This is a genomic window from Variovorax sp. (genome assembly GCF_035634955.1).
Taxonomy (GTDB): Bacteria; Pseudomonadota; Gammaproteobacteria; order Burkholderiales; family Burkholderiaceae_C; genus Variovorax.
Map to the genome: position 1 here is coordinate 56,043 of NZ_DASQBZ010000024.1, position 226,728 is coordinate 282,770.

Consider the following 226,728-nt stretch of genomic DNA (forward strand, 5'->3'; position numbering starts at 1 on the left):
ACCCGGCCACGCCGCGCGGCGGCTGCTGCGCCGCCTTGCCGCTGCACGAGCACTGCCTGTTCAAGCTGGGCGTGCACCTGGGCGAGCTGTGGTGGCTCACGCCGCTGGCCCGGCATCTGCGCGACGCGGGGCGCTCGCGCTTCCTGCTCACGGCGCCGCCGCTGCGGCTGCCGGGCGCGGTGGCATCGCCGCTGACGCCGGTGGGAACCACCTGAGACGCGCACGGCGGGCCAGGCGCCCTCGGCTTTACAGCCGCAACGGCGAGGCTTAACGTGCGCGGCTTCCCACACCTTCCAGCGCATTCATGAAAGCACGCATCACGCTCATCACGCTCGGCGTCGACGACCTCGACCGCGCCCTGCGGTTCTACCGCGACGGCCTGGGCTGGGCCACGCCCGGCATCGTCGGCCAGGAGTTCGAGCACGGCGCGGTCGCATTCATCGACCTCGACGGCGGCCTGCGCCTGGCGTTGTGGCCGCGCGCCAGCATCGCGCATGACAGCGGCGTGCCGCGCGGTCCGGCCAGCGCGACCGAGATGATGCTGGCGCACAACGTCGAGTCGCCCGCCGAGGTGGATGCCGCAATGGCCACCGCCGCCGCCGCGGGTGCGCGCATCGTCAAGCCGGCGCACACGGCGTTCTGGGGCGGCTACACCGGCTGCTTCCAGGACCCCGACGGGCATTTGTGGGAAGTGGCATTCAACCCGCAGTGGACCGAAGCCGGGGGCTGGCAATCATGAGCGGCACGCGCCGCCTGCGGGTGGGCCAGCCCATCACGCCCGAGGAATTCGACGAACTCGACGACGAGCAGCTGGCGCGCCTGGTGCCCAAGGCCGTGCGCGAGTTCTTTCCAGGCAAGGACTTCTGCGCCGACGGCCACTTCTACCTGCACGACGGCACCGCCTGGTGCTTCTACCGCGGCGGCTTCCTGGACGATTGACCGTCTCGGTCAGGTGCGGCAGGCGGACCTGCGAAGCTGGGGCCGCCCAGGCGTGGGCAACGGCTAATGCGCTTCCGCCTGCTTGGCGGCGTTGATGGCCGCCTGATCGTCGCGGTGCGCGCCGTTGAGGAACAGGTTGAGCAGCACCGCGCACACCGATGCGAGCAGGATGCCGGACTCCACCAGCGAGTGGATCCCGTGCGGCATCCACTGCTTGAAGTTCGGGGCGATCAGCGGAATCATGCCGATGCCGATCGACACCGCCACGATCATCGGGTTGTTGCGGTTGGTCTTGAAGTCCACGCCCGCCAGGATGCGGATGCCGGTGGCCGCCACCATGCCGAACATCACCAGCCCGGCGCCGCCCAGCACGACCGTGGGCACCGACTCGACCAGCGCGGCCATCTTGGGCAGCAGGCCGAGCACGACCAGGATCACGCCGCCGGCCACGCACACGAAGCGGCTCTTGATGCCCGTCACCGCCACCAGGCCCACGTTCTGCGAGAACGAGGTGTAGGGGAAGGTGTTGAACACGCCGCCGATGAGCGTGCCCAGGCCGTCGGTGCGCAATCCGCGCGCCAGGTCCGGCTGGGCCACTTTTCGGTCCGTCATCTCGCCCAGGGCCAGGAACATCCCGGTCGACTCGATCATCACCACGATCATGATCAGCGTCATGGTCAGGATCAGCACCGGGTCGAACTGCGGCATGCCGAAGTGAAACGGCAGCACGATGTCGACCCATTGCGCGCGCGCCACTTTCTCGAAGGTCATCAGGCCCATCGCCGCGGCCACGACCGCGCCGATGACGATGCCCAGCAGCACCGAGATGTTGGCGATGAACCCCTTGGCGTACTTGACGATCAGCAGGATCGACACCAGCACCAGCGCCGAGATGCCCAGGCCGGTCAGGTCGGCGTACTTGGGGTTGGGCACCGTGGGCGCAAGCGCGATGCCCTTGGGCACCGGCGGCAGCGCGGAGCCGGGGGAGGTGACGTCGGCCAGCCACTTGGAGTACACCGGGTCGACGATCGCCGGCGCGGTGGGGCCCACCGGGTTGCCGAAGATCCAGTTGATGCCCACCCGCATGAGCGAGATGCCGATGACCGTGATGATGGTGCCGGTGACCACCGGCGGGAAGAAGCGCAGCATGCGGCTGACCACCGGCGCGATCAGGATCGAGACAATGCCCGCGCCGATGATCGAACCGAACAGCAGTTGCGCCCCGGCGTGTCCGCCGTTGGCGTTGGCAATGGCCACCATCGGCGCGACCGAGGCGAAGGTCACGCCCATCATCACGGGCAGCCGGATGCCGAACCACTGGGTCATGCCCAGCGACTGGATCAGCGTGGCGATGCCGCAGCAGAAGAGGTCGGCCGAGATCAGCAGCGCGACTTCTTCCGGGCTGAGCTTGAGCGCCCGCCCGACGATCAGCGGCACGGCTACGGCGCCGGCGTACATGACCAGCACGTGCTGCAGGCCGAGCGCGGTGACCTTGCCCAGCGGCAGGCGCTCGTCGACCGGGTGGACGCCGGCCGGGGTGGCCGGTTCGATGGCAGTGTTAGCCGACATGGTGCGCATCTCCTGTCAATGGCGAATGCCAAATGTGAACAATTTCTGTACCCAAAACTGTATACACATCAGAATGCACGCTGTATCGCGGAAAACCCGGATTATCCGGCCCGGGGAGCTTGCGGCGAACACCTGTCGGCCGTCGCCGGCCCCACGACGGACTGTCCATCGCGCCGCCGCCTGCAGGCCGCGGCATCGCTCACTATCATGGCCCGCTGATTCCCACAGGAGCCACGCGCCATGAGCATTCCGACCACCCGCCTGGGCCACACTGGCCTCATCGTCTCGCGCCTGGCGCTGGGCACCATGACCTTCGGCCTGCAGACCGACGAGGCGGTCTCGGCTGCCATCCTGGACAAGGCCACCGATGCCGGCATCAACCTGCTGGACACGGCCGATGTCTACCCGCTGGGCGGCACGCTCGAGACCGCCGGCCGCACCGAGGAGATCATCGGCCGCTGGCTCAAGGCCAAGGGGGCGGGCGCGCGCGGGCGCTACATCCTGGCCACCAAGGCGGTCGGCAGGATGGGGCCGCACCCGTGGGACCAGGGGGCCTCGCGCAAGCACCTCCTGGCCGCCATCGACGCCTCGCTCGAGCGGCTGCAAACCGATCATGTCGACCTCTACCAGCTGCACAGCGACGACCGCGACACCCCGCTGGACGAAACGCTGGAAGCGCTCGACGTCATCGTGAAGTCGGGCCGCGCGCGCTACATCGGTGTGTCGAACTTCCTGGCCTACCGGATGGCGCGTGCGCTCGGCCGCGCCGACCTGCGCGGCTTGGCGCGCTACGTGTGCGTGCAGCCGCGCTACAGCCTGCTGTTTCGCGAGATCGAGCGCGAACTGCTGCCGCTGGCGCAGGAGGAAGGCCTGGGCGTGATCCCCTACAACCCCCTGGCCGGCGGCCTGCTGACCGGCAAGTACAAGCGCGGCGACAAGCCGCAGGACAACACCCGCTTCACGCTCGGCACGGCCGGCGGCATGTACCAGGACCGCTACTGGAACGAACGCAGTTTCGACACCGTGGCGCAGCTTGGGGAGATCGCCGACGAGGCCGGCGTGCCGCTGGCCACGCTGGCGGTGGCGTGGGCGATGGCCAACCCGTTGGTCACGGCGCCGCTGCTGGGCGCGAGTCGCCCGGAGCAACTGGACGACACGATTGCCGCGGCCCACTACAAGCTCGATCCGGCGTTGAAGGAGCGGCTCGACGCGGTGACGGCGGACTACCGCAAGGGCGACGCGCCGCGCTGAGGCCCGGACCGGCGTGCCGCGTGTCGCTCACGGCCGGGACGACCGCCTGATCGGCCCGGTTTCCGGACCGCTGAGGGCCGCTGCCTGTTGGACAGGCAATCTGGCGCCAGCCCTTGCGGGACAAGGCTTTGGCGAGAAGCCCACCGAGATATCCACAAGCTTGTCCCCGGCTGGCGGGGATTTCTTTCAGTTCTGTTTCAGCCATCCGCGCGTGCGGGCCGGGTGAAATCCGTCCGGTCAGGCCAGGAGGTCGGCCAGCGTGCGGGCCATCACCTTGGTGGCGCGCCGCAGGTCTTCCAGCGCGACCCGCTCGTCGGCGCGCTTGGCATGCGACTCCAGCACGGTGCGCGGGCCGGCGCCGTAGATCACGCCGGGAATGCCTTGCTCGACGTACAGCCGCACGTCCGTGTAGAGCGGCGTGCCCATCGCCGGGATGGCCTGGCCGAACACCTGCTGGCCGTGCTTCTGGATGGCATCGACCAGCGGCTGGTTGCCGCCCAGCGGCTTCATGGAATGGGCCAGCAGCAGGCGCCTGATCTCGACCGAGATGCCGGCCTTCTGCGCGGCCGCGTCTTCGATCACCTGGCGGATGGTGGCTTCGACCGCGACCGGATCCTCTTCCGGGATCATCCGGCGGTCGAGCTTGAACACGACCTTGCCGGGCACGACGTTGGTATTGGTGCCGCCCTCGATGCGGCCGACGTTCAGGTAGGGATGGTTGATGCCTTCCACCGCCGAGGTGACCTGCTTGTACTGCTCGTTCTGGGCGTACAGCGCGTTCAGGATGTGCACGGCACCCTGCAGGGCGTCCACGCCGGTGTCGGGCACGGCCGCGTGCGCCATCTTGCCGTGTACGGTCACCTCCATCTGCAGGCAGCCGTTGTGCGCCGTCACGACCTCGTAGCTGAAGCCGGCGGCGACCATCAGGTCGGGCGCGGTGAGCTTGTTCTTCAGCAGCCACCCCGGCCCGAGGATGCCGCCGAATTCCTCGTCGTAGGTGAAGTGCAGCTCGATGCTGCCCTTGGTCGGCTTCGCCTGGGCCTCGAGCGCGCGCAGGGCGAAGGTGAAGGTGGAGAAGTCGCTCTTGCTGACCGCCGCGGCACGGCCGAACAGCTGGCCGTCGACGATCTCGCCGCCGTACGGGTCGTGCGTCCAGCCCTCGCCAGGCGGCACCACGTCGCCGTGCGCGTTGAGCGCCACGGTGCGCCCGCCGGCGCCGTAGTTGCGCCGCACGATCAGGTTGGTGATGGACTCGAGCCCGTAGTCCTTGACCTCCTGCGCGGGCACCGGGTGCTTCTCGGCATGCAGGCCCATGGCCGCGAGCAGTTCGGCGGTGCGCTCGGCGTGCGGCGCGTTGTTGCCCGGCGGGGTGTCGGTCGGCACCTGGACCAGCGCCTGCAGGAATCTGACCTGCTCGTCGAAGTGTTGGTCGATCCAGTCGTCGAGTTTGGCGTAGTCGGTCATGGGGTCAGGCAGGGTAGGTTTCTTGGGACAGGTCGTCGAGCAGGCGCTGGAAGGCTTGCACTGCCAGCTGCATGTCGTCGTTGGTGCTCGACTCGAGCGGGTTGTGGCTGATGCCGGAGTTGATGCCGCGCACGAACAGCATGGCCTGCGGCATCACCTCGTGCAGCTTCATGGCGTCGTGGCCGGCGCCGCTGGGCATGCGGTAGAGCGGCACGCCGAGGGCGTCGACCGCCTTCTCCCAGCGCTGCTGCCAGGCCGGCGCGCTGGGCGCGGCGGCGGCACGCATGGCTTCTTCCAGCGTATGCCGCACGCCGCGGCGCTCGCAGATGGCGGCGAGTTCGGCCAGCACGTCGGTTACCACGGCGTCGCGCTGCGCGTCGTTCGGGGCGCGGATGTCAAGGCTGAAGCGGCAGCGCCCGGGCACGACGTTGATGGAGCCGCTGGGCACCTCGAGCATGCCGACGGTGGCGACCGAGTCACCGTCCTTCGCGGCCCGCTGCTCGGCGAACAGGATGAGCTCGGCAACCGCGCAGGCGGCGTCGCGGCGGCGGTCCATCGGCGTGGTGCCGGCGTGGCTGGCCATGCCGGTTACTTCACCGACGAAGCGCACGCCACCGTTGATGGACGTGACGATGCCCAGCGGAACGTCGAGCTCGTTGAGCACCGGCCCCTGCTCGATGTGGACCTCGACGAAGCCGAGGTACTTCGCGGGGTCGCGCTGGATCTTCGGGATGTCCTCCAGCCTGAGGCCGGCATGCCGCATGGCGTCGCGCAGGCTGATGCCATCGGCGTCCGTCTGGTCCAGCCAGTTCGTGTCGAAGTGGCCGATCAGCGCGCCCGAGCCCAGGAACGTGGCCTTGTAGCGCTGGCCTTCCTCCTCGGCGAAACCGACCACCTCGAAGGCGAAGGGCAGGCGCCGGTTCTGGCGCTTGAGCTCGCGCACGCACGCGATCGGCACGAAGATGCCCAGGCGCCCGTCGTACTTGCCGCCGTTGCGCACCGTGTCGTAGTGCGACCCGGTGAGCAGGGTCCTGGCGCCGGGCGCGTCCGCCTCGTAGCGGCCGACCACGTTGCCGACCGCGTCGATTTCGACCGAGTCGAAGCCGACGTCGCGCATGAGTTGCGCGATCTGCGCGGCGCAGGCGCGGTGCGCCTCGGTCAGGTAGGTGACCGTGAGCTGGCCCTTCTCGGCGTAGCCCGGGTCGGTGTGCCGCGCCAGTTGCTCGTGCCAGTCCCACACGTCGTTGCCCAGCGTGGGCTCCACGCCGAACTTGTCGTTCAGGCGGATCTCGGCGATGCGATGGATGTTGCGCAGCGCCTCGGCCCGCTCGAAGTCGGGGTGGTGCTGCAGCCGCCGCGCGAAGGTGTCGATGATCTCGCGCTTGGACAGGCCCAGCCCGCGCGGCCCGCGCACGGCCAGGATGAACGGAAAGCCGAACTTGGCGTTGTAGTCGGCGTTGAGCTGCTGGATCCGGGCGAACTCCTCGGGCGTGCAGTCGGTCAGCCCGGCCTTGCCCTGCTCGTTGGTCGATTCGGCCGTGAGCGTCTTGCTCACCATGGCCTTGCCCGCCAGCTCGGGGTGGGCGCGGATGAGGCTCAGTTGTTCCTCGGCCGTGGCCTTGGCCACCGCCTGCACGAGCGCGTGCTTGAGGTGCGCGAGCGAGCGGAACGGCCGCGAGGCCATGGCGCGCTGCGCGATCCAGGGCGAGTGCTCGTAGGTGCCGTCCAGCAGGGCGGCGGCGTCGGCCGGATTGGCCGCATTGATCTGCTCGATGCTCAAGGTCATGGCGTTCTCCCGGTGGACTATCCGGCGAATGGGTGAGTGTTCTTCCAGTGGCGCGCGATGTCGAGCCGGCGGCACACCCACACGTGCTCGTGCGCCGCGATGTGGTCCAGGAAGCGCTGCAGGGCCGTGATGCGGCCGGGGCGACCGAGCAGGCGGCAGTGCATGCCGATGGACATCATCTTCGGCCGGTTCTCGCCGTCCGGGTCGCCTTCGGTGTACAGCGCGTCGAAGCTGTCCTTCATGTACTGGAAGAAGGGGTCGGCATGCGAGTAGCCCTGCGGCAGCGCGAAGCGCATGTCGTTGCAGTCGAGCGTGTAGGGCACGATCAGCTGCGGCACCACCTGGCCGTCGGTCTTTTGCACCTTCATCCAGAAGGGCAGGTCGTCGCCGTAGTAGTCGCTGTCGTATTCGAAGCCGCCGTAGTCGGCCACCAGGCGCCGCGTGCGCGGGCTGTCGCGGCCGGTGTACCAGCCCAGCGCGCGTTCGCCGGTCAGGCGCTCGATCGCCTCCATGCCCAGGCGCATGTGCTCGCGCTCGACTTCCTCGGGCGTGTTCTGGTAGTGGATCCAGCGCCAGCCGTGGCAGGCGATCTCGTGGCCCAGTTCCTTGAAGGCGGCAGTCAGCTCGGGGTGGCGCTCCAGCGCCATGCCGACGCCGAACACCGTCAGCGGCAGCCCGCGCTTCTCGAATTCGCGCAGGATGCGCCACGCCCCGGCACGCGAGCCGTACTCGTAGATGCCGTCCATGCTGATGTGCCGGTCCGGGTAGCTGGCCGGATTGAACATTTCCGACAGGAACTGCTCCGACCCCGGGTCGCCGTGCAGCACGTTGTTCTCGCCGCCTTCCTCATAGTTCAGCACGAACTGCACCGCGACCCGGGCCTGGCCCGGCCACTGCGCATGCGGCGGATTGCGCCCGTAGCCGACGAGGTCGCGGGGATAGGGCAGCGTGGAGTCGTAAGTGTTCATGGCAGTAGATTCATTTCAGGGAGCGCCCTTCAGCACAGGGCCACTGAACCGGCCCGGCAAGCGCAGCGAAGCCCCTTCGCGGCCATCGCGGAACTGGCTTTGCCAGGCCGCAGATGGCGCCCCCTCGAAGGGGGGAGGCGGACCTGCGAAGCAGGGTAGCCTGGGGGTGGGCCAAGCCCTCCTGGGGGTGGGCCAAGCCCTCCTGGGGGTGGGTCATGAGAGCGCCAGCGAAATATCGCTGGTCGGGACCTTGCGGTCGAAAGTGAGGTTGGCCTCGACGTTGAGCAGGTGCTCCGTCATCAGCCGTGCGGCCTTCTCGCCGTCGCGCGCGGCCAGTGCCTTGACGATGTCGGCATGCTCGTCGTTGGAATGCTCGGCGGCGGTGGCGCTCTGGTACATGAGGGTGATCAGGGCGCAGCGCGAGATCAGCTCGCCCAGCAGTTGCGCCAGCACCTGGTTGCCCATCAGCTCGGCCATGCGCACGTGGAAGTCGCCCAGCAGCTCGGTGCGTCCGGAGATGTCGTCACCCGCCGAGACCGAGGCCTTCTCCAGCGCCACGTGTTCCTTCAGCGCCTTGACCTTGGCCGGCGTGACCGAGGCGGCGAACTCGCGCGCCATCTGCGCCTCGAGCATGCGGCGCACGGCGAACACCTGGCGCGCCTCGTCCACCGCCGGCGCCGCCACGAACGCGCCGCGCGCGGGCTCCAGACGCACCAGCCGGTTCTGCGACAGCTGGAACAGCGCCTGCCGGACCAGCGTGCGCGAGACGCCGAAGTGGTCGGCCAGCTTCTGCTCGGCCAGCTTGCTGCCCGGTTGCAGGCGATGGTCGACGATGGCGCGCGTGAGCGCGTCGACGATGGCGCGGGTCGGGGTGGTCTCCATTTCAATTCATGATAGCCCCAAAGCCCAGAACTGTATACACTTTTGTCCACCGGATTTTTACCAACACCGTCGGGTCGAAGCCCGCCAACCAGGAGAACCCATGGGACTGAGCACACACGTACTGGACACGATGAACGGATGTCCCGCCGCCGGCATGGAGGTCGCCCTGTTCACGACGGATGGCGACCAGGCCACGCTGGTCAAGCGCTTCACCCTGAACGCCGACGGGCGCAGCGACGGCCCGCTGTACGACAACGCGAGCCTCAAGACGGGCACCTACCGCCTGGTGTTCGACGTGGCCGGCTATTTCGCGCGGCGCGGCGTCCAGCTGCCGCAGCCCAACTTCCTGAACAAGGTGGCGCTGGACTTCGGCGTGGCCCATGCGGACCAGCACTATCACGTGCCGCTGCTGGTCAGCCCCTGGAGCTACAGCACCTACCGCGGCTCCTGAGGGCCGCCTGGAGCATCTAGCCTTGCAACTGGCCCTCGCTCAGGGTGTCGAGCTGGAAGCGCCCGCTCTTGTCCCACAGCCAGGTGTCGGTCCAGCTGAGCTTGCCGCCGATGCGCGGGGCGGCGGGGAAGGGCGCTGCCGCCAGTACGGCGCGTTCGATCTCCTCGATGACCTCCGGCGCATGGGTGGGCGCGCGCAGCCAGTGCATGCCCGTCACCGCGCCGTTGGCGTCCAGGTCCACGCGCAGGGTGCCGATGGCGTACAACAGCGGCGGCAGCATGCCGCCGTAGATGCGGCTGCCGTTGAGCTGGTAGACATGCCCGGCGGCGTCGCGCTTGTAGGCGCGCAGGTCGGTGGCCGAGGAGGGCCGCGGCGCAGGCCGCGGGGCGCCGCCCGGTGCGCGGGCGCCGCTCAGCTGGCCGGGCACGGCGCCGCCGGTGCTGGCGCAGCCGGCCAGCCACAGGGTGGTCACGGAGATCAGGCCGCCGAGGGCCAGGCGTCGGTTCAATCGGGCGGTGGCTTGCATCGGCGGATTTATACCGTGTCGGCGGTGGCGCCCCGCCGCGGCGGTTGAAGGAACTCGAATGAACGGACTGCTCGATCGATTGCTCGAACGGCTGGCCGCCGGCCGCGCCGGCGTGCTGGTGCGGGTGCAGGCCACGCAGGGCTCGGCCCCGCGTGAGGCCGGCACCTGGATGGCCGTGTGGGACGACGGCACGCTCACCGGCACCATCGGCGGCGGGCAGCTGGAGTTCCAGGCGGTGCAGACAGCCGCCGCATGGCTCGCCGGCGGCGCGCCTGTCGACGGCGTCCAGCGCTATCCCCTCGGCCCGACGCTGGGCCAGTGCTGCGGCGGCGTCGTGTTCCTGGACTACCGCCGCATCGGGGCGGCGGACGCCGCTGCCTTGCGCGCCGAGCTGGGCGCGCACCTGCAGCCGGTGGCGCTGTTCGGTGGCGGCCACGTCGGCGCCGCGCTGGCCCGGCTGCTGTCGACCCTGCCGTTCTCGGTGCGCTGGATCGACAGCCGCGACGGCGTCTTTCCGCCGGCGCTGCCGGCGCAGGTCGAGACCGAGCATTCCGAACCGGTGCAGGACGCGGTGCCTCAACTGGCGCCCGGATCGCGCGTGCTGATCATGAGCTTCTCGCACGCCGAGGACCTCGACATCGTCATTGCCTGCCTGCGCCGCCAGCGCGAGCGCGGCGACTTGCCCTACATCGGCCTGATCGGCAGCAAGACCAAGTGGGCCACCTTCCGGCACCGGCTGGAGGCGCGCGGCTTTTCCGAGGCCGAGATGAACCACGTCACCTCCCCGATCGGCGTGCCCGGCATCACGGGCAAGGAGCCCGAGGTGATTGCCGTGGCGGTGGCGGCACAGTTGTTGCAATCACTCGACGGCTAAGTATTTACCCTAGAGCCTCGGTTCGCCGAAACGTGCCCGAACTGTATACACTTCAGTCCACAAAAGAGCCGCAGCGGAGCGAGACGTCCCACCGTCTGCGTTCGCGGCAATCCAACTGCTCACAGCGCCCCGCGGTGGTGAGCAGGCCAGAACGACCACGCGGCGCCAGGAAGCGCCGCGCCAGGGCGGAGTAATCCATGGAAAGCTACTACCTCGACTGGGCCAACCTGCTGCTGCGTTGGTTGCACGTCATCACCGCCATCGCGTGGATCGGCGCCTCCTTCTACTTCGTGATGCTGGACAACAGCCTCGAGAAGCCAGAGGACCAGGAGTCGCTCGACAAAGGCGTCGGCGGCGAGCAATGGGCGGTGCACGGCGGCGGCTTCTACAACATGCAGAAGTACCTGCTGGCGCCCAAGAAGGTGCCGGACCACCTGCACTGGTCCTTCTGGGAAAGCTATTCCACCTGGCTCAGCGGCTTTGCGCTATTCACGGTGTCGTACCTGTGGAATGCCAGCACCTACCTGATCGACAAGTCCAAGATGGACTGGCAGCCGGGCGCGGCCATCGCCGTGGCGCTGGCGTTCTTCGTGGTGTTCTGGATGGTGTACGACGCCATCTGCCAGATCTTCGGCAGGCGCAAGCACGGCGACACCATCGTCGGCGTGCTGGTGGCGCTGTTCGTGGCGTTCGCGGCCTGGCTGGCCTGCCACTGGTTCGCCGGCCGCGCCGCCTTCCTGCTGGTGGGCGCGATGATGGCCACCACCATGAGCGCGAACGTGTTCTTCTGGATCATTCCCGGCCAGCGCAAGAACGTGAAGGCGCTGCGCGAGGGCAAGCCGGTCGACCCGATCCACGGCCAGCGCGGCAAGCAGCGCAGCGTGCACAACACGTATTTCACGCTGCCGGTGCTGTTCGCGATGCTGAGCAACCACTACAGCTTCACCTACACGAACCAGTACAACTGGATCGTGCTGCTGCTGATCATGGCCGGCGGCGCCGCCATCCGCCAGTTCTTCGTGGTGCGGCACCGCTTCAAGCTCGGCAACGCCAGGAATCCGCTGCCGTACGCGTTGCTCGGCATCGTCGTGCTGGGCCTGACCATCGTCTGGATGAAGCCGGAACCGGCCCCGGCGCCCGCGCCCGGCGAAGCGGTCAAGAAGGTCAGCTACGGCGAGGTGCAGAAGGTGCTGGAGCAGCGCTGCTACATGTGCCACGGCACCGCGATGCAGATGAAGAACGTTCGGCTCGACTCGCCCGACCAGGTGGCCGTGCATGCGCAGGGCATCTACCAGCAGGCGGTGCAGGCCAAGACCATGCCGCTGAACAACGCCACCGGCATCACCGACGCCGAACGCGCCATGCTGGGCCGCTGGTTCGAGCAGGGCGCCAAGACGAACTGAGGCGCCGCGCGCCAGGGGCCCGCCGGCTGCGGTCGCGGCCCGGTCAGAATGGCGGTTTTTTGCGCCATTCGTGGTTGGAGACACAAGCGAGATGAACGCCGAGAAGTTCACGCCCGGCACGGCACCCGACCCGCGCCGGGCACCGCGCGAGTTCCTGCAGCACCTGTACCGCGCCGCGGTCGACCGCGCACTGCCGCTGTCCACGCTTGGCCGGCACCTGCCGCCGCCGCCCAAGGGCCGCACGGTGGTGTTGGGCGCCGGCAAGGCCGGTGCCTCGATGGCGCAGGCGCTCGAGGCGCTGTGGCCGGCCGACGCGCCGCTGTCCGGGCTGGTGGTCACGCGCTACGGGCACATTCCGCCGCGGCCCGAGGGGCTGGCGCAGCGCATCGAGATCGTCGAGGCGGCGCACCCCGTGCCCGACGCCGCCGGCATGCAGGCGGCCGAACGCATCCTCGCGCTGGCCGGCGGCCTGACGGCCGACGACCTCGTGCTGTGCCTGATCTCCGGCGGCGGCTCCGCGCTGCTGGTGCTGCCGGCCGAGGGCTTGACGCTGGAAGACAAGCAGCGCATCAACAAGGCCCTGCTGGAAAGCGGCGCCAACATCGGCGAGATGAACTGCGTGCGCAAGCACCTGTCGCGCATCAAGGGCGGCCGCCTGGCCGCGGCCTGCGGGCCGGCCAAGGTGGTAACGCTGACCATCAGCGACGTGCCGGGCGACGAGCCGGCAGTCATCGCCAGCGGCCCGACCGTGCCCGACGAGACCACCTGCTCCGACGCGCTGGCCATCCTCGACCGCTATCGCATCGAGATTCCGGCGCCGGTGCGCGCCGGCCTGGAAAGCGGCGCGCTGGAAACACCCGATCCCTCCGACCCCGTGTTCGCGCGGCACGAGGTGCACCTGATCGCCACGCCGCAGCAGTCGCTGGAGGCGGCGGCCGAGGCGGCGCGTGCCGCCGGCATCGAGGCCCACATCCTCAGCGACGAGATCGAGGGCGAATCGCGCGAGGTTGGCAAGGTGCATGCCGCGCTGGCGCGGGCAGTGGCGCGACGCGGTGCGCCGTTCGCACGGCCATGCGTGATCCTGTCGGGCGGCGAGACCACCGTGACGGTGCGGCCGCGGCAGCCGGGCCAGCCCAAGGGCAGGGGCGGGCGGGCCGGCGAGTTCTGCCTGGGCCTGGCCGGCGCGCTGATGGCGCAGCCGCAGGTGTGGGCGCTGGCGGCGGACACCGACGGCATCGACGGGGTGGAGGACAACGCCGGCGCCTTCGTCACGCCCGACACGCTGGCGCGGGCGGAGGGCGCGGGCAGGAAGCTGTCAGAGCATCTCGACCGCAACGACGCCTACGGTTATTTCGAGGCCATCGGCGACCTGCTGGTCACCGGGCCGACGCACACCAACGTCAACGATTTCCGCGCGCTGCTGGTGCTCTGACGTCGCCGAGGCGGGCGTCAGCGCACGTAGCGGTCGACGTATTCGCGCCCGAGGCCGTTGGCCTCGTAATGGGTGCGGCACATCTCGATCTTGGTGAACACGTCCTCGTAGCCGGTGTGCTTGCCGTCTTCGTCCACGTACACCATGGCGCCGTGGATGTTGAAGAAGGTGATCATCTCCTGCGCGCCCGAAGCCTCGTCCACCACCAGCGTGTGGATCTCGCCCGGCGGCTCGTAGACGAACGAGCCCTCGGTGGCCACCCAGTCGTGCTCCAGGTAGCGCCAGCTGCCCTTGATGACGTAGCCGGTCACCCAGGACGGATGGATGTGGCGCGACAGCACGCCCGACTTGCGCACGCGCAGCAGGTTGCACCAACTGCCGGTGACGGTGTTGAGTAGCAGGGGGCGGAACCAGACGTCCTTGGCCTGCGGGACCCAGACCCTTTCGTCTTCGGGAATGGCGACTTCGGCGATCTCGGGCTGGATGCCCGGAAGCTGCACGATCATGGGGTGTACTCCTGGTCTTGTCTTGTTCAGGTGACGAGGTAGCCGCCGTCCACCGGCAGCACCACGCCGGTGACGAAGCCGGCGGCCTCGCTGGCGAGGAATACGGTCGGCCCCGCCACGTCCGCCGGGGTGCCCCAGCGGCCCAGCGGCGTGCGCGCCAGGATCGGGCCGGAGCGTTGCGCGTCGTCCTGCAGTGCCTGCGTGAGCGGCGTGCCGATCCAGCCCGGGGCGATCGCGTTGACGCGGATGCCGTCGACCGCATAGGCGATCGCCAGGCTCTTGGTCAGTTGGGCGACGCCGCCCTTGCTGGCGCTGTAGCCCGGCACCAGGCCGCCGCCGAAGAAGCTCAGCATCGAGGCGGTGTTGACGATGCAGCCGCGCGTGGCCGCCAGCAGCGGGCGCGCCGCAGCGCACACGCGCATGGTGCCGGTCAGATTGATGTCGATGGTGCGTGCGAACACCTCGGGATCGTGCTCCGCACTGCGCTGGATCACGCCCGCGCAGTTGACCACCACGTGCAGCATGCCGAGCGACCCGACCGCCTGCTGCACCGCCTGCGCGTCGCGTACGTCGAGCGCCCGGTACGCAATGCGTGGATGCGACGGCGCCCGCGCGACCTCGTCGGCGGTTGCGCCGGTGGCCACCACGGTGTCGCCCAGCGCCGCGAAAGCCTGGGCGATGCCTTGCCCGATGCCGCTGGTGCCACCGGTGACGAAGATGCTGCGGCTCATGGTTCGATGTGTCCTTTTGTCGGGAAGCGGGGGAGTGTCGCAGGTTGCCGCCGCGCACGCCGGCCGCACCGCAACCGTGTATCGAATGGTGACTTTGGAAATAGCATGCGCCGAATGCCCCGCACCCGCGGGCGGCGCCGACGGGCTTTAGCGCCAGCGTGCCACGCGGCATGGCCTGCAAAGCTAACATCCGCCCTCATGCCACTCACTTTGCAGACGCCGCCGGCGTCGCCTGACGCCCCGGTGGCGCCCCGACCCATCCGTCAATCCGCTTCCCTTGCCGTGCTGCGCAACGGGCCCGGCGGGCTGGAGGTGCTGCTGCTGCGCCGCGCCGACAAGCCGAACGACCAGAACAGCGGCGCCAGCGTGTTCCCCGGAGGCCTGCTCGACGCGCACGACCGGCACCTGCATGCCCACTGCACCGGCGCCGACGCTGCCGCCAGCCTGCGGCTGTGCGTGGACGGCGGCGGGCTGGACTACTACGCAGCGGCCATCCGCGAATGCTTCGAGGAAGCCGGGCTGCTGCTGGCTTGCGACACCGCGGGCGGTTGCGTGGCGCTCGACGGGCTGCTCGCGACGCAGCTCGAGGCCATGCGCGCCGCCGCGGCCGCCGGTACCGATGCCCTGTTGTCCGTGTGCGATGCGCAAGGCTGGAAGCTGGCGACCGACCGGCTCGAATACTTCGCGCACTGGATCACGCCGCCCGGCATGCCGCGCCGGTTCGACACGCGCTTCTTCCTGGCCGCGCTGCCGCCCGGGCAGGCGGTGCGGGTCGACGGGGTGGAGATCGTCGAGCACACCTGGCTGCGGCCGGCCGAGGCCATCGCGCCCGGGCGCGGGCTCAAGCTGATGAACGTGACGCGGCGCATCCTGCAGCACCTGGCGGGCTTCGGCTCGGTCGAGGAGTGCATGGCGCAGGCGAGGGCGCAGGCCCGCGTGCCGCTGAACATGCCGCGCCTGGCCAGCGGGCCGGGCGGCAAGCGGCCGGTAAACATCGAGGAAGCCGCGTGGGCCGAGATCGGCTACCTGGATCCGGACGGCCGCGGCGATGCGCGCCACACGCTCGAAGGCGGCCTGGTGATGGCGCTGGCGCCGCGTGTCTGGCGCGTCACGGCGACGGCGCCAGAGGGCACGGCGGCCGGTGGCGACGCCCCGGCGCCGGGCGCGCACAGCTACCTGATCGGCGACACCGAGAGCGGCTGGACGCTGATCGATCCGCTGCCGGCAGACGCGGCCCAGCTCGCGCGTCTGCGCGATGCCGCGCCGGGCCTGGTGCTGCGCGTGCTGTCGACGGCCGGGCCATGGCCCGACGCCGAAGCCGCCGTGCTGCGCGAGGTGTGGCCGCAGGCCGACCTGACGCGCCACGCGGCGGGCGAAGTGCTGCCGCTGGCCGGCGGCGCCCAGCTCGAAGTGCTGGCAGGCGCGGGCGATGCCGGCGCCCGTTGCTACCTGCTGCGGCCCGAGGGATTGCTGTTCACCGGCGAGCATCCGCCGGGGCCGGCCGATGCCTTGCCGCCGGACGCCGCGTGGGTCGCGCCGGCGCGCGGCTTCCTGAACGGCGTGCGCGTCCTGCCGTCCTGAGCCGGGGCGCGTTCGGATGGAAACCACCGGCCGCGACAACGCTTTCGCCGACCTCTACGGCGCGCTCTGGCGCCATGCCGAGGGCGCGCGCGGAGTTCTGGTGTCGGCCATGGGCCTGCTGGTGGGCTCGCAGTTGCTGCGCCTGGCCGTGCCCTGGCTGGCCGGCCAGGCGATCAACGCCCTGCAGGCCGAGGCCTTCGGCGCGTCGGGCCGGTGGATCGCAGCGCTGGCGGTGGTCTATGCGCTGGCCTGGGGCCTGCACGGGCCGGGCCGTATCCTGGAGCGCAACGTCGGGCTGCGCGTGCGCGAGCGCATGGCCGACGAACTCTATGCACGCATCGCCGCGGCCCCGCTGACGTGGCACGTGGGCCACCACTCCGGGCAGATGCAGCACCGGGTGCACCAGGCCAGCCGCGCGTTGTCCGACTTCGCGCAGAACCAGTTCGTCTATCTGCAGAGCCTGGTCAACCTGGTCGGCCCGCTGGTCGCGCTGACGCTGCTGTCGCGCCTGAGCGGCCTGCTGGCGGTCGCCGGGTACGTGCTGATCGCGTTCATCGTGCTGCGCTTCGACCGCGCACTCATGGCACTCGCACGGCGCGAGAACGACGCGGACCGGCGCTACGTGTCGGCCCTGCTCGATTTCCTCTCGAACGCGCAGACGGTGATCGGCCTGCGGCTGTCCGCGGCCTCGCGCACCCTGCTGGCGCGGCGCATGGCCGCGATCTCGGTGCCGCTCAAGCGCACGGTGCTGCTCAACGAAGGCAAGTGGTGCGCGGTCGACCTGCTGGGGCTGGCGCTCACCTGGGGGCTGGTCGTCGTCTACGTGTGGCAGTCGCACGCGCCGGGGCAGGCGGTCATGCTGGGCTCGGTCTTCATGATCTACCAGTACGCGCAGCAGGCCGCCGGCGTGGTGGGGTCGATGGCGATGAACTTCCAGTCGTTCGCGCGCATGCACACCGACCTGGGCAGCGCCGCACCGATCTGGGGCGCGCCGACGCGCGAGAACATCGACGGAGAGGAGGGCATCGACGCCAGCGTGCAATGGCAGCGCCTGGACGTCGAGCAACTGACGTTGCGCCACGCGCCGCGCGGCGCGGCCGAGCCGCACTTGCCGCAGGCCGATGCTTCGGCGGTACGGCCCGCGGCCGAACCGGTGCCGGACGATGAGCCTGCGCGGTACTCCGGCCTGCGTGGCCTCGACCTCGGCCTGCAGCGTGGCCAACGGGTGGCACTGGTCGGCCCCAGCGGCGGCGGCAAGAGCACGCTGCTGCGCGTGCTGGCCGGGCTCTACACACCAGACGGCGGACGCCTGCTGCTCGACGGCCAGGCGCAGCCGTGGCCGACGCTGCGCCACATCGCGACCCTGATTCCGCAGGAGGCGGAGGTGTTCGAGGCGAGCGTGCGCGAGAACCTGGATTTCGGCCTCGGCGTTCCCGACGCCGACCTGGAGGCCGCGATCCGGTGCAGCAGCTTCGACGAGGTGCTGCCCAGCCTTGGCAACTCGGTCGACACGCTGGTGTCGGAGCGCGGCGGCAGCCTGTCCGGCGGGCAGCGCCAGCGGCTGGGGCTTGCGCGCGGCGTGCTGGCCGCACGTGGCAGCTCGCTGCTGCTGCTCGACGAGCCCACCAGCGCGCTCGACGCCGCCACCGAACTTCGCGTGCTGCGCCGCATCGCCGAAGCCTTTCCGCAGGCCTGTATCGTCGCATCGATCCACCGCCTGAGCCTGCTGCCGCATTTCGATGCGGTGCTGCTGGTGGAAGCGGGCCGCCTGGTCGACAGCGGGCCGCGCGAAGAAGTGCTGGCGCGCCAACCGGGGCTGGCGGCAATGGCGCGCGGCGCCACGGCAGCAGCCCGGCCCGGATGACGAGTGACCGGCGCTATTCCTTTTCCCAGAACGCCCGCGTCACGCCCTGGCTGCGCATCAGCGCCACGACCTTCTCGCGCGGCAGCACGCCGCAGCGCCGGGCCCATTCCTCGTAGGCCTGCTTCATCTGCGCCACGCGCTCGGGATGTTGCGCGGCGAGGTCGTTCAGTTCGGTGCGGTCGGCGGCCAGGTCGTACAGCTCCCAGTCTTTCGGATAGTCGCGCACCAGTTTCCACTGCCCGATGCGCACCGCCGCGTTGCCCTCGTGTTCCCAGAACATCGGCGGACGCTCGGCGCCGTCCGCGTCGAAGGCGCTCTTGAGCGAGTGGCCCTCCAGGGGCAGGATGGCGCGGCCTTGCACGTCCTTCGGGTACGCCGCGCCGGTGACGTCGCAGACGGTGGCCATGATGTCCGGCAGGTAGCCGGGGCTGTGGCGGATGCCGCCGGCCTGGGCGATGCCGCGCGGCCAGTGGAAGATCAGCGGCGTCGAGATGCCGCCTTCGTGGATCCAGTGCTTGTACAGCCGAAACGGTGTGTTCGACAGGTTGGCCCAGGCCTGCCCGTAGCTCTGGTAGGTGTCCTCCGGCCCGGGGGCGACGGCCGGGTCGTTGCCGAACCTGACCGGTCGTCCGTCGCGCGTGTGCGAGCGCGCGATCATCAGCTTGTCGACCACTTCTTCCAGCGTCACGTCCTGCGGGATGTTCTCGGCGCAAGCGCCGTTGTCGGACAGGAAGATCACCAGGGTGTCGTCGAGTTGGCCGGTTTCCTCCAAGGCCGCGATGATGCGGCCGATGCCCTGGTCCATTCGGTCGATCTGCGCGGCATAGACTTCCATGCAGTTGGCCAGCCAGGCCTGGTCCTGCGCGGCGGTCCAGGGCGGCTGGCTCGGGTCGCGTCCGCTGAGCTTCCATTGCGCGTCCAGGATGCCCGAGGCGACCAGGCGCTCCAGGCGCTGTTCGCGCAGGCGGTCCCAGCCTTCGTCGAACCGGCCCTTGTACCTGGCGATGTCCTCGGGGTGCGCATGCAGTGGCCAATGCGGCGCGGTGTAGGCCACGTACTGGAAGAAGGGCGTGCCGGAATGCTCGGCCTGGTGGCGGCGCAGGAACTTGACGGCCTCGTCGCTGATGGCGTCGGTGTAGAAGAAGCCCGGGGCGCGCGCCTCGTGCTCGGCGTTCTCGTTGCGGCGGGTGAGGGTGTTCGGATCGTAGAAGCTGCCCGCGCCGATGATGGTGCCGAAGAAGTCGTCGAATCCGCGCTGCATCGGCCACGAGTCGGTCGGCTGCTTGAGGTTGCTCGACACGTGCCACTTGCCGCTCAGGTAGCTGCGGTAGCCGGCCGGCTTGAGCACCTCCGCGATGGTGGCGCAGCGCTGGTTCAGGTTGCCGGCGTAGCCCTCGGGTCCCGAGTCGTACGTGAGGATGCCGATGCCGGTCTGGTGCGGATGCAGCCCGGTGAGCAGCGAGGCGCGCGAGGGGCTGCAGCGCGCCGTGTTGTAGAACTGCGAGAAGCGCAGGCCGCCCTGGGCCAGCCGGTCGAGGTGGGGTGTGCGGACCTCGCCGCCGAAGCAGCCGATGTCCGAGTAGCCCATGTCGTCGTTCAGGATGAGCAGGATGTTGGGGCGTTGGCTCACGGTGTTCTCCTTCGTCAGTTCAGCCGCTCGCCGCTGGCGCGGTCGAACAGGTGCGCGGCTTCCGGTGCGAAGCCCAGTTGCGCGGATTGGCCTTCGCGCAGCGTGGGCTGCCCGTCGGCCTTGACCTTCAGCCGCATGTCGCCGCTGCGCAGGTCGATCACGTGGTGGTCCCCCAGGTCTTCCACATATTCGACCCTCGCCGCGGTGCCCTGCGGCGCGATGCGCAGTTCACCCGGGCGCACGCCGAGCATCACCTCGCGCGGTTGCGCGGTGCTGGCGCCGACCGTGTGCGACGTGCCGCCGAACTCGACGCTGTCGCCGCGCCAGGTCGCGGGCACCAGGTTCATCGGCGGCGTGCCGATGAAGCCGGCCACCGCGATCCGCGACGGCCGGCTGTAGATCTCGCGCGGCGTGGCCACCTGGACGATGCGCCCGTCCATGAACACGGCGACGCGGTCGGCCAGCGTCATGGCTTCCTCCTGGTCGTGCGTGACGTAGACCGTGGTCACGCCCAGGCTGCGTTGCAGCTGGCGCAGCTCCAGGCGCGTTTCCAGCCGCAGCTTGGCGTCGAGGTTGGACAGCGGCTCGTCCAGCAGGAACAGGCGCGGCTGGCGCACGATCGCGCGCGCCAGCGCCACGCGCTGCTGCTGTCCGCCGGACAACTGCCCGGGCCGGCGCGCCAGCAGGTGGCCGATGCTCACGCGCGTGGCGGCATCCTTGACGGCCTGCTCGATCGCCGCGCGCGGCGTGCCGACCATGCGCAAGGGAAAGCCGATGTTCTCGGCCACCGTCATGTGCGGGTAGAGCGCATAGCTCTGGAACACCATGGCCACGTCGCGTTCGCCCGGGTCGGTATCGGTGACGTCCGCATCGTCCATCAGCACGCGGCCGCCGCTCACGGCCTCCAGGCCAGCCAGGATGCGCAGCGTCGTGGTCTTGCCGGAGCCCGAAGGCCCCAGCAGCACGAAGAACTCGCCCGCGCGTATCTCGAGGTCGACCCCGTGCAGCACGGTCGTCTCGCCATGCCGCTTGACCACGCCCTGCAGGCGCACCTTGCCCTTGTCGCTCATCGGCGGCCGCCTCCCTTGACGGCGCCCACCGTCAGTCCCTTGACGATGTGCCGCTGCGCAGCCAGCCCCACCAGGATCACCGGCGCCATGGCCAGCATGGCCCCGGCCGCCAGGCGCGCCCACTGGGTCTGCTCCACGGAAATGAAGTTGAACATCGCGACCGTCACCGGCCGCACGTGGTTGCCGCCGAGCACGACGGCGAACAGGAATTCGTTCCATGCATTGAGGAACACGAACACCGTCGTCACCGCCATGCCGCCGCGCACCTGCGGCAGGATCACGTACCACAGCGTGCGGAACCGTCCCGCGCGATCGAGCAGGGCCGCCTCTTCCATCTCGTAGGGAATGTCCTCGAAGTACGACACCATCAGCCAGATGGCGAAGGGCAGCGAGAACGTCAGGTAGGTCATGACGAGCCCGGGATAGCTGTCGAGCCCGCCGGTTCGCTGCATCACCAGGTAGTAGGGAATGATCAGGCCGACCGGCGGCAGCATCTGGGTGGCCAGCACGTAGAAGCCGCTGGCGCGCCGGCCCGGATAGCGCAGCCGGGCCAGCGCGTACGCCGCCGGCACCGCGAACAGCATGGTCAGCAGCGTGGCCGAGCAGCTCACCACGGCGCTCGACCACAGGTTCGGCAGGATCGAGCCGCTGCCGAACAGCACCTCGCGATAGTTGGACAGCGTGGGCGTGAAGATGAACGTGGGCGGGTAGGCCAGCACGTCGCGCTCAGTCTTGAAGGACGTCAGCAGCGCCCACAGCACCGGGAACACCCACACCGACACCAGCAGGCCGGCCACCACGTAGAGCATGGCCGTGCGCGACATGCGGCGCAGGTTCACGGCGCGGCCCTCCGGCGCCGGAACAGCAGCCAGGACACCGCCATCGTGATGGCCAGCAGCACCATCGCCAGCGCCGAGCCATAGCCGATGTTCAGTTCGGTGAAAGAGGTGCGGTAGGCGTACAGGTTGAGGATCTCGGTGGCGGTGCCGGGTCCGCCGCCGGTGGCCGCGAAGATGGCGGCGAAGGCCGACAACGCCGTCATGGTTCGCAGGATGACCACCATCACCACGGCAGGGCGGATCAGCGGCAGCGTGATGTGCCGGAAGCGCTGCCAGGCGCTCGCGCGGTCCAGGCGCGCGGCCTCGTAGATGTCGGGCGGGAGCGTGGCCAGCGTGGCCAGCAGCACCAGGAATGCGAACGGCGTCCATTGCCACGTGTGGATGGCGATCACCGAGATCAGCGCGAGCTGCGGATCGCCCAGCCAGTTGTGGCTGCCCAGGCCGAGCGCCCGGGTCACCAGGTCCACCAGGCCCACGTCCGGCGACAGCACCAGCGTGCGCCAGAAAAGGCCCACCACGACCGGCGCGAGCACGATCGGCAGGATGGCCGCCACGCGCAGCAGGCCCTGGCCGCGCGGGATGCGCAGCACCAGCAGTGCCAGCGACAGGCCGACCAGCACCTGCAGCACCACGGTGGACGCGGTGTAGACGGAGGTCAGCACGAGCGAGTTCCAGAAGCGCGGGTCGCCGCCGAGCTTGGCGTAGTTGTCCAGTCCCGCAAAGCCCTTCACCCACGGCATGCCCAGGTCCAGGTGCTGCAGGCTGTTCCAGGCCAGGAACACCAGCGGCGCGGTGGTGGTCAGGACGAGCAGCACGAGCGCGGGGGCGAACAGGGCGAGCGCGAAGCGCCGCTCCTGGCGTTCCAGCGACCCGGCGGCTGCGGGCGCGGCGACGGTCATCGGGGCAGGGCGGCGTCAGGCCTTCATGATCTGGGCGATGCGCGCCTGCGCCTCGTCCAGCGCCTCCTGGGGCTTCTTCTGGCCGACCAGTGCCGCCTGGATCGCGGTGGCCATGGTGTCGCCGATGGCCGGCCATTGCGGCACGCGCGGACGCCATTCGACGTCGGTGTCGTGCTCCAGGGATTCGAGCGCGGCCGGAATGAAGTTGTCGCCGGCGTCCTTCATCGCGGCGGCGAACTCGGGCGACTTCCACAACGACAGGCGGTTGAGCCCCGAGCGTTTGGCCGGCCCGCTGAACTTCCACGACGTGCGCGCCTGCGTCTCGGCCGATGCGGCCCAGCTGATGAACAGCCAGGTGGCTTTCTTCTGCTTGTCCGTCAGCGCGGCATTGATCGGAAAGCCCCAGTTCCAGATCGAGGTGACGGCCTTGCCGGCCGGGCCCTTGGGCCAGCGCGCGTAGGCGACCTTGCCCACCACCTTGGACTTCTCGGGGTTGGTGATGACGGCCGCGGACGAATGCGCGTCCAGGTAGCAGGCCACCGTCCCTTGCGAGAACGCGTCGGCGATGTCCGGCCAGTTCCAGTTGCGCACGGCCGGCGGGGCGTACTGGTCGAGCGCGCTCACGTACCACTGCAGTGCCTTCACCGCTTCCGGGCTGTTGACGACGATGCTCTTGCCCTGGAACCAGCTGCCGCCGAAGCCGCGCAGGATCGACGGGTAGATGTACATGTTCTGCCCGGCGCCGGCGAAGCCGCGCATCGCCAGGCCGTACATGCGGTTGGCCGGATCGTTCAGGGCCTTGGCATTGGCCAGCAGCTCTTCATACGTGGTGGCGGGCTTGAGGCCCTTGGCGGCATACAGGTCCTTGCGGTAGACCTGCACCGTCACCTCGCCGTCGTAGGGCATGCCGTAGAGCTTGCCGTCGATCGAGTTGGCATCGCGCCAGGCCTTGAGCACGTCGTTCGCGTCGAACCACGCGGCATCCGTCAGGCTCGCGTCGCCCAGGTACTTGTCCAGGGGCTCGACCCATTGGTTGGACACGTACAGCGGGTAGTACATCGGGTCGGCGGCATGGGTGGCGTAGGTGCCGGTCCTGGACGACAGGTCGAGCATGGCCTTCTGCCGGATCTGCCCCGGCGGCACCTTCTCGGCCCGCACCTTGATGCCGGTCAGCGCCTCGAACTGCGGCAGCAGCGACAGCAGGTTCTCGAAATAGCTCGCCGGGATCACGGCCACCGATATCTGCTCGCCGGCGACCTGCCGCCAGTCGATCTTGGCGCTGCGGTAGGGCGCCACATCGGGCTCCTGCGCCAGCGCGGCGGGCGCCCATCCGGTGGCCAGGCCGGCGGCGCCGAGCGCGGCCGCCTGGCCGATGAACTTCCTGCGGCCGGCCTGGGCCGGGTCGTTGGCGTGATCCATGGCGTGTCTCCTTCGATGCGTTCAATCGGCGGAAATCGTCATGCAATCGATTACATGACCGTCGCAGTCTAGGGACGCGTCGCAGTCTCGCGAACCCGGGATTTCCCGGGCGCCACCTATGTGGATCCGTGAATGCTTGCTGTACATTCGATCGCCACGGGGGTGGTGTCCACCTCATGGAATCGATTGCACGAAAGGTTGGCTGTACGCCCCGCGCCATGGACCGCGAAGACCCCCCCCCGCCGCCCGCACAGAAGGCCCGCTCCGGCGCCAAGGACGTCGCGCGCCTGGCCGGGGTGTCCACCGCCACGGTCTCGCGCGTGTTGAACAAGTCGGTGCAGGTCGACCCGGCAACGCGGCAGAAGGTGCTCGACGCCGCGGCCAAGCTGCGCTACGTGCCGCATGGCGCCGCGCGCATGCTGCGCAGCCACCGCAGCATGATGATGGGCGCCATCGTGCCGTCGTTCGACTACGCGCTGTATGCGCGCACCACCAGCGCGCTGCAGCAGCGCCTGGACGCGCGCGGCTACGCGCTCGTGCTGGCCGAGCACCACTACGACCTTGCCGCGGAAACGCGCATCGCCGGGCAGCTGGTCGAGCGCGGCGTGGACGCCTTCGTGCTCGTCGGGCTGGACCACGAGCAGGCGCTGTTCTCGCTGCTGGAGGACTATGGCCGTCCGTACGTGCTGACCTGGGGCGTGGACCCGTCGCGGCGGCACCCCAGCATCGGCTTCGACAACCGGGCGGCCACCTACCAGGTGGGCCGCCACCTGATCGCCTTGGGCCACCGCCGCATCGGGCTGCTGAGCGCCCCACTGGAAGGCAACGACCGGGCCCGCACCCGCGGCGAGGGCCTGCGCGCCGCGCTGGCCGAGGCCGGCCTGGCGCTCGATGCGCGCCACGTGGCGCACGCACCCATTTCCCTGCCGGCTGCCGAGGAGGGCATGAACCGGCTCCTGGCCGCCCCCGAGCGGCCGACCGCGGTGGTGGCGACCAACGACGTGTTTGCCGTGGGCGCGATGATGGCCTGCCGCAAGGCGGGCCTGCGCATTCCGCAGGACATCTCCATCACCGGCGTCGACAACACCGACCTGGGCGCCACGCAGACGCCCGGCCTGACCAGCGTGGCCACGCCCATCACCGAGATCGGGCGGGCCGCCGCCGACCAGCTGGCAGCGCGGCTGGAGGGTCAGCCGTTCGAGCCGTTCCAGGAATACCCGGTGCAGCTGGTCCACCGCGGCAGCACGGGCGCGCCGGCGGCGGCCCCGGCCCCGTCCGGACGTGCCGGGCGCGCCGGAACAGGCGGCAGGAACTCGCGGCCCGCCTAGCTCGCAGCGGGTGCGCGCGCCGCCCTGCGGCACACGAGCAGGATCTCGTCCACGTCGTCCGTGGGCAGCATCCCCTGGGAGAAATCGAGCGCCTTCTGGAACCGCAGGCCGAGCGGCATGATGGCCCGGTTGTAGGTGCCCATGGCCAGGTCGCGATGATTGTTGAGCCACCACATGCCGAAGTCGACCAGGCGCGACGAGCGCGGCTGCATGCCGAACACCGCGCTGCGTTCGACGACGAGGTCGTTCTGCGCCAGCTTCGCGAGCAGGCCGTCGGGTTCGTAGCGCCGCTTGTGGCCGACGAAGTCGTCGAACGGCGTCCAGCGCGACGGATGCAGCGGCGTCGAGATCAGGACGGTCGCGCCCGACCTGGCCACCCGCGCCAGCTCGGACAGCGCGCCGTCGCCGTCGTCTACATGCTCGACGATGTCGAGTGCGCACACGAGATCGAATGCCGCGTCGGCGAAGGGCAGTGACGTGACCTCGCCCTGCAGCACCTGCGCGCCGCGTTCGCGCAGCGCCGCGAGCGCCGGTGCGCTGATGTCGACGAAGTGCGTGCCGGCGATCGGCAGCCGCGGCCGCAGCCCTGGCCCGACCTCGAGCCGTTGCTCGCGACCGGGCAGCAGGGATTGCACGAGCGGCCAGGTGTTGAAGCGCTGGGGCTCGACGAGCCTGGCGCCGGACCAGAGCGCGTCGTAGAACTTTCGGTTGTGGTCGAGCAGCGTGCCCGCGTCGGGCTTCTGCAGGGGCTGGCGCTGCGTCATCTCAGGACTGTATCAGCGGCCGCGCGCGGCCAGCTCGTCCGCGCCAAGCACGAATCGGGCGTTGTTCGTCAGCCGCTGGATGGCCAGGTCGATGAAGGCGCGGACGCGTTGCGGCTGCGCCGAGCGGCTGCCGTAGTACACGAAGACGCTCGAATCGTCTGCCATGTGGCGCGTCAGCAGCGGCACCAGGCGGCCGGCGCGGATGTGCTCGGCGGCAATGACGCCGGTGAGGAGCCCGATCACGTGGCCGGCCAGCACGGCCTCGGTTTCCAGCGGCTCGTCGTTGATGCAAAGCGCCGGAATGACCGGGTGGCCGATCCGGCTGTCGTGGATCTTGACGTACCAGGGCAATATCTGCCCCGTGCCCGGACTGCGGAACGCGCTGCAACGGTGCGCCGCCAGGGCGTCGAGGCTGTCGGGCGCGCCGTACTTCGCGATGTAGGCCGGTGCGGCGCAGATGATGAGTTGCAGCGGAAAGAGCCGGCGGGCGATCACGCCCTCGGCCGGCGACAGGCCGACCCGGAAGCCGACGTCCACCCGGTCCTCGACCCAGTTGCCGATGCGGTCGTCCAGTTGCACATCGGGCTGCACCTGCGGATAGAGCCGGCAGAACTCGTCCAGCAGTGGCCAGAGCACCGGCGCGAATGTCGAGCGGGGGCCGACGATGCGCAGGGGCCCGGCAATCTCGTCCTTGGCGCGCTGGGCCATCAACAGCGCGCGCTGCAGCCCCAGCAGCGCGGGCTGCGCGGCCTCCAGGAACTGCCGGCCCTCGTCGGTCAGTGACAGGTTGCGCGTGGTTCGGTGGAACAGGCGCACGCCCAGGTGCTTTTCCAGCTGCGCCAATGCCTGGCTCGCGGCCTGGGGCGTCAGCCCTTGCGCGGCGGCTGCCTGCCGCAGGCTGCCCAGCTCGGCCGCCTTGGCAAACGTGGCGATGGAACGAAGTTCGTTGATGGGCATGGGGTGTCCGTGCGCTGTGCGGGCCGATCCTTGAGCGGTTCATTATCAATAGCAAATTGATAGTCCTTCAAGGTGGCAGGCGCTATTCGGCGGCCGGGTGCTTCCCTAGAGTCGGCCGGGTGCACTGCACACACGATCCTTGCCGAGCCACCCGCTCTCGCGCCTGTGTCGAGATGAATCGAGAGCCCCCACCAGACCCGCACCATGAGCACTGAAGAACGATTCCCCATCTCCAGGCGTGGCCTGCTCAAGGCCGGCGCGGCCACCGCCTCGATGCCGGCGCTGGCTGGCACGGCGGCTGCCGCGCCGGTTCGCGACACCGCGGCCACCGCACGTACCGAGATGCCGGTCGGCCTCGTGGTCAATGGCCAGCAGCGCACGCTGGTGCTGGACACGCGCACCACCTTGCTGGACGCGCTGCGAGAGCACCTGCATCTGGCCGGCACCAAGAAGGGCTGCGACCACGGCCAGTGCGGCGCCTGCACGGTGCTGGTCGAAGGGCGCCGCATCAACGCGTGCCTGACCCTCGCCGTGATGCACGAAGGCGAGAAGATCACCACCATCGAGGGGCTGGGGCAGCCTGGCAACCTGCATCCCATGCAGGCGGCCTTCGTCAGGCACGACGGCTACCAGTGCGGGTACTGCACGCCGGGCCAGATCTGCTCGGCGGTGGGAATGCTCGACGAGATGGCGCGAGGCGTTCCTAGCCACGCCACGGAGGACTTGAATGCCGCACCGCAGATGTCGACCGTGGAGTTCCGCGAACGCATGAGCGGCAACATCTGCCGCTGCGGCGCGTACAGCAACATCGCCGATGCCATCGCCGAAGTGTCAGGAACAAAGCCATGAAGGCGTTTACCTATGAACGCGCGAGTTCTCCCGCGCAGGCGGTGAGCGCGGCAGCGCGCATGCCTGGCGCGCGCTTCATTGCCGGCGGCACCAACCTGCTGGACCTGATGAAGCTGGAAATCGAGACGCCGACCCATCTCGTCGACGTCAACGGCCTGGGCTTCGACAGGATCGAGGCAACGCCCGACGGCGGCCTTCGCATTGGCGCGCTGGTGCGCAACACCGATCTTGCGGCCGACGCGCGCGTGCGGCGCGACTACGGCGTGCTGTCGCGCGCACTGCTCGCCGGCGCGTCCGGCCAACTGCGCAACAAGGCGACCACCGCCGGAAACCTGCTCCAGCGAACGCGCTGCCCTTACTTCTACGACACCAACCAGGCCTGCAACAAGCGCAGGCCCGGCAGCGGATGCGCGGCCATCGGCGGCGTCAGCCGCCAGCTGGGCGTGATCGGCACCAGCAGCGCCTGCATCGCCACGCACCCGAGCGACATGGCGGTTGCCATGCGCGCGCTCGACGCAACGGTGGAGACGGCAGGGCCGGGCGGCGCCCGGCGCACCATTCCGATTGCGGACTTCCACAAGCTGCCTGGCAGCACGCCGGAGATCGAGAACGCGCTGCAGCCGGGCGAACTCGTCACTGCCGTGACGCTGCCCCCTCCCGTGGGCGGCAAGCACGTCTACCGCAAGGTGCGCGACCGGGCCTCCTATGCGTTCGCGCTCGTGTCGGTAGCGGCCATTGTGCAGCGTGACGGCAGCGGGCGCGTCGCCCTCGGCGGCGTCGCGCCCAGGCCCTGGCGGTTGGAGTCGGCCGAGGCGCAGCTGCCGCGTGGCGCCGGTGCCGCGAGTGCGGCACTGCTCGCCGGCGCCACACCGACCGGGCAGAACGAGTTCAAGCTGACCCTGGTCGAGCGCACGCTCGATGCGGTCCTGGCCGAAGCAAGGAACTGAGCCATGAAGTTCGATACCCCCGCCACGACCAACCCGATCGACCAGCTCAAGGTGATCGGCAAGCCGGTGGACCGCATCGACGGGCCGCTGAAAACCACCGGAACGGCGCCTTACGCCTACGAGCGGCATGACGTCGCTGCGCATGCGGCCTACGGGTACATCGTCGGCGCCGCCATCTCGAAAGGACGCATCGCTTCGATCGACCAGGCGCGCGCCAAGGCCGCGCCCGGCGTGCTCGCCATCGTCACGGCGGAGAACGCGGGGCGGCTGGGCAAGGGCGACTACAACACCGCGAAGCTGCTCGGCGGACCGAACGTGGATCACTACCACCAGGCCATCGCGCTGGTGGTCGCCCGGACCTTCGAGCAGGCGCGCGCGGCGGCGCAACTGCTGAAGGTCGACTACGTCCGTGCCGATGGCGTGTACGACCTGGCTGCGGCCAAGGCGTCGAGCGAGCGCAAGACAACCGACCGCAGCAGCGCCATCGGCGACTTCGCCGGCGCCTTTGCCAAGGCCGAGGTCCAGCTCGACGAGACCTACAGCACGCCCGACCACTCGCACGCGATGATGGAGCCGTTCGCGACCACGGCCGCCTGGCGCGGCGACAGGCTCACCGTGTGGACATCCAACCAGATGATCGAATGGAACGCGAACGAACTCGCGAAGACGCTCGGCATCGGGCGGGACAAGATCCACGTCATGTCGCCTTACATCGGCGGCGGGTTCGGCGCCAAGCTGTTCCTGCGCGCGGATGCACTGCTGGCGGCGCTCGGGGCGCGCGCCACAGGACGCCCGGTGAAGGTGGCGATGCAGCGCCCGCTGATGGCCAACAACAGCACGCACAGGCCGGCGACCATCCAGCGCATCCGCCTCGGCGCGACGCGGCAGGGCAAGCTCACGGCCATCGGGCACGAGAGCTGGTCCGGCAACCTGGCCGGCGGCAAACCCGAGAACGCGGTGCAGCAGACGCTCTGGCTCTACGGCGGCGAGAACCGCCTGACAGGTACCCGGCTGGCGGTGCTCGACCTGCCCGAAGGCAACGCGATGCGCGCGCCGGGCGAGGCGCCCGGCCTCATGGCGCTGGAGATCGCCATCGACGAACTGGCCGGGAAGCTGGGCATGGACCCGATCGAGCTGCGCGTGCTCAACGACACGCAGGTCGATCCGGCAAAGCCCGAGCGCAGGTTCTCGCAGCGCCGGCTGATCGAATGCATGCGCACCGGGGCCGAACGCTTCGGCTGGGCGCAACGCAGCCCCAGGCCAGCGCAGCGTCGCGAAGGCCGCTGGTGGATCGGCATCGGCATGGCAGCGGCGTTCCGCAACAACCAGGTGACGAAGTCGGGAGCGCGCGTGCGGCTCGACAACCGGGGCATGGTGACGGTGGAGACCGACATGACGGACATCGGCACCGGCAGCTACACCATCATCGCGCAGACCGCCGCGGAGATGATGGGCGTGCCGCTCGAGCGCGTGGCGGTGCGCCTTGGCGACTCGACCTTTCCCGTGTCCGCCGGCTCGGGCGGCCAATGGGGTGCCAACTGCTCCACGGCCGGCGTCTACGCGGCCTGCATGAAGCTGCGCGAGGCTGTGGCGCAGCGCGCGGGCCTCGACGTGGCGGGCGCGACATTCCAGGACGGCATGGTCAGCGCCGGCGGACGCAGCGTGCCGCTGGCGGGCGTGGCCGGCGACCAGCCCGTCGTGGGCGAGGACACCATCGAATTCGCAGAACTCAACACGCACTACCAGCAGTCCACCTTCGGCGCGCACTTCGTCGAGGTGGCCGTCGACGCCTATACAGCGGAGGTCCGCGTTCGCCGCATGCTGGCCGTGTGCGCTTCGGGGCGCATCCTCAACCCGAAGTCCGCGCGCAGCCAGGTCATCGGCGCCATGACGATGGGAGTGGGCGCGGCGCTGATGGAAGAGCTTGCCATCGACAAGCGGCTGGGCTTCTTCGTCAACCACGACCTGGCCGGCTACGAAGTGCCGGTACATGCGGACATTCCGCACCAGGAGGTGATCTTCCTGGACGAAACCGACGCCATCTCGTCGCCGATGAAGGCCAAGGGCGTAGGCGAACTGGGAATCTGCGGGGTGGGCGCCGCGGTGACCAACGCGATCCACAACGCGACGGGCGTGCGGGTGCGCGACTACCCCGTCACGCTGGACAAGCTGCTGCCGAAGATGCCTTCGCAGACGACCTGACACCCGACCCAACGACACACACAGCAAAGGACCGACTCATGAAATCCATGGCGATGACCGCCCTTTCCCTGTCCATGGCGGCTTCCGCCTTCGCGCAGGACAGCCTGCAGATCGCGCGTGCCGGCACGCAGCCTTCGGCCAAGGGGCCGGCCCAGTTCTTCTCGGGCGACGTCCGCGTGGACCCACTGTTCCCGAAGCCCAATGGCCCGACGCGCGCCACGGGTTCCTACGTCACGTTCGAGCCTGGTGCACGCACCGCCTGGCACACGCATCCGGTCGGGCAGACCCTGGTGGTGACGGCCGGCACCGGCCGAGTCCAGCGCTGGGGTGATCCGGTCGAGGAGATCCGGCCGGGCGACGTGGTGTGGATCCCGCCGGGCCAGAAGCACTGGCACGGCGCAGCACCGACCACCGCCATGACGCACATCGCCATCACGGAGCTGGCCGACGGCAAGGCGGTCGACTGGATGGAGAAGGTCGACGATACCCAGTACCTAGCGAACCATGAGCCGGATCTGCCGGCAGGGCAATTGAAAGGAATACAACATGCAAAAACGACAACTCGGTAGAAGTGGCCTGGAGGTCTCGGCCCTGGGCCTCGGCTGCATGGGCCTGAGCTACGGCTACGGCCCTGCAACGGACACGGCGGATGCCGTCAAGCTGATCCGTGCGGCCTTCGACCGCGGCATCACGTTCTTCGACACGGCGGAGGCCTACGGGCCGTTCATCAACGAAAGCGTGGTCGGCGAGGCGCTGCAGCCGATGCGCGACGAGGTAGTCATCGCGACGAAGTTCGGCTTCCGCGACGGCGACACGAGCAAGGGGCTGGACAGCCGGCCCGAGCGGATCCGGCAGGTGGCCGGCGAAGCGCTCAAACGCCTTCGCACCGACCGGATCGACCTGTTCTACCAGCACCGCGTCGACCCCTCCGTCCCCATGGAGGACGTGGCGGGCACCGTCAAGGACCTGGTCCGCGAGGGCAAGGTGAAGCACTTCGGCCTGTCCGAAGCCGGCGCCGACAGCATCCGCCGCGCGCATGCGGTGCAGCCGGTCGCCGCGCTGCAGAGCGAGTATTCCCTGTGGTGGCGCGAACCGGAAGACACGGTGCTTGCGCTGCTGGAGGAACTGGGCATCGGCTTCGTGCCGTTCAGCCCGCTGGGCAAGGGGTTCCTGACGGGTGCGATCGATGCGCAGACAAGTTTCGACGCGACCGATTTCCGCAACACCGTGCCGCGCTTCGCTCCTCAGGCGCGGCAGGCCAATCGCGCCCTGGTCGACGTGCTGGCGGGCATTGCGGCGCGCCGGCAGGTCACGCCGGCGCAACTTGCGCTGGCATGGCTGCTGTCCCGCAAGCCCTGGATCGTTCCGATTCCCGGCACCACCAGGCTGCATCGTCTCGAAGAGAATGCGGGCGCCGCGTCGGTGCTGCTGTCGCCCGAGGACCTCCAGGAGATCGAGGCTGCCGTGGCCGCCGTTCCGGTCCAGGGCGCGCGCTATTCAGCGGATCGGCAAAAGCTCGTCGGCAATTGATTCCATCGCCCGCGATGCGACCAACAAAGGATCGAACATGCTCAACGTCACATTGAACAATGGGGTGCAGATGCCGATCGTCGGCTTCGGGGTCTTCCAGATCGCCGATGCCAACGAGTGCGAGCGCAGCGTCGTCGACGCCATCGACGCCGGCTATCGCCTGATCGACACGGCGGCCTCGTACATGAACGAGGACGCCGTCGGCCGCGGCTTGCGCGCCAGCGCGGTTGCGCGCAAGGACCTGTTCGTCACGAGCAAGGTGTGGGTGGAGGATGCAGGCTTCGAGCGCACGCGGCAGGCGATCGACAAGTCGCTTGGCCGGCTTCAGCTCGACTACCTCGACCTCTATCTCATTCACCAGCCCTTCGGGGACGTCCATGGCTCGTGGCGCGCCATGGAGGAGGCACACAAGGCGGGCAAGCTCCGCGCGATCGGCCTGAGCAACTTCCAGCCGGATCGGCTGATGGACATCAAGGCTTTCAACGAGGTGCCGCCGGCGGTGAACCAGATCGAGGTCAATCCCTTCCACCAGCAGGAGCAGAGCGTGGCCTTCATGCGGGGCAACGGCGTGCAGCCCGAGGCCTGGGCGCCGTTTGCCGAAGGGCGCAACAACCTTTTCCAGAACGAAGTCCTGGCGTCGATCGGCGGCAAGTACGGCAAATCGGTGGGGCAGGTGGTGCTGCGCTGGTTGGTGCAGCGGGGCGTGGTGGCGTTGGCCAAGTCGGTGCGCAAGGAGCGGATGGTGGAGAACCTGGACATCTTCGACTTCACGCTGACGCCGCAGGACATGGATCGCATCGCGACGCTGGAGACGGGCGCGAGCAGCTTCTTCTCGCACCGCGATCCGGCGATCGTCAAGTGGATGAGCGAGCGGCGCCTGGGCGTCTGACCGACGTTCCGTTCCCGCCCCGGTGCCGGTGCCGCGCTTCCGGCGCCGTCCCTCAGCCCACCATCAGCTCACCCAGGCGCGCAACGATCAGGTCCGCCAGCGACTGCGCCGCCACCGACAGGCTGCCCTCGCGCCGCTGCACCAGATACAGCTGGCGCCGCAGGCCCGGCAGCGGCAGCGGGCGCGTCACCACGCCGTCGCGCCGGAAATGGAACAGCGTCAGCGCCGGCACCACGCTGATGCCGAGCCCCGCCTCGACCAGGCCGGTGACGGTGGCCAGGTGTTCCACCTCGAACTGCGTGTTCAGTCGCAGCGGGTGCAGCGCCGCGTCGAGCGCCTGGCGCACGCTGCTGTTGCGCGCCATCTGGACGAAGGGCCATGGCGCGAGCTTGCGCGCCGTCAGGCGCTTCTCGCGCACCAGCGGATGATCGGCGCGGCACACCAGGTGGAACCCGTCGGCGCACAGGCGGCGGCTGCGCAGGTCGCCCTGGGCGGAAGGCTCGGCGCCGGTGGCGGCCAGGGCGAAGTCGACCTCGCCGCCGCGCACCATCGCAATGCAGGCGTCGGACAGCGCATCGCGCAGGTCGACGCGGATGCCGGGCGACGCGGCAAGGTATTCGGCGAACACGCCCGGCAGCCAGCCCGCCGCGAGCGAAGGCAGGGCAGCCACGCGCACGCGTCCCTTGCGCAGGGCCACGTGGTCGGCCAGGTCCTGCAGCGCCTGGCCGGCGTCATCGAGCAGCCGGCGGGCGGACGCCTCGAACAACTGCCCTTCGGGCGTGAGCTGGACGCTGCGCGTGTCGCGGTCGAACAGGCGCGCGCCCAGGCTGTCTTCGAGCGTGCGGATCAGCGCGCTGAAGGCCGGCTGCGACAGGTGGCTGTGCTGTGCGGCGCGCGTGAAGTTGCGCTGCTCGGCCAGCGCCAGGAAGGCGCGCAGCTGGCGCGTGGAAAGGTCGGGAGGACGCATGGGTGGACCAATCTGGATATTGGATCAATCGATCCGAATTTTCTATTTCACCGATGACTAGCGTACTCATACAGTCCGCCCATGTCGAACGCCAGCCCTTCCCATCCGGCGCCGCCGCGCGAGCAGGCGGACGCAGGTGCGCTGCTGGTCGGCTGCGCCGCCGGGTTCTCGGGCGACCGCACCGATGCCGCGGGCCCCGTGGTGGACACGCTGATCGCGCGGCTGCGGGATGGTCCGGCGGGGAGTCGGGCCTTCCTGATCTTCGAGACGCTCGCCGAGCGCACGCTGGCGCTGGCCCAACTGCGCCGGCGCGCCGACTCCGAGGCTGGCTACGAACCGCTGCTCGACGCCATGCTGCGGCCCGTGCTGGCGCGCTGCCTGGCGCACGGCATCCGCATCGTCAGCAACTTCGGCGCGGCCAATCCGCGCGCGGCGGCGCGCCACATCCTGCGCATGGCGCACGAACTCGGCGCGCCGGCGCCGCGGGTGGCGGTGGTGGAGGGCGACGACCTGTCTTCGCCCGCGCAGCGCGCGCTGCTGCGCGAGCAGATCGGCAGCGCGCTGGATGCGCTGGACGTGGTCAGTGCCAATGCCTACATCGGCGCCGAGCCGATCGCGCTTGCGCTGGACGACGGCGCGCAGATCGTCGTGTGCGGCCGGGTGGCCGATCCGTCGCTCACCGTGGGGCCGGCAATGTCGCACTTCGGCTGGCGTGCCGACGACTGGCCGCGCCTGGGCCGCGCGACCATGGCGGGCCACCTGCTGGAATGCGGCGCGCAGGTCACGGGCGGTTATTTCGCCGACCCGGGCTACAAGGACGTGCCGGGCATGGCGGCGCTGGGCTTTCCCATTGCCGAGATCGATGCCGACGGCGGCTGCGTCATCGGCAAGGCCGACGGCACCGGCGGCGCAGTGACCGAAGCATCGGTCAAGGAACAGCTGCTCTACGAGGTGCACGACCCGGCCGCCTACCTGACGCCGGACGTGGTGGCCGATCTTTCGCAGGCCCGGGTGCAAGCCCTCGGCCCGGACCGGGTGCGGCTCAGCGGCGTGACCGGGCATCCGCGGCCGGCGCAGTTCAAGGTCAACGTCTGCCATGAAGGCGGCTGGCTGGCCGAGGGCGAGATCTCCTACGCCGGCCCGCGCGCCGAGGCGCGCGCCCGCCTGGCGGCGCAGGTGCTGCGCGAGCGCCTGCCCGGCCTGTCGCTGCGTGTCGACCTGATCGGCGCGGTCAGCATCCTGGCCGATGACGCAGGCGCCACGTTGGCGGCGACGCCGGAGCAAGGCCTGCGCGACGTGCGCCTGCGCGTGGCGGCAACCCACGCCCGCCGCGCCGAGGCCGAACTGCTGGCCCGCGAGGTGACCGCCCTCTACACCTGCGGCCCGGCGGGTGGCGGCGGCGTGCGCACCGCGCTCACCCAGCGCTTGAACACCGTGTCCTGCCTGCTCGCGCGGCGAGCCGTGCCGGTGCGCGTACAGCACATGGGCGCCGAAGACGCGCCGCTGGCGGGCGAAACGATTTCCGCCGGGCTGGAGGGGCACGGGCCATGAACACATCCGCCGACACCATCGAGGTCCCGCTCTACCGCGCCGCGCACGGGCGCACCGGCGACAAGGGCGATCGATCCAACATCAGCGTCATTGCCTGGCATCCGGCGCTCTTTCCGCTGCTGGTCGCGCAGGTGGACACCGATGCCGTTGCGGCGCAGTTCCGCCACCGCCGTCCCACGCACGTCCAGCGCTTCGTGCTGCCGGGGCTGCACGCCATGAACTTCGTGCTCGACGGCGTGCTCGACGGGGGCGTCAACGACGCGCTGAACCTCGACACGCACGGCAAGTCGCTGTCGTTCCTGCTGCTCGACCTGCGCATTCGCGTGCCGCAGGCGCTGGTGCCGTACCTGGCCGGAGACGGCTGAGGCCGCAAGAAGATTTCAACCTGGAGACAACACGCATGAGAAACAGAACTCGCCTTCACCTGCTGGCCGCCGCGGCCGTCGCGGCCGCGCTGCCCCTGGCCGCGCAGGCATTTCCCGACAAGCCGATCACCTTCGTCGTGCCGTTTGCCGCCGGCACCGCCACCGACCAGTTGGCCCGTGCCATCGGCAACGAGGTGGCGCAGGATGGCAAGCAGGCGGTGGTGATCGACAACAAGGCCGGCGCCAGCGGCATGATCGCCGCGCAGCAGGTGGCCAAGGCGGCGCCGGACGGCTACACGGTGCTGATCACCACCAACACCACGCATGCGGCCAACGAGCACCTGTACAAGAAGTTGCCGTACGACCCGGTCAAGGACTTCGCGCCGCTGACCGGCCTGGGCAAGGGCGGGCAGATCATGGTGGTCAACACGGCATCGCCGGCCAAGTCGGTCATGGACTTCGTCGGCATGGCGAAGAAGTCGCCAGGCAAGTACAGCTTCGGCAGCGGCAGCTCGTCGAGCCGCATGGCGGGGGAACTGCTGCAGCAGATGGCCGACATCAAGCTGCTGCACGTGCCGTACAAGAGCAACACGCTCGCCGTCACCGACCTGCTGGGCGGCCAGATCGACATGATGATCACCGACAGCGCCACCGGACTGCCGCAGGTCAAGGCGGGCAAGCTGCGGCCGCTGGGCTATTCGAGCGCCACGCGTTCGCCGCTCGCACCCGACGTGCCCACCATCGCCGAGGCCGGCGTCAAGGGCTACGAGATGGGCTACTGGTTCGCCGCCTACGCGCCGGCCAACACGCCGCCGGCAGTGGTCAAGCGCCTGAACGAGCTCCTGGCCAAGGCGGCGCGCAGCGAGGCCGCGGCCAACGCCTTCTACCGACCGACCGGCACCGAGGTGTTCACCACCAGCCCCGAGGAACTGGCGAAGTTCCAGGCTGCCGAGTCGGCCAAGTGGGCCGCCATCATCAAGACCGCGGGGATCGAGGCGGAGTGATGCGGCCGGGCGCCTGAGGCCGCACCCGGAACGGATGCGGGCCGCGGGCTTCGGCTGGCCAATTTGCGCCCGGACGCGGCGCTGCCAAGTTCCGTCCAATACAACCAGGAGACAACCATGATTCGAAGGAGCCTTCGGGCTGCCGTCGCGATGACGGCCGTGTATGTGTTGAGTGCGTGCGGAGGCCACGACAGTGCGGGCCATGCACCGCCGCCTTCGGGCGACGGAGGTGGAGCGCCGCCGCCGGCGGCAGCCGCGCCGAAGTTCACGCTGTCGATCCAGGCAACCGAGGACGTCCCCGGCAGCTTCGGTAGCGCCGGTGCCTACGAGAAGGTCAGCGGCACGTTCACCGGCGAGGTCGATCCGGCGGATGCGGCAAATACCATCATCCAGGACATTGCGCTGGCTCCGCGCAATGCCAACGGCAAGGTCGAGTACCGATCGGACTTCGTCCTCTACAAACCCAAGGACATGAGCAAGGCCGGCGGCGTGCTGCGCTACGACGCGCCCAACCGCGGCAACGCGGTGGCGCTAGACCCGTACTTCGCCGCGCGCGGCTACGTATTCCTGACCGCCGCCTGGCAGGGCGACGTGCCGGCGGCGCCCGGCAAGCTCACGCTGCAGGTGCCGGTGGCGACGAATGCCGACGGCAGCAGCATCACCGGCACCTATCGGACCGAGTTGCTGCCCAGCGTCGCGAGCGCCGACTCGCTGTCGCTGCCGGGCGGCGCCTTCAACGCGGCGATGCAGCCGTACCCGCCGGCCAGCCTGGACAACACGCAGCCCGGCTATGCGCTGACGCGACGCGTCAACGAAGGCGACGCGCGCGAGACCATCCCCGCGAGCGACTGGAAGTTCGCCAGATGCAACTCGAGCCAGCCGTTCCCGGGTACGCCGGACGGCGCCAGCGTGTGCGTCAAGGGCGGCTGGGATCCGGCGTATTTCTACGAACTCGTCTACGTTGCGAAGGACCCGAAGGTGATGGGTCTCGGCCTGGCCGCGTTGCGCGACATGGTCACCTTCTTCCGCGGCGGCGCCAGTACCGCGCAGGGCGACGCCAACCCGGTAGCCGGCGCGATCCGGCACGCGATCGCGTCGGGCGTGTCGCAGTGCGGCAATTTCATGAAGACCTTCGTCCACCTGGGCTTCAACCGTGCGCCATCCGGGGCCAGGGTGTTCGATGGCGTGTTCGCGCAGATCGCGGCGCGGCAGACGAACATCAACACGCGCTTCTCGGTGCCCGGGGGCGGCGGTGGCGTACGCTCGGACCACACGGCCTTCGGACAGGCCGGCACGCGCGGCCTGTCGAAGGACTACGTCGACGAGGTGGCGCAGCGGCAGGGCGGCATCTTCTCGCGCTGCGAGGCCGACGGCACCTGTCCGAAGCTGTTCGTCGGCTTCAGCGGCACCGAGTTCTGGACGCTGCAGGGCTCACCCCTCCTGACCGACGCCTGGGGCACGCGCGATCTCGAGCAGCCCGCGAATGCGCGCATCTACTACTACGCCAGCTCGCACCACCTCCTTGGCCTGCCGTCGATGAGTGGCACGCAGGCAGCGGCGATCCTGGGTCCGGCGTCGAACAGCCTGTACCCCACCAACGGCAATACCGCGGTCATCCCGGTGGTTCGCGCGCTGTACCATGACCTCGAGGAATGGGTCGTCGACGGCAAGGCACCGCCGGACAGCCAGGTGCCGCGTATTGCCGACGGCACGCTGGTGCGGCCGCAGCAGGTCAGCTTCCCGGCCATTCCTGGCATGTCGTACACCGGCCTGGTGAATGGCTACTCGCTCCTCGACTGGGGCCCCGACTACCGCCCGCAGGACGAAAGCGGCGTGGCCAGCCTGCAGCCGCCCGCCAACCTGGGACGCGACTACGCCATCCTGGTGCCGCAGGTCGATGCCGACGGCAACGACGTCGCCGGCATCCGCAGCCTGGACATCGCCGTGCCGCTGGCCACGCACACCGGGTGGAACGTCACCGCCGTGCCTGGACGCATCGATCAGGCCGGCCTGGTCGGTTCGATATTTCCGTTTGCCAAGACCGAGGCGCAGCGCATCGGCAACGGCGACCCCCGCAGCTCGATCGAAGCGCGCTACGGCGACCAGGCGGGATATGTGGCGGCCGTGACGGCGGCCGCGAACGACCTGGTGGCGCGGCGCTTCATGCTCAAGGTCGATGCGGACGCGGCCATCGCGAACGCAGCAGGGACCGCTGTGCTGCCCTGAAGAAGAGGCGGCGCGGCCCGGCGACGGGCCGCGGCTTCGCGCTAGTGGCCGGCAGGCACGGCGTCGCCGCCGTTCTTGTCGTGAACCGCGAAGCGCCCCACCAGCGTGGCGCTGGCCGCGTTCAGGCCCAGCACCTCGACAGGGGTGCCTGCGCGCCGGAACTTGAGCACGACCTTGTCCAGCGCGCCGACGGCGGTGATGTCCCAGAAATGCGCGCGGCTGACGTCGATGCGCACCCCGTCCAGCGACTCCCTGCAGTCGAACGCGTTCGCGAACTGCTCGGCGCTGGCGAAGAACACCTGGCCGGCGACCTCGTAGGTGCGCTCGCGCCCGCCGGCTGCGGTGTGCGAATTCACGGCGAGGATGCGCCCGACCTTCTGCGCGAAGAAGACGCCCGAGAGCAGCACGCCCGTCAGCACGCCCTTGGCCAGATCGTGGGTGGCCACGGTCATCGCCACCGTTGCCAGCATGACCACGCTCGAGCTTGCCGGGTGCGTGCGCAGGTCGCGCAGGGACTTCCAGTTGAAGGTGCCGATCGAGACCATGATCATCACGGCGACCAGTGCGGCCATCGGGATGCGGCGAACCCAGTCGCCCAGGAAGACCACGAGGATCAGCAGCACGACGCCCGCGGTCAGGGTCGACAGGCGTCCGCGCCCGCCCGACTTCACGTTGATGACGGACTGGCCGATCATGGCGCAGCCGGCCATGCCGCCGATGAAGCCGGTGGCGAGGTTGGCCACGCCCTGGCCGACGCACTCGCGGTGCTTGTCGCTGCGGGTGTCGGTCATGTCGTCGACGATGGTCGCCGTCATCATCGACTCGAGCAGGCCCACCACCGTCAGCGTGAGCGAGTAGGGCGCGATGATGCGCAGCGTGTCCAGGTTCAGCGGCACGTCCGGCAGCAGGAACACCGGCAGGCTGTCGGGCAGCGCGCCCATGTCGCCCACGGTGTGGATGTCCAGGCCGAGCGCGATCGACAACGCCGTCAGCACCACGATGGTCACCAGCGGGGAAGGCACCGCGCGCGTGATGCGCGGCAGGCCGTAGATGATGGCCAGCCCGGCGGCGGTCATGGCATACACATGCCAGCTCACGTCGATCAGCTCGGGCAACTGCGCCATGAAGATCAGGATGGCCAGCGCGTTGACGAAGCCGGTGACCACCGAGCGCGAGACGAAGCGCATCAGCGCCGCCAGCCGCAGGCGGCCGGCGGCGATCTGCAGCACGCCGGTCAGCACCGTGGCGGCCAGCAGGTATTGCAGGCCGTGTTCCCTGACCAGGCTGGCCATCACCAGCGCCATGGCGCCGGTGGCGGCGGAGATCATCGCCGGCCGTCCACCCGCGAACGCGATGATGGTGGCGATGGAGAAGGAGGCGTACAGGCCCACCTTCGGATCGACGCCCGCGATGATGGAGAAGGCAATGGCCTCGGGAATCAGCGCCAGCGCCACCACGAGGCCGGCCAGCACGTCGTCGCGGATGTTGGAGAACCACTCCATCCGCACTTGTTGAATGTTCATGGGCAAGACGCCGCCGGGCCGCGCCGGCGGCGGGAAGTCAGGGAAACGCGAAGAGGTATGTGCTCGAAAAGCGGCGCCGGCCGGCGCCCAACGCGGCCCGGATGTCAGGGCGGTGCGACGGAGCGGAAGTGACCCAGCGGCAGCCCGCTGACGCGAGGCGATGCGTCAGGACGGGGGGCGTCGGGGATCAGGGAGAACACCGAGCGATTGTATCGTGCGGTCGCGGGCGCCCAACGGCGCGCACGGATCCGGTCCGCCGGACCGGCATGTGCTCACGAAGTAGGCAATTTGTCGCAAACCCTTGTCGGACAAGGCCTGTGCGGCGTCGTCTCCAGGTTGTCCACAAGCTTGTCCCCGTGCCCGGGGGACATCTTTGACAGTGCCGTGACAGCCGGGGCCAGCGCGGTGCGCCAGACCGGTGCACGGCTCAGGCGACGTCCGTCTCGCGGCCGCACAGGCGGGCGATCTCGTCGGGCACCGGCATGGCGCGCAGGCGCCCGTCGGCATGCTTGCCACCGAAGATGCGGACCTCCTGGCATTCCAGGATGAGCGTGTCGCCGCGCATGACGCGATAGGCCTGCACGAAGCTCTTGCTGCGCCACTCGCGCACGCTGGTGCGCACCTCCAGCGTGTCGCCGTAACTGGCGGTGGCGACGAACCTGGCCTGCGTGTCGACCAGCGGCGTGCCGATCACGCCCAGCGTCTGCGCGGTTTCCTCCCAGCGCGGCACGCCGCACTCGGCGAAGAAATGGCGCGACGCCGCATCGATCCAGCGGAAGAAGTTGGGGAACCAGACGATGCCGGCCGGATCGCAGTCGCCGAATTCGACGCGGACGGTGTAGATGACTTCCTTGCTCATGCGCGCATTCTTGCCTACATGCGCGAGGGCAGCCACAGCGCCAGCATCGGGAAGGCGATGATGATGCCCAGGCGCACGACGTCGGTGACGACGAACGGCGCCACGCCGCGGAAGATGGTGGAAAAGCTCACCTTCTCCACCACGCTCTTGATGACGAACACGTTCATGCCCACCGGCGGCGTGATCAGGCCCAGCTCGACCGTCATGACGATGACGATGCCGAACCAGATCGGGTCGAAGCCCAGGTGGGTGATCACCGGGAACACGATCGGCACGGTCAGGATGATCATCGCCATGGCGTCCATCAGGCAGCCCAGCGCCAGGTACATCGCCATCAGCACCAGCAGCACGCCGTAGGGGCCGATGCCCAGGTGGACCAGGAAGTCGGTGATCTTCTGCGGCGTCTGCGTGACGGTGAGGAAATAGCCGAACAGCAGCGCGCCGATGAGCACGGTGAACACCGCCGCCGAGGTGCGCGTGGCCGACAGCAGCGCCTCGCGGATCTTGGCGCGGTCGAGCCGGCGCCGTGCCAGCCCCAGCAGAAAGGCGCCGCTGGCGCCCACGCCGCCGGCTTCGGTCGGGGTGAAGAAGCCGCCGTACAGGCCACCGATGACGAAGACGAACAGCAGGATCGGCGCCCACACGCTCTTGAGGTCGGCAAAGCGCTCGCGCCAGGGCCGCTGCTCGCCGCGCGGCAGCCAGCCCGGACGCAGGCGCACGATCAGCATGATGGTCAGCACGTACATGGCCATCGCCAGCAGGCCGGGGATGATGCCGGCCATGAACAGCTTGCCGATGTCCTGCTCGGTGAGGATGGCGTAGACCGCCAGCACGGTCGACGGCGGCAGCATCGCGCCGAGCGTGCCGCCGGCGGCGATCACGCCGGTGGAGAACGACTCGGGATACCTGAAGCGGCGCATCTCCGGGTAGGCCACGTTGGAGAACGTGGCGGCGGTGGCGACCGACGAGCCGCTGATCGCCGCGAAGCCCCCGCAGGCCAGCACCGTGGCCGCGCCGAGTCCGCCGCGCATGTGGCCGATCATCGAGTTGGCCGCCTTGAACAGCTCGCGGCTGACGCCGGAGACCGTGACCAGCGCGCCCATGAGCATGAACATCGGGATCACGCCGAAGGTGTAGTCGGACACGGTGCGCAGCGAGGTCTGGCCAACCAGCTTGAGCGCCGGCCACACACCCACCACGTAGCTGTAGCCGACCACGCCGACCAGGCCCATCGCCATGCCGACCGGCACGCGCAGCAACATCAGCGCGAACAGCGCCACAAAGCCGATGACGGCGACCAGGTCGGTGCTCAAGACTTGTCTTCCTCGAGTGTGGGATGGGCCTGCTCGTAGCCTTCGTCGTGCAGCTTCTGCGGCGCGAAGATCAGGCGCCAGGTGCGCACCGCGATGAGCACCACGGCGCATGCGTCGCCGAGCCAGGCCACGGCATAGAACGGCCAGGTGGGCAGGTTCAGGTCGTAGGTGAGCACGTTGTCGATGCGCGTCAGGCGCACCTTGTCGAACAGCATGGCGGTCTGCATGACCACGAACACCAGCAGCGTCAGCGTGGCGAACACGTCGATGGCGCGCCTGGCCTTCGGTCCCATCGCGCTCCACAGCAGGTCCACCGTGATGTGGCCGCCGCGGTAGCTGGTGGCCGCGATGCCCCAGAAGATGAGGATCGACAGCAGCATGCGGCCGAAGTCGTACGCGTCCGGAATGGAAGTGCTGAAGAACTTGCGCAGCACCACCGACACGAAGATGTTCAGCGCGACCACGCCCACCGAAATGGCGGCCAGCCATTCGATGGTGTTGATGATGCGGTCGGTGAGGTTCGGCGCGGGCGGCGGCGTGGCTGGAGCGGGCGTGGCGGCGGTCACATCACAGCGCGGCGTTGTGCTTCTTCAGGCTGGCCTTGAGCGCGTCGAGCACGGCCTTGGGGTCTTCGCCGGTTTTCTTCACGCCCTCGGCCCACTGGGTTTCCACCGGGGCCACGGCCTTGCGCCAGGCATCCAGCTGTTCGGGCGTGAGCTTGTAGACCTCGTGGCCGGCCTCCGCCGCGATCTTGCCGCGGCCGGCGGCCTCGTAGTCGGCCCAGGGGCCGGCGACCTTCTCGGCCCACTCGCTGGTGCAATGGTCGTCGATCACCTTCTTCTGGGCGGCCGACATGGCGTCGTACTTGTCCTTGTTCAGGCCCCACACGAACGGCGTGACGTACAGCGGGACGTCCATGTGGAACTTGACCACCTTGTCGATGCCGAACAGGATGATCGAACCCCAGGGGAAGGTGATGGCATCGGCCACGCCCTTCTCCAGCGCGTCGCGCGCCGCCGGCGCCGAGGCTTGCACGTTGGTGCCGCCCAGCTGCGTGACCATCTGGCCGATGGTGCTGGTGGCGGGGCGGATCTTCATGCCGCTGATGTCGGTGGGCAGGGTGATCTTCTTGCGCGCGTGGAAGGTGCCGGGGTCGTGCACGAAGGCGAAGCAGTACTTGATGTCCTTCATCTCCTTGGCGGCGTACTGGCGGTACCACGCGTCGATGGCGGCCGAGCCGCTCTTGCCGTTGGAGAACAGGAAGGGCAGCGAGGCGCCGGCCATGATCGGGAAGCGCCCGGGCTGGTAGCCGGGGTTGATGTAGGCCGCATCGGCGATGCCGTCGCGCGCCATGTCGTAGTGGTCGAACGCCTTGCCCAGCTGCTCCGAAGGGAACAGCGTGGCGGTGATGGTGCCGCCCGATGCCTTCTTGATGTCGTCGGCCCAGGCCTGCAGCGCCGGGTTGAGCGGATGCTGCGCCGGCACCCAGCTCGACATCTTCAGGTTGACCGGCTTGTCCTGCGCAATGGCTGGCGCGCCGGCCAGCGCCGCCAACGCGGCCGCCAGGGCCAGGGCTGTGCGCGAGGTGCGGTGGTGCGGTTGGCGTGTTCTTGTCATGCGTTGTCTCCTGGCTTCAGTCAGTCAATGGATACGGCGATGGCGGATGCACCGGGGATCGTTATTCTTGATAAGAATGCGGGGCGCCAGAATCCGCGTTTACCTTGACGCGCCTCCGCTTGCACCGGCGGGTTTCTCCGTGGTGGCGGGCGTTGGCGGCCGGCGCATCCAGCGGATGGGCTGCACCGGAACCGGGCGCGGCGGGGCGCCATGGCGCGTGAGCGCGGCGTCGAGCGCGCGCCCGCTGTCGTCGGCCAGTGCGGCCGTGCGCACTTCGGCAATGGCCAGGGCGCGCGATTCCGGCGTGGCGTCCGGCAGCGGCGCGATGGCCAGGTGCTCGATCACGTGCAGCAGGTTGCGCTTGCCGCGTTCGAGCGTTGCGCCGTAGCCCTTGATGAGCCGGCCGCAATCGGCGATCTCGCGACCCAGGTCCCAGCTGCCTTCGGTGGTGCCGGCGATCACCGCACTGAGCCAGCGCTGCATTAGCGCCTGCTCTTCGGCGAAGCGGCTGCCGCGCCGGCGTTGTCCGCGCAGGCCGGCCAGCAGCCGCAGCGACGCCATGCCCAGCACCGAATGGCTGCCCACTTTGAGCGCCATTTCCCACGCCGGCTTGCCCGCGGCCTGCCGCCGCGTGTCCCAGGCCTTGAGGCGCCACGCCAGCGCGGCCGGAAGCAGCGCCGCGAATTCCGGGACGCCGGGCTTGAAATGCTCGTACACCTTCAGGATGTCGGCGTCGCCGGCCTTGACTTCGCCGCGCACCCGCCGGGCACGGCTGGCCCGGCTCTTGAGGTCGGCCACCCGCACGATGTCGTCGAAGGCCATCCACAGCGCGAGCCAGCGGGCCACTTCGCGCGTGATGGCCCAGCCGTTGGTGCCGGCCGGGTCGATCGCCGATTCGGCGATCAGCACGTGCGACAGCCGGGTGACGTAGCTGGCGGCATAGTCTTCGTCCTGGTAGTCGACCAGGCGTGCGTAGCCGAGGGCGAGCACGTCCTGCACCTGTGGCGGGAACAGCCGGCGCGCCGTGCCGGGCAGCGCGGCATGCACCTCGCGGCGCCGGGCCGGCGCGTCGCGCATCAGTTCGCGCACCTGCTGCGCCTGCGTGCGCGCAGCTTCGGCCCGCGCGAAGGCCAGCGAGAAGGCCGCCAGGTTGGCGCGCACGACGCGGCTGGCGGTCTGCGGCGTGTGGCCGGGGCCGGCGACGGCTCGCTCGTACTGCTCGCGCGTGAAGGGCAGTACGCCGCAGCCTGCGATGGCGCCGAGCATGACCGCGCTGACGATGGTGCCGGCCTCGCGCGCCGTCTCGCTCATGTCGAACACGTGGTGCTCGCGGCTGAAGGCGCGCACGACGTCGATGAGCTTGCGGGCGTCGGCGCGGCCGTCGCCGGGAACCATGCGCTCGGCGGTGGTGAGGGTGCGCGCCGACGAGGTGATGACCTGCGTGCGTTGCGCGCTGCTCATGCCGTTGCCTATCTGGCGCACCGTCTCGAGCAGCTCGGACGAGACCAGCAGGTCCAGTGTGCCGGGCACCGGGCTGAGGCTGAAGACCGGTCGTCGTCCCTGCAATTCGCTCAGGGGCCGCGGGAACACTTCCAGGTAGTACGTGGTGGCGCCGGTGCGCTGGGCCACGCCGGGGATGGACGTGCTCTGCGCCGCGTAGCCGGCCAGCCGCGCGGTCTCGATGAGCCACTCGGTCAGCACGCCGCCGCCCTCGCCGCCGAGGGCGCACATCAGCACGGTGATGGGGGTGGTGTCTTCCATGCCGTTCGTCATCAGGCTGGCTGCATTGCGCGCACGATGCGCGAGCGCATCGCATGCACCAGGCGTTCGTGCCACTTCGGATTGGTGATCACCTCGGCTCGGTAGAACGACGGGCACAGCGTGGCGGCATGCGCGTTGGCGCCGCACAGGCCGCAGCCGACGCAGCCGTCGATCACGGTGGCGACCGGGTCCACCTTGAGCGGATCGGGGTTGTCCTTGAGCGTCAGCGTCGGGCAGCCGGACAGGCGGATGCAGGCGTGGTCGCCGTTGCACACGTCCTCGTCCACGCCGTACTTGACCCGCTGCACCCGCTCGCCGCGCTTGAGCAGCGATGCGATCCAGGGCCGGATGCGGCGCTGCCGCTCGAGCTGGCATTCGCCTTCGGCGATCACGACCTTCAGGCCGTCGAAGTCGCTGGTCAAGGCGTCGGTGAGCGTCTTGCGCATGGTGGCCACGTCGTAGCTGTGCACCGTGCGCAGCCACTGCACGCCCATGCCCTTGAGCGTGGTCTCGATGGTCTGGTTCTTGTCGACCAGGCTCTGCTGCTTGTCGACGGCGGCTTCCTTGACCGCCTCGTCGGGCGTCGAGATGATGTCCTGCGTACCGGTGGCCGAGGTGTAGCCGTTCTTGAAGATCAGCAGCACCGCGTCGTCGCGGTTGAAGATGGCGCTCTGCACGCCGGTCAGCAGGCCGTTGTGCCAAAAGCCTCCGTCGCCCATCACCGACAGCGTGCGCCGCTGCATCATGGGCGAGACCCCGGCGCGGCTGGCCAGGCTCATGCCGTAGCCGAGGATCGAGTGACCCATCGAGAACGGCTCGAACGTGCCGAACGCATGGCAGCCGATGTCGGCGGCGATGTGCACCGGACCGGTGTCCTGCTGCGCCAGCTTGAGCGCCGAGAACACCGGCCGCTCCGGGCAGCCGACGCAGAAGCTCGGCGGACGGTTCGGCAGCGGCTTGTCCAGCATCGCCGCCACCGCCGCGCGGCGCTCGCCGTTGTCGGCCAGCCAGGCGGCGGGGCCGCCGTCGCGGCCCGGCAGGTAGTGGTCGGCCCATTTGGCGATGCCCTCGGCCAGCGCCTCGACCGCCAGTTCGCCCGCCAGCGGCAGCATGTCCTTGCCATGCAGCGGCGTGTCGATGCCGCGACGGCGTAGGACGGTGGCGATCTCCTGCTCGATGTATTCGGGCTGGCCTTCCTCGACCACCAGCACGCCGCGCTTGCCTGCGCAGAAGCCGGCAAGCTGGTCGGGCACCAGCGGGCAGGTGACGTTGAGCACCAGCAGCGGAATCGCGCTTTCGCCGAAGGCATCGGCCAGGCCCGCCAGTTGCAGGCTGCGCAGCAGCGCGTTGTACAGGCCGCCCTGGACCACGATGCCGAGGTCGGCGCGCGTGCCCGGCAGGGTCTCGTTCAGGCCGTGCTCGACGATGTAGCGGCGCGCGGCCGGAATGCGTTGCTCGCCCTTGAGCTTTTCCTGGCGGAAGGTCACGGGCGGATGGGCCAGCCGCATGTAGTCGAAGCCGGCGGGTTCGTCCATCAGCGCGCGGGTGGACACCGCCGGCGGCCGGTTGTCGCGGCACTCGAAGCTGCCGCGCACGTGGCAGGCGCGGATGCGCAGTTCCATCATGCAGGGCATGTTGGAGGCTTCCGACAGGGCGAAGCCGTGCTCGACCATGCGCACCATCTGGCCCAGTTCGGGCCGCGGGTCGAGCAGGCACATGCCGGACTTGAGTGCGTAGGCGTGGGTGCGCTCCTGGATCACGCTCGCGCCCTCGCCGTAGTCCTCACCCACGACGATCAGCACGCCCCCCTTGACGCCCGGGGACGACAGGTTGGACAGCGCGTCGGCCGCAACGTTGGTGCCGACGATGGACTTCCAGGTGACCGCCCCGCGCAGCGGGTAGTGGATGGAGGCGCCGAGCATGGCGGCGGCCGAGGCCTCGTTGGCGCACGCCTCGACGTGCACGCCCAGTTCGTCCATGTAGGGCTTGGCCTGGACCATGACGTCCAGCAGGTGCGAGACCGGCGCGCCCTGGTAGCCGCCGACGTACGCGACGCCCGACTGCAGCAGGCCCTTGGTGATGGCGAGGATGCCCTCGCCGTGAAAGGTCTCCCCGGCGCCCAGGCGCAGCGCCTCGATGTCCTTGTTGAACGAAACTTCCAACGCACTGTCTCCCTTGATGGCTGGTCGCGCGCCACGTGCGCGCGCTTGGCTGTCGATGCAGTTCGGTCTATTTGCCGGTGGTGGCTCCCGCGCCGCCCGGTGCGGCCGCGCCGGGGAACCGGGCAACGTAGTAGGCGAGGGTGTCCAGTTCTTCCGGCGAGATGCGGCTGACCGCTTCGCTCATGGCCATCGTGTAGCCGGTGCGCTTGCCGCTCTTGTAGCCGCGCAGCACGTCCTTGAGGTAGTCCTCGTGTTGTCCGGCAATGCGCGGCACCTGCTGGCCGCCGCTGAAATCCGCGCCGTGGCAGAACACGCACTTGTGCTCCGTCGCCAGCGCCTTGGCGCTTGCCATGCGCGCGGCGTCCACCGGGCCTGCCGGCGGCGTGGCCGGCAGCGCGGGCAGCGTGGCGATGAAGTCGGAAAAACCGCGCAGGTCGTCGTCGGTGAGCGTCTTGGCCACCGCGCTCATCGCTTCGTTGGACCGACGGCCCGCCCGGTAGAGGAACAACTGCGTCACCACGTAGAAGGAGTGCTGGCCCGCCAGGTTGGGCGCCCCGGGCAGGGTGCTGGCGCCGTTGGCGCCATGGCAGGCGGCGCACAGCGATGCGTAGCGCTGCGCATAGTTGCCCGCGGCCTGCGCCGCCGCCGGCGCCGCGGTGCCCGCGAGGGCCGCGGCGGCCGCGGCGATGGCAATGATGCGCGCGCCCACCCTCATTTGCCGCCGTAGCTGATGCGGTAGATGGCGCCGGCGTGATCGTCGCTCACCAGCATCGAGCCGTCCTTGAGCACCAGGAAGTCCACCGGCCGGCCGACGTACGTGTTGTCCTGCACGAAGCCGGTCATGAATGGCTCGACCTTGGCGCCGCCCTTGCCGTCGGGCCAGGCGACCGAGACGTCGGCGTACTTGGTGCTGCGGTTCCAGGGGCCGTGGCGGGCGATGAACATGGCGCCGCGGTACTTGGCGGGGAACATCTTGCCGTCGTAGAACTTCAGGCCCAGCGAGCCGGCGTGCGGGCCGAGCAGCGCGGCGGGTTTGACGTAGTCGCTGCACTTCTTGCCCCAGCCGAACTCGGGGTCGGGGATGTTGCCCTGGTGGCAGTACGGATAGCCGTAGTGCTGGCCCAGCTTGCCCTTCATGTTGACGCGGTTGAGCTCGTCGTTGGGCAGTTCCTCGCTGAACCAGTCGCGTCCGTTGTCGGTGAACCAGAGGTCGCCGGTCTTGGGGTCGAAGTCGAAGCCCACGGTGTTGCGCACGCCCGCGGCGATGGTCTCGACGTTGCTGCCGTCGAGATCCATGCGGTAGATCTTGGCGTAGTCGCCCGGGTCGCAGATGTTGCAAGGCGCCCCGATCGGGAAATACAGCTTGTTGTTGTGGATGCGCAGGTACTTCCAGCTGTGGTCCTCGCCGCCGGGCAGCTTGTCGTAGATGACCTTCGGCTCGCCCGGGTTGTCCAGCTTCGAGTCGATGCCGTCGTAGCGCATGATCTTCGTGTTGGTCGCCACGAACAGCGTGCCCTTGTCATAGGCGATGCCGGCCGCCATGGGCATCTTGTCGACGACGGTCTTGAGCTCGCGCTTGCCGCCCTTGTCGGTCACCGCGTAGACCTTCTGGGCCACGAACAGCGAACTGACGAACACCGTGCCGTCCGCGCCCTGGCGCAATTCGCGCGCGTCCAGCACGCCGGGCATCCAGGTTTCCACCTTGAATCCGGGCGGCAGCTTGAACTTGGCCGTCGGCAGCTTGTCGGCCGCGGTCGGGATGGGGAATGCCGGCACCGGGGCCATTCGCATGGCCTCGTCGCTCTTGGGCCGGCCCTTGGCCCAGCCGGGCTCCGGCTCGGGCTTCTGCTGCGCCTGCGCCGCGCCGGCGGCGCACAACAGCGCCGCTGCAAAGAGTGGAATCAACTTCGGGATCCGTGGCATGACGTGTCTCCTCGGTTCGTTCTAGAGGCTGCGGCGGGTTGCCGCCGGGCGGAAGTGTGCTGGCACGCCGGCCATCCATCAATAAAATAAGGCACCTAAGTAACATGCACGAAATTCATACCGAGGCGATTGACCTCAATCTGCTGCGCCTGTTCGATGCGGTCTACCGCGCGCGCAGCGTCAGCCGCGCGGCCGAGGCGCTGGGCCTGACCCAGCCGGCGGCCAGCCACGGGCTGGGCCGGCTGCGCCTGCTGCTGGGCGACGCCCTGTTCACCCGCGCCGCCGGCGGGGTGGTGCCCACGCGCCGGGCCGAACGGCTGGCGCTGGCGGTGCAGTCGGCGCTGGCCACCATCGAGGATGCGCTCAACGAGCCCGACCGGTTCGATCCAGCCCAGTCGCGCAAGACCTTCCGCATCCACATGAGCGACATCGGCGAGGGCCGCTTCCTGCCGGTGCTGATGGCGGGGCTGGCACCGAAGGCGCCCGGCGTGCGCATCGAGACGATGGCGCTGCCGCCGGCCGAGATCGCGCCGGCGCTGGACAGCGGGCGCCTGGATTTCGCCTTCGGCTTCCTGCCGGAGGTCAAGGACACCGAGCGGCGCCTGCTGCTGCGCGACCGCTACATCGTCCTGCTGCGCGCCGGCCATCCCTTCGCCGGGCGGCGCACCCGCGGCCAGGCCCTGCTCGCGGCGCTGCAGAAGCTGGAATACGTGGCCGTGCGCACCCATGCCGAGACCCTGCGCATCCTGCACCTCCTCAAGCTTGAAGACCGGGTGCGGCTGACCACGGAGCATTTCATGGTGCTGCCGGCGATCGTGCGCGCCACCGACCTGGCGGTGGTCATGCCGCGCAACATTGCGCGCGGCTTCGCCGAGGAGGGCGGCTACGTGGTGGTGGAGCCGACGTTTCCGCTGCGCGACTTCGAGGTGGCGCTGCATTGGAGCCGGCGCTTCGAGGACGACCCGTCGAACCGCTGGCTGCGCGAGTTCATCGTGGAGACGTTCCGGGAAGGGTGACGCCGGCGCGGGTCACGGCAGGTTCTCGCGGAAGATCACCTCGCTGCGCGTGGCCTCCACGCCGGACAGCAGCTGCCGCCGGTCGCGCAGGTTGGTGAAGATGCGCACGCTGCTCAGGATGGCCGTGTGCGGGCTCTGGTTGATGACCGCGTCCATGGTGCCGTCGATCAGCATGGCGCGGGTGTCGGGCGTCAGGCCGTGGCCGATGAACACCACCTTGTGCGCATGGCCGCTTTCCTTGAGTGCCCGCCCGATGCCTTCGGCCGCGCCGCCGATGTTGTAGATGGCGGCCAGGTCGGGGTGCTGCTGCAGCAGGGCGCGGGCCTGCTTGTAGTTGGTGCGGTCGTCGTCGTAGCCTTCGCGCAGTCCGACCACCTGCATGTGCGGGTACTGCTCGACGAACAGGTGCATGAAGCCGGCCTCGCGCTCCTCGTGTGCCCGGTAGCTGAGCGACCCCGCGATCATCGCCACCTTGGCCGGCCGCGACGGCCCGACGAAGCGTGCGATGAGATAGGCCGCGGTGCGCCCGGCGGCGCGGTTGTCCAGGCCGACATACGCGACCCGGCGCGAGTTGGACAGGTCGGACACCAGCGTGACGGTGGGCACGCCCTGTTCGGCCAGCGCGTTGACCGCCTCGCGTACCTTGGGATGCTCCAGCGCCATGAAGGCGATGCCGTCGCAGCGGCGCCCGCGCCGGCGCAGCATGGCGGCGAGGGCGTCGGGGTCGAAGCTCTGGATGAAGGCCGTGCGGCACTGCACGTTGTAGGGCGCCCAGTGCTCGTGCGAGAAGCGCACCCATTCGCCCAGCATGCGCAGGAACCGGCTGCTGCGGTCGGGCAGGATGAACAGCAGCTGCATCGGCGCCGGCGCCATGGCCGCGTACAGGTCTTCCTGGGGCAGGTAGCGAAGCTCGGCGGCGGCGTCGAGCACGCGCTGCGCGGTGGCCGCGCGCACGCCCGCGCGCCGGTGCAGCACGCGATCGACGGTGGCGGTGGACACGCCGGCCAGTTGCGCGATGTCGGCCACGCCGGGCAATTGGCGCGTCACGGGCAGCGCTCCATCAATCCATCAAAAAACATCATGCGATGGCCTTCTTTCATGCTGGCGCCGAGACTATCGTAGCGGCCAGTCAAGCGCAATCGGGCGCGAATTCGAAGGACGACGATGGAGACGAAAGCAAGATTGCAGGACCGCGTGGCCCTGGTGTTCGGGGCCGGATCGGTCGGCGACGGCTGGGGCAACGGCAAGGCGGCGGCGGTGGCCTACGCCCGCCATGGCGCCCGGGTGATCGCGGTCGACCGCGACGCGGCGGCCGCGCAGAAGACGCGCGCGCTGATTCTCGAGGAGGGCGGCGCGGCGATCGCGGTGGCGGCGGACGTCACGCGGCTGGACGAGGTGCAGCGAGCGGTGGACGCGGCGCTGAAGGCCTACGGGCGCGTCGACGTCCTGCACAACAACGTCGGCATCACGTCGCAGGGCGGACCGGTCGAGACCAGCGAGGAGACCTGGGACCGGGTGATGACGGTCAACGTCAAGAGCATGTTCCTGACCTGCAAGTGCGTGCTGCCCCTGATGGAAGCGCAGGGCAGCGGCGCCATCGTGAACATCGGGGCGCTCGGCGGCGTGCGCTGGACCGGGTATGCGTACTGCGCCTATGCCGCCTCCAAGGGGGCGGTCAATTCGCTGACCCAGAGCATCGCGCTGCAGTACGCAGGCCGCGGCATACGCGCCAACTGCATCCTGCCCGGCGTGATGGACACGCCGCACATCTACCAGCAGATCTCGGGTTTCTACGACACCAGGGACCAGATGGTCGAGGCGCGCAACCGCCTGTCGCCCACCGGCCGCATGGGCGATGGGTGGGACGTGGCCAACGCCGCGGTGTTCCTGGCGTCCGACGAGGCGCGCTACATCAATGGGGTGGAGCTGCTGGTCGACGGCGGCATGCATGCACGCTGCAATTGAGGTAGGCTGAAAAGCCATCAAAATCCATCACAAACCAAGTTTGCGGTGGTGCCGTGCACTGCCTATCGTGGCGACTGCCGTTCCCGAAGCGGCGCGTGACCGGCTCGATCCGGCCATGCCGGCTGTGACCGCAACAGAGTTCAACTGGAGACAACGGATGAAGACCACCCCCTCGCTCACGCGGCGCAGCCTGCTGCGTTCCTTCTCGCTGCTGCCTGCGGCAGGCGTCGCCTCGGCCCTGCCCGGATTGGCGCTGGCCGCCGCGCCGGAATACAGCTTCAAGTACGGCAACAACCTCCCGGTCAGCCATCCGCTGAACGTCCGCGCCAACGAGGTTGCTGCGCGCATCGCGTCGGAGAGCAAGGGCCGGATGGAAATCAAGGTGTTTCCCAACAACCAGTTGGGCGGAGACACCGACATGCTCGCGCAGGTGCGCAGCGGCGGCCTGGAGATATTCAACCCGGGCACCATGGTGATCGCCACCCTGGCGCCGATCAGCGCGATCACCGCCGTCGGCTTCGCCTTCTCCGACTACGACCAGGTGTGGGGCGCGGTGGACGGCAAGCTGGGCAGCTCGATCCGCGCGGCCTTCGCCAAGGTGGGCCTCTACACCTTCGACAAGATGTGGGACAACGGCTTCCGCCAGATCACGACCAGCACCAAGCCGGTCCAGGCGGCGGCGGACCTGGAGGGCATGAAGATCCGCGTGCCGGTCAGCCCGATGGGCATCTCGCTGTTCAAGTCGCTGTCGGCCTCGCCCACCAGCCTGCAGTTCAGCGAGGTGTACTCGGCGCTGCAGACCAAGGTGGTGGATGCGCAGGAAAACCCGCTGGCCATCGTGCAGACGGCCAAGCTGTTCGAGGTGCAGAAGTTCTGCTCGCTGACCAACCACAGCTGGGACGGCTACCACATCGTGGTCAACGGGCGCGCCTGGCGTGGCCTGCCGGACGATCTCAAGACCATCGTGGCGCGCGCCTTCAACGACGGCGCGCTGCAGCAGCGCGAAGACCTGCGCCAGCTCAACAAGAACCTCCAGGCCGAACTCAGCGCCAAGGGCCTGGCGTTCAACCAGGCGCCGAGCGACAGCTTCCGGGCCGCGCTGCAGAAGGCGGGCTTCTACGCCGAGTGGAAGGCCAAGTTCGGCGACGAGGCCTGGGCGTTGCTGGAAGCGACCGCCGGCAAGGTGTCCTGACATGCAGGTCGGCAGCGTCGAAGACGCAGGCGGCCTGGCCGCGGGCCGCGCGGCGGCGCCGGCCCGGGGTTGGCGCGGTGCGGCACAGGCCCTGGACCGCTGGCTCGGCCTGCTGACCGAGGTCCCGGCGGCGCTGCTGGTGCTGGCCGAAGTGGTCGTGCTGCTGGCCGGCGTGGTGGCGCGCTACGTGTTCCATGCGCCGCTGGTGTGGTCGGACGAACTGGCCGGGCTGCTGTTCCTGTGGCTTTCCATGCTGGGCGCGGTGGTCGCCATGCGGCGCGGCGAGCACATGCGCATGACGGCCTTCGTGGCCAAGGCCTCGCCGCAGGCACGGGCCTTCCTGGACGTGCTGGCAGTCGCCGCGGCGCTGGCTTTTCTGCTGCTGATCGCCCATCCGGCCTACGAGTACGCCTACGAAGAGGCGATGATCGTCACGCCGGCCATGGAGATCAGCAACGCCTGGCGCGCCTCGGCGCTGCCCGTCGGTGTGGCGCTGATGGTGCTGGTGGGGGTGCTACGGCTGCTGCGCGTGGGCAGCCCGGTGCGGGTGCTGCAGGCAGCCGCGCTGGTGGTGGTGCTGTGCGGCGCATTCTGGGTGCTCGGCCCGGTGCTGATGCCGCTGGGCAAGCTCAACCTGCTGATCTTCTTCGCGGGCGTGGTGGGCGCCTGCGTGTTCGCCGGGGTTCCGATCGCCTTCTCGTTCGCGCTGGCCACCTTCGGCTTCCTGGCGCTGACGACCCGCACGCCCATGCTCGTGATGGTGGGGCGCATGGACGAGGGCATGTCGCACCTGATCCTGCTGGCGGTGCCGCTGTTCGTCTTCCTCGGCCTGCTGATCGAGATGACGGGCATGGCGCGTGCCATGGTGCAGTTCCTGGCCAGCTTGCTGGGACACGTGCGCGGCGGCCTGAGCTACGTGCTGATCGGTGCCATGTACCTGGTGTCGGGCATCTCCGGCTCCAAGGCGGCCGACATGGCCGCCATCGCGCCGGTGCTGTTCCCGGAGATGAAGAAGCGCGGCGCGAAGCCGGGCGAACTGGTGGCGCTGCTGTCGACCACCGGCGCGCAGACCGAGACGATCCCGCCGTCGATCGTGCTGATCACCATCGGCTCGGTCACCGGGGTGTCGATCGCGGCGCTGTTCACCGGCGGCCTGCTGCCCGGCGCGGTGCTGGGCGTGGCGCTGTGCGCCGTGGTCTGGTGGCGCTACCGCCACGAGGACCTGGCCGGCGTCGAGCGCGCCAGCGGCCGTGCCATCGCGCGGGCGCTGGTCTATGCGCTGCCGGCGGTGGCCCTGCCGTTCGTGATCCGCGCGGCGGTGGTTGAGGGCGTGGCCACGGCCACCGAGGTCTCGACCATCGGCATCGCCTACTCGGTGCTGGCGGGCCTGCTCATCTACCGCCAGTTCGATCTCCGGCGCGTCATGCCCATGCTGATCGAGACGGCTGCGCTGTCCGGCGCCATCATCTTCATCATCGGCGCGGCCACGGCCATGGCCTGGGGCCTGACGCAATCGGGCTTCGCGCACGATCTGGCGGCGGCCATGCAGGCCATGCCCGGCGGCAAGGCCGGCTTCATTGCCGTGTCGGTCGTCGCCTTCATCGTGCTGGGCAGCGTGCTCGAGGGCATTCCGGCGGTGGTGCTGTTCGGCCCGCTGATGTTCCCCATTGCGCGCGCCGTCGGCGTGCACGAGGTGCACTACGCCATGGTGGTGGTGCTGTCGATGGGCCTGGGGCTGTTCGCGCCACCGTTCGGCGTGGGCTACTACGCGGCCTGCGCCATCGGCAAGGTCGATCCGGTCGAGGGCATCCGCCCGATCTGGGGCTATCTCGTGGCCTTGGTGATCGGGTTGATCGTGGTCGCCGCGGTGCCCTGGTTCTCGACCGGCTTCCTGAAGGCCTGAGCCGCCTTCGATCTTCTTCCTTCCCTTCAAACCTGGCATTCCCATGAGCAGATTCTTCGGAGAGATCCGGCAGGTGGCCTACATCGTGCCCGACATCGAGGCGGCGATGGACCATTGGTCCCGCGTGCTGGGCGTCGGGCCGTGGTACTACAACCCGCGCGTGCCGATCCGCAACTACACCTACCGCGGCGAGCGCTACGAGCCGCACAACTCGGTGGCGCTGGCCAACGCCGGCGGCCTGCAGATCGAGCTGGTGCAAACCCGCAACGACGTGCCGTCGATGTACCGCGACTTCCTGCGCGCGGGCCATGCCGGCGTGCAGCACGTCGCCTACTGGACCGAGCACTTCGACGCCGACCTGGCGCGTGCGCAAGCGGCCGGCTTCAACGTCTGCATGGGTGGCGAGGTGGGCGCCAACGGCCGCTTCGTCTATTTCGAGGACAGCGGCGCGCTGCCGGGCACGACCATCGAATTGTCGGAAGTGGCCGGGCCCAAGGGCAAGCTGTTCAGGCTGATCCGCGAGGCGGCGGCGAACTGGGACGGCAAGGACCCGGTGCGGCCGTTCCCCGACCTGGACACCCTGTGACGGCCGCGGGAGCGACGCCAATGACCGAACGCGTGCAGGCCACATACCTGGTGGAGACGCCGCTGGAGCCGGCGGCCGTGGCCGAGGTGATGGCCGGCGAGCAGTCCTGCGGCACCTTCACCCGCGTCGAGGGGGAGACCGACGCCCTGCGCGAACGCGCCCGCGCGGTGGTCGAGTCGATCGATGAACTGGCGCCGGCCGAGGCACCGTCGCTGCCCAACGCGTGGCTGGCACGCAAGGGGCGTGGCGGTCCGTATCGCCGCTTCGAGGTGCGCATTGCCTACCCCGTGGACAACATCGGCGCCAACCTGCCGACGCTGGCCGCGACGGTGGCGGGCAACCTGTACGACCTGGGCGAAGTGACCGGCCTGCGGCTCGAGCGCCTGGCGCTGCCGGCTGCCTACCGCGCGCGCTTCGAGCGGCCCGCTGCCGGCATCGCCGGCACGCGCCGCCTGACCGGCGTGGCAAGCGGGGCGATGGTCGGCACCATCATCAAGCCGAACGTCGGCCTGTCTGCGCGGGAGACGGCCGTGCTGGTGGCGCGCCTGTGCGAGGCCGGCGTCGACTTCATCAAGGACGACGAGGTCTGCGCCGACCCGGTCCACGCGCCGCTGGCCGAGCGCGTGCCGGCGGTGATGGCGGTGGTGCGCGCGCACCAGGAGCGCACCGGCAAGCACGTCATGGTGGCGTTCAACATCAGCGACGAGGGCGACGCCATGTGCCGCCATGCCGACCTGGTCGAGCGCGAGGGCGGCAGCTGCGTGATGGCCAGCCTCAACTGGTGCGGCTTCTCGGCGATCCAGAGGCTGCGCCGCCATACGCCGCTGGTGCTGCACGGGCACCGCAACGGATTCGGCGCCATGTCGCGCCACCCGATGCTGGGCATCGGCTTCCAGGCCTACCAGACGCTGTGGCGGCTCGCGGGCGTGGACCACATGCACGTGCACGGGCTGCAGGGAAAGTTCGCGCAGGACGACGAGGAAGTGGTCATGTCCGCGCAGGCCTGCTACGCGCCCCTGGCCGAAGGCGCCGACGACGCGGTGCTGCCGGCGTTCTCCTCCGGCCAATGGGCCGGCACCGTGCCCGCGACCTGGCAGGCGGTGCGGCGCGACGACCTGCTGTTCATGGCCGGCGGCGGCATCCTGGCGCACCCGGGTGGCCCGGCCGCGGGTGTGGCCAGCCTGCGCCAGGCCTGGTCCGCGGTGAGCGCCGGCCAGTCGCTGGCCGACGCCGCGCGCCAGGCGCCCGAGCTTGCGCAGGCGCTGCAATTCTTCGGCCGGTGAGCATGAGCAACGCGCCGGCACTGCTGTACTACGGCGACGATTTCACCGGCGCCACCGACGCGCTGGCCACGGCGGCGCGCTGCGGCATGCGCAGCCTGCTGCTGCTGGGCCTGCTGGACGCGCGGCGGCTTCGGGCCATCGGCGAGATCGACTGCCTGGGCATCGCCGGGGCGGCGCGCTCGATGCCGCCCGCCGAGATGCATGCCGAGCTGGCACCCGTGGCCGACCTGGCGCGCCGCCTGCGGCCGCGCGTGTTGCACTACAAGACCTGTTCCACCTTCGACAGCAGCCCCGGCGTCGGCAGCATCGGCGAAGCGGTGCGGGTGCTGGCGGCTGGCGTGGCCGAGGGGCAGGGCGGAGCGCCCGTGCACGTGCTGGGCGGACAGCCCGGCCTCGGCCGCTACTGCCTGTTCGGCAATCTTTTCGCCACGGCCGGCAGCGGCGGCGAGGTGTACCGGCTGGACCGCCACCCGACCATGAGCCGCCATCCGGTCACGCCGATGCACGAAGCCGACCTGCGCCGCCATCTGGAGCGCCAGGGGCTCGCCGGCGTCGGCCTGGTGCCCTGGACCTTGCACGCCGGCGGCGACGAGGCGCTCGACGCCGCTGTGCTGCAGGCGTGCGGTGACGACGTCCATGCCTTGTTGTGGGACGTGGGCGACGCGGCGCACCTGCACGCCATCGGCCGCCACTGGCGCCGCCGGCCGGCGAGTGGCACGCGCCTCGCGGTCGGTCCGAGCAGCGTGGTCGAAGCCGTGGCCGTGGCCGAGGGACTGGCGCCGTCGGCGACGGACCGCGCCGCTTCGCCGGTGGCACCGGCCCGAGGCCCGGTGCTGGCCCTGGCCGGCAGCCTGTCGCCGGTGACGGCGGCGCAGGTGGCGGCGGCGGTTTCCTTCGAGCCGGTGACGCTCGACGCGCGGCGCCTGGCGGCTCGCGACGACGCCTATCGGCTCGAAGCGGCGCGCACGCTGGCCGGCCATCTGGAGGCTGGCCGCCACGTGCTGGCCTGCACGGTGGCGGGGGAAGGGCGCAACCCGGACGTGCAGGCGCGCGACCTTGCGGTCGCCGGCGGGCAATTGCTCGCCGAGGTACTGCGCCGGGTACCCGTGCGCCGCGTCGGCATCGCCGGCGGCGACACTTCCAGCCACGCCGTGCGGGCGCTCGACGGCTGGGGCCTGCGCTACGTCGGCCCGCTCGGGCCGGGCGCGCCGCTGTGCCGGATGCACAGCGACCAGCCTTCGCTCGACGGCATGGAACTGATGCTCAAGGGCGGCCAGATGGGCGGGCCGGACATCTTCGAGCGGCTGGTGCACGGGACGACCGGGCGATAGTGCCACTCCGGGCGCGCCGCATCGAAAATGCGCGCGGGCCATGCCTATGGGCCTTGAAGTAAGCAACCGCAACCGGCGGCCGATCCCGGCCCGTTTGTTGCGTAGGATGGCCGCATGGTCACCGCCGAGCAGGCCTACCTTGTCGGTGGCTTCGCCCTCATGCTCCTCGTCGCCGGCTGGCTCGCCAGGACGGGCGTGCTGGTGCCGCTCGAGAAAGCGGGCAAGTACGCCAGCATCGACGGGTTGCGCGGCTTCGCCGCCACCTTCGTGTTCTTCCACCATGCCCACATCTGGCTGATCTACCGGCAGGGCGGCGTCTGGGAGGAGCCGGCGTCGAGGTCGTTCGCGCTGCTGGGCAAGGCGGGCGTCTGGGTGTTCTTCATGATCACCTCGTTCCTTTTCGTCGGGCGGCTGCTCGACGCCAGGGCGAAGGGCGGCTTCGACTGGCTGCGCTTCTTCGTCTCCCGGTTCCTGCGCATTGCGCCGCTGTATTACTTCGTCCTCGCCGTGATGGTGCTGCTGGTGGCGGTGTATGTGCGGCCGCGCGGCGGCATGGACACGGCGTCGGACATGCTGGCCTACGCGAAGTGGATCGCCTTCGGGGTGACGGGCCGGCCCGATTTCGCCGAGGTCGACGTGCTGCCGCTGACCGCGGGCGTGACCTGGACGCTGGCCTACGAGTGGACTTTCTATCTGGCCCTGCCGCTGTGCGCCTTCGCGCTGTCGGTGCGGGTCAACAAGGCGCTGCTGGCGGCCAGCGCCGCCGTCACGCTCGTGCTGCTGTACTACAACCACAGCTTTGGCTCGTTCGGCGCGTTCTTCCTCGGCGGGCTGGTGGCCTGGCTGGTGCGGGCCGGAACGCTGCGCGGCTTCGCCACGACGCGAATGGCGTCGGCGCTGTGCGTCGGCCTGATCGTGCTGCTGGTCGCGCTGCCCAAGGGGCGCCCGCTGCTCGACCTGGGGCTGCTGTTCGTCTTCTTCTGGCTGGTGGCCCAGGGTTGCACCGTGTTCGGGTGCTTCGCGCTGCGTTCCGTGCGCTACCTGGGGCAGATCAGCTACAGCATCTACCTGACGCACGGGCTGCTGCTGTATCTCTTGATGAGCCTGCGCGCCGGGTCGGCGCCGACGCTGCACGGCCACTGGCTGGCGGCGTGCGGGCTGGGCGTGGCGCTGGTGGTCAGCGCGTCCGTCACCTACCGGCTGTTCGAGCGGCCCTTCATGCGCCGGGTGGACTGGCTGACCGAGCGCCTGCGCCGGGCCGGCGCCGCGGCCACTCCGGCGCCACGGTAGCGCGCCCGGCGCGGAGAAGCCCGGGCAGGTTAGGCATCCGGCTCGCCGGGAGGCTCCTGGCGCGGGAATTGCTCCGTACACTGGGGTAAACCCGCTCCGTCCATAGGGACACCCAAATAGGCTGTATCGCCAGTCTGCTATGACGCATGGGGCGCCGCCCGGTATGTTCCAGGGTGGCCGAACAACTCGGCACGAGAGCCGCCACGATGAGCACGAATTCCAACACCGCCACCCAGCCGATCCGCTTCTACCACCAGGGCCGCGTCATCGACGTGGAGGGCGTCCACCCCACCCGCACGGTGCTCGACTGGCTGCGCGAGGACGCGCACTGCGCCGGCACCAAGGAGGGCTGCAACGAAGGCGATTGCGGCGCCTGCACGGTGGTGATCGGCGAACTGGCCGCGCCCGGCGCGCCCGGGGCCGTCGACGGCCTGAACCTGCAGACGGTCAATGCCTGCATCCAGTTCCTGCCCACGCTGCACGGCAAGGCGCTGTTCACGGTGGAAGACCTCAAGCGCCAGTGCAGCGCAGGCAGCCCGGGTGCCGCCGCCGCAACCACGCCCCATGGCGCCAAGCGCGCGACCGTGCCTTTGCACCCCGTGCAGCAGGCCATGGTCGACTGCCACGGTTCGCAGTGCGGTTTCTGCACGCCGGGGTTCGTGATGTCGCTGTGGTCGTCGTACGAGCATCACCAGGCCGACGGCACGCGCCCGAGCCGCCAGCAACTGGCTGACGAGCTGTCGGGCAACCTGTGCCGCTGCACCGGCTACCGCCCCATCCTCGACGCCGGCCAGCGCATGTTCGACCTGCCGGCGGTACGGCTCGACAGCCGGCCGGTGGTCGAGGCGCTGAAAGGCATCCAGGGCGATGCGGGCTTCGAGTATTGCGCCCCCCTGGGCGCCCGCACCGACCGTTTCCATGCGCCCCGGACGCTCGACGACCTGGCGGCGCTGCGCCAGGCCAATCCGCGCGCGGTGGTGCTGGCCGGCTCCACCGACATCGGGCTGTGGGTCAACAAGCAGTTCCGCGACCTGGGTGACATCATCTTCGTGGGCGACGTCGCCGAGCTCAAGCGGGTCGAGGAGCGCCAGGGCGAGCAGGGCGCCGAGCTGTACATCGGCGCCGGCGCCTCGCTGGAGGCGGCGTGGTCCGCGCTGGCGGCACGGTTCGAGGGGCTGACCGACGTCTGGCTGCGCTTTGCCTCGCCGCCGATCCGCCACGCCGGCACGATGGGCGGCAACGTCGCCAACGGCTCGCCCATCGGCGACTCCGCGCCGGTGTTGATGGCGCTGGACGCGCAGATCGAACTGCGCCAGGGCGCGCGCGTGCGCCGCATGCCGCTTTCGGACTTCTACGTCGACTACATGAAGAACCGGCTGGAGCCGGGCGAGTTCGTGCAGGCGGTGGCGGTGCCCATGTCGGTCGCCGCGCGCCGGGTGCGCGCCTACAAGATCAGCAAGCGCTTCGACTGCGACATCTCCGCGTTGTGCGGCGCCTTCTCGCTGGAACTGGACGGCCAGGGCCGGGTGAAGCAGGTGCGGCTGGCCTTCGGCGGCATGGCGGCAACCGTCAAGCGGGCGGCCCGCGCCGAGGCGGCACTGACCGGCAAGCCCTGGACGCAGGAAGCGGTGGACGCCGCCCGCCAGGCCCTGGCCGAGGATTTCACGCCCCTGAGCGACATGCGCGCCTCGGCGGCGTATCGTCTGCAGGTGGCGGCCAACCTGATCACCCGCCTGTGGCTGGAAACCCGCCTGCAGGACGCATTGCCGGTGCAGGAGACCAGCGTGTGGAGCGTGATGCCGCATGCCGTCGCCAGCGTCGGAACGCAAGGAGCCTGAACATGAACAAGCCAGTGGATCCCCGACTCCTGCAGAACGCCGAGGCATTCGCCGACTACGTGGCCAACACCGCCGCCCGCATCGACGCCGGCGCCGAGGCCAAGGCCCTGGCGCAGGGCGCGCGGGTGGGCATCAGCCGCCCGCACGAATCGGCCGCGCTGCACGTGGCGGGCGAGGCGACCTACGTCGACGACATTCCCGAGCTGACCGGCACGCTGCATTGCGCCCTTGGCCTGTCGCCGGTGGCGGCGGGCCGCCTGACCGGCATGTCGCTCGAGGTCATCCGCGCCATGCCCGGCGTGGTGGACGTGATCACGGCCGCCGATATCCCCGGCAGCAACGACTGCGGCTCGATCATCCACGACGACCCGATCCTGTGCAGCGGCGACATCCGCTACCTCGGCCAGCCCGTGTTCGCGGTGCTCGCCACCACCCGCAACGAGGCGCGCCGTGCCGCCGCCCGTGCCAAGGAGGTGCTGCAGGTGGAGGCGGCGGCGCCGGTGCTCGGCCCGCGCGAGGCGCATGAGAAGGGCCTGTACGTGCTGCCGCCGATGCACATGTCGCGCCGCACGACCGAGGGCGGCGCGCGCGCGGCCATCGACCGCGCGCCGCACAGGTTCAAGACCACCTTCGACGTCGGCGGCCAGGAGCAGTTCTACCTGGAGGGTCAGATCAGCTACGCCATCCCGAAGGAGGGCGGCGCGATGCTGGTGCATTGCTCGACGCAGCATCCCAGCGAGATGCAACACCTGGTGTCGCACGCGCTGGCCCTGCATGCCAACGAGGTGCAGGTCGAATGCCGGCGCATGGGCGGTGGATTCGGCGGCAAGGAGTCGCAGTCGGCGCTGTTCGCCTGCGTGGCGGCGGTGGCGGCGAGCAAGCTGCGACGGCCGGTCAAGCTGCGGCCGGACCGCGACGACGATTTCCTCATCACCGGCCGGCGCCATTGCTTCTGGTACGAGTACGAAGTCGGCTACGACGACGAGGGCCGCGTCCTGGGTGCCGAGGTCACCATGGTCTCGCGCGCCGGCCATTCGGCGGACCTGTCCGGGCCGGTGATGACCCGCGCCCTGTGCCACTTCGACAACGCCTACTGGCTGCCGGATGTCGAGATGCACGGGTATTCGGGCAAGACCAATACGCAGAGCAACACGGCCTTCCGCGGCTTCGGCGGGCCGCAGGGCGCCATTGCCATCGAGAACATCCTGGACACGGTGGCGCGCAAGCTCGGCCGCGACCCGCTCGACGTGCGCCGCGCCAACTTCTACGGGAAGGGCGAGCGCAACGTCACGCCGTACCGCCAGCCGGTCACCGACAACGTCATCGACGAGCTGGTGACGCAGCTGGAGACCAGCAGCGACTACCGCCAGCGGCGCGAGGCCGTGTCGGCGTTCAATGCCGGCAGCCCGGTGCTCAAGCGCGGGCTGGCGCTGACGCCGATCAAGTTCGGCATTTCCTTCAACATGCCGCACTTCAACCAGGCCGGCGCGCTGGTGCATGTCTACACCGACGGCTCGATCCTGGTGAACCACGGCGGCACCGAGATGGGCCAGGGCCTGAACACCAAGGTGGCCCAGGTGGTGGCCCACGAGCTGGGCGTGCGCTTCGAGCGCGTGCGCGCCACCGCCACGGACACGGCCAAGGTGGCCAACACGTCCGCCACGGCGGCGTCGACCGGCGCCGACCTGAACGGCAAGGCCGCCCAGGACGCGGCCCGGCAGATCCGCGAGCGCCTGGCCGCCTGCGCGGCCGCCCGCCACGGCGGCAAGGCCGAGGAGGTGCGTTTCGCCAATGACCGCGTGCTGGTCAACGGCCGCGAGTTCGACTTCTCCACCCTGGTGGCCGAGGCCTACACCGACCGCGTGCAGCTGTGGTCCGACGGGTTCTACGCCACGCCCGGCCTGCATTGGGACCGGGACACCATGACCGGGCACCCGTTCTACTATTTCGCCTACGGCGCCGCCGTGAGCGAGGTGGTGGTGGACACGCTGACCGGCGAATGGAAGCTGCTGCGCGCGGACGTGCTGCACGACGCCGGCCGCTCGCTCAATCCGGCGGTGGACATCGGGCAGGTGGAGGGCGCCTTCATCCAGGGCATGGGCTGGCTCACCACGGAGGAGCTGGTCTGGCATCCCAAGACCGGCATGCTGTCCACCCACGCGCCCAGCACGTACAAGATCCCGACCGCCAACGACTGCCCGCCGGTGTTCAACGTGCGGCTGTTCGAGGGCGACAACTTCGAGGATTCGATCCATCGCAGCAAGGCGGTGGGCGAGCCGCCGCTGCTGCTGCCGTTCTCGGTGTTCTATGCCATCCGCGACGCCGTTTCGGCCGCGGGCGGCCACAGGGTCGACCCGCCGCTGCGCGCGCCGGCCACTTCCGAAGCCATTCTCGACGCGATCACCGCGGTGCGCGCCGGCTGAGCCCGGCACGCCGCTGGCTCCCCGCATCGCCGGACAGGGATGCGGGGCCGGTGGCGGCTGCGTGACATCCACATATTCCTATTCGAGTGCGCGCTGTATAACTGCCCGCCCATAGACATGCGATGCGGGCCGCCATGAGAGAACAAGCGCTTTTCGACAAGATCGACCTCCACCTCATCCGTGTGCTTCATACCGTGCTGACCGACCGCAGTGTCTCGCGCGCCGCCATCCGCCTGGGCATGTACCAGCCGGCCGTGTCGGCGGCGCTCAAGCGCCTGCGCGACCTGTCGGGCGACCCGCTGCTCGTGCGCTCGGGCACCGGCATGGTCCCGACGGATGCCGGCCTGCGGATGATCGAGCCGAGCGCGGCCATCCTGCGCGCCGCCGAGATGCTGTTCTCGGATGCGCGCGGTTTCGATCCGCAGTCGACCGACAGCACCTTCCGCATCGCCGCGAGCGACTACCTCGACCCGCAGTTCCTGCCGCAGCTGGTCGCGCAGATCAAGGCGCAGGCGCCGGCCGCGCGCATCGAGATCCATCCGCTGAGTTCCGACTCCGACTACCACGCGCACCTCGCGCTGGGGCAGGTGGACGTGGTGATCGGCAACTGGGCCAAGCCGCCGGGCGACCTGCACATGGCGCGCCTGCTGGACGACGAACTGGTGTCGCTGGTCAACCGCGACCATCCGGCCACCCGGCGCGGCTGGGACGTCGATACCTGGCTCGCGCTGGACCACATCGCCCCGACGCCGCTGCACCCGGGCGCGCGCGGCATCGTCGACCACATGCTCGACGGCATGGGGCTGCAACGCAACATCGCGGCGCGCTGCGCGCACTTCAGCCTGATCCCGGACATGGTGGCCTCGAGCCTGCTGGTGCTGACCACCGGCCGGCAGTTCTGCGAGCGCTTCACCGAGCGCCTGCCCCTGACGGTGCTCGAATGCCCGGTGGCCCTGCCACGGCTGGAGTACTACCAGCTGTGGCACGAGCGCACCCATTCGTCCAATGCCGCGCGCTGGCTGCGCGAGCGCATCAAGTCGGTCGCGGCGTCGCTGCGGCCGTCATCGCCCTGAGTCCTCATTCCAACAAGCGAGATACGGAGACAACTCAAATGGAACTGATCGAAAAGGTGTTCAAGCTCAAGGAGCACGGCACCAGCGTACGCACCGAGATCGTGGCGGGCCTGACCACCTTCCTGACGATGGCCTACATCATCTTCGTCAACCCCAGCATCCTGGGCGAGGCGGGCATGCCCAAGGGCTCGGTGTTCGTGGCCACCTGCCTGATCGCCGCGCTGGGCACGCTCATCATGGGGCTGTATGCCAACTACCCGATCGCGCTGGCGCCGGGCATGGGGCTGAACGCCTACTTCGCTTTCGTGGTGGTGGGGCAGATGGGCTACTCGTGGCAGACCGCGCTGGGCGCGGTGTTCATATCGGGCTGCCTGTTCCTGCTGGTGACGCTGACGGGCTTGCGCGAGCTCATCGTGCGCGGCATCCCGGCGTCGATACGCGTGGCGATCACGGTGGGCATCGGCATGTTCCTGGCGCTGATCGCGCTCAAGAGCGCCGGCATCGTCGCCGCATCGCCGGCCACCTACGTGACGCTGGGCGATCTGCACACCGCCCCCGTGGTGCTCTCCACGCTCGGCTTCCTGGTGATCGTCTCGCTCGACAGGCTGGGCGTGCGCGGGGCCATCCTGATCGGCATTCTGGTGGTGACGGTGCTGTCGTTCTTCTTCGGCGGCAACAAGTTCCAGGGCGTGTTCTCGGCGCCGCCGTCGATCGAGCCGACGCTGTTCAAGCTGGACATCTGGGGCGCGCTCAAGGGCGGCATCCTGAACGTGGTGCTGGTGTTCTTCCTGGTCGAGCTGTTCGATGCCACCGGCACGCTGATGGGCGTGGCCAAGCGCGCCGGCCTGCTCAAGGAAGGCAAGATGAATCGCCTGAACCGCGCGCTGCTGGCCGACAGCGGCGCCATCTTCGCCGGCTCCCTGCTGGGCACCTCCAGCACCACCGCGTACGTGGAAAGCGCCGCCGGCGTGCAGGCCGGCGGGCGCACCGGCCTGACAGCGCTGACGGTGAGCGTGATGTTCCTGGCCTGCCTGGTGATCGCGCCGCTGGCCGGTTCGGTGCCGGCCTATGCGACCGCGCCGGCTTTGTTCTACGTGGCCTGCCTGATGCTGCGCGAACTGACCGAACTGGACTGGGGCGAGGTGACCGAGGCGGTGCCGGCCGTGATCACTGCATTGGTGATGCCGTTCACCTACTCCATCGCCAACGGGCTGGCCTTCGGCTTCATCAGCTACGCCGCCATCAAGCTGTGCACCGGGCGGGCACGGGACGTGCATGTGATGGTCTGGATCATCGCGGCGATCTTCCTGTTCAAGTTCATCTATATCGGCGGGCACTGACCCGGCGCGGGGAGGGACCGCCGGACCGTCAATAATTGCGCCCCATGACAGCACCTCCCCGTTTACAACTCGCGCAGATCACCAAGCGCTATCCGGCAGTCGTCGCCAACAGCGACGTCTCGCTTTCCGTGATGCCCGGGCAGACCCATGCGGTGCTCGGCGAGAACGGCGCCGGCAAGTCGACCCTGATGAAGATCATCTACGGCTCGGTCAAGCCGGACGAGGGCACGGTGCATTTCGACGGCCAGCCGGTGCTGATCCGCAACCCGCAGGAGGCGCGGGCGCTGGGGATCAGCATGGTGTTCCAGCACTTCAGCCTGTTCGACACGCTGACCGTGGCCGAGAACGTCTGGCTCGGGCTGGACCGGCACCTGGCCCTGGCCGAGGTGACCCGGCGCATCGTGGCCAAGGCGGCCGAGTACGGCCTGGACATCGAGCCCACGCGGCCGGTGCATACCCTGTCAGTGGGCGAGATGCAGCGGGTCGAGATCATCCGCGCGCTGCTGACCGACCCGAAGCTGCTGATCCTGGACGAGCCGACCTCGGTGCTGACGCCGCAGGCGGTGGAGCGGCTGTTCGTCGTGCTCCGGACCCTGGCGGCCCAGGGCTGCTCCATCCTCTACATCAGCCACAAGCTGCACGAGATCCGCGAGCTGTGCACCGCCTGCACGGTGCTGCGGGGCGGCAAGGTGACCGGCGTGTGCGACCCGCGCCAGGAAAGCAACGAGTCGCTGTCGCGCCTGATGATCGGCGCCGAGCCTCCGCCGCTGACGCACCGGCAGGCGCATGCCGGCGCGGTGGCGCTGTCGGTCAACCGGCTCGCCCTGCCGCGCGAGGACCAGTTCGGCGTGGACCTGGACGGCGTCAGCCTGCAGGTGCGCGCCGGCGAGGTGGTGGGCGTGGCCGGCGTATCGGGCAACGGGCAGAAGGAACTGCTGTACGCGCTGTCCGGCGAGGACACGCGGGCGCAGCCCGGCATGGTCGAGGTGCTGGGCCGGCCGGCCGGGCGCCTGCGGCCGCGCCAGCGCCGTGCGCTCGGGCTGCACTTCGTGCCGGAGGAACGGCTGGGCCGCGGCGCGGTGCCGACGCTCGGCCTAGCGCACAACCTGCTGCTGACCCGCGGCGAATCGGTGGGACGGGGCGGCTGGCTGCGCCTGGGCGCGCTGGAGAAGCAGGCGGCGTCCATCATCGGACGCTTCCAGGTCAAGGCCGGCGGGCCGTCGGCGGCGGCGCGCTCGCTGTCGGGCGGCAACCTGCAGAAGTTCATCGTCGGGCGCGAGATCGACGCGCAGCCCAAGGTGTTCGTGGTCTCGCAGCCGACCTGGGGCGTGGACGTCGGCGCCGCGGCGCTGATTCGGGGCGAGATCCTGGCGCTGCGCGATGCCGGTTGCGCCGTGCTGGTGGTCAGCGAGGAACTGGACGAGCTGTTCGAGATCAGCGACCGGCTGTACGTGATCGCCAAGGGCCGCATGTCGCCGTCGATCGACCGGGCCGACGCCACCGTGGCGCAGATCGGCGAATGGATGAGCGGCCTGTGGGCCGGCGCCGGCGCAGGGGAGGTGGCCCATGCTCAAGCTTGAACCGCGGCCGCAGCTGTCGCGCTTCTGGAGCTATGCCTCCCCGCTGCTGGCGCTGCTGGTCACCGTGCTGATCGGCGTGCTGATGTTCGAGGCGCTGGGCAAGGACCCGGTGCGCGGGCTGCAGGTGTTCTTCTGGGAACCCGTCAAGAACGCCTATGCGCTGGGCGAGTTGATGGTCAAGGCAACGCCGCTGCTGATCATCGCGCTCGGGCTGTCGGTGTGCTTCCGCTCGAACGTGTGGAACATCGGGGCGGAGGGCCAGTTCGTGTTCGGCGCGATCTGCGCCGGCGGCGTGGCGCTGCTGGCCGACAAGGGCACGGGCGGATGGATCGTCGCGGTCATCCTGATGGCCGGCGTGCTCGGCGGCATGGTGTGGGCGGCCATCGTGGCGTTGCTGCGCGACCGCTTCAATGCCAACGAGATCCTGGTCAGCCTGATGCTGGTCTACGTGGCCACGCTGCTGCTGAGCTACATGGTCTACGGCCCGTGGAAGGACCCGCAGGGGTACAACTTCCCGCAGACCAAGACCTTCGAGGCCGTCACGCAGATCCCGCGCCTGTTCAAGGGTTCGCGCGTGTCGATCGGGCTGGTGCTCGCCCTGGTCGGCGCGGCGGCGCTGTGGGTGTTCCTGTTCCGCACGCGTGCCGGGTTCGCCCAGCAGGTCGGCGGCCTGGCGCCGGCGGCGGCGCGCTATGCGGGCTTCTCGGCGCGCCGCGCGATCTGGATTGCGCTGCTGACGTCCGGCGGCGCCGCCGGCCTGGCCGGCGCACTGGAGGTGGCCGGACCGATCGGCCAGCTCAACCCGTACGTGCCGGCCGGCTACGGCTTCGCCGCCATCATCGTGGCCTTCGTCGGACGGCTGCACCCGGTGGGCATGATCTTCTCGGCCATCCTGATGAGCATGTTCTACATCGGCGGCGAACTGGCGCAGTCGCGCCTGGGGCTGCCCAAGTCGCTGACCGGCGTGTTCCAGGGCCTGCTGCTGTTCTCGCTGCTGGCCTGCGACACGCTCATTGCGTACCGCATCCGGCGCAAGGCGCGGCCGCGCGCGCAGGCGGGCGGCACGGCGTCGCTGCAGGCCAGCACGCCGCTGACCGCCGGGCCGGCCCCGCTGACCCGCTCGCACGGCACGGAGAACTGAGCGCACCATGGAAACCTACGCACTGCTCCTGGGCTCCACCCTGTCCGCCGGCACCGTGCTGGCCATCGCCGCGCTGGGCCTGCTCATCAACGAGAAGGCCGGCATCGTCAACCTCGGGGCCGAGGGGATGATGCTGTGCGCCGCCATCGCCGGCTTCGCCACCGTGGTCCACACCCACAACACCTGGCTCGGCTTTGTCGCGGGCATGGCGGCCGGCGCGCTGCTGGCCGCGGTGTTCGGCGTGCTGGTGATCTGGCTCAACACCAACCAGTACGCCACCGGCCTGGCGCTGAGCCTCTTCGGCGTGGGCTTCTCGGCCTTCGTCGGCATCGGCTACGTCCAGGCACGGCTGCCCCAGGGCGGCGGCTGGTCGATCCCGGTGCTGGGCGACATTCCGTTCGCCGGGCCTGCGCTGTTCCGGCATCACCCGATGGTCTACCTGGCGGTGCTGCTGACGGCGGCGCTGGTCTGGTTTCTCTATCGCACGCGCGCCGGGCTGGTGCTGCGCTCGGTCGGCGAATCGCCGGAGTCGGCGCATGCGCTGGGCTATCCGGTGCGGCGCATCCGCTTCCTGGCGGTGATCGCGGGCGGCGCGCTGTGCGGGCTGGCCGGTGCCTACCTGTCGACCGTCTATACGCCCCTGTGGGTCGAAGGCATGGTGGCGGGCCGCGGCTGGATCGCGCTGGCCCTGACCACCTTCGCCACCTGGCGCCCCGTGCGCGTGCTGCTGGGCGCCTACCTGTTCGGCGGCGTGACCATGCTGGGCTTTCACCTGCAGAGCGTCGGGGTCAACGTGCCCAGCCAGTTCCTGAGCATGCTGCAATACGTGGCGCCGATCGTGGTGCTGGCCATCATCTCGCGCAATCCGGCGTTCATCCGGGTCAACATGCCCGCGTCGATCGGGAAACCGTTCTACCCCGGCTCATAATCTGCTTTGTACGTAATTGTTTCCATTGCAACCCGCCCTTCGAGGATCTCGACTCATGACTGAACTGAACAAGCGCTCCGTGCTCAAGCTCGCCGCTGCAGCCGCGGCCGCCGCCGCCCTGGTGGCCTGCGGCAAGAAGGAGGAGGCGCCCGCGCCGACGGCAGCCCCGGCGACCTCGGCGCCGCCGGCCGCCGCGCCGGCGCCCGCTGCCGCCGGTCCGCTGAACATCGCCTTCGCCTACGTCGGTCCGGTCGGCGACGGTGGCTGGTCGTTCGCGCATGACAACGGCCGCAAGGCGGTGGAGAAGCAGTTCGGCGACAAGGTCAAGACCACCTTCGTCGAGAGCGTGCCCGAAGGCGCCGACGCCGAGCGTGTGCTGCGCGACCTGGCGGGGCAGGGCAACAAGCTGATCTTCGGCACCACCTTCGGCTACATGGAGCCGATGCTCAAGGTGGCGGCGGACAACAAGGACGTGAAGTTCGAGCATGCCACCGGCTACAAGACGGCGGACAACATGCGCACGTACGACAGCCGCACCTACGAGGGCGCGTACATGGCCGGCATCATCGCCGGGGCCATGACCAAGTCGAACGTGCTGGGCGTGGTCGGCTCGGTGCCGATTCCCGAGGTGCTGCGCAACATCAACAGCTTCACGCTGGGCGCGCAGTCGGTCAACCCGAAGATCACCACGAAGGTGGTCTGGGTCAACGAGTGGTTCAGCCCGCCCAAGGAAACCGAGGCGGCCACCGCACTGATCAACGGCGGCGCCGACGTGCTGTTCCAGAACACCGACTCGCCGGCCGTGCTCAAGACTGCGCAGGAAAAGGGCAAGCGCGCCTTCGGCTGGGATTCGGACATGACCGCCTACGGCCCGAAGGCCCACCTGGGTTCGTCCATCATCAACTGGGGGCCGTACTACATCAAGACGGTGCAGGAGGTCCTGGACGGCAAGTGGACCACCGGCCAGAGCTGGTGGGGCGTCAAGGAAGGCGCGATCGACCTGGTGTCGATCGCCGACGACGTGCCGGCCGAGACCAAGGCCAAGGTCGACGAAGTCAAGAAGGGCCTGAAGGACGGCACGTTCGCCATCTGGAAGGGCCCGATCGTCGACCAGGACGGCAAGGAGCTGGTGGCTGCCGGCGCAGTCGCGGACGACAAGTTCCTCTCGGGCGTGAACTTCTACGTCAAGGGCGTGGAAGGCAAGGTGCCGGGCGGCGAGAAGAAGTAAGGACGACGGCGGTGATGCGCGCTTTTCGCGCACACACCGCGCAGGTCCTGCCTTCATGACCAGGGCTGCCCGCGGGCAGCCTTTTTCCATTCTGTGCCTACCGGGATCGCCCAGATGAACACACAACCCACGCTCCCCGCCATCGACGCCGGGCGTCTGCCCGAGCTGGTGCGCGCCCTCCCCAAGGCCGAGCTGCACATGCACATCGAAGGCTCGCTCGAGCCCGAGCTGATCTTCGCGCTGGCGCAGCGCAACAAGGTGCAGATTCCGTACGCCGACGTCGAGTCGCTGCGCCGCGCCTACGCCTTCACCGACCTGCAGAGCTTCCTGGACATCTATTACGCCGGGGCCAGCGTGCTGCTGACCGAGCAGGATTTCTACGACATGGCGTGGGCCTACCTCGAGCGCGCCAAGGCCGACAACGTCGTGCACACCGAGATGTTCTTCGACCCGCAGACGCACACCGCGCGCGGCGTGCCCATGCGCACGGTGATCGACGGCCTGCACCGTGCGTGCACGGATGCCGGCGCGCAGCTTGGCGTGAGCGCGGTGCTGATCCTGTGCTTCCTGCGCCACCTGAGCGAGGAAGACGCATTTGCCACGCTCGAGCAAGCGTTGCCGCACCGGGACAAGTTCATCGGCGTCGGACTCGATTCGAGCGAGGTCGGCCACCCGCCGGAGAAGTTCGCGCGCGTCTTCGCCCGTTGCCGCGAGCTTGGCCTGCACCTCGTGGCGCACGCCGGCGAGGAAGGTCCGCCGGCTTACGTCTGGAGCGCGCTCGACGTGCTCAAGGTCGAGCGCATCGACCACGGCGTGCAAAGCAGCAAGGACCCGGCGCTGATGAAGCGCCTGGCCGAGCAGCGCGTTCCGCTGACCGTGTGCCCGCTGTCGAACCTCAAGCTTTGCGTGTTCCCCGACCTGGCGGCGCACAACATCAGGTCGCTGCTCGATGCCGGGCTGGTCGCCACCATCAATTCGGACGATCCGGCGTACTTCGGCGGCTACATGAACGAGAACTGGGTGCAGACCTTCGCGGCCACCAGCCTGACGGCGGCGCATGCGTGGCAACTGGCGGCCAACAGCTTCGAAGCCAGCTTCATCGACGCGCCCGCGCGGCGCGCCTACATGGAACAGCTGCAAGCCACCTTCGAGCGCTTCGCCGCCGCGGCCTGAGCGCGGCCGCGGCAGGCCTGGCGTTGCCCGGAAATCCGGCAAGGCTTTTAAGCCTCATTTCATGAAGGCCTCATTCTTGCCTGCCTAGAATGGATTCCCGATCGGCGCCATGCGCATCTCGGGCCCTTCGTCTCTGTAGGAAGAAAGGCCTCATGCTCGTTCTCGACCCTTCCTCCCAAGTGGATGCCGTGCGTCAGGCGCTGGCCTCGACCGGTCCTCGCGCCGCGCTGGCGCTGCTCAACGACCGCACCAATTACCGTTTCACCGCGCTGTACCGGCGCAACGGCGAACTGATGCACGCCGTGCATGCCTACGACCGCACGAGCGAGTACCGCACCTGGCTGCTGGCGGTGCCGCTGGAACGCAGCTTCTGCCGCTTCGCGATGGCGCAGGGCGAATTCACCACATCGCATGCCTCGGCCGACGGGCGCCTGGCGCAGCGGCCGTACAGCGGCATGGTCGAGTCGTATTTCGGACGGGTGGTGCGACGCCCCGACGGAACGCCCTGGGGCACGTTCATCCATTTCGACCTGGAGCCGCGCGGCATCGACCAGGACGAGATGAGCTTCCTGCGCGACGTGATCCCGATGTTCTCCGACTACCTGGACTGACCCGCGTCGGGCGCGCGGCCCAGGCCGACCAGCATGTCACGCAGCCACAGCACGGCCTGGTCGCCGTTGGAGCGGGTGTCCCAGCACACGTAGAGGCGGTAGCTGGGCAATTCGAATGGCATCGGCATGCAGTCGAGCACGTCGGCGTAGCGCGCCGCCACGCGCTGGGGGAACACCGCAATCGCGTCGGTCTCCGCCAGCAGGTCGGTCATCTGGCTGAACGTGGTGACGGCCGCCTGCACCTGGCGTGACAGGCCGCGGCGGGCCAGCGCCTGGTCGATGGTGTCGTCCAACGTCGAGCGGCTCTGCCCCAGGACCACGTGCGGCATGGCGCAGAAGTTGTCGATGTCCATGGCGGCGCCGGGGCGCGGCAGACGGGGATGGTGGCGCCGCGCTACCGCCACGTAGGCGTCCTCGTAGAGCAGTTCCGACTCGATGCCGGCGGCCGGCACCATGCGCGGCAGCAGGCCCAGGTCGATGTCGCCCTTGCGCAGCCGCTCGGGCAGTTGGCCGTAGTCGGGGAGCTCCCAGGCCACGCGCATGCGCGAGCCGCACGCCGAGAGTTGCCGGCACAGCAGCGGCAGCATGGCGCGACTGCTGTGGTCGCTGCCGGCGACGCGCAGGATGCGGTCCGAATGGGCGGGGTTGAAGTCATGGTCCACGTTCAGTAACTGCTGCATGTCCTGCAGAACGGCGTCCACGCGCGGGGCCAGCGCGAGGGCGCGCGGCGTGGGGACGACGCCGTGCGCGGTGCGTGTGAACAGCGGATCGCCGAAGGTCTCGCGCAGGCGCTTGAGCGAGGCGCTCACCGCCGGCTGGCTGAGGAACAGTCGCGAGGCCGCCCGGGACACGCTGCGCTCGCGCAGCAGGGCGTCGAAGGTCCGCAGCATCGCGAGGTCGACGCTGCGGATATCAGGGCGGTCCATATCAGTTATCCAAACGTTCGAATTGATCCGGGGGGAACGGGCTCCTATCGTAGGGGCCCCACAAGATGAAGGAGACAAGCATGTCCGAACACCCTCGGTCCGGTGGTTCCGGCGGTGCGCGCCGGCGCACCGTTGGGGCCTGCGTGGCCGCACTGGTGCTGGCCGTCGCCGCGCCGATCGCCTCGGCCCAGGCGCAGGCGCCGTTCCCCAGCAAGGTGATCCGCATCGTGCCGTTCGGAACGGCCGGCGGTCCGATCGACGTGATCGCCCGAACCTACGCCGAGAAGCTGCAGCAGCGCTGGGGCCAGAGCGTGATCGTCGAGGCCCGGCCCGGCGCGAGCGGCATCCTGGCGGCGGACGCGGTGGCCAAGGCGGCGCCGGATGGCCACACGGTGCTGTTCACGCTGCCGCTGACGCACATCAACAACGCGATCCTGCAGCCGAAACTGCCGTACGACCCGGTCAAGGACTTCGAGCCCATCTCGCAGCTGGCCACCGGCGGCCCGATGCTGGTGGCGCGCGCGGATGCGCCGTACGCCAACCTGAAGGAATTCGTTGCCTACGCGAAGAAGCACCCGGGCCTGACCTACGGCACGTGGGGCAACGGTTCGCAGGCGCACCTGATGGGCGAATTGCTCAAGCGGCAAAGCGGCATCGAGCTGACCCACGTGGCCTACAAGGCCGAGTCGGCGGCGCATAACGACATGATCGGCGGCGTGCTGGATTTCGCCTGGGCCAACCCCGCCACTGCGCGCGTGCAGTCGCAGGCCGGCCGCATGAAGGTGCTGGGAATCGCCGGCAGCCGGCGCGTGTCTGCCCTGCCGCAGGTGCCGACGTTCGGCGAGCAGGGCTTCCCCGGATTCGACCTGGACAGCTGGATCGGCGTGTACGCCCCGGCCGGCACGCCGCCCGCCGTGATCGCGCAGTGGACGCAGGCGCTGATCGACATCACGCGCATGCCCGACGTGCGCGACAGGCTCACCGCATCCGGGTTCGAGCCGCTGGGCAACACGCCGGCCGAGTTCAAGGCCAGCTACAAGGCCGACTTTCCGCGCGTGGCCGAACTGATCAAGGCCGCGGGCGTCACCACCGAATGAATGTGCAAGGAGCCTCGATGAACCCCGGTACCGCCGAGAAGGTGATTCCCATTGCCGTCGACACCGGCACTGCCTACGGCCGCAAGCCCGGCACCCACAACCCTGCGCTGACCGAGGTGGGCCCCGGCACGCCGATGGGCGAGCTGCTGCGCCGCTACTGGCATCCGATCGGCCTGGAGGCAGACGCCAGCGATACGCCGCGCAAGGTGCGCGTGCTGGGAGAGGACCTGATCCTGTTCCGCGACAAGGGCGGGCGCCCCGGCCTCGTGCATCCGAACTGTGCGCACCGCGGCGCGTCGCTGTACTACGGCCGGGTGGAGGAGCGGGGCATCCGCTGCTGCTACCACGGCTGGCTGTTCGACGTGGAAGGCCATTGCGTGGAGCAGCCTTGCGAGCCGGAGATGGGCCGCGCGCGCGGGCGCATCCGCCAGCCGTGGTACCCGGTGCAGGAGCTGTACGGCCTGGTGTGGGCCTACATGGGGCCGCCGGAAAAGAAGCCGGTACTGCCGCGCTACGAGGCGCTTGAGCGCCTGGACGAGGGCGAACTGCTCGAGACCAACGACGCCAGCATCGGTGGTGGCGGGCCGCAGGTCATTCCCTGCAACTGGCTGCAGCACTACGAGAACCTGGTCGACCCGTTCCATGTCGTGGTGCTGCACTCGAGCTTCAGCGGCACCCAGTTCGTCGAGGCGATGGCGCAGATGCCGGAGGTGACCTGGGACACGGTCGAGCTCGGTGTGCGCACCACCTCGGTGCGGCGCCTGCCGGACGGCAAGGTGTTCCGCCGCATCAGCCAGGCCGGCGTTCCCACGCTGCGGGTGATCCCGAGCCCGCGCGTGGGCCGCTACGGCCGGGTCGAGTCGCTCGGCTGGGTGCTTCCGATCGACGACTTCAGCTTCCGCATCTTCGTGGTCGGCCGCGTCAGCCAGCAAGGCGAACTCACGCGCATGCGCTCGCGCATGAACGGCAAGCTGTGGGAGGAATTGACCGAGCAGGAGCACCAGCGGATGCCGGGCGACTACGAGGCCATGGTCAGCCAGGGCGCGATCGCTCGGCATTCCGAGGAGCACCTGGCCACGTCGGACCGCGGCATCGCAATGCTGCGCCGATTCCTCAAGGAGCAGCTCGAGCGCCTGAGGGCCGGCGAGGATCCGGCCGGCGTGAGCTTCGATCCGGATGCCCCGCCGGTCGTGTTCGACGCGGGCAACTACCTCGAGGATGAGTGAGCCGCCGCCCGGCGGGCCGGTTAGAATCGGTCGCGGCGCTGCCCCCTGGCAGCGCCGTTTTTATTTGTCCGCCCGCAAGGGCCATGTCGAGGAACACCATGTACAAAAACCTCATGGACCGCGCCTGTCTGGCGGCGGTCCACCCGCCGTCCCGCCCGGCGCTCCGTCTTCTCTGCGTGCTGCCCGTCCTGGCCATCTGGCTGCTGGCGCTGCTGACCCCAGGCCAGGCCCGGGCCGCGCCGCCGCTGAAGATCGGCTTCGTCTACGTCACGCCGGTCACCGACGCCGGCTGGGTGCATCAGCACGAGCTCGGCCGCCAGGCGGTGCAGGCCGCGCTCGGCGACAAGGTCGAGACGCATTTCGTCGAGAACGTGGCCGAAGGCCCGGATGCCGAGCGCGTGATCCGCGACATGGCCCGCCAGGGCTACGGCCTGATCTTCACGCCAAGCTTCGGCTACATGGAGCCGACGCTGAAAGTGGCGCGCGACTTTCCCGACGTGAAGTTCGAATCCGTCACCGGCTACAAGACCGCACCCAACGTGGCGGTGGCCAACGCCCGCTACTACGAGGGCCGCTACCTGGCCGGCGTGGCGGCCGGACGCATGACGAAGACGCACCAGGCCGGCTACGTGGCCGGCTTTCCCATTCCCGAGGTGCTGCAGGGAATCAACGCCTTCGCGCTGGGCATGCGCTCTGTCGATCCGCAGGCGCAGGTGCGTGTGGTGTGGCTCGACGAATGGTTCAATCCGCCGCGCGAGCGCGACGCGGCGATGAGCCTGATGGACCAGGGCGTGGACGTCCTGGCCTTCCATACCGGCTCGAGCGCCGTCATGGCAGCGGCGCAGGCACGCGGCAAGCTGGCCGTGGCCTATCACTCCGACATGCGTCAGGTGGCGCCGGACGCGCAGGTGCTGGCGGTGCAGCACCTTTGGGGCGACTACTACACCCGGCGCGCCCGCGCCGTACTGGACGGCACCTGGAAGAGCGAAAGCGTCTGGGGCGGCGTCAATGACGGCATGATCCGCGTCGGCGAGTTCGGCACGAAGGTTCCGGCGGCGGTGCGCGACGAGGTGCTGGCGCGCCAGCATGACATGGCGCAGGGACGCCTGCACCCGTTTCGCGCGGTTGCGGGCGACATCCGCGACAACGCGGGCAAGGTCCGCATTGCCCGCGGCCAGGCACTCGACGACGGGCAGATCCTGACCATGGACTGGCTGGTCGAAGGCGTGCAGGGCCGCGTGCGCTGACGCCCCCGCGCCGACGGCCGCCGGTCAGCGCCTGCTGACGGTTTCCAGCATGTCGTCTTCGCGCGACCTGCCGGGCAGGTGCTGCGCGATCGCCGCGCGGTACAGGTCCAGGTAGGTGAGCGCCATGTGCGCGGCCGAATAGTGCGTGGCGTTCTCCAGGCCCAGCTGGCGCATCTGCGCGAAGCGCGGCGCGGCGTCGACGATGGCCCGCGCGATGGCGTCCGGGTCCTGCGGCGGCACGTACACCGCCGCGTCCGCGCCGATGTCGTTCATGGGTGCGAGGTCGGAGGTGAACACCGGGCAGCCGCAGGCCTGCGCCTCGATGATGGGCCAGCCGAAACCCTCCTGCAGCGAAGGAAAGAGCAGGGCGGTGGCACCGCAGTACAGCGCACGCAGCCGTTCGTGCGACACGTCGCGCAGCACGTGCACCCGGCGCGCCAGGTCTGGCTGGCTGGCCACCAGCGCGATCATTTCCTGCGTCAGTGCCGAGCCGACGAAGACCAGCGAGCGGACCGGGGCGGCGGCGCCTGCCTGCTGCAGCGCGACAAACGCGCGCAGCACCGCCATGCGATTCTTGCGCGGGTGTTCGTGTCCCACGTGCAGCAGGTAGGCATCGTCGGGCGAGACGCCGAAGCCGGCCAGTTGCTCGCGCACCTGCACGTCCGGCAAGGGGCCGAATTCGTTGTTCAGCCCGTGCGGCACCAGCGTGAGGCGCTCGGCCGGGGCCAGGCCGAGCGTCAGCACGTCGCTGCGCGTGGCTTCGGAGATGCAGGCGATGCGGTCCGCATGGGCGAAGCCGTTGCCGATGAGGCGCTGGAACACCCGCCCGCTCCAGCCGGTGTGCCAGTCGGTCACCAGGCCGCGCGCCGCCCGGATGGCAATCACGTCGTGGCAGGTGAGCACCGCCGCATGGCCGTGCAGGCGCGGCAGGTACATGGCGTTGGAGTGGTCGCAGACATGCACCACGTCGGCCCAGCGCGCGTCGGCCCCCAGCGTGGGCGGGAACAGCACGAACTTGTCGAGGTAGCCGGCCCATTTGCGCAGGCGCCCGGGCATCGGCAGGCCGACCAGGGCAGGCTGCGGCGCGCGCACCCGCACCTCGCAGCCCAGGCGCGGCAGCTCGCGCTCGAGCATCGCGGTAAAGGCGACCATGCTCTTCTGGTCGTCGGGTGCGTAGTTGCCGATCAGCAGGACCTTCATCCGTGGCCATTATCCGGTCGCGCCGGCGCACCGGTGCTGCATATGGGCGCTATACGGGCATGCGCATTGCAAAGCGTGGCGATTGAACTACGCTCGGCCGCCATGACGATGAAAGCCTACCGCGCGGCCCTGCTGCGATTCGACGACGCCACCGGGCAACCGCTGTACGAGCAGGACGGGTTGCTGGTGATCGGCCCGGACGCGTCGGGCCGCCAGCGGGTGCAGGACGCCGGCGCCTACGGCGCGCTGGCCGAGCGCCACCGGGAAGTGCCGGTGGAGCATCTGCCCGGGCGCATTCTGGCGCCGGGATTCGTCGACATGCACGTGCACTATCCGCAGGTCGACGTCATCGGCGCCCCGGCCGACGGACTCCTGCCCTGGCTGGAGAACTACACCTTCCCCGCGGAAAGCCGCTTCGCGGACCCGGCGCATGCCGCCGGCGTGGCCAGCTTCTTCCTTGACGAGCTGCTGCGAAATGGCGTCACCAGCGCGCTGACCTTCGCCACCTCGCACCCGGCGTCGGTCGATGCGTTCTTCGGCGAGGCGCGGCGGCGGGGGCTGCGCATGATCACCGGAAAGGTGCTGCAGGACCGCCATTCGCCCGACGGCGTGCGCGACGACACCGAGCAGAGCCTGCTCGACACGGAAGCCCTGATCCGGCGCTGGCACGGGGTGGACCGGCTGGGCTACGCGATCACGCCGCGCTTTGCGCCGACCAGCACCGATCGTCAGCTCGGCGGCGCCGGTGAGCTCGCGCAGGCCTTCGGCGACACCTGGATCCATTCGCACGTGTCGGAAAACAAGGACGAGGTGAAGTGGGCGCGCGAGCTGTTCCCCCACGCGCGCTCCTACCTGGACGTCTACCGCGGCTTTCACCTCATGCGCGAGCGCGCGGTGTACGCCCACTGCATCCATTTCGACGACGACGACCGCGCCCTGATGCGGGAGACCGGCGCCGCCACCGCCGTCAGCCCGACCAGCAACCTGTTCCTGGGCAGCGGGTTCTTCGACTTCGAGGGCGCGCAGCGCATCGGCTACCACCACGGACTGGCCAGCGACGTCGGCGGCGGCACCAGCTTCAGCCCGTTCCACACCATGCTGGCGGCCTACTACGTGGGGCGCGAAGGGCAGACCAAACCAGGCCTGAGCCTGGCGCCGTCGCAACTGTGGTGGCGCCACACCGGCGCGGCGGCGCAGGCGCTGGGCCTCGGCGGCGTGATCGGCAACCTGCAGCCGGGCTGCGAAGCCGACTTTCTCGTGCTCGACCCGACGGCCACGCCGTTGCTGGCGCGCAAGACGGCGCAGGCGGCCAGCCTGGAGGAACTGTTGTTCGCCCTGATCGTGCTGGGCGACGACCGGGTGGTCCAGCGCACCGTGATCGGACAAGGCGCCGGCGGCTGAGCGCGTGCGGGCCGGCGCGGCGCACGTCGGCCACTAGAATGGCTGCCCATTCAAGGACGCGCAGATGAGCATAAAGAGCGACAAGTGGATCCGGCGCATGGCCGAGAAGAGCGGGATGATCGAGCCCTTCGAGCCCGGACAGGTGCGCGAGGTGGACGGCAACCGCATCATCAGCTATGGCACCTCGAGCTACGGCTACGACATCCGCTGCGCCCCTGAGTTCAAGGTGTTCACCAACATCCACAGCACGGTGGTCGATCCGAAGGCCTTCGACGAGAAGAGCTTCGTCGACATGCATGGCGACCACTGCATCATTCCGCCCAACAGTTTCGCGCTGGCGCGCACGGTGGAGTACTTCCGCATCCCGCGCAACGTGCTGACCATCTGCCTGGGCAAGAGCACCTATGCGCGCTGCGGCATCATCGTCAACGTGACGCCTTTCGAGCCGGAATGGGAAGGCTACGTGACGCTGGAGTTTTCCAACACCACGCCGCTGCCGGCCAAGATCTACGCCGGCGAGGGCTGCGCGCAGGTGCTGTTCTTCGAGAGCGACGAAGTCTGCGAGACCAGCTACAAGGATCGTGGCGGCAAGTACCAGGGCCAGCGCGGCGTGACGCTGCCCAAGGCCTGACGCGCGGCGCTTCGCACGGCATCGCCGCTGACAACGCCGCCGGCGGAGGCGGCAGTACCATCGGGCGGCGCGCCGCCGGGGCGCATGGGGGATTCGACCATGAGATGGGAAGGCAACGAAGGATCGGACAACGTCGAGGATCGGCGCGGCCAGGGCGGCGGCGGCTTTCCTTTGGGCGGGCGCAGCATCGGCGTGGGCACCGTGGTCGTGGCCCTGCTGGCCGGCTGGATCTTCGGCATCAATCCGCTCACGGTGCTGGGATTGCTCAGCGGCGGCGGAGGGCCCGCGCCCCAGGTGCAGCAGGGTCCGGCACCGGCGCCGCCGGCGCAGGACCACGAGGCGCAGTTCGCCTCGGTCGTGCTGCGCAACACCGAGGAGGTGTGGGGCGGCGTGTTTCGCCAGGCCGGCGCCGCCTACCAGGCGCCCAAGCTGGTGCTTTTCCGCGGCGCCATCCAGACCGCCTGCGGCGCCGGCCAGTCTGCCATGGGCCCCTTCTATTGCCCCGGCGACCAGAAGATCTACATCGACCTGGGCTTCTTCGATACCCTCAGCCGCCAGCTGGGCGCACCGGGCGAGTTCGCCCGCGCCTACGTGATCGCGCACGAGGTGGGGCACCATGTGCAGGACGAGCTGGGCATCACCGGCAAGGTCGACCAGGCGCGCAGCCGCATGAGCCCGACCCAGGCCAACGCGCTGAGCGTGCGGGTGGAGTTGCAGGCCGACTGCTTTGCCGGCATCTGGGCGCACCATTCGCAGCAGTCGAAGCAGTGGCTTGACCCGGGCGATATCGAGTCGGCCATGAACGCGGCGCAGAAGATCGGCGACGACGCCCTCCAGCGCTCGGCCGGTCGCGCGGTGGTGCCGGACAGCTTCACGCACGGCACCAGCGCGCAGCGCCAGCGCTGGTTCGGCAACGGCTACCGCAGCGGCCAGGTGCAGGACTGCGACACCTTCGCCGCGAAGACGCTGTAGGCGCGCGCACCGGCGGCTTTGCAGCCTGGTCAGCCCCCTGGGGAAAGGGGTTGGCGGCCCCTTGTCCTTGGGGCAGGGACGGGCTGTCACGAACGGTTTTTGCGGGGATGCGACAATAGCGGGCTTCATGACCGCATCCTTTTCCAATCTTTCCCTGGCCGAACCATTGGCGCGTGCCGTCGCCGAGATGGGCTACGAAACCATGACGCCGATCCAGGAGCAGGCCATTCCGGTCGTGCTCACGGGCCAGGACGTGATGGGCGCTGCACAAACCGGCACCGGCAAGACGGCCGCCTTCTCGCTGCCGTTGCTGCAGCGCATGCTGCGCCACGAGAACGCATCCACGTCGCCGGCGCGCCACCCGGTGCGCGCGCTGGTGCTGCTGCCCACGCGCGAGCTGGCAGTGCAGGTGGCCCAGCAGGTCGAGCTCTATGCCAAGTACACCCAGTTGCGCAGCACGGTGGTGTTCGGCGGCATGGACATGAAGCCGCAGACGGCCGCGCTCAAGAAGGGCGTCGAGGTGCTGGTGGCCACGCCCGGACGCTTGCTGGACCATATCGAGGCCAAGAACGCGGTGCTCAACCAGGTCGAGTACGTGGTGCTCGACGAGGCCGACCGCATGCTGGACATCGGCTTCCTGCCGGACCTGCAGCGCATCCTGAGCTACCTGCCCAAGCAGCGCACCACGCTGCTGTTCTCGGCGACCTTCTCGCCCGAGATCAAGCGGCTGGCCGGCAGCTATCTGCAGAACCCGGTCACCATCGAGGTCGCCCGCCCCAACGAGACGGCCTCCACCGTCGAGCAGCGCTTCTACAGCGTCTCCGAAGACGACAAGCGCCGGGCGCTCAAGCAGCTGGTGCGCACGCGTGGCATCACCCAGGCCTTCGTGTTCGTCAACAGCAAGCTCGGCTGCGCCAGGCTGGCGCGCTCGCTCGAGCGCGAAGGTCTGCGTGCCACCGCGCTGCACGGCGACAAGAGCCAGGAAGAGCGCCTGAAGGCGCTCAACGCATTCAAGGCAGGCGAGGTCGATCTGCTCGTGTGCACCGACGTCGCCGCCCGTGGCCTGGACATCAAGGACGTGCCGGCCGTCTTCAACTTCGATGTGCCGTTCAACGCCGAGGACTATGTGCACCGCATCGGCCGCACCGGCCGTGCCGGCGCCTCGGGCCTGGCGATGAGTTTCGCCGGTGGTGGCAACGATGCCCGGCTGGTGGCGGACATCGAGAAGCTCATCAAGACGAAGATCGAGCTCGAGCCGATCGAGTTCGACGAGGACCGCCCGCGCGGCCGCATCAACGACGGCCGCCGCCACTGGCGCGACGAGGGCGAGGCCGGCGACGCACGCGACGTGCTGGACCATCCGCGCGAACGGGCCGACGCCCGCAGTGCCCGGGGCCATCGCCCGCACCGCCCGGCCGCCGCGCCGCGCGATCCGTTCTTCGACAAGCCGTACGAGGCCGGCGAAGGCGAGAACCCGCCCGCTTGGGAGGCCGCCGCGCGTACCAGCGCACCGCCGCAGCGCGGCGTCTCGGCCAACATCCGCGCCAAGCGCAAGGTCGCAGCGCTGTTCAAGGCGGCGCCGCCGGCAGCCTGAGCGCGCGTCGGCGGGTTCCGCACGCAAGTGGGGGAGTCCCGCGCCTTCAGCCCGGTTTCTGCGCCTGCTCGCATTTGACCTGGATCAGCTCGCGCTCGGCCAGGGTGTCGCCGATGCGCACGGCGCTGAGGCACCCGCCCCAGACGCAGCCGGTATCCAGCGACAGGATGTCCGGCCGCGACAACCAGCCCAGGGTCGACCAGTGCCCGAAAGCCACGGTGGCGCCGGCGGTGCGCCTCGCCGGGACGTCGAACCAGGGCAGGAGGCCCGCTGGCGGATCGGCAGCGCCGTCCTTGGCGTCGAAGTCGAGCCGGCCGTCGGCGGTGCAAAACCGCATGCGGGTCAGGGCGTTGACGATGAAGCGCAGCCGTGCCGGCCCGGTGAGCGCGTCGTGCCACAGCGCCGGCTCGTTGCCATACATCTCCTGCAGGAAATCGGCATAGCGCGGCCCGCGCAGCACGCCTTCCAGTTCCCCGGCGTGGGACATCGTGTCCTGGACGGTCCACTGCGGTGGCACGCCGGCATGGACCATCAGCAGGTCGGCGCCGCCGATGCGGCGATGCAAGGCCATCGACTGGTGGCGCAGCCAGTCGAGCACGGCGTCGCGCTCGGGCATGGCCAGCACCTGGGCCAGCGTGTCGCGCCGCCCGGCGCTGCGGGCGCCGGTCGCCACGCCGAGCAGGTGCAGGTCGTGGTTGCCCAGCAGGCATTGCACGCTCGCGCCCATGCCCTGCAGGCGGCGCAGCACGGCAGCCGATTCCGGACCGCGGTTGACCAGGTCGCCGAGCACCACCAGCGTGTCTCGGCTTGGCGAGAAATCGATGCGGTCCAGAAGCCGGCCAACGGGCGTGTCGCAGCCCTGTATGTCGCCCATCAAGAAAAGTGCCATTGCTTCCTTAGGCCGGCGAGTAGTGCCAGGGCGCCGGGGTGGCCGGTTTTCTCGATCGCTGCTGCGGCGACATGGGGGGCAGGGTCAATCCCGGCGATTTTGGCCATGCGTTCCTGTAGCTCTTGGCCAGGGGTGCGGTGGCCGTGCCTCCAGTTGCTGACGTGCTGCGCTCGCACGCCGAGCATGTCTGCAAGTTTGGCATCGCTCCCGGCTATGTCGCGGGCTTTGTCGATTAGCAAATTCAATCGCTTAAGGTCTTGCATATAACCTCACGGTTGGTTACCTTTCGGCCATAACCAAAAGGTTGGTTAGTAACCAAAGACGAGGTAATTATGCGCGACGCAACCGATACCCGCACCTTGCCCCTCCCGGGCGTGGTTCTGAACACCGTCGACACGGGGCGGCTTGGCGATCTGTTCATTCCGGCCTTTCATCTCGAAACGGCGGCGGTCGATGAGTTGGAGCGTGCGTACAAGCGTGCCTATGGGGTGTGGGCCGATGGCGGCGATGGGCCGGCTGCGGCGCGTCGGCGTGCGCGTTTCGATGCGCTTAACCGTGCGCATACGGTCGTGGCGGCAGAGCGTGATCGCACTGTCCAGGTGATTCGCGATCGCGGCGGTCTCCTTCACTGCTTCTGAACCCGCCAGCGGGTTGCCTCGCGGGTCGGGGCATCACGCTGGCACGTTCGCCAGTGGCTCAAACTGGAGCAAACAGACATGGCTCATGGAAGCATCCTGCAAATCCTCGTGATCGAAGAGGAAGAGGGCAAAAAGGTCAATCCCGCAACGGGCAAGCCGAACAAGTGGAAGGTCGCACGGGGGTGCGTCTTGGACGATGCCGGCGAGGTCGTCACGGTGGGGCGCTTTCGCGTGCCTCGCGCGATGGAAGAAACGATCGCCAAGGGCACTTTCCGGTGCGCGTTCGCTCTCGGTGTCCCGGACTGGGGCGACGACAAGGGCGATATCGCGGCGGTGATCACTGCGTTGAGCCCCGTGCGTGCGGCGGCTCCGCAACCGGCCGGCAAGGGCGCGTGATGAGCCCCGTTGACTTCTGGATGGGCTACCTGCTGTGTGCGCTGGTGCTCGGTGCATGCCAGTGGGTCAACGAGGCCACGGAACGCGGGTTGCGCATGCGTGCAGCACGTCGTCGGGTGAGTCGTCTGGTGTGCGAGTGATTTCAGCGGATAGGCCTGCATCGTCGTGAGACGCCCAGGCCCTTCCGGTGCAATCCCGAATGGTTCGGGACCACCTGCTCCAACAGGAGGTTTTCCATGGGCAAGAAACTCGCTCTGCGTCTCGCAGCAATCCCCGCGTTCGTCGTCGCCAGCGCTGGCAGCGCCATGGCTGCCGTGCCGGCCGAGATCACGACCGCCATCGCGGACATGAAGGAAGACGGCGTGACGGTGGCCACGGCCTTCGTCGTGGCGGCCATCGCGGTCGGTGCCATCAAGTTCCTGCGCTCGGCCAAGTAATGGCCTTCCAAGTCGGTTCCGCCTGCTACAGCGACGCTCAGGGCGCTGCAGCTGCGATTGCCTCGGCGCAGGTCGGCACGGTGGTCGCACACGGCGGGGCCGCGTACGTGGTCGATGCCTCCGCCGTTTCGGGGACCTCGATCACGTACACCCTGACACCTGTTTCTGGGGGCACTGCGATCACGCTCGCAGCGCCCGTGAGTGTCCAGCCTTGCGGCCTGCTCGACTGGCAGGACGGCATGGTGCTCGGATGGGGTGTAGCCGGCGTCTGGCTGGCTGTTGCGGCCGTGATGGTCATACGCCGTGGGGTGCACGAGTGACGCCTGAATTCGTCGTGATGTTCGTTCTGCCTGTGGGGGTCGCGTGGATCGTCGTGCACTTCTTGTGATGCGCTTCGCGCTGTCGATCGCGGCGTTGGTGGCATGCCACGCGCGTGCCGGCTACGCGCAGCTCGCGCCGCCCGCGGGGTGGTCTGCTGGTGGTGGTGCGGGTGGCAGCCTCGCGGGCGCTGCTGCGAACGATGCTGTCCTCGGTTCCCGTGCTGCTGCGGTCATCAACGTGGGCGGCAAGGCGGTGCAGGTTCCTGCCGCGATGCGGCTGGCGGCGAACGCGGGCAGATTCGCCGCGCGTGGGCTGATGCTGTCGCCGCTGACCATTGGAGCTATCGGTGTTGCGTGGCTGGCGTCCAAGTGTCTGGCGTATCAGGATGGGCAGTGGATCAATACATGCGGTGGCTCGACGCCATACCCGCAATCGGATGGGTACGAGTACCGGGCGACGCCGATGGCGTCCTCTGAGTACGTGGTGACGCTTGAGGCGGCGTGTCGGCGGTGGGTGCAAGTGGTGAACGCTACGCCTGGGTGGTTCGCTCCTTCGGCATATCCGGTGACCTTTGTCTCAGTGAGTGGTACGGCGACCTGTACGGCGCGGAGGGCAGACGGGCAGAGCGCTGGGCCGAACATGACTAGGCGTGCCACTACTACGTGTCCTGTGGGGTGGTACATCACCCCGGCCGGGTGCGTTGCAACGGCGCCGCCTGTGCCTGTGACACCGCAGGAGGTCGAGGAGACCATGGCGCCTAAGACGGTGCCGCCTGGGCTGCCGCTGGAGATTCCCAACTACCCCCTGCCGATTGAGTTGCCCATCATCAACCCGACGCCCGGTGAGAGTCCTACGCCTCAGCCGCTCCGCATTCCACAGGGCAATCCAGTGCCGGTGCCGAATACGGATCCGCAGCAGTACAAGCAACCGTTCCTGCGGGTTACCCCGGCGCCGACGCCATCCAGTCCGTGGCAAGTGGACGTGCAGCCTGAGGATGTGGTGTCGAACTCGCCGAGTCCGGTGCTTGAGCCTGAGACACCTGCCGAGGGCACGCCATCGGGCACCACGGAGAAAGAGGACTTCTGTGCTGCGCATCCCAACGTGCTGTCATGCGCTGATCTCGACCAGCCGGAGGACCAGCAGCTGGAGACGAAGGACGTAGGCGGCAACGTGACGCCGGACGGTGGATGGGGCGCAACTAGTGCGGCGTGTCCCGCACCGCGTCACCTGACCGTGCAGGGCCGCGATATCCCGATTCCCTTCGATCTGTTCTGCCAGTACATGGCGGGCATTCGGCCGGTGGTGATCGCCATGGCGTGGCTCACCGCTGCTTTCATCCTGCTCGGCTTTAGGACGGACGACTGATGGGCTTCGGAACCTTTCTCATGGCCGTGGCCGGCCCGCTGGCTCGCAAGGTGCTGGTGTCGCTCGGCTTCGGGCTGGTGACTTACGCGGCGGTGAGTGCTGCGCTCGCGGCTGCGCTCGATGCGGCGAAGGCGGCATGGGCCGGGCTCGCGGGTGAGGCGCTGGCGTTGATCCAGATTGCCGGCATCAACACGGCCGCCTCGATCCTCGCGGGCGCGTTGGTGGCGCGTGTCGCGCTGCAGATGACCAAGCGTATCGGTCTGGTCAAGTAGGAGGCGCGCTGTGCTCACGTTGGTAACTGGTGGCCCTGGGACAGGCAAAACGGCGCTCGTCGTGGATCTGTTGATGAAGCTCGATCCCGGGCGGCCGATCTTCAATCACGGGCTGGAGGGCTTGAAACTTCCGGGTCGGTCCGTCACGGAGTTCGATGCGTCGGAGTGGCCTTCCGAGGTCCCGGACGGTGCCGTGGTTGTGATCGACGAAGCGCAAAGCCTGTGGCGGCCTCGCGGGACCGGCTCGAAGGTGCCGGAGCATGTTGCGCAGCTGGAGACGCACCGGCATCGAGGCTTGGACTTTTTCTGCACAACGCAGGCGCCGCGGCTCATCGACGCGAACGTGCGGTCTCTCGCCGGTCGCCACGTGCATATCCGCGATCAGGGCATTCTGGGTCGTAAGGCGTACGAGTGGCCCGAGTGCAACGAGGCGATGACCTGGCGCAGTTGCGTCAACAAGTGGAACTACAAGCTCCCGAAAAAGACCTTCGATCACTATGTCTCGGCGAGCATCCACACGAAGCCTGTGCGCAAGGTGCCGCCGGCGCTGCTGTGGGCCGCGTTCGCGGTTTTGGCGGCCTGTGTGCTGGTCTTCATGGTTTATCGCGTTGTGGCTCGTTCTGGTGGCTCTCACGAGGCTCCGGCGAAGCCTGGGCCGGCTGTATCGAGCGCGGTCGCGGCGGTGGCACCTGGTGCCGGGGTTTACGGCGCGATCGACGATCGTGTGGACTGGGTTCCGCGCGTGAGCTCGAAGCCGGAGTCGGCACCGGCCTACGACACGCTGCGCAAGGTGGTCGCTATGCCGGTGGTCGCCGGCTGCATGGAGTTCGGCGGCAAGGCAAGGTGCTTCACGCAGCAGGGCACGGATGCCGGGCTGTCTGAGCTGGAGGCGCGCGCCTGGATCGAGCGGCGGCCCTTCAATCCGTATGAGCAACCGGCGCTGCCTGGGCAAGGTGCTCAGGTCGCGCAGGTCGGGCAGCAGTTGCACCAGGTCGACCAGCGCGAAGCCCCGGGGCTCGTGATCTTGGATGGTCCCGGTTGGCGTGATCCGATTGGCGCGCGAGGTAGTACAGCTGTGGCTGCTGCGGGAGCGCGGCCGTGATGTACAGCTGTGGGTGTTTGTCGGCCTGGGGTATGGGGCATTGCCCCATGCTGAGCCTTGCGGCGGTGGCATACAGCTGTGGACGTTCCGCGCAGCGCAACCCTTGCCATACAGCTGTCGGTGCTCGTGCTTGCGGAACAAATGCGTCGTTGGTTTTGGCAGGCCGGGCGGCGTGTGGCCGGCAGCGCTCCCGCGCGGACGGCCGCGCGCAGCGCGGCCTAACTTGTTCAAAGGACACTTTGGAACACATGCCCCATAGCAGGGGTTGAAAAAGGCGAAGCCCGCGACTGCTGCAACAGCCCGGGCTTCTGATCCACCTGAAAGTTAACGAGGTAGGCGGATGTTTCGGATTATCGACGGTGCGTTGTATGAGGGCAAGGTGAGCTATGACGCATGGGACGTGCGGGTGTGGCGCGAGGGCGGGCATACAGAGGTTTCTGCCTCTCGGCCGGTGATCTGGGCTGAGGTGGCGTCAGCCGGGCCGGTGGTGGATCTGTTGGGCAATCTGGTCGAGCCGGAGCCGTTGACCGAAGCTGAACAGGCGGCGCTCGATGCGGAGCGCAAGGAAAAGAACCTGGAACGGGCGGCGCGTCGAGCGCGCACCAAGTGTCGGCGGCTCATCAAAGCCGCGTCTCTCGATGAGATGCTGACGCTGACGTACCGGGAGAATCAGACGGATCGTGCGCTTGCTCAGCGGCACTTCAAGGAATGGGTTCGCCGGATGCGCAGGGCTTTGCCGGAGTTCCGCTACGTGGCGGCGTTGGAGCCTCAAGCACGCGGTGCGTGGCATATCCACCTTGCCACGGATCGGCTGCCAAAGCACGTTTCATACAGGGGTGTTCGCATCGATGCGTGGAAGCTCGGCACGCGTGTGTGGCGGTCGATTGTGGGCGAGGGCAACGGCCTGTGTTTCGTGGGGGGCAAGGATCGATTCGGGCGGCCACGGCGTGATCGCATGAGCATTGCACAGCTGGCTGCCTACGTGTCGAAGTACATCACGAAGGGCTATGCCGATTGCGATGCGGAAGTCAATCGATACAGCTGTTCGTGCGGCCTCGATGCGGGTAAACCTGAATGTCTTCGTCTGCACTGCACGTCGATACGTGACATGGTGGAAACGATTGTTTTTGCAACGAGTCTTGAGCGTGTGGTGGCCATGAGCCTCACGCCGATGGGTGATAGGTTCTGGTTCTGCACAGAGCCGGGAATGAAGCGGGGCAAGCTGAACGATGTTGGTGGGATACGCAAGGGTTAGCACGAGTGAACAAGAGACGCGTGTACAGCTGGATGCATTGAGGGCGGCCGGCGTGCGCAAGGTGTTCAGCGAAAAGACATCCAGTGTTGGCGACAGGCCTGAGCTTAGGCGGGCCATACAGTGTCTCCAGCCTGGGGACGTGCTCGTGGTGTGGAAGCTGGATCGGTTGGCGCGCAGCCTGAAAGACCTTCTACAGCTGTTGGAGGGGCTGAGCCATCGGCGATGCTCGTTCCGGTCTCTGACTGAGCCGATTGACACAACATCGGCGCTCGGGGAGTTTGTTCTACAGATCCTCGGGGCCGTGGCGCAGTTTGAGCGCGCGCTCATTCGGGAGCGGGCGATAGCCGGGCAGGTGGCGGCGTATCGGCGAGGGGTGCGGTGGGGTGGTCAGCCTCGCGTGTTGAGCGATGGCGATGCCGCTGAGGTGGTTCGCTTGCGTGGAACGGGGTTGTTCACGGTGGCGATGCTGGCGGAGATTTTTGAGTGCTCAGAGTCTACGGTGTGGCGTACGTGGTGGCTGGCCACAAAGCCAGGGGCGGGGAAGCTGCGGACTAGGGGGCTCCCGGTCCTCGGCGCCTACCTCTGAGGCGTTTCACCAATGAAGTAAAGTGCCATGCTCGCGATTCTCTCTTTCCTCGATGGATATCCTTCTGCTGGCCTTGCTGACGACGTGCAACGCGTTGTTCGCTATGTCCGAAATGGCATTGTCGACCGCGCGCCGCGCACGCCTGGCGGCGCTGGCCGAAACCGGCGATTCCGGCGCCCGCACGGCGCTGCGGCTGATGGAAGATCCGACCCGCTTCCTGTCGACCGTCCAGATCGGCATCACATCGATCGGCATGCTCAGCGGGATCGTCGGCGAGGCGGCTTTCGCCGGCCCGCTGGCGGTGTGGATGCAGGCCCATGGCATGAGCCCGGGGGCGGCCAGCGTCCTGTCCACGGGACTGGTGGTGGTCTGCATCACCTTCTTTACGATCCTGGTCGGCGAACTGGTGCCCAAGCGCATCGGCCAGCTGTATCCCGAGGCCGTCTCGCGCTGGGTGTCGCGGCCGATGACCTGGCTGGCCAAGGTGGCGCGCCCGTTCGTGCTTCTGCTGTCGGGCTCGACGGCGGCCCTGCTCAAGCTGCTGCGTATCGACGCCAAGGCCGCGCGCACCGTCACCGAGGAGGAAATCTCCGCCAGCCTGGAAGAGGGCGTGGATGCCGGCCTGATCGAGCAGCACGAGCACCAGATGGTGCGCAACGTTTTCCACCTGGATGACCGCCGCCTGACGTCGCTGATGGTTCCGCGCGCCGACATCGAGTGGATGGATGGCGCCGCCACCGTGGCCGAATGCCTGGACAAGGTGGCGAGTTCGGCCGCGCTGGGGCTGGTGCACTCCTGGTATCCGGTCTGCCGGGGTTCGCTGGACGACGTGGTCGGTGTGATCAGTGTCGCCCGGCTGTTGCAGATCGGCCGCGAGCACGAGGGGCCGGTGTCGGCGGCCGCGCAGCCGGCCGCCTTCGTGCCCGAGACGCTCACCGGCATGGAACTGCTGGAGCAATACCGCACGCGAGCCGGCCGACTGGTCTTCGTGGTCGACGAGTACGGGGTCGTGCAGGGCCTGATGACGCCGCGCGACCTGCTCGAGGCCATCACCGGCGAATTGCAACCCGGCCTGCAGGAGGACGCCTGGGCGACGCCGGGCGACGACGGAGCCTGGGAGCTGGACGGCCTGATGCCGGTGTCGGAACTGCGGGCGCGCCTGGGCATTCGCACCCTGCCGGACGAGGAAAAGGGGCGCTACAACACCGTGGCCGGGTTGCTGCTGTCGGTGTCCGGCGAGTTGCCGAAGGTCGGCGAATGCATCGAGGCGGCCGGGTGGCGCTTCGAAGTGCTGGCGCTGGACGGTCGCCGCATCGATCGCGTGCGCGCGCGGCCGCTCGAAGGGGAGCACGCGGCCGAGGGCGGCTGAGACGCCGGCTTTTCAAGAGCGCGCCGCTGGTTCGTCTGGAAGGCACGGGCGCTTCGCACGGGGCGAAGCCGGATCTTCTGCCGAGGACACCAGCCGTGAGCCAGGATCAGCACATTGCCCTGATGGTCGACGAACCCATACCGGGGCACTTCTACTGGATGCTCCTGCGCCAGCAGGATGCCCAGCATCATCCGCAGGTGGTCGAATGCGCGCCGGGGCCGCTGCCGGGATATGCGGCGGCCATGCGGGCCGGCATCGACGCGCTGCAGCGCCGGGCAGACGCCCGCGCCACCGACGAGCGCGAGGCGGCGGCGGGGGCGTGTACCGTGGCGCCCGGCGCCGGCTGGCGCGAGCGCCCGCGCCATCACTGACCGTCGGCGGCTCGCGCGTGCATGCCGTCAGCGGGCATGCCGGTAGGGCGACGCGTGGAACCGCCGCCAGAGCCAGGGCGGTACCGGGTCGTCGTCTGACCAAAGGCCGACGTGCCGGGCGCGGGCTTCGTCTTGCGAGAAGGCGTAGGCGCTTCGCATCTGCGGCGGCTCGGTGTATGCGAACCGCTCGTCCCACCACGCCAGGCCGACCGTCAGCAGTGCGTGGCCGGCATCCAGCGTCAATGGGCAGTTTTCGCTGCGCCTGCCGCCCTTGCGGCAATGATCGGGCGCGACCCAGACGCGGCAGACCTGGCGGCCGTACTTGTCCTCGCGCTTCTGGCATTCGAGCCGCGCCGGCTGGTCCAGGGCGAGTTCCGCCATCTTCTGCCGCGACCGCTGCCCGAACGGCTGCCGGTACTCCGGCGCATCGATTCCCGCGAGCCGCACCGTCACGGTGGCCGCGCGCCCATCGCAGCGTGCCTTGAGCGTGTCGCCGTCCGAGACGGCAAAGACGAAGCAGAGCAAGGCGGCGGTAAAGGACATGGATGGCGCTGCAAGACGGGAAAAAGACGGACGCGGGATTCTGCCCCAGCGCGGGGCCCAGGCCTGGGCGGCGCCGCCCCGGTTACGCTTGGCGCAAACGGAGGCAAGACGCATGGCGACGACGAAAGGCAGCAATCCCGCGGTACTCATCACCGGCGCCAGCCGCGGCATCGGTGCGGCCACCGCATTGGCCGCGGCGCGCGAGGGCTTCGACGTGGCGGTGAACTACGCGAGCGACCACCCAGCCGCCGAGGCGGTGGTGGCGCAGGTGCGGGCGCTGGGGCGCAACGCCGTCGCCGTGGCCGGCGACGTGGCCTCGCAGGCCGCGGTCACGGCGATGTTCGACCAGGCCGAGCAGGCGCTCGGGCCGATCGCGGCGCTGGTCAACAACGCCGGCATCACCGGCCCCATCGGGCGCTTCGCGGACGTCGACATCCACAACCTGGAACGCATCCTCGCCATCAACGTGCTGGGTACCTTCCTGTGCGCGCGCGAAGCCCTGGCCCGTCATGCCGGGCACGGCGCGCTGCGCGTGATCGTCAACGTCTCGTCGGTGGCATCGACCACCGGCAGCCCGGGCGAGTACGTGCACTACGCGGCCAGCAAGGGCGCGGTGGACACGTTCACCGTCGGCCTGGGCAAGGAACTGGCGGCGCAAGGCATTCGCGTGTGCGGCGTCGCGCCAGGCTCGACCTTCACCGAGATCCACGCCAAGGCGGGCGAGCCGGATCGCCCGGCACGGGTGGCGCCGAAGATCCCGCTTGGCCGGCTGGCGCAGCCCGAGGAGATTGCCCAGGCCGTGGTGTGGCTGCTGACCCCGGCGGCCTCGTACGTGACGGCCACGGTGTTGCGGGCGACAGGCGGGTTGTGACCGCCTGCGCGTCCCGGGCTATTGAACGAGGCGACCGTCCATCCACTTTTCTATGGCCATCCAGGTCTCTGGGTGCATTGCTGCCGATGCGTGGTCGCCCTTGACCGATTTGATGGTCAGCGTGGCTTTGTCCCAGGACTGCGGTATGTCGCCAACGAGCGATCGCGCGTCCTGGTCGTCGAATATGAGCAAGGCTTGCGACTGCTGATCGCGCAGCTTCGTCAGCCTCGTCTGAGCGGCGAGGATGTCGACGCCCAGGAGTGCCCGATCGAGTTTGTTCTGGTATTTGGCACTTGCAATGTCTGGCGCGCGAGCGGCCGCCGGGCTGTCGGCAGCGTCGGTCCCGGGTGGGCGGTACCGCAGGAGTGGCGCGACCAATACCATCTTCTTCGGGCGCTTCAATTCGCCGTTCAGCGCGATGGCGGGCAGGGCGCCCAAGCCTTCTCCATGGACGATGGTTTCTCCTGCGAGATTGAGTCTTTTCGCCACGAAACGCGAAGTTGCTTGCGCATCGGCTTCCATCGCCCGTTGCAACCCCTCGGAAGCCAGCCGCCGCGACACGCCGATGCCGTTGCCAACGCTACCGCTGTAGTTGATCGCCAGAACGCTCCAGCGCATGTCGAGGTACCGGCGAGCGGAAGACGAGATCGCATCCGCGTTGTTCAATGGCCCGTCGCCGAACAGGGCCACGAGACCCTTGCTGTCCGGCGTGGTGAACAGCTTCCCGAAGAGGGGCCGATCCGCCGACCCCAGGCTGACGTAGTCGATGCTCTGGATCGCGGTCGAATGCGCCGTAGCCGGGCAGTCCTTTTCGATCTCTCCCCGGGCGGTTGCAATGAGGATCTTCTTTCCTCCATTGACGCTTTCCAGGATCTGCCCGTGACTGCTCCGGCCGGCAATGCTGATGCTCTTGATGTAGTACCCGTGATCTCTCTTGCTCGCGATGGTGGTGCCTATCCTGTTGCGCACGGCCTGCGGAAGATCGAGCCGCAATTCCGAGTCATTGTGGAAACCCAGCAGGCGCCCGTCTTTCGGTGACACGATCGGCTGTGCGAAGGGGAGTCGATCGACGGGTTCCAGGTTCTTCAGGCCGGTGCCCGAAACGATTCCCTCGCCGAGCAGATGCTTGGTCTCGTAGGCGCCCTGTGCCGATGCGTCGAAGGTCAATTGCGCCGCGGGGACTTCGCGCCACGTTGCAGTGAAATCAAGCCGCCCTGCGCCCGTGATGGCGGCAAGGTGCAGGTCTCTGGAGTCTTCGAGAATCGTGCCGGTCGCTTCATCGGGGCCGATGTAGATTCCGGTGACTTCGCCCAGGTCGACGTTCTTGACTGCCTCGGCTCGGATGCGCTCGAGCCGGTCATTTTCCTGATCCGCCGAGATGGAAGTCGTCGGCCCCAGCCGCGTTGCGATTCTCGCAGTGGCCCGGTTCGCCAACGGCACCCGCTCCGTTATCTTCCATTTGGTACGGTCTTTCGAGAACTCGATCTTCAGCAGATTCCTGTCGTTCTCGACCACGAAAAGTATCCGGTCGTCGGCGCCCCATCCCATGACCCGCACGCCAATCGGCGCGGAAACGGTCGTCAAGCATGACCTGATGGCATTGCGGTTGACCGCGCATTCCGTGTCGAGGATGTTCAGCCGCGTCCCGTCGGCGATTGTCGAGTGCTTCCGGCTGATGTTCTGATCGAAAACCGCAAATCTTGCGGATGGCGAGAACGTGATGCGCTCCGCCGCGCCCGGCTTGCAAAGCTCCTCTTCCTTTGCCTCGTAGGACGCTGCCCAGAAGTCGATCAACTGCGCTTCGTTCTTCAGACTTGCGCCAACCTCTGCGCTGGCCAAGAGCAGCCCCAATACGACCGTGAGGGATGCGGATTTCACGAAATACTTCGCCCGTGCTTGGAGTTGAGCAATCGAAGCCGGCCATCGACTTGCACTTGCGTCAATTCGTGACGCGAGGCATCGCAAAAATGTTCCATTTTCTCAATTTTGTTTCTTGGAATTTGGCGCTATCAATCCTCTATTCATGCAGGTTTGTTTTGTATAAGAGTGTCAAGAGGCAATATTGTGAAGCGCACCGCGCGTGTTTATAGCGCGCGCGGTATATCGCGGCAAATGACGTAGGTTGCCGATGTGTATATTGGCTGGAAATTCGAGTGATTTTCTATTTGGTGTTATTTACTCGAAGAAAACGTTGTGGCGCCTGAACATCCGCGCCTGCCCGGGCTATCACTCGAAGCCGCTGGAATATCGGGCTTTTGCGTGCGTGAAGAAGGTCACCCGATCTTTTCTGGAGACCTTGGAACGGGCCACTTCACGCCAGATGTTGGTCGAGCATCAAAGAAAGCATCAGTTGGCGCACCAGTGACAGGCCCTGCGCCGGCGCGCGGCGCGCCAGCGTCACCACCCCGAACAGTGCCGTCGAATTCACCGGCGGATCCATGTCCAGTTCGACCAGACCGCTGCCTGCCGCATGGATCGCCAGCAGCACCGCGTCGCTTCGGCGCGTGACTTCGACCAGGCTGGCGATTTCCTCGCAGCGCAGGCTGACGCACCGGTCCGGGTGCGCGGCGGGGCCGAAGCGGTCCACCAGCACCCGCACCACTTCGTCGCTCAGGGGAGTGGAGGCGAGCGGGTAACGCAGGACCTCGTCGAAGCGCACGCGCCGGCGGCCGGCCAGCGGGTGTTCCGGACGGCACATGAAGGTGCCGCGCATCTCGCGCAGGCTGTCGACCTGCAGGTCGGGCGCCGGCGCCAGCGAGCGGGCGTCCACCACCAGCGCGTCGAGCATGCGCTCGCGCAGCGCGTGCACCAGCAGGTCGGTACGGGCGCGCGAAATGTCCACGCGCAGGCCGGGGTGGCGGGCAGCGGCTTCCAGCAGCAGCGGGGTCATCAGCACCGCGCCCGGGCCGGATCCCATGCCGATGCGCAGGACGCCAGCCTCGCCGCGCGCCATCCGCCGGCCGGTGTCCTGAAGTTCGTCGGCGTCGGCCACGATCTGCCGCGCGCGGATGAGCAGTTCGCGCCCTGCGGCGGTCAATTCGCTGCGCCGGCCGACGCGGTCGAAGAGCGCCTGGCCCAGCTCCGACTCGAGCGCGCGGATGCTGCGGCTGAGTGCCGGCTGGCTGATGAAAAGGCGCTCGGCGGTGCGGCTGAACGAGCCGGAATCCGCCAAGGCCACCAGATGGCGAAGCTGTACCAGCGTCATGTCGTTCCGCCCAGTCCGCTATTCGTATAACTTCAATGCATCGATTGTGCTTCAACAATGCATTGGACCTTGCCGGACCGCGTTCCTACCATTCCGCGAAGCCGCCTGGCACCCAACATTCAGGAGACACACGAGATGAGAGCATTTGCCCGTTCACTGCTGGCCCCCGCATTCGCGGCATTGGGCCTGACGGCCCTTGGCGTTGGCGCAGCGCAGGCCGACGAGTACCCGAGCCGGCCGGTGAGCATCATGGTGCCTTACCCCGCGGGCGGACCGTCGGATGCCATGGCGCGCATCGTCAGCATCGCTTTGACCAAGGAACTGGCGCAGCCGGTGGTGGTGGAGAACCTTGGCGGCGTCAGCGGCGCGCTGGCGGCGCAGAAGGTGCTATCGGCCCGGCACGACGGTTACTACGTGTTCCAGGGCTCGCCCAACGAGGTGATCCTGGCGTCGTTGGCCAACTCGGCGGTGAAGGTCAAGAGCGAGGACTTCCGGCTGGTGCATCCGGCCGCGGATGCGGTCATGGTGTTCGTCGCGCGCAAGGACCTGCCGGTGTCGAACGTGGACGAGCTGATCGCGCTGGCGCGCAAGAACCCCGACAAGCCGCTCACGTACGGCAGCGTGGGCATCGGCTCGCTCTACCACCTGGTGCTGGAGGATGTGCAGAAGCGCGCCGGCGTGCGCCTGCTGCATGCGCCGTACAAGGGCAACGCACCGGTGCTGCAGGACATCGGCGGCGGCCAGCTCGACTTCGCGGTGCTGGTCTACAGCGCGGCCATGGGCGCGCTGGCCGAGCAGGGCAAGGTCAAGGTGATCGGGCAGCTGGGCGCCGAGCGCTCGCCTCTGCTCAAGGACGTGCCGACCGTGGCCGAAGGACAGGCGCTCAAGGGCCTGTCGTACCGCACCTGGAGCGGCTACCTGGTGCCGCGCGATACGCCCGAGCCGGTCGTGCAGAAGTTGCACGCGGCCATCGGCCGCGCGCTGCAGGATCCGGAAGTGCGCACGCAACTGCAAGCGCAGACGCAATCGGCGTCGGCGCCGATGACGCTGGCCGAGGCCGACCAGTTCTTGTCGCGCGAGACGGCCCGCTACCGCGAGTTGGCCGCATCCATCGGCCTGCAACCGCAGTGACGTGCTGGGCCCCATTCCAGCCGCCCAGGCGGCAACATCCTCTCATCGACCATGACCTATCTGCTTGACGCACTGGCCGCCCGCGCCGGCGAATTCATCCAGCTGCGCCGCGACATTCACCAGCATCCCGAGCTGGCGTTCGAGGAGCACCGCACCTCCGCGCTGGTGGCCGACAAGCTGCAAGGCTGGGGTTACGAGGTGGCGCGCGGCATCGGTGGCACTGGCGTGGTGGGCCGGCTGGTGCGTGGCAGCGGCACGCGGCGCCTGGGCCTGCGGGCGGACATGGACGCCTTGCCGATCGACGAGGCCAGCGGCGCCGAGTGGACGAGCCGGCACCCGGGCGTGATGCATGCCTGCGGGCACGACGGACACACCGCGATGCTGCTGGCCGCCGCTCGCCACCTGGCCGAGCAGGGCAACTTCGACGGCTCGCTCAACCTCATCTTCCAGCCTGCCGAGGAAGGCGGCGGCGGCGCGCTGCGCATGATGGACGACGGCCTGTTCGAGCGATTCCCGTGCGACGCGGTCTTCGCCATGCACAACATGCCCGGCTACCCGCAGGGTCACTTCGTGCTGCGTGAGGGCGCGTTCATGGCCTCGTCGGACTACGCCACTGTCACGCTGCACGGCGTGGGCGGACACGGTGCGCTGCCGCACCGCACGGCCGACCCGATCGTGGCGGCAGCCAGCATCGTGCTGGCACTGCAGACGGTGGTGTCGCGCAACGTCGACCCGCTGCAGATGGCGGTGGTCACCGTCGGCGCCATCCATTCGGGCAAGGCCAACAACGTGATCCCGGCCAGCGCCACGCTGGAGCTGAGCGTGCGCGCGCTCGATCGCGAGGTGCGCCAGCTGGTGGAGCAGCGTGTCAAGGCGCTGGTCGCGGCCCAGGCGGAGAGCTTCGGCGTGCGCGCCGAGGTCGACTGGCGACCGGGCTACGCAGTGCTGGTCAACACCCCGCAGGAGACCGCCTTCGCGCGCGACATTGCCACCGAACTGGTCGGTGCGGACAAGGTCGTCCCGCAAGGGCGGCAGGTGTCCGGCAGCGAGGATTTCGCGTTCATGCTCGAGCGCGTGCCGGGCAGCTACCTGTTCATCGGCAACGGCGCGGGCGACGACGCCGGCGCCTGCATGGTGCACAACCCGGGGTACGACTTCAACGACGGCAACGTGGCCATCGGCAGCGCGTACTGGGTGCTGCTGGCCGAGCGGTTCCTGGCCGCGCGCTGATGGTCCTGCGCGCGGCGCCTCCGCGCGCTCAGTGGTTGTCCCGCGGCAACCCCATCGTCTCGTTCACCCGCTGGTACTTCACCGCCGGCTTGAGCACCATGCCGTTGGACAACTCGTCCACCATGCCGCGCTGGATTTCCTGCCAGGGCGTCTGGCTCGGCGGGTACGGATAGCCGCCGGCCTTCTCCAGTTCGGTGCGGCGGCGCGCCAGTTCATCGTCGGGCACCAGCATGTTGGCGCTGCGCTTCTTCAGGTCGAAGCGCACCCGGTCGCCGGTCCTCAGCAGCGCCAGGCCGCCGCCGGTGGCCGCCTCGGGCGAAGCGTTGAGGATGGACGGGGAGCCGGAGGTGCCGGACTGCCGTCCGTCGCCGATGCAGGGCAGGGCGGTGATGCCTTTCTTGAGCAGATAGGCCGGCGGGCGCATGTTCACCACCTCGGCCGCGCCGGGGTAGCCAATGGGACCGACGCCGCGCATGAAGAGCACGCAGTGCGCATCGATCTTCAGCTTGGGGTTGTCGATGCGCGCGTGGTAGTCCTCCGGTCCGTCGAACACCACGGCACGGCCTTCGAAGGCCATCGGGTCCTGGGGGTTCTCGAGGTAGCGCTGGCGGAACTCGGGCGTGATGACGCTGGTCTTCATGATCGCCGAGTCGAACAGGTTGCCGCTGAAGTTGAGGAACCCGGCGTCCTTCTTCAGCGGCTTGGCGTACGGCCAGATGACCTTGCGGTCGGTCGCGAAGTGCCCTTCGCAGTTCTCGACCAGCGTCTTGCCATTGACCGTGAGCGCGGGCTGGATCTTGCCGCGGGCGATCAGTTCCGCCACCACCGCCGGCACGCCGCCGGCGCGGTAGAAGTCCTCGCCCAGGTATTCGCCGGCCGGTTGCAGGTTGACCAGCAGCGGCACCTTGTAGCCGAGCTTTTCCCAATCGGCGTTGGACAGCGGCACGCCGATGTGGCGGGCGATGGCGTTCAGGTGGATCGGCGCGTTGGTCGAACCGCCGATGGCCGAGTTGACGATGATGGCGTTCTCGAACGCGGCCCGCGTGAGGATGTCCGAGGGCTTGAGGTTCTCGCGCACCATCTCGACGATGCGCTTGCCGGTCATGTAGGCCATTTCCTGGCGGTCGCGATACGGCGCCGGAATGGCGGCGCTGCCCGGCAGCGTCATGCCCAGCGCCTCGGCCAGCGCGTTCATGGTGCTGGCGGTGCCCATGGTGTTGCAGTGGCCGGTGGACGGTGCCGACGACGCCACCAGCTTGAGAAAGCCCTCGTAGCCGATCTCGCCGGCGGCCATCATCTCGCGTGCGCGCCAGACGATGGTGCCCGAGCCGGTACGCTGGCCGTCGTACCAGCCGTTGAGCATCGGCCCGGAATTGAGCGCGATGGCCGGAATGTCGACCGTGGCCGCAGCCATGATCTGCGCCGGCGTGGTCTTGTCGCAACCGGTGGTGAGCACCACGCCGTCGATCGGGTAGCCGTACAGCACTTCGACCAGGGACAGGTATTGCAGGTTTCGGTCGAGCGAAGCGGTCGGGCGCTTGCAGGTTTCCTGGATCGGGTGCAGCGGGAACTCGAAGGCGATGCCGCCCGCGTCGCGAATGCCCTCGCGCATGCGTTCGGCCAGCACGAGGTGATGCCGGTTGCACGGCGCGATGTCGGAGCCCGACTGCGCGATGCCGATGATCGGCCGGCCCGACTGCAACTCTTCCAGGCCGAGCCCGAAGTTCATGGTGCGCTCTATGTACAGCGCCGTCATGTCGGCATTGGCCGGGTTGTCGAACCAGGCCTGCGAGCGCAGGCGCGGCGCGGCCTGCTTGCCGGCCTTCCTGCTCCTGGCGGGTGCGGCGGCCTTGGCCTTGGTGCTTTTCTTCATGGGGCGTGGATCGGGAGTGGGCATCTCAGGCAAGTCCCTTGAGGGTCTGGTCGGCGTTGGGCTGGGCGCGGCAATCGTCGATGTACTGCCGGATGATTTCTGCGAAATTTTCGTGCGGGCGCAAGCCCAGTCGTGCGGCGCGCGCGGCCGATGCGCCGGTGGGCCAGTTGGCCACGATGTTCGCCACGCGTTCGTCGCGCTCGAAGCGCACCCGCGCCCTCACCGCGCTGCCGGCAACTTCCTCCAGCGCGTCGAGCATGTCGGCCACACGGATGTTCAGGCCCGGCAGGTTGAGCGCCGTGCGGCCGCAGAAGGCCTCGCGGCTGGCCTCGAAGACCGCGATCAGCCCTTCGACGGTGCGCGTCGGCGACGAGATGGGATGCGACACGTCGGGCGAGACCGGGCAGATCGCCTCGACGCCGGCCAGCGGCTCGCGGATGATGCCGCTGAAGAAGGATGATGCGGCTCCGTTCGGCCGGCCGGGGCGCACGGTGACGGTCATCAGCCGGGCGGCCCGGCCATCGACGTAGCCTTTGCGGGTGTAGTCGGAGATCAGGTGCTCGCACACCAGCTTCTGCGTGCCGTACGAGGTCTGCGGGGTGGGCAGCGTGTCGTCCGCCACCACCGCGGGGAAGGGCACTGCCGGGTCCGGTCCGAACACGGCGATGGAACTGGAGAACACCAGCCGGGTCGGCGTGCCGCCTGCCTCGGTGCGGGCGCGCAACGCATCGAGCAGGGCGCGGGTGCTGTCGAGGTTGGAACTCAGGCCGAGCTGGAAGTCGGCTTCGCATTCGCCGGAGACGGCCGATGCGAGGTGGAAGACGCCGTCGAAGGCTTCCGTGCGCAGGGCGTCGGTCTGTGTCAGCAGCGCTCCGGTGCGTGCCTCGACACGCGGGTCCGCCAGAAGGTCGGGGGGAGGTGGCGCGATGTCGGTGAGCACCATCCGCTCGATGCGCCGGCCCGACAGCTCGCTGCGCGCCAGCAGCGCCCGCGCCAGGCGAGCGCCGACGAAGCCGCCGCCGCCCGTGATCATCAGTTTCATGGGGAGATCTCCTTGACTCGTTGTGGCGCGATTCTGCGCCCGGGGCCGCCGCGTCGCTTGTTGCGGTTCGCGCCCTTTTCGAAGCTCGATGATCAGGTCATCATACAAATGATCTCAGGGTTGACACGGGTTGGTTTGCCCGGATGGCGACTGGCCTGACCCCTGGCCGATACTGCGCCGCTGCGGTGGTCGGCCGACAACTGAAACCCGCCACAGCCCTGGCTGAAACCGATTTCTCGCCATCTGGAGGTTCGACTGCATGGCAAGTGTCACGATCCGGTCCGTCAAGAAGAATTTCGGCGAGGTGCCGGTGCTCCATGGGGTCGACATCGACATCCTGGACGGCTCCTTCACCGTGCTTGTCGGCCCGTCCGGCTGCGGCAAGTCCACCTTGCTGCGCCTGATCGCCGGGCTGGAGGAAATCAACGGCGGCGACATCCTGATCGGCGAGCGCCGGGTGAACGACCTGCCGCCCAAGCAGCGCGACATCGCCATGGTGTTCCAGAACTACGCGCTCTATCCGCACATGACGGTGCGGCAGAACATGGCCTTCTCGCTGGCGCTGGCCAAGGCGGACAGGGCCACCATCGAGTCCAAGGTGGCGCGCGCGGCCGAGATCCTGGCGCTGACGCCGTTGCTCGAGCGCTATCCGCGCCAGCTGTCCGGCGGACAGCGCCAGCGCGTGGCAATGGGCCGCGCCATCGTGCGCGACCCCCAGGTGTTCCTGTTCGACGAGCCTTTGTCGAACCTCGACGCCAAGCTGCGCGTGGCGATGCGCAGCGAGATCAAGGAACTGCACCAGCGCCTGCGCACCACGTCGATCTACGTCACGCACGACCAGATCGAGGCGATGACCATGGGCGACCAGATCGTGGTGATGCGTGACGGCCGCATCGAGCAGACCGGCGATCCGCTGTCGCTCTACGACCATCCGGCCAACCAGTTCGTGGCGGGCTTCATCGGATCGCCGGCCATGAATTTCCTGCCCGGCGTGCTGCGCCTGAGCGGCGGCGAGGCCCATGTCGAGCTGGCCGACGGCACCATGCTCGGCGCGCCGCTGGGCGCCGGCGGCCAGGACGGGCAGCCGGTGGTGTACGGCACGCGGCCGGAACACCTGACGCTGACCAGCGGCCACGGCATTCCTGCCCACGTCGCGGTGCTCGAGCCGACCGGCATGGATACCTTCGTGGCCTGTCGCCACGGCGGGGCCGACCTGTCCGCCGTGTTCCGCGAACGCCATGCGTTTGCGCCCGGCACCGTCATCCACCTCGAGCCCGACCGGCAGCGCGCCCACCTGTTCGATGCGGCCACCGGCCAGCGGCTGGTGGCCTGAGAGCCTTTTGCGAATCCTGTCCTTCAAGCGTCCGTAGTTGTTCAACACACGAAAGAGGAGACACGAATGAACGAATTCAATCGCCGCAAGTTCCTGGAAGGGTCCGCCGGCGTCGCGGCGGCAGCCTCGCTGGGCGTGGGCGGCGCCATGTTCACCACCTCGGCCAACGCGCAGTCGGCGGTGACGTTCAAGCCGGAAAAAGGCGCCAAGCTGCGCGTGCTGCGCTGGAGCCGCTTCGTGCAGGGCGACATCGACGCTTACATGGCGAACGTCAAGGCTTTCACCGAGAAGACCGGGGTCGAGGTTCGGGTGGACAACGAGAATTGGGAGGACGTCCGGCCCAAGGCCGCGGTGGCTGCGAATACCGGTGCCGGACCGGACATCATTTTGTCGACGAACGACGACGCCAACCTGTACCCCGACAAGCTGCTCGACGTGACCGACCTGGCCGAGTACCTGGGCAAGAAGTACGGCGGCTGGTACCCGGCGGTGCAGCAGTACCTGCGCCCGGACGGCAAGCGCTGGATCGGGCTGGGCCTGGGCGCGGCCGGCTCGATGATCGTCTACCGCAAGAGCCAGATCGAGGCTGTCGGCTTCAAGGAGTTTCCCAAGGACACCGCCGGCTACCTCAAGCTGCTTCAGGCGCTCAAGGAAAAGGGAACGCCTGCCGGCTTCGCGCTGGGCAATGCCACCGGCGACAGCCTCTGGACCAACTGGCTGATGTGGTCGCACGGCGGCAAGCTGGTGGACAAGAGCAACAAGGTGGTCATCAACAGTCCGGAGACGGGCAAGGCGCTGGAGTACGGCAAGCAGCTGTACGCGACGTTCATTCCCGGCACGCTGTCCTGGCTCGACCCGAGCAACAACAAGGCCTTCCTTGACGGCCAGATCTCGGTGACGAACAACGGCATCTCGATCTACGTGGCCGCCAAGAACTCGCAGGACGCGAAGATGAAGGCGATGGCGGACGACATCTACCATGCCGCCTTCCCGGTCGGGCCGGTGGGCACGCCGACCGAGTCGCACCTGTTCTTCAACCAGATGGTGATGAAGTACACCAAGTACCCGAATGCGGCCAAGGAGTTCCTGCGCTTCATGATGGAGCGCGAGCAGTTCGACAAGTGGCTGACCGGCGCGGCCGGGTACGTCGCGCATCCGCTGGCGGCCTACGAGAGCAGCCCGATCTGGACTGCCGACCCCAAGAACACCGCCTACCGCGACGCGGTGAAGAACATGCGCCCCACCGGCTACGAGGGCAGGCTCGGCTACGCCTCGGCCGGTGCCGGCGCCGACTTCATCGTGGCCAACATGGTGGCCGAGGCGATCAGCGGCTCCAAGTCGCCCCAGGAGGCGATGGAGCGGGCGCAGAAGCGGGCGGAGCGTTACTACAAGGTTTGATATCCCCGGCCCGGGCTTCGCCGGGCGAGAGAGGTCCATGAGCAAAACGATGGCGCCCACCACATTGGCGGCAGGACGGCCGGGTGTCGATGCCCGGCCTGCGGGCCTTCTGCAGCGTTTCCAGAACAGCCGCAACGCGCTGGGTTGGGCATTCATGCTGCCGGCGGCGGTGCTGTTGCTGCTGTTCCTGACCTATCCGCTGGGGCTGGGCACCTGGCTGGGCTTCACCGACGCCAAGATCGGGCGCGCCGGCGAGTGGATCGGGCTGGAGAACTTCGAGTTCCTGGTCGGCGACAGCGTCACGCGGCTGGCGTTGTTCAACACGCTCTTCTACACGGTGGTGGCGAGCATCGCCAAGTTCGTCCTCGGGCTGTGGCTGGCGCTGCTGCTCAACCGCCGCCTGCCGTTCCAGAGCTTCTTCCGCGCCGTCGTGCTGCTGCCGTGGATCGTGCCGACGGCGCTGTCGGCCATTGCGTTCTGGTGGATCTTCGATGCGCAGTTCTCGATCCTCAGCTGGGCGCTGGTCAAGCTGGGCCTGATCGACCAGTACATCGACTTCCTTGGCGATCCGTGGAACGCGCGCTTCTCCACCATCGTTGCCAACGTCTGGCGCGGCATTCCCTTCGTGGCGATCTCGCTGCTGGCCGGGCTGCAGACCATCTCGCCGTCGTACTACGAGGCTTCGGCCATCGACGGCGCCACGCCGTGGCAGCAGTTCCGGCACATCACGCTGCCGCTGCTGTCGCCGATCATCGCGGTGGTGATGACCTTCTCGGTGCTGTTCACCTTCACCGACTTCCAGCTGATCTACGTGCTCACCCGCGGCGGGCCGCTCAACGCCACGCACCTGATGGCTACGCTGGCCTTCCAGCGCGCCATTCCCGGCGGCGCGCTGGCCGAGGGTGCCGCCATCGCCACGATGATGGTTCCGTTCCTGCTGGCGGCGATCATGTTCAGCTACTTCGGCCTCCAGAGGCGGGCCTGGCAACAGGGAGGCGATCGATGAGCGACGAGCAAGCGCGCGAAGTCCCCCGATCCGCGCGTCACGAAAGCGGCGGCATGGAGTTCCTGACTTCCTTGCCGCGGCGCTGGGTCACGCTCTACCTGCCGCTGGGCGTCTTCGTGTTCGTGCTGCTGTTCCCGTTCTACTGGATGGCGGTCACGTCGCTCAAGCCGGACGCGGAGCTGCTGTCCCGCGAGGGCAATCCGTTCTGGATCATCGGCCCCACGCTGGCGCATTTCCACAAGCTGTTCTTCGAGACGGAGTACCCCGCCTGGCTTTGGAACACGGTGCTGGTATCGGTGGTCTCCACCTTCCTGTCGCTGGTCTGCGCGGTGCTGGCCGCCTATGCCATCGAGCGGCTGCGCTTCACCGGCGCCAAGCCGTCGGGCGTGGCGATCTTCCTGGCTTACCTGGTGCCGCCGTCGATCCTGTTCATTCCGCTGGCCTCGATCGTGGTCAAGCTCGGCCTGTTTGATTCGCGCTGGGCGCTGATCCTGACCTACCCGACCTTCCTCATCCCGTTCGCCACCTGGCTGCTGATGAGCTACTTCCGATCCATTCCTTTCGAACTGGAGGAATGCGCGCTGATCGACGGCGCCACGCGCTGGCAGATCCTGATCAAGATCATCCTGCCGCTGGCAGTGCCGGGGCTGATCTCGGCCGGCATCTTCGCCTTCACGCTGTCGTGGAACGAGTTCATCTACGCGCTTACCTTCGTCTCGTCGTCCGAGAACAAGACGGTGCCGGTCGGCGTGGTCACCGAGCTGGTCGAAGGCGACGTCTACCACTGGGGGCCGCTCATGGCCGGCGCGCTGATGGGCTCGCTGCCGGTGGCGTTCGTCTATTCCTTCTTCGTCGAGTACTACGTCTCCGGCTTGACCGGCTCTGTGAAGGAGTGACGCAGCTGCGCGGCCGCAATGTGCGAATATTGCGCGCGCCGATGTGCCACTGGAGGAGACGCCGACCATGCCCAGCTACTGGCTGATGAAGTCCGAACCGGACGACTGTTCGATCGACGACGCCCTGGCCGCACCCGACGCCACCGTGCCCTGGACCGGCGTGCGCAGCTACCAGGCGCGCAACTTCATGCGCGACCGGATGAAGGTGGGCGACGGGGTGCTCTTCTACCATTCCAGTTGCCCGCAACCGGGCATCGTCGGCGTGGCGAAAGTGGCGTCCGGCACGCGCCCGGACCCGACCCAGTTCGACCCCGCTTCGCCCTATCACGACCCCGAATCCAGCCCGGACAAGCCGCGCTGGCTGCTGCTCGACGTGAAGGCGCTGCGCAAGACGCGCCTGCTGTCCCTGCCCGAGATGCGCAGCACGCCCGAGCTGGCCGACATGATCGTGCTGCGCCGCGGCAACCGCCTGTCGATCACGCCGGTCGAGCCGGTGCACTGGGACCTGATCGTCGAGCACCTCCTGGCTTGAGCGCGACCGGCCGGACCGCATGTCCGCGCTGCGAGCGGTAACACCGATTACATCGAGCACCCACATCTGCAGGCGGACGGTCCGCAGAATCTGCGCGCCAGTACAACAAGGCCGCGCACCCTGCCCGGCCAGGAGACAGGAGCTGCCATGCCGCTTGACGCCGTTTCGCGCCGCATTGCCGTGCGCGCCTTCCTTGCCCGCTCGGCGCGCAGCGCCGGCTGCGGCCTCGGCCTGATCGCACTGGGCGGGGCGGCGCAGGCCGCCTGGCAATGCACCGACCTGGTCGTGGTCACGACGGAGGACGCGACGATCACTTCGGCGGCGGTGGTGCCACCCGGGCCGGTGGCTGGCGCCAACGTCAATGCGGACGTCGGCTTCTGCCGCGTGCAGGGCGTGGCCAGGCCGTCGGCCGATTCCGAGATCAAGTTCGAAGTGTGGCTGCCGGAAACGGCCGCGGCCTGGACCGGCAGGCTCAAGGTCAACGGCACCGGCGGCTACGCGGGCGCGGTGCCGTTCACCCGGCTGGCCCAGGACATCGGCGACGGGTTCGTTACCGCCGGCAGCAACATGGGTCATGACGGCGGCGAGAACGCCAGCTGGACGCTGGGCCGCCCGGAAAAGGTCAAGGACTGGGGCCTGCGGGCGCACTATTCAGTGACCACCGCGGCCAAGGCGGTCTCGGCCGCGCTGTACGGCCGGCCGGTGCAGCATGCGTATTTCGAGGGCTGCTCCAACGGCGGGCGCCAGGCCCTGATGATGGCGCAGAACTACCCGCAGCTGTTCGACGGCATCGTGGCCGGCGCGCCGTCGAACTTCTACCCGGACCTGCTCATGTGGCTGCTGTGGACCGGCAAGCAGCTCACCCCCAGCGCGCCGTTCGGGCCGCCGGCGGTCAGCGAGGCCAAGCGCCAGGCCGTCACCGCCAGGGTGCTGGCGGCCTGCGACGCACAGGACGGCCTGGCCGACGGCCAGCTCACCAGTCCGCGCGCCTGCAACTTCGACATCGAGACGCTCGGCCCGGCCGGCGACGGCACGCTGTCGGCGCAGGAGCTGGCGGTGTTCCAGGCGATGTACGAAGGCACCACCAGCGAGACCGGCGAGCGCAAGTACACGGGGGCGAAGCTGGGTTCCGAGGCCGACTGGTCGCCCTTGTTCGCCGACAACGGCGGGTACGGCAACTTCATCGGCCACTACGTCTATGGCGTGCCCACGTTCGACTGGCGCAATGCGCCTGGGTTGTTCTCCACCGTGTATGCCGATGCGAAGGCGGCGCTGACGCCGGTGACTGCCGCGCCCAGCCCGGACCTGCGGGCATTTCGCGCCCATGGCGGCAAGCTGATCCAGGTGCACGGCTGGAACGACTCGGTGGTGGCGCCCGACGGCTCCATCGGCTACTTTCATGCGCTCACGCAGTTCGAGAAGATCGAGCGGTTGCCCACGCGCCTGCAGGACGCGGTGATCGACCGCCTGAGCCCGCTCGACCTGGCGGTGACCTCCCTCGTGCTGGGCGACCGCGTCCGTCAGTTCCACCGACTGTTCATGATGCCGGCGGTCGGGCATTGCGGCGGAAGCACCGGCCCCTCGGCCATCGGCGGCGGCATGCCCGAGCCGCCGAAGGCCTTGCGCAAGCCCGAGACGCACGTGGTCAGCGCCCTGATGAAGTGGGTGGAGCAGGGCGTGGCGCCCGAGAAGATCGTCGCCACCCGGCTCGACGCCAACGGCAACATCCTGCGCCAGCGTCCCCTGTGCCCCTATCCGGAGCAGGCGGTCTACATCGGCAAGGGCAGCGTCGACCGGGCCGACAGCTTCGCCTGCCGACTGCCGCTGCCAGCGCGGCGGTCGCAGCGGCCGGACGAATGGACCGGGCCGTTCGACGTCAACGACGGCGACCTGCTCCACGCACGCAATGCGCTGACGCAGCGCAAGCTGCTGCTGCCCGACCGCTGACGCCGGCGCGGCCACACGGCGGCATGTCGCCCAGGCGGCCGTCGCGGGTCGCGAGGCGCGTCCGCGCCAATCGGCACGGGCGCGGCGGCGCGCATGGCGCAAGAATCGGCGGATGACGCCATCTTCGACCAACCCCGCCAGCGTGGCGGCAGCACCCATCGACGAAGGGCCGTGGCGGCGCAACCTCGCGGTGTGCATGTTCGGCTCGTTCACCACCATCGTGGCCATGACGCTGCTGCTGCCGTTCCTGCCGCTGTACGTCGAGCAGTTGGGCGTGGCCGAGCATGCCGACATCGTCCAGTGGTCGGGCGTCGCCTACGGTGCCACCTTTCTCAGCGCCGCGCTGGTCGCGCCGCTGTGGGGCCGCCTGGCCGATCTGTACGGCCGCAAGCTCATGCTGATCCGCGCCAGCCTCGGCATGGCCGTGGCGATGGCCCTGATCGGCGTGGCGCACGATGTCTACCAGTTGGTCGGACTGCGCCTGCTGGCCGGATTCCTCGGCGGCTATGCCTCCGGTTCGATGCTGCTGGTGGCCACGCAGACGCCCAAGGCCCGCTCGGGCTGGGCGCTGGGCACGCTGTCGTCGGCCATCATGGCCGGCAACCTCGCGGGGCCATTGATCGGCGGCGCGCTGCCGCCGCTCATCGGCATTCGCAACACCTTCTTCGCCGCCGGCGCGGTCATCTTCGTGGCGTTTCTCGCCACCGCCTTCCTGATCCGCGAGGCACCCGTGCCGCGTGGGGCGAAGGCGGGCGCGATGCGTCCCGGCGCGGGCTGGACAGGCATTGCCGATCACCGGCCGGTCGTCGCGATGTGGGTCACCGGCATGCTGCTGATGCTGGCGAACATGTCCATCGAGCCGATCATCACCGTCTACGTCGCGCAACTGGTGACGGACCCGCGCCAGGTGACGATGGTGGCGGGGGTGGTGATGTCGGCGGCCGCGCTGGGCAGCATCCTGTCGGCGGCACGGCTGGGGCGCCTGGCCGATCGCATGGGGCACTGGAACGTCATCGTCGGCTGCCTGGCGGTGGCCGCGGCGCTGCTCGTGCCCCAGGCGTTCGTCACGGCCGGGTGGCAGCTCGTGCTGCTGCGCTTCCTGATGGGCCTGGCGCTCGGCGGGCTGCTGCCGTGCATCGCGGCCGTGATCCGCCACAACGTCCCGGACGGCGCAGCCGGGCGGATGCTGGGCTATTCGGTGTCGGCCCAGTATGCGGGGCAGGTGATCGGCCCCCTGATCGGCGGCTGGATCGGCGGCCATGTCGGAATGCGCCATGTGTTCCTGGGCACCTGCCTGCTGATGGCCGCCGGGGCGGTGGGCAACGCGCTGGTGCGGCGCAGCGTGAGCGCCGGCCCGGGCTCGGCGTAGGCGCCGGCAGCGCGGGCAGGCGCAGCGGCCGGCCTCACGACGGGGCCCGCCCCGCCGTCGCCCGAAGGGAAATTGAAAGGCCTTTGCGCTGTTGTTCGGACCATTGTCCGGAGGCTGCGGGCAACAGAATTCCTTACCGAATTTCCAAGTCCGCATTCCGGGCCGGCCTGCGAGCTGGCCGGAAAGCACCTGCACCTCCGCATTCATGAACCGATCGCATTTTTCCCTGTGGAACCCGGCGCTGGGCGCCTGGGTCGCCGTCCCTGAAACTTCACGCGCCAGGCGCAAGACCGGCGCCGCGCGCCGCGGCGTGACCATCGCGCTGGTTTTCGGCGCGTTGGCCGCCTGGTCCGGCACCGCCGATGCCGACACCTTCACCGTCACCTCGGCTTCCGACGACGCGACCGGCGCGGTCGCCGGCACGCTGAGCTGGGCGATCACCCAGGCCAACGCCACTGCCGGCAGCACCATCGTCATCGATGGCGCCATCAGCACCATCACCGCCGCTGGCGCGCTGCCGGCACTGACCCAGCCGACCGGTCTGAGCACCACCGGCGATGTCCGCCTCGCTGGCAGTGTCCTGTCCGGCAGTGGCTGGACCCTGCTGCAGGACGCGCGCCTGGCCGCCTCCAACGGCGCAAGCGGCGCGCCGTACACCTGGTGGGGCGTGTCGAGCGATGCGGCTGTCGGTGGCACAGTGATCGCGGGCGCCGGACACGTCACCGAGAACGGCGGCACGCTCGTCGGCGGCACGGGCGGTCGCGGCGGCAACAACGTCAACTTCTTTGCCCAGGGGTCGCCGGGCGGCATGGGCGGCGCGGGCGGCAATGCGGTCGCCGGCACCGGCTACACCTTGACCAATACCGGCTCGCTCGTCGGCGGCGCCGGCGGCGCGGGCGGCACGGGGAGCAACGGCGTGACCGATCCCGGCGGTGGAGGCCCCGGCGGAGCGGGGGGCGCCGCAGTCAGCGGCGCCGACTTCACGGTCGTCAACAGCGGCACGATCGAGGGCGGCGTCGGCGGCGTGGGCGGTTCGGGCGGTACTGCGCCGAGGCCCGGCCCCATCGGCGGCGCAGGCGCCGGTGGCGTGGGCGTGGCGGGCAGCAACGTCACGATCGTCAACAGCGGCACCATTCGTGGCGGCTTGTCGGGAGCGGCGCCGGGCCTGGAAGTCCGCGCGGATGCCATCCGCCTCGGCGGCACGGCCAACAGCCTGGAACTGCGCGCCGGCTCCGACATCGTCGGCAACGTGGTGGGCTCGCTCGACTCCGGCGCAGTCAACGCCCTGGTTCTCGGCGGCGCAGGCGATGCGTCGCTCGACGTCAGCCTCATCGGGACCCAGTACCAGAACTTCAACACCTTCGGCAAGTCGGGCGGCGGCACCTGGACGCTGACCGGCACCAGCGCGGCGGTCATGCCGTGGACGGTCTCGGGCGGCACGTTGTCGATCGGTACCGATGCCGCGCTCGGAGACGTCGCCGGCGCGCTCGCGCTCGAAGGCGGCGCGCTGCGCACGACCGCGGACATCGCCACTGCGCGCAACATCTCGCTCGGCAGCGCGGGCGGCGCCATCGACACCCTCGCGGGCACGACGCTGGAATCGACCGGCGTGATCTCCGGCAGCGGCAGCCTGACCAAGACCGGTGACGGCACGCTGACACTGGCAGGCGCCAACACCTATGGCGGCGGCACGGTGCTCGAGGCGGGCCGCCTGGTTGCAGGCAGCAGTTCGGCCTTCGGCACCGGCAGTCTCTCCGTCAGGGGCGGCACGCTCGACCTCGGCGCCTGGGACCTGCGCGTTGCGAGCATCGAGGGCCAGGGCGGCGTGGTGCTCAATGGCCAGAAGCTGACCGTGGACCAGGCCGGTACAACCCGCTACGACGGCGAACTGTCCGGCACCGGCAGCCTCGAAAAGACCGGGGCCGGCACGCTCGCGCTCGCCGGCGCAAGCACGTTCAGTGGCGGCACCCGCCTGCTCGAAGGCCGCATCGACGTGGGCAGCAGTTCCGCGCTCGGCACCGGCGAGCTGGACATGGCCGACGGCACCACGCTGGGCTTCATGGCCGCAGACCTGAACCTCGCCAACGCGCTGGTGCTCAGCGGCGTGGGCGACCCGATCATCGACACCGGCATGTTCGACGCGACGCTCTCGGGCGCCATCTCGGGCGCCGGCCTGCTGACCAAGGAAGGCACCGGCACGCTGACGCTTTCGGGCGCCAACACCTACACCGGGGCGACGACGGTGGCCGCGGGCACGCTGGCCGCCGGCGCGGCCAATGCGTTCAGCCCGGCCAGTGCCGTCACGGTGGCCGGCGGCGCGACGCTGGACCTGGCCGGCCACAGCCAGAGCGTTGCGGGCATGTCGCTGGCCGGCACGGTCAACCTGGCCGGCGCGGCACCAGGCGCCGTCCTGACGGTCACGGGCCCGTGGACGGGACAGGGCGGCGTGCTCAAGGTCGGCACGCAACTGGGCAGCGACGGCAGCCCGACCGACAAGGTGCTGCTCAGCGGCGCCACCGCAGTGGCTTCCGGCACGACGGCCGTGCAGATCACCAACATCGGTGGCCTGGGCGGCATGACCACCGGCAAGGGCATCGAGATCATCGGCACGCAGAACGGCGCGTCCATCGCGGACAACGCCTTCAGCCTGGCCGGGCCAGTCAGCGCCGGGGCCTACGACTACCACCTGGACACCGGCACGGCTGGCGCCTACCTGAGCAGCGCGGTGCCGGCGCCAGCGGCCGAGCCGACGCCCGAGCCTGGATCCGCGCCGACGCCGGCGGCACCGGCGACGGCGGTGCCGATCCCGACCTATCGGGCAGAGGTGCCGCTCTACGCCGCACTGCCGGAGCAATTCCGCGAAGCCGGCCTGTCCATGGCGGGCAATCTGCACCAGCGCGTGGGCGACGAAGTCGCCGGGCCGCGCAGTCGCCAGGCCTGGGGCCGCATCATCAGCATGGATCGCGACATGGCCCAGTCGGGCACTGTCGATGCGCGCAGCCAGGGCCGGCTGAACGGCTTCCAGGCCGGTACCGACCTGTGGGCCAACGGCCAGTGGCGGGCCGGCGTCTATGCAGGCCAGCTCGAGGGCGACATGGACGTCGACGGGTTCGCCCGTGGCGTGCGGAACCTGGCCGTGGGCAGCAACGATCTACGTGGCCAGTTCCTCGGCGGATACGCCACCTGGACCGGTGCCTCTGGCCTCTATCTGGACGGCGTGCTGCAGGGCGGCCGGTTGCGCTACGACGTCAACCCGTCGGGTGGAACGACCAGCAGCGGCAAGGGCAGCAGCGCCCTGGCTTCGCTGGAAGCCGGACTGCCGCTCGCGGTGGCACCCGGCTGGACCGTCGAGCCGCAACTGCAACTGGTGCGCCAGAGCATCAGCCTGGACGACGTCTCCATCGGCGGCGCCCAGGTCCGGCAGGACGCCGACGGCAGCTGGCTTGCGCGCGTCGGCGTGCGGGTGGCGGGCCGGATCGGCCGGGCCCAGCCCTACGCGCGCCTGAACGTGTACCGCAGCACCGGCGGAACCGACGTGGCCACCTTCATCGGGCCGGCGGCCGCCACCGGCATCACCAGTGCCACCGGCGGCACGCGCACGGAGCTTGGCGCGGGCGCCACATGGCAACTGAGCCCCGCGGTCGGCCTGTACGGCGAAGTCGGCCAGCTGTGGGGCAGCGGCGGCAGCCAGGTGGACACCGATGGCGGCGTCGGCGGCAGCCTGGGCGTGAAGGTGCGCTGGTAGGCACGGGGCCGGGAGGCCCGCACTCGAAGCTGCGCAATCTGGCATCCTGCCGGGCATGCGCAGTTCGCTCGATTTCGGCTCCTTGTCCTCCCTGGCCTCGACACTGCTCGGGCTGGTGCTGGTGTCGCTGGTGGCGGTCGGCATCCGCTTGGTGTTCATGCAGGTCGTGCAGCGACGGCGCGAGCGCGAGAACCGGCAGATCAACGAGCGCCTGAAGACCCTGATCGCCGCCTACAAGACCCTGGGCGGCTCGTTCACCGGCAGCCTGGCCGTGGACCCGTCGCACTTGCGTGAGTTGCGCGCTCGCGCGCAGCCGGCGCCGGCCGAAGGCGCCGGCGATGCCGCTGCGACAGGCGTCGGTGCGGATGCGGCGCCGATCTCCGAATCCGCGTCGGACCGGCGCCGCCGCATCCGCGATGCGGTGGAGGCCGCGTTGGCGGACGTGATCCTGCTCGGCACCGAAGAGCAGGTCCGCATGGCTGCGCAGGCGGCCTGCGACATGGTGGCCGGCCGCAGCGTGCAGGTCGGTCCGCTGGTGGCGTCGCTGCGGGCATTCATACGGCAGGCACTCGACCTGGAGCCCGTTGCCAAGGACGTGGTGATTCCCGAGCAGGGCCCATTGCGGCCGGCTTCCGGCTCGACAGCCCGGCGCGGCGCCGCAGGAGGGAGCGCCGCGGGCGGAGGAGGTGGCGGCCGCGGCGCAGGCCAGGGCGGCGGCATGGGAATGGGCATGGGAGTCGGCGCCGGGGCCGCTGGTGCGCATCACGCGGCCGGTGGCGGCGACCTGCCGGGCGACCCGGAGTCGACCGCCGGTCATTGAGGTCGACGCTTCCCGCGCGCGCACGAGGCAGGCGCCGGTCGGCGTTCTGGCACCAGGGCGCCAAGGCGCGAGAAGGCCCCAGAGAACGCAACAAAAAAGGCCACCCGTCTGGGTGGCCTTTTTTGCATCATGTGGTGCCGGAAAGAGGAGTCGAACCCCCGACCTTCGCATTACGAATGCGCTGCTCTACCAACTGAGCTATTCCGGCGAAGCCTTAGATTATAGCGGGTCGTGATAGCTCGTGGCGCGCTCGACTTCATTCTTCGAGCCCAGCACCACCGCAACCCGTTCGTGGAGCTTGGCCGGCTGCAGGTCGAGGATGCGCTGGCGGCCGTTGGTGGCGGCGCCGCCGGCCTGCTCGACGATCCAGCTCATCGGATTGGCCTCGTACATCAGGCGCAGCTTGCCGGCCTTCTCGGGCTCGCGCTTGTCCCACGGGTACATGAAGATGCCGCCGCGCATCAGGATGCGGTGCACGTCGGCCACCATCGAGGCGATCCAGCGCATGTTGAAGTCCTTGCCGCGCGGCCCGTCCTTGCCGGCCAGGCATTCGCCGATGTAGCGCTGCACCGGCTCGGCCCAGTGGCGCTGGTTGCTCATGTTGATGGCGAACTCCTTCGTGTCCGCCGGGATGCGGATGTTCTCCTGCGTCAGCACGAACGAGCCTTGCTCCCGGTCGAGCGTGAACATCGCCACGCCGTTGCCGACGGTGAGCACGAGCGTCGTCTGCGGGCCGTAGATGCAATAGCCGGCGGCCACCTGGCGGTTGCCGGCCTGCAGGAAATCGGCCTCCTGCACGCCCTGGCCGTTGTCCTCGGGCTTGCGCAGCACGCTGAAGATGGTGCCGATGCTGACGTTCACGTCGATGTTCGACGAACCGTCGAGCGGATCGAACAGCAGCAGGTATTCGCCCTGCGGGTAGCGGTTGGGCACGACGTGGATGCTGTCCATTTCCTCGCTGGCCATGGCCGCGAGGTGGCCGCCCCACTCGTTGGCCTCGATCAGCACCTCGTTGGCGATGATGTCCAGCTTCTTCTGGACTTCGCCCTGCACGTTCTCCGATTCAGCCGAGCCGAGCACGCCGCCCAGCGCGCCCTTGTTGACGGCCTGGCTGATGCTCTTGCAGGCGCGGGCCACCACTTCGAGCAGCAGGCGCAGTTGCGACGGGATGGAACCGTCGTTGCGCTGCTGCTCGACGAGGTAGCGGGTCAGTGAGATCTTCTGCATTGGGTCGGGATGAATTGAATGGTTGGATTCCGGGTGAGGGCGCGGCATCAGGCCTGCAGCGCGCGCGTGACGACCTCGAGCGTGTCCTTGCTCAGGTCGGGCCGCGCGGCGATGCGGGCGATGGCTTCGCGCGCCGCGCTGCGATAGGGCTCGACCAGCTTGCTCCAGCGGTCCAGCCCACGTGCCAGCCGCGCGGCGACCTGCGGGTTGATGGCGTCGAGCTCGATCACGCGGTCGCTCCAGAACACGTAGCCCGCGGCGTCCCGGCGATGGAAGGCGCCGGGATTGGCGCTGCAGTAGCTGAAGATGACGCTGCGCGCGCGGTTCGGATTCTTGATGGAGAAGTCCGGGTGGCGCATGAGTTGCTGCACCAGGGGCAGCACGTCGCCGCCGCGGTCGGTCGCGCCGGCCTGCAGCGCAAACCACTTGTCGATGACCAGCGCCTCGCCCTTGAACATGGCGTGGAAGCTCGCCAGCGCCTGCGCCGCCAGGGCATGGCCCGACGACACCAGCGCCTGAAGCGCGTTGAAGCGGTCGGTCATGTTGCCGGCGTCCTTGAAGCGCTGCAGCGTCTTGCCCGGCCAGACTGTGTCGCCGCTCTCGCGGGCGGCCAGGCACAGGTGCGTCAGTGCCATGCCGGCCAGGGCGCGGCGGCCGGCCGACGTGGGGTCGGGCGAGTAGGCGCCGGTGTCGCGGTTGTCTTCGTAGGCCTGCTGCCATTCGGACTGCAGCGCCGAGGCCAGGCGCGCGCGCATGGCCTCGCGCACCGCGTGCACGCGCTGCGGATCGACCGCCTCGAGCTGTTCGGCAATGTACGTTTCCGAGGGCAGCGTGAGCACCAGTTCCTTGAAGGCGGCGTCCAGCTGCGTGTCGGTCAGTACGCGGCGCATGGCGTCGATGAAGGCGTCGCTCAGCACCGCGGCGGCACCGTCGGCCGGCGGCGCGTCGATGGCGGCCAGCGCGGCCCGCAGGCCGAGGCGCTGGCCGGCTTCCCAGCGGTTGAAGGGGTCGCTGTCGTGGGCCAGCAGCGTGAGCAGTTGCTCGTCGCTGTAGTCGTATTCCAGCACCACCGGCGCGCTGAATCCGCGCAGGATCGAGGGCACCGGCGCTTCGTCGACGTCGGCGAAAGTGAAGGACTCCGCTGCCTGCGTGACCACCAGCGTCCGCGTCGGTGCCAGGGCACGGCCGCCGGCGGCGACCAGTCCGACGTTGACCGGAATGACGAACGGGTCCTTGGCCGGCTGGCCCGGCGTCGGCGGGCAGGTCTGCTCGAAATTCAGCGTGTACGTGCGCGCGGCCGCGTCATGGCTGCCGCTGGCCTTCAGGCGCGGCGTACCGGCCTGGCTGTACCAGCGCTTGAACTGCGGCAGCAGGCGCGCGAGGTCCGATTGCGGGTTGGCGTCGGCAATGGCCTGGGCGAAGTCGTCGCAGGTCACGGCCTGGCCGTCGTGCCGCTCGAAGTACAGCGTCATGCCCCGTGCGAAGCCGTCGCGTCCGACCAGGGTCTGCATCATGCGCACCACCTCGGCACCCTTCTCGTAGATGGTGACGGTGTAGAAGTTGCTGATCTCGATGTAGCTGTCGGGCCGCACCGGGTGCGCCATGGGGCCGGCGTCCTCGGGGAACTGCACGCTGCGCAGAACGCGCACGTCCTCGATGCGCTTGACGGCGCGGGCCGAGGCCTCGGCGCAGAGGTCCTGGCTGAATTCCTGATCGCGGAACACGGTCAGGCCTTCCTTGAGCGAGAGCTGGAACCAGTCGCGGCAGGTCACGCGGTCGCCGGTCCAGTTGTGGAAGTATTCGTGGCCCACCACGCTTTCGATGTTGGCGTAGTCGGCATCGGTGGCGGTGGCCTGGTTGGCCAGAACGTACTTCGTGTTGAAGATGTTCAGGCCCTTGTTCTCCATGGCGCCCATGTTGAAGTCGCTGGTGGCGACGATCATGAAGCGGTCCAGGTCGAGCGACAGGCCGAAGCGCGCCTCGTCCCAGACGATGGAGCGCACCAGCGAGTCCATGGCGTGCTCGGTCTTGTCGAGGTCGCCCGCGCGTACGAATACCTGCAGCAGGTGGTCGCGGCCGCTGCGCGCCTTGACGCGCTGCTCGCGCGCCACCAGCTTGCCGGCGACCAGGGCGAACAGATAGCTGGGCTTCTTGAACGGATCGACCCACTTGGCGAAATGGCGGCCGTCCGCCAGGTCGCCCTGGTCGACCAGGTTGCCGTTGGACAGCAGCACCGGGTACTGGGCCTTGTCCGCGCGCAGCAGCACGCTGTAGCTGGCCATGACGTCCGGGCGGTCCAGGAAGTAGGTGATGCGGCGAAAGCCTTCGGCCTCGCACTGCGTGAAGAAGGTGTCCTGGCTCACGAACAGGCCCATGAGCTTGGTGTTCTTCGCCGGCTGGCACGTGGTGAACAGCTCGAGCTCGAACGCATCGGGCAGGTTGTCGAGCACGAGCTGGTCGCCCTCGATGCGGAACGACGCGCCCTGGCCGTCGACCAGCACGCGCGCCAGGTTCAGCTCGTCGCCGTGCAGGCGCAGCGCCTGCGTTGCCACGTCGGGATTGCGGCGCACCCGCATGCGGTTGAGCACCCGCGTCTTGGCGGGGTCGAGATCGAAGGTGAGGTCGACGCTGTCGATCCAGAACGGGGGCGGCGCGTAGTCCTCGCGGTGGATGGTCACGGGTTGGCCCTGAATGTCACGAAGTTGCATCCGGTGTCTCCAGCCTTGTTGCGTCTGCGGTTGTCGGGTGTTGTGATTGCCGGGCGCGGCAGGCAGCGACGCCTTACACGCCTTGCTTGAGCGAGGCCTCGATGAAAGCGTCGAGGTCGCCGTCCAGCACTTTTTGCGTGGCCGACGTCTCGTAGCTGGTGCGCAGGTCCTTGATGCGGCTTTGGTCGAGCACGTAGCTGCGGATCTGGTGGCCCCAGCCCACGTCGGTCTTTCCGTCCTCGAGCTTCTGCTGCTCTTCCATGCGCTTGCGCATCTCGTGGTCGTACAGGCGCGAGCGCAGGCGCCGCCAGGCGACGTCGCGGTTGCTGTGCTGGCTGCGGCTGTCCTGGCACTGCACGACGATGCCGGTGGGCATGTGTGTCAGGCGCACGGCCGAATCGGTCTTGTTGATGTGCTGGCCGCCGGCGCCGCTGGCGCGGTAGGTGTCGGTGCGCACATCGGCCGGGTTGATCTCGATCTCGATGGAGTCGTCGATCTCCGGATACACGAAGACGCTGGCGAAGCTGGTGTGGCGACCGCCCGACGAATCGAATGGCGACTTGCGCACCAGGCGGTGCACGCCGGTTTCGGTGCGCAGCAGGCCGAAGGCGTACTCGCCCTCGATCTTGATGGTTGCGCCCTTGATGCCGGCGGTGTCGCCGGGCGACTCGTCTTCCACCGTGGTCTTGAAGCCCTTGCGTTCGGCATAGCGAAGGTACTGGCGCAGCAGCATGCTGGCCCAGTCGCAGGCCTCGGTGCCGCCGGCGCCGGCCTGGATGTCCAGGAAGGCGTTGCTCGGGTCGGCCGGGTTGTTGAACATGCGGCGGAACTCGAGCTTCTCGATCTCGGCGGACAGCGACGCCGTCTCGTCGGCGATGGCCTGCAGGCTGTCCATGTCGCCTTCGTCCTTCGACATCTCGAAGAGCTCGGTGTTGTCGGACAGCTCGCTGCCGATGCGCTCGAGCACCAGCACGATGTCGTCGAGCGACTTCTTTTCCTTGCCCAGTTCCTGGGCCCGCTTGGGGTCGTTCCAGACCGCCGGATCTTCTAGCGAGGCGTTGACCGTGCGAAGCCGTTCGTGCTTGGCATCGAAGTCAAAGATACCTCCGTAGATCCACCGCACGCGCGCTCAGGTCTGCAAGCGTGGCGCCAATCTGGTTGATCTGTTCTGCATCCATGAGAATTCCTGTGTGGTGAAAACCAAACCGGGTATTTTCTCACGGTGTCGGCAGGCCCTGCCCGCCGCGGGCTCAGAAGCGGCGGTTGTACGAAAACAGCATGCCGTTGCCGCCCAGCAGTACCACCTGGACCGAGTCCTTGGGCGTGAAGCGCCAGCCCACGCTGGGCAGGATCACCGGCGACCAGCCGTTGTGATTGAAAGGCACCTTGTCCTCGTACGGCTCCTTGTAGCCGTACATGATGCCGGCGACCAGCTTGAAGTACAGGGCCGGAATGTCGAACACGTTGTTCCACATGTAGCCGACGTAGCCCACGCCCGAGTCCTGGCCGAAGGAGTTGCTGAAGTAGGCGCCGCCCCAGAGCCAGTTGTCGGCCCGTTGGCGCTCCAGGCCGATCAGGTAGACGTGCTTGTGTTCCGGGCTGTGGCTGAAGTGATACGCGTACGGCGAAATGACCAGCTCCCACCCGTCTGCGGTGGGTATCAAGGGGGAGGCGGCTTCCTCGGCGCGCAGGGCGGGTGCCTGGGTCAGGCCCGGTATGGCTAGAAGGAGGCCGGCGGCGCGGGCGCGCAGCGAAGTCTTCATGGAGCGGGTGCTTCCCTCTGAGTCGTTGTGGAGCGATGGGCGCGCGGCGGCACCTTGTCGGCCCCGATTGTCTCAGAGGTGGCGTTCAGGGCTTGTTCAGGAAATCCTCTATGAGACGTGCGACCTGTTCGGGCTGGTCGTGGTGCATCATGTGGCCGGCGTCTTCCAGACGCGCGAAGGCAATGTCGGGGACCTCCCTCAATCGCTTCAGCAGGTCGTCGTCGTGGCCGCGGGACTTCCAGGTCTTGATGATGCCGTCGGCGCCTTCGACCGCAAGCACCGGGGCGGCGATCGACCGATAGAGCGCGATCGCTTCATCCACCTGGTACAGGTTGGCGTTGACGATCTTGTGCGCTGCGTCGCCGCGGATGCCCCAGCCCGGCGTGCCGTCGGCGCGGGTGCAGGGGCCGGCCCAGTGGCCTGCCAGCCAGTCGGCCTTGTCCTGCGGCAGGCGGGTGTTGGTCCGCATGAGGCGCCGCGCCACCCCGGAAAGCTCGGCGTAGGTCTGCAGGTCCAGTTCGCCCCGGTGGTGCGACTTGAGCTGGTCCATCCACTGCGCGTAGCGGGCCGGCGCCTGCTCGGGCCGGGTGCGCGGCATGCCGAATCCTTCCAGGTTGACCAGCCGGCGGACGCGCTGCGGGCGTGCGCCCGCATAGAACATCGAGATGTTGCCGCCCATGCTGTGGCCGACCAGGTCCACCGCCTGCCCGGGCAGGTAGTGGTCGAGCAGGCCCTCCAGGTCCGCCAGGTAGTCCGGAAACCAGAAGTTGTCCGTGCCGCGGGCGTCGGTCAGGCCGAAGCCGCGCCAGTCCGGCGCGATCACCGGCCGGTCGTCGGTCAGCGCGTCGACCACGAACTGGAACGAGGCGCCGACGTCCATCCACCCGTGCAGCATGACGATGGGCCCTTGGCCGGCGCCGGGATCGCCCCAGATGCGGACGTGATGGTCGAGGCCGCGCAGGGGCAGGAATTCGGAGCGGCTGGAGCGTCGAGGCTGGTACATGAGGCCGATGATACGAAGGCCCGCCGCGTGCCGCGCCTTCCTAGAATCGCAACCCATGACAGATTTCAACGCCAACGTGCGGCTCGGCCGCAGCGACCTGCAGGTCACGCCCATCTGCCTGGGCACCATGACCTTCGGCGAACAGGTCGACGAGCCGGCCGCGCATGCCATCCTCGACCGCGCGCTCGAGCGCGGCATCAACTTCATCGACACGGCCGAGATGTACGCCGTGCCCACGCGCAAGCAGACCTACGGCGCAACCGAGACCATCCTGGGCAACTGGTTCCGCCAGCGGCCGCAGGCGCGGGCCCGGGTGGTGCTGGCGAGCAAGGTGGCCGGGCCGTCGCGGGGCATGCCGTGGGTGCGCGAGGGATCGGGCATGACGCCGGCGGACATCGTCGCCTCGTGCGAAGCTAGCCTGCGGCGCCTGCGCACCGACGTGATCGATCTCTACCAGATCCATTGGCCCGAGCGCCACGTGCCGGCCTTCGGCTCCATGGTCTACGACCCGCGGCAGGAGACGTCGGAAACGCCCATCCTGGCGCAGCTGCAGGCGCTCGACGGACTCGTCAAGGCGGGCAAGGTCCGGGCGATCGGACTGTCGAACGAGACGCCTTACGGCGTGCATGAATTCGTGCGCCTCGCCGAGCAGCATGGCCTGGCGCGCGTGGCGACGGTGCAGAACGCATACTGCCTGCTCAACCGTACGGTCGAGAACGCGCTGGACGAGACCCTGCACCGGCTCGGCGTTTCCCTGCTTCCGTATTCGCCGCTGGGCTACGGGCTGCTCACCGGCAAGTACGACGCGGGCGGCACCACCGGCCCGGACGCGCCGGCCGGCGCGCGCATCGCGCTGTTCGAGTCGATGCGCAAGCAGCGCTGGGGCAGGGCGGACGGCCTGAAGGCGGCGCGCCGGTACAACGCGCTGGCCCGCCAGCACGGCCTGACGCCGACGCAGATGGCGCTGGCCTTCGACTACCGCAACTGGCGGGTTGCCAGCACCATCATCGGGGTGACCAGCATCGCCCAGCTCGACGAGAACATCGACGCCTGGGGCACCACGCTCGCGCCGGAACTGCTGGCCGAGATCGACGGCATCCGCCGCGAACTGCACGACCCGAGCGCCTGAATCCGCCATGGCGAAGAAGGCGCATGTCTCCGAAACGCCGGCCACGCAGATGCTGCGGGCCCATGGCGTGGCATTCACCGAGCATCCTTACGAGTACCTGGAGCACGGCGGCGCGCAGCACAGCGCCAGCGTGCTCGGGATGGACCCGTTCACGGTGGTCAAGACGCTGGTGATGCAGGACCAGGACGCCAGGCCGCTGTTGGTGCTGATGCACGGCAACCGGACGGTGTCGACCAAGAACCTGGCGCGGCAGATCGGCGCCAAGTCGGTCGAGCCGTGCAAGCCGGAAGTGGCCAACCGCCACAGCGGCTACCTGGTGGGCGGCACCTCGCCGTTCGGCACCCGGCGCGAAATGCCGGTGTACATCGAGTCCACCATCCTGGCATTGCCGCGCATCGCGATCAATGGCGGGCGGCGCGGCTACCTGGTGGGCATCGATCCGAAGGCGTGCGTGGACCTCCTGGGCGCCACGCCGGTGCAGTGCGCGCTGGCAGAATAGCGCGCCTTCCATTTTCATCTTCTGCGCTAGGAGCGTGTGTTGAGTTCACTTTCCGTCACGTCCTTGCTGGTCATTCTGGCGTCCTACCTGGTGGGCTCGCTGTCGTTCGCGGTGATCGTGAGCAGGGCGATGGGCATGGACGACCCGCGCAACTACGGCAGCAAGAACCCCGGCGCCACCAATGTGCTGCGCTCGGGCCGCAAGGGCGCGGCCCTGGCCACCTTGCTGCTGGATGCCGCCAAGGGGTGGCTGCCGGTCTTCGTGGTGCAGCATTTCGGGTCCGCCTGGGGGCTCGACGCGGGCACCGCGGCCCTGGCCGGGCTGGCGGCGTTCCTGGGCCACCTGTACCCGGTGTTCTTCCGCTTCCAGGGCGGCAAGGGCGTGGCCACGGCAGCCGGCGTGCTGCTCGGCCTGTCGCCGTGGCTGGGACTGGCGACCGGCCTGACGTGGCTGATCATCGCCGTGTTCTTCCGCTATTCCTCGCTGGCCTCGCTGGTGGCGGCATTCTTCGCGCCGGCCTACTACCTGCTGGGCGGTGGCGTCGCCTGGCCGCTGGTGCCGGTGGCGCTTGTGGCCCTTGTGGCGATGAGCCTCCTGCTGGTGTGGCGCCATCGCGAGAACATCCGCCGTCTGCTGGCCGGCACCGAGTCGCGGCTCGGCGCAAAGGCCGGCGCCGGCAATTCCTGAATCGAATCGAAGGGAGAACGAAAACATGGGCAATCTGCAGCGATTCCACGTGGGCCCGCGCCTGTCGGAGATGGCCGTGCACAACGGCACCGTCTACCTGGCCGGACAGGTGCCGGACGATCCGGGCAAGGACATCAAGGGCCAGACGGCCGAGGTGCTGGCCATGGTCGAGCGGCTGCTGGCCGAGGCCGGCAGCAGCAAGTCGCGCATCCTGATGGCGCAGATTTTCCTCAAGGACATCGCCGAGATCGGCCAGATGAACGAGGTGTGGGACGCGTGGATCCCCGCGGGCCACACGCCGCCGCGCGCCACCGTGCAGGCAGCCATGGCCAACCCGGACTATCGCATCGAGATCGTCGTCACCGCCGCGCTGGCGGCGTAAACCACCGGCTCGATCAATACCTCTTGACCAGCACCATCTGGTCGCCTTCGCGCTGCATGTTGAAGCGGCCGATGAAGCTGTTGCCCAGCAGGATGTAGGGCATGGGCTGCTCGGACACCACGGCGTCCACGCCGGTCACCGAGACGTCGCCCACGCGCACCGAATCAAGACGCACGCGATAGGCCAGCGTCACGCCGTTGGCGGTGTTGACGCGCACCGGGTTCTTCTTGTCGTAGTTCAGCCCGATGCGTTGAGCGTCGGCGTCGGAAAGCGCCACCAGCGTGGCGCCGGTGTCGACCATGAAATTCACCGAGCGGCCGTTGATGGCGCCCAGCGTCATGAAATGGCCGCCGCTGTTGGCTGGCAGCACGATCCGGTCTCCGCCCGGGCCGGCCGCACCGTCGCCCACGCTGGTGGGCGTGTCCATTCGCAAGGTGGCCCGCTGGCCCGCCGTTTCGACGACCGCCTGGTCGCCCTGAACGGACACGAGCCGCACGCCGTCCAGCGTCTGCCCGGGCGCCAGGGTACGCGGGGCGCCGCCGTCGATGATCAGGATGGCACGGTTGCCGATGGTCCCCGTGAGCGTGACCGAGGCGGCCTGCGCCAGGCCGGCGGCCAGGGCCAGCAGCAGCACGCCGGCGCCGCTGCGAAGAGGGTGTTTCACCTGCCGGTCCGCTTCAGTCGCGGAAGTTGTTGAACGACAGCGGGAGGTCGGCCATGTCCTTGCGGATGAGCGCCATGGCGGCCTGCAGATCGTCGCGCTTGGCACCCGTGACGCGCACGGCGTCGCCCTGGATGGCGGCCTGCACCTTGAGCTTGCTGTCCTTGATCAGGCGGGTGATCTTCTTGGCCTGCTCGGTCTCGATGCCGCTCTTGACCTTGAACACCTGCTTGACCTTGTCGCCGCCGATCTTCTGCACGGCGCCCTTGTCGAGGAAACGCACGTCCACGCTGCGCTTGGTCATCTTGTTGCGCAGGATGTCCTCGATCTGGGTCAGCTGGAATTCGGCGTCGCCGGTCAGGGTGATGTCCTTTTCCTTGAGCTCGATCGCGGCGGCGGTGCCCTTGAAATCGAAGCGCGTGGAGATTTCCTTGGCCGTGTTGTCGACGGCGTTACGCACTTCGGGCAGGTCGGGTTCACAGACGGTGTCGAAAGACGGCATGGCAAAGGCTCTCCGGAATGCACGCGAGTCAAGGTTGGGAATGCGACAATTCTCCCATGATCGTGGAGCAAAACGTCCCGCTGCAACCCTATAACAGCTTCGGCATCGTCGCGCGTGCGCTGCACCTGGCGCGCGTGCGCGGCGAGGCGGACGTGGCGGCGCTGCTGGCCGACCCCGACTGGCGCGACGCGCCCAAGTTCGTGCTCGGCGGCGGCAGCAACATCGTGCTCACGGGGGACGTCAGGCCGCTGGTGCTCAAGGTCGAGATCATGGGACGGCGGCTGGTCGAGGATGGCCCGCGCGCCACCATCGTCGAGGTCGGCGCCGGCGAAACCTGGCATGACATGGTGCAGTGGACGCTGGACCAGGGCTGGCCCGGGCTGGAGAACATGGCGCTGATCCCCGGCACGGTCGGCGGCGCGCCGGTACAGAACATCGGCGCCTACGGCATCGAACTGCAGGACCGCTTCGAGTCGCTCGACGGCATCGACCTGTCGACCGGCCAGCCGTTCACGCTGAACGCGGCGCAGTGTGGCTTTGGCTATCGGGATTCCGTGTTCAAGCATGCGCCCGGCGGCCCGAAGAACCTGGGGCTGGCGGGCCGCGCCGTGATCACCCGGGTGCGCCTGCGGCTGCCCAAGCCGTGGCGGCCGACGCTGGGCTACCTCGACCTGGAGCGCAAGATGGCGGAAACCGGCGTGACCGACCCCGGGGCGCGCCAGATCTTCGACTGGGTCTGCGCCATCCGGCGGGCCAAGCTGCCTGACTGGCGCGTGCTGGGCAACGCCGGGAGCTTTTTCAAGAACCCGACGGTGACGCCCGAACAGTGCGCCGACATCATCGCGCGCGACCCGAAGATCGTGCACTACCCGATGGACGACGGCAGCATCAAGCTGGCGGCGGGCTGGCTGATCGACGCCTGCGGCTGGAAGGGCAAGTCGGTCGGCAATGCCGGTGTCTACGACAGGCAGGCGCTGGTGCTGGTCAACCGCGGCGGCACCGCCCATCCCGCCACCGGGGGCGAGGTGATGACCCTGGCCAAGGCCATCCAGACCAGCGTCTATGAGCGCTTCGGCATCCGGCTGGAGCCGGAGCCGGTCGTGGTCTGAGCCGCGGGCCGGCCTCGGGGCCGTTCAGGCGTAGCTGCAGATGTAGCTGTACGGCTGGTCGGTCACGCGGATCTGGAAGCTGGAGTTGCCCGGCACGCTGAACTTCTCGCCCAGGCCCGAGCGCTGCCATTCGCTGCTGCCGGCAAGCAGGTATTCGCAGCTGCCACCGGTGCACTCCATGACTTCGGCGGCACCGGTGCTGAAGGTGAGGGTCGCCGGCAGGACCACGCCCACCGATTTCTTCGAGCCGTCGGCCAGCGTCAGGCTGTGGCTGACGCACTTGCCGTCGAAATAGACGTTGGCCTGGGTGGCGACGCGGACGTTGTCGAGATGCGTGGTGGTGGCGTTGCTCATGGGGAAAACTGTCGGGTGAAGGCTCGCGAAAGGGCAGGGCCGGCGATTCTAGGCGCCTTCGGTCAATGTCCGTGGCGGTAGTAGGTGTAGCCGAGGTTCAGCGAGATACCGCCGGGAGCGTAGCCATAGCCATACCCGTAGGGCGCGCCCCAGCCCCACCCGTAGGGCCGCGGATAGACCGCAGGCGCCACGTACACCGGGGCGGGCGCCACGTAGACCGGCGCCGGCGCGACGGCGCCGGGGCCGGAGACCACGACACCGGGTTCCGGCGTGGCGGAGCGCCAGGGCGCGTCGTTGCCGCCCGAGGGGGCCGGAAGCGGCGCGTTGTCCGCGATGGGGTGGGGATCATCCACCGGGGAGGTCATCACGCCCATCGGCGTGACCTGCACCGGCATCGTCTGGCCGGGCGGGCTGTCGGTGCGGGCGGTGTACTGGTGGCCCGCGTATTCATACGTCACCGAATAGCCGGCCACGCCGTCGGGTGTGCGGATCGGCGTGCTGCTGACCACGCGGGCCTGGGCTGGGGCGCCCTGCTGGGCGAACGCCGTTCCGGCGGCGAGGGCGGCGGCCGCCAGGGCCAGTCGGGGAATGAGAGAGGTCGATGCCATGTCTGCACCTATCCTTGTGTCGTGTTGGGAAGCAGGCGTTGGATGCGATTCGGGCCGCCGGGTTCACGCCTTCGCGCCGGCCAGTTGCGCCCAGGCCTGCGGATCGAATCCCACGGTGGCGTCGGGCCGGCCGGACCACTCCATCACGGGCCGCTTGATCAGGCTCGGGTGCTCGATGAGCGTCTGGCGCGCGGAGGCCATGTCGGTCACGCCGGCCCGGGTGGCCTCGTCCAGGCGGCGCCACATGGTGCCGCGGCGGTTGAGCACCGTCTCCCAGCCGGCCGAGGCCAGCCAGCGGTCGAGTTCGGCCTCGGGCACGCCCTGCTTCTTGAAGTCATGGAACGTATAGGCGACGCCGTTGTCGTCGAGCCAGGCGCGGGCGCGCTTGACGGTGTCGCAATTCGGGATTCCGTACAGGGTAGTCATGACCGCGAATCATGCCCCGGGGCGCGGTGGGCGACAATCCAGGTCTCCATGAAAACCCTAAGCGAATGGCTCGCGCACGCCGAGCAGCTGCACAGCAGGAACATCGAGCTCGGCCTGGACCGGGTGCGCGAGGTGGCACAGCGGCTGGGCCTGGCCTTTTCCTGTCCGGTCATCACGGTGGCCGGCACCAACGGCAAGGGCTCGACCTGCGCGATGCTCGAGTCGATCCTGGCGAACGCCGGCTACAAGACCGCCGTCTACAGCTCGCCGCACCTGGTCCATTTCGAGGAAAGGCTGCGGCTGAACGGCGAGTCGGTCGACGCCCAGGCCCTGCTGCCGCATTTCGAGGCGGTGGAGGCCGCGCGCGGGCAGACCTCGCTGACCTACTTCGAATTCACGACGCTGGCCATCCTGAACTGCATGGCGGCGCAGCCGCTGGACGCGGCCATCCTCGAGGTCGGGCTGGGCGGCCGGCTGGACGCGGTGAACATCATCGATGCCGACTGCGCCATCATCACCAGCATCGACCTCGACCACATGGATTTCCTGGGCCCGGACCGCGAGAGCATCGGCCGGGAGAAGGCGGGCATCATGCGCGCCGGGCGGCCGGCCATCGTGAGCGACCCGGTGCCGCCGGACAGCGTCATCGCCCACGCGGCGCAGATCGGCGCGGACCTCTGGCGTCACGGCACCGATTTCAACGTGTCGGGCGACAAGCAGCAATGGAACTGGGCCGGTCGGGGCCGGCGCTACAGCGGGCTGGCGTATCCGGCATTGCGAGGGGCCAACCAGCTGGTCAATGCCGCCGGCGTACTGGCGGCGCTGGAGGCACTGCGCCAGCGCCTGCCGATCACCGCCCAGGCGGTGCGCATCGGCCTGGCGCGAGCCGAGCTGCCGGGGCGCTTCCAGATCGTGCCGGGCCAACCGGCGCTGGTGCTGGACGTTGCCCACAATCCGCATGCCGTGGCCGCGCTGGCCGAGAACCTGGATGCGATGGGCTTCTACCCGACGACGCATGGCGTCTTCGGCGTCATGGCGGACAAGGACCTGGCACCGATCCTGGCGCGCATGGGGCCGCTGATCGACCGCTGGTACTTCTGCGACCTGCCCACGCCGCGCGCCGCGTCCGCGGCCGACCTGGCTGCCCGCTGGCAGGCCCAGAACGGCCGCCGCGACGTCTCGGCCACCACCCACGCCACGCCGCAGGAAGCCCTGGACGCGGCGGTCGCTGCCGCGGACCCGACTGATAGAATCGTCGTCTTCGGATCGTTCTTCACGGTGGGCGGCGTGCTCGAACACGGCACACCGCGTCTGCACGCAAGGCACCTGTAGCCGGAGCCTCGGGCAACCTTGAATTCGGGCAGCCCGCATCCACTTTCAGACATCCCGCGACTGCTGTATCAGGATCGACGTTCATGGCGCTTTTCAAGTTTCGCTCCTCGGGCCAGCCAACCAACGAGAAGCGCAACGCGCCCCCCGCGGCGCCGGCCGAAAGCGTCGAGTCCATGCGCCGCCGTGCCCGCCACCGTCTGCTGGGCGCCGCGGTGCTGGTGCTGCTGGGCGTGATCGGCTTTCCCCTCCTGTTCGACACCCAGCCGCGGCCGCTGTCCGGCGACATCCCCATCGAGATTCCCGACCGTGCCAAGGCCAAGCCGCTCACCGTGCCGGCCGGCAAGACGAGCGCTGGCGCCCAGGGCAGCCAGGCGGCCTCCGACGACGGAATCATCACCGAGTCGGCCGACGGCACCGTGATCAGCGCCAACGAGCCCTCCCGCACGGCCCGCAACGAGGCTGCCGCGCCGGAGGTCAGGCCCGAGCCGAAGCCTGAGCCCAAGGCCGAGCCGAAGCCCGAGCCCAAGGCAGAGCCGAAGGCCGAGCCAAAGGCCGAGCCGAAAGCGGAGCCCAAGTCCGAAGCCAAGTCCGAATCCAGGGACGGCAAGGACACCAGGCCGGCTGGCAAGAAGCCGGTGGACGACGAAGCGGCGCGTGCGCTCGCGCTCCTGCAGGGCAGGCCGCCGGTCAGCGCCACGCCCGGCGTCACTGCCGCTTCGAGCGACGACAGCAGTGCCCGCTTCGTGGTGCAGGTGGGTGCATTTGCCGATGCGGCCAAGGCGCAGGACGTGCGCCAGCGCCTGGAAAAGGCCGGGCTCAAGACCTACACGAACGTCGCCAAGACGCCGCAGGGCGATCGCACGCGGGTGCGGGTCGGCCCGTTTGCCTCGCGCGCCGACGCCGACAAGGCTGCCGACAAGGTCAAGGGCCTGTCGTTGCCGGCGGCGGTGCTGACTCTCTAGCGGAGACGGCAGGCGTGTCCGCGCTCGACTGGATTGCCGTGGCGCTGCTCGGCCTGTCGGTGCTGGTCGGGATCTGGCGAGGGCTCCTGTTCGAGGTCATTTCGCTGGTGGGCTGGGTGGCGGCTTTCTTCATGGCGCAATGGTTCGCGTCCGATTTGGCCGACATCCTCCCCATGGGGGCGCCGGACGCGCCATGGCGCTACGCGGCCGCCTTCGTCATCATCTTCGTCGCCGTGGCCTTCGGCGTCGGCCTGGTCGCGAGCCTGATCCGCGCGCTGGTCAAGGCCGCGGGCCTGCGTCCGGTAGACCGCACGCTGGGCGGCGTCTTCGGGCTGGCGCGAGGCGCGCTGGCGCTGCTGGTCGCCGCCGTGGCGGTGCATCTTTTTTCGCTGGAGCAAAGCGTCTGGTGGCGCGAATCGGCCAGCGCCACTGTGCTCGATGCGGCCTTGCAGAACGCCAAACCCGCCCTGCCCGGGAAACTGGCAAGCTATCTCCCCTGAGAGGAACACCCCATGTGTGGAATCGTCGGCGTTGTCAGCAACGCGCCCGTCAACCAGCTGCTCTATGACGCCATGCTGCTGCTGCAGCACCGTGGCCAGGACGCGGCCGGAATCGTCACGCTGCTCGAGCGCAAGTTCTTCATGCACAAGGCCAAGGGCATGGTGCGCGACGTCTTCCGCACGCGCAACATGCGAGCACTGCCGGGCAACGTCGGCCTGGGCCAGGTGCGCTATCCGACGGCCGGCAATGCCTACAGCGAGGAAGAGGCGCAGCCGTTCTACGTCAATGCGCCGTTCGGCATCGTGATGTCGCACAACGGCAACCTGACGAATGCCCAGGCGCTGCGTGCCGAGCTGTTCTCCACCGACCACCGGCACACCAACACCGAGAGCGATTCAGAGGTGCTGCTCAACGTGATCGCGCACGAGCTGGAACGGTCCACGCGCGGTCTGCCGCTGCAGCCACAGGAGGTTTTCGCCGCGGTGCGCAGCGTGTACAAGCGCCTGCGCGGCTCGTATGCGGTGGTCTCGCTGATTGCCGGCCACGGTCTGCTGGCGTTTCGCGATCCGTTCGGCATCCGGCCGCTGTGCATCGGCCGCAATGCCGAGGGCGCAGTGATGGTGGCCAGCGAGTCGGTTGCGCTCGAGGGATCGGGCTTCGTGCTCGAGCGCGACATCGCCCCGGGCGAGGCCATCTTCATCGACCTCGAAGGCAACGTGCATTCGCAGCAGTGCGCCGAAGGCGCGACGCGCCATCCGTGCATCTTCGAGTTCGTCTACCTGGCGCGGCCCGATTCGACGATGGACGGGATCTCGGTCTACCAGGCCCGGCTGAACCTGGGCGAGACCCTGGCCAAGCGCGTCGTGTCCACCGTGCCGCCCAGCGAGATCGACGTGATCATCCCGATCCCCGAGTCGAGCCGGCCAAGCGCGACGCAACTGGCGCACCTCCTGGGCATCCCGTATCGCGAGGGCTTCGTCAAGAACCGCTACGTGGGTCGCACGTTCATCATGCCGGGGCAGGGCGTGCGCAAGAAATCGGTGCGCCAGAAGCTCAACGTGATCGCCAGCGAGTTCAAGGGGCGCAACGTGATGCTGGTGGACGACTCCATCGTTCGTGGCACCACCAGCCGCGAAATCGTCCAGATGGCGCGCGACGCCGGCGCCCGGAAGGTCTACCTGGCCAGCGCGGCGCCGCCGGTGCGCTACCCGAACGTCTACGGCATCGACATGCCGACCAAGGATGAACTGGTGGCGCACGACCGAACCATCGAGCAGGTCCGCGAGCTGATCGGTTGCGACGCGCTGATCTACCAGGACGTCGAAGGCATGAAGCGCGCCGTGATGAAGGCCGCCGGCCCCGCGGCCCAGGCCGGCCTGGCGGGCTTCGAGGCATCGTGCTTCGACGGCGTCTACATCACCGGCGACGTCGACACCGAGTCGATCTCGCGCATGCAGGGAAGCCGCCCGCAGGTCGAGGAGGGCGACGAGGACACCTCGCGCCTGGCGCTGCCGAACCTGAGCTGAAAACGAATCTCCCAGATGAAAGACCAATCCCTTCCCGAAGGGCTGCGGCCCGAGACGTTGGCCGTGCGCACCGGCATCGAGCGCAGCCAGTACGGCGAGAATTCCGAGGCGCTGTACCTCACCACCGGCTTCGTGCAGCCGGACGCCGCCACCTCGGCAGAACGCTTCGCCAGCGGCGAGGGCTACACCTACGCGCGCACGTCCAATCCCACCGTCACCGCCTTCGAGCGGCGCCTGGCCGCGCTCGAAGGCACCGAGGCCGCGATCGGCGCCTCCAGTGGCATGGGCGCCATCCTGATGATGATCATGGGCCTGCTCAAGGCGGGCGACCACGTCGTGCTGTCGCGCTCGATGTTCGGCTCCACGCTGAACCTGTTCGCCAAGGAGTTCGGCAAGTTCGGCGTCGAGACCACCTTCGTCTCGCAAACGAACGTGGACGAGTGGCGCGCGGCCATGCGGCCGAACACCAGGCTTCTGTTTGCCGAGACGCCGACCAACCCGCTGACCGAGGTGTGCGACATCGCCGCGCTGGCGCAGATCGCCCATGACGCGGGCGCGCTGCTGGCGGTGGACAACGCCTTCGCCACGCCGCTGTTGCAGCGGCCGGTCGAAATGGGCGCCGACATCGTCATGCATTCGGGCACCAAGTATCTGGACGGCCAGGGCCGCGTCATGGCGGGTGCGCTGTGCGCGAGCCGCCAGCTCGTGACCGAGAAGTTCGCGCCGGTCGTGCGCACCGCCGGCATGGTGCTCTCGCCGTTCAACGCGTGGGTCGTTCTCAAGGGAATGGAAACGCTGGGCGTGCGGGTGAAGGCGCATTGCGACAACACCCTGGCCATTGCGCGCTGGCTGGAGGCGCAGCCGCAGGTGGCGCGCGTGTACTACCCGGGCCTGGCCTCGCATCCGCAACATGACCTGGCGATGCGCCAGCAGAACGGCCTGGGCGGCGGCGTGCTCTCGCTCGAGCTTGCCGGCGACACGCCGGAGGCGGCGCGGGCGAAGGCGTTCCACCTGCTCGACAGCTGCCGCGTGCTGTCGCTCGCGACCAACCTGGGCGACACCAAGACCATCATCAGCCACCCCGCCACCACCTCGCACGGCCGCCTGACCGAGGCGCAGCGCCAGGCGGCCGGCATCAGCCAGGGCGTGGTCCGCCTGGCCGTGGGGCTGGAGCATCACGAAGACATCCAGGACGACCTGTTGCGCGGCCTGTCCACGCTGACCGCCTGAGCAAATACAACGAATGAGCAAGACACGCACGCGCTTCGCGCCATCACCCACCGGCTTCATCCACCTGGGCAACATCCGCTCGGCCCTCTACCCGTGGGCCTTTGCCCGCGCCACCGGCGGCGACTTCATCCTGCGCATCGAGGACACAGACCTCGAGCGCTCCAGCCAGGCGGCCGTGGACGTCATCCTCGAGGGCATGGCCTGGCTGGGCCTGACGCACGACGAGGGGCCGTTCTACCAGATGCAGCGCATGCCGCGCTACAAGGAAGTGCTGGCCCAGATGCAGGCCCAGGGCCTGGTCTATCCGTGCTACATGAGCGTGGCCGAACTCGACGCATTGCGCGAGCGCCAGATGGCCGCCAAGCTCAAGCCTCGCTACGACGGCACCTGGCGCCCCGAGGAGGGCAAGGTGCTTCCGCCGGTGCCCGAGGGCGTGCAGCCCGTGCTGCGCTTTCGCAACCCGCAAGGCGGCAGCGTCGTGTGGGACGACAAGGTCAAGGGGCGGGTGGAAGTGTCGAACGACGAGCTCGACGACCTGGTCATTGCGCGCCCGGACGGCACGCCCACGTACAACTTCTGCGTCGTGGTCGACGACATGGACATGGGCATCACCCACGTCATCCGCGGCGACGACCACGTGAACAACACCCCGAGGCAGATCAACATCCTGCGTGCCCTGGGCCAGGAGCCGCCGGTATACGCCCACCTTCCCACCGTGCTCAATGAGCAGGGCGAGAAGATGAGCAAGCGCAATGGCGCCAAGCCGGTCACGCAGTTCCGCGACGAAGGGTTCCTGCCCGACGCCATGGTCAACTACCTCGCGCGCCTGGGGTGGAGCCATGGCGACGACGAGATCTTCTCGCGCGCCCAGTTCCTCGAATGGTTCGATCTCGATCATCTGGGCCGCAGCGCCGCGCAATTCGACGAGGCCAAGCTGCGCTGGGTCAACGCCCAGCACCTCAAGGCCATGGCCGACGACGCGCTGGCGCCGCTGGTGGCCGAGCAGTTGGCACGGCGCGGCATCCAGGCCGATGAGCGGCTGGCGGCCATCTGCGGCTTGTTCAAGGACCGCTGCGACACCACCGTTGCCCTGGCCGACTGGGCCGCACGCTTCTATACCGACGACGCGGTTCAGCCCAGTGCCGAAGACCGCGCCCAGCACCTCACTCCGGCAGTGATGCCCGCCGTCGCCGCGCTGGCCGACAGGCTGGAGCAATTGACGTCGTGGGACAAGCCTTCGATCGCCGCCGCCATCAAGGAAGTGCTGGCCGCGCACGGCCTCAAGATGCCGCAGTTGGCCATGCCGGTGCGCGTGCTGGTGATGGGCACGCCGCAGACGCCGTCGCTCGACGCCGTGCTCGCGCTCGCATCGCAACAAAAAATTTTGGCTCGCTTGCGAAGCGCGTAAAAATCGATATACAATGCGAGGCTCGACACCAACGCAAACGAAGAAATTCGAAGCGAGTCGCAAAGAAGATCTGAAGGGTTAAAATCCAACGGATTCGATGAGCGGCATAGGGGGTATAGCTCAGCTGGGAGAGCGCTTGCATGGCATGCAAGAGGTCAGCGGTTCGATCCCGCTTACCTCCACCAACGGAGTCGAGAAGAAGAGTGAAGACTCTTCGCAGTTCTTAGGTTTTGACCCTATCGTCTAGAGGCCTAGGACATCACCCTTTCACGGTGAGTACCGGGGTTCGAATCCCCGTAGGGTCGCCAGTCATCAGGCGGGTGAGGCAGAAAATGCCTCGCCCGGCTGAAGCGGCACAAGTGGCAGCACTTGGCTCCATCCGGAGCGAACGCTGTCTACCAGGAGTGGTAGTTCAGTTGGTTAGAATACCGGCCTGTCACGCCGGGGGTCGCGGGTTCGAGTCCCGTCCACTCCGCCAAACATGAGCCCCTGTTGCAGTCGCTGCAACAGGGGCTTTTTGTTGGGCTTCTCGTGCCTGCCGCGCAGTCCAATTAAGGGGTGGGTAAAAAACGGTCCGGCGACTTGTTAACATCGCCGAGTCGATTTTGATAAGCATCCGAGTACTACCTCAATGGCAACTGCATCGAAGAAGGCCCCCGCCGCCAAGCGCGCACCGAATCCCGCATTCATGAAGGCGCTCACCCCGAGCCCCGCCCTGGCCGCCGTGATCGGCCCCACGCCCGTGCCTCGCACGGAGGTGGTCAAGCGCATGTGGGACTACATCAAGGCGAACAACCTGCAGGACCCGCAGAACAAGCGCAACATCAACGCCGACGAAAAGCTCAAGCCCATCTTCGGCAAGGACCAGGTCACGATGTTCGAGCTGACCGGGCTGGTCGGCAAGCACCTGAGCTGATCGCGCCGCTGTCGGCTCTGCGCCCCCACAGGCTGACGTGCCGTGGGGGCGTTTTCATTGGCCGCTGCGATCTTGTCGCGACGTCGCGCATGGGGCTGCGCTGCGCCCCGGCGTCACTGCCCGCTGTTGAGCGTGGTGGTCACGGCCTGCGCTGCGCCGACCACGCTCGCCGCCATGTTCTTGAGTTGAGCCGGCTTCATTCGCGCCGCAGGGCCCGAGATGCCGATCGCCGCGATCACATTGCCGGCCGAATCGCGGATCGGCGCAGCAATGCCCCAGACGCTCTCGCGCCATTCGCCCTTGTTGACCGCGTAGCCTTGGGTGCGCACCTTCTGCATCTCCCGCGCGAAGGCCGCGGGTTCCACGATCGTCCTGGGCGTGTGTGCGACGAGGCGCGTGCTGATGGCCGCGATGCGCTGCTCGGGCTGCCAGGCGAAGATGGCCTTTCCGGTCGCAACGCAATGGGCCGGCGCGCGGCCACCGACCTCCGAGTAGGAGCGCACCGGCTCCGGGCTGTCCAGCTTGTGCACATAGACGACCTCGTCGCCGTCCAGTACCGACAGGTGAACGGTTTCCCGCGTCGACGCCAGCAGCTTGTCCATCTCCGAGATCGCGGCATTGCGGATGCTCATGCGGCCTGACAGGGCGGTACCCAGTTCCCAGACCTTCAGCGATGCGGAATATCCGGAAGTCTGCTCTTGCTTGACCGCATAGCGCAGCTCGACCAGCGCCTGGAGCAGTCGATGGACGTTGCTCTTTCCCAGGCCGAGCAGGACGGCGAGTTCGCTGACACCCAGCGGCTTCTCGCTGCGTGCAAGGACCTCCAGCAGCTGCAGTCCTTTGACGAGGGTGTTGTTCATTTGTGGATCGAGGCGAGATTGGGAGGGCGCCAATACTAGCCGAGCAGGTCATCCTGCCGCTGCGCGGCGATAGGCCTCGATTCGTGCCTTGAGTCCGGGCCTGGCGGCCGATCTTGCAAGTGCCGCCAGGTCGTGATCTGCGCCGGCCGAGCCGCGCGCGCGGCTCGCGCTTCGCACGGCCGCATGCGTCTGCACGTCGAGCCGGGACATCGATGCGGCGAGGGCCGATATTGCTGCTTCCACCTCGTTCCGGTCCACCTGCGCCGTTGCCAACCCCGCGCGCAGGGCGTCAGCACCGTCGATGGCGCCGCCGGAGGTGATCCACAGCCGCGCCTGGCCGGCGCCCACCACGTCCGCCAGCCGGGCGGTGCCGAGCACGATGCCGAACCCGGCGCCCGGAAAGGCAAAGCTCGCCGATTCGACGATCCAGCGTGACTCGCATGCCGCGAACAGGTCCGCGCCGGCGCCCATGGCGCGGCCGCTGGCCAGCGCGAGCGTTGCGAATGGCGCGGCGTGGACGCGCTGCAGCAGGAGCTCGATGCGCACGAGCCGGGCCATGAGCGAGTCGTCCGTCTGCGCGGCCAGGTCGCCGAGGTCGAAGCCGGTGCAGAAGTGCCGGCCTGTGCTGCCGAGGACGACCAGGCGCGTGCCGTCCGACTGCGCCGCGTCGAGGGCGTCGCAGAGGGACTCCACCAGCGAAGGCGACAGTGCGTTGCCCTTGTCAGGGCGATTCATGTCGAGCCGCGTGACCGCGCCGTCGCGGCGCACGAGAAGTTCGGGCGATGAGTTCATCGAATGCCTGCCGGGGGCCACAGGTTGGGAACGACGGCGTTCGAGTAGCCGGAGATGAACTCCTTGGCCTTGCCGGTCGTCGGATCGAACACGTGCCGCCTGACGCGGCCGATGTTGCCGCCGTAGACGTGGATGCTGATCGACACGCGATCGTCGTACGCGTTGCGGACGCGATGAATGTCCCCGATCGACGGCGAGACGCGGGTCGTCCTGCCAGGGTCGAGGCGTTGTTCCCGGCCCGAGCAGGCGAGCGCACCGCCTTCGACGCCAACGGCCGGCGCCTCGTAGTGCAGGTTGAACTCCGCACCGCGCAACATGCCGATCACGCCCCAGACCTGGTGGTCGTGGACCGGTGTTCCCTGTCCCGGCCCCCAAACGAAGCTGATGACGGAGAAGCGGTTCAGCGGATCCCCGTAGAGCAGGTGCTGCTGGTAGTACTGGGGATGCGGGACGGCCATCGAATCGGGCAGCCAGTCGTCGCTGCTCACGAGCGTGCGCATCAGTTCGTCCGCACCGTCGAGCAGCGCGCCTTCGGCAATGTCGCTTCGCGACACCAGCCGGGTCATGCCGCCGACGAACGCGAGCAGCTTGTTCTGCGTGTCGTCGCTCATGCCGGGTCGCCGACGGTTTCGGAGAGCTGGAGCTGGCTGCGGATTTCTTCCGAGTGCTCCCCCAGGCGCGGCGGGCCACAACGCACAGGAAAGCCCGCACCGTTGAAGCGGATGGGCGAGCCGAAGGTGCGCGTCTGCGCGCCGCCGGGCAGCACCAGGTCGCTGACCCATCCCATGTGCTGCGTCTGTGCATCATCGAGCGCGGCGGCATAGTCGTTGATTCGCGAATGCGGCACGCGTGCCTCCTTGAAAGCGTCGATCCAGTGGTCGACCGGTTGCGTTGCGAACCGCTCTTCCAGCAGCGCCTTGAGCGCACCCTGGTGCGCGGCGCGGTCGGCGGTGGTGAGAAAGCGCGGATCTTCGGCCAGCTGCGGCATGCCGACCACGCTGCAGACGTCGAGCCAGAGCTTCTGGTTGCCCGCGGCGATGGCGAAGTAGCCGTCCGATGCGCGAAAGGCCTGGTAGGGCGCATTCCTGGGGTGGGCCGAGCCCAGTCTCCCGGGACTGCGACCGTTGCCGAAATAGTCGCTGGTCTGCAGCGCGGAAATGCCGAGCGTGCAGCCGTACATCGGCACGTCGATGTGCGCGCCGGTGCCGCCCTCGCGCACGCGCACCAGCGCCGCCGCGATGGAAAAGGCCGCATAGAGGCCCGAAGCGAAGTCGGAGACCGGCACGCCGCACTTGACCGGCGGGCCGTCGGGCTCGCCCGTCACGCTCATCACGCCGGCGGCGGCCTGGATGGTGAGATCGAAGCCGCCTTCGTCGGCTCGCGGCCCGCTCTGGCCGAACGCCGAGATCGAGCAGTAGAGCAACGCGGGGTGGGCGGAGACGAAACTGTCGTAGCCGAGCCCGAGCCGGTCCATCACGCCGGGCCTGTTGTTCTCGACCACGATGTCCGCCGCGAGTATCAGCTTGCGCGCCACGGCGAGATCGTCGGGTGCCTTCAGGTTCAGAACCATCGACTTCTTGTTCCGGTTCACCGAGGCGAAGTTCTCGCTGTAGCCGGCGCTCAGCGGCGGCCATTGCCGCAGCCCGTCGCCGTCGGGCGGCTCGACCTTGATGACCGTGGCGCCCATGTCGGCCAGAAGCATGGCGCAGAAGGGACCGGCCGCGATGGAGCAGAACTCGATGACCGTGACGCCGTCGAGAGGCAGGCGGGAGCTGCTGGGTGGTGGTGGAGTCATGGGAGCATGGGTTGGCTGGCTGGCTTGGGACATTGTATCGGCGTCTTCCCTGATATTCCGAAGTGCGGATATTGAATTCTATAAAACGGAACAGCGATCCAAGTGCTGGCGTGGGCGTCAGCTTCCCGGCTGAAGGTTGTTCGCCTTGACGACCGCTTCGTACCGCACGAAGTCTTCCTTGACCATCGCCGTGAATTGCGCCGGGGTGGTCTGCAACGGCTCGGTCCCGAGGGATTGGAGCTTCGCGCGGACGTCGGGCATCTGCAGGATCCGCGTGACCGCGGCATTCGTCTTCTCGACGACGTCGGCGGGCGTGCCTGCCGGCGCGATCATTCCGTACCAGAACGACATCTCGAAGTCTTTCAGGCCGGCTTCGGAAAGCGTCGGAACGTGGGGCAGTTCCTTGAAGCGGGTGCGCGAGGAAACGGCAAGCACCTTGAGCAGGCCGCCATCGACCAGCGGCTTGGTCGCCATCAGTGTGTCGAGCGTGAAGGCAACCTCGCCGCCCGCCACGGCGGTGACCGAAGGCGCGCTGCCCTTGTATGGGACGTGCAACGCCTCGATGCCGGCCGCATTGCGGAACATCTCCCCGGTGACGAAGGTGATGCTGCTCGATGCCGAGTAGCTCATGTTGCCGTTCTGCGCCTTCGACAACGCGATCAACTCCTTGAGGGTGCCGGCTTTCGTGCCGTTGCCGACCACCAGGAAGAAGGGGCTGCGCGCGAGTGCTGCGACGGGCGCGAAGTCGTGCACCGGATCGAACGGCAAGCGTGGATAGAGACTCTTGTTGATGGCGAACGTCGGCGTGATGAAGCCGAACGTGTAGCCGTCGGCCGGCGCGCGCGCCACCGCCGAGGTGCCGACCTGCGTGTCGCCGCCGGGCTTGTTCTCGACGATGACCTGGGCGCCCCACATCTGCTCGAGCTTCTGACCGATCGCGCGGGCGACGACGTCGGTTCCGCCGCCGGGAGGGTAGGGCACGATGAACCGGATGGGCTTGTCCGGGTAGGCGGCGTGCGCACCGCAGGCAAGGCCCATGGCGAGGAGCATCGTGCCCAGCCCGCGGGGAGTTCTGTATTTCATGGCGTGGCCTCCTTGGTCATGACGTTCCTATATGTGGAACATGTGTTCCGCATATTATTCTTCGAGCATTTCGCGGTCAATGCGGGACATCGTGATGCTCGTTGTCCCGCATCGGGGGATCGACACGCTTGACCCGGTTCCGTGGCGGTGCCTAGAATGAATCATCAAGCGGAACATGTATTCCAATATACGGAATGCACTCTATTTGAAAGGACGCACGCAAGTGGAAGACGCAGATCTGGCCGACCTCGGCTTCGCCCCCGAAGGGGACAAGCCCACCGCCTACATGCAGCGCACACGCGACTGGTACCTCGCCCTTGGCTACGGCAATCCGTATTGCTGGGCACACTACGTCGACGTGCCGTTCACCCCGCTGCGCAAGCCACTGGCGGAATCGACGGCCACGCTCGTGACGACGGCCGCGCCCTATCAGCCAGACAAGGGAAATCAGGGGCCTGGAGCTGCCTACAACGCCGCTGCGAAGTTCTACGAGGTGTATTCGGGCGAGACGGCGGTGGACCATGACGTCCGCATCTCGCATGTCGGCATCGATCGCAAGCACACCAGCATGGAAGACAGCGGAAGCTGGTTCCCGCTGCCGGCGATGCGCGCCGCGGCTTCCAAGGGGCGCCTGGGGCGGCTGGCCGCGCGCTTTCACGGCGCGCCGACCAACCGCAGCCAGCGCCACACCCTGGACGTCGACTGCCCGGAGATCCTTCGCCGTTGCCAGGAAGACGGCGTGGACGTCGCGCTCCTCGTACCCAACTGCCCCATCTGCCACCAGACGCTGAGCCTCGTCGCGCGCTATCTGGAGGCGCACGGCATCGCAACCGTCGTCATGGCGTGCGCCAAGGACATCGTCGAGCACGTGGGCGTGCCGCGGGCGCTGTTCAGCGACTTTCCGCTGGGCAATGGCGCGGGCAAGCCGCACGACAAGACCTCGCAGGCCGATACGCTGGAACTGGCGCTTCGCGTGCTCGAGACGGCGCCCGCGCCCCGCACGACGGTGCAGTCGCCTCAACGCTGGAGCGATGACTGGCAGTGGAAGCTCGACTTTTCCAACATCGAGCGCATCAGTGCGCAGGAGGTGGCGCGCCTGCGCGCCGAATCCGACAACGCCAAGGCGATCGCCAAGGCCATTCGCGAGAAGACGCCCGCCACGAAAGGACAAGCCGCATGAACACGCCCTTCAGCAATGTCCGGATCCTGGACTTCACCCGGTTCCTTGCCGGGCCGTTCGGCACGCACCAGTTCGCACTGCAAGGCGCCGACGTGGTCAAGATCGAGTCGTTCGAAGGCGACGACACCCGCACCTCGACCATCGACAAGCGCCTGGCGGCCGAGAAGATGTCGCCATCCTTCATGGCGTTGAACTCCAACAAGCGCAGCATGACGCTGGACCTGCGCAAGCCCCAGGCCGTCGAAGTCGTCAAGGCGCTCGTCAAGGATGCCGACATCGTCTGGGAGAACTTCCGCCCCGGGGTGATGAAGAAGCTCGGGCTGGACTTCGAGACGCTCTCGGCGATCAACCCGCGCCTGATCTATTGCTCCGTGTCGGGGTTCGGCCACTCCGGTCCGGAGCAGTTCACCGCCGCGTTCGACGGAAAGATCCAGGCCATGTCCGGCATCATGTCGATCACCGGCGATCCGGCCGCGGGGCCGATGCGGGCCGGCTTCGCGGTGTGCGACCTGATCGGCGGCATCACGGCCGCCTTCGCAGTGTCGACGGCGCTCTATCAGCGCATGCACACCGGCAAGGGGCAGTTCGTCGACGTCGCGATGCTCGACGCGACCCTCAATTTCCTGTCGTCCCAGGTCGCGGAGTACACCGTGACGCAGCACAAGCAGCGGCAGTTCGGAAATCTTTCGGTGAGCCGCAAGGTGACGGCGCATCGCTTCAAGGCAGGCGGGGGCGACATCGTGCTCGCGGTGCTGACCGAGAAGCAGTTCGCCAAGCTCCTGACCGCCGTGGGCCGCGCGGATGCACTGGACGACCCGCGTTTCAAGGATTGGTTCTCGCGCACGGAGAACGAGGCAGCATTGCGCGAGATTCTCGAGGGCGGCATGGCGAGCCACACGCCGGCATATTGGGAGCAGCGCCTGACGCAGGCGGACGTGCCTTGCGCCGTGGTCTGCGCCATCGACGAGATCATCCACCATCCCCAGCTCAAGCACCGGGCCGTGCTGCAGGAGGTGTCGTCTTCCGAAGGGCGCCACATGATGGTCGGACCGGGATTCGAGCTGGCGCACGACGGTGGGCGAATCCACAGCCCGGCGCCTCACCTGGGCCAGCACACGGAGGAGATCCTGCGCGAGGCGGGTTTCGACGACGCGGCCATCGACGCGTTGCGCGCCAACGGCGTCGCCTGCGCCGCAGAACCGGCCGTGCTGGACGCCTGAGGGTCGGCCATGGCGTACACCGCGGCGCACTGGGGCATCTACGAGGTCTCGCGCAATGGGGCCGGCCAGCCCGAGATCCGAGGGTTCTCGCATGATCCGGACCCGTCGCCCATCGGCCTGGCGGCCCTCGATGCCAGCAGGTCGGACCTGCGCGTGCAGCGGCCTTCGGTGCGGCGCAGCTGGCTCGAGCATGGCTGGGGTGCGCGTCCCGACCTGCGCGGACTCGAGGAATTCGTCGAAGTCGAGTGGAACGAGGCCCTCGACCTGGCCGCAAGCGCACTGCGCGATGTCATCGCACGGCGCGGCAACGACGCGATATTCGGTGGATCGTATGGTTGGTCGAGCGCCGGGCGCTTCCATCATGCGCAGAGCCAGGTCCATCGCTTCCTCAATGCGCTCGGCGGCTATGTTCGCCATGCGGATTCGTACAGCCTCGGTGCGGGGCGGGTGCTCATGCCGCACCTTGTCGCACCGATGGACCAGCTGATGGCGATGCACACCAGTTGGGATGTGCTGGCCGCCAACACGAAGCTTTTCGTCAGCTTCGGCGGCGTCCCCGCGAAGAACTCGCAGATATCGCAGGGGATGGTCGGCATCCACAAGGTGCGCGGCGGCCTGAAGGCCATGGCCGACGCCGGCGTGCGCTTCGTCAACGTCAGTCCGGTCGATACCGACCTCGACACCGGCAGCGGGCACGAATGGCTGCCGATACGACCCAACACCGACACCGCGATGCTGCTGGCGATGGCGCACACCCTCTACAGCGAAGGCTTGCACGACGAGGCATTCCTGGAGACTCATTGCGAGGGCTTCGACCGCTTCGTGCCTTACCTCACGGGCCAGGCCGACGGCGTCGCGAAGACACCCGAGTGGGCCGCGGCCATCACCGGCGTGCCCGCGGCGCGCATCGCAGCCCTGGCGCGGGAGCTTGCTGCCGTGCGTTCCATCGTGACCATCTCATGGTCGCTCCAGCGGTCCCACCATGGCGAGCAGCCGTTCTGGGCATTGCTCACCCTGGCCTGCATGCTCGGCCAGATCGGATTGCCCGGCGGCGGATTCGGCGTCGGCTACGGCGCGGCCAACGGCATCGGGAACGTCACTCCGCGTTTCGGCGGGCCGACGCTCCCGCAGGGAACGAACGCGGTCAGCGCGTTCATACCGGTGGCGCGCATCACCGACATGCTCGAGAAGCCCGGCCAGCCGTTCAACTACAACGGCCAGGCCTTGCACTACCCGGACATCGAGTTGATCTACTGGGCCGGCGGCAATCCGTTCCATCACCATCAGGATCTCCACCGGCTGCTGCGCGCCTGGCGAAAGCCCAGGGCGGTCATCGTCAACGAGCAGTTCTGGACGCCGGCCGCGCGCGCGGCCGACATCGTGTTTCCGGCGACCACGACATTCGAGCGCGACGACATCGGCTACGCTGCCTCGGAGCGCTACATGGTGGCGATGCGCAAGGTCATCGAGCCGGTAGGCCAGTCGCGCGACGACTTCGACATCTTCGCCGACATCGCCGAGCGGCTGGGCCGTCGGGACGTCTTCACCGAGGGACGCACGTCGGCGCAATGGGTTCGCCACCTCTACGACGAGTGCCTGGACAGGGCGCACGCGCAAGGCGTTGCGCTTCCCGGCTTCGACGAATTCTGGGACAAGGGCCTGATCGACCTGGCTCCGGTCGACAAGCCGCATGTGATGCTGGCTGACTTCCGCGCAGACCCGGTGGCGAATCGGCTGAAGACGCCGTCGGGCCGTATCGAGGTATTCAGCCAGACGATTGACGGCTTCGGCTACGAGGATTGCATCGGGCATGCGTGCTGGTACGAGCCTGTCGAATGGCTCGGCAGCGCCAAGGCCCGGAAGTACCCGTTGCACATGCTGTCGGACCAGCCTTTCACGAAGCTGCACAGCCAACTCGACCACAGCAGCTACAGCCGCGGCAACAAGGTGGCGGGGCGGGAGCCGGTGACGCTTCATCCGGAGGATGCCGCCGCGCGCGGCATTGGTGAGGGCGATGTGGTGCGCGTCTTCAATGAAAGGGGGCACTGCCTGGCCGGCGCGCGCTTGTCGCACCGGATCCGGCGCGGCGTGATCAAGCTGTCGACCGGCGCATGGTTCGACCCGGCAAGCTGGGCGGCGCCCGATGCGCTCGAGAAGCACGGAAATCCGAACGTGCTGACGTTGGACGTCGGCACTTCGCAGCTTTCGCAGGGCTGCAGCGCACAGTCCTGCCTCGTCGACGTGGAGCGGTTCGGTGCAGTCGTGCCGCCGGTCACCGCATTCGACCCGCCCGTGCCGGCGCAAAGATAGCTTTTTCAGCGTGTTCGACAGTCCTGGCCATCGACCAGGCGAAGGGAGGCAGCATGCAATCGTCATCCACCTGTGCCATGTCCGATCCGGGACCGGACATGGCGCACCTGGCGCAGACCGCGCCTTCGCCTGGTGCGTCCGCCAGACCGTTGCTCGACGTGCGCGGCGTGACGCTCCAATACCGGACGCGCCATCACCTTGTCACGGCAACCCACCGCGTGAGCTTCCAGGTCTGCAAGGGCGACCGGTTCGTGCTGCTCGGACCGTCGGGATGCGGCAAATCGACGCTGCTCAAGGGCGTCGGTGGATTCCTCAGGCCGGTCGAAGGAACGATGACCCTGCAAGGCCAGGAGATTCGTGGCGCGGGGCCGGATCGGATGATGGTCTTCCAGGAGTTCGACCAGTTGCTGCCGTGGAAGTCGGTCAGGCAGAACGTGATGTTCCCGCTCGTCACCGGCGGCGGGCTGTCCAGCGCGGCAGCGCTCGATCGTGCGATGAAGTACATCGTGAAGGTGGGGCTGGAGAAGTTCGCCGACGCCTACCCCCACACCCTGTCGGGCGGCATGAAGCAGCGTGTCGGCATTGCCCGCGCCATGGCGATGGAGCCGTCGATGCTGCTGATGGACGAGCCGTATGCCGCACTCGATGCCCTGACACGCAGAAAGATGCAGGAAGAGCTGCTCGTGCTCTGGAACGACACCCGCTTTACCACGCTGTTCGTCACCCACTCGATCGAAGAGGCCATCGTGATCGGCACGCGGATCCTCGTCCTGACGCCGCACCCGGGGCGTGTGCGGGCAGAGCTGAACTCCGTCCCGGACGGCGTCGGCAGCCCTGCGTTCGCGGCGCTGCAAAGGCGGATCGAGGACATGCTGTTCGCGCCCGAGCCGGCTGCGGAGGTCGACCATGCGTAGCGCGCCCGCCCCTGCAATGAGGCCGGAGTACGTGCTGGCCGAGGCCGCTGACGTTGTCGAGGTGGCGGCGGTGACCCGCGACCTGTCCACCTGGGAGCGTGTCTCGGGCAACACCGCGCTGCGCCGGGCCTTCGTCCTGGCGGTGCTTGCGCTCGCCTGGGAGATCTATGCGCGCGTCGCGCAGAACCCGCTTCTGTTCCCGACTTTCTCGGACACCTGTGTCGCGTTCGCGCGCGCCATCGCGTCCGGCGAACTGGTTCGACGGGTGTTGAACTCACTGGGCGTACTGGCGATCGGCTACGCGCTCGGACTGCTGCTCGCCGCTGCGTTGACCACGTTCGCCGTCACCACGCGCATCGGCACCGACTTCCTTTCGACGATCACGGCCATGCTCAATCCATTGCCCGCCATCGCGCTGCTGCCGCTCGCGCTGCTGTGGTTCGGGCTGGGGACGCCGAGCACGTTGTTCGTCCTGCTGCATTCGGTGATCTGGCCGGTGGCCTTGAACACGCATGCCGGGTTCCTGTCGGTGAGCGAGACGCTTCGAATGGCGGGGCAGAACTACGGGCTGCGCGGTGTGCCCTTCATCCTGCGCATCCTGGTGCCGGCGGCATTTCCTTCGATTCTGACCGGCATGAAGATCGGCTGGGCCTTCGCGTGGCGCACGCTCATTGCGGCCGAACTGGTCTTCGGCAGCAACGGTGGCGGTGGTCTCGGCTGGTACATCTTCGAGAACCGCAACCAGATGGAAGTGGCCAACGTGTTCGGCGGCCTGCTGACGGTGATCCTCATCGGCTTGCTGGTCGAGAGCCTGGTGTTTCGCAACGTCGAGAACGCGACGGTGCGCAAATGGGGCATGCAGCGCTGAGCGGCTGCCCGCGATTCTTCAATCCCAACCCCAACCGGAGCACTACATGAATCCCGTCGCCCGAATTCGCCGGGCGCTGGCTGCCGCCTGCGCCGCTGCCTGCCTCACGGCACCCGTCGTCTCTCACGCCGAAGCAGACGAGGTCCGCATCGCCGAGCAGTACGGCCTGACCTACCTTCCGACCACCGTCATGAAGGCGCAGGGTTTGCTCGAGAAAGCGCTTGCCGCCGCGGGACTGCCGCAGGTCGAGGTGGTGTGGAGCCGCATCAGCGGCAGCAGCCAGATGACCGACGCGGTGCTCTCGGGCAGCCTGGATTTCGCCTCGGGCGCCTTCCCGAACGTCGTGCTGCTGTGGGATCGCACCAAGGGCGGCGTGAAGGCCGTGGTGCCCAGCGGTGGCGGCGACATCTACCTGGTCAGCCGCAATCCGGCGATGCGCTCGCTCAAGGACTACGGCGGCAAGGAGCGGATCGCGGTGCCCTCGGCCAAGACATCGTTCTCGGCCATCGTGCTCCAGATGGCGGCTGCCGACATGTACGGCATCGAGAACCACGAACGCTTCGACCAGCTGACCGTCGCCATGCCGCATCCGGAGGCCGCAACGCTGCTGATGTCGGGCCGTGGCGAGGTGGCGAGCCACTTCTCGTCGCCGCCTTTCCAGGACATGGAACTGAAGACGCCCGGCATCCACAAGGTGATGAGTTCGGCCGACGTCTTTGGCGGCCCGATGACGTCGACAGTGGTCTGGGCGACGGCGAAGTTCCACGCCGCGAATCCGAAGATCTTCCGCGCCTTCGTGCAGGCCTACAAGGAATCGGTCGACTTGATCAACGCCCAGCCCCGGCTGGCCGCCGAGATCTACAAGCGCGCCGCCAACGACAAATTGCCTCTGCAGGACATTCAGCGGCAGATCACCGACTCGCCGATGTTCTTCACCGTACGCCCCACCGAGAACATGTTCCGGTTTGCGCAGTTCATGTATCGCGCCAAGCAGATACGCACGATGCCGCCAGATCTGGAATCGCTGTTCTTTCCCGAAGTCCGAACGCTCTATCCACAAGACAGGTGACCACGCCATGAATGCCTACTCACGACAGAACATCGACCGCCGAACCGTGCTCGAGGCATTCGCTGCCGCGGGCCTCGCAATGACCGCCCTGCGCGCCGCCGCGCAGGGCGACTATCCGAACAGGCCACTGCGCATCGTCGTGCCGTTCACCCCGGGCAGCGGGTCGGATTCCGCTTCGCGCTTTTTCGGAGAAAAGCTCAGTGGCCTGGTCGACCAGGGCGTGATCGTCGAGAACCGCCCGGGGGCGAACGGCTTGATCACCATCAAGTCCGTGAAGGACGCGCCCGCGGACGGCTACTCGATCCTGCTCGGAAACATCTCGCTGATGGCCGTCAATCCGGTCGTGCTCAAGGATGTCGGCTACGACCCCTTGACGGACTTCAAGCCGCTGTCGGGGCTTTATCGCGCCACCAGTGTGTTCGCGGTGCCGAATGAGTCGCCGTATGAAACGCTCGAAGAGTTGCTGGAGGCGGCCAGGCACAAGCCGCTCAGCATGGGGACGTATTCGCAAGGCTACCGTCTGGCCACAGAGTACCTGGCCAACCTGTCCGGCGCGAAGTTCACGAACATCCCGTACAAGGGCCAGGGGCGGATGATGGCCGACTTGCTCGGCAATCAGCTCGATTGCGCGCTGCTCGACCTCAGCGGCGCGGCAACGACCATACGGCTGGGCAAGTTGCGCGCGCTCGCCATGAGCGGAGCGCAGCGCAATTCCGCGCTGCCTGACGTGCCCACGGTCGCGGAGCAGGGTTATCCGGAATACTCGCACTACAGCTGGGTCGGCTTCTTCGTCCGGGCCGAGACGCCGGCGGACATCGCCGGGCAGCTGACGGACCTGCTGCAGCGCATCCTCGAGACGCCCGATGCCGCGCAGTTCGTGATGCAGATGTCGGGCGACCTGATGCCGTATCCGCCGGCCAGGATGCAGCGATTCGTCGGGGGCGAGATCAAGCGCTTTCGAAAGGTGGCGCAGGCCGCGGGAATCTCGCCGCAGTGAAAAACCGGCCGAATGGCCTAGTGGTCAGACTGTTGCATGTTGTGATACTTTCCTACTCAAAACGTGAGTGAGGGCCGGCCCTTCAGGGCTGGCGCCCGAAGGAGAGTCGATGTCCTTGGCAGTCGAGACGGTCCCCCAGGCCGCAGAGGTCGCGCAATCCGCGCAAGCGCCCCATCCTGTCCAGCCGGCCAGTGCGCCTTGTCGCGTGCGCCCGGCCGACCCGACCAGCTTCACGACCCGACGCATGGGCCCCTTGCGGCACGACGTCGACCGGCATCCGCTGTTCCAGCTCGACGCGCTGGAAGACCTGGCCGGGCGCCTGATGCCCAGCGGCCAATGCCGCTTCCTGAGCGACACGTCCGGCAGGACCTTCGCCCACGACCCGGTGCACCCACGCGGCCTGTCGCTGGAGGAAACCTTCAGGCGCATGGAGGAGCCGGGCTCCTGGCTGGCGCTCTACAACGTGGAGACCGATGCGCGGTACGCTGCGGCCCTCGAGCGCATCGTGGACGACCTTCGGCCGATGATCGAGCCCGAGCAGCCCGGCATCTTTCTCGTGACCGGCTTCATCTTCATCTCCGCGCCGCCATCGGTCACGCCGTTCCACATCGACCGGGAAAACAACTTCTGGCTGCAGTTGCGTGGTCGAAAAACCATGAGCGTGTGGGACAACTCGGACCGCCAGGTCATTCCCGCCGCCGCGGTGGAGAACTTCATCGCCGGCGGCGACCAGGTGCCGTTCCAGGAGGCCTTTCTTGCGCGGCGCCATGACTTCGACGTCGGGCCGGGCGACGGCGTTTACTTTCCCAGCACCTCGCCGCACATGACGCGCACCGACACGAGCTGGGTCACGCCTGGCGACGGGATCTCGATTTCGCTGGGCATCAATTTCTACACGTCGGTCACCCGGCGTACGGCGCGGGTGCACCAGTTCAACCGGGGGTTGCGTCGCCTGGGTGTGGAGCCGACGTTTCCGGGCAGTTCGCCGGCCCTCGATGCCATCAAGGCGCCGCTGGGGCACTGGCTGGCGGCGGCGCGCTATCGTCGGCTGGGGGCGAAGGCGCCGCCAGGGTCGTTCTAGCGGCCGCCCGGCGAACGTTCAGCGCTTCATCGCCTCGCGCAGGCCGACCGGCGGCGCGTCATTTCCCCACGATGCGCGGATGTACGTCAGCACGGCCGCGATGTCGGCCTCGTCCAACACCTGGCCGAAAGGCGGCATGCCGGCCGGACGCGGGTTGCCTGCGGTCGCCGGCAGGTAGCCGCCGTGCCGCACCACCTGGACCAGGTTGGTGGGGTCTTCCATGGTCACGGCGCGCCGCCCGGCCAGCGGTGGAAAAGCCCCGCGCTGGCCTTCGCCTTGCGCGCCGTGGCAGTACGCGCAACGCTGGTCGTAGATCGCGGCGCCGCGCGCCATCGTGGCGGCATCGCGTGCCTTGCGCGATCCGGCGCCTGCCTCCTGACCGCGCAGCGCGCGCGACGACGTGCCCGGCAACTCGCGCAGGTAGGTGGCGATGGCCGTCAGGTCGGCCTCGTCCAGGTGCTGGGTACTGGCCCAGACGACGTCTGCCATCGGGCCGGAGACCGAAGCGCGCGGTGCGGTGCCGGTTCCGAGCAGGGCCACGATCTCCTTGACCGGCCATTGCGCCACGCCGGCCTCGTGGATGTCGCTCAGCGAAGGCGCGTACCAGTTCTCGCCGGGCACCGGCGCGCCCGCCAGGCCGCGCCCGTCGATCGTGGCTCCCATCGCGTTGCGCGCGCCATGGCAGGCGACGCAGTGGCCCGGCCCCTGCACCAGATAGGCGCCGCGATTCCAGGCGGCCGAGCGCTGTGGATCGGGGACGAATTCGCCAGGCTTGAAGAACAGCGCGCGCCAGCCGGCCAGCGCCAGCTGGGTGTTGTACGGAAAGCGCAGCGCGTGTGGCGTGTTCTGCCGGTCCGAAGGGGGCACCGAGCGCAGGAAGGCGTACAGCGCGTCGGAGTCCTCGCGCGTGAGCCGGGTGAAGCTGGGATACGGAAACGCCGGGTACAGCAGGTGCCCGTCCCGCGAGCGGCCGTTGTGCATGGCGCGCCAGAAGTGGTCGGAGCTCCATTCGCCGATGCCCTGCTGCGGCTGTGGCGTGATGTTGCTGGCGTAGATGGTGCCGAATGGCGTGCCGATGCCCAGCCCCCCGGCAAACGGCGCGCCGCCCCGCGTGGTGTGGCAGCCGGCGCAATTGCCGGCCAGCGCCAGGTATCGCCCGCGCTCGATCTGTGCGGGGCTGGACTGGAACGGCGCGGCGATTTCGGGCAGCGGTGCCTCGCCGCGCAGGTTGAAGGCGAGCAGCGCGCCGATGCCCACCGCAAGCATGAGCAGCGCGGCGGCGAAGAAGGTGGCGATGCGCTTGAACATCCGGCTCGGCTTCTCAGTGCCTGGCCGCCTGGCGCATGGCGCTGCAGGCCAGGGGCAGCGGTGCCGCCGGCGCCGCCGCCGCTCGGGTGTCGGCCGGCACCGGCTGGACCGCCAGCCACGACGCCACGGCATTGATGTCGGCGGTGTCCAGCCGGCTGCCCACTTCGGCCATGCAGTCGGGTGCGGGTGCGTGCCGATCGCCGGTCAGCCAGGCGCCCAGCTGCGAGGCGATGTACAGCCGCGGCAGGCCGAGCAGCGGCGGAATGCCAGGTTGCACGCCCATCAGGGCTGCCCCGTGGCAACTGACGCAGGCCGGAATGGAGCGGGCGGCGTCGCCTTCGTGCGCGAGCTGGCGGCCGCGCTCGAGCATCGTCGCGCTTGCATCGGTCACCGGGCTGACCGGAGGGTAGGGCATGCTGAGCCCGGCGAAGTAGCCTGCCAGCTCGCGCAGGTTGTCGTCGGACATGTGGCGCACCATGTAGACCATGTCGCTATGGAAGCGCCGTCCGTCGCGAAAGCTCTGCAACTGGTCGAACAGATAGCCCGCCGGCTTGCCGGACAGGCGCGGGTAGTAGCCGGCGTTGCTGCTCGAGCCCTGCCGGCCGTGGCAGGCGATGCAGGCCGCGGCGCGCTGTTCGATGGTGGCGCCCGGCGACCCGGGTGTTGCGGCGGCCACGGCGGCGGGCAGCAACGCCGCAACCAGGGCCGGCAGCGGCGCCAGTGCGGCCCGCACCTTGCGCCAGGTCGTGGAGGTTGCGCGCGTGCTCATCGCATCCGATTCGACCACATCGCGGGGCTGCCGCGCGGTGGCTGGACAAAGTGTCCAGTTTGTCAGCGCGGCGCCGGCGCGGATGCGCGCGTCGAACGGCGCGGGCGGACCAGGCCGGAGGCCAGCGCCACGCCGCAGGCGATGATGACGGCGCACATGAGCATCCAGCCCGTGATCTCCTCGCCCAGGAACAGCGCGCCGTAGATCACGGCGAATACCGGCACGATGAAGGTGACCGTCAGGGCCCGCGTCGGCCCCGCGTTGGCGATCAGCCGGAAGAACAGCACGTAGGCCAGCCCCGTGCATGCCGTGCCGACCACGAGCAATGCCAGCCAGGCCTTGGTGCTGGGCATCTGCGCCGGCCAGTACCACCAGGTCGGCAGTGCCAGTGCGATGCTGGCCCCGACCTGGCTGCCGGCGGCGGTGGCGAAGGCCGGCACCCCGGTGAGATAGCGCCGAGTGGCATTGGCGGAGATGCCGTAGCTCAGGCAGGCGCCCAGGCAGGCCAGCACGGCCAGCAGCGCCGACAGCCCGTCAGCTTCCTTGAAGCCGGCGCTGTGTCCGGCCAGCAGTGCGACGCCCACGAAGCCCAGCGTCAGCCCGAGCAGGCGAGGGCCGTCCGGACGTTCGCGGAACCAGGCCCAGGCGACCAGCGCGCCGAACATCGGCACCGTGGCATTGAGCACCGCGGCCAGGCCGGTGTTGATGGTCAGGAGGGCATAGCAGAACAGAGCGAAGGGCAGGGCGGAGTTCGATACGCCCATGAGCATGGCGGCGCGCCAGTGGCGCATCAGCTCGGCGCCCTGGCCACGCAGCAGCATCAACGGCACCAGGACGAGCGCGGCGATCATCACCCGCATGCCCGCGGTGGGCAGGGCGCCGAATTCGGCCGCGCCAATGCGCATGAAAAGGAACGAGGCGCCCCACAGGGCGCCGAGCAGCAGCAGGTCGACCAGCCAACCCCCTGGCGCGGGCGGGCGATGGCTCATCGGGAATGCACCGCGCCTTCGAGCTGCAGCAGCTTCGATTTGCGCTCCAGGCCGCCGGCATAGCCGGTGAGAGAGCCGTCCGAGCCGAGCACGCGGTGGCACGGCACGATCACGCTGATCGGGTTGCGTCCGACCGCGGCGCCGACGGCGCGCACTGCCGCGCTGCGGCCGATCTCGGCGCCCAGGCGGCCATAGCTGGAGGTGCCGCCGCGCGGAATGCGCAGCAGCGCCTGCCAGACCGACTGCTGGAATTCGGTGCCGTGCGACAGGTCGAGCGGCACGTCGAATTCGTCGCGGCGGCCGGCAAGATAGTCGGCCAGCTGCGACGCTGCCTCGCGCAGCACCGGGTGGTCCGGCGACTCGATCCAGCCGGTCGTGTCCGGTGAATGGCGCTGGGCATCGAACCAGGCGCCCGCCAGCCCGCGGTCGGTGGCGGCCAGGGTGATGCCGCCCAGGTGGCTTTGGATGTGCTGCATGTAGATCGGCAGCGACTTCTCGAATTTCATGGTCGGGATTCTCCAGGTTGTTGGACGCCCGCGCCGAATTGCGGGCCGTCGAGTGACGGTGGAAGCGGCCGCGGCGCGGCAGTGGCCGGTGCGGCCGCCTTGCCGTGCCAGGCGCGCAGCACGGCATAGCTGCGCCACGGCTGCCAGCCGTGCGATGCTTGTTCGGCAGCCCGCGGCCCGGTCACGCCGAGCGCCTTCTGCAGCGCCACGTCTCCGGCCGGGAATGCGTCCGGCCAGCGCAGCGCGCGCATGGCGATGTATTGCGCTGTCCAGGCACCGATGCCGGGCAGGGCCTGCAGGGCGGCCAGGGTGCCGTGCAGTTCGGCGCCGGCATGCAGCGTCAGGCGGCCGGCGGCCGTCTCGCGCGCAAGTGCCTGCAGTGCGGCCTGCCGCTGGCGCACGATGCCCAGGCGTCCCAGCGCGTCGCCGTCGGCTGCGGCCAGCGCGGCCGGGGTGGGGAAGAGGCGGTCCAGGCCGGCGACCGGCGTTTCCACGGTTTCGCCGAAGGCCTGCACCAGCCGGCTGCCCAGCGTACGCGCCGCGGCCACCGTGACCTGCTGGCCGAGCACTGCCCGCACCGCCAGCTCGAAGCCGTCCACGGTACCGGGCACGCGGATGCCGTCGCCGCCCGGAAAGGCCTCGTGCAGCACCGCGTTGATTGCCATCGGGTCGGCGTCCAGGTCGAACAGGGCTCGCACGCGGCTGATGACGATTGGCAGGACGCTGGCGAGCGACTGGCTGACCTCGAGCACGGCCTGTTCGCGCATCAGGTCGATGCGCACGCGCAGCCAGCCGGTGTGAATGCCGCCTCCATGGGTCACGCGCAGCGTGCGCGCATAAGCGGCGCCGGCCGCGCCATCGGGCATCGGCTCGTCGGCCACGGTTTCGACGCCGGCCAGCACGCGCCGCGCAAAGAAGCCGAGCATCACGCCGGCGTCGTAGGGTGGACGCAGGCCCACGCGAAGCTTGAGGGGTTGTCCCTCGGGGCGGCCGCCTTCCGGGTCGCCGCTGCGCCGCAGCGTGCTCGGATTGAGCCCGTAGTGTTCGATGAAGGCGGCATTGAACCGCCGCACGCTGGCAAAGCCGCTGGCCAGCGCCACCTGCGTCATCGGCAACTGCGTGTCGGCGATCAGCTGCTTGGCCACCAGCAGGCGTCGCGTCTGCAGGTACTGCAGGGGCGAGACACCGAAGTGCGCCTCGAACAGGCGCCGCAGGTGGCGGTCGCTCACGCCGAGTTTCTGCGCGATGCGGGCGGCGCCCGGAGCCTCCCCGTCGCTGGCGGCCGGCCAGGCGTCGGGCTCGTCGATCAGGCGCGCCGCCTGCAGCGCCAGGATGCGCGATGCATCCTGCGTCGACCAGCCTGCGCTGCGCGGCGCCATCTCGGGACGGCAGCGCAGGCACGGGCGAAAGCCCGCCGCTTCGGCTTGCGCGGCATGGCGAAAGAAGCGGCAGTTCTCGCGGCGCGGCGTCTTCACTCGGCACACTGGCCGGCAATAGATGCCGGTCGAGGTCACGGCGGTGAAGAAGCTGCCGTCGAAGCGTGCGTCGTGCGCCTTGAGTGCCAGGTAGCAGGCATCGGCGTCGAGCTCGGCAGGCGTCAGGTTGGCGTTGGACATGCGGTTCATCATAGGCGCGTCCGACACCAACAGTAGCCATTTTCGGACACGTGCACGAGGCGTCGGGCACTCCACCGCGCCTACAATGGCCGGTCCCACTTTTTGACTATTTCTTCCTAGCGAACAAGGGTGACCATGCAGCTCAGCGCGTCCATCTTCAAGGCCTACGACATCCGCGGCGTGGTGCCCAGCACGCTCGATCCCGAAGTGGCCGAGGCGCTGGGCCGGGCGTTCGGCGCCGCGGCTCGTGCAGCGGGCGAGAAATGCGTGGCCGTCGGCCGCGACGGACGCCTGTCGGGCCCCGCGCTCAGCGAAGCCCTCATCCGCGGCCTGGTGGCCACCGGCGTCGAGGTGATCGACATCGGCGCCGTCACGACGCCGATGCTCTACTACGCGGCCAGCACGCTGTGCACCAGCGGCATCCAGGTGACCGGCAGCCACAACCCGAAGGACTACAACGGCTTCAAGATGGTGCTGGCCGGCCGCGCCATCTACGGCGACGAGATCCAGGGCCTGCGCAAGGTGATGGAAGCCGGCAGCGCGGCGCTCGCCGACGGCGGCAGCGTGCGCAAGGTCGACGTGCTGGCCGACTACACGCGGCGCATCGTGGGCGACGTCAAGCTCGCCCGCCCGATGAAGATCGTCGTCGACTGCGGCAACGGCATCGCCGGTGCATCGGCGCCGGCCATCTTCCGCGCGCTCGGCTGCGAAGTGACCGAGCTCTACAGCGAGGTGGACGGCAACTTCCCCAACCACCATCCCGATCCGAGCAAGCCCGAGAACCTCAAGGACCTGATCGCTGCGCTGCAGGCCGGCGACGCCGAACTGGGCCTGGCCTTCGACGGCGACGGCGACCGGCTGGGCATCGTCACCAAGGACGGCCAGAACATCTTCCCGGACCGGCAGATGATGCTGTTCGCCAAGGACGTGCTGTCGCGAGTGCCCGGCGGCGCCATCATCTACGACGTCAAGTGCTCGCAGCGTCTGGCGCCCGCCATCGAGGCGGCCGGCGGCGTGGCCGAGATCTACAAGACCGGGCATTCGCTGATCAAGGCCCGCATGAAGGAAGTGAACTCGCCGCTGGGCGGCGAGATGAGCGGGCACATCTTCTTCAAGGAGCGCTGGTTCGGATTCGACGACGGCACCTACGCCGGTTGCCGCCTGCTCGAGATCCTCAGTCGCGAGCCGAACGCCAGCGACGTGCTCAATGCGCTGCCCACGAGCTTCTCGACGCCCGAACTCAACGTGGCCTGCGACGAGGGCGAGCCCCATCGCGTGGTGGCCGAACTGGTCCAGCGGGCCAGCTTCCCGCCGCCGGCCAAGGTGCTGACCATCGACGGCGTGCGCGTCGACTGGCCCGACGGCTTCGGCCTCGTGCGGGCGTCCAACACCACGCCGGTGTTGGTGCTGCGCTTCGAGGGCCAGACGCCCGAGGCGCTCGAGCGTATCGAGCACGACATGCTGGCGCTGCTCCGGTCGGTCAAGCCCGACGCGCAACTGGCCGCTGCCGCCCACTGAGCTTCGTGCGGGCACTGTTGCTGCGCCTGTACGGCGCGACCACCTGGCTCTTGCAACCGCTGCTGCGGCGCAAGCTGCGCCGCCGCGCCATTGCCGAACCCGGCTACGGCGTCGCGGTGGAGGAGCGATTCGGCCACTACGACGAGGCCATGCACGGCACCGGCTGGTGCTGGATCCATGCCGTGTCGCTCGGCGAGACGCGCGCGGCCGGCATCCTCATCGATGCGCTGCGGCGCGAATTGCCGGGCTTGCGCGTGCTGCTCACGCACGGCACCGCCACCGGCCGCGAGGAAGGCGCACGCCTGCTCGGCCCTGACGACCTGCAGGTTTGGCAGCCGTGGGACACGCCGGCCGTCGTGCAGCGCTTCATCGAGAAATTCAGGCCGCGCATCGGCATCCTGATGGAGACCGAGGTCTGGCCGATACTCAGCGCGGCATGCGCCGAACGCGGCATACCGCTGGTGCTGGCCAATGCGCGGCTCAACGAGAAGTCGCTCGCCGGCGCCAAGCGGCTGGCGTGGCTGTCGCGGCCGGCCTATGCCTCGCTGGCGGCAGTCTGGGCGCAGACCGAAGCCGACGCGCACCGCCTGGTCTCGGCTGGGGCGCGGGTCGACGGCGTGTTCGGCAACCTCAAGTTCGACGCGACGCCAGACGGGGTGCAGCTGGGCCGCGCCGCGCGGCTGCGCGAACAGCTGCCCAAGCCGGTGGTCGTCTTCGCCAGTTCGCGCGACGGCGAGGAGCGGCGCTTCCTCGAGGTGCTGCGCCATCTGCGCCATTCGCCGCCTGTCGGCTGGTCGCCCGCAGCCGGCAAGAAGGTGCGCCTGCCGGTGCAGGACGTACAGTGGATGATCGTGCCGCGGCACCCGCAACGCTTCGATGAAGTGGCCGCGCTGATCGAGACGTGCGGCTTCGTCGCCGCGCGCCGCAGCGCCGGCTCGCCGTCGGGCGAGGGCGAAGCGGTGTGGCTGGGCGATTCGCTCGGCGAGATGGCCCTCTACTACGGCCTGGCGGACATCGCCTTGCTGGGCGGCAGTTTCGAGCCGCTGGGCGGCCAGAACCTGATCGAGGCAGCGGCCTGCGGCTGTCCGGTGATCATGGGCCCGTCCACCTTCAACTTCGCGGAGGCGGCCGAGCTGGCGCTCGAAGGCGGGGCCGCGCTGCGCGTCGACGACATGGAGCAGGCCATCACCCAGGCCCTGATGCTGGTTGCCGACCCGGTGCGTCAGAACGCCATGGTGCAGGCCGCGCTCGGCTTCTCCTCGGCCCATCGCGGCGCCGGCGCGCGCACCGCTGCGGCGGTGGTGGGCGTGCTGGCGCGCACCGGCGGCGACGCCGACGAGGCGACCGCGCCGACGTTCAGCGATTCGGTACCGTCGGCCGAACCGGCGGCGTCGTGAGCCGCGCCGGTGGCGCGACGCCTTGCGCCGGTGCCGGTGCAACCGGGCTCACGGTGGCGGCCGAAGGCTGATCCGGCGAGGCCGCGGCGCCGGCGTTGCCGGCCGTGGCCAGCACGCCATTGAGCGGCTGAAGGTCGGCCGGTGCCAGCGAGCCAGCCGCCTGCCGCAGCCGCAGGTTGCCCAGCAGGACGTTGTAGCGCGCCTGCGCCAGGTCGCGCCGCGTCTGGAACAGCTGGCTCTGTGCGTTGAGTACGTCGATGTTGATGCGCACGCCCACCTGGTAGCCCAGCCGGTTGGCTTCCAGCGCGCTCTGGCTGGAGGCCTCCGCCGCTTCCAGCGCCTTGACCTGGCCCATGCCGGACACCAGCCCCAGGTAGGCGGTGCGCGTGGCCTGCGCCACGCTGCGCCGCGCGGCATCGAGCTGGGAGCGGGCCTGGTCCTCGAGCGCCAGGGTTTCCTTGATGCGGTTCTCGGTGGCGAAGCCTGCGAACAGCGGCAGGTTGAACACCACGCCGATGCTGGCCGCATTCACGCGGACGCCGGCCGGCGTGGTGCTGGTGCTGGTGCCCTGCGGGTTGTTGGTGACGTTGTAGCCCACCTGCGCGTCGAGCGTCGGCTTGTGCCCGGCGCGCGCCTTGTCCACCTCCAGCCGGGCCACTTCCATGTTGCGCTCGGCCGTGAGGATGGACGGATGGCCGTCCTCGGCCTGCTGCACCCACAGGTCGAGGTTTGCCGGCGCCAGGGGCGGCAGCTGCACGGGCGCGGCCAGCGGCGTCGGCGCGGCGTTGACGCGGCCGACCAACTGGTCGAGCGCGACCTTGCGGATCTGCAGGTCGTTCTCTGCCGCGATCTCCTGCGCCACCACCAGGTCATAGCGGGCCTGGGCCTCGCGCGTGTCGGTGATGGTCGCGGTGCCCACCTCGAAGTTGCGCTGCGCAAAGGCCAGCTGCTCGGCGGTGGCGGCCTTCTGCGCCCGCACCAGGGCCAGGGCGTCCTGCGCCGCCAGCACGTCGAAATAGGCCTGGCTGACGCGCACGATCAGGTCCTGCTCGGCCAGTTCGAGCTGCGCCTGGGCAATGTCCAGCTGCCGCTTGCTCTGCTCCCAGGTTGCCCAGTTGGCGGGGCGATACAACGGCTGCGTGGCGTTGATGCCGACCGTCTCCTGCGGAATGCCGCGATTGATCGTGTTCTGGACGTTGCCGAAGTCGGTGCGCAGTTCCTGGTCGGTGTGCGAGGCATTGGCCGACAGGCCCACCTGGGGCAGCAGGCCCGCCTTGGCCTGGTCGGCGCGCGCCACGCCGGCGTCATAGGCCGACAGGGCGCTCTGGTAGGTGGCGTCGAAGCCGCGCGCCGATTCGTAGAGTTCGACCAGGCTCTGTGCCCGCGCGGGCGCGGCGGCGGCGAAGGCGGCAGTCAGCGCGCAGCAGAGGGTAACGAGCCGGAACCTGGCCATGAACGTCCTTGAGGATGGGGTATCAGTAGCGGGGCACAGACGGGTCGAACTGGCGCGACCAGGCGTCGATGCCGCCGGCGACATTGGCCACTTCGGCGAAGCCGTGCTGCCCCAGAAATGCGGCCACATGCTGGCTGCGCGCGCCGTGATGGCACAGGCAGGCGATGCGGGTGTAGGGGCCCAGTTCCGACAGCCGCGAAGGGATCTCGTTCATCGGAATCGCCAGCAGGGCGAAGCCGCGCGGCGTGACGCTGGCGGTCTGGACTTCCCAGGGTTCGCGCACATCCAGCAGCAGCGCGCTGGCCTGCGCGTCGCGCGAGAACCAATCGCTCAAGTGGGCGGGAAGGACCTGTTCGATCATGGCAGTGTCGCCTCGGGGCGTCAGAAGTTGAAGCGCGACGGCTCGGGGAAATTCAGCAGGCGCGGCGCGACCGTGTCCCAGGGCTGCTGGGTGTCCCACTGGCCCTCGCCGACGCGGGTGATGAAATGGGCGCGCATCATGGGCTCTTCGCCGACGATGGCGGCCAGACGTCCGCCCGGCTTGAGCGAACCGAGCAGGTTCTGCGGCACGCGGGCAACCGAGCCGCTGAGCACGATGACGTCGAAGCTGGGGCCGCTGGGCAGCGGCCTGGCGCCGTCGGCCACCCGTACCTCGACATTGTCGACGCCGTTGCGGCGCAGGTTGGCACTGGCCGTCTCGGCCAGCCGGGGGTCGATCTCCAGGCTGAGCACCTGGGCTGCGCGATGCGCAAGCAGCGCCGCCATGAAGCCGGAGCCGGTGCCGATCTCGAGCACCGATTCATCCTTGCGGATGTGCAGGTCCTGCAGCATGCGTGCCTCGACCTTGGGCGAAAGCATCACCTGGCCCGGGCCGTCGCCCAGGGGGATCTCCATGTCGAAGAAGGCCAGGCCCTGGTGCTCGGCCGGCACGTAGTCCTCGCGGCGGATGGCGGCAAGCAGGTCGAGGATCTCGAAATCGAGCACATCCCAGGGGCGGATCTGTTGCTCGATCATGTTGAAGCGCAGGCGCTCCAGGTCGTGAGTGGCGTTCATTGGGGGCTTCCTTCGGATTCGTGGGGCCAGGTCAGGGCAAACCTTCGATTTTAGGCAGGCCCGGCGGCGGGTGCGTTGCGGCCCGGACGATCCGCCGTGTCATGGCTTGCGCTGTCCTGGCCCGGCGGCCAGGCCCGCCAGGATGAACTCGGTCTGCAAGGCGAGGTATTGCGCCGGGTCCATCGGCGTGCGGCCATCGCCGCAGATGTCGGCGGCATGGCGGTTGAGCATCAGGAAGACCATGGGCGCCACGACCGTGTAGACCGCCAGGTCGAGGTCGACCGGGGCGAACTCGCCGCGGTCGATGCCGCGCTGCAGAATGCGGCGCAGCAGCTCGTGCGCCGGGGCGACGAACTGCTCGCGGTAGAACTGTGCCAGCTCGGGGAAATTGCGGCCCTCGGAGAACATCAGCTTGGTGATGCCGGAGACCTTGGTCGAGCCGATGTTGTCCCACCAGATCTGCACGCATTCGCGCAGCATCTCCGGGGTACTGCCCTGGAAGGCGGCAAACTGCGCGTTCCATTGCTCGAAGCGACCCGCCAGGTTTTCGCTGATGACCGCCTTGAACAGCTCTTCCTTGCTCGGAAAGTACAGGAACAGGGTGCCCTTGGAGACGCCGGCGCGTGCCGCCACCTCTTCCGAGCGCGTGGCGGCGAACCCCTTCTCCACGAACAGGTCGAGCGCGGCGTCGAGCAGTTCGCCGGGGCGTGCCTCCTTGCGGCGCTCGCGCTTGGCGCGCACGGCGCAGAACTTGTCGCTGAGCAATCGAGAAGGCATGGTTGTTAATGACTGACGGGTTAGTAATGTAGTGAGCAGCATGCCCGACGTCAAGCCGCGACAATGCCGGGTTTTGCCCCGACAGCGGACCTGGTTTGACATGCGTGCGATGAACTCCCCGGCCAGGTGGTTGGCCAACGAACCCACGAGCGGAGGGCATCGATGAACGGTACGGTGGCCAGCGCCCTGTTGCCCGTGGTGCTGCTGATCGCCGCCGGCTTCCTGGCCGGCCGTTGCGGGTGGGTCAAGTCGGCATCGGTCAAGGACCTGTCCAACCTCATCTTCCTGCTGCTGGCGCCGGCGCTCCTGTTCCGCGCCATGAGCAAGGTGGACGTGGCGCAACTGCACTTCAAGCCCGTGGCCGCGTACTTCGTCGCCTCGTTCCTGCTGTTCGGCCTGACCATGGCGTGGCGCGGCTTCAATCGGGAGGCGGCGGTCCTGGGCCTGTCGAACACCTACAGCAACAGCGTGATGATCGGCATTCCGCTCATCGGCCTGGCGTACGGCCCGCCCGGCATGGTGGTGCTGCTGACGCTCATTTCGCTGCACTCGGTGATCCTGCTGACCAGCGCCACCGTGGTGCTGGAACTGGCGGCGGCGCATGAGCAGGCGCGCGCCGGCACGCACGCGAGGCGGCCGATGGCGGCCACCGTGCTGCGCGCATTGCGCAACGCGATCATCCATCCGGTGCCGATCCCGATCATCGCCGGCCTGCTGTTCGCCCAGACCGGCTGGACGCTGCCCGACTGGATCGACAAACCCGTGCAGTTGCTCGGCCAGGCATTCGCGCCGGTCGCGCTGGTGATGGTGGGCATCACCCTGGCCTATACGTCGATCGGGGCGCATTGGCGCGGGGCGGCCCTGCAGTCGCTGGTCAAGAACCTGCTGCACCCGTTGCTTGTGGCCGGCATCGGCTGGGTGCTGGGCGTGCGCGGGCTGCCGTTGACGGTGATGGTGGTGGCGGCCTCCCTGCCGATGGGCGCGAACGTGTTCCTGTTCTCGCAGCGCTACCAGACCGCCGAGTCGCTGGTCACGGCAAGCGTCGGGGTGTCGAACGTGCTGGCGCTGGTGACGGTGACCGTCACCATGGCGCTGGCCGCCCACCTCTGAGCAGCGCATCGCCGCCGCGCTTGAGGCGGCGGCCGCGAGGATGCAAGATGCCGCAACGCCAACCCACCTTGCTCCGATGACCGCTACAACTTTTTCCACTGACACCACCGCACCGTCGGCGGCCGAGATTTCCGCGCGCCGCCAGGCGTTTCGCGCGCTGCACGCCAAGGGCTGCTTCATCATTCCCAACCCGTGGGATGTTGGCAGCGCACGCATGCTCGAGGGGCTGGGCTTCCAGGCGCTGGCCAGCACCAGTTCCGGCATGGCCTGGTCGCGCGGCAGGCCCGACAGCGGCGTGTCGCGCGACGACGTGCTGGCCCACCTGCGCGAACTCGTCGCCGCCACCGACCTGCCGGTCAACGCCGATTTCGAGAGCGGCTACGCGCAAGATGCGCAGGGCGTGGCCGAAAGCGTGCGACTGGCCGTCGAGACCGGCGTGGCGGGGCTGTCGATCGAGGACGCCAGCGGCGACCCGGCGCAGCCGATCCGCACGCTTGCCGAATCGGTTGCGCGCCTGAGCGCGGCGCGCGGTGCCATCGACGCCGCGGGCGGCGAGGTACTGCTGGTGGGACGGGCCGAGAACTTCCTGCATGGCCGCGACGACCTGCAGGACACGCTCACTCGCCTGAGGGCGTATGCCGATGCCGGCGCCGATTGCCTTTATGCGCCGGGCATCCGCACGCCCGAGCAGATCACCGCCGTGGTGCAGGCCGTGGCGCCGAAGCCGGTCAATCTGCTGGTGGGCTGGGCCAGCGACCTGGACCTGGAACAGATCGCGGCGCTGGGCGTGCGCCGCATCAGCGTGGGTGGAGCGCTGGCCCGTGCCGCCTGGGGCGGCTTCCTGCGGGCCGCGCAGAAGCTGGCGGAAGACGGGCGCTTCGACGGTCTTGCCGACGCCGCTCCTGGCCAGAAGCTCAACGACTTCTTTGGCGGCGTCTGAAGCCGCCGCAGGTTGACGGTCTCGCCGTCAGGGCGCGAGTCGCTCGCGCAGCCAGGCGCCGTCCTCCAGCCGATAGCGCAGCCGGTCATGAAGGCGGCTCTTTCGCCCTTGCCAGAACTCCCACTGGTCGGGTTGCAGCCGGAACCCACCCCAGTGCGGTGGGCGCGGCGGGGAGAGCATGTAGCGGGCCGCTGCCGCGGCGGCGTTCTTGACGAGCACGTCGCGGCCGCCGATGACCTGGCTTTGCGGGCTGGCCCACGCGCCGATGCGGGAGTCCAGCGGGCGGCTGGCGAAGTATTCGTCGCTCAACTCGGGCTCGACCGGCGCGACCCGGCCCTCGATGCGCACCACGCGCTCGAGCTCGACCCAGTGGAACTGCAATGCCGCGTAGGGATTGCCGGCCAGTTCGCGGCCCTTGCGGCTTTCGTAGTTGGTGTACCAGACGATGCCGCGGGCGTCGTAGCCCTTGATCAGCACCACGCGCGTGGACGGCCGAAGGTCGGCGCCGACGGTGGCCAGGGTCATCGCGTTGGGCTCGGGCAACTGCGCCTCCAGCGCGTCGCTCATCCAGCGTTCGAACTGGCGCAGCGGGTCGGCTTCGCTGCGCGTCTCGTCCAACTCGGCGCGCTCATAGCTCTTGCGCAACTGGGCCAGCAGATCTTTCGGTGAGGTCATGCGCCGATTGTCCGCCAGCGCGCATACTTCCGGCATGCCTGCGAACGATCATCCCGAGCCGCCGTCGCCGGGCTTCCCGGCCACCCGTTCCCTGCCCACCGTCATCGTGCTGGCGTCCGGCCGCGGCGAGCGGTTCCTGGCGTCCGGCGGCCAGGGGTCGAAGCTGCTGGCCCGGCTGGCGGGCCGTGCGGTGCTGGAGCACACGTTGTCGGCGGTGCGCGCCAGCGGCCTGCCGTGGCACCTCGAAGATGCCGGCCACGCCGGCATGGCCGATTCGATCGCGGCGGGCGTGCGCGCCACGCGGGGTGCGGACGGCTGGCTGATCCTGCCCGGCGACCTGCCGCTGGTCCAGCCGCAGACCTTGCGGCAGGTGGCCCAGGCGTTGGCGAACGGCGCTCCGGCCGCCCAGCCCGTGCACGAGGGCAGGCCGGGCCATCCGGTCGGCTTCGGCCCCGCCAGCGGCGACGCGCTGGCGGCGTTGAGCGGGGCGCAGGGTGCGGCGCCCGTGCTGCTGGCGCTGCGCGCGTCCGGCGCGGTGGTTGACGTGCCGGTATCGGACGCCGGCATCCTGACCGACATCGACACCCTGGCCGACCTGGCGCGTGCCGAGGCCCTTCTCCTGGGCAGCCTCAGCGGAGGCTGAGGCGCAGGCCGTCAGTTGCGGGTGACGACGGCGCAGGCGATGCGCGGTCCGGAGTTGCCGGCGGGCTGGGAGGTGAAATCGTCCGGATCGCGGTGCACCACCACGGCGCGGCCGACGACGTTGTTCGCCTCGCCGTCGGTCAGCGAGATGCTGTGATCATCGACGCTGAAGCGGGCCACGCCGCTCGAATCGGCCACCAGGCTGGGAAGATCGCCAGCGTGGCCGCCGGCCGAGCCGAACTTGCCGTGGCGCCCGCCGGCCGGATTGAAGTGGCCGCCGGCGGCATTGCCGTTGTCCGCGCAATCGCCTTTCTCGTGCAGGTGGAAGCCATGCTCGCTGCCCGGCTTGAGGCCGCGCACTTCGCCGGCGACCCGTACGCCATGCTCGAGTGCCGTGAAGGTGATCTTGCCGGTGGTGGGATTGGGCGTGACTGCGCCGGTGGGGGCCAGGTTGGCGACGGCGGAGGCGCCGCCGCCCATCTTCATGCCGCCACACGCGCCCAGCAGCCCGGCCGTGGCCAGGACGAGGGACAGGGCGGCACCGCGCCGAAAGTTCTTCTTCATGTGCTCTCCTTGGAGTGTGAGTCCGCAACCGGCGGCTGCAGGGACGGGTGTAGCGCATCCTGGCGAGCGCCTTCGTCGGAGGATACCGACAACTGGTCACGTTGCTGCGCCTCGGCCAGGCGCAGCAGCCGCGTGAGGGCCGCATCGTGGATGCCGTGCTGCCGAAGTCCTTCCAGCGTCTGGCGCGCGTACTCCAGCGAGGTGCCGTAGCGCCCGCATGCCTGGGCGAAGATCTCGCGGTAGCGCGCGTCGCTGAGGTCACCGGTGAAGTTGGGGCTGCGGCGCGAGAGGGTGAAGGCCAGGGCCTTGACGTGGCCGCCCGGCGTCACGCACGACAGCCAGCGCGGGTCGTACACGCCCGTGACCATCTCGCGCAGCCACAGCCGCCCCAGCGTCTCGAGGCCGTCGGCCGCCGGAATGCGGAACACCACGCCGCGGCAGCTACCGCCCGAAAGCAATCCGAACACCAGGCCCGGGCATTGAGGCGTGCCGCGGTTGATGCGGCTCCACATCTTCAGCGCGCGGTGCCAGCCGTGCAGTTGGGCCGGCCGGCGCTCGCTGAAGTCGAAATCCGGCCGCCAGATCAGCGAGCCGTAGGCAAAGACCCAAAGATCGTCGTGGCCACCCCATTGGGAGATGGTCCGCTCGAGCATGGGCTGGGGGTCGCGCAGCGGCTTGAGCTGGGCGTCGTGCGGCGCGGGCTGGCCGGGGGCGGGCGCCGGGGGAGCCGCTTCCGGGGCGCCTACAATTTCCGAGGCGTGTGTCACCGCGCCATTATTCATATTCACTGCTGAACGACCGAGGAGCCGCGAGAATGTCCGCCACACAAGAAGACGACGGCCAGACCTACCTGGTACTGGGCCTGGCGGTTGGGGTCATCACCCTCGTGCTGTTGCTCGTCATGGGTGTGGCGCTGTCGCGCGGTTCGTCGCAGCCGCCATCGGCCCCGGTCGTCGCGGCGACCCCGGCGACGGCGTCGACGCCCGGCGCCGCGACGGTGCCCGAGGGCGCTGGCATCCGCGTCGACAAGGGCGTGGTGCGCTTCTACTTCGGGTCCGGCAGCACCGAACTGCCGCCGGGCGCTGCCGCGGCATTGACGCCGATCATCGAAGGCGTCGGCGCTGGCAAGAAGGCGCAGATCTCGGGCTTTCACGATGCCACGGGCGATGCCGCAGTCAATGCCGCGATCGCGCAGCGGCGCGCGCAGGCCGTGCGCGACGTGCTGACCGGGCTGGGCGTGCCGCCCGCCCAGGTGGACATGCGCAAGCCGGAGTCGGCGGTCGGCACCGGCGCCAATGCGCAGGCGCGGCGGGTCGAAGTCAAGGTCGTCGACTGATTCCCGTGTGCGGCCGGCCTGTTCCGGCGGGCGTCGTTGCGCATGTCGCGCACCGGGCGCGGGTCACGCAGCCTTGCTAACATGGACGCCTTGCCGGCCCCTTGCCGCACGCATCCTGGCGGCGGCCATGCGAGGGCCGGTGCATAACCCCACCCCATGAGCACCCATCCCACCGTTCAAAGCGTGACCGAGCGCATCCGCGAGCGCAGCCGCGACACGCGCCAGGCCTATCTGCAGCGCCTGTCCGACATGCGCCGGCGCGACCGCGGATCCGACCGCATGGGCTGCGCCAACGTGGCCCACGCCGTGGCTGGCGTGCCCGCCAACGACAAGCTGCGCATCGTGGCCGAGCGCGCACCCAACATCGGCATCGTCACGGCCTACAACGACATGTTGTCGGCGCACGCGCCGTTCAAAGGCTATCCCGACATCATCAAGGACGAGGCGCGTGGTCTCGGCGGCACCGCGCAGGTGGCCGGCGGCGTGCCGGCGATGTGCGATGGCGTCACCCAGGGCACGCCCGGCATGGAGCTGAGCCTGTTCTCGCGCGACGTGATCGCCATGGGCACGGCCATCGCTCTCACGCACGACATGTTCGACGCGGCCCTCATGCTGGGTGTGTGCGACAAGATCGTGCCCGGACTGCTGATCGGCGCGCTGCACTTCGGCCATCTGCCGACCGTGTTCGTTCCGGCCGGGCCGATGCCGTCGGGCCTGTCGAACAACGCCAAGTCCAAGGTGCGCGAGCAGGCGGCGCAGGGCCTCGTCGGCCGCAGCGGGCTGATGGAGGCCGAGATGGCCGCCTACCACGACCAGGGCACCTGCACCTTCTACGGAACGGCCAACAGCAACCAGATGCTGCTCGAGGCGATGGGGCTGCACGTGCCGGGCACCGCCTTCGTGCAGCCCGGCGATTCGCTGCGCGAGGCGCTCACCCGCGAAGCGGTGCGCACGGTGCTGGGCCGCGCCAGCGCGCAGGCCTATGCCTGCCCGCCGATCGGACAGCTGGTGGACGAACGGGCCATCGTCAACGCAATGAGCGCGCTGCTGGCCACCGGGGGCTCGACCAACCACCTGATCCACTGGGTGGCCGTGGCGCGCGCGGCGGGCATCACGATCGACTGGAACGATTTCGCCGAGTTGTCCGACGTGGTCCCGCTGCTCACGCGCGTCTATCCGAACGGCTCGGCCGACGTCAACGAGTTCCAGCGTGCCGGCGGCCCCGGCTTCGTGATCGGCGAGCTGGTGGGCGCGGGGCTGATGCATGCCGACGTCGCGACCGTCCGCGCCGGCGGCATCGCCGAATATGCGGGCATTCCTTCGCTGGGCGACGGCGGTCGCCTGCACTGGCAGCCGGCTGCCCCTTCCAAGGACGAGGCGGTGGCGCGTCCGGCGTCCGATCCGTTCAGCGCCACCGGCGGCCTGAAGCTGCTCACCGGCAACCTCGGGCGCAGCGTGATCAAGGTGTCGTCGGTGCCGCAAGACCGGCACGTGGTCGAAGCTCCGGCGCGCGTGTTCGACTCGCAGGCTGCGCTTCAGAAGGCCTTTGCAGCCGGCGAGCTCGACCGCGACGTTGTATGCGTGGTCCGCTGGCAAGGCCCGCAGGCCAATGGCATGCCCGAGCTGCACAAGCTCACGCCGCCGTTGTCGGTCCTGCAAGGCAAGGGCTTCAAGGTCGCGCTGGTCACTGACGGGCGCATGAGCGGCGCGTCCGGCAAGGTGCCGGCGGCCATCCACCTGTCGCCCGAAGGCGCGGCGGGCGGGGCCATCGCCAAGGTGCGCGACGGCGACATGATCCGTCTCGATTCGATCGCGGGCACGCTGCAGGTGCTGCTGCCCGAAAAGGAATGGGAAGCGCGTGAAACCGTGCGCATGCCCGACGACCAGCGCCATGCGGATGGGCACGGACTGGGGCGTGAACTGTTCGCCGGCATGCGCCGCAATGCGCTGACGGCCGAGGAAGGAGCCTGCACATGGCTATGAAACCGCTGCCGCAAAAGCTCGGCGCACTCGACGTGATGCGCGACGCGCCCGTCATCCCCGTGATCGTCCTGCAAGACCCGGCCCACGCGGTGCCGCTGGCCAGGGCGCTCGTCGCCGGCGGGATCCGCATGCTCGAGGTGACCCTGCGCACGCCCGCGGCGCTGGCCTGCATCGAACGCATCGCCAAGGAAGTGCCCGAAGCGGTGGCCGGCGCCGGCACCATCCGCAGCGCCGCCGATGCACAGGCCGCGGCGCTCGCCGGTGCGCGTTTCGGTGTCAGCCCCGGCTACACCCGCGCCGTGGGCAAGGCCTGCCACGACCAGGGCATTCCGCTGCTGCCGGGCGTGGCGACCGGCAGCGAGATCATGCAGGCACAGGAAGACGGCCTGACCACGCTGAAGTTCTTCCCGGCGTTGCAGGCCGGCGGCGTGTCGATGCTCAAGGCCTGGCAAGGTCCGTTCGGCGAAGTGCAGTTCTGCCCGACCGGCGGCATCCACGCCGGCAATGCGCACGAGTTCCTGGCGCTGTCGAACGTGGCCTGCGTCGGGGGATCGTGGATCGTGCCGAACGAGTCTGTGCTGTCGGGCGACTGGGCGCGCATCACCCAACTGGCGAGCGAGGCCAGCGCGCTCCCGCGCTGACGCGGGACATACAAATAAAAGGAGACAAGGCATGACGGGACAGGACCAGGCAAGCGAACTGAAGGTCATTGCCTTCGACGTATTCGGCACGGTGGTCGACTGGCATGGCGGCATACGGGCCGAGGTCGAGCGCATGCTGCCTGGCGTGGACGGCGACGCTTTCGCGCGCGCCTGGCGCGCCGGCTATGCGCCGGCCATGCGCGCGGTGATGGCGCGCATCGCAGCGGGCGAGGGCGGATTCACGCTGGTCGATGAATTGCACCTGCACATCCTCGACGAGGTGCTGCGCGACTTCGGCGTTGAGGACCAGCTGGACCGGGACGCCCGCCGCCGGCTCAATACCGCCTGGCACCGCCTGCCGGCCTGGCCGGATGCGGTCGAGGGCCTGACGCGGCTGAAGGCGCGCTACACCATCTGCACGCTGTCCAACGGCAACATCGGCCTGCTGACCGAGATGGCCAAGCGCGCCGGGCTGCCCTGGGACTGCATCCTCTCGGCCGAGGTGTTCAAGGCCTACAAGCCGGACCCGCGCGTCTACCTGGGTGCGGCCGGCGTGTTCGACGTGGCGCCGAACGAACTGATGCTGGTGGCGGCCCATCCGGACGACCTGGCGGCCGCGCGCGCCTGCGGGCTGCGCACCGCCTACGTGGAGCGTCCGCTGGAGAACGGCCCGGGCCGGCCGAAGGACGTTTCTCCGGACCCGGACAACACCTTCCACGCCCGCGACATCGTGGCGCTGGCCGAGCAACTCGGCTGCTGATCAGCGCAGGCCGGCGCCGGCGGCGTCCTCGGCGCGCTGGATGAGCTCGATCTTGTAGCCGTCCGGGTCCGTGACGAAGGCGATCACCGTGGTGCCGCCCTTGACCGGCCCGGCTTCGCGCGTGACGTTGCCGCCGGCCGCCTTGATCTTCTCGCAGGCGGCGTACGCGTCGGGCACGCCCAGCGCGATGTGGCCATAGGCGGTGCCCATCTCGTAGCTGTCGGTGCCCCAGTTGTAGGTCAGTTCGATCTCGGCCTGCGACGGGTTGCCTTCGTAGCCGACGAAGGCCAGGCTGTACTTGTATTCCGGGTTCTCGGACTTGCGCAGCAGTTGCATGCCCAGGACCTTCGTGTAGAAGTCGATGGACCGCTGCAGGTCGCCGACGCGCAGCATGGTGTGAAGAAGGCGCATGTTTTTTCTCTCTCTCGTGGGTCTGAAGAATGGGTGCGAACGCCGATTTTCCGTCCATTCGCAAGGGTGGTGCGGCGCCGGGGTCATGGCGGCGGCCTGCAGCGCCACCGCCGGCGCCGGTCAGGCGTGAGCCGACTGATGCCAGTGCGTCAGCCGGCCGTTGTGCATCACGCCGACGTGATCGGCGATGGCATGCGCCTCGGCTTCGTTGTGGGTGACGAGCACGGCCGTCTGGCCCGCCGCGCGCAGGATGTCGCGCACCTGCACCGTCAGGCGTTCGCGCGTGGCCGGATCCAGGTTGGAGAAAGGCTCGTCCAGCAGCAGCAGTTGCGGCGAAGGCGCCAGCGCCCTGGCCAGCGCGACGCGCTGCTGCTGCCCGCCCGACAGTTCGTGGGCGAACCGCCCGCCATGGTCGGGCAGGCCCACCAGGGCGAGCAGTTCGGCGACGCGTGCGCGCCGTGCTGGCGCCGGCAGGCGCCGCAGGCCGAATGCCACGTTGTGCGCGGCGTCCAGGTGCGGGAACAGCGCGTACTCCTGGAACATCATGCCGACGCGCCGCTGCTCCGGAGGCAGGTGCGTCGCCGCTGAGGACAGCAACTGGTCCCCCAGCCGGATGCTGCCGCTGCGCACGGGCTCGAAACCGGCGATGGCGCGCAGCACCGTGGTCTTGCCGCAGCCCGACGGGCCGAGCAGGCAGCCGATCCGGCCGGCGTCGAGCGCGAGCGACACTCCGTCGAGCGCCAGGTGTCCGCCGGTCGAGCCGTGGTAGGCCAGCCGAACGTCCTGCAGTCGCAGCGCCTGTCCGCTCATGGTGCGTTCTCCGTGCGATGCGCTGAGGTGCCGGTCTCCGTCGGGGCGGCGGGGTGCTGGCGCGCCAGCAGGATCACCGGCGCCAGCCCGGCCAGGACGATGGCCAGCGCCGCAATGGCACCTTCTTCGTAGGTGCCGCGCGCCGCTTCGGCATACAGCCAGGTGGCCAGGGTCTCAAAGCCCGGCGGCCGCAACAGCAAGGTGGCAGGCAGTTCCTTCATGGTGTCCACGAACACGAGCAACGCGCCGGCGGCCAGTGCTGGCCGAAGCAGCGGCAGGTGCACGCGGCGCAGCGTGCCCAGCGGGCCTTCGCCAAGCGATCTCGCGGCGTGTTCGAGTGCCGGCGGCAAGCGTGTCAGGCCGGCCTCGATGTTGCCCAGCGGCATTGCCAGGAAGCGGATGGCGCAGGCCGTCACCAGCACCACGCCGGCCGTCATCAGCGGCAGGCCGGGCAGGCCCAGCCATTGCGCCAGCCCGGCGTCCAGCGACAGCGCCGGGGTCAGCAGGCCGATGGCCAGCACAGTGCCGGGCATGGCGTATCCCAGGCTGGCGACGCGGGCCTGCCAGCGCGCCGGATTGGGCGTCGAGCCGATGCTGCGGGTGGCCCACGCCACCACCAGCGCGGCGCTAACCGCGACACCCGTCACGCCGAGGGCCAGCGCCAGGCTGCTGCCCAGGGCTGACAGAAGTTCGCGCGAAATGCCGGCGCCCAGCGCCAGGCGCTTGCCGGTTTCCACCACCAGGTAGAGCGCCGGCAGCACGAACCCGAGCAGGACCGGCAGGCTGCCCGCGGCCAAGGCCAGCCAACCGGTGCCGCCGGGCAGGCGGCGTGGCCGCATGGCACGCATCCGCTGAGCGGAGCCGAAGCGCTGCTGCCGGCGGCCGCGCCGTTCGAGCCAGAGCAGGGCGGCGACGAACAGCAGCATGCTGCACGCGATCTGCGCCGCGCCTGCCAGGTCGGAGCGCGTGACCCACGTCGTGTAGATGGCCACGGTGAGCGTGCGCACGCCGAGGAATTCCGAGGCGCCGATGTCGTTGAGCGTCTCCAGCAGCGCCAGGCCCGTGCCCACCGCCAGCGCCGGGCGCGCCAGCGGCAGCGCGACGCGGAAGAAGGCGCCGGCACGCCCCTCTCCGAGCGTGCGGGCGGCTTCCAACAGGTGTGCTGGCTGGCTCAGGAACATGGCGCGGGCGGTGAGGTAGACGTAGGGGTAGAGCACCAGGCCGAGCAGCACGATCGCGCCCGGCAGCGAGCGCAGGTCGGGCAGCCGGAATGCGCGCGGGCTGTCGTGGCCCAGCAGCCAGCGGATCGCGCCCTGGATCGGCCCGATGGGATGCAGAAGGTCGAGGTAGGCAAAGGCCACGATGTAGGTCGGCATCGCCAGCGGGAGCAGCAGGGCCCAGGCCAGGACGCCGCGACCCGGAAAGTCCCAGGCGGTGACCAGCCAGGCGCAGGCGGTGCCGAGGACCAGCACCATGGCGCCCACGCCCGTCATCAACAGGATCGTGTCGAGAACCGCCTGCGGCAGCACGTGGCGCGCCAGGTGCGACCAATGCGCCAGGTCGCCGCCGCTGGCGACCCAGGCCAGGCCCAGCAGCGGGGCGAGCACGCCCAATGCGATGGCCAGCGACGCGGCGCGCCAGAGCGGCCCCGCGGTGCGCGGCCCGACGGCGCCCGGGTGTCGCCGGCGCCACTGCCATGCCGGGCGCGTCGCGGGCGCGCAGGCGTTCACTGGTCGAACCGGACCTTGTCGATCAGCACGCTGGCCTGCTTGCGGTGGCGCGCCACTTCCGCCAGCGGCAGCGTGTCGGGCTTGATGCCGCCGATGCTGGCGGCGGTGTCGGGGTCGAGCGCCACGCCGCTGCGCACCGGGTACTCGAAGTTCGTCTGCGCGTACATGGCCTGCGCGGGCTCCGACACCAGGAACTCCATCAACCTGACCGCTTCGGTGCGGTTCGGCGCGTGGCGGGCCAACGCCGCGCCGCTGATGTTGACGTGCGTCGTGCCGTTGGCGAAGGTGGGGCGGATCACCTTGATCGCGTCGCCCCACTTGCGGGCGTCGGTTCCGGCCTTGGCGCTCTTCATCTGGCCGACGTAGTAGGAGTTGGCCAGGCCGATGTCGCAGATGCCGCCGAGGATGTCGCGCGCCACGTCGCGGTCGCCGCCGGTAGCCTTGCGCGCGAGGTTGGCCTTGACGCCGCGCAGCCATTGCTCGGTGCGCGCCTCGCCCTCGTGCGCGATCATGGCGGCCACGAGTGCCGTGTTGTACGGGTGCTGGCCCGAGCGGATGCAGACCTTGCCCTTGTAGCGCGGGTCGGCCAGCTCGGCATAGCGGAAGCTCGCCAGCGGAAGGGCCTTGTCGGCGTAGAGCACGCGGGCGCGCATCGACAGGGCCGTCCACTGGCCGCCTGCGTCGCGCAGTTGCGCGGGCACGGCCGATGCCACGGCGGGGGACGTCAGCGGCTGCGTGACACCGGCTTCGACCAGGTCGATCAGGTTGCCGATGTCCACGGTCATCAGCAGGTCGGCTGGCGAGCGGTCGCCCTCGGCCTTGACGCGCTCGAGCAGCCCGTCCTTGACGAAGACGGTGCGGACCTCGACGCCGCTCTGTGCGGTGAAGGCAGCCAGCAGCGGCTGGACCAGGGCGGGCTCGCGGGTGGTGTAGAGGGTCACCGGCCCGGCGGCGTGCGCCGCGAGGGAAGGGGCGGCGAGGACGGCCGCGCAGGCAACGGGCAGCGCCAGGCGGCGCCAGGTATGTCGAGCAGACATGGATGGACTCCGGAAATGTCAGGAAATGCGGGGCCGGCGTCTGCTCGTTGTTCTGTACCGATCGAGAATGATTATCACTGATCGGATCGTGCCCTCCGCCCGGTGCGTCAGAAGAGGTAGTTCACGCGCAGGATGCCTTCATTGGAACGGTAGCCCGACCCGAACTGGCCGCCGTACTCGGCGCGCACCTGCAGGTTCTTCTTCACCATCAAGTCCACCCCCAGGCGCACGTTCGCCAGGCTAGTGGGCGCACTGGCCGCCGTGTTGAAGCTCTGTACGCCCGGCACCGCGCCTTGGAACTGCGCGTCCGCCCCCCACTCGTTCTTGTCATGCAAGGTGGCGCCCACAGCTGCATAGGGCCGCAGCGTCATGCCGTTGTCCATCTCGACGCGGCCACCCACCTCCAGCATGGGGGAAGCGGAGAACATCGTGTCGCTGTTGCCGTCCACGTTGAGACCCAGTGCACCGGCACCTTGTTCGCTGTAGCTCCCGGTATGCATGTGCACCGCGTGCAGGTCCAGGTAGGGCTTGAGATACCAGTCCTGTTGCGGGACCAGGTAGGCAATGCGGGAGTGCAGGCCGTACTGCGTGAGGTTGAAACTGCCGGTGGCTTGCGCTGCATAGCCCGGGAAGGCGATGTTGCGCGTGGTGTCGTAGTTGCCGTAGCCGAAGTCCGCGGCGCCCGAAATGGTCCAGTTGCCGATCTCTCGCTTGAGCACCATGCCCACCGCGCCGCCGTTGCCCTCGACGCTGCCCGCGCCTGTGGAACTGTTGAAATCCTCGCTGTTGTATGCCGCGCTGCCGCCCAGGAACCAGCCCTGCGCAATCTGCTTCTGGCCGCCCACCTGCACGGAGTGCGTGCTGGCGCTGTAGTTGGCATGCTGCGATCCGCTGGCGGTGGTGCTGTTGTCGATCACACGGCCCCACAGGCAATCGCGCTCCTTCATGTCCGTGCTGTTGTCCTGATCGAAGGTCGGGCAGGAGTTCATGCGCTCCACGAAGGCGTGGCTGGCCGCCAGCCGCGAGGTGCCCACGGCCTGCTGAGCTTCGTTGCCCAGGCTGGTCAGGGTCGCCTTGTAGGTTGCAGGGTCCTGCACGCCCGCGGCCAACTGGGCAAGGGTGCCGCCCAGGCTCCCCGAGCCGGCATTGAAGTTGGCCTGGAGGTGATCGGCGACCGATTGGGCGTTCTTGCCGAGGCCCGAGGCCGCGGCATCGAAGCGCGCCTGGGGAGTCACGAAGATCGACTGCTGGGCCGAGCCGTCGGCCGCGGTGGTTCCGGCGTTGGAGATCTGGTAGTGCACCAGCATCGGGTCGACCGACTGCAGCTGCGATGCGTCGAGCTCGCCCTTGACGTCCATGACGTCCACGGGCGTGGGCGCCAGGCGCGCGGTGCGCATCTGGAGGGCGCCGGCCAGGTGCGCGTCGCCATCGACCGTCAGCCGGTCCGAAGTGCCGGCCACGTGATCGCTGTCGATCACGATGCGGCCGGTGGAACCCTGTTCGAGCTTGCCGGTGACTTCGGTGACTGCGCCTGCCGTGCCGGCGCCGCCGACCTCCACCTTGCCTTCGTTCTGCACCACGTCGGCACCCATGAGGTTGCCGGTGTTGAGCGTGCCGCCCAGGCGGTTCAGCACGCTGCCCGAGCCCGAGCCGATCTTGAGGTTGACGTTGCCGTTGACAATGCCGGTGCTCAGGTTGTCCAGGGTGGTCCTGCCGGCGGCGCTGCCCACCGCCAGGCCGGTGCTGGTCGCGGAAATCGTGCCCCCGTTCGTCACCGTGTTGGTCCCCGTGGCTTCGACATAGACGGCGCCGGCCGATTTGTCCTGGCTCTGCACCGAGGCGTATGGGCCTACGTTGATGGTGGCGTTGTTGCTCCCGTTGCCGCTGCTCTGGGCGTAGATGCCCCAGGCGCCCGCGCCGCTGGTGCTCACCGTGGCCGAGTTGCCGAGCGTGACGTTCACGTTCCCGGTGCAGTTGTCCGAGCTGCAGCCGGTGTAGTTCGTGCTGCCGGCAAAGCTGTAGCCGGGGTTGTCGGCCGTGCCGCTCAGAATGCCGCCGCCGCCGCCCAATGCCTGTGCCAGTACGCCATGTGCATTGGCGCCGGTGGTGGCAACGGTGTTGAAGGCGCCCACGTTCACCGAGACGTTGCCGCCCTGGCCGCTTTGCTGATTCGGGTTGGCTTTCAACCCGCCGTCGGTGGCCGTGCCCAGCTGGACGTGGCTCATGTCGCCGACGAGGCCGCCGCCTCCGCCGATGCTCTGCGCCAGCACGCCCACCGCGCCCGCGCCGCTGGTGGTCACGCTGTCGAAGCTCCAATCCGTCAGTGACACGTTCACGCTGCCGCCGTTGCCGGTTTGCTTGGTGCCGGGGAACAGCTTGGCAAGATCCATCGATGGTGTCGCGCCCGAGAATACGCCGCCGCCGCCGCCGATACTCTGTGCCACGATGCCGTGGGCGTTGGCGCCGGACGTTCCAATGGCGTTCCAGAGCCCGCTGCCGTTGCCATTGCCCACGTTCACATTCACCGTATTGGCGTTGCCGCTGGAACCGTTGGCATCGCCGATCGTCAGCGGCAGCAGGGTCGTGTTTTGAATGCCGCCCCCGTTGCCGCCGCCTTTGGCATCCGATTGGGCGCTGGAGGCAACCATCAGGCCGCCGCCGCCGCCGATGCTCTGCGCTAGCACACCGACGCTGTTGGCGCCCGACGTACGGATCGTCCCTTGACTGCCCAGCTTCTGGTTGAGCGACACGGTGGTGTTGCCGCCATCTCCAGCCGCACCGCCACTGCCGCCCAAAGAGAGATTGATCTGCATGTTGTTCTGCGAATCGGTAGACGCCGACACATCGCTGGACAGAAGGTGCGCAGTGCCACCACCACCGCCGACGCTCTGGGCGAGCACGGCGATCGATTCGCGTTCCTGCGTGTTGATCGAGCCTTCGTTGTCCACCGTCACGCTGCCGCCCGAACCGCCCGCACCGCCGGACCCGCCCAGCGTGACGTTGAAGTCTTTCAGTGCGCCGGCGGACGATGCCGTCGCGCCGCCCTTGCCGCCGCCGCCGCCGACGCTCTGTGCACTGATGCCATAGCTGCTGACCCCGAGGGTGGCGATGCTGCCGGTGTTCGTCACCTGCACCGTGCCGCCGGCGCCGGCGCCCGCTCCGCTGCCGCCCACCGTGAGCGCGCCGCTCGTGCTGTCATCGCTCGAGCCACCGTCGCTCGCGCTTCCCGAGAAGCTGCTGGCACCGCCCACGCCGCCGCCGCCGCCAAGGCTTTGCGCAAAAATGCCGTCGGACTTGTTGCCGTTGGTCTGGATGCCACCGCTGTTGGTCACCGAGACGGTGCCGCCCGTTCCCCCGACACCGCCCTGGCCACCCAGCGTGGCATTGAGCTTCAGGCTGCTGGACTGGCCGTCGCCATCATCGTCGTCGCGCAACGTGCCGGTCGCGGCGTCATCGTCGCCACCGCCGAGGGCCGAGCCGAGTTTCGTCAAGCTGTTGACCGCGCCCCACACCTTGCTGCCCACGCTGTACACGTTGTCGGCAACCTTGGTGACGCCGCTCGTGTCCACGCCCAAGCCGCTCTGAATCGAGTTGCTCATCTGCTGGAATACCTGCTCTGCGTTCGGCGCACCGCCGGTGGTGGAGGTGCCCTTGCCGGCCTTGCCGCCGCCGCCGCCGATGCTTTGCGCGAGGACGGCGTCCGCTTCGGCGCCCTGGGTGAGCAGATTGCCCTGGTTCTGCACGGTGACGGCGCCCGCAGTGCCGCCGCTGCCGCCGCTGCCGCCGACTGTCACGGATGCGGAGATCGAGCCGCCGTTGGCCTTGGCCGCCCCGCCGCCGGAGGCACCGCCACCGCCCGCCAGGCTTTGCGCAAAGACCGCATTGGCGCCGTCGCCTGCAGTGGCGATATTGCCCAGCGACTGGTTGTTCACATTGACGGCGCCTGCGATGCCGCCCTGGCCGCCCGAGCCGCCGACGGTGACCGAGCCGGTGTAGCTGTTGTCGCCAGACCCGGCCGATGCGGACGAGTCCCCCGCGCCCCCCGTGCCGCCGCCGCCGGCCACGCTCTGCGCGAATACGCCATAGGCGTCGGCGCCCATCGTGAGTACCAGGCCGTTGTTGTTGGCGGTGGCCGACCCAGCCGTGCCGCCACCGCCGCCCTTGCCGCCCACGCCGACGCTGACGCTGACATTGGTGCTGTCGCTGTTCAGGCCATTGGCGTACGAGGAGGCGGTGGAGTCGCCGCCATTGCCGCCCCCACCGCTGAGGTTCTGCGCGATGATGCCGATCGAGCCGTCGCCGGAGGTCGTCACGAGGCCGTTGTTGTTCACCGTGACCGGGCTGTTGCTTTGGTCGCCGCCTGCGCCGCCGCTCCCACCCACGCTGACACTGACGGAGGTGGTAGGAAATTCCGGATCGCCGCCGAGTGCTGCCGCCGTGGCCAGTGCCGTACCCCCCTGGCCGCCGCCGCCGCTGATGCTCTGCGCCTTCAGGCCGTAGGAATCCGCCCCATAGGTCGATACTTGCCCTGCATTGGTGAGGTTGACCGCGCCGCCTTGGCCGCCGTTGGCTCCCCTGCCGCCCAACGCGAACGACGTCGAGATCTGCACCCCGGCGTCGATCGCCACGGCGGCGCCGCCGTTGCCGCCGCCGCCACCGACGCTTTGCGCGGCGATGCCGCCCGACTGCGGGCCCAGCGTGGTGACCAGGCCGTTGCTGTTCACGTTGACCGCGCCGCCGTTGCCGCCGCTGGCGCCGTCGCCGCCGATCGCCAGCGATACACCCGTGCCCACGGCGACCGCGTTGCCGCCGATGCCGCCCGCGCCGCCAACGCTCTGACCCTGGATGCCGATGGCTGCGTCGCCATAGGTGATCACCGTGTCGTTCAGCACCGCCGAGTTGGGGTCGCTCGACAGCAGGCCGAGCGTCACATTGCCGCCGTTGCCGCCACCTCCGCCATTGCCGCCGATGGCGACGCCGGTCGTGCTCGAGAGGGCATTGCCTCCCGAGCCACCTCCACCGCCGATGCTTTGACCGACCATGCCGTAGGATCCGGTGCCCTGGGTGGTGACGGTGCCGCTCTGTCCGTTCACATAGACCGATCCGCCGTCGCCTCCGTTGCGCGCCGGCCCGGCATAGCCGAACACGCTGGCCGCATCACCGCCGCTGCTGCCCATGCCGCCCAGGCTTTGCGTCAACACCCCGTACACGAAGCTGCCCGTCGTGCCGACCGTACCGTCGATGGCAGCGGTCGCCGTGTTGCCGAGTCCACCCTTGCCGGCGCTTCCGGCAGCACCGCCCATGCCGGCACTGGCATCGCCGCCCGAGCCGGCCGTGCCGCCGCTGGAAACCACGTACACACCAGCGTGCACCGCATCCGTGAGCGCATTTTCGGCGCCTTGCGTGGTCACCGAAGCGTTGTCGAGCAGCGTGACGCTGGCGGTGCCGCCGTTGCCGCCGTCTCCACCCTTGCCGCCAGCGGCGTAGGTTGCGCCGACGGCCACGGCGGCATCGCCACCGCTGCCCCCTGCGCTGCGCGCCACCACGCCAAAGCCTGATGAGCCGCTGCCGGTAGTGACGCTGGTAGGCCGCGTGGTGCCATCGCTCGGCGTCGCGCCGATGACGACGGTAGCCGACGCGGCAGCGCCGCCGTTGCCGCCGTTGCCGCTGGTGGAGGTGGCGTTGCCAAAGTCGCTGGCGCCGCCGCTGCCACCGTTGCCGCCGAGGGATTCGGCCAACAGGGCTGCGGTGCCGTTGCCAACCACTTGCCCTCCGGATTGCAGATTGACCGTGACATTGCCCGCATTGCCACCTTGTCCGCCCACGCCGCCGGCGGAGACCTTGGCGTTGCCCGCCGCCCCCCCGTTGCCGCCAGCGCCGCCGGTGCTGCTGACGAGCGCGCCGACTCCGGCGCCCTGGACGCTGCCCTGGTTCTGGCCGCCGGTGGCGTTGTAGATGGTCAGCGTCGCGTCCGGGGCATTGCCGCCGGTGCCCCCGTTGCCCGCCGTGGACGACGAAGGCGCAGCCGCCGAGTTGCCACCGTTGCCCCCGTTGCCCGCAGTCGCAAACATGTCGATGCCGTCGGCCTGGGACGATGTGATGGAACCGGTCACGGTCGCGGTCATGCCCTGGCTGGAAGATCCGCCGTTGCCGCCCGTGCGTCCCTGGCTTTCGGAGATGCCGCCGTTGTCGTTCGTGCCCGTGCTGCCGGCGCCACCCAGCGCGTTGAGCGAGGCACCGGTGCCGGCAGTGGAGATGTTGCCGCCGATGTTGGCCGTGACATAGGCGCTGCCCCCACCATCTCCAGAGAGTGCGCCGAAGTAGCCAGCGCCGCCAGCTGTTCCCGAAGAGATCGAGCCCCCACCCTGAGAGAGGACATACAGGCCCGGTGTCGCGGGATCCGTGCTGTTCACCGTGCCGGCGTTCATCGTGACGCTCACCGGGCCGCCACCGCCACCGGTGCCGTCGTGGCCGGCGCCGCCGATGGATGCGCCGACGCCGGCGCCTCCCCAGCCGCCGGAAGAGGTGAAGCGAAGGAGGCCACCCGCATTGCTGCCCTGCGCACTGACCGCCGGGCCGACCGTGACTGTGACCTCATTGCCTTGGCCGCCGTTGCCGCCGTTGTCGCCGTCGCTGCCGCCCTTGCCGCCGTCGCCGGCGACGGTTTCGAGCTGGATCGCTCCAGTGCCGTCGACGCCGGGCGTCGCGGTCAGTGTCTGGGAATTGGTGAAGGTGCTGACAATGGGCTGACCCATATCGCCTGCCTGCCCGTCACCGGCCGTCGGCGTCAGATAAATGATCTGGCAGGCCGTCGGCGCGCCATTCTGACAAGCTGGTCCGCTGTCGGCCAGGGCCGCGACCGGCATCAGCGCGAACGGAGCGCCAAGGGCGAGCGCAAGCACTCGATTGAGTGGCCGGGCCGCGATGTGCGCCGGACGTGGGAAGTTCGAAGTCATGGCATTCCTGTGGTTGTGAAGGAGATGCCATGAGGCTATTTTTCGTCGGGGCGGTGCTGTTTGACGAGCGTCTCAAATGCCCACGCCGTATGCCAACTGATGCGACGGAAAAGGATCTGGCTGCCTCGGGCGAAAAGGTCGAAGTGGTACTGAGTGAACGGCAGTAGGCCGAGGCCGAGATGCAACGTTCCCAGCCCGTCTTCGCTGGTGAGCGCTCGTGTGGACTGGCGTTGCCGCGGCGATCTGTCGATCTAGCGGCCGAGGACGCGGAGCCACTCGGAAAGGCGTTGCGCTTCGCCCATGGAAACGGACGCAGCAGCATGCGTAAATGGTGCAATCTGCATTCTCGCTTCGCTGGGCTTATAGCCAAACTGGTCACTGAATGCACGGCTGAACTGCGCTGCAGAGCGGAAGCCGAAGTCGTCGGCCAAGCGCTTGAGGTGCACACGCTCCGTGGCGCCAGCAAGCAGTTGATGAGCCTGGCTCAGTCGGCGTGCGCGGATGAAGGCGCTGACTCCTCCCATAGGTTCGAGCAGCCGGTACATGCTCGATCGAGACACTCCAAAGGCGCCGCATAGCTGCTCCACCGAGAGGTCGGGGTTTGCCAGATGCGAATCGATATAGCGTCCGATTCTCCTGGGCAGCAATTGGTCTATGAGCGGTCGCGCAAGTGCAAGCGAGTCGCTCAGGGGCGCCAAACTGGCGGCAACCAGATGCAAGGTACTGCGCGCCGTCAACTGCGCCTCCGACAAGCTCAAGCCTGGTGCTACACGCACGAGGTTTCGCAGATGATCAACCAGCAGCGTAGCCACGGCACCTGCAAGCTTGACGCCATGAAGATCCAAGCTTCTTGGCAACAGCGCGTCTAGCGCGTCGCGCGCAATGAACAGGGTTACATCGGTACCCGACGCGATCTGCGAGCGCATCTGTTGCGACATGTCCAGCAACAACGGTTCGCCGACCCCCTGCCTAACAAAATGCCTGTCGCCAAGCATGTGCTCCGATGGGCCTCGCTGTTCCAAAGAAACTGTGAGCAAGTAGTGGTCGATCTGGCTGGAGCGGATCAATGCTGGGCTGCGCACGAGATCATGCACATACATCTTGCGCCACAGCACTGCAATGTTGCCTAGCATCAGGCCGACGTGTTCAGCGCCATCAACCCGGATGGGCCCCTCCTTTGGCAAAAGCAGATCAAAGTTGTCGGCGAAGCGTTCCCGAAGCCGTTCCCTTACCTCGCTGCCATTCAGATCCTCACCCTTGAACAGGTAGGAGGGTATGTTGTGGCTTGTTGGCGAGGCCATTGGTTGATCCCACTCCATCAGCACGCCAGGTCGGGGCGCTATGTGCGAAATCTATCAATGCTGGCTCGCTGCGGCAATCCGATAAGCGCGCCAACCAGGCCAGCCGCTGGACAAGATGTTCGCGCTATATGGCCACACCGGGTACCGCACGCTGGAGCGCCAGCTGCCCGCGCGCCGCTGTACGCAAGCGCCGCGCTGTCCATGCCGTACCACGGTTCGCGGGGGGGGGGATCATTGTCCGCGCAGTCGCAGGAACACTTGTCGAGCCGCAGTGTCCTTGCACGCCTGCAGCAGCACGTCGTTGGCATCTGCCGTCGGCAAAAGGAACAAGATCCGCACGGCCTGCCGCTGGCGGGCCGACAGGGCCCCTTCGTCGAAGGCAATGTCCAGGGCGCGCCGCGCACGCTCGGGGTCTATTGGATGAAGGTCGAGCAGGCCGATGACGCGGGACATCTGGTCCTCATCAAGTAGCTGAGGCAACCATTCGTCGCCTGGTTGATTGTGCGGTTTCATTGCGCCGCTAGTGTTGAGCCCGTGTCTTAGTCAGATCTGAAGCGCTTGACCCGAAGCCGACGCCGAGGCACTCGTGATCACTGCTTGAGTGGGACGCTCAGGTTCGCATTGGTACGCGCAGACAACTGCGGCGCGTTCTGGCGGCGAACAATGCCGGCACTCCTCGTCAATTCTGAAAGACCACTTCCATGCGTTCGTTCAACACCACTCCCGCGGTCTCGGTCGGGTCGCATCTGCGCCGCAGGTGGCAAGGCCTGGTACTAGGCGGCATCTTTGCTCTCGCAACTGGTCTGGCGCTCGGCATGGCCAATCGCGCTCACGCGCAGAGCACTTCCGTTGTGCCTGCGCCACTAGCCAGTTCCGCATCGCCGTCGCCGCCCGAACCCGACGCCGACAACATCGTCTCGATGCCGCCGGCCAACTGGCTGTTCGTGCAGACCGGCACGTCGTTCACGTCGGACGGCAAGACGCTCAGCATCCACGGCGTGGCGCCGCAGACGCTGATGTTTACCGACCGGCCCGAACGCATGACCGGCGACGTGCTTACCAATCGCTTTGTAGAGTTCTGGAACCAGGGCAAGGACAACTTTCAGAAAGATCCGCCCAATGCCACCATCTCCACTGCCATCGACGACAAGACCGATCTTGTCGTGGTCGAACTGACCAATCCGCGCCTGTCGGGCGACACGCTCACCTACGATATCCGCCTGCTCGACGGCGAGATGCCCCATGCCGGCAAGCAGATCAGCGTGTTCATCGACTGGTGGTACGGGCCGGGCTGGCGCCGTGCGTACGGCCCGCCGCCGGCTCCCGGCGCACGTTGGGGCTGGGGATGGGGTCCTGGCCCCTATCCAGGTGGGCGCTGCTGGCGCGGCCCCTATGGCGCTTTGCACTGCCGTCCCTACTGGGGCTATTGAGAAGCCACGAGAGCAAGCCATGCCTCTCGAGCAACGGCGCTTCTGTGCACCGCGGACGACAGAGGGATCGCCGCCCCCTTGCGTTGAGCTGCGGTTTCGGCCGAGTACAGGACTATTCGCGAAGCGAGCGCAACCAGCGGTCGAAATCGGCGCGTCCGTTGCTGGCATTGTTGGCCGCCGGTATCGACAGCGCGGCAGATGCTCCCAGGTGGCGAACGTCGCTGGGGCTGTAGCCGTAGTGCTCACGAAACGCACGGCTGAAATGGGTGGCGCTCTTGAAGCCGTGGTCTTCGGCAAGGCGCTGCAGGTACTGCCTTCGCTTCCCGGCGTCACTGAGTATTTCGTGGATGCGCGCCAGCCGGCGTTCCCGCACATAGCTGGCGATGCCGCCCAGCGGCTCGAAGAGGCGATACAGGGTCGAGCGCGAGACCTTGAAGAAACTCGACAGCGTCTCCACCGACAACTCGGAATCCGACAGGTGCAGGTCGATGAAGCGGCAGATCTGCCGCAGCAGCGTGTTCTCCATCGTCGCCCGCGCATGCGCCAAAGTTTGGGCCGAAGAAAACAGGCTGGCGGCTAGGAGGTGCACCGTGGCGCGCGTGAGCGCCGCGGCTTCGCTCAACCGCAGCTCGGGCGCCATGCGCGCCAGCGCCCGCAAGTGCTCGGCCAGCATGCCGGCGGCGCTGCCCACCGGCATCACACCATGAAGATCGAACGCGCGAGGCAGTTCACCGTCGAGCATCTCGCGCGGCACGAACAGGACGATGTTCCCGCCGCTGGTGGTCTCATAGCCTTCCGGGCGGGACATGTCGGAGATCACCAACTGGTTGGCATTTACGGCATGTCGCCTTCCGTCGGCGTCCAGTCGCAACAGGCCAGCTGTCTGCAGGATCACGCGGTAGTGGTCCACGTGGTCTGCGCGAACATGCCGTGCCGTGCGCGCCTGCAGGCGGGGTCCGAAGGTGTTGTCGCTCAGCATGACGGTGCCGAGTTGCCAGATGGAGGTGTCGTAGCGAACGTCTTCGGCGCGCTCCCCCTCGGGCACGAACACATCGAACGTGCCGGCAAGGCCATCGCGCCAACGCTCGAAGCGTTCGGAAGCCGGAATCAGGCTTGATTCCATGTGCAAACGCGGCAGGCCGGATTCGCCCATACGCAGCCTTTCCTGGGTGGCACGACAAGTTTATCGGCGGCCCCCCGTCCGCGCTAGTGCTCCTGGCCGTTTCGCCGGTGCTGGCGATGGCGGCGCTCCATATGCAGAAGGTGCTGGCGGATGATGGTGGAGACCAGGTCGATCCCCACGCCGCCGAACAGCGCGGGAATGAGATACAGGCCCACCGTGACCTCCGAATCCAGAAAGTCGTCCAGCTTCGACGCATTGTGGACGGCGGCATTCTGCAGACCGTGCAGCAGCCAGACGTCGACCGCTGCAATGGCCACCAATGCCAGGCCGAGCATCAGCACCGTCACGCGCGACACCGCTCGCCGGTGGCGCAGAAGAAGATAGAGCGCCAACGGCACCACCACCGTCATGAAGATCAGCGCCCAGAAGCGCATTTCGACGAAAACGCTGCCAGTCAGAAGGCCGACGCTCAAGTAGTACGGCATGGGTCGTCGACCTCGCTCAGGAAAACGGGATGGCGCGCTTTGGCCGTCGCAGAGGCGTTCTGGCGATGCAATTCAAGGGCGCACGCGCTCGGCGCTGTTGACCGAAACCGGCTGCATGCCCGCTACGCGCAGCGCCTGCAAACGCGAAGGGCTGCGTGCCACGGACAAGGCCAGTCCGGCCACCGGCGCGAGCCCGTCCCCGACCGGTCCGCGCACCCGCAAGGCCCCGCTCGCGCCCGTGCGGCGGGGTGTTGGCGTGGTGCAGATGTCCTGCGCGCGCAGGGCAGCAAGACGGTCCTGTTGCGAGTTCGCAAGCAGCTTTGCCTTGGCAAATCCGCTGCGCGGCGATTGCGGCGGCCCGGAGGATGCAAAGGAGCCGGGCAGTTTCACCTCGGCCACCGCCATCATGCCGCCGTCCTCGTGCTCGAGGATGTGGCAGTGATAGACGAACTTGCCCACGGCGATCGGGTTTCGGAAATCGATCAGCAGCTTGACCTGGCCGGGCGGGGAGTTGGCATCCGGCTGGAACGACACGTTCACGTTGTCCTGGTGGCCAGTGAACGGCTGGGGCGTGCCATTGATCTCCGTCACCTGGAAGTTGGATTGGTGGATGTGGAACACATGCCACTCTCCCGTGACGTTGAGGATGGTCCATTCCTCCACCGTGCCGGACTCGATGGTCGAATCGACGCGGTCCATGTCGAATTGGACGGGTCCGTTGCCGGAGTCGATGTAGAAGGTGTTGCCGTCAGCCGATTCCACGAACTGGATGGTGCGCTTGCGGGCCACCGGCAACGTCCGGAAATCCTCGCCAGAGGGCAGACCCGGGATGGCCGCCGCCGCTTGCGGCAGGCCTTGCGAGACCAGCGTGAGCAAGGTGGTGGCCGGCACCGTGTCGCCTTGCGGGCCCGTGTCGATGTCGAGCGACTGCATCACGTACGTCCCGGCCGGTCCGCCCTGGATCAGCACCTCGGAGCGCGATGCCGGCGGCAGGAGCAGTTCGTCATAAGGCACCACTTGAGTGCGCCGAATGCCGTCGCGCGCGATTTCGTAGAAGGTATGGCCCGGCAGCTTGAGCCGGTAGTACATGTTGGCGCTGATGTTGCCGATGCGCAGCAACTGCGTTTCGTTGGGTGCGATCGTCAGCACGGGGTTGGTCTGCCCGTTGACGGTGCGGTGGGTGGGGGCGCTGGGGTCGATGTCCGAAGGCACTTGCCCGTCGGGGCCGACCTGGATGTCCTTGAGCAGCAGCACCCGTTCCCTGATGCCGGCAAGTTGCGGCAGAGGATCGAGCAGGCCTTCGATGATCATGCCGCCCGACAGCCCGCCCATCACCTGCTGCTCCGAAGTGCCGTGCTGGTGGCTGTGGTACCAATACAGCCCCGCATGGTGCGTGGGCGGAATGGCCACCTGATAAGACTGCATTGCCCCAGGCTGCACTTCGACGAAGATGTTGTCGGAGGCGCTTCCATTGGCGTTGATGCGCGGCGAGACGTCCAGCCCGTGGTAATGCTCGTTGGTGGGGTTGGCGCTGCGGTTGACCAAGTCGAGGAACAGAGTGTCACCTGGCTTCAGGCGCAACACCGGCGGAATGTACTGGCCGTTGTAGACCGTGGTGGTGACCGCAGTGTCGTCCACCCGGATCCGTGTGGTGACGACCTCGAACTTCGCCCGCAACTCGCCGTTGCTGCTGCTGATCATGGACGGATTTCGGAAGGTCTCCTCCACCAGGGGCGTATAAGGTGTGCCACCGTCGCCACCATCGCCACAGCCCGCGACCAGCGCGGCGCCCACGGCAAGGGCCATGTGCATGAGTGAAGCTTTCCACATTGGTAGATTTGCCATGCGAATCTCCAGCGCTGCGCAGACTCTTGCGGCAGCATGCGTAGGCAATGAAAGCATGGCGCCAACACGGGCGCAAGCGGTTGGCGACGGGCGGCAGCGCCGCCCAACGTCGTTTGCTTCGGCACCGCATCCGGGTGCGTATCGCGTCACGAGAGCGCCTCGATCTTGGCTGCGGAGCCATCTCGAATCACGCACCCCTTCGGTGCGCTGTGCCCAGCCAAGCGGTCCATCATCCAGTCGACGGCACCGGCTGCGCCGTCGCGTGCGACGTACGCGTGGCCCACGCCCGGGAGCACTGTCATTTCCACTGAGCCCGTGGCGGCGCACTGGCGCCTGGCGTAGGCCGACGTGATGTCCGGCTCGACCAGGGTGTCGTCCGCCCCTTGAACGATGTACAAAGGCACCCCCGGCGGCAGCGGGCCCGGCGTGTTCTGCGCAAGCAAGTCTTTCCAGGGCTGCTGCTGCGCCAATTGCGGAACGCGCAAGAAGCTCTGCGTCAGGCTGCGCCCTGTCAACCGGCGCCGCACGATGTCGAAGACCGATTCCACGCATTCATTGGCCAGGGCATCGACGGTCGGCGTGGCATCGGGTTGGAGCACCGGTTGCATGGGCAAGCCGTAGATACGCGACCAAGACCACATCGTCATGGCCGTGATGTTGCGCCCGCCGTCGGTATTGGCATTGCGCTGTATCAGCGCCTTCAGGTCGGTGGCGGGGGCGGCCACCGCCACGCCGGTCAGCAGCAGTTGCGGCGCATAGCTGCTGGCCATCGCCCCGGCGAACAGGGCGGCATGGCCGCCCTGCGAATGGCCCCAGATCGCAAAGCGGCGTCCGGCCCATGCATCGGGCAGGCGCCAGGCTGCGCGCACGGCATCCAGCACGGCCCGGCCCTCGCTGACGCCTACCAGGTACGGATGAGGCCCCTGCGTGCCGAGGCCAGGATAGTCGGTCGCCACCACCATGGTGCCGCGAGCGAGCAGAGCACGCAGGCCCGGAATGTCCTGAAAGAGCGATAGCGCCAGTGAAGGGGCGCAGCGCGGGACGACGCCAGTCGTGGGATGCGCCCAGGCGACGACCGGGCGGCCGTCCGGCGGGGCTGGGGTGGGCGGAACGATGGCGACGCCCGAGACGGCGATCGTCTGCCCCTGCAGCCCAATGGAGCGATACAGGATGCGCCAGGCCTGTGAGCCGTCCGGGGCACCGGCCATCGGCTCGTAGCGGATCAGCGAGCCGGCCGGACCATCGGACAGCTGGGCGGGATCGGGATCGTAGAAGGCGCCAGACCCGCCGGCCCTGGCGCCGGAGCAGGCGATCCACAGCGCGAGGCACAGCATCGCGCTGCGCTTGACCCAACTTGCGCGGGATCGGCGCGACGGTATGTGGCCCCGGATGTCGAACATTCCGGCAAGTTGATGATGCGTCATGTTCGATGAACCAATCAGAAGTTGACCGCGAAGGCGGGGCCCGGCTCCGCCTTGCACTGACCGGTGCCGCCGCCTTTCATGCCCATGTCCGGCGTGGCCAGCTGGATGCGGCAGCGCATCTGGCGATTGCCCATATCGGTGAGGTTGGCGAGCGCTTTGCCGCTGTACTCATGCCTCTGCTCGCGCAGCCGGCAAGAAGGGCGCTGGCAAGGGCGAGCGCCGCGAGTGCACCCTCTTTGAGTCTTGCGGGCATGGCTTCTGTCCCTGCTGTTACCAGCGACGGCCGCTGTGGAACTCGTCGGCGATCGCGACTTCGGACTGCGCCTGCTGGATCAGTTCGATGGCGCGGCCGGCATGGCCACCAAAGGTCGGACCGTTGACGTTCTGCGCACCATGGATGTGGTTGATCGCCGCTTGAAGCGCATCCTCGGCATGCTGGAAGTTCGGGTGTGAAAGTGCGTACGAAGCAGCGCAGGCGCTCAGTGCGGCCATGCAGCAGACGCCAAGAGCGAAGTGCTTGATGGGTTGGATGTTCATGATGGCGTTCCTTGCAAATGAATGAATCAATTGGCTGCCGCGCTCTCTCGGGAAGGTGCACCGCCTTGCTTCCAAGTTCATCGGCTGCGCGGGGATATTGTCCGAATGCGGTCAAAGTCTCAGTTCGACAAACGTCCCAGTTCTTGTCGGTACGTTCCAGCGATTGACGGCTTGCAAAAACGAAGGCGCCCCACCGGGCGCCCTTTCAACGTCACGATCGCCTAGCCGCCCGACAAGTCAAGTGGTGCCAGGGCCGCCTCAGGGCGCATTCAATGCATCAATGCGCCGAGCCAATCTTCCAGTCGACGCTCGCCCGTACCGGGCTGCGTCAGAGGCTGGTAGCGCGGTGTCTCGCGGGCGCTGTAGCCGTACTGCTCTCGAAACGCCTTGCTGAAATGCGCTGCGCTCTTGAAGCCCAAACGGCCAAGCGGCTCGAAGCGCTCGCTTGGCCTTCCGTTTTCTTATGGAGGCGGGCGGCGAGCTACGCCGGGCAGCCGAGCCCGCCAGGGCACGGCACAGCAAATGATAGGGAGAAGCCGGCCCGGCGACCCGACGTTCCGTCCCAATTCTTGCTCGATCGTCTGGCGCCAATCGCTCGTCGAGCGACATGCTTCGTCCCTGGCGGTGCGGCTCGAGCTCCTCCCGAACACCGAGCCGCCGGGTCAATTCAGCGAGATCGGGAAGCGGCAGCGTCAATCTCGAAGGGTCAAGCGTGCGCGAGGCGCTCAATCGGGCCGGCGCAGCTCGAACACCAGGCAGGTGGTGGTGGCATGCGCATACAGCGTGCCATCGGCGCCGTACAGGCGCGCCTGCGCCGTGGCGAGCTGGCGGCCGCAATGGAGCACCTGGCCCTCCGCCCGGACGCGCTGCACCTTGGGGCCGATGGCCTTGACCAGATTCACGCCGAGTTCGGCCGTGGTGTAGCCGCGGCCCGCCGGCATCATGGTGTGCACCGCGCAGCCGAGGGCCGAATCGAGAAGGGTGGCGTACCAGCCGCCGTGGATGCCGCCCATCGGGTTGAAGTGGCGCGGCTGCGGCGCCCCCTGGAAGACCGCGCGGCCGGCCTCGACCTCGATGAGCTGGAAGTCGAGGGTCTGTGCGATGGGCGCGTAGGGCAGGTCGCCTCGCAGCATGGCCTGCATCATCTCCAGCCCGGTCATCCCGGCGACCTGCTCCGGGCGGGCGACCCCGGCGCCGGCCCCTGCCTCGAGGCGGGCCGCCACTTCGCGCTCCTGCGCCATCCAGGTTTCCAGCGTGTCGTTCATGCTCATGGTCTGTTCCTTCGTTGCATATGCAATGATTGTAGGTACAATTATCACGCATGAACAGCACGACGCTCCCCCAGGGCTGCACCAACTTCCGGATACGGCAGCTGATGCGCAAGGTCGGCCAGCACTATGACGCCGAGATGGCGCGCTGCGGGCTCAAGACCACGCAGTACTCACTCCTGTCGCACGTGCTCAATCTGGGGCCGATCAGGCCGTCGGAGCTGGCGCGGGTCATGCGCCTGACGCCGTCCACGCTCAGCCGCAACCTCCAGCCCCTGCTTGCGTCCGGGTGGATTGCGGTGGGCGAGGGCGTCGATGCGCGCAGCAGCCTGGTCCACATCACCGACGCCGGCCGCGTCAAGCGGCGCGAAGCGCAGCGGCACTGGAAAGCGGCGCAGGTGACGCTGAACGAGCGGCTTGGCCTGGAACGGGTGGTGGCCTTGCATGCGCTGATCGACGACAGCCTCGCATTGCTCGGCGAAGCTGGCGAACCCGAAGACGAAGGACAAACCGATGCCTGACCCGACTCCTGGCGCCGATGGCGCGTCCTTGGCCGCCGCCGCAGTGCCGCGGCGCTCCCATGCCTTCTGGCTGGTGCTGCTGGCTGCCGGCGGCGTCTTCGCGCTCACCATGGGCGTGCGCCAGAGCATGGGCCTGTTCCTCTCCTCGCTCAACACCTCGACCGGGCTCGGCCTGGGCAGCATCAGCCTGGCCTTCGCGTTCGGGCAGCTCTGGTGGGGGCTGACCCAGCCCTTCGCCGGGGCAGTGGCAGACCGTATCGGCACCGGGCGGGTGATCTTCATCGGTGTCTTGCTGGTGGCGCTGGGCACCATCCTCACGCCGCTGATGCACAGCACGGCGGGCCTGATCTTCTGCATTGGCGTGCTGGCGGCCGGCGGCGCAGGCATGGCCGGCCCGTCGGTGCTGATGGCCGCTACCATGCGCATGGTGCCGCCGGCGCGGCGCGGCGTGGCCACCGGGCTGGTCAATGCGGGCGGATCCTTCGGCCAGTTCGCGATGGCGCCGATCGCGATCGGACTCATCGCGGTCAGCGGCTGGGCCAGCGCCATGCAGTGGCTTGGCGCGCTGGTGCTGCTCGCGCTGCCGGCGGCCTGGCTGCTCAAGGGCAATTCGACCCACCTGGCGCCACCGGCCGGCACGGCGCCGGCGCCATTGGGCGCGGGCGCGGCGGTGCGCCAGGCGCTGGCGCTGCCGAGCTACCGGCTGCTGGCCATGGGCTTTTTCGTCTGCGGGTTTCACGTCGCGTTTCTGGCCACGCACCTGCCGGGCGTGGTCGAGTCGTGCGGCCTGAGTCCGCAGGTCGGCGGCTGGGCGCTGGGCATGATCGGCCTGTTCAACATCGTCGGCAGCGTGGCCATGGGGTGGGCGGTCGGGCGCTGGCGCATGAAGTCGCTGCTGGCGCTCGTGTACGCCACGCGCGGCGTGGCGGTGCTGGTGTTCCTGCTGGCACCCAAGACGCCGACCACGGTGCTGGTGTTCGCCGCGGTGATGGGGGTGACTTTCCTGTCCACCGTGCCGCCGACGGCCGGACTCGTGGCCAAGTTCTTCGGGCCGGCGAACATGGCGATGCTGTTCGGCGTGGTGATGCTGGCGCACCAGATGGGCGGCTTCCTGGGCGCGTGGCTGGGTGGCCGGGTGTTCGAGGCGACCGGCAGCTATGACTGGGTCTGGTACGTCGACATCCTGCTGGCGGCCGGCGCCGCGCTGGTGAACCTGCCGATCCGCGAAGCCAGGCTGGTGCGGCCGGTGCCCGCCGCGAACTGAGACAGGTGCCGCACATGACTGCCGAGGACGCATCGATCGATCCACGCACCCGCCTGCTGCTCGAGGGCCCCATCGCCGGAACGTTGCTGCGCCTGGCGGCCCCAAACGTACTGGTGATGGTGGCGCAGGCGGCGGTCGGACTCATCGAAACCTACTTCGTCGGCAAGCTGGGCCCCGATGCATTGGCGTCGATGGCGCTGGTCTTTCCCATCGTCATGCTGATGCAGATGACGTCGGCCGGCGCCATGGGCGGCGGCATCGCCTCTGCCATCGCGCGCGCACTGGGGGCCCGCAGGCGCGAGGACGCGAACGCTCTGGTGCTCCATGCGCTGCTCATCGCGCTGGGCTTCGCCGCCGTCTTCAGCCTGGCGCTCCTGCTCGGGGGGCGCTGGCTCTACGCGCAGATGGGCGGCACCGGTCCATCGCTGGCCGGCGCGCTCGTGTATTCCAACTGGGTGTTCGGCGGCGCCGTGCTGGTGTGGTTGTTCAATTCGCTGGCGGCGGTGATCCGCGGCACCGGCAACATGGCGGTGCCGGCCAACGTGACCGTGGGCGGCGTGGTGCTGCTGGTGCCCCTGTCGCCGCTGCTGATCTTCGGCTGGGGGCCCGTGCCCGCCATGGGCATCGCCGGTGGCGCCATTGCCTTGCTGCTTTACTACCTGGGCGGCTCGCTGGTGCTGTGGGCCTGGCTGCGCTCGCCGCGCAGCCTGCTGGTGCCGCGCCTGACGGGCATGCCGCTGCGCTGGCCGCTGTTCCGCGACATCCTGCGCGTCGGCCTGATGGGCGCGGTCTCCACGTTCGCGACCAACCTGTCGATCGGCATTGCCACCGCGCTGGTCGGACGCTTCGGCCCGGATGCGATCGCCGGCTACGGCACGGCGGCGCGCCTGGAATACCTGCTGGTGCCGCTGGTGTTCGGGCTTGGCGCGCCGTTGCTGGCGATGGTTGGCACCTGCCTGGGCGCAGGGCGCAGGGAGCGGGCGATGCGCGCTGCCTGGATCGGCGGGGCACTGGCGTTCGCCTTGGCCGAAGCCGTGGGCCTGGCGGCGGCGCTGTGGCCTCGTCAATGGCTGCTGCTGTTCGGCCATGACGCGACCATGCTTGCGGCCGGCACGCAGTACCTGCGCCTGGTCGGCCCGATGTACGGCTTCTTCGGCGTCGGCCTGGTGCTGTACTTTGCTTCGCAAGGCGCCGGGCGGCTGCTTTGGCCGGTGCTGGGCAACCTGATGCGCCTGGCGGTGGCCGCGCTGGGCGGCTGGCTGGCGCTGCGCTGGGGCGGCGGGCTGGCGCAGGTGTTCCTGGCGCAGGGGCTGGCACTGGTGATCTATGGGCTGGTGATCGGCTCGGCGATCGCCGGCGGTGCCTGGTTCGGGCCGGTCGGCTGGCCGCGCGGGCCGGCCGCGCTGATGCGCCGCGTCGAGGCGATCTGAATTCCATGGCGGCAGAGGCCGCCGGGCCTGAGGGTCGGATCGGTTAGCCTCGGGCCCTGTTATGGAGTTCCAGCTCGGGGCATGCGGCAGCCGCGACCGAGCGAAAAGTCGGATGAGCATCGAGCAAGGCGTCGTTTTTCTCTTGTGCGTGGCGCTGGCCACGTGGTCCCAGGCGCTTACCGGCTTCGCCTTCAGCCTGATCCTGCTGGGCCTGGTAGGGGTGCTGCATCTCGTGCCGCTGGCGGACGCCGCCAATGCGGCCAATCTCCTGAGCCTGGTGCAGGCCTGGGCTGCGTTGCGCGGCGGGGCGCGCAAGTCGGTCGACATGCAGGTGCTTCGCAACACCATGTACGGCAGCGTGTTCGGCGTGGCCGCCGGCGTCATGCTGCTGGGCTGGCTTTCCAGCAACGTGGTGGAACTGCTGCGCCTGCTGCTGGGCCTGACCATCCTGGCCTGCGCGGCGATGCTGATGCTGCACGCCCGGCCTCGTGCGGAGCGTTCGCCCCCGGCCGTGTTTCGCGCGGTGGGCGTGGTTTCGGGGCTGATGAGCGGGCTGTTCTCCACCTCCGGGCCGCCGCTGGTCTACCACTTCTACCGCCAGCCGATGACGCCGCAGTCGATCCGTCATACGCTGGTGGCGTGCTTCGCGCTGGCCTCGCTGGTTCGCCTGGCGATGGTGGTGCCCAGCGGACAGTTCAGCCTGCACTCGCTGTATCTCGCCTTGCTTGCGGCGCCGCTCGTGGTGCTGGTGACCGCCTGGGTGCGGCGCGCGCCGCCACCGTGGTCGCCACGCGTGGTGCAGGCCATCGTCTGCGGCCTGCTGGTGATTGCCGGGGTGGCGCTGGCCGGCCCGGCCGCGCTGCACTACCTGCGCTGAGGCTCGGCCGCGGCGCCGCGCGGCAGGGCAGCCGGGAGCGCCGGCGCGCAGGTTCAGGCCCGCAACTGGCCGTGCCACGCCGCCACGAAGGCATGCGCGTCTTCGCGAACTTCGGCAGCGCCCTTGCCCGGCTTGTACAGCGCCGAGCCGATGCCGAAGCCCGCTACGCCGGCTGCCTGCCAAGCGCCCATGTTTCCCGGCGCGATGCCGCCGACCGGCAGCAGTGGCGTGCCGGCCGGCAGCACGGCCAGCAAGGCCTTGGCAACGGCCGGGGAGGCCAGCTCCGCCGGGAAGATCTTGAGCCCGTGCGCGCCTGCGTCGAGTGCCGCGAAAGCCTCGGTGGGCGTCATGATGCCGGGCAGGCTAACCAGGCCCGCCTGGCGCGCGGCACCGATCACCGCGGGCTTGCAGTCGGGCGAGACGATCAGTTCGCCGCCGGCGTCCCGCACCGCCTGCACATGGCCGGTGCTCAGGACGGTGCCGGCGCCGACCAGGGCGTCTGGGTGCCGCCGGCGCAGCAGCGCGATGCTCTCGAGCGGCTGCGGCGAATTGAGCGGCACCTCGATCAGGCGGAAGCCCGCCTCGACCAGTGCATCGCCGATCTCCGCGGCTTCGTCGGGCCGCATGCCGCGCAGGATGGCGACCAGCGGCAGGCTGGCCATGGCGGTGTCGAACTTGTGCTGGATGTCGCTCATGTCGTGTCGTTGCGCAGAGGTGTCGGAAGCAGGGCGCGTCGTGCGGCTCAGCCGAGTCGCGCCAGGGCGTGCAGGCCCGCCCAGGTCGCCTCGGCGCCGAGCGTGCGGGTGCGCACGCCTTGGCTGTCGAGGGCCAGAGCGTAGCGCCGTACGAGCGCCGGCGCACCGATCAGCAGCAGTTCGTCCTCGCCGCCGACCGACTGCGAGCGCAACTCCTCGCCGATCAGCAGGCCGGACAGGTAGCTGGCCAGCGCCGCCGGCGGCTGCCGGTCGAACAGGCTCAGGGTGCGCGCGCCGAAAGCGTTGTGCAGCAGGCCCTTGCCGTTGCCGGCCTGGGCCACGCCTTCGAGGAAAGCCGGCTCGTCCAGCGGTGCGGCGGCGTCGATGGTGCGGGCCAGGATCGAGTGCTGGCTGAGCAGCGCATAGAACTCGCCGGTCATGCAGGTGCGGAAGCCGGCGATGCGACCGCCGCGCACGCGGGCCCACTTGTTGTGGGTGCCGGGCAGGACGAACAGTCCGTCGGCGATGCCGGTGAGGGCGACGGCGCCGAGGATCTGCACTTCCTCGCCGCGCATCACGTCGGGCACGCCGTCATCTTCATGGGACAGGCCGGGCACGACGGCCACGCGGCCGGGCACCACCTCGACCACCTGCGCCCGCAGTTCCTGCAGGCCGGCCGGACAGGGGCAATAGGGCGCCTCCACCCACCCCTGGCGGCTGCCCGCCATGCCGGAGATCAGGCAACGCGCGCCGGTCTCGCGCATCCAGGTGCCGAACAACTCGTCGAACACGGCCGCGAAGCCGCCCGCCGGCACGGTGAGGATGCCGCGCGCATGGCTTTGTTCTTGCAGCACGTGCCCGTCGGCGTCGAGCAGCGCGCCGCGCAAGGAGCTGGTGCCCCAGTCGATGGCGACCAGGTGGGGAGCGGCTTGCCGGGCATCCGGCGCGGGCGTTTCAACTTCGGGCATGTCTGGTCTTGGTGCGGGAAGGGGGCTTGATCGGCGGGCATTGCGCCATGGCTTGGCGGCGCCAACCCGCAATGACACTGTAACGGGGAGAATCCGCAAAATGACGACCGACACCTTTCTTCTCGACCACCGCTGCAAGAGCTTTCCGCTGGGCGCCGAGCCCTGCCGCGGCGACGAGATCGGCGCGCGCGGCTGGCACGTGCTGGCCGATGACCTGGCGTACCCGCTGGCCACGCTGCGCACCTCGGCGCTGGCGCACAACCTGGCCTGGATGCAGGATTTCGCGCGGCGCAAGGGCGTCGAACTCGCGCCGCACGGCAAGACGACGATGTCGCCCGAGCTGTTCGCCATGCAACTGCAGGGGGGCGCCTGGGGCCTGACCTTCGCCACCATCTTCCAGCTGGCCGTGGGGGTCGAGGCGGGCGCGCGTCGCGCGATCATCGCCAACCAGGTGCTGGCCGATGCCGACCTGGACGGGCTGGCGGCACTGCTGGCGCGCCATGCGGACCTGCGTGTGTGGTTCCTGGTCGATTCGCTCGCGCAACTGGCGCTGATCGAAGACTGGGCGCGTCGTCGCGCGTACGGCGGGCGGTTCGACGTGCTGCTCGAGATCGGCATCCCCGGCCAGCGCACGGGCGTGCGCACGCTCGACCAGGCGCTGGCCCTGGGGCGCGCGATCGCGCGATCGCCCGTCGCACGCCTGGGCGGTGTCGAATGCTACGAAGGCAGCGTCGCCACCTGCGACAGCGAGCATGACGCCCGCGAGGTGAGCGCGCTGCTGCATCGCGTGAACGACGCTGTGCGCGCGTGCGACGCCGAGCAGCTGTTCGCCGACGCGTCCATCCTGCTGACGGCCGGCGGCTCGGCGGTGTTCGACCTGGTCGTCCCGATGCTGCGCAGCAGCGGCCTGACGCGTCCGGTGCAGGGCGTTCTGCGCTCGGGCTGCTACCTGACGCACGACCACGGCAACTACCGGCGCTTCCTGGCGCAGGTGGAGCGGCGCGAAGGCCTCGATGCTTCGCTGCGACCGGCGCTCGAGGTGTGGGCGCTGGTCCAGTCGGTGCCCGAGCCGGGGCTGGCGCTGTTGACCTGCGGCCGGCGCGACATCTCGTACGACCTCGAGATGCCGATCCCCGCATGGCATGCGCCGCGAGGCGCACGCGCGGCCCGGCCCGCGCCGGCCGGCTGGAAGATCAGCGCGCTCAACGACCAGCATGCCTACCTGCGCTTCGACGCGGGCTTCGCTGAAAGCACGGGCATGCCGTCGGTGGGCGACCGCGTGGCACTGGGCATCTCGCACCCATGCACCACCTTCGACAAGTGGCGCTGGATGGCCCTGGTCGACGACGACGGCGCCGTCAGTGGCGCGATCCATACGCGCTTCTGAGCCGGCGCCATGCGGTCGCGCCCATGAAAAAAGGGCCGGACGGCGACGCCGTCAGGCCCTGGTGACAAGCGGCGGTGCCGTGGCACCGCCGCGCTCTCAGCGGTACGAGCCGCCGCCCGAGCGGCCACCGCCGCCGCCACTGCGACGGTTGCCGCCGCCACCGCCACCGCCACCGCCACCGCCACCGCCCCGGCGGCCGCGGCCGCCGAAGCTGTCGACGCTGGTGCGCAGGGGGTCGGGACCGGCGCCGAAGCCGGTGCCCTGCTCGGCGCGGCGGTGCGCCACCGCGTCGGCCTGGGTCGGGCTCTGGCTGTTGCCGTAGTGGCGCGGCTGGCGCTCCTCGTGCGTGGCGCCATGGCCGGCGCCTTGGGGATGTGCGTGGTGCGTTCCGTGCGGCTGCGGCGCACGTGCCGCTCCGCCCTGGCCACCGCCGCGACGGCGGCGCCGGCCGCTGCCGGCCTTGCCCAGGCCTTCGGGGCCGTGCTCGGGGCGCGAAGGATGCGCGCTGCGCGGCGGAGCATCGCCGCCGCCCGCGACGGCGTCCTTGCCGCCTCGTTGGCCGTTGGCCGGGCGGCCCTTGTTGTCACGGATGCGCTGCATCATGTCCTGGCGCGCGCTGCGCGCAGCCGCCTGCATCACCTCGCGGCTGGGCGGGCGCCCGGCGCCGCCCCAGAGCGTCTGGCGACCCATCGCGATCGGCTCGGCGCGCTCGCCGTCCTCGGGGCCGAAGCCCTCCAGTGCCTCGACCTCGATGCGTTGCTTGGTGAAACGCTCGATCTCCTGCATGAAGCCTTCTTCGTCCAGGCAGACGAAGCTGATGGCCTGGCCTTCGCGTCCGGCGCGGCCGGTGCGGCCGATGCGGTGCACGTAGTCCTCCGGCACGTTGGGAATCTCGTAGTTCACGACGTGCGGCAGTTCGTCGATGTCGATGCCGCGGGCGGCGATGTCGGTGGCCACCAGGGCGCGCAGGTCGCCGCTCTTGAAGCCCGACAGGGCCTGCGTGCGGGCGCTCTGGCTCTTGTTGCCGTGCAACGCCATCGCCGTGATGCCGTTGTCGTTGAGGTAGTCGGCCACGTTGTTGGCGCCGAACTTGGTGCGGGTGAACACCAGCACCTGGCTCCAGTCGTTCTGCTTGATGATGTGGGCCAGCAGGGCCTTCTTGCGGGTGCGGCCCACCGGGTGCACCACCTGCGTGATGCGCTGCACGGTGGTGTTGCTCGGCGTGACCTGCACGCTCTGCGGGTTGTGAAGCAGGCCGCCGGCGAGGTCGCGGATCTCGTCGCTGAAGGTGGCCGAGAACAGCAGGCTCTGCTTGTCCTTGGGCACCAGCGCCAGCACCTTGCGCACGTCATGGATGAAGCCCATGTCGAGCATGCGGTCGGCTTCGTCGAGCACCAGGATCTGCACGGAGGACAGGTCCAGCATGCCTTGCTGCTGCAGGTCGAGCAGGCGGCCGGGCGTGGCGACGACGATGTCGACGCCGCGCTTGAGGCGGTCGATCTGGGGCTTCATGCCCACGCCGCCGAAGATCACGGTGGACGACAGCTGCAGGTAGCGGCCGTATTCGCGCACCGATTCCTCGACCTGTGCGGCGAGTTCGCGGGTGGGGGTGAGCACCAGGCAGCGGATGCCGGTGCCGCCGAACTTGTTGGTGGCGCTGCGCGCCATGCTCAGCTTGTGCAGGATGGGCAGGGTGAATGCCGCCGTCTTGCCGGTGCCGGTCTGTGCGCCGGCGAGCAGGTCGTGTCCCTCGAGCACGGCGGGAATCGCCTGGGCCTGGATGGGGGTGGGGTTTTCGTAGCCTTGCTCGCGCACGGCCTTCAGGATGGCCGGAGCCAGGTTCAGATCATCAAATGTCATTGAGTACATTGGGCGCCGTACACGGCGCTGTGTTTTTCTTCACGGGTATCGGCCCGCCGCGGCGATGCAGCGCAAGGGCTGAATGCCGGGCCAGTTGAGGCTGATGCAGTTGGGGAGATCGGGCTTCGGGAAAGGCTGGCCTTCCTTCGGCCCCGGCGCGGAGCCGGCTTCGCGGGTAACTGTGCCCGTCGACCGGCCTATTGTCGCACGAGTGGCGCCCGCGTGCCCGGAAATAGCCGGGTGAATGCCAATCCCCCTGAATCCGCCCACTTGTTCCGAGCGTCGTCCGCCCCTCGGCCGGCGCCGGGCGGCACCCCTGCGGTAGACTTGCAGGCTTAGTCAGGCGCTGGCTGCGAACGCCCCGCCTCGGCGCATGCCGCAGGCCCTTGGCCGGCGCCGGCCGCCATTTCACCCCCCAATGCTGATCGAATAGACACGGACGACCCATGGCCCAGTACGTCTACACCATGAACAAGGTCTCCAAGACCGTGCCGCCCAAGCGGCAGATCTTGAAAGACATCTCACTGTCCTTCTTCCCGGGCGCCAAGATCGGCGTGCTGGGCCTCAACGGCTCGGGCAAGTCTTCCCTGCTCAAGATCATGGCCGGCGTCGACAAGGAGATCGAAGGCGAAGCCATCCCGATGCCGGGCCTGTCGATCGGCTACCTCGAGCAGGAACCGAAGCTCGATCCGGAGCACACCGTGCGCCAGGCCATCGACGAGGCCATGAAGGAAGTCAACGCCGCCAAGGCACGGCTCGAAGAAATCTACGCCGCCTATGCCGAGGAAGACGCCGACTTCGATGCGCTGGCCAAGGAGCAGGGCGAGCTGGAAGCGGTGATCGCCGCTGCCGGCACCGATTCCGAGCACCAGATCGAGATCGCCGCCGACGCGCTTCGCCTGCCTCCGTGGGACGCCAAGGTGGGCCTGCTCTCCGGCGGCGAGAAGCGGCGCGTGGCGCTGTGCCAATTGCTGCTGTCCAAGCCCGACATGCTGCTGCTCGACGAGCCGACCAACCACCTGGACGCCGAGTCGGTCGAGTGGCTGGAGATCTTCCTGCAGCGCTTCACCGGCACGGTCGTGGCCATTACCCACGATCGCTACTTCCTGGACAACGCGGCCGAGTGGATTCTCGAACTGGACCGCGGCCGCGGCATTCCTTACAAGGGCAACTACAGCAGCTGGCTCGAGCAGAAGGGCGAACGCCTGGCGCAGGAGCAGAAGAGCGAGGAAGCCCACGCCAAGGCGCTGAAGAAGGAACTCGAGTGGTCGCGCCAGAACCCCAAGGCGCGCCAGGCCAAGAGCAAGTCGCGCCTGGCCCGCTTCGAGGAGCTGAGCGACGTCGAATACCAGCGCCGCAACGAGACGCAGGAAATCTTCATCCCCGTGGCCGAGCGCCTGGGCAGCCAGGTCATCGAGTTCAAGAACGTCAGCAAGAGCTTCGGCGACCGCGTGCTGATCGACAACCTGAACTTCAACATCCCGGCCGGCGCCATCGTGGGCATCATCGGGCCCAACGGCGCGGGCAAGTCCACGCTGTTCAAGCTGATCGCCGGCAAGGAACAACCCGACAGCGGCGAGGTCGTGGTCGGCCAGACGGTGAAGATGGCCTTCGTCGACCAGTCGCGCGACGCGCTGGCCAACGACAAGACCGTGTGGGAAGACATCTCCGGCGGGCTGGACATCATCAACGTCGGCAAGTTCCAGATGGCCAGCCGCGCCTACGCCGGCCGGTTCAACTTCAACGGTCAGGACCAGCAGAAGAAGGTCGGCAACCTGTCGGGCGGTGAACGCGGTCGCCTGCACCTGGCGAAGACGCTGATCCAGGGCGGCAACGTGCTGCTGCTGGACGAACCGTCCAACGACCTGGACGTGGAAACCCTGCGTGCGCTGGAAGACGCGCTGCTCGAGTACGCCGGCACCGTGCTGGTGATCAGCCACGACCGCTGGTTCCTCGACCGCATCGCCACCCACATCCTGGCCGCCGAAGGCGATTCGCAGTGGGTCTTCTTCGACGGCAACTACCAGGAGTACGAAGCCGACAAGAAGAAGCGCCTGGGCGAAGAAGGCGCGCGCCCGCACCGCATGCGCTACAAGGCGCTCAAGTAGGCAGGCGGGGCGCGGCCAGGCCGCGTAACGTCGACCGGCGCCTACAGCGACAAGGGCGCCTCGTCCGACCGGCGCAGCGGCGCGCCGCGCACAATGCCGCCACGCCCTGCCCAAGGGCAGACAGGAGGCAGCCATGCGAGCCACGGGAACGGGTATCGATTGGCGCGGCTGCGCGCTCGCGCTGATGCTGGCGGCGCTGGCCGCCGGCTGCGGCGGGGGCGGCAACGGCGCGGATGCAGGCGCCACCGGCGCCGTCCCCACTGGCACCGTCGCGCCGGACGATCCGGGCGACACGCCGCCGGCGCCGCCGCCTGCCGCGCCGGACAGCCCGGCGCCTGAGCGCGCGGTACGCGTGGTCGAGCTGGCGAAGGACCTGAACAGCCCCTGGAGCCTCGCCTTTTTGCCCGACGGGCGCATGCTGGTTACCGAGCGCGCAGGCAGGTTGCGCCTGCGCAATGCCGACGGCTCGCCGGCCAACGGCGGCGCGGACGAGATCTGCTGCCTGCCGGCCGTCGATGCCGCTGGGCAGGGCGGCCTGCTCGATGTCGTGCTCGATCCGGCCTTTGCGGCCAACGGGCGCATCTACTTCAGCTTTTCGGAAGCCGCGGGCGGACTGAACGGGACGGCCGTGGGCCGCGCCGTGGTCGACCTGGCCAGCCGCAGGCTGTCAGGGGTGACGGTCATCTATCGGCAGCAGCCGAAGGTCGCCGGCAGCACCGGCCACTACGGCTCCCGGCTGGTGTTCGACCGCCAGGGCATGCTGTTCGTGACGATGGGCGAGCGGCAGATCGACAGCCAGAACGTCTACGCGCAGGACCTCACGCGCGGCAACGGCAAGGTGGTGCGCATTACCACCGATGGCGCGCCGGCGCCCGGCAATCCCGGCTTCGGCGTCAGCGGCGCCCAACCGGAAATCTGGAGCTACGGCCACCGCAACCCGCAGGGTGCGGCGCTGCATCCGGACACGGGCGAACTCTGGGCCAGCGAGCACGGTCCGCAAGGCGGCGACGAGGTCAACCGCGTGCTGCCCGGCCGCAACTATGGCTGGCCGGTCATCAGCTGGGGCCAGTACTACGGCACCACCACCGCCTGGGGCGAAGGCACCGCCAAGGCCGGCATGGAGCAGCCGGTCACCTACTGGGAGACGATCGATGGCGCGCCCTGGGTGCCGGGGTCGGCCAAGTCGTCCATCGCCCCGAGCGGAATGGCCTTCTACACGGCAGACGCCATTGCGCAGTGGAAGGGCAACCTGTTCGTCGGTGCACTGGCCGGCACCGCGCTGTGGCGGCTCGTGCTCGAGGGCAACGCGGTGGTCTCGCGCCAGCGCCTCCTGGCCGAGCGCGGCGAACGCATCCGCGACGTGCGGCAGGGCCCGGACGGCTGGCTCTACCTGCTGACCGACGGCGCCGGCGGCAAGCTGCTGCGCCTGCGGACGGACTGATCCTGCGAACGGGCGAGCCGGGTGTTCAGCGCGATGCGAGGAACCACGACATGCGCTGCAGTTCCTCATCCAGCGCGGCCTGGAAAGCGGCGCCGCGCGGCGCAGCGGCGGCGTAGCCCAACGCAGGTGTCAGGCGCTCGTTCTGCCAGGACAGGTTGGCCCAGCCGATGACCCGTTCCTGCCACAGCAGGGGCAGCGCGTAGTAGCCGTAGCGCCGCTGCGCGGCCGGGGTGTAGGCCTCGAATCTGTAGATCCATTGCCACAGCAGCGCAAAGCGGCGCCGGTCCCAGACGATCGGGTCGAACGGCGCCAGCAGGCGCAACTGCCCATCGTCGCCCCAGCGTCGCGACCTCGGGCTTTCGTCGGCCGGCCAGTACCAGGTGACGCCGTCGATCCGCTCGCTCGCGACCTGGTCGCGCACCTGCCGCAAGGCGGCCTGCGTGGCCTCCTGCAGGTGTGGCGCGCCGTAGCGCAGCAGGCGGGCCAGGTAGACCAGGCTGGAGGCCGGCAGCGGCGCGTACTTGCGCACCACCAGCGCGAGCAGCGCCTCGGCCCGCTGCGAACGCGCGTCGAGGCTGTCGTCCGCCGGCAGGTGATGCGCCGGTTCGTACACGCGGGTGCCGCTGTCGCGCCGGGCCACGCGCAGCATGCCCCGGTAGTGCATGTCATCGAGCAGTTGCGTCGCGGCATTGCTGGAGCCGCCCCAGTAGTTGCGCACGCGCCCGTGGGCGAAGTGCGCCTCGACCTCGCGCGGATGCACCCGCCCGCGCTCGCGCACGAAATCCAGCACCTGCCGGGCGCGCTCCTCGGTTGCGGCGTCCCATGCCTTCGCGGCCCGGCGCGGATGCATGAGCGCCAGATGCCGCCGCGGCAGGAAGCCGTAGTTCACCAGGCAGTCCTCTTCGACGGCGAGCCGCGCGTAGCGGCGTTCCAGGTCGCCGGCGCGGTAGTCCGTGACGCGATGGCGCAGCGTCAGGTCCTGGGCCCGCGCCGGCGCCCGGATCGGGTCGGCCTGGACGAAGCCCAGGCGGTCGATGGCCCGCCCGAGCGTGGTGGGCTTGAACAGCGTGCGCGCGACGGCGTAGCGCCGCAGGTCGTCGAGTGTGATGCCGGCCATGCGGCAATTGCAGCACAGCGGCCGCGGCCGCGCTCAGGTCGCGCTGCGGTGCCGCTCGATGCAGGTGTCCAGCGTCTCGGCGCCGTCGCGCTGCCACCAGCCCAGCGTGGAGAAGATCTCCACTTCGCTGAAGCCGGCGTAGCCGGCGGCTTCGACCCAGCCGCGGATCTTCTTCAACTCGACCACGCCGTCGCCCATCATGCCGCGGTCGTTGAGCAGGTCCCGCGTGGGCGTGAGCCAGTCGCACACATGGTAGGCCAGCAGCCTTTCGCGGCCGGCCCGTTCGATCTGCTGCGCGAGCTTGGGGTCCCACCACACGTGGTAGATGTCCAGCGCCACGCCGAGCATGCCGCTGCGCCGGGGATCGAGCTCGTCGCACAGGTCGAGCGCGTGCTCGAGCGTGTTGATGCAGGCGCGCTCGGCCGCCTGCATGGGATGCAGCGGCTCGATGGCCAGCGGCATGCCGACCTTGCGCGCGTAATCGAGCGACGCGGCAATCCCGTCGCGCACCTCGCCGCGCGCGCGGCCGATGTCGTGATAGGCCGCCTGCCCCTGCAGAGCGCCGGGCAGGCTGCCGACCACCAGCACGAGGCAGGGCGCGTCGAGCGCTTTGGCCTCGTCGATGGCGCGGTAGTTGTCGTCCAGCGCGGCCTTCAGGCCGGCTGCGTCGGCTGCCGGGTAGAAGCCGCCGCGGCAGTAGCCGGACAGCACCATGTCGTGCGCCTTGAGCTGCGCGCCGACCTTCGCCAGGCCGGCGGCTGCGACCTGGTCGCGCCAGGGGCTGATGGCGCGGATGCCGCGCTCGGCGCACTGGTCGATGATGCGGTCGAGCGGCACCTCGGCGCCGTGCTGGCGGCGCACGGTGGCGGTGTTGATCGACAGCCACTCGTGGCCGGTCGAGAAGTCTCGCATCGGAGCCGCCGCCATCAGGCCTGAACGCCGTGCACGGCCAGCAGCGCCTTCATGCGCTGCACCGCCAGCTCGGGCTTTTCCAGGACGTCGGCCGCATCGGCCAGCCGGAACAGTTCCGACAGGTGCTGCAGCGACCGGGTGCTCTGTTGGCCGCCGACCATTGTGAAGTGCGACTGGTGGCCGTTGAGCCAGGCCATGAACACCACCCCGGTCTTGTAGAAGCGCGTCGGCGCGGCAAAGATGTGGCGCGACAGCGGCACCGTCGGGCCCAGGATGGCGTGGAAGCGCGCTTCGTCGCCGCTCGCCAGTGCGCCCAAGGCGGCGCTGGCCGCCGGCGCGATGGCGTCGAAGATGCCCAGCAGCGCATCGCTCCTGCCATGCGTGGGCTCCGTGCCGAAGGCGTCGCCGGCGATCAGCTCGGCATAGTTGAAGTCGTCGCCGGTGTACATGCGCACGCCGGCCGGCAGGCGCCGGCGCATGGCGATTTCCTTGTCCTTGTCCAGCAGCGAGATCTTGATGCCGTCCACCTTGTCGGCCCGTGCGGCGATCACGTCCAGCGCGGTGTTCATGGCGGCGTCGAGGTTCGCGGTACCCCAGTAGCCGGCCAGGGCGGGGTCGAACATGTCGCCCAGCCAGTGCAGGATCACCGGTTGCCTGGCCTGGCGCAGCACGCGGTCGTACACGCGCTCGTAGTCGGCCGGCCCGCGCGCAACGCGTGCCAGCGCGCGGCTGGCCATGATGATGAGCTTGCCGCCCAGGCCTTCGATGGCGGCCATCTGCTCTTCATAGGCGCGGATGACGTCGTCCACGCTCTTGACGGCATCGAGGTCGAGATGATCGGTGCCGCAGCCCGAGGCGACGATGGCGCCGGGCACGTCGCGCGCGGCTTCCAGCGAGCGGCGGATCAGCTCGAGCGACGTGGGCCAGTCCAGGCCCATGCCGCGCTGCGCGGTGTCCATCGCCTCGGCCACGCCCAGGCCGAGCGACCACAGGTGGCGGCGGTAGGCGATGGTCGCGTCCCAGTCGATGGCCGCGGTGAGCCAGGGGTCGACCGCGGCCAGCGGATCTGCCACCACGTGCGCCGCCGAATAGGCGATGCGGTTGAACTTCAGGCCCGCCGGAGGCCGTTGCGGCACGCTGCCTTGCAGCGTGTAGGGCGCGAGCGCGCCGCCGGCGGCGGGAAGGGTCAGGGTGAGCGCCATGCCGTGCTCCCGCCTCAGACCTGGAGGGCCGGCACGTCGATCCAGCGGCGTTCCTGCCAGCTCTCGAGTGCGGCCTCGACCAGCTGCACGCCCTTGGCGCCTTCGGGCAGGGTCCACTTGTAGGGTGCGTCTTCGACCACGTGGCGGATGAAGTGCTCCCACTGGATCTTGAAGCCGTTGTCGTAGACCTGGCTGTCCGGGATCTCCTGCCACTGGTCGAAGAAGTTCATCGTCTGCTTCTCGTCCGGGTTCCATACCGGGCGGGGCGTGGCCACGCGCGACTGGGCGCGGCAGCTCGACAGGCCGGCCACGGCCGAGCCGTCGGTGCCGTCGACGTGGAAGGTCACCAGGTCGTCGCGCCGCACCCGCGTGACCCAGCTCATGTTGATCTGCGCGATCACCGGCTCGCCGTTGTGGCCGGTCAGCTCGCAGGTGGCGTAGGCGGCGTCGTCGGCGGTGGCCTCGTACGGCTTGCCGTCCTCGTCCCAACGCTTGGGAATGTGGGTGGTGCCCAGGCAGCTGACCGACTTCACTTCGCCGAACAGGTTGTCCAGCACATAGCGCCAGTGGCACATCATGTCGAGGATCATGCCGCCGCCGTCTTCCTTGCGGTAGTTCCAGCTCGGGCGCTGGATCGGTTGCAGGTCGCCTTCGAACACCCAGTAGCCGAACTCCAGGCGCACGCTGAGCATGCGGCCGAAGAAGCCGGCGCGGCGCAGCATGTCGAGCTTGCGCAGGCCCGGCAGGAACAGCTTGTCCTGCACGGCGCCGTGCTTGAGGCCCTTGGTGCGGCCGGCTTCGTCGGCCAGGCGCGCGATCTCCACGGCCTCGTTGAGGTTGGTGGCGATGGGCTTCTCGCAGTAGACGTGCTTGCCGGCGCGGATCGCCTTGGCCAGCAGCGTGGGGCGCATCTGCGTGGTGCCGGCGTCGAAGAACACGGTGTCGTCCGGATTGGCCAGCGCGGCGTCCAGGTCGGTACCCCAGCGGGCGATGCCGTGCGCCTTGGCGAGTGCCTCGATCTTCTCGGCGTTGCGGCCGATCAGGATCGGGTCGGGCATGACCTTGTCGCCGTTGGAGAGGGTCACGCCGCCCTGGGCGCGGATCGCGCAGATGGAGCGGATCAGGTGCTGGTTCATGCCCATGCGTCCGGTGACGCCGTGCATGATGAGTCCGAGTCGTTGAGTAGCCATGGTGTGCAGGTTCTAGTGTGGATAGGGGAGCGGCTGCGCGCGGGTGCGGGTCGTCAGTCGGCTGTCGGGTGCAAGGGCTCGAGACTGGCCCAGTCGGGATAAGCGCCCGTGGCGAACCCCGGTGCGTCGAGTGAATGCAGGTCGAGGCGCCCGTTCCTCACCCGCAGGCGGACGGCGTCTGCCGACGCTTCGTACAGGCCCGGCTGCGCCTGTGCAAAGGCCCGGCTTTCGGCCAGGGACGCGCCCTGGCCGGCAAAACCGTCGACGTAGTGGTGGCCGTTGCGCTCGACGTGGCCCAGGCCGATCAGGTTCACGAGCGCCAGGTCCTGCTGCACGGCCAGGCCAGCCTGCGTGGTCAGGTCCTCGGCCGACATGAAGCAGGCCGCGGCACCGGCGCGATCGTTGCGCTGCCGACAGCGGGCCGCGTTGAGCAGCGAGCGGTAGATGCCCTTGCATTGCTTGCTCGACACGCCCGTGTAGCCCTGGGCGAGGGCGCGCGGAAAGGCATCGAGCGTGCCGTCCGACTCGTCGATCAGCACCGGCCGCATGGCGGCCAGAGGGCGCACGTCGGCGTCGAGTGCGATGGCGCGCGGCAGCGGTTGCTCGATGTAGAGGGTGCGCGCGGCCAGCTGCTCGAGCTGCGGCGTAGCGCGCACCTGCTGCCAGAAGGCCGCGGCGGCCTGCGCGTCGGTGAACTGCTCGTTGCCGTCGAGCGTGACGATCAGGTCCGGCACCGGCGCCAGCACCTGCGCGATGCGCGACAGCCGATCGATGTCCGCCTCGATCTGCCCGCTGACCTTGAGCTTGTAGTGGCGGCAGCCGGTGGCAGCCACCACCTGCTCGAGCGTCTGCGGCAGGCCGTCGTTCACCGGCGCGTCGACGTCAGCCGACGTGATCGGGTCCACCAGGCCCACCGTATGGCGCAGCGCGATGTGGTCCGACGGCGCAAGGCTGCACAGGAAGGCCGCAATGTCGAAGCCCTGCAGGTCGGCAGCCAGCCGGCCATCGATGCCCACGACGTTGCCGCGCACGGCGGCGTAGAAGGACAGGCCCTGCACCCGGCACAGGGCATCGAGCAGGGCACGGTCGAGCAGGGCCGGACCGTAGCAGGCGATGAGCGGGTTGAGGCCTTGCGCGCCAGCCGAGGCGATCAAGGGCGCGTAGTGTGCGGCGAAGTGATCGAACGCGGCCTGCGGCGCCGCGTCCGCGGTGTAGGCCTCGCGCGCCATCCGCATCGACGTGCGCAACTGGTCGAAGTTGTCCTCGTTCGACAGCGCGAGGTTCTTGTCGAACCACTTGGGGGCCATGAGTTCGGCGGCGCCGCCCCAGGCACTGCGGCCGTCTGGCAACACGATGCGCGCACGCACGAACGCCTGCGGGCAGTGGGTGAGCGTGACGACGCCGAAGCGGAACGGCAGGCGCAGGTTCACCGGCCGCTCGTAAAGCTCGACCTCGGCCACCGAGAAACGTTGGGCCTCAGCGCGCATCGTCCAGTCCTTCCAGGATGCCGCGCAGGTAGCCGATGGCGCGCGCAGCGCAGCCGGGCCCGTCGGGGCGGTAGTCGAATGGTTCCACGGCGATGACGCCGTCGTAGTGGCCCTGGCGCCGCATGGCCAGCAGGGCGCGCAGGATCGGCGCGAAAGCCATGTCGCCCTGGCCGGGGCCCTGGCGGTTGGGGTCGTTGACCTGCACGTGCGCGATGTGCCCGGTGGGCATCCAGCGCTCGATCAGGGCCGCCACGGATTCGTTCTCGGTCTGCCCGGCGGCGCTGCAGTCGATCATCGTGCGCAGGGCAGGGGAGCCGACTTCGCGCACCATCTGCACGGCCTCCTCGACGGTGTTGACCAGGTCGGTCTCGCGGCGCGACAGCGGCTCGAGCACGTAGGTGACGCCGCAGTCCTGCGCGCGCTGCGCGGCCTGGGCCAGGCATTCGCGGGCCCTGTCCCGGGCCTGCCCGGCGCTGGTTCCCGCCGGTACGGAGCGTTGCTTGGGCGAGCCGTGGACCAGGTAGCGTCCGCCCATGGCGGCGCACAACTCGACCAGTCGCGACATGACGCCGACGGTGCGCTCGCGCAGCCGCGCGTCGTCACTGACGATCGACAGGCCGTCCGGCGCCACCAGCAGCCAGTGCAGGCCGGTGATGCGAAGACCATGATCGGCCGCCACGCGCGCGTATGCGGCGGCCTCGGCGTCGGTGATGCGCGTGGGGTCGTCCGCCAGCGTGAAGGGCGCCACTTCGAGCCCGTCGTAGCCGAGGCCGGCGGCAAGCCGGCACTGGGCCTCGAACGGCAGCGGCTGCAGGACCTCGTTGCAAAGCGCGATGTTCACGGTGGGCTTTCAGGCGCCGCGGTGGACCATGCCGCGCAGGGCGTTGCCGATGGCGCCACGGATGCGCTGCACGAAGGCCTTGAAGGCCGGCACGTAGAGCAGGATGGTGAAGATGGTCACGGCCGCGAACGCCATCGCGATGGGCCGGGTGAAGAACGGGCCGAGGCTGCCGTCCGACAGCACCAGGCCGCGCCGCAGGCTCTTGTCCAGCAGCGGGCCGAGCACCAGGCCGAGCACCAGCGGGGCCATCTCGTAGCCGCGCCGGCGCAGGAAGTACGCGCCGATGCCGATGGCCAGCATCGCGTAGACGTCGAACAGGCGCGAGGCGGATGCGAATGCGCCCACGGTGCACAGCAGGAACACGATCGGCATCAGGATGCCGCGCGGCACCTTCAGCACGTGCAGCAGCGGGCGCACCCCGAACAGCCCGAACACGAGGATGGCGACCGACGCCAGGGTGGTCATGGCCACCACGTGGTAGATGAAGTGCGGATGCTGGATCATCAGCATCGGGCCCGGTTGCACGCCGTGGATGATCATCGCGGCCATCAGCACCGCCGACGGCGCGGAGCCCGGAATGCCCAGGGCCAGCGAGGGAATGATGTGCCCCGGGATGGACGCCATGTCGCCGGTCTCCGCGGCCATCAGGCCGTCGATCGAGCCCTTGCCGAACTTCTCTTTCTCCTTGCTGACCGACTTGGCGGCGGCATAGGACATCCAGGCGCCGGCGTCTTCTCCGACGCCCGGCAGCAGGCCGGTGAGCACGCCGATGATGCCCGAGCGCAGTACCGTCCAGCGGTACTGCACGACTTCGCGAAAGCGCGGCAGAACCGAGTCCCTGAGCTCGACGATCTTGCGCTCGATCGGGTCCGACAGCGTGGTGAGGACTTCCGCCAGGCCGAAGGCGCCCACCAGCGCCGGGATGAGAGAGATGCCGCCGGACAGTTCGTCCCATCCGAAGGTGAAGCGGTCGTAGGCGTACAGGCTCTCCTGTCCGATCTGCGCGATCAGCAGGCCCAGCAGCCCCATCAGCCAGCCCTTGAGCGGATCGCCGCCGACGATGCTGCCCGACAAGGTCACGCCGAACAGCGTGAGCCAGAAGAACTCGAAGGCGCCGAACTGCAAGGCCACCTCGGCCAGCAGGGGCGTGAACAGCGCCAGGCAGACCACGCCGATCAGGGTGCTGACGAAGGCGCCCGAGGTGGCGATGCCGATGGCGCGCCCGGCCTGTCCCTGCTGGGCGAGCGCATAGCCGTCGGCGCAGGAGGCGGCGTTCGCCGCCGTGCCGGGGATGTTCAGCAGGATGGCAGTGCGCGAGCCGCCGTACAGCGCGCCGACATACGAGCAGATGAGCACCAGGATGGCGTCGTTGGTGCCCAGCTTGATCGTCAGCGTCGTCAGCAGCGCGATGGCCAGCGTGGCCGACAGGCCGGGCAGGATGCCCATCACGATGCCCACGAACGCGCCGCCCAGCCCGTACAGCAGGGTCATCGGGTTGAAGAAGCTGAGATAGGCGGCGCCGAGATCTTGCAGTCCCTGGAGCATCGTCGGACCTTGTGAAAAGCGAAAGGGTGAGAAGAAAGGCAGCGGGCGACGGCCCGGGCGCAGGTCAGGGCAGGCGCACGAGGAACAGCCGCTCGAACACCAGCCAGGTGATCACCGAGGCGGACACGCCGATGACCAGTGCGCGGGCGATGATGCGCGGCGGCAGGCCGCGCTCGGCCGGGTTCGGGCTGATGCGGCGAAACACCAGGATGGACACCGTGACGTAGATCGACGAGGCCAGCCAGAACGGCAGCCCATGGCCGATCAGCACCACCGAGTAACCAACGCACAGGGCGATCGCGATGGCGACCCGCTTGCGCTGTTCCCGATGCAGCGGATCGGCCGGAACCTCGGCCAGCGTGAACGCGCCGCGCCGCCAGCTGCGCAGCGCCAGCACAAGGCCGAGCAGCACCATGCCCAGCCCGAGCAGCCCGGGCAGCAGCCCGGGGATGGTCACCGGGTTGATGTTCTGCGACTCGAGCCGGTCCATGCGGATCGACCCGATCAGCGTGACCACCCCGAGCCCGGTCCAGGCGACGGCATCCCGGAAGTCCGAGCGCGGAGGGCTGACCTTGTCGTGGTCTCCCTCCTCGGATTCGTGCCCGACCTTGCTCATGGCGTCGCTCAAGGCTTGGCGATGCCCACCGTGTCCGGCGACACCTTGGTCTTGCCGCCGGCGTGCAGGTTCCACACGTTGCTCTGCACCGCCGGGAACACGGCCTTCTGGGCCGCCTCGCCATATTGCGGGTCGAACAGCGCGCCGCGCGAAGTCGCGTATTTCTTGAGCGCCTCGCTCTTGGTGATCTGCTCGGCCCAGATCTTTTCCAGCGTCTTCACCACTTCATCCGGCACGCCCTTGGGCAGGAAGATGCCGAAGTAGTTGGCCGGCGCGGTGAAGCCGGGCACCGTCTGCGACAGCGGCGGGATGGTGCCGTAGCCTTCCAGTTCCAGCGGCTTGTCGCTCACGGTCGCCAGCGGACGCAGGCGCTTGCCGCGGATCATGTCCGCCTGCTCGACGGCCAGTTGCGTCGTCAGGTCGGCCTCGCCGGCCACCGTGGCCACGACCGCCGGGTTGCCGCCGTCGTACGAGACTTCCTTGTACTTCACGCCGGTGGCCTTGACGATCTGGTCCATGGCGTTGTGCGCCGCCGAGGTGACGCCGGCAGTCGCCACGCTGATCTGGCCCGGCTTGGCCTTCATGTCGTCGAGCAGTTCCTTGGGCGTCTTCCAGGGGCGCGACGGGTTGACGCCGATGACCTGGATGTTGGCGACATTGAGGAACAGGTGCCAGTCCTTGATGCTCGTGTTCACCGAGCCGAGCGCCTGGTAGGCGCCCAGATCCTGCGCCGCGCCGGCGGTCCAGGTGTAGCCGTCCTTCGGGGCATCCAGCGCGCTCTTGGTGCCGATGGCACCGGAAGCGCCGGGCTGGTTGACGATCACGATGGTCTGGCCAAGCGCCTTCTCGAGCTCCGCGGCGGTCACGCGAGTGACCTGGTCGGTCGAGCCGCCGGCGGCCCATGGAACGATCAGATTGATCGGGTGCGTCGGCTTCCACTGGGCCAGGGCGGCCCCGCTGGCGGCGGCCATCAGCGTGATCACGAAGGCGCGGCGCGCCAGGCTTCTTGCGGCATGCATGAACAGTCTCCGTTCTTTTAATTCACTAGAAGGTTAATTCTAGGAAGGCTGGAAACTGTGTCAACGAACTGTGAGGCTCAGTCCCTCAGGACATACCCTAGAACGACGTCGCGCATGTGGGAGAGCCGTTCCGCGTGCGCCTTGCGGGTCATCAGGTCGCGCCCGAAGATGGCCGACAGCGTGTGGTTGTTCGACAGGTAGAAGTAGGCCAGGCCGGCGATGGAGATGTACAGCTGGACCGGGTCGATGCCGCCGCGCAGCACGCCGTCTCGGCGGCCCTGCTCCAGGATCTCCCCCAGTGTCTGGATCAGCGGCGAGTTCATCTCCCGCACCCGCTGGGATTTGGCGAGATGGCGCGCCTGGTGCAGATTGGCGCTGTTGAGCAGCGTGATGAACTCCGGGTGCTCGAGATAGTAGTTCCAGGTGAATTCCGTCAGGCGCGCGATGGCCTCCGGCGGCGACAGCTCGAGCAGGTGGAGCTTCTTCTCGGCCGCGCGGATGTCGGCGTACACGCCTTCGAGCACCGCCAGGAACAGGTCGTCCTTGCTGCCGAAGTAGTAGTAGATCAGGCGCTTGTTGACGTCTGCCCGCTCGGCGATGCGGTCCACCCGGGCGCCGGCCAGGCCATGCAGGGAGAACTCTTCGCGCGCGGCCTCCAGGATGGCTTGCTGCGAGCGGTCGGCATTGCGCGACCGCGGCTCCGGGGTTGTGTCGTTCATGGGTTCGTTTTAACCGTTTAGTGAATTGTGGACCATCCCGGGCAATACCGATGCATGCGGCGCTGCGCTGGATAATGCCTGCCAGCCTCACGCAACGAACTTCGACAAGCCACGCACATGCAGCAGGAAAGCACCACAGCAGCCGGTCACCTCATCGTCCAATGCCTGATCGAGCAGGGGGTGGACACGGCCTTCGGCGTCCCCGGGGAGAGTTTTCTCGCGGTGCTCGACGGGTTCCATGCCGAGCAGGAGCGCATCCGCTTCGTCGTCAACCGCCAGGAAGGCGGCGCCGCCTTCATGGCCGAGGCGCAGGGCAAGCTCACCGGGCGGCCCGGCGTGTGCTTCGTCACCCGCGGGCCGGGGGCCACGAATGCATCGATCGGCGTGCACACCGCCTTCCAGGACTCGACGCCGATGGTGCTGTTCGTCGGCGACGTGGGCGGCGACTTCCGCGACCGGGAGGCCTTCCAGGAAGTGGACTACGGCAGCTTCTTCGGGCCCAGCACCAAGGGGTTCGCCAAGCGCGTGGAGCGCATCGACGATGCCGAGCGCATCCCCGAGTACATCCAGCGCGCGTTCGCCACCGCGATGAACGGCCGGCCCGGCCCGGTCGTGCTGGTGCTGCCGGAGGACATGCTCGCCCGCCGGGTCGCGGCGCGGCCGCTGCCGCGGATCGAGGCGGTGCAGCCCTGGAGCGACCCGGGCGCGCTGCGCAGCCTGCGCGAGATGCTGCTGGCTGCGCGCCGGCCCTTCGTCATTGCCGGCGGCAGCGGCTGGACACCGCAGGCGGCGCAGGCGCTGCAGCGCTTTGCCGAGAACTGGCGGCTGCCGGTGGGCAACGCCTTCCGCTTCCAGGACACTTTCGACAACCACCACCCGCTGTGCGCGGGCGACGTCGGCATCGGCATCAACCCGAAGCTGGCGCAGCGCATCAAGGACGCCGACCTCGTCATCGCCATCGGTGCGCGGCTGGGCGAGATGACCACCAGCGGCTACACCCTGCTGGCGGCGCCGCGCCCGGCGCAGAAGCTGGTGCACATCCATGCCAGCGCCGAGGAGCTGAACCGCGTCTACCGGGCCGACCTGGCCATCAATGCCGGCATGAGCGCCGCCGCGCGCAGCCTGGAAGTGCTTTCCGCGCCGACCGAATTGCCTTGGGAAGACTGGACCGCCGCCGCCCAGGCCGACTACCTGGCCAACCTGCAGCCGCAGCCCCTGGCCGGGTTGCCGGCCGACGCACCGCGCGGCGCGGTGGACATGGCCGCGGTGGTTGCGCTGCTGCAGAAGCACCTGCCGCAGGACGCGGTGCTGACCAACGGCGCGGGCAACTTCGCGAGCTGGGTGCATCGGTACTTCCGCTTCCATGGCCTGGCCAAGGGCCACAAGACGCAGCTGGCGCCCACCGGCGGCGCCATGGGCTACGGCGTGCCCGCCGGCATCGCCGCCAACCTGCTGACCGGCCGCGTGGCGTTCACCATTGCCGGCGACGGCGACTTCCTGATGAACGGGCAGGAGCTGGCCACCGCGGCGCAGCATGGCGGCAAGAGCATCGTGCTGCTGCTCAACAACGGCATGTTCGGCACCATCCGCATGCACCAGGAGCGCGAGTACCCGCGCCACGAGAGCGGCACGCGGCTGTCGAATCCGGACTTCTGCGCGCTCGCGCGTGCCTACGGCTATGCCGCCGAGCGGGTGGCGCGCACGGCCGATTTCGAGGCGGCGCTGCAACGCGCGCTGGCGGCCGACACCGGCACGCTGATCGAGGTTGCACTCGATCCGCAGGTCATCACCACCCGCGGCACGCTCGATTCGATCACCGAGGCGGCCGAGGCGCGCGGCGCCGGCTGAACTGCCCCGCAGCCGCCGGGCCATGAAAAAAGCCGGCGCAAGCCGGCTTTTTTCCGAGGGAGGGCGGGTGGAAAGATCGACCGCCCGGGCGCGCCTTACTTGACGTGCTTGCCGATCAGGGCGGCGAGTTCGAACATCGAGACCTGGGCCTTGCCGAAGATTTCCTTGAGCTTGGCGTCGGCGTTGATCATCCGCTTGTTGGCCTTGTCCTGCAGGTTGTTCTTCTTGATGTAGTCCCACAGCTTGCTGACGATGGCGGTGCGCGGCAGCGGCGACGAGCCGACGACGGCAGCCAGCGCGGGGCTCGGCGCCAGCGCCTTCATGAAGGCGGCGTTGGGCGTGCGCTTCTTGGCGGGCGCGGCCTTCTTGGCGGGCGCAGCCTTCTTGGCCGGAGCGGCCTTCTTGGCGGGCGCAGCCTTCTTCGCCGGCGCAGCCTTCTTGGCCGGAGCGGCCTTCTTCGCGGGAGCCGCCGCCTTCTTGGCGGGAGCGGCCTTCTTTGCCGGCGCTTTCTTGGCCGGAGCCTTCTTTGCAGTTGCCATGGTTGCTTTCCTTTATTTGACTGAGTTCTCACCAATGAAAGAACAACTCTTCACTGGCAATTTCGCATGCTAAGGGAGAAGAATCGCGTTTCCAAGGGAGAGACGCAGTTTTTCATTGGGAGCTGTTGTTTTTTTCAGAGGGAAGCAGGGGGTGCGCCGCGGGGGCGCGCAGGCCCTTGCGGCCCGGCCATGTCGCGAGCACCACGCCGAGCAGGGCCGCACCGAAGGCCGCCAGCTGCAGCGCGGTGAGTTGTTCGCCCAGAACCAGCACGCCGACCAGCGCCGCGCTGACCGGCAGCAGCACCGTGAAGACGCCCGCCTGCGAGGCCGGCACGCTACGCAATCCGGTCATCCAGAGCCACACCGTCCAGATGCTGGCGGCCAACGCGTAGACCACCAGCAACGCCCACAGTGCGGGCCGGACGCCGCCGAAGTCGAAGTGCAGCGCAAGCCAGATGCCGAAGGGCGTGGACAGCACGAAGCCCCACAGGTTGATCAGTGATGAGATGCGCCGCGGCCCCAGCTTGCCGGTGAGCGACTTGCCGATGACCGCGTACGCCGCCTCGCACAGCACCGCGCAGAAAACCAGCAGGTTGCCCAGCCACGGCAGGGTGCGCGGCGCCTCGCCGGCCGCGGCGGATGCATGTCCGTGCGCGGGCGCCAGGGCGAGCAGCGCGATGCCCAGGGCGGCGCAGGCAATGGCCGACATCACGCGCGGCGTGATGCGCTCGCGCAGGAAGATCCAGCTGATCAGCGCCACCATCGCCGGAATGGCGGCCATGATCACGCCTGCCGAGACGGCGCTGGTCATGCTCACACCGAACAGCATGCAGATCGAAAACAGGAAGTTGCCCAGGAACGATTCGAGGAACACCAGCCCGCGCGTGCGGCGGGTCATGGGCGCCTCGTCGGCCGGCCGGCGCAGCCAGTGCGGCATGGCCAGCGCGGCGATGCCGAAGCGCAGCCAGGCCAGCAGCAGCACGGGGATGGCCGCCACCAGCGGCTTGGACAACGCCACGTAGCAGCCCACCAGCGACATGCTGAGTGCGAGGCAGCCATAGGCGACGAGTCGGGGAGGGTGCGCGGAGGAGGTCAATCGGCGGGAGCGGCGATGCAGGACACTTGGCCGATGATGCCCGAAGCCCCGCCCGTCGCGCCTGCAGCACGCTGCGTGTTCGTCTATGGAACGCTGCGCGCCGGAGGCCGCAACGACATCAGGCGCTTTCGGCCGCCGCCGCAATTCGTCGGCCAGGGGTGCATTGCCGGCACGCTGTACGACCTGGGCGCCTACCCGGGAGTCAGGCTGGATGGGCCGGGGCAGGTATTCGGCGAAGTGTGGCGGATCGACGCGGGAGTCGAGGCGCAGCTCGATCTGCTCGAAGGTGTGCATGCCGAAGGCACCGGTGAGTACCGTCGGTGCGAACTGGCGGTCGACGTCGGCGGCCGGTCCATCATTTGCCTGGTCTACGAGATCAACGCCAGCCACATCCGCGGGCGGCAGGTGATCGCGAGCGGCGACTGGATGGCCGGCCGCTGAACGAGCGCGAAGGGCGGTCGTGTGAGGCGGTTCGTCCAGCACCGGTTTGCGATCGCAAAAAGCGCTTGCGCATCATGAAACGATGCCGTGTTGCAGCGCGTCAAAATTTCTCAATACAAGAAAAGTCGTGCCGCATTGAGAAATATCTTTCTAACCTGTTGATTTTGCTTGGATAAAAAATAGTCTTATATAAGACATAAGACTCGTCGCCGGCGCTACAGTTTGGTCATGGCCTCAGGGCCGAACGCTCACCAAACCATCCTCAACCTTCGGAGTGACCATGCCCCAAACCCTGACCGAACAACTCAGCCGCGAACAGCAGATTGCCGCCCTGGAAAAAGACTGGGCCACGAACCCCCGCTGGAAGGGCATCAAGCGCAATTACAGCGCCGCCGACGTGGTGCGCCTGCGCGGCTCGGTGCCGATCGAGCACACCCTGGCCCGCCGCGGCGCCGAGAAGCTCTGGGAGCTGATCAACGGCGGCGCCAAGAAGGGCTACGTCAACTCGTTCGGCGCCATCTCCGGCGGCCAGGCCCTGCAGCAGGCCAAGGCCGGCCTCGAGGCCGTCTACCTGTCCGGCTGGCAGGTGGCCGCCGACGGCAACACCTCCGAGACCATGTACCCCGACCAGTCGCTCTACGCCTACGACTCGGTGCCGGCGATGGTCCGCCGCATCAACAACACCTTCAAGCGTGCCGACGAGATTCAGTGGGGCCGTGGTGCGAACCCGGGTGACAAGGACTTCATCGACTTCTTCCTGCCGATCGTGGCGGATGCCGAAGCCGGCTTCGGTGGCGTGCTGAACGCCTTCGAGCTGATGAAGAACATGATCGCCGCCGGCGCCGCCGGCGTGCACTTCGAGGACCAGCTGGCCGCCGTGAAGAAGTGCGGCCACATGGGCGGCAAGGTGCTGGTGCCGACGCAGGAGGCCGTTGAGAAGCTGCAGGCGGCCCGTTTCGCGGCCGACGTGATGGGCGTGCCGACCATCGTGCTGGCCCGTACCGACGCCGAGGCGGCCAACCTGATCACGTCCGACCACGACGCCAACGACAAGCCGTTCCTGACCGGCGAGCGCACGCAGGAAGGCTTCCATCGCGTCAAGAACGGCCTGGAGCAGGCCATCAGCCGCGGACTGGCCTACGCCGAAGTGGCCGACCTGGTGTGGTGCGAGACCGGCACGCCCGACCTCGGCTTTGCGCGCGAGTTCGCCGATGCGATGCATGCCAAGTTCCCCGGCAAGCTGCTGTCGTACAACTGCTCGCCGTCGTTCAACTGGAAGAAGCACCTGGACGACAAGACCATCGCTTCATTCCAGGACGAGCTCTCGGCCATGGGCTACAAGTACCAGTTCATCACGCTGGCCGGCATTCACAGCAACTGGTACAACACCTTCAAGTTCTCGCACGCCTATGCCCGCGGCGAAGGCATGAAGCACTACGTGGAGATGGTGCAGGAACCCGAGTTCGCCGCCCGCGAACAGGGCTACACCTTCGTTTCGCACCAGCAGGAAGTCGGCGCCGGCTATTTCGACGACGTCACCACCGTGGTGCAGGGCGGCTCGTCCTCCGTCAAGGCGCTGACCGGTTCGACCGAGGAAGAGCAGTTCCACTGATCGGCATGCGGATTGGCTGATCGGTCGACGAACCGACGGCTGCTGTCACGTTCGGCCCGGCGCTTGCGCCGGGCTTTTTTCATGGTGGCCAGGCCGGCTGCCGCGCCGTGCCGCACGAATCCGGAGACGCTTGGCTACAATGGTCGGCTTCCCGCAGCCTGCGGGGCTTGTCATTTCAGCAAGAGCGAGAAAGGCACATCCGGTTATGACACCGCGAACTACCTGGCAGACGTCAGGCCTTCTCCCCGACACGGGGGCAGGCCGCTAGGCCGCGCTCGGCTGGCGTTCGCCAGCGTCATACCTGATGAAAGGCGCGGTCCATACCGCGCCTTTTTTGTTTTCCGCAGAGGTTTTCCATGATCCAGATCACGCTTCCCGACAACTCGCAGCGCGAATACCCCGGCCCGGTGTCCGTGGCCGACATCGCCCAGTCCATCGGCCCGGGCCTGGCCAAGATGACGGTAGCCGGCAAGGTCGACGGCCGGCTGGTCGATGCCAGCGACCTGGTCGACCACGACGCCCGCGTGCAGATCATCACGCCCAAGGACGACGAAGGGCTGGAGATCATCCGCCACTCCACGGCGCACCTGGTGGGCCACGCCGTCAAGCAGCTCTATCCGACGGCCAAGATGGTGATCGGCCCGGTGATCGAGGAAGGCTTCTACTACGACATCTCGTACGAGCGCCCGTTCACGCCCGAGGACATGGCCGCCATCGAGCAGCGCATGCGCGAGCTCATCGCCCAGGACTACGACGTGGTCAAGAAGATGACGCCGCGCGCCGAGGTGATCGAGGTGTTCCAGTCGCGCGGCGAGGACTACAAGCTGCGCCTGGTCGAGGACATGCCCGACGAGCAGGCCATGGGCCTGTACTACCACCAGGAATACGTCGACATGTGCCGCGGCCCGCACGTGCCGAACACGCGCTTCCTGAAGGTGTTCAAGCTCACGAAGCTGGCCGGTGCCTACTGGCGCGGCGACTCGCGCAACGAGCAGCTGCAGCGCATCTACGGCACGGCCTGGGCCGACAAGAAGCAGCTCGATGCCTACATCCAGCGCATCGAGGAGGCCGAGAAGCGCGACCACCGCAGGCTCGGCCGCGAGCTGGACCTGTTCCACATCGACGACGTGGCGCCCGGCGTGGTGTTCTGGCACCCCAAGGGCTGGGCCATCTGGCAGGCGGTCGAGCAGTACATGCGGCAGGTCTACCGCGACACCGGCTACCAGGAGGTCAAGGGCCCGCAGATTCTCGACAAGAGCCTGTGGGAGAAGACGGGCCACTGGCAGAACTACCGCGAGAACATGTTCATCACGGAGTCGGAAAAGCGCGACTATGCGCTCAAGCCGATGAACTGCCCGGGGCACGTGCTGATCTTCAAGAGCGACCTGCGCAGCTACCGCGACCTGCCGCTTCGCTACGGCGAATTCGGCCAGTGCCACCGCAACGAGCCCTCGGGCGGCCTGCACGGCATCATGCGGGTGCGCGGCTTCACGCAGGACGACGGGCACATCTTCTGCACGGAAGACCAGATCCTGGACGAATGCGGCGCCTTCACGGCGCAGTTGCAGAAGGTGTACGCCGACTTCGGCTTCACCGACATCCTGTACAAGGTGGCCACGCGGCCCGAAGCGCGCATCGGCACCGACGAGTGGTGGGACAAGGCGGAGAACGCCCTGATGGAGTCGCTGCGCCGGTCGGGCGTCGAGTTTCAGATCGCGCCCGGCGACGGCGCCTTCTACGGCCCGAAGCTGGAATACACGCTGCGCGACGCGCTGGGCCGCCAGTGGCAGTGTGGCACGATCCAGGTGGACCCGAACATGGGCGAGCGCCTGGGCGCCGAATACGTGACCGAATCCAGCGGGCGGGCCACGCCCATCATGCTCCACCGCGCCATCGTCGGCAGCCTGGAGCGCTTCATCGGAATGCTGATCGAACACCACGCCGGCGCGATGCCCGCATGGCTCGCGCCGGTGCAGGTTGCGGTGCTCAATATCAGCGAAGGACAGGCCGAATACGCCGCGCAAGTAACAAAAGCGTTGCAGAATCAAGGGCTTAGGGTCCAGCTGGATCTGCACAACGAGAAGATTACGTATAAAATACGCAAGCATTCGTTGCAAAAGCTTCCCTACATCCTCGTCGTGGGCGACAAGGAACGGGAGTCTGGTGCCGTCGCAGTGCGTGCCCGGGGCAACATAGACCTCGGTGCAATGTCCCTCGAAGACTTTGTCAAAAGGATCGAGCAGGACGTTCAACTCAAGCGTTGATTCCAGGCCGCGCCCCAGGCACGGCCCTGTCGATTCAACGGTTGTGGGCATGCGCCGGGGCGGCTTTTGGTCGTTCGCCGCGACCGTTTGATTAAAAGGATCGAGACCATCGCTACTGCATTTCGCGACCGCCGCCACCGTGAGGAACGGCAGCACCGCCTGAACCGGGAGATCATGGCCCCGGAAGTTCGCCTGATCGGGCCCGACAACGAACAGTTGGGCGTCGTTCCGCTGGCCGAGGCATTGCGCCTGGCGGGCGATCACGACGTGGATCTGGTGGAAGTCGTTTCGGCGGCCACGCCGCCCGTCTGCCGGCTGATCGAGTACGGGAAGTTCAAGTACCACGAGCAGAAGAAGGCGGCAGAAGCGAAGTCCAAGCAGAAGGTCATCGAGGTCAAGGAAATCAAGTTCCGGCCTGGTACCGACGATGGCGACTACAACATCAAGATGCGCAACATCCGGCGCTTTCTTGAAGAGGGCGACAAGTGCAAGATCACGCTGCGCTTCCGGGGCCGCGAGATCACGCACCAGGAGCTGGGGCTGGCACTGCTGCAGCGCATTCGTGACGATCTGGGCGATTCCATCCTGGTGGAGCAGTTCCCCAAGCTGGAAGGCCGCCAGATGATCATGATGATCGCCCCGGGTCGCAAGAAGGGCGGCGGTAGCGCCAAGCCGGCCGGTGAGCCGGCTGCGGCTGCAACGCCGGCACCGGCGACCAGCACCTCGGCCTGAGCCGCGGGTGGCGAGCCATCCTCGGGTGGCTCGCAATTCGAATCGAAGGGATTTCGCCCACGCCGGTGCCTCCAAGGGTGCCGGCGGGGGCGGGATGAAGAAGTGTCTCGGGGCCAGCAAGTCCGCGGAAACCCTCCACGGCGCCTCACGAGCACAAATTAAAGGAGCATTCAAATGCCCAAAATGAAGACCAAGAGCAGCGCGAAAAAGCGTTTCCGCGTTCGTCCCGGTGGCACCGTCAAGCGCGGTCAAGCCTTCAAGCGTCACATCCTGACCAAGAAGACCACCAAGAACAAGCGCCACCTGCGTGGTGCCGTGACGGTGCATGAGACCAACATGGTCTCGATGGCCGCCATGCTGCCCGGCATGGGCATCTAACCCGACGAACAAGGAGTACACACATGCCTCGCGTCAAACGTGGTGTAACGGCTCGCGCCCGCCACAAGAAGGTTCTCGCCCTTGCCAAGGGCTTCCGCGGTCGTCGCGGCAACGTCTTCCGTATCGCCAAGCAGGCGGTGATGAAGGCGGGCCAGTACGCCTACCGTGATCGCCGCAACAAGAAGCGCGTTTTCCGTCAGCTGTGGATTGCGCGTATCAACGCTGCCGCACGTGAGCTGGGCCTGACCTACAGCCAGTTCGCCAACGGCATCCGCAAGGCCGGTATCGAGATCGACCGCAAGGTCCTGGCCGATATCGCCGTGCACGACAAGGCCGCTTTTGCCGGCATCGTGGAGCAGGTCAAGGCCAAGCTGGCTGCTTGATCCCGCACCCCGGCGCGCCGCTCTCGCGGGTGGCCTGCCGGGTCCACGGTACAAAGGCTGGCGCTTCGCTCGAAGCACCAGCCTTTTTTTGTTTCTCCCGCTTTCCCTCAGAACCCATTCCATGAACGAGTTGGACTCCCTGGTCGACAGCGCCCGTGCCGCCTTCGCGCAGGCCGCCGTGCCGGCCGACCTCGAGAATGCCAAGGCCCAGTTTCTCGGCAAGTCCGGGCGCATCACCGAGCTGATGAAGGGCATGGCGCAGTTGTCGGTCGACGAGAAGAAGACCCGCGGCGCGGCCATCAACCAGGCCAAGCAGGCGATCGAGGCGGCGCTTGCCGAGCGGCGCCAGGCCCTGGCCGACGCCGAGCTCGATGCCCAGTTGCGGGCCGAGTCGCTCGACGTCACGCTGCCCGGCCGTCGCCGTGCCGGTGGCGGGCTGCACCCGGTGGCGCGCGCGCAGGAGCGCATCGAGGCGATCTTCTCGAGCATGGGCTTCGACGTCGCCGATGGTCCCGAGATCGAGACCGACTGGTACAGCTTCACCTCGCTCAACAACCCGCCGAACCATCCCGCCCGCTCGATGCAGGACACGTTCTACGTCGACATGAAGGACCAGGACGGCCTGCTGTTCAACCTGCGCCCGCATACCTCGCCGATGCAGGTGCGCTATGCGCAGGCGCACGCGCGCAAGTACGCCGGGCAGGCACACATGCCCGACATCCGCGTGATCGCGCCGGGGCGCACCTACCGCGTGGACAGCGACGCCACGCATTCGCCCATGTTCCACCAGGTCGAGGGCCTGTGGATCGGCGAGAACGTCAGCTTCAAGGACTTGAAGGTGATGTACCTGGACTTCATCCGGACCTTCTTCGAGACCGACGCGCTCAAGCTGCGCTTCCGGCCGAGCTATTTCCCCTTCACCGAGCCGAGCGCCGAGATCGACATCATGTTCGAGCAGGGGCCGCTGGCCGGCCGCTGGCTGGAAGTCTCCGGCTCCGGCCAGGTGCACCCGCAGGTGGTGCGCAACATGGGCCTCGACCCGGAGCGCCACATCGGCTTCGCCTTCGGCTCGGGCATCGACCGCCTGGCCATGTTGCGCTACGGCGTCAACGACCTGCGCCTGTTCTTCGACGGCGACCTGCGATTCCTGTCGCAGTTCCAGCAGTGATGCCACTGCCTTCCGCCCGAACGTACTGACTCTATTCAAGACAAATGCAATTCCCCGAGTCCTGGCTGCGCGAGTTCTGCAATCCGCCGCTGTCGAGCGAGCAACTGGCCGAAACGTTGACCATGGGCGGCTTCGAGGTCGAAGAACGCCGTCCCGCCGCGCCCCCCTTCTCCAAGGTGGTGGTGGGCGAGATCAAGGAGGCCGTGCAGCATCCCAACGCCGATCGCCTGCGCGTGTGCCAGGTCGACGCCGGCCAGGGCGCGCTGCTCAATATCGTCTGCGGCGCGCCCAACGCGCGCGTCGGCATCAAGGTGCCGTGCGCGCTGGTGGGCGCCGAACTGCCGCCGGGCGAGGACGGCAAGCCTTTCAAGATCAAGCTGGGCAAGCTGCGCGGCGTGGAAAGCCAGGGCATGCTGTGCTCGGCCAGCGAGCTGCAGCTCAACGAGGACCACGGCGGCCTGCTCGAGCTGGCACCAGATGCGCCGGTCGGCGCCGACGTGCGCGAGGTGCTGTCGCTCGACGACATGCTGCTGACCCTCAAGCTCACGCCCAACCTGGCGCACGGGCTGAGCGTCTACGGCATCGCGCGCGAGCTGTCGGCCCTGACCGGCGCG

206 protein-coding genes and 4 tRNA genes (2 of these 210 running past the window's edge) are annotated in these 226,728 nt (G+C 68.7%); 120 read left to right on the forward strand and 90 right to left on the reverse strand.

The window, feature by feature from the left end; translation table 11 throughout:
- The 3 genes from VES41_RS13210 to VES41_RS13220 form a co-directional block, all read left to right on the forward strand.
- A protein-coding gene (locus VES41_RS13210) for a cyclase family protein (RefSeq protein ID WP_324817565.1) crosses the window boundary here: on the forward strand, positions 1-215 show its 3' end. The gene continues 841 nt to the left of window position 1, outside the view; only the last 215 of its 1,056 coding nucleotides appear in the window; its start codon lies beyond the left edge, outside the window; it ends in the stop codon at positions 213-215.
- 89 nt (positions 216-304) lie between these two features.
- Entirely contained in the window at positions 305-739 is a 435-nt protein-coding gene (locus VES41_RS13215) for a VOC family protein (RefSeq protein ID WP_324817568.1), read from the forward strand.
- Positions 736-939, forward strand: coding sequence for a hypothetical protein (locus VES41_RS13220; protein WP_324817571.1), 204 nt, complete (start codon positions 736-738; stop codon positions 937-939). Before VES41_RS13215 ends, VES41_RS13220 begins: the two co-directional genes overlap by 4 nt.
- A gap of 63 nt (positions 940-1,002) precedes the next feature.
- Here VES41_RS13220 and VES41_RS13225 read toward each other — a convergent pair whose 3' ends face one another.
- A complete protein-coding gene (locus tag VES41_RS13225; RefSeq protein ID WP_324817573.1) occupies positions 1,003-2,508 on the reverse strand; it encodes a nucleobase:cation symporter-2 family protein in 1,506 nt (501 codons plus the stop codon).
- A 240-nt stretch (positions 2,509-2,748) separates the two neighbouring features.
- On the opposite strand from VES41_RS13225, the gene VES41_RS13230 reads away from it, so the two are divergent.
- Positions 2,749-3,759 (forward strand): aldo/keto reductase, encoded by a 1,011-nt coding sequence (locus tag VES41_RS13230; protein ID WP_324817575.1) that lies wholly within the window; start codon positions 2,749-2,751, stop codon positions 3,757-3,759.
- A 237-nt stretch (positions 3,760-3,996) separates the two neighbouring features.
- On the opposite strand, the gene VES41_RS13235 is transcribed toward VES41_RS13230, so the two are convergent.
- The 4 genes from VES41_RS13235 to VES41_RS13250 form a co-directional block, all read right to left on the reverse strand.
- Positions 3,997-5,223 (reverse strand): M20 family metallopeptidase, encoded by a 1,227-nt coding sequence (locus tag VES41_RS13235; RefSeq protein ID WP_324817578.1) that lies wholly within the window; start codon positions 5,221-5,223, stop codon positions 3,997-3,999.
- 4 nt (positions 5,224-5,227) lie between these two features.
- On the reverse strand, positions 5,228-7,009 hold the full coding sequence (gene uraD, locus VES41_RS13240; RefSeq protein WP_324817580.1) for a 2-oxo-4-hydroxy-4-carboxy-5-ureidoimidazoline decarboxylase: 1,782 nt from the start codon (positions 7,007-7,009) through the stop codon (positions 5,228-5,230).
- 17 nt (positions 7,010-7,026) lie between these two features.
- The gene (puuE, locus tag VES41_RS13245; RefSeq protein WP_324817582.1) at positions 7,027-7,977 is read right to left on the reverse strand and encodes an allantoinase PuuE; all 951 of its coding nucleotides are present in this window, start codon (positions 7,975-7,977) and stop codon (positions 7,027-7,029) included.
- A 213-nt stretch (positions 7,978-8,190) separates the two neighbouring features.
- Positions 8,191-8,859 carry a GntR family transcriptional regulator gene (locus VES41_RS13250; RefSeq protein ID WP_324817585.1) on the reverse strand — a complete coding sequence of 223 codons (669 nt, stop codon included), beginning with the start codon at positions 8,857-8,859 and terminating at the stop codon, positions 8,191-8,193.
- 100 nt (positions 8,860-8,959) lie between these two features.
- Between VES41_RS13250 and uraH the strand changes: the two genes are divergently transcribed.
- A complete protein-coding gene (gene uraH, locus VES41_RS13255; RefSeq protein ID WP_324817587.1) occupies positions 8,960-9,310 on the forward strand; it encodes a hydroxyisourate hydrolase in 351 nt (116 codons plus the stop codon).
- A 16-nt stretch (positions 9,311-9,326) separates the two neighbouring features.
- On the opposite strand, the gene VES41_RS13260 is transcribed toward uraH, so the two are convergent.
- Positions 9,327-9,836 (reverse strand): hypothetical protein, encoded by a 510-nt coding sequence (locus VES41_RS13260; protein WP_324817589.1) that lies wholly within the window; start codon positions 9,834-9,836, stop codon positions 9,327-9,329.
- Between the two features lie 58 nt (positions 9,837-9,894).
- Between VES41_RS13260 and xdhC the strand changes: the two genes are divergently transcribed.
- From xdhC to VES41_RS13275, 3 genes are all read left to right on the forward strand, one after another.
- Complete coding sequence (xdhC, locus tag VES41_RS13265; RefSeq protein ID WP_324817592.1) at positions 9,895-10,710, forward strand: xanthine dehydrogenase accessory protein XdhC; 816 nt, start codon at positions 9,895-9,897, stop codon at positions 10,708-10,710.
- 197 nt (positions 10,711-10,907) lie between these two features.
- On the forward strand, positions 10,908-12,113 hold the full coding sequence (locus VES41_RS13270; protein WP_324817595.1) for a urate hydroxylase PuuD: 1,206 nt from the start codon (positions 10,908-10,910) through the stop codon (positions 12,111-12,113).
- A 91-nt stretch (positions 12,114-12,204) separates the two neighbouring features.
- A complete protein-coding gene (locus VES41_RS13275) occupies positions 12,205-13,545 on the forward strand; it encodes a glycerate kinase (RefSeq protein ID WP_324817596.1) in 1,341 nt (446 codons plus the stop codon).
- 17 nt (positions 13,546-13,562) lie between these two features.
- Here the strand turns inward: VES41_RS13275 and VES41_RS13280 are convergent, their stop codons facing one another.
- Together VES41_RS13280 and VES41_RS13285 are read right to left on the reverse strand one after the other, a co-directional pair.
- The gene (locus VES41_RS13280; RefSeq protein ID WP_324817598.1) at positions 13,563-14,051 is read right to left on the reverse strand and encodes a 2,4'-dihydroxyacetophenone dioxygenase family protein; all 489 of its coding nucleotides are present in this window, start codon (positions 14,049-14,051) and stop codon (positions 13,563-13,565) included.
- A 26-nt stretch (positions 14,052-14,077) separates the two neighbouring features.
- Positions 14,078-14,782 carry an SDR family NAD(P)-dependent oxidoreductase gene (locus VES41_RS13285; RefSeq protein WP_324817600.1) on the reverse strand — a complete coding sequence of 235 codons (705 nt, stop codon included), beginning with the start codon at positions 14,780-14,782 and terminating at the stop codon, positions 14,078-14,080.
- Between the two features lie 198 nt (positions 14,783-14,980).
- Between VES41_RS13285 and VES41_RS13290 the strand changes: the two genes are divergently transcribed.
- Both VES41_RS13290 and VES41_RS13295 read left to right on the forward strand, forming a co-directional pair.
- On the forward strand, positions 14,981-16,363 hold the full coding sequence (locus tag VES41_RS13290) for an NUDIX domain-containing protein (RefSeq protein WP_324817603.1): 1,383 nt from the start codon (positions 14,981-14,983) through the stop codon (positions 16,361-16,363).
- Between the two features lie 16 nt (positions 16,364-16,379).
- Entirely contained in the window at positions 16,380-18,227 is a 1,848-nt protein-coding gene (locus VES41_RS13295) for an ABC transporter ATP-binding protein (RefSeq protein WP_324817605.1), read from the forward strand.
- 13 nt (positions 18,228-18,240) lie between these two features.
- Here VES41_RS13295 and VES41_RS13300 read toward each other — a convergent pair whose 3' ends face one another.
- From VES41_RS13300 to VES41_RS13320, 5 genes are read right to left on the reverse strand one after another with little or no spacing between them, the layout of a single operon-like run.
- Positions 18,241-19,857 carry an arylsulfatase gene (locus VES41_RS13300; protein ID WP_324817606.1) on the reverse strand — a complete coding sequence of 539 codons (1,617 nt, stop codon included), beginning with the start codon at positions 19,855-19,857 and terminating at the stop codon, positions 18,241-18,243.
- Positions 19,858-19,871: 14 nt separating this feature from the next.
- The gene (locus tag VES41_RS13305; protein ID WP_324817608.1) at positions 19,872-20,927 is read right to left on the reverse strand and encodes an ABC transporter ATP-binding protein; all 1,056 of its coding nucleotides are present in this window, start codon (positions 20,925-20,927) and stop codon (positions 19,872-19,874) included.
- Complete coding sequence (locus VES41_RS13310) at positions 20,924-21,766, reverse strand: carbohydrate ABC transporter permease (protein WP_324817610.1); 843 nt, start codon at positions 21,764-21,766, stop codon at positions 20,924-20,926. The genes VES41_RS13305 and VES41_RS13310 overlap by 4 nt, the downstream gene beginning before the upstream one ends.
- The gene (locus tag VES41_RS13315; protein ID WP_324817613.1) at positions 21,763-22,665 is read right to left on the reverse strand and encodes a sugar ABC transporter permease; all 903 of its coding nucleotides are present in this window, start codon (positions 22,663-22,665) and stop codon (positions 21,763-21,765) included. Before VES41_RS13315 ends, VES41_RS13310 begins: the two co-directional genes overlap by 4 nt.
- 15 nt (positions 22,666-22,680) lie before the next feature.
- Positions 22,681-24,084: a sugar ABC transporter substrate-binding protein gene (locus tag VES41_RS13320; RefSeq protein WP_324817615.1), complete on the reverse strand. Its 1,404-nt coding sequence runs from the start codon at positions 24,082-24,084 to the stop codon at positions 22,681-22,683.
- Positions 24,085-24,302: 218 nt separating this feature from the next.
- Here VES41_RS13320 and VES41_RS13325 point away from each other — a divergent pair, with 218 nt between their 5' ends.
- On the forward strand, positions 24,303-25,412 hold the full coding sequence (locus VES41_RS13325) for a LacI family DNA-binding transcriptional regulator (RefSeq protein ID WP_324817617.1): 1,110 nt from the start codon (positions 24,303-24,305) through the stop codon (positions 25,410-25,412).
- Here the strand turns inward: VES41_RS13325 and VES41_RS13330 are convergent.
- Entirely contained in the window at positions 25,409-26,176 is a 768-nt protein-coding gene (locus tag VES41_RS13330; protein ID WP_324817619.1) for a class I SAM-dependent methyltransferase, read from the reverse strand. The genes VES41_RS13325 and VES41_RS13330 overlap by 4 nt on opposite strands.
- 12 nt (positions 26,177-26,188) lie before the next feature.
- Positions 26,189-27,133, reverse strand: coding sequence for a LysR family transcriptional regulator (locus VES41_RS13335; RefSeq protein WP_324817622.1), 945 nt, complete (start codon positions 27,131-27,133; stop codon positions 26,189-26,191).
- A 204-nt stretch (positions 27,134-27,337) separates the two neighbouring features.
- Here VES41_RS13335 and paoA point away from each other — a divergent pair, with 204 nt between their 5' ends.
- The 6 genes from paoA to VES41_RS13365 are packed head-to-tail and all read left to right on the forward strand — an operon-like array spanning position 27,338 to position 33,550.
- Entirely contained in the window at positions 27,338-27,982 is a 645-nt protein-coding gene (gene paoA / locus VES41_RS13340; RefSeq protein ID WP_324817625.1) for an aldehyde dehydrogenase iron-sulfur subunit PaoA, read from the forward strand.
- Positions 27,979-28,929 carry a xanthine dehydrogenase family protein subunit M gene (locus VES41_RS13345; protein ID WP_324817628.1) on the forward strand — a complete coding sequence of 317 codons (951 nt, stop codon included), beginning with the start codon at positions 27,979-27,981 and terminating at the stop codon, positions 28,927-28,929. Before paoA ends, VES41_RS13345 begins: the two co-directional genes overlap by 4 nt.
- A 3-nt stretch (positions 28,930-28,932) precedes the next feature.
- Entirely contained in the window at positions 28,933-31,131 is a 2,199-nt protein-coding gene (gene paoC, locus VES41_RS13350; RefSeq protein WP_324817632.1) for an aldehyde oxidoreductase molybdenum-binding subunit PaoC, read from the forward strand.
- A 38-nt stretch (positions 31,132-31,169) separates the two neighbouring features.
- Positions 31,170-31,700 (forward strand): (R)-mandelonitrile lyase, encoded by a 531-nt coding sequence (locus VES41_RS13355; RefSeq protein ID WP_324817635.1) that lies wholly within the window; start codon positions 31,170-31,172, stop codon positions 31,698-31,700.
- Entirely contained in the window at positions 31,678-32,661 is a 984-nt protein-coding gene (locus VES41_RS13360; protein WP_324817637.1) for an aldo/keto reductase, read from the forward strand. Before VES41_RS13355 ends, VES41_RS13360 begins: the two co-directional genes overlap by 23 nt.
- Before the next feature lie 37 nt (positions 32,662-32,698).
- Positions 32,699-33,550 carry an aldo/keto reductase gene (locus tag VES41_RS13365; RefSeq protein ID WP_324817640.1) on the forward strand — a complete coding sequence of 284 codons (852 nt, stop codon included), beginning with the start codon at positions 32,699-32,701 and terminating at the stop codon, positions 33,548-33,550.
- Between the two features lie 52 nt (positions 33,551-33,602).
- On the opposite strand, the gene VES41_RS13370 is transcribed toward VES41_RS13365, so the two are convergent.
- Complete coding sequence (locus VES41_RS13370; protein WP_324817642.1) at positions 33,603-34,517, reverse strand: LysR family transcriptional regulator; 915 nt, start codon at positions 34,515-34,517, stop codon at positions 33,603-33,605.
- Between the two features lie 81 nt (positions 34,518-34,598).
- On the opposite strand from VES41_RS13370, the gene VES41_RS13375 reads away from it, so the two are divergent.
- The 4 genes from VES41_RS13375 (at position 34,599) to VES41_RS13390 (ending at position 39,663) form a co-directional block, all read left to right on the forward strand.
- Positions 34,599-36,068, forward strand: coding sequence for an acyclic terpene utilization AtuA family protein (locus tag VES41_RS13375; protein ID WP_324817645.1), 1,470 nt, complete (start codon positions 34,599-34,601; stop codon positions 36,066-36,068).
- A complete protein-coding gene (locus tag VES41_RS13380; RefSeq protein WP_324817648.1) occupies positions 36,065-36,433 on the forward strand; it encodes an AtuA-related protein in 369 nt (122 codons plus the stop codon). Before VES41_RS13375 ends, VES41_RS13380 begins: the two co-directional genes overlap by 4 nt.
- Positions 36,434-36,468: 35 nt before the next feature.
- Entirely contained in the window at positions 36,469-37,437 is a 969-nt protein-coding gene (locus tag VES41_RS13385) for a tripartite tricarboxylate transporter substrate binding protein (protein WP_324817650.1), read from the forward strand.
- A gap of 117 nt (positions 37,438-37,554) precedes the next feature.
- Positions 37,555-39,663: an alpha/beta hydrolase domain-containing protein gene (locus VES41_RS13390; RefSeq protein ID WP_324817652.1), complete on the forward strand. Its 2,109-nt coding sequence runs from the start codon at positions 37,555-37,557 to the stop codon at positions 39,661-39,663.
- Between the two features lie 41 nt (positions 39,664-39,704).
- Here the strand turns inward: VES41_RS13390 and VES41_RS13395 are convergent, their stop codons facing one another.
- The 9 genes from VES41_RS13395 to VES41_RS13435 all read right to left on the reverse strand — a co-directional run bounded on the left by VES41_RS13395 (position 39,705) and on the right by VES41_RS13435 (position 50,821).
- The gene (locus VES41_RS13395; protein WP_324817655.1) at positions 39,705-41,186 is read right to left on the reverse strand and encodes a SulP family inorganic anion transporter; all 1,482 of its coding nucleotides are present in this window, start codon (positions 41,184-41,186) and stop codon (positions 39,705-39,707) included.
- 427 nt (positions 41,187-41,613) lie between these two features.
- Complete coding sequence (locus VES41_RS13400; RefSeq protein WP_324817658.1) at positions 41,614-42,045, reverse strand: acyl-CoA thioesterase; 432 nt, start codon at positions 42,043-42,045, stop codon at positions 41,614-41,616.
- Positions 42,046-42,059: 14 nt separating this feature from the next.
- Positions 42,060-43,358: a TRAP transporter permease gene (locus tag VES41_RS13405; protein ID WP_324817661.1), complete on the reverse strand. Its 1,299-nt coding sequence runs from the start codon at positions 43,356-43,358 to the stop codon at positions 42,060-42,062.
- A complete protein-coding gene (locus VES41_RS13410; protein ID WP_324817663.1) occupies positions 43,355-43,924 on the reverse strand; it encodes a TRAP transporter small permease in 570 nt (189 codons plus the stop codon). The genes VES41_RS13405 and VES41_RS13410 overlap by 4 nt, the downstream gene beginning before the upstream one ends.
- Position 43,925: 1 nt before the next feature.
- Positions 43,926-44,975, reverse strand: coding sequence for a TRAP transporter substrate-binding protein (locus VES41_RS13415; RefSeq protein WP_324817666.1), 1,050 nt, complete (start codon positions 44,973-44,975; stop codon positions 43,926-43,928).
- 99 nt (positions 44,976-45,074) lie between these two features.
- Positions 45,075-46,736, reverse strand: a complete 1,662-nt coding sequence (locus VES41_RS13420) for an indolepyruvate oxidoreductase subunit beta family protein (protein WP_324817669.1) — start codon at positions 46,734-46,736, stop codon at positions 45,075-45,077.
- Between the two features lie 11 nt (positions 46,737-46,747).
- Positions 46,748-48,898 carry an indolepyruvate ferredoxin oxidoreductase subunit alpha gene (locus tag VES41_RS13425; RefSeq protein ID WP_324817672.1) on the reverse strand — a complete coding sequence of 717 codons (2,151 nt, stop codon included), beginning with the start codon at positions 48,896-48,898 and terminating at the stop codon, positions 46,748-46,750.
- 67 nt (positions 48,899-48,965) lie between these two features.
- Positions 48,966-49,613 (reverse strand): c-type cytochrome, encoded by a 648-nt coding sequence (locus VES41_RS13430; RefSeq protein WP_324817675.1) that lies wholly within the window; start codon positions 49,611-49,613, stop codon positions 48,966-48,968.
- Positions 49,610-50,821 (reverse strand): PQQ-dependent sugar dehydrogenase, encoded by a 1,212-nt coding sequence (locus tag VES41_RS13435; RefSeq protein ID WP_324817677.1) that lies wholly within the window; start codon positions 50,819-50,821, stop codon positions 49,610-49,612. The genes VES41_RS13430 and VES41_RS13435 overlap by 4 nt, the downstream gene beginning before the upstream one ends.
- A gap of 104 nt (positions 50,822-50,925) precedes the next feature.
- Here VES41_RS13435 and VES41_RS13440 point away from each other — a divergent pair, with 104 nt between their 5' ends.
- Positions 50,926-51,837, forward strand: a complete 912-nt coding sequence (locus VES41_RS13440) for a LysR family transcriptional regulator (RefSeq protein WP_324817680.1) — start codon at positions 50,926-50,928, stop codon at positions 51,835-51,837.
- Positions 51,838-51,849: 12 nt separating this feature from the next.
- Here the strand turns inward: VES41_RS13440 and VES41_RS13445 are convergent, their stop codons facing one another.
- Entirely contained in the window at positions 51,850-52,884 is a 1,035-nt protein-coding gene (locus tag VES41_RS13445) for a LacI family DNA-binding transcriptional regulator (RefSeq protein ID WP_324817682.1), read from the reverse strand.
- A 117-nt stretch (positions 52,885-53,001) separates the two neighbouring features.
- On the opposite strand from VES41_RS13445, the gene VES41_RS13450 reads away from it, so the two are divergent.
- The 17 genes from VES41_RS13450 (at position 53,002) to VES41_RS13530 (ending at position 74,722) form a co-directional block, all read left to right on the forward strand.
- A complete protein-coding gene (locus VES41_RS13450) occupies positions 53,002-53,802 on the forward strand; it encodes an SDR family oxidoreductase (RefSeq protein ID WP_324817684.1) in 801 nt (266 codons plus the stop codon).
- Positions 53,803-53,959: 157 nt separating this feature from the next.
- A complete protein-coding gene (locus tag VES41_RS13455; protein ID WP_324817686.1) occupies positions 53,960-54,994 on the forward strand; it encodes a TRAP transporter substrate-binding protein in 1,035 nt (344 codons plus the stop codon).
- Between the two features lies 1 nt (position 54,995).
- Entirely contained in the window at positions 54,996-56,897 is a 1,902-nt protein-coding gene (locus tag VES41_RS13460; protein ID WP_324817689.1) for a TRAP transporter large permease subunit, read from the forward strand.
- A 43-nt stretch (positions 56,898-56,940) separates the two neighbouring features.
- Positions 56,941-57,483, forward strand: coding sequence for a VOC family protein (locus VES41_RS13465; protein ID WP_324817690.1), 543 nt, complete (start codon positions 56,941-56,943; stop codon positions 57,481-57,483).
- A gap of 20 nt (positions 57,484-57,503) precedes the next feature.
- Positions 57,504-58,766 carry a ribulose-bisphosphate carboxylase large subunit family protein gene (locus VES41_RS13470; RefSeq protein WP_324817693.1) on the forward strand — a complete coding sequence of 421 codons (1,263 nt, stop codon included), beginning with the start codon at positions 57,504-57,506 and terminating at the stop codon, positions 58,764-58,766.
- Between the two features lie 2 nt (positions 58,767-58,768).
- Positions 58,769-60,097, forward strand: a complete 1,329-nt coding sequence (locus VES41_RS13475) for a four-carbon acid sugar kinase family protein (RefSeq protein ID WP_324818077.1) — start codon at positions 58,769-58,771, stop codon at positions 60,095-60,097.
- Between the two features lie 114 nt (positions 60,098-60,211).
- On the forward strand, positions 60,212-61,387 hold the full coding sequence (locus tag VES41_RS13480; protein ID WP_324817696.1) for an acyltransferase: 1,176 nt from the start codon (positions 60,212-60,214) through the stop codon (positions 61,385-61,387).
- Positions 61,388-61,593: 206 nt separating this feature from the next.
- On the forward strand, positions 61,594-63,225 hold the full coding sequence (xdhA, locus tag VES41_RS13485; protein ID WP_324817698.1) for a xanthine dehydrogenase small subunit: 1,632 nt from the start codon (positions 61,594-61,596) through the stop codon (positions 63,223-63,225).
- A gap of 2 nt (positions 63,226-63,227) precedes the next feature.
- Complete coding sequence (gene xdhB, locus VES41_RS13490) at positions 63,228-65,648, forward strand: xanthine dehydrogenase molybdopterin binding subunit (protein ID WP_324817701.1); 2,421 nt, start codon at positions 63,228-63,230, stop codon at positions 65,646-65,648.
- A 134-nt stretch (positions 65,649-65,782) separates the two neighbouring features.
- On the forward strand, positions 65,783-66,721 hold the full coding sequence (locus VES41_RS13495) for a LysR family transcriptional regulator (protein WP_324817703.1): 939 nt from the start codon (positions 65,783-65,785) through the stop codon (positions 66,719-66,721).
- A gap of 38 nt (positions 66,722-66,759) precedes the next feature.
- Entirely contained in the window at positions 66,760-68,061 is a 1,302-nt protein-coding gene (locus VES41_RS13500) for an NCS2 family permease (RefSeq protein ID WP_324817706.1), read from the forward strand.
- Positions 68,062-68,105: 44 nt separating this feature from the next.
- Complete coding sequence (locus VES41_RS13505; protein WP_324817709.1) at positions 68,106-69,641, forward strand: ABC transporter ATP-binding protein; 1,536 nt, start codon at positions 68,106-68,108, stop codon at positions 69,639-69,641.
- Positions 69,628-70,782, forward strand: coding sequence for an ABC transporter permease (locus VES41_RS13510; RefSeq protein WP_324817712.1), 1,155 nt, complete (start codon positions 69,628-69,630; stop codon positions 70,780-70,782). The genes VES41_RS13505 and VES41_RS13510 overlap by 14 nt, the downstream gene beginning before the upstream one ends.
- 7 nt (positions 70,783-70,789) lie before the next feature.
- Entirely contained in the window at positions 70,790-71,710 is a 921-nt protein-coding gene (locus tag VES41_RS13515; protein ID WP_324817714.1) for an ABC transporter permease, read from the forward strand.
- A gap of 55 nt (positions 71,711-71,765) precedes the next feature.
- On the forward strand, positions 71,766-72,938 hold the full coding sequence (locus tag VES41_RS13520; RefSeq protein WP_324817717.1) for a BMP family ABC transporter substrate-binding protein: 1,173 nt from the start codon (positions 71,766-71,768) through the stop codon (positions 72,936-72,938).
- Positions 72,939-73,052: 114 nt separating this feature from the next.
- Positions 73,053-74,111 carry an adenosine deaminase gene (locus VES41_RS13525; protein WP_324817720.1) on the forward strand — a complete coding sequence of 353 codons (1,059 nt, stop codon included), beginning with the start codon at positions 73,053-73,055 and terminating at the stop codon, positions 74,109-74,111.
- A gap of 152 nt (positions 74,112-74,263) precedes the next feature.
- Positions 74,264-74,722 carry a hypothetical protein gene (locus VES41_RS13530; RefSeq protein ID WP_324817723.1) on the forward strand — a complete coding sequence of 153 codons (459 nt, stop codon included), beginning with the start codon at positions 74,264-74,266 and terminating at the stop codon, positions 74,720-74,722.
- On the opposite strand, the gene VES41_RS13535 is transcribed toward VES41_RS13530, so the two are convergent.
- On the reverse strand, positions 74,710-75,648 hold the full coding sequence (locus VES41_RS13535) for a LysR family transcriptional regulator (protein ID WP_324817725.1): 939 nt from the start codon (positions 75,646-75,648) through the stop codon (positions 74,710-74,712). The two genes, VES41_RS13530 and VES41_RS13535, sit on opposite strands and share 13 nt — an antisense overlap.
- Before the next feature lie 80 nt (positions 75,649-75,728).
- Between VES41_RS13535 and VES41_RS13540 the strand changes: the two genes are divergently transcribed.
- From VES41_RS13540 to VES41_RS13550, 3 genes are all read left to right on the forward strand, one after another.
- Positions 75,729-76,745: a tripartite tricarboxylate transporter substrate binding protein gene (locus VES41_RS13540; RefSeq protein WP_324817727.1), complete on the forward strand. Its 1,017-nt coding sequence runs from the start codon at positions 75,729-75,731 to the stop codon at positions 76,743-76,745.
- A gap of 17 nt (positions 76,746-76,762) precedes the next feature.
- On the forward strand, positions 76,763-77,971 hold the full coding sequence (locus VES41_RS13545) for a Rieske 2Fe-2S domain-containing protein (protein WP_324817729.1): 1,209 nt from the start codon (positions 76,763-76,765) through the stop codon (positions 77,969-77,971).
- A gap of 98 nt (positions 77,972-78,069) precedes the next feature.
- The gene (locus VES41_RS13550) at positions 78,070-79,218 is read left to right on the forward strand and encodes a BMP family ABC transporter substrate-binding protein (protein ID WP_324817732.1); all 1,149 of its coding nucleotides are present in this window, start codon (positions 78,070-78,072) and stop codon (positions 79,216-79,218) included.
- Between the two features lie 24 nt (positions 79,219-79,242).
- Here the strand turns inward: VES41_RS13550 and VES41_RS13555 are convergent, their stop codons facing one another.
- Positions 79,243-80,418 carry a glycosyltransferase family 1 protein gene (locus tag VES41_RS13555; RefSeq protein WP_324817734.1) on the reverse strand — a complete coding sequence of 392 codons (1,176 nt, stop codon included), beginning with the start codon at positions 80,416-80,418 and terminating at the stop codon, positions 79,243-79,245.
- 108 nt (positions 80,419-80,526) lie between these two features.
- Here VES41_RS13555 and guaD point away from each other — a divergent pair, with 108 nt between their 5' ends.
- The 4 genes from guaD to VES41_RS13575 all read left to right on the forward strand — a co-directional run bounded on the left by guaD (position 80,527) and on the right by VES41_RS13575 (position 85,016).
- Positions 80,527-81,819: a guanine deaminase gene (gene guaD, locus VES41_RS13560; RefSeq protein ID WP_324818080.1), complete on the forward strand. Its 1,293-nt coding sequence runs from the start codon at positions 80,527-80,529 to the stop codon at positions 81,817-81,819.
- Positions 81,820-81,883: 64 nt separating this feature from the next.
- Positions 81,884-82,450, forward strand: coding sequence for a dCTP deaminase (gene dcd, locus VES41_RS13565; RefSeq protein WP_324817737.1), 567 nt, complete (start codon positions 81,884-81,886; stop codon positions 82,448-82,450).
- Positions 82,451-82,549: 99 nt separating this feature from the next.
- Positions 82,550-83,422: a KPN_02809 family neutral zinc metallopeptidase gene (gene ypfJ, locus VES41_RS13570; protein WP_324817740.1), complete on the forward strand. Its 873-nt coding sequence runs from the start codon at positions 82,550-82,552 to the stop codon at positions 83,420-83,422.
- A gap of 127 nt (positions 83,423-83,549) precedes the next feature.
- Positions 83,550-85,016 (forward strand): DEAD/DEAH box helicase, encoded by a 1,467-nt coding sequence (locus VES41_RS13575; RefSeq protein ID WP_324817744.1) that lies wholly within the window; start codon positions 83,550-83,552, stop codon positions 85,014-85,016.
- A gap of 46 nt (positions 85,017-85,062) precedes the next feature.
- On the opposite strand, the gene VES41_RS13580 is transcribed toward VES41_RS13575, so the two are convergent.
- The gene (locus VES41_RS13580) at positions 85,063-85,905 is read right to left on the reverse strand and encodes a symmetrical bis(5'-nucleosyl)-tetraphosphatase (RefSeq protein ID WP_324817746.1); all 843 of its coding nucleotides are present in this window, start codon (positions 85,903-85,905) and stop codon (positions 85,063-85,065) included.
- 332 nt (positions 85,906-86,237) lie between these two features.
- Between VES41_RS13580 and VES41_RS13585 the strand changes: the two genes are divergently transcribed.
- The 12 genes from VES41_RS13585 (at position 86,238) to VES41_RS13640 (ending at position 94,017) form a co-directional block, all read left to right on the forward strand.
- Positions 86,238-86,543 (forward strand): hypothetical protein, encoded by a 306-nt coding sequence (locus VES41_RS13585; RefSeq protein ID WP_324817748.1) that lies wholly within the window; start codon positions 86,238-86,240, stop codon positions 86,541-86,543.
- Between the two features lie 78 nt (positions 86,544-86,621).
- The gene (locus VES41_RS13590) at positions 86,622-86,939 is read left to right on the forward strand and encodes a hypothetical protein (RefSeq protein ID WP_324817750.1); all 318 of its coding nucleotides are present in this window, start codon (positions 86,622-86,624) and stop codon (positions 86,937-86,939) included.
- On the forward strand, positions 86,939-87,079 hold the full coding sequence (locus VES41_RS13595; protein ID WP_324817752.1) for a hypothetical protein: 141 nt from the start codon (positions 86,939-86,941) through the stop codon (positions 87,077-87,079). The genes VES41_RS13590 and VES41_RS13595 overlap by 1 nt, the downstream gene beginning before the upstream one ends.
- A gap of 96 nt (positions 87,080-87,175) precedes the next feature.
- Entirely contained in the window at positions 87,176-87,376 is a 201-nt protein-coding gene (locus tag VES41_RS13600; protein ID WP_324817755.1) for a major capsid protein, read from the forward strand.
- Positions 87,376-87,696, forward strand: a complete 321-nt coding sequence (locus VES41_RS13605) for a hypothetical protein (protein ID WP_324817758.1) — start codon at positions 87,376-87,378, stop codon at positions 87,694-87,696. The genes VES41_RS13600 and VES41_RS13605 overlap by 1 nt, the downstream gene beginning before the upstream one ends.
- A gap of 67 nt (positions 87,697-87,763) precedes the next feature.
- Positions 87,764-89,062 (forward strand): virulence factor TspB C-terminal domain-related protein, encoded by a 1,299-nt coding sequence (locus VES41_RS13610; RefSeq protein ID WP_324817760.1) that lies wholly within the window; start codon positions 87,764-87,766, stop codon positions 89,060-89,062.
- Positions 89,062-89,334, forward strand: a complete 273-nt coding sequence (locus VES41_RS13615) for a DUF2523 family protein (protein WP_324817763.1) — start codon at positions 89,062-89,064, stop codon at positions 89,332-89,334. Before VES41_RS13610 ends, VES41_RS13615 begins: the two co-directional genes overlap by 1 nt.
- Before the next feature lie 10 nt (positions 89,335-89,344).
- Positions 89,345-90,436 carry a zonular occludens toxin domain-containing protein gene (locus VES41_RS13620; protein WP_324817765.1) on the forward strand — a complete coding sequence of 364 codons (1,092 nt, stop codon included), beginning with the start codon at positions 89,345-89,347 and terminating at the stop codon, positions 90,434-90,436.
- Positions 90,437-90,776: 340 nt separating this feature from the next.
- Positions 90,777-91,691: a rolling circle replication-associated protein gene (locus VES41_RS13625; protein ID WP_324817767.1), complete on the forward strand. Its 915-nt coding sequence runs from the start codon at positions 90,777-90,779 to the stop codon at positions 91,689-91,691.
- A complete protein-coding gene (locus tag VES41_RS13630; RefSeq protein ID WP_324817769.1) occupies positions 91,666-92,277 on the forward strand; it encodes a recombinase family protein in 612 nt (203 codons plus the stop codon). The genes VES41_RS13625 and VES41_RS13630 overlap by 26 nt, the downstream gene beginning before the upstream one ends.
- A gap of 52 nt (positions 92,278-92,329) precedes the next feature.
- Positions 92,330-93,646, forward strand: a complete 1,317-nt coding sequence (locus VES41_RS13635; RefSeq protein ID WP_324817772.1) for a hemolysin family protein — start codon at positions 92,330-92,332, stop codon at positions 93,644-93,646.
- A 95-nt stretch (positions 93,647-93,741) separates the two neighbouring features.
- Positions 93,742-94,017, forward strand: a complete 276-nt coding sequence (locus VES41_RS13640; RefSeq protein ID WP_324817774.1) for a hypothetical protein — start codon at positions 93,742-93,744, stop codon at positions 94,015-94,017.
- 27 nt (positions 94,018-94,044) lie between these two features.
- Here the strand turns inward: VES41_RS13640 and VES41_RS13645 are convergent, their stop codons facing one another.
- The gene (locus tag VES41_RS13645; protein WP_324817776.1) at positions 94,045-94,560 is read right to left on the reverse strand and encodes a thermonuclease family protein; all 516 of its coding nucleotides are present in this window, start codon (positions 94,558-94,560) and stop codon (positions 94,045-94,047) included.
- 112 nt (positions 94,561-94,672) lie between these two features.
- Between VES41_RS13645 and VES41_RS13650 the strand changes: the two genes are divergently transcribed.
- Positions 94,673-95,431 (forward strand): SDR family oxidoreductase, encoded by a 759-nt coding sequence (locus VES41_RS13650; RefSeq protein ID WP_324817779.1) that lies wholly within the window; start codon positions 94,673-94,675, stop codon positions 95,429-95,431.
- Between the two features lie 18 nt (positions 95,432-95,449).
- On the opposite strand, the gene VES41_RS13655 is transcribed toward VES41_RS13650, so the two are convergent.
- A complete protein-coding gene (locus VES41_RS13655) occupies positions 95,450-97,309 on the reverse strand; it encodes a hypothetical protein (protein ID WP_324817780.1) in 1,860 nt (619 codons plus the stop codon).
- Positions 97,310-97,742: 433 nt separating this feature from the next.
- On the reverse strand, positions 97,743-98,636 hold the full coding sequence (locus VES41_RS13660; protein ID WP_324817782.1) for a LysR family transcriptional regulator: 894 nt from the start codon (positions 98,634-98,636) through the stop codon (positions 97,743-97,745).
- Between the two features lie 135 nt (positions 98,637-98,771).
- On the opposite strand from VES41_RS13660, the gene VES41_RS13665 reads away from it, so the two are divergent.
- The gene (locus tag VES41_RS13665) at positions 98,772-99,767 is read left to right on the forward strand and encodes a tripartite tricarboxylate transporter substrate binding protein (RefSeq protein ID WP_324817785.1); all 996 of its coding nucleotides are present in this window, start codon (positions 98,772-98,774) and stop codon (positions 99,765-99,767) included.
- A gap of 51 nt (positions 99,768-99,818) precedes the next feature.
- Positions 99,819-100,997: a M20 aminoacylase family protein gene (locus VES41_RS13670; RefSeq protein ID WP_324817787.1), complete on the forward strand. Its 1,179-nt coding sequence runs from the start codon at positions 99,819-99,821 to the stop codon at positions 100,995-100,997.
- A gap of 28 nt (positions 100,998-101,025) precedes the next feature.
- On the opposite strand, the gene VES41_RS13675 is transcribed toward VES41_RS13670, so the two are convergent.
- Together VES41_RS13675 and denD are read right to left on the reverse strand one after the other, a co-directional pair.
- Positions 101,026-102,870 carry an IlvD/Edd family dehydratase gene (locus tag VES41_RS13675; RefSeq protein ID WP_324817790.1) on the reverse strand — a complete coding sequence of 615 codons (1,845 nt, stop codon included), beginning with the start codon at positions 102,868-102,870 and terminating at the stop codon, positions 101,026-101,028.
- Positions 102,871-102,895: 25 nt separating this feature from the next.
- Positions 102,896-103,912, reverse strand: coding sequence for a D-erythronate dehydrogenase (denD, locus tag VES41_RS13680; protein ID WP_324817792.1), 1,017 nt, complete (start codon positions 103,910-103,912; stop codon positions 102,896-102,898).
- A gap of 259 nt (positions 103,913-104,171) precedes the next feature.
- Between denD and VES41_RS13685 the strand changes: the two genes are divergently transcribed.
- The 9 genes from VES41_RS13685 (at position 104,172) to VES41_RS13725 (ending at position 116,958) form a co-directional block, all read left to right on the forward strand.
- Positions 104,172-105,245: a sn-glycerol-3-phosphate ABC transporter ATP-binding protein UgpC gene (locus tag VES41_RS13685; RefSeq protein ID WP_324817795.1), complete on the forward strand. Its 1,074-nt coding sequence runs from the start codon at positions 104,172-104,174 to the stop codon at positions 105,243-105,245.
- 66 nt (positions 105,246-105,311) lie between these two features.
- Complete coding sequence (locus tag VES41_RS13690) at positions 105,312-106,643, forward strand: ABC transporter substrate-binding protein (RefSeq protein ID WP_324817797.1); 1,332 nt, start codon at positions 105,312-105,314, stop codon at positions 106,641-106,643.
- A 49-nt stretch (positions 106,644-106,692) separates the two neighbouring features.
- On the forward strand, positions 106,693-107,649 hold the full coding sequence (locus VES41_RS13695; RefSeq protein WP_324818083.1) for a sugar ABC transporter permease: 957 nt from the start codon (positions 106,693-106,695) through the stop codon (positions 107,647-107,649).
- On the forward strand, positions 107,646-108,545 hold the full coding sequence (locus VES41_RS13700; RefSeq protein WP_324817799.1) for a carbohydrate ABC transporter permease: 900 nt from the start codon (positions 107,646-107,648) through the stop codon (positions 108,543-108,545). The genes VES41_RS13695 and VES41_RS13700 overlap by 4 nt, the downstream gene beginning before the upstream one ends.
- A gap of 67 nt (positions 108,546-108,612) precedes the next feature.
- Positions 108,613-109,077, forward strand: coding sequence for an EVE domain-containing protein (locus VES41_RS13705; RefSeq protein ID WP_324817801.1), 465 nt, complete (start codon positions 108,613-108,615; stop codon positions 109,075-109,077).
- A 147-nt stretch (positions 109,078-109,224) separates the two neighbouring features.
- Positions 109,225-111,024 carry a tannase/feruloyl esterase family alpha/beta hydrolase gene (locus tag VES41_RS13710; RefSeq protein WP_324817803.1) on the forward strand — a complete coding sequence of 600 codons (1,800 nt, stop codon included), beginning with the start codon at positions 109,225-109,227 and terminating at the stop codon, positions 111,022-111,024.
- Positions 111,025-111,136: 112 nt separating this feature from the next.
- Positions 111,137-112,393 carry an MFS transporter gene (locus tag VES41_RS13715; RefSeq protein ID WP_324817807.1) on the forward strand — a complete coding sequence of 419 codons (1,257 nt, stop codon included), beginning with the start codon at positions 111,137-111,139 and terminating at the stop codon, positions 112,391-112,393.
- A 205-nt stretch (positions 112,394-112,598) separates the two neighbouring features.
- The gene (locus tag VES41_RS13720) at positions 112,599-116,138 is read left to right on the forward strand and encodes an autotransporter outer membrane beta-barrel domain-containing protein (RefSeq protein WP_324817810.1); all 3,540 of its coding nucleotides are present in this window, start codon (positions 112,599-112,601) and stop codon (positions 116,136-116,138) included.
- A 55-nt stretch (positions 116,139-116,193) separates the two neighbouring features.
- Positions 116,194-116,958 carry a hypothetical protein gene (locus tag VES41_RS13725; protein ID WP_324817813.1) on the forward strand — a complete coding sequence of 255 codons (765 nt, stop codon included), beginning with the start codon at positions 116,194-116,196 and terminating at the stop codon, positions 116,956-116,958.
- Between the two features lie 132 nt (positions 116,959-117,090).
- On the opposite strand, the gene VES41_RS13730 is transcribed toward VES41_RS13725, so the two are convergent.
- The 6 genes from VES41_RS13730 to VES41_RS13755 form a co-directional block, all read right to left on the reverse strand.
- Positions 117,091-117,166, reverse strand: a tRNA-Thr gene (locus VES41_RS13730).
- An 11-nt stretch (positions 117,167-117,177) separates the two neighbouring features.
- Positions 117,178-118,185, reverse strand: a complete 1,008-nt coding sequence (locus tag VES41_RS13735; RefSeq protein WP_324817816.1) for a class 1 fructose-bisphosphatase — start codon at positions 118,183-118,185, stop codon at positions 117,178-117,180.
- Positions 118,186-118,232: 47 nt separating this feature from the next.
- Positions 118,233-120,893: an aminopeptidase N gene (gene pepN / locus VES41_RS13740; RefSeq protein ID WP_324817819.1), complete on the reverse strand. Its 2,661-nt coding sequence runs from the start codon at positions 120,891-120,893 to the stop codon at positions 118,233-118,235.
- Positions 120,894-120,966: 73 nt separating this feature from the next.
- A protein-coding gene (prfB, locus tag VES41_RS13745) for a peptide chain release factor 2 (protein ID WP_324817822.1) occupies positions 120,967-122,071 on the reverse strand; the annotation gives its coding sequence in 2 pieces (ribosomal slippage) (positions 120,967-121,989 and positions 121,991-122,071; 1,104 coding nt in all).
- Between the two features lie 72 nt (positions 122,072-122,143).
- The gene (locus VES41_RS13750; protein WP_324817826.1) at positions 122,144-122,656 is read right to left on the reverse strand and encodes a hypothetical protein; all 513 of its coding nucleotides are present in this window, start codon (positions 122,654-122,656) and stop codon (positions 122,144-122,146) included.
- 85 nt (positions 122,657-122,741) lie between these two features.
- The gene (locus VES41_RS13755; protein ID WP_324817828.1) at positions 122,742-123,659 is read right to left on the reverse strand and encodes an alpha/beta hydrolase; all 918 of its coding nucleotides are present in this window, start codon (positions 123,657-123,659) and stop codon (positions 122,742-122,744) included.
- Between the two features lie 55 nt (positions 123,660-123,714).
- Between VES41_RS13755 and VES41_RS13760 the strand changes: the two genes are divergently transcribed.
- The 4 genes from VES41_RS13760 to VES41_RS13775 are packed head-to-tail and all read left to right on the forward strand — an operon-like array spanning position 123,715 to position 126,356.
- Positions 123,715-124,788 (forward strand): aldo/keto reductase, encoded by a 1,074-nt coding sequence (locus tag VES41_RS13760; protein ID WP_324817830.1) that lies wholly within the window; start codon positions 123,715-123,717, stop codon positions 124,786-124,788.
- Positions 124,789-124,795: 7 nt separating this feature from the next.
- Positions 124,796-125,287, forward strand: coding sequence for an aminoacyl-tRNA deacylase (locus VES41_RS13765; protein WP_324817832.1), 492 nt, complete (start codon positions 124,796-124,798; stop codon positions 125,285-125,287).
- A 39-nt stretch (positions 125,288-125,326) separates the two neighbouring features.
- Complete coding sequence (plsY, locus tag VES41_RS13770; protein WP_324817834.1) at positions 125,327-125,974, forward strand: glycerol-3-phosphate 1-O-acyltransferase PlsY; 648 nt, start codon at positions 125,327-125,329, stop codon at positions 125,972-125,974.
- Positions 125,975-125,999: 25 nt separating this feature from the next.
- Positions 126,000-126,356 (forward strand): RidA family protein, encoded by a 357-nt coding sequence (locus tag VES41_RS13775; protein WP_324817836.1) that lies wholly within the window; start codon positions 126,000-126,002, stop codon positions 126,354-126,356.
- A 13-nt stretch (positions 126,357-126,369) separates the two neighbouring features.
- Here VES41_RS13775 and VES41_RS13780 read toward each other — a convergent pair whose 3' ends face one another.
- Both VES41_RS13780 and VES41_RS13785 read right to left on the reverse strand, forming a co-directional pair.
- Positions 126,370-127,020 carry a retropepsin-like aspartic protease family protein gene (locus VES41_RS13780; protein WP_324817839.1) on the reverse strand — a complete coding sequence of 217 codons (651 nt, stop codon included), beginning with the start codon at positions 127,018-127,020 and terminating at the stop codon, positions 126,370-126,372.
- A gap of 13 nt (positions 127,021-127,033) precedes the next feature.
- Positions 127,034-127,519, reverse strand: a complete 486-nt coding sequence (locus VES41_RS13785) for a YajQ family cyclic di-GMP-binding protein (RefSeq protein WP_324817842.1) — start codon at positions 127,517-127,519, stop codon at positions 127,034-127,036.
- Positions 127,520-127,575: 56 nt separating this feature from the next.
- Here VES41_RS13785 and murB point away from each other — a divergent pair, with 56 nt between their 5' ends.
- Positions 127,576-128,628 carry a UDP-N-acetylmuramate dehydrogenase gene (murB, locus tag VES41_RS13790; protein WP_324817844.1) on the forward strand — a complete coding sequence of 351 codons (1,053 nt, stop codon included), beginning with the start codon at positions 127,576-127,578 and terminating at the stop codon, positions 128,626-128,628.
- Positions 128,629-128,652: 24 nt separating this feature from the next.
- Here the strand turns inward: murB and VES41_RS13795 are convergent, their stop codons facing one another.
- From VES41_RS13795 to VES41_RS13805, 3 genes are all read right to left on the reverse strand, one after another.
- Positions 128,653-128,982, reverse strand: coding sequence for a pyrimidine/purine nucleoside phosphorylase (locus tag VES41_RS13795; RefSeq protein WP_324817848.1), 330 nt, complete (start codon positions 128,980-128,982; stop codon positions 128,653-128,655).
- Between the two features lie 62 nt (positions 128,983-129,044).
- Entirely contained in the window at positions 129,045-129,590 is a 546-nt protein-coding gene (locus VES41_RS13800) for a hypothetical protein (protein ID WP_324817851.1), read from the reverse strand.
- Between the two features lie 63 nt (positions 129,591-129,653).
- The gene (locus tag VES41_RS13805; protein ID WP_324817854.1) at positions 129,654-130,016 is read right to left on the reverse strand and encodes an ArsC family reductase; all 363 of its coding nucleotides are present in this window, start codon (positions 130,014-130,016) and stop codon (positions 129,654-129,656) included.
- A 36-nt stretch (positions 130,017-130,052) separates the two neighbouring features.
- Between VES41_RS13805 and folC the strand changes: the two genes are divergently transcribed.
- From folC to VES41_RS13855, 10 genes are all read left to right on the forward strand, one after another.
- A complete protein-coding gene (folC, locus tag VES41_RS13810) occupies positions 130,053-131,348 on the forward strand; it encodes a bifunctional tetrahydrofolate synthase/dihydrofolate synthase (protein ID WP_324818085.1) in 1,296 nt (431 codons plus the stop codon).
- A gap of 83 nt (positions 131,349-131,431) precedes the next feature.
- Positions 131,432-132,310 (forward strand): SPOR domain-containing protein, encoded by an 879-nt coding sequence (locus tag VES41_RS13815; protein ID WP_324817857.1) that lies wholly within the window; start codon positions 131,432-131,434, stop codon positions 132,308-132,310.
- A gap of 14 nt (positions 132,311-132,324) precedes the next feature.
- Positions 132,325-132,810 carry a CvpA family protein gene (locus VES41_RS13820; protein WP_324817860.1) on the forward strand — a complete coding sequence of 162 codons (486 nt, stop codon included), beginning with the start codon at positions 132,325-132,327 and terminating at the stop codon, positions 132,808-132,810.
- A gap of 12 nt (positions 132,811-132,822) precedes the next feature.
- Entirely contained in the window at positions 132,823-134,337 is a 1,515-nt protein-coding gene (gene purF / locus VES41_RS13825) for an amidophosphoribosyltransferase (RefSeq protein ID WP_324817863.1), read from the forward strand.
- A gap of 15 nt (positions 134,338-134,352) precedes the next feature.
- Positions 134,353-135,567: an O-succinylhomoserine sulfhydrylase gene (locus tag VES41_RS13830; protein ID WP_324817865.1), complete on the forward strand. Its 1,215-nt coding sequence runs from the start codon at positions 134,353-134,355 to the stop codon at positions 135,565-135,567.
- 13 nt (positions 135,568-135,580) lie between these two features.
- Complete coding sequence (gene gltX / locus VES41_RS13835; protein ID WP_324817868.1) at positions 135,581-136,975, forward strand: glutamate--tRNA ligase; 1,395 nt, start codon at positions 135,581-135,583, stop codon at positions 136,973-136,975.
- A gap of 109 nt (positions 136,976-137,084) precedes the next feature.
- Positions 137,085-137,160: transfer RNA gene (locus VES41_RS13840), tRNA-Ala, on the forward strand.
- A 47-nt stretch (positions 137,161-137,207) separates the two neighbouring features.
- Positions 137,208-137,283, forward strand: a tRNA-Glu gene (locus tag VES41_RS13845).
- 93 nt (positions 137,284-137,376) lie between these two features.
- Positions 137,377-137,453: transfer RNA gene (locus VES41_RS13850), tRNA-Asp, on the forward strand.
- A gap of 153 nt (positions 137,454-137,606) precedes the next feature.
- The gene (locus VES41_RS13855; protein WP_324817870.1) at positions 137,607-137,891 is read left to right on the forward strand and encodes an SWIB/MDM2 domain-containing protein; all 285 of its coding nucleotides are present in this window, start codon (positions 137,607-137,609) and stop codon (positions 137,889-137,891) included.
- 113 nt (positions 137,892-138,004) lie between these two features.
- On the opposite strand, the gene VES41_RS13860 is transcribed toward VES41_RS13855, so the two are convergent.
- From VES41_RS13860 to VES41_RS13880, 5 genes are all read right to left on the reverse strand, one after another.
- A complete protein-coding gene (locus tag VES41_RS13860; protein ID WP_324817872.1) occupies positions 138,005-138,751 on the reverse strand; it encodes an IclR family transcriptional regulator in 747 nt (248 codons plus the stop codon).
- 48 nt (positions 138,752-138,799) lie between these two features.
- Positions 138,800-139,543 carry an enoyl-CoA hydratase/isomerase family protein gene (locus VES41_RS13865; protein ID WP_324817874.1) on the reverse strand — a complete coding sequence of 248 codons (744 nt, stop codon included), beginning with the start codon at positions 139,541-139,543 and terminating at the stop codon, positions 138,800-138,802.
- A complete protein-coding gene (locus VES41_RS13870; protein WP_324817877.1) occupies positions 139,540-140,154 on the reverse strand; it encodes a cysteine dioxygenase in 615 nt (204 codons plus the stop codon). The genes VES41_RS13865 and VES41_RS13870 overlap by 4 nt, the downstream gene beginning before the upstream one ends.
- Positions 140,151-141,338, reverse strand: a complete 1,188-nt coding sequence (locus VES41_RS13875; RefSeq protein ID WP_324817879.1) for a CoA transferase — start codon at positions 141,336-141,338, stop codon at positions 140,151-140,153. The genes VES41_RS13870 and VES41_RS13875 overlap by 4 nt, the downstream gene beginning before the upstream one ends.
- A gap of 117 nt (positions 141,339-141,455) precedes the next feature.
- Positions 141,456-142,421, reverse strand: coding sequence for a tripartite tricarboxylate transporter substrate binding protein (locus VES41_RS13880; protein WP_324817882.1), 966 nt, complete (start codon positions 142,419-142,421; stop codon positions 141,456-141,458).
- A gap of 223 nt (positions 142,422-142,644) precedes the next feature.
- Here VES41_RS13880 and VES41_RS13885 point away from each other — a divergent pair, with 223 nt between their 5' ends.
- The 8 genes from VES41_RS13885 to VES41_RS13920 all read left to right on the forward strand — a co-directional run bounded on the left by VES41_RS13885 (position 142,645) and on the right by VES41_RS13920 (position 152,060).
- A complete protein-coding gene (locus tag VES41_RS13885) occupies positions 142,645-143,601 on the forward strand; it encodes a reductase (protein WP_324817884.1) in 957 nt (318 codons plus the stop codon).
- A complete protein-coding gene (locus tag VES41_RS13890) occupies positions 143,598-144,821 on the forward strand; it encodes a CoA transferase (RefSeq protein WP_324817886.1) in 1,224 nt (407 codons plus the stop codon). Before VES41_RS13885 ends, VES41_RS13890 begins: the two co-directional genes overlap by 4 nt.
- 9 nt (positions 144,822-144,830) lie before the next feature.
- Entirely contained in the window at positions 144,831-147,131 is a 2,301-nt protein-coding gene (locus VES41_RS13895) for a molybdopterin-dependent oxidoreductase (protein ID WP_324817889.1), read from the forward strand.
- 98 nt (positions 147,132-147,229) lie between these two features.
- Complete coding sequence (locus tag VES41_RS13900; protein WP_324817891.1) at positions 147,230-148,045, forward strand: ABC transporter ATP-binding protein; 816 nt, start codon at positions 147,230-147,232, stop codon at positions 148,043-148,045.
- Entirely contained in the window at positions 148,038-148,913 is an 876-nt protein-coding gene (locus VES41_RS13905) for an ABC transporter permease (protein WP_414719124.1), read from the forward strand. The genes VES41_RS13900 and VES41_RS13905 overlap by 8 nt, the downstream gene beginning before the upstream one ends.
- A 46-nt stretch (positions 148,914-148,959) precedes the next feature.
- On the forward strand, positions 148,960-149,982 hold the full coding sequence (locus tag VES41_RS13910; RefSeq protein ID WP_324817893.1) for an ABC transporter substrate-binding protein: 1,023 nt from the start codon (positions 148,960-148,962) through the stop codon (positions 149,980-149,982).
- Between the two features lie 7 nt (positions 149,983-149,989).
- Positions 149,990-150,979, forward strand: a complete 990-nt coding sequence (locus tag VES41_RS13915) for a tripartite tricarboxylate transporter substrate binding protein (protein WP_324817894.1) — start codon at positions 149,990-149,992, stop codon at positions 150,977-150,979.
- Between the two features lie 109 nt (positions 150,980-151,088).
- The gene (locus tag VES41_RS13920; protein ID WP_324817896.1) at positions 151,089-152,060 is read left to right on the forward strand and encodes a JmjC domain-containing protein; all 972 of its coding nucleotides are present in this window, start codon (positions 151,089-151,091) and stop codon (positions 152,058-152,060) included.
- An 18-nt stretch (positions 152,061-152,078) separates the two neighbouring features.
- Here VES41_RS13920 and VES41_RS13925 read toward each other — a convergent pair whose 3' ends face one another.
- The 5 genes from VES41_RS13925 to VES41_RS13945 form a co-directional block, all read right to left on the reverse strand.
- Positions 152,079-153,368 carry a cytochrome c gene (locus VES41_RS13925; RefSeq protein ID WP_324817899.1) on the reverse strand — a complete coding sequence of 430 codons (1,290 nt, stop codon included), beginning with the start codon at positions 153,366-153,368 and terminating at the stop codon, positions 152,079-152,081.
- A gap of 13 nt (positions 153,369-153,381) precedes the next feature.
- Positions 153,382-154,137 carry a c-type cytochrome gene (locus VES41_RS13930; RefSeq protein ID WP_324817901.1) on the reverse strand — a complete coding sequence of 252 codons (756 nt, stop codon included), beginning with the start codon at positions 154,135-154,137 and terminating at the stop codon, positions 153,382-153,384.
- A gap of 62 nt (positions 154,138-154,199) precedes the next feature.
- Complete coding sequence (locus VES41_RS13935) at positions 154,200-155,126, reverse strand: DMT family transporter (RefSeq protein WP_324817904.1); 927 nt, start codon at positions 155,124-155,126, stop codon at positions 154,200-154,202.
- Positions 155,123-155,632 (reverse strand): methylated-DNA--[protein]-cysteine S-methyltransferase, encoded by a 510-nt coding sequence (locus tag VES41_RS13940; protein ID WP_324817907.1) that lies wholly within the window; start codon positions 155,630-155,632, stop codon positions 155,123-155,125. The genes VES41_RS13935 and VES41_RS13940 overlap by 4 nt, the downstream gene beginning before the upstream one ends.
- Complete coding sequence (locus tag VES41_RS13945; protein ID WP_324817909.1) at positions 155,629-157,248, reverse strand: DNA-3-methyladenine glycosylase 2 family protein; 1,620 nt, start codon at positions 157,246-157,248, stop codon at positions 155,629-155,631. The genes VES41_RS13940 and VES41_RS13945 overlap by 4 nt, the downstream gene beginning before the upstream one ends.
- Before the next feature lie 135 nt (positions 157,249-157,383).
- Between VES41_RS13945 and VES41_RS13950 the strand changes: the two genes are divergently transcribed.
- Together VES41_RS13950 and VES41_RS13955 are read left to right on the forward strand one after the other, a co-directional pair.
- A complete protein-coding gene (locus tag VES41_RS13950; RefSeq protein ID WP_324817912.1) occupies positions 157,384-158,766 on the forward strand; it encodes a phosphomannomutase/phosphoglucomutase in 1,383 nt (460 codons plus the stop codon).
- A 5-nt stretch (positions 158,767-158,771) separates the two neighbouring features.
- Positions 158,772-160,163 (forward strand): 3-deoxy-D-manno-octulosonic acid transferase, encoded by a 1,392-nt coding sequence (locus VES41_RS13955; RefSeq protein WP_324817914.1) that lies wholly within the window; start codon positions 158,772-158,774, stop codon positions 160,161-160,163.
- On the opposite strand, the gene VES41_RS13960 is transcribed toward VES41_RS13955, so the two are convergent.
- The 4 genes from VES41_RS13960 to VES41_RS13975 all read right to left on the reverse strand — a co-directional run bounded on the left by VES41_RS13960 (position 160,123) and on the right by VES41_RS13975 (position 163,446).
- A complete protein-coding gene (locus tag VES41_RS13960) occupies positions 160,123-161,616 on the reverse strand; it encodes a TolC family outer membrane protein (protein WP_324817916.1) in 1,494 nt (497 codons plus the stop codon). The two genes, VES41_RS13955 and VES41_RS13960, sit on opposite strands and share 41 nt — an antisense overlap.
- A 22-nt stretch (positions 161,617-161,638) precedes the next feature.
- Positions 161,639-161,977 (reverse strand): rhodanese-like domain-containing protein, encoded by a 339-nt coding sequence (locus VES41_RS13965; RefSeq protein ID WP_324817918.1) that lies wholly within the window; start codon positions 161,975-161,977, stop codon positions 161,639-161,641.
- A 20-nt stretch (positions 161,978-161,997) separates the two neighbouring features.
- Positions 161,998-162,669 (reverse strand): protein-L-isoaspartate O-methyltransferase, encoded by a 672-nt coding sequence (locus tag VES41_RS13970; protein ID WP_324817922.1) that lies wholly within the window; start codon positions 162,667-162,669, stop codon positions 161,998-162,000.
- Between the two features lie 99 nt (positions 162,670-162,768).
- Entirely contained in the window at positions 162,769-163,446 is a 678-nt protein-coding gene (locus VES41_RS13975; protein WP_324817925.1) for a TetR/AcrR family transcriptional regulator, read from the reverse strand.
- 162 nt (positions 163,447-163,608) lie between these two features.
- On the opposite strand from VES41_RS13975, the gene VES41_RS13980 reads away from it, so the two are divergent.
- Entirely contained in the window at positions 163,609-164,556 is a 948-nt protein-coding gene (locus tag VES41_RS13980) for an AEC family transporter (protein WP_324817928.1), read from the forward strand.
- A 76-nt stretch (positions 164,557-164,632) separates the two neighbouring features.
- Positions 164,633-165,496, forward strand: coding sequence for an isocitrate lyase/phosphoenolpyruvate mutase family protein (locus VES41_RS13985; protein WP_324817930.1), 864 nt, complete (start codon positions 164,633-164,635; stop codon positions 165,494-165,496).
- A gap of 27 nt (positions 165,497-165,523) precedes the next feature.
- On the opposite strand, the gene pdxH is transcribed toward VES41_RS13985, so the two are convergent.
- Positions 165,524-166,171 carry a pyridoxamine 5'-phosphate oxidase gene (gene pdxH, locus VES41_RS13990; protein WP_324817933.1) on the reverse strand — a complete coding sequence of 216 codons (648 nt, stop codon included), beginning with the start codon at positions 166,169-166,171 and terminating at the stop codon, positions 165,524-165,526.
- Between the two features lie 34 nt (positions 166,172-166,205).
- Here pdxH and VES41_RS13995 point away from each other — a divergent pair, with 34 nt between their 5' ends.
- Positions 166,206-166,814: a nucleotidyltransferase family protein gene (locus VES41_RS13995; protein WP_324817936.1), complete on the forward strand. Its 609-nt coding sequence runs from the start codon at positions 166,206-166,208 to the stop codon at positions 166,812-166,814.
- A gap of 11 nt (positions 166,815-166,825) precedes the next feature.
- On the opposite strand, the gene VES41_RS14000 is transcribed toward VES41_RS13995, so the two are convergent.
- Both VES41_RS14000 and VES41_RS14005 read right to left on the reverse strand, forming a co-directional pair.
- Positions 166,826-167,377 carry a superoxide dismutase family protein gene (locus tag VES41_RS14000; protein ID WP_324817939.1) on the reverse strand — a complete coding sequence of 184 codons (552 nt, stop codon included), beginning with the start codon at positions 167,375-167,377 and terminating at the stop codon, positions 166,826-166,828.
- Positions 167,374-168,144, reverse strand: coding sequence for a gamma-glutamylcyclotransferase (locus VES41_RS14005; protein WP_414719126.1), 771 nt, complete (start codon positions 168,142-168,144; stop codon positions 167,374-167,376). The genes VES41_RS14000 and VES41_RS14005 overlap by 4 nt, the downstream gene beginning before the upstream one ends.
- A gap of 47 nt (positions 168,145-168,191) precedes the next feature.
- Here VES41_RS14005 and VES41_RS14010 point away from each other — a divergent pair, with 47 nt between their 5' ends.
- The 4 genes from VES41_RS14010 to VES41_RS14025 all read left to right on the forward strand — a co-directional run bounded on the left by VES41_RS14010 (position 168,192) and on the right by VES41_RS14025 (position 172,097).
- Positions 168,192-168,713, forward strand: a complete 522-nt coding sequence (locus VES41_RS14010) for an OmpA family protein (RefSeq protein ID WP_324817942.1) — start codon at positions 168,192-168,194, stop codon at positions 168,711-168,713.
- Positions 168,714-168,869: 156 nt separating this feature from the next.
- On the forward strand, positions 168,870-170,696 hold the full coding sequence (gene edd / locus VES41_RS14015; protein WP_324817944.1) for a phosphogluconate dehydratase: 1,827 nt from the start codon (positions 168,870-168,872) through the stop codon (positions 170,694-170,696).
- Positions 170,693-171,337: a bifunctional 4-hydroxy-2-oxoglutarate aldolase/2-dehydro-3-deoxy-phosphogluconate aldolase gene (eda, locus tag VES41_RS14020; RefSeq protein ID WP_324818092.1), complete on the forward strand. Its 645-nt coding sequence runs from the start codon at positions 170,693-170,695 to the stop codon at positions 171,335-171,337. Before edd ends, eda begins: the two co-directional genes overlap by 4 nt.
- A 31-nt stretch (positions 171,338-171,368) precedes the next feature.
- Positions 171,369-172,097, forward strand: coding sequence for a haloacid dehalogenase type II (locus VES41_RS14025; protein ID WP_324817947.1), 729 nt, complete (start codon positions 171,369-171,371; stop codon positions 172,095-172,097).
- Here VES41_RS14025 and gloA read toward each other — a convergent pair whose 3' ends face one another.
- From gloA to VES41_RS14050, 5 genes are all read right to left on the reverse strand, one after another.
- Positions 172,098-172,508: a lactoylglutathione lyase gene (gloA, locus tag VES41_RS14030; RefSeq protein ID WP_324817950.1), complete on the reverse strand. Its 411-nt coding sequence runs from the start codon at positions 172,506-172,508 to the stop codon at positions 172,098-172,100.
- 120 nt (positions 172,509-172,628) lie between these two features.
- Positions 172,629-173,318 carry an ABC transporter ATP-binding protein gene (locus VES41_RS14035; RefSeq protein ID WP_324817953.1) on the reverse strand — a complete coding sequence of 230 codons (690 nt, stop codon included), beginning with the start codon at positions 173,316-173,318 and terminating at the stop codon, positions 172,629-172,631.
- Entirely contained in the window at positions 173,315-174,925 is a 1,611-nt protein-coding gene (locus tag VES41_RS14040) for an ABC transporter permease (RefSeq protein ID WP_414719131.1), read from the reverse strand. The genes VES41_RS14035 and VES41_RS14040 overlap by 4 nt, the downstream gene beginning before the upstream one ends.
- Before the next feature lie 119 nt (positions 174,926-175,044).
- The gene (locus VES41_RS14045; protein ID WP_324817956.1) at positions 175,045-176,085 is read right to left on the reverse strand and encodes an extracellular solute-binding protein; all 1,041 of its coding nucleotides are present in this window, start codon (positions 176,083-176,085) and stop codon (positions 175,045-175,047) included.
- Positions 176,086-176,192: 107 nt separating this feature from the next.
- Positions 176,193-182,840 (reverse strand): hypothetical protein, encoded by a 6,648-nt coding sequence (locus VES41_RS14050; protein WP_324817958.1) that lies wholly within the window; start codon positions 182,838-182,840, stop codon positions 176,193-176,195.
- A 230-nt stretch (positions 182,841-183,070) separates the two neighbouring features.
- On the opposite strand from VES41_RS14050, the gene VES41_RS14055 reads away from it, so the two are divergent.
- The gene (locus VES41_RS14055; RefSeq protein WP_324817960.1) at positions 183,071-183,208 is read left to right on the forward strand and encodes a hypothetical protein; all 138 of its coding nucleotides are present in this window, start codon (positions 183,071-183,073) and stop codon (positions 183,206-183,208) included.
- 84 nt (positions 183,209-183,292) lie between these two features.
- Here VES41_RS14055 and VES41_RS14060 read toward each other — a convergent pair whose 3' ends face one another.
- On the reverse strand, positions 183,293-184,360 hold the full coding sequence (locus tag VES41_RS14060; RefSeq protein ID WP_324817963.1) for an AraC family transcriptional regulator: 1,068 nt from the start codon (positions 184,358-184,360) through the stop codon (positions 183,293-183,295).
- Positions 184,361-184,573: 213 nt separating this feature from the next.
- The gene (locus VES41_RS14065) at positions 184,574-184,795 is read right to left on the reverse strand and encodes a hypothetical protein (RefSeq protein WP_324817965.1); all 222 of its coding nucleotides are present in this window, start codon (positions 184,793-184,795) and stop codon (positions 184,574-184,576) included.
- Between the two features lie 248 nt (positions 184,796-185,043).
- Here VES41_RS14065 and VES41_RS14070 point away from each other — a divergent pair, with 248 nt between their 5' ends.
- Positions 185,044-185,772 (forward strand): hypothetical protein, encoded by a 729-nt coding sequence (locus VES41_RS14070; RefSeq protein WP_324817967.1) that lies wholly within the window; start codon positions 185,044-185,046, stop codon positions 185,770-185,772.
- A 112-nt stretch (positions 185,773-185,884) separates the two neighbouring features.
- Here the strand turns inward: VES41_RS14070 and VES41_RS14075 are convergent, their stop codons facing one another.
- The 6 genes from VES41_RS14075 to VES41_RS14100 all read right to left on the reverse strand — a co-directional run bounded on the left by VES41_RS14075 (position 185,885) and on the right by VES41_RS14100 (position 192,457).
- Entirely contained in the window at positions 185,885-186,895 is a 1,011-nt protein-coding gene (locus tag VES41_RS14075) for a helix-turn-helix domain-containing protein (protein ID WP_324817970.1), read from the reverse strand.
- A gap of 83 nt (positions 186,896-186,978) precedes the next feature.
- Positions 186,979-187,380 (reverse strand): hypothetical protein, encoded by a 402-nt coding sequence (locus tag VES41_RS14080; protein WP_324817973.1) that lies wholly within the window; start codon positions 187,378-187,380, stop codon positions 186,979-186,981.
- A 72-nt stretch (positions 187,381-187,452) separates the two neighbouring features.
- Positions 187,453-189,192, reverse strand: a complete 1,740-nt coding sequence (locus tag VES41_RS14085; protein ID WP_324817975.1) for a multicopper oxidase family protein — start codon at positions 189,190-189,192, stop codon at positions 187,453-187,455.
- 179 nt (positions 189,193-189,371) lie between these two features.
- Complete coding sequence (locus VES41_RS14090; protein ID WP_324817977.1) at positions 189,372-190,649, reverse strand: alpha/beta hydrolase; 1,278 nt, start codon at positions 190,647-190,649, stop codon at positions 189,372-189,374.
- A 270-nt stretch (positions 190,650-190,919) separates the two neighbouring features.
- Positions 190,920-191,186 carry a hypothetical protein gene (locus tag VES41_RS14095; RefSeq protein ID WP_324817980.1) on the reverse strand — a complete coding sequence of 89 codons (267 nt, stop codon included), beginning with the start codon at positions 191,184-191,186 and terminating at the stop codon, positions 190,920-190,922.
- Between the two features lie 725 nt (positions 191,187-191,911).
- Positions 191,912-192,457 (reverse strand): PaaI family thioesterase, encoded by a 546-nt coding sequence (locus VES41_RS14100; RefSeq protein ID WP_324817983.1) that lies wholly within the window; start codon positions 192,455-192,457, stop codon positions 191,912-191,914.
- A 50-nt stretch (positions 192,458-192,507) separates the two neighbouring features.
- Between VES41_RS14100 and VES41_RS14105 the strand changes: the two genes are divergently transcribed.
- The 4 genes from VES41_RS14105 (at position 192,508) to VES41_RS14120 (ending at position 196,546) form a co-directional block, all read left to right on the forward strand.
- A complete protein-coding gene (locus tag VES41_RS14105; RefSeq protein ID WP_324817985.1) occupies positions 192,508-192,975 on the forward strand; it encodes a MarR family winged helix-turn-helix transcriptional regulator in 468 nt (155 codons plus the stop codon).
- The gene (locus tag VES41_RS14110; RefSeq protein WP_324817988.1) at positions 192,968-194,239 is read left to right on the forward strand and encodes an MFS transporter; all 1,272 of its coding nucleotides are present in this window, start codon (positions 192,968-192,970) and stop codon (positions 194,237-194,239) included. Before VES41_RS14105 ends, VES41_RS14110 begins: the two co-directional genes overlap by 8 nt.
- A 14-nt stretch (positions 194,240-194,253) precedes the next feature.
- Entirely contained in the window at positions 194,254-195,669 is a 1,416-nt protein-coding gene (locus tag VES41_RS14115) for an MATE family efflux transporter (protein WP_324817990.1), read from the forward strand.
- Positions 195,670-195,781: 112 nt separating this feature from the next.
- Entirely contained in the window at positions 195,782-196,546 is a 765-nt protein-coding gene (locus VES41_RS14120; protein ID WP_324817993.1) for a TSUP family transporter, read from the forward strand.
- 53 nt (positions 196,547-196,599) lie between these two features.
- Here the strand turns inward: VES41_RS14120 and VES41_RS14125 are convergent, their stop codons facing one another.
- Positions 196,600-197,241, reverse strand: a complete 642-nt coding sequence (locus VES41_RS14125) for a 2-dehydro-3-deoxy-6-phosphogalactonate aldolase (RefSeq protein ID WP_324817996.1) — start codon at positions 197,239-197,241, stop codon at positions 196,600-196,602.
- A 47-nt stretch (positions 197,242-197,288) separates the two neighbouring features.
- Entirely contained in the window at positions 197,289-198,209 is a 921-nt protein-coding gene (locus tag VES41_RS14130; protein ID WP_324817999.1) for a 2-dehydro-3-deoxygalactonokinase, read from the reverse strand.
- A gap of 100 nt (positions 198,210-198,309) precedes the next feature.
- Here VES41_RS14130 and VES41_RS14135 point away from each other — a divergent pair, with 100 nt between their 5' ends.
- Entirely contained in the window at positions 198,310-199,596 is a 1,287-nt protein-coding gene (locus tag VES41_RS14135) for an amino acid deaminase (RefSeq protein WP_324818001.1), read from the forward strand.
- 96 nt (positions 199,597-199,692) lie between these two features.
- Here VES41_RS14135 and VES41_RS14140 read toward each other — a convergent pair whose 3' ends face one another.
- Positions 199,693-201,456, reverse strand: a complete 1,764-nt coding sequence (locus VES41_RS14140; RefSeq protein WP_324818003.1) for a DEAD/DEAH box helicase — start codon at positions 201,454-201,456, stop codon at positions 199,693-199,695.
- A 446-nt stretch (positions 201,457-201,902) separates the two neighbouring features.
- Here VES41_RS14140 and ettA point away from each other — a divergent pair, with 446 nt between their 5' ends.
- Both ettA and VES41_RS14150 read left to right on the forward strand, forming a co-directional pair.
- A complete protein-coding gene (ettA, locus tag VES41_RS14145; RefSeq protein ID WP_324818006.1) occupies positions 201,903-203,564 on the forward strand; it encodes an energy-dependent translational throttle protein EttA in 1,662 nt (553 codons plus the stop codon).
- A 133-nt stretch (positions 203,565-203,697) separates the two neighbouring features.
- Positions 203,698-205,005 carry a PQQ-dependent sugar dehydrogenase gene (locus VES41_RS14150; protein ID WP_324818008.1) on the forward strand — a complete coding sequence of 436 codons (1,308 nt, stop codon included), beginning with the start codon at positions 203,698-203,700 and terminating at the stop codon, positions 205,003-205,005.
- A gap of 25 nt (positions 205,006-205,030) precedes the next feature.
- On the opposite strand, the gene VES41_RS14155 is transcribed toward VES41_RS14150, so the two are convergent.
- From VES41_RS14155 to VES41_RS14200, 10 genes are all read right to left on the reverse strand, one after another.
- Positions 205,031-206,122: a DNA glycosylase AlkZ-like family protein gene (locus VES41_RS14155; RefSeq protein WP_324818011.1), complete on the reverse strand. Its 1,092-nt coding sequence runs from the start codon at positions 206,120-206,122 to the stop codon at positions 205,031-205,033.
- 33 nt (positions 206,123-206,155) lie between these two features.
- Positions 206,156-207,034 carry a sugar phosphate isomerase/epimerase family protein gene (locus VES41_RS14160; RefSeq protein WP_324818013.1) on the reverse strand — a complete coding sequence of 293 codons (879 nt, stop codon included), beginning with the start codon at positions 207,032-207,034 and terminating at the stop codon, positions 206,156-206,158.
- 14 nt (positions 207,035-207,048) lie between these two features.
- Complete coding sequence (locus VES41_RS14165) at positions 207,049-208,236, reverse strand: dihydrodipicolinate synthase family protein (RefSeq protein WP_324818015.1); 1,188 nt, start codon at positions 208,234-208,236, stop codon at positions 207,049-207,051.
- Between the two features lie 14 nt (positions 208,237-208,250).
- Positions 208,251-209,426, reverse strand: a complete 1,176-nt coding sequence (locus VES41_RS14170) for a Gfo/Idh/MocA family oxidoreductase (RefSeq protein WP_324818018.1) — start codon at positions 209,424-209,426, stop codon at positions 208,251-208,253.
- A gap of 53 nt (positions 209,427-209,479) precedes the next feature.
- Positions 209,480-210,913, reverse strand: a complete 1,434-nt coding sequence (locus VES41_RS14175; protein ID WP_324818020.1) for an enolase C-terminal domain-like protein — start codon at positions 210,911-210,913, stop codon at positions 209,480-209,482.
- Positions 210,903-211,754 (reverse strand): sugar phosphate isomerase/epimerase family protein, encoded by an 852-nt coding sequence (locus tag VES41_RS14180; protein ID WP_324818023.1) that lies wholly within the window; start codon positions 211,752-211,754, stop codon positions 210,903-210,905. Before VES41_RS14180 ends, VES41_RS14175 begins: the two co-directional genes overlap by 11 nt.
- A gap of 9 nt (positions 211,755-211,763) precedes the next feature.
- The gene (locus VES41_RS14185) at positions 211,764-213,299 is read right to left on the reverse strand and encodes a tripartite tricarboxylate transporter permease (protein ID WP_324818025.1); all 1,536 of its coding nucleotides are present in this window, start codon (positions 213,297-213,299) and stop codon (positions 211,764-211,766) included.
- 64 nt (positions 213,300-213,363) lie between these two features.
- Positions 213,364-213,915, reverse strand: coding sequence for a tripartite tricarboxylate transporter TctB family protein (locus VES41_RS14190; protein ID WP_324818028.1), 552 nt, complete (start codon positions 213,913-213,915; stop codon positions 213,364-213,366).
- An 8-nt stretch (positions 213,916-213,923) separates the two neighbouring features.
- Positions 213,924-214,934 carry a tripartite tricarboxylate transporter substrate binding protein gene (locus VES41_RS14195; protein ID WP_324818030.1) on the reverse strand — a complete coding sequence of 337 codons (1,011 nt, stop codon included), beginning with the start codon at positions 214,932-214,934 and terminating at the stop codon, positions 213,924-213,926.
- A 77-nt stretch (positions 214,935-215,011) separates the two neighbouring features.
- A complete protein-coding gene (locus tag VES41_RS14200; protein WP_324818033.1) occupies positions 215,012-215,653 on the reverse strand; it encodes a TetR/AcrR family transcriptional regulator in 642 nt (213 codons plus the stop codon).
- Between the two features lie 117 nt (positions 215,654-215,770).
- On the opposite strand from VES41_RS14200, the gene VES41_RS14205 reads away from it, so the two are divergent.
- The gene (locus tag VES41_RS14205) at positions 215,771-217,501 is read left to right on the forward strand and encodes a thiamine pyrophosphate-binding protein (protein WP_324818037.1); all 1,731 of its coding nucleotides are present in this window, start codon (positions 215,771-215,773) and stop codon (positions 217,499-217,501) included.
- Between the two features lie 95 nt (positions 217,502-217,596).
- Here VES41_RS14205 and VES41_RS14210 read toward each other — a convergent pair whose 3' ends face one another.
- Complete coding sequence (locus tag VES41_RS14210; RefSeq protein WP_324818040.1) at positions 217,597-218,040, reverse strand: SWIB/MDM2 domain-containing protein; 444 nt, start codon at positions 218,038-218,040, stop codon at positions 217,597-217,599.
- Between the two features lie 112 nt (positions 218,041-218,152).
- On the reverse strand, positions 218,153-219,079 hold the full coding sequence (locus tag VES41_RS14215) for a DMT family transporter (protein ID WP_324818097.1): 927 nt from the start codon (positions 219,077-219,079) through the stop codon (positions 218,153-218,155).
- A 90-nt stretch (positions 219,080-219,169) separates the two neighbouring features.
- Between VES41_RS14215 and VES41_RS14220 the strand changes: the two genes are divergently transcribed.
- From VES41_RS14220 to pheT, 8 genes are all read left to right on the forward strand, one after another.
- A complete protein-coding gene (locus tag VES41_RS14220; protein WP_324818043.1) occupies positions 219,170-219,577 on the forward strand; it encodes a gamma-glutamylcyclotransferase family protein in 408 nt (135 codons plus the stop codon).
- Between the two features lie 280 nt (positions 219,578-219,857).
- Entirely contained in the window at positions 219,858-221,189 is a 1,332-nt protein-coding gene (aceA, locus tag VES41_RS14225) for an isocitrate lyase (RefSeq protein ID WP_324818047.1), read from the forward strand.
- Positions 221,190-221,545: 356 nt separating this feature from the next.
- Positions 221,546-223,453, forward strand: coding sequence for a threonine--tRNA ligase (thrS, locus tag VES41_RS14230; RefSeq protein ID WP_324818049.1), 1,908 nt, complete (start codon positions 221,546-221,548; stop codon positions 223,451-223,453).
- Positions 223,454-223,552: 99 nt separating this feature from the next.
- A complete protein-coding gene (infC, locus tag VES41_RS14235) occupies positions 223,553-224,185 on the forward strand; it encodes a translation initiation factor IF-3 (RefSeq protein ID WP_324818099.1) in 633 nt (210 codons plus the stop codon).
- 174 nt (positions 224,186-224,359) lie between these two features.
- Positions 224,360-224,563: a 50S ribosomal protein L35 gene (gene rpmI / locus VES41_RS14240; protein ID WP_132733279.1), complete on the forward strand. Its 204-nt coding sequence runs from the start codon at positions 224,360-224,362 to the stop codon at positions 224,561-224,563.
- A gap of 23 nt (positions 224,564-224,586) precedes the next feature.
- On the forward strand, positions 224,587-224,946 hold the full coding sequence (gene rplT, locus VES41_RS14245) for a 50S ribosomal protein L20 (protein WP_324818054.1): 360 nt from the start codon (positions 224,587-224,589) through the stop codon (positions 224,944-224,946).
- Between the two features lie 121 nt (positions 224,947-225,067).
- Positions 225,068-226,114 carry a phenylalanine--tRNA ligase subunit alpha gene (gene pheS, locus VES41_RS14250; RefSeq protein WP_324818056.1) on the forward strand — a complete coding sequence of 349 codons (1,047 nt, stop codon included), beginning with the start codon at positions 225,068-225,070 and terminating at the stop codon, positions 226,112-226,114.
- 44 nt (positions 226,115-226,158) lie between these two features.
- Positions 226,159-226,728 carry the 5' end (the start) of a phenylalanine--tRNA ligase subunit beta gene (gene pheT / locus VES41_RS14255; RefSeq protein WP_324818059.1) on the forward strand. The gene runs 1,851 nt beyond the window's last position, so only the first 570 of its 2,421 coding nucleotides appear in the window; it begins with the start codon at positions 226,159-226,161; the stop codon falls past the right edge of the window.

Bases quoted from the DNA above. Each gene is read 5' to 3' on its own strand.
- VES41_RS13480 (WP_324817696.1), top strand. From the start codon at position 60,212: ATGGTCACCGCCGAGCAGGCCTACCTTGTCGGTGGCTTCGCCCTCATG.
- VES41_RS13235 (WP_324817578.1), bottom strand. From the start codon at position 5,223: ATGACCGACTACGCCAAACTCGACGACTGGATCGACCAACACTTCGAC.
- VES41_RS14070 (WP_324817967.1), top strand. From the start codon at position 185,044: ATGCGTTCGTTCAACACCACTCCCGCGGTCTCGGTCGGGTCGCATCTG.
- VES41_RS13330 (WP_324817619.1), bottom strand. From the start codon at position 26,176: ATGACGCAGCGCCAGCCCCTGCAGAAGCCCGACGCGGGCACGCTGCTC.
- VES41_RS13295 (WP_324817605.1), top strand. From the start codon at position 16,380: ATGGAAACCACCGGCCGCGACAACGCTTTCGCCGACCTCTACGGCGCG.
- VES41_RS13760 (WP_324817830.1), top strand. From the start codon at position 123,715: ATGACAGATTTCAACGCCAACGTGCGGCTCGGCCGCAGCGACCTGCAG.
- VES41_RS13250 (WP_324817585.1), bottom strand. From the start codon at position 8,859: ATGGAGACCACCCCGACCCGCGCCATCGTCGACGCGCTCACGCGCGCC.
- VES41_RS13660 (WP_324817782.1), bottom strand. From the start codon at position 98,636: ATGACGCTGGTACAGCTTCGCCATCTGGTGGCCTTGGCGGATTCCGGC.
- VES41_RS14105 (WP_324817985.1), top strand. From the start codon at position 192,508: ATGAACAGCACGACGCTCCCCCAGGGCTGCACCAACTTCCGGATACGG.
- VES41_RS13545 (WP_324817729.1), top strand. From the start codon at position 76,763: ATGAACCCCGGTACCGCCGAGAAGGTGATTCCCATTGCCGTCGACACC.
- eda (WP_324818092.1), top strand. From the start codon at position 170,693: ATGAAACCGCTGCCGCAAAAGCTCGGCGCACTCGACGTGATGCGCGAC.
- VES41_RS13375 (WP_324817645.1), top strand. From the start codon at position 34,599: ATGTCGAACGCCAGCCCTTCCCATCCGGCGCCGCCGCGCGAGCAGGCG.
- VES41_RS13345 (WP_324817628.1), top strand. From the start codon at position 27,979: ATGAAGGCGTTTACCTATGAACGCGCGAGTTCTCCCGCGCAGGCGGTG.
- VES41_RS14190 (WP_324818028.1), bottom strand. From the start codon at position 213,915: ATGAGCAAGGTCGGGCACGAATCCGAGGAGGGAGACCACGACAAGGTC.
- xdhB (WP_324817701.1), top strand. From the start codon at position 63,228: ATGAACAAGCCAGTGGATCCCCGACTCCTGCAGAACGCCGAGGCATTC.
- VES41_RS13625 (WP_324817767.1), top strand. From the start codon at position 90,777: ATGTTTCGGATTATCGACGGTGCGTTGTATGAGGGCAAGGTGAGCTAT.
- VES41_RS13830 (WP_324817865.1), top strand. From the start codon at position 134,353: ATGAAAGACCAATCCCTTCCCGAAGGGCTGCGGCCCGAGACGTTGGCC.
- pepN (WP_324817819.1), bottom strand. From the start codon at position 120,893: ATGCAACTTCGTGACATTCAGGGCCAACCCGTGACCATCCACCGCGAG.
- VES41_RS13995 (WP_324817936.1), top strand. From the start codon at position 166,206: ATGCCTGCGAACGATCATCCCGAGCCGCCGTCGCCGGGCTTCCCGGCC.
- VES41_RS13580 (WP_324817746.1), bottom strand. From the start codon at position 85,905: ATGGCACTTTTCTTGATGGGCGACATACAGGGCTGCGACACGCCCGTT.
- VES41_RS13960 (WP_324817916.1), bottom strand. From the start codon at position 161,616: ATGGCCAGGTTCCGGCTCGTTACCCTCTGCTGCGCGCTGACTGCCGCC.
- VES41_RS13285 (WP_324817600.1), bottom strand. From the start codon at position 14,782: ATGAGCCGCAGCATCTTCGTCACCGGTGGCACCAGCGGCATCGGGCAA.
- VES41_RS13935 (WP_324817904.1), bottom strand. From the start codon at position 155,126: ATGAGCCATCGCCCGCCCGCGCCAGGGGGTTGGCTGGTCGACCTGCTG.
- VES41_RS13520 (WP_324817717.1), top strand. From the start codon at position 71,766: ATGACTGAACTGAACAAGCGCTCCGTGCTCAAGCTCGCCGCTGCAGCC.
- VES41_RS13555 (WP_324817734.1), bottom strand. From the start codon at position 80,418: ATGAAGGTCCTGCTGATCGGCAACTACGCACCCGACGACCAGAAGAGC.
- VES41_RS13395 (WP_324817655.1), bottom strand. From the start codon at position 41,186: ATGAACATTCAACAAGTGCGGATGGAGTGGTTCTCCAACATCCGCGAC.
- VES41_RS13420 (WP_324817669.1), bottom strand. From the start codon at position 46,736: ATGGAAGACACCACCCCCATCACCGTGCTGATGTGCGCCCTCGGCGGC.
- gltX (WP_324817868.1), top strand. From the start codon at position 135,581: ATGAGCAAGACACGCACGCGCTTCGCGCCATCACCCACCGGCTTCATC.
- VES41_RS14095 (WP_324817980.1), bottom strand. From the start codon at position 191,186: ATGAACATCCAACCCATCAAGCACTTCGCTCTTGGCGTCTGCTGCATG.
- VES41_RS13400 (WP_324817658.1), bottom strand. From the start codon at position 42,045: ATGAGCAAGGAAGTCATCTACACCGTCCGCGTCGAATTCGGCGACTGC.
- VES41_RS13970 (WP_324817922.1), bottom strand. From the start codon at position 162,669: ATGAACGCCACTCACGACCTGGAGCGCCTGCGCTTCAACATGATCGAG.
- VES41_RS14200 (WP_324818033.1), bottom strand. From the start codon at position 215,653: ATGAACGACACAACCCCGGAGCCGCGGTCGCGCAATGCCGACCGCTCG.
- VES41_RS13215 (WP_324817568.1), top strand. From the start codon at position 305: ATGAAAGCACGCATCACGCTCATCACGCTCGGCGTCGACGACCTCGAC.
- murB (WP_324817844.1), top strand. From the start codon at position 127,576: ATGATCGTGGAGCAAAACGTCCCGCTGCAACCCTATAACAGCTTCGGC.
- VES41_RS14025 (WP_324817947.1), top strand. From the start codon at position 171,369: ATGACGGGACAGGACCAGGCAAGCGAACTGAAGGTCATTGCCTTCGAC.
- VES41_RS13985 (WP_324817930.1), top strand. From the start codon at position 164,633: ATGACCGCTACAACTTTTTCCACTGACACCACCGCACCGTCGGCGGCC.
- VES41_RS13735 (WP_324817816.1), bottom strand. From the start codon at position 118,185: ATGCAGAAGATCTCACTGACCCGCTACCTCGTCGAGCAGCAGCGCAAC.
- VES41_RS13510 (WP_324817712.1), top strand. From the start codon at position 69,628: ATGCTCAAGCTTGAACCGCGGCCGCAGCTGTCGCGCTTCTGGAGCTAT.
- paoA (WP_324817625.1), top strand. From the start codon at position 27,338: ATGAGCACTGAAGAACGATTCCCCATCTCCAGGCGTGGCCTGCTCAAG.
- pdxH (WP_324817933.1), bottom strand. From the start codon at position 166,171: ATGACCTCACCGAAAGATCTGCTGGCCCAGTTGCGCAAGAGCTATGAG.
- VES41_RS13715 (WP_324817807.1), top strand. From the start codon at position 111,137: ATGACGCCATCTTCGACCAACCCCGCCAGCGTGGCGGCAGCACCCATC.
- VES41_RS13550 (WP_324817732.1), top strand. From the start codon at position 78,070: ATGTACAAAAACCTCATGGACCGCGCCTGTCTGGCGGCGGTCCACCCG.
- VES41_RS14160 (WP_324818013.1), bottom strand. From the start codon at position 207,034: ATGCGAGACTTCTCGACCGGCCACGAGTGGCTGTCGATCAACACCGCC.
- denD (WP_324817792.1), bottom strand. From the start codon at position 103,912: ATGAAACTGATGATCACGGGCGGCGGCGGCTTCGTCGGCGCTCGCCTG.
- VES41_RS13805 (WP_324817854.1), bottom strand. From the start codon at position 130,016: ATGACTACCCTGTACGGAATCCCGAATTGCGACACCGTCAAGCGCGCC.
- aceA (WP_324818047.1), top strand. From the start codon at position 219,858: ATGCCCCAAACCCTGACCGAACAACTCAGCCGCGAACAGCAGATTGCC.
- VES41_RS13665 (WP_324817785.1), top strand. From the start codon at position 98,772: ATGAGAGCATTTGCCCGTTCACTGCTGGCCCCCGCATTCGCGGCATTG.
- VES41_RS13590 (WP_324817750.1), top strand. From the start codon at position 86,622: ATGGCTCATGGAAGCATCCTGCAAATCCTCGTGATCGAAGAGGAAGAG.
- VES41_RS13540 (WP_324817727.1), top strand. From the start codon at position 75,729: ATGTCCGAACACCCTCGGTCCGGTGGTTCCGGCGGTGCGCGCCGGCGC.
- VES41_RS14085 (WP_324817975.1), bottom strand. From the start codon at position 189,192: ATGCACATGGCCCTTGCCGTGGGCGCCGCGCTGGTCGCGGGCTGTGGC.
- VES41_RS14195 (WP_324818030.1), bottom strand. From the start codon at position 214,934: ATGCATGCCGCAAGAAGCCTGGCGCGCCGCGCCTTCGTGATCACGCTG.
- VES41_RS13915 (WP_324817894.1), top strand. From the start codon at position 149,990: ATGAATGCCTACTCACGACAGAACATCGACCGCCGAACCGTGCTCGAG.
- ettA (WP_324818006.1), top strand. From the start codon at position 201,903: ATGGCCCAGTACGTCTACACCATGAACAAGGTCTCCAAGACCGTGCCG.
- dcd (WP_324817737.1), top strand. From the start codon at position 81,884: ATGAGCATAAAGAGCGACAAGTGGATCCGGCGCATGGCCGAGAAGAGC.
- VES41_RS13360 (WP_324817637.1), top strand. From the start codon at position 31,678: ATGCAAAAACGACAACTCGGTAGAAGTGGCCTGGAGGTCTCGGCCCTG.
- VES41_RS14155 (WP_324818011.1), bottom strand. From the start codon at position 206,122: ATGGCCGGCATCACACTCGACGACCTGCGGCGCTACGCCGTCGCGCGC.
- VES41_RS14045 (WP_324817956.1), bottom strand. From the start codon at position 176,085: ATGTCTGCTCGACATACCTGGCGCCGCCTGGCGCTGCCCGTTGCCTGC.
- VES41_RS13335 (WP_324817622.1), bottom strand. From the start codon at position 27,133: ATGCCCATCAACGAACTTCGTTCCATCGCCACGTTTGCCAAGGCGGCC.
- VES41_RS13865 (WP_324817874.1), bottom strand. From the start codon at position 139,543: ATGAACTCATCGCCCGAACTTCTCGTGCGCCGCGACGGCGCGGTCACG.
- VES41_RS14035 (WP_324817953.1), bottom strand. From the start codon at position 173,318: ATGAGCGGACAGGCGCTGCGACTGCAGGACGTTCGGCTGGCCTACCAC.
- VES41_RS13535 (WP_324817725.1), bottom strand. From the start codon at position 75,648: ATGGACCGCCCTGATATCCGCAGCGTCGACCTCGCGATGCTGCGGACC.
- VES41_RS13475 (WP_324818077.1), top strand. From the start codon at position 58,769: ATGAGCAACGCGCCGGCACTGCTGTACTACGGCGACGATTTCACCGGC.
- VES41_RS13705 (WP_324817801.1), top strand. From the start codon at position 108,613: ATGCCCAGCTACTGGCTGATGAAGTCCGAACCGGACGACTGTTCGATC.
- VES41_RS13370 (WP_324817642.1), bottom strand. From the start codon at position 34,517: ATGCGTCCTCCCGACCTTTCCACGCGCCAGCTGCGCGCCTTCCTGGCG.
- VES41_RS13795 (WP_324817848.1), bottom strand. From the start codon at position 128,982: ATGAGCAACGCCACCACCACGCATCTCGACAACGTCCGCGTCGCCACC.
- VES41_RS14170 (WP_324818018.1), bottom strand. From the start codon at position 209,426: ATGGCTACTCAACGACTCGGACTCATCATGCACGGCGTCACCGGACGC.
- VES41_RS13525 (WP_324817720.1), top strand. From the start codon at position 73,053: ATGAACACACAACCCACGCTCCCCGCCATCGACGCCGGGCGTCTGCCC.
- VES41_RS13750 (WP_324817826.1), bottom strand. From the start codon at position 122,656: ATGAAGACTTCGCTGCGCGCCCGCGCCGCCGGCCTCCTTCTAGCCATA.
- VES41_RS13600 (WP_324817755.1), top strand. From the start codon at position 87,176: ATGGGCAAGAAACTCGCTCTGCGTCTCGCAGCAATCCCCGCGTTCGTC.
- VES41_RS13860 (WP_324817872.1), bottom strand. From the start codon at position 138,751: ATGAACAACACCCTCGTCAAAGGACTGCAGCTGCTGGAGGTCCTTGCA.
- VES41_RS14135 (WP_324818001.1), top strand. From the start codon at position 198,310: ATGACGACCGACACCTTTCTTCTCGACCACCGCTGCAAGAGCTTTCCG.
- ypfJ (WP_324817740.1), top strand. From the start codon at position 82,550: ATGAGATGGGAAGGCAACGAAGGATCGGACAACGTCGAGGATCGGCGC.
- VES41_RS13225 (WP_324817573.1), bottom strand. From the start codon at position 2,508: ATGTCGGCTAACACTGCCATCGAACCGGCCACCCCGGCCGGCGTCCAC.
- VES41_RS14185 (WP_324818025.1), bottom strand. From the start codon at position 213,299: ATGCTCCAGGGACTGCAAGATCTCGGCGCCGCCTATCTCAGCTTCTTC.
- VES41_RS14120 (WP_324817993.1), top strand. From the start codon at position 195,782: ATGAGCATCGAGCAAGGCGTCGTTTTTCTCTTGTGCGTGGCGCTGGCC.
- VES41_RS14060 (WP_324817963.1), bottom strand. From the start codon at position 184,360: ATGGAGTGGGATCAACCAATGGCCTCGCCAACAAGCCACAACATACCC.
- VES41_RS14075 (WP_324817970.1), bottom strand. From the start codon at position 186,895: ATGGAATCAAGCCTGATTCCGGCTTCCGAACGCTTCGAGCGTTGGCGC.
- VES41_RS13450 (WP_324817684.1), top strand. From the start codon at position 53,002: ATGGAGACGAAAGCAAGATTGCAGGACCGCGTGGCCCTGGTGTTCGGG.
- VES41_RS13530 (WP_324817723.1), top strand. From the start codon at position 74,264: ATGCTCGTTCTCGACCCTTCCTCCCAAGTGGATGCCGTGCGTCAGGCG.
- VES41_RS14110 (WP_324817988.1), top strand. From the start codon at position 192,968: ATGCCTGACCCGACTCCTGGCGCCGATGGCGCGTCCTTGGCCGCCGCC.
- VES41_RS13260 (WP_324817589.1), bottom strand. From the start codon at position 9,836: ATGCAAGCCACCGCCCGATTGAACCGACGCCTGGCCCTCGGCGGCCTG.
- VES41_RS13495 (WP_324817703.1), top strand. From the start codon at position 65,783: ATGAGAGAACAAGCGCTTTTCGACAAGATCGACCTCCACCTCATCCGT.
- VES41_RS13385 (WP_324817650.1), top strand. From the start codon at position 36,469: ATGAGAAACAGAACTCGCCTTCACCTGCTGGCCGCCGCGGCCGTCGCG.
- VES41_RS13945 (WP_324817909.1), bottom strand. From the start codon at position 157,248: ATGTCCAACGCCAACCTGACGCCTGCCGAGCTCGACGCCGATGCCTGC.
- VES41_RS13855 (WP_324817870.1), top strand. From the start codon at position 137,607: ATGGCAACTGCATCGAAGAAGGCCCCCGCCGCCAAGCGCGCACCGAAT.
- VES41_RS14150 (WP_324818008.1), top strand. From the start codon at position 203,698: ATGCGAGCCACGGGAACGGGTATCGATTGGCGCGGCTGCGCGCTCGCG.
- VES41_RS13815 (WP_324817857.1), top strand. From the start codon at position 131,432: ATGGCGCTTTTCAAGTTTCGCTCCTCGGGCCAGCCAACCAACGAGAAG.
- VES41_RS13725 (WP_324817813.1), top strand. From the start codon at position 116,194: ATGCGCAGTTCGCTCGATTTCGGCTCCTTGTCCTCCCTGGCCTCGACA.
- VES41_RS13465 (WP_324817690.1), top strand. From the start codon at position 56,941: ATGAGCAGATTCTTCGGAGAGATCCGGCAGGTGGCCTACATCGTGCCC.
- VES41_RS14055 (WP_324817960.1), top strand. From the start codon at position 183,071: ATGAGGCTATTTTTCGTCGGGGCGGTGCTGTTTGACGAGCGTCTCAAA.
- VES41_RS14115 (WP_324817990.1), top strand. From the start codon at position 194,254: ATGACTGCCGAGGACGCATCGATCGATCCACGCACCCGCCTGCTGCTC.
- puuE (WP_324817582.1), bottom strand. From the start codon at position 7,977: ATGAACACTTACGACTCCACGCTGCCCTATCCCCGCGACCTCGTCGGC.
- VES41_RS14130 (WP_324817999.1), bottom strand. From the start codon at position 198,209: ATGCCCGAAGTTGAAACGCCCGCGCCGGATGCCCGGCAAGCCGCTCCC.
- VES41_RS13270 (WP_324817595.1), top strand. From the start codon at position 10,908: ATGGAAAGCTACTACCTCGACTGGGCCAACCTGCTGCTGCGTTGGTTG.
- VES41_RS13365 (WP_324817640.1), top strand. From the start codon at position 32,699: ATGCTCAACGTCACATTGAACAATGGGGTGCAGATGCCGATCGTCGGC.
- VES41_RS13315 (WP_324817613.1), bottom strand. From the start codon at position 22,665: ATGACCGTCGCCGCGCCCGCAGCCGCCGGGTCGCTGGAACGCCAGGAG.
- VES41_RS13585 (WP_324817748.1), top strand. From the start codon at position 86,238: ATGCGCGACGCAACCGATACCCGCACCTTGCCCCTCCCGGGCGTGGTT.
- VES41_RS13435 (WP_324817677.1), bottom strand. From the start codon at position 50,821: ATGCCACGGATCCCGAAGTTGATTCCACTCTTTGCAGCGGCGCTGTTG.
- VES41_RS13720 (WP_324817810.1), top strand. From the start codon at position 112,599: ATGAACCGATCGCATTTTTCCCTGTGGAACCCGGCGCTGGGCGCCTGG.
- VES41_RS13950 (WP_324817912.1), top strand. From the start codon at position 157,384: ATGCAGCTCAGCGCGTCCATCTTCAAGGCCTACGACATCCGCGGCGTG.
- VES41_RS13965 (WP_324817918.1), bottom strand. From the start codon at position 161,977: ATGATCGAACAGGTCCTTCCCGCCCACTTGAGCGATTGGTTCTCGCGC.
- VES41_RS13890 (WP_324817886.1), top strand. From the start codon at position 143,598: ATGAACACGCCCTTCAGCAATGTCCGGATCCTGGACTTCACCCGGTTC.
- VES41_RS13635 (WP_324817772.1), top strand. From the start codon at position 92,330: ATGGATATCCTTCTGCTGGCCTTGCTGACGACGTGCAACGCGTTGTTC.
- VES41_RS13870 (WP_324817877.1), bottom strand. From the start codon at position 140,154: ATGAGCGACGACACGCAGAACAAGCTGCTCGCGTTCGTCGGCGGCATG.
- VES41_RS14000 (WP_324817939.1), bottom strand. From the start codon at position 167,377: ATGAAGAAGAACTTTCGGCGCGGTGCCGCCCTGTCCCTCGTCCTGGCC.
- VES41_RS13415 (WP_324817666.1), bottom strand. From the start codon at position 44,975: ATGACAAGAACACGCCAACCGCACCACCGCACCTCGCGCACAGCCCTG.
- VES41_RS14175 (WP_324818020.1), bottom strand. From the start codon at position 210,913: ATGCGCGCTGAGGCCCAACGTTTCTCGGTGGCCGAGGTCGAGCTTTAC.
- VES41_RS13605 (WP_324817758.1), top strand. From the start codon at position 87,376: ATGGCCTTCCAAGTCGGTTCCGCCTGCTACAGCGACGCTCAGGGCGCT.
- VES41_RS13925 (WP_324817899.1), bottom strand. From the start codon at position 153,368: ATGTTCAAGCGCATCGCCACCTTCTTCGCCGCCGCGCTGCTCATGCTT.
- VES41_RS14165 (WP_324818015.1), bottom strand. From the start codon at position 208,236: ATGGCGCTCACCCTGACCCTTCCCGCCGCCGGCGGCGCGCTCGCGCCC.
- VES41_RS13325 (WP_324817617.1), top strand. From the start codon at position 24,303: ATGGACCGCGAAGACCCCCCCCCGCCGCCCGCACAGAAGGCCCGCTCC.
- VES41_RS13645 (WP_324817776.1), bottom strand. From the start codon at position 94,560: ATGTCCTTTACCGCCGCCTTGCTCTGCTTCGTCTTTGCCGTCTCGGAC.
- VES41_RS13920 (WP_324817896.1), top strand. From the start codon at position 151,089: ATGTCCTTGGCAGTCGAGACGGTCCCCCAGGCCGCAGAGGTCGCGCAA.
- VES41_RS14050 (WP_324817958.1), bottom strand. From the start codon at position 182,840: ATGGGTCAGCCCATTGTCAGCACCTTCACCAATTCCCAGACACTGACC.
- VES41_RS13880 (WP_324817882.1), bottom strand. From the start codon at position 142,421: ATGAAATACAGAACTCCCCGCGGGCTGGGCACGATGCTCCTCGCCATG.
- edd (WP_324817944.1), top strand. From the start codon at position 168,870: ATGAGCACCCATCCCACCGTTCAAAGCGTGACCGAGCGCATCCGCGAG.
- VES41_RS13230 (WP_324817575.1), top strand. From the start codon at position 2,749: ATGAGCATTCCGACCACCCGCCTGGGCCACACTGGCCTCATCGTCTCG.
- VES41_RS13700 (WP_324817799.1), top strand. From the start codon at position 107,646: ATGAGCGACGAGCAAGCGCGCGAAGTCCCCCGATCCGCGCGTCACGAA.
- uraH (WP_324817587.1), top strand. From the start codon at position 8,960: ATGGGACTGAGCACACACGTACTGGACACGATGAACGGATGTCCCGCC.
- VES41_RS13875 (WP_324817879.1), bottom strand. From the start codon at position 141,338: ATGACTCCACCACCACCCAGCAGCTCCCGCCTGCCTCTCGACGGCGTC.
- VES41_RS13500 (WP_324817706.1), top strand. From the start codon at position 66,760: ATGGAACTGATCGAAAAGGTGTTCAAGCTCAAGGAGCACGGCACCAGC.
- VES41_RS13320 (WP_324817615.1), bottom strand. From the start codon at position 24,084: ATGGATCACGCCAACGACCCGGCCCAGGCCGGCCGCAGGAAGTTCATC.
- VES41_RS13440 (WP_324817680.1), top strand. From the start codon at position 50,926: ATGCACGAAATTCATACCGAGGCGATTGACCTCAATCTGCTGCGCCTG.
- gloA (WP_324817950.1), bottom strand. From the start codon at position 172,508: ATGCGCCTTCTTCACACCATGCTGCGCGTCGGCGACCTGCAGCGGTCC.
- xdhA (WP_324817698.1), top strand. From the start codon at position 61,594: ATGAGCACGAATTCCAACACCGCCACCCAGCCGATCCGCTTCTACCAC.
- VES41_RS14100 (WP_324817983.1), bottom strand. From the start codon at position 192,457: ATGAGCATGAACGACACGCTGGAAACCTGGATGGCGCAGGAGCGCGAA.
- VES41_RS13380 (WP_324817648.1), top strand. From the start codon at position 36,065: ATGAACACATCCGCCGACACCATCGAGGTCCCGCTCTACCGCGCCGCG.
- purF (WP_324817863.1), top strand. From the start codon at position 132,823: ATGTGTGGAATCGTCGGCGTTGTCAGCAACGCGCCCGTCAACCAGCTG.
- VES41_RS14010 (WP_324817942.1), top strand. From the start codon at position 168,192: ATGTCCGCCACACAAGAAGACGACGGCCAGACCTACCTGGTACTGGGC.
- VES41_RS13800 (WP_324817851.1), bottom strand. From the start codon at position 129,590: ATGGCATCGACCTCTCTCATTCCCCGACTGGCCCTGGCGGCCGCCGCC.
- VES41_RS14210 (WP_324818040.1), bottom strand. From the start codon at position 218,040: ATGGCAACTGCAAAGAAGGCTCCGGCCAAGAAAGCGCCGGCAAAGAAG.
- VES41_RS13775 (WP_324817836.1), top strand. From the start codon at position 126,000: ATGGGCAATCTGCAGCGATTCCACGTGGGCCCGCGCCTGTCGGAGATG.
- guaD (WP_324818080.1), top strand. From the start codon at position 80,527: ATGAAAGCCTACCGCGCGGCCCTGCTGCGATTCGACGACGCCACCGGG.
- xdhC (WP_324817592.1), top strand. From the start codon at position 9,895: ATGAACGGACTGCTCGATCGATTGCTCGAACGGCTGGCCGCCGGCCGC.
- VES41_RS13675 (WP_324817790.1), bottom strand. From the start codon at position 102,870: ATGAAGAAAAGCACCAAGGCCAAGGCCGCCGCACCCGCCAGGAGCAGG.
- VES41_RS13305 (WP_324817608.1), bottom strand. From the start codon at position 20,927: ATGAGCGACAAGGGCAAGGTGCGCCTGCAGGGCGTGGTCAAGCGGCAT.
- VES41_RS13710 (WP_324817803.1), top strand. From the start codon at position 109,225: ATGCCGCTTGACGCCGTTTCGCGCCGCATTGCCGTGCGCGCCTTCCTT.
- VES41_RS13505 (WP_324817709.1), top strand. From the start codon at position 68,106: ATGACAGCACCTCCCCGTTTACAACTCGCGCAGATCACCAAGCGCTAT.
- VES41_RS13975 (WP_324817925.1), bottom strand. From the start codon at position 163,446: ATGCCTTCTCGATTGCTCAGCGACAAGTTCTGCGCCGTGCGCGCCAAG.
- VES41_RS13670 (WP_324817787.1), top strand. From the start codon at position 99,819: ATGACCTATCTGCTTGACGCACTGGCCGCCCGCGCCGGCGAATTCATC.
- VES41_RS13980 (WP_324817928.1), top strand. From the start codon at position 163,609: ATGAACGGTACGGTGGCCAGCGCCCTGTTGCCCGTGGTGCTGCTGATC.
- VES41_RS13630 (WP_324817769.1), top strand. From the start codon at position 91,666: ATGTTGGTGGGATACGCAAGGGTTAGCACGAGTGAACAAGAGACGCGT.
- VES41_RS13290 (WP_324817603.1), top strand. From the start codon at position 14,981: ATGCCACTCACTTTGCAGACGCCGCCGGCGTCGCCTGACGCCCCGGTG.
- thrS (WP_324818049.1), top strand. From the start codon at position 221,546: ATGATCCAGATCACGCTTCCCGACAACTCGCAGCGCGAATACCCCGGC.
- VES41_RS13910 (WP_324817893.1), top strand. From the start codon at position 148,960: ATGAATCCCGTCGCCCGAATTCGCCGGGCGCTGGCTGCCGCCTGCGCC.
- rpmI (WP_132733279.1), top strand. From the start codon at position 224,360: ATGCCCAAAATGAAGACCAAGAGCAGCGCGAAAAAGCGTTTCCGCGTT.
- VES41_RS13275 (WP_324817596.1), top strand. From the start codon at position 12,205: ATGAACGCCGAGAAGTTCACGCCCGGCACGGCACCCGACCCGCGCCGG.
- pheS (WP_324818056.1), top strand. From the start codon at position 225,068: ATGAACGAGTTGGACTCCCTGGTCGACAGCGCCCGTGCCGCCTTCGCG.
- VES41_RS14080 (WP_324817973.1), bottom strand. From the start codon at position 187,380: ATGCCGTACTACTTGAGCGTCGGCCTTCTGACTGGCAGCGTTTTCGTC.
- uraD (WP_324817580.1), bottom strand. From the start codon at position 7,009: ATGACCTTGAGCATCGAGCAGATCAATGCGGCCAATCCGGCCGACGCC.
- VES41_RS13280 (WP_324817598.1), bottom strand. From the start codon at position 14,051: ATGATCGTGCAGCTTCCGGGCATCCAGCCCGAGATCGCCGAAGTCGCC.
- VES41_RS13470 (WP_324817693.1), top strand. From the start codon at position 57,504: ATGACCGAACGCGTGCAGGCCACATACCTGGTGGAGACGCCGCTGGAG.
- VES41_RS13755 (WP_324817828.1), bottom strand. From the start codon at position 123,659: ATGTACCAGCCTCGACGCTCCAGCCGCTCCGAATTCCTGCCCCTGCGC.
- VES41_RS14220 (WP_324818043.1), top strand. From the start codon at position 219,170: ATGATGCCCGAAGCCCCGCCCGTCGCGCCTGCAGCACGCTGCGTGTTC.
- VES41_RS13615 (WP_324817763.1), top strand. From the start codon at position 89,062: ATGGGCTTCGGAACCTTTCTCATGGCCGTGGCCGGCCCGCTGGCTCGC.
- VES41_RS13595 (WP_324817752.1), top strand. From the start codon at position 86,939: ATGAGCCCCGTTGACTTCTGGATGGGCTACCTGCTGTGTGCGCTGGTG.
- VES41_RS13900 (WP_324817891.1), top strand. From the start codon at position 147,230: ATGGCGCACCTGGCGCAGACCGCGCCTTCGCCTGGTGCGTCCGCCAGA.
- VES41_RS14090 (WP_324817977.1), bottom strand. From the start codon at position 190,649: ATGACGCATCATCAACTTGCCGGAATGTTCGACATCCGGGGCCACATA.
- VES41_RS13695 (WP_324818083.1), top strand. From the start codon at position 106,693: ATGGCGCCCACCACATTGGCGGCAGGACGGCCGGGTGTCGATGCCCGG.
- VES41_RS13785 (WP_324817842.1), bottom strand. From the start codon at position 127,519: ATGCCGTCTTTCGACACCGTCTGTGAACCCGACCTGCCCGAAGTGCGT.
- VES41_RS13650 (WP_324817779.1), top strand. From the start codon at position 94,673: ATGGCGACGACGAAAGGCAGCAATCCCGCGGTACTCATCACCGGCGCC.
- VES41_RS13610 (WP_324817760.1), top strand. From the start codon at position 87,764: ATGCGCTTCGCGCTGTCGATCGCGGCGTTGGTGGCATGCCACGCGCGT.
- VES41_RS13460 (WP_324817689.1), top strand. From the start codon at position 54,996: ATGCAGGTCGGCAGCGTCGAAGACGCAGGCGGCCTGGCCGCGGGCCGC.
- VES41_RS13940 (WP_324817907.1), bottom strand. From the start codon at position 155,632: ATGAAATTCGAGAAGTCGCTGCCGATCTACATGCAGCACATCCAAAGC.
- VES41_RS13685 (WP_324817795.1), top strand. From the start codon at position 104,172: ATGGCAAGTGTCACGATCCGGTCCGTCAAGAAGAATTTCGGCGAGGTG.
- VES41_RS13515 (WP_324817714.1), top strand. From the start codon at position 70,790: ATGGAAACCTACGCACTGCTCCTGGGCTCCACCCTGTCCGCCGGCACC.
- VES41_RS14125 (WP_324817996.1), bottom strand. From the start codon at position 197,241: ATGAGCGACATCCAGCACAAGTTCGACACCGCCATGGCCAGCCTGCCG.
- VES41_RS14140 (WP_324818003.1), bottom strand. From the start codon at position 201,456: ATGACATTTGATGATCTGAACCTGGCTCCGGCCATCCTGAAGGCCGTG.
- VES41_RS13765 (WP_324817832.1), top strand. From the start codon at position 124,796: ATGGCGAAGAAGGCGCATGTCTCCGAAACGCCGGCCACGCAGATGCTG.
- VES41_RS13905 (WP_414719124.1), top strand. From the start codon at position 148,038: ATGCGTAGCGCGCCCGCCCCTGCAATGAGGCCGGAGTACGTGCTGGCC.
- VES41_RS13220 (WP_324817571.1), top strand. From the start codon at position 736: ATGAGCGGCACGCGCCGCCTGCGGGTGGGCCAGCCCATCACGCCCGAG.
- paoC (WP_324817632.1), top strand. From the start codon at position 28,933: ATGAAGTTCGATACCCCCGCCACGACCAACCCGATCGACCAGCTCAAG.
- VES41_RS14065 (WP_324817965.1), bottom strand. From the start codon at position 184,795: ATGTCCCGCGTCATCGGCCTGCTCGACCTTCATCCAATAGACCCCGAG.
- VES41_RS13575 (WP_324817744.1), top strand. From the start codon at position 83,550: ATGACCGCATCCTTTTCCAATCTTTCCCTGGCCGAACCATTGGCGCGT.
- VES41_RS13930 (WP_324817901.1), bottom strand. From the start codon at position 154,137: ATGAGCACGCGCGCAACCTCCACGACCTGGCGCAAGGTGCGGGCCGCA.
- VES41_RS14215 (WP_324818097.1), bottom strand. From the start codon at position 219,079: ATGTCGCTGGTGGGCTGCTACGTGGCGTTGTCCAAGCCGCTGGTGGCG.
- VES41_RS13690 (WP_324817797.1), top strand. From the start codon at position 105,312: ATGAACGAATTCAATCGCCGCAAGTTCCTGGAAGGGTCCGCCGGCGTC.
- VES41_RS13895 (WP_324817889.1), top strand. From the start codon at position 144,831: ATGGCGTACACCGCGGCGCACTGGGGCATCTACGAGGTCTCGCGCAAT.
- VES41_RS13455 (WP_324817686.1), top strand. From the start codon at position 53,960: ATGAAGACCACCCCCTCGCTCACGCGGCGCAGCCTGCTGCGTTCCTTC.
- rplT (WP_324818054.1), top strand. From the start codon at position 224,587: ATGCCTCGCGTCAAACGTGGTGTAACGGCTCGCGCCCGCCACAAGAAG.
- VES41_RS14205 (WP_324818037.1), top strand. From the start codon at position 215,771: ATGCAGCAGGAAAGCACCACAGCAGCCGGTCACCTCATCGTCCAATGC.
- VES41_RS13430 (WP_324817675.1), bottom strand. From the start codon at position 49,613: ATGAGGGTGGGCGCGCGCATCATTGCCATCGCCGCGGCCGCCGCGGCC.
- VES41_RS13355 (WP_324817635.1), top strand. From the start codon at position 31,170: ATGAAATCCATGGCGATGACCGCCCTTTCCCTGTCCATGGCGGCTTCC.
- VES41_RS13390 (WP_324817652.1), top strand. From the start codon at position 37,555: ATGATTCGAAGGAGCCTTCGGGCTGCCGTCGCGATGACGGCCGTGTAT.